Source organism: Streptomyces tritici (assembly GCF_048500665.1).
Lineage (GTDB): Bacteria > Actinomycetota > Actinomycetes > Streptomycetales > Streptomycetaceae > Streptomyces > Streptomyces tritici.
The window spans coordinates 2,246,849-2,475,058 of the sequence record NZ_CP183183.1 but is presented as its reverse complement, the minus strand read 5'-3'; the positions used below and the strand labels follow the sequence as shown (position 1 = coordinate 2,475,058).

The following is a 228,210-nucleotide window of genomic DNA, read 5'->3' as shown; positions in this document are numbered from 1 at the left end:
CGCGAGCAGCAAAGGCACAGGTCCATGTCGCTCATGCCCCTGCCCACGCCCCCTCCCGCGCCCCTGCGACCGGGCTCCCGCCGGCTGCGCCGCGCCCTCGTGCGCGGACTCGCCGCGGCGGCTGCCGGGACCGCCGTCCTGCTGTTCCCCGCCCCCGCGGCGGTGGGCGTCGGGCCGGATCCCGGGCCCGGCGGGGAGCGCAAGGACCAGCCGCCGGCCTGCGGGAAGGTCTCCGACCCCGACTTCCCGATCGACACGCGGATCCACGGCGGGCCCGTGGCGTACCGGCCGGGGGACGGGTACCGGACGTGGAGCGTGGACCTCACGAACACGACGGACGAGGCGTGCGACGGCATCCATCCGGTGCTCGCGCTCACCGACCGGGAGCGGGTGCTGCGGCCGGTGCAGATCCGGTTCGACTTCTACGACGCGCGGGCGCGGCGGTGGCGGCCGGTGGAGTTCGAGGAGACGGAGGAGGACGAGAACGTCGGGGTGTTCGACGGCGGCTTCCCCGGGTTCGCCGTGCCGGCGGGGCGGACGGTGACGGTCCCGGTACGGCTGGCCTTCCGCGCCGGCACCGCGCCGAACGAGGTCGTGGCCAACGCGGCGATCGTGCAGCGGCGGGGGGACGACGGGGACTGGGTGGGGGAGTCGGACGACTACCGGCTGGTGATCGGCGGGGCGGGTGGGGGCGGTGAGGTGGGTACGGAGACGGGCGCGCCGGTGCGGGAGGGCGACGACGGGGTCCGGGGCAACTCGGTGCCGCCCGTGACGCCGACCGCTCCGGCGCCCTCGGCGCGGCCGGAGTCGCCGGAGCTGGCCGGTACGGGGGCGGGGGAGGGTTCCGGGGTGAGACGCGTCGCCGGGGCGTTGGCGGCGGGGGCGGGCGGGGCGATTCTGGCGGGTGCGGCGCTGGTGGTGATCGCGCGCCGGCGCGGGGGCGGGGCGGCCTGAGAGGCCGCGGCCCCGGAGGGCGCGGCTGCGCCGCCCGCGCGCCCGCTGCGCGGCCGCACCGTAGTGCCGGCTTCGGGCTGCGCCCGCCGCCCCCGGCGCTTCGCGCCGGTTCGGTTTCCCCCGCCCCGCCCCTTCCCGAAACCCTGCCGGGGGCTGACAGCGGGGCGGGCCGGCCCGACCCCCGAACCCCTGCCAGGCACCCGCGCCCGGGGCGGGCCCCCGGGCGCAACCCCTCGTTCATCTCCCCGTTCATCGCCGTCTGGGACCATCGCGTCGTGGATTATCCGAACGACCAGGTACCAGGCGCTCCCATCCGGTTCGGGATTCCGGAGCACGGGCGCATTCCCAAGTACTACGCCGTGAAGGCGAAGATCGGTGTGCTCGTCGAGGAGTTGGGGGAGGGTGGGCTGCTGCCCACGGAGCGGGATCTGTCCGCGCGGTTCGAGGTCTCGCGGGAGACCGTCCGGCAGGCGCTGCGCGAGCTGTTGCTCGAGGGGCGGCTGCGCCGCCAGGGGCGGGGGACCGTCGTCGCCGGGCCCAAGCTGGAGCAGCCGCTCTCCCTCGCCAGCTACACCGAGGGGGTGCGCCGCCAGGGCCGCCGGCCGGGGCGGTCGCTGATCTCGCTGGAGCGGTTCCCGTGCACCGACGCCCTCGCCGCCGAGCTCGGCGCCGAACGCGGGGAGCCCGTCTGGCACATGGAGCGGGTGCTGCTCGCCGACGACGAGCGCGTCGGCCTGGAGTCCACGTACGTCACCGTCGCCCGGCTGCCCCGGCTCGACGTCGACTTCGACCCCGACTCGTCCTTCTACGCCTACCTCCACGGCGCACTCGGCATCGCGTTCGGCGACGCCGACGAGCGCATCGAGACCGTGCTCGCCACGCCCCGCGAGGCCCTGCTCATCGGCACCCCGCCCGCGCTGCCGATGCTGCTCCTGCACCGGTTCTCGCGGGACTCCGCCGGCCGCCCCCTCGAACGCGTCCGCACCCTCTACCGCGGGGACCGCTTCAGCTTCACCGCCCATCTCGGCGCGCAGGGTTGAGGGACAGTCAAGAAGGGGCACAGCCGGGCCGGGCGGCCCGTCCGACCGCGACATCCACATCACGGAAACATAACGGGTCTGGTCCAAGCTTGTCGGGTCGTTCACCGTCCCGTCGCCCACCCGACCCGTCCGGGTCACCCGCCCCCAGGACCGTCGTCGGCATGAAGGTGATCGTCGTAGGAGCCGGCGTGGTGGGCACCATGCACGCCTGGCACGCAGTGGAACGCGGCCACGAGGTCGTGCACATCGAGCGCGAGGCCGAGGCGCGCGGCGCCTCGCTGCGCAACTTCGGACAGATCTGGGTGAGCGGGCGCGCCGGCGGCGAGGAGGTCGAGGCCGCGCTGCGCGCCCGCGAGCTCTGGGAGGGCATCGGCGCCCGCGTCCCCGAGCTGGGCTTCCGCGCCAACGGCTCGCTCACCCCCGTCCGCAACGACCTCGAACTCGCCGTCGCCGAGGCGGCCCTGGCCCGCCCCGACGCCGCCGCCCGCGGCTACAAGCTGCTCACCGCCGGCGAGGCCCGCGCCCTCAACCCCGCCCTCCGCGGCGCGTTCCGCGCCGCGCTCTGGTGCGAGCGGGACGCCGCCGTCGAGCCCCGTACCGCTCAAGTCGCCCTCCGCCGGGCCCTCCTGGCCACCGGTAAGTACACCTTCCTCCCGCACCGCGAGGTCCGTGACGTCGTCGGCGAGAACGCCGTCCGCGACGACCACGGCGACGTCCACACCGGCGACGCCGTCGTCCTGTGCACCGGCGCCTGGCTCTCCGGGCTCGTCCGCGAGCTCGCCGGCGACCTCCCCGTACGCCGCGTCCGGCTGCAGATGATGCAGACCGACCCGCTCGGCGAGGCCCTCACCACCTCCGTCGCCGACGCCGACTCGTTCCGCTACTACCCCGCGTACCGCTCCGCCGCCCTGGACGCGCTCGACGCGGGCCAGCCCCAGGACCCCGTCGCCGCCGCCCACAAGATGCAGCTGCTCATGGTGCAGCGCCGCGACGGCGGACTGACCATCGGCGACACGCACGAGTACGAGCACCCCTTCGCCTTCGACACCCTCGAAGACCCCTACGAGCACCTGACCCGCGTCGTCGAGTCCTTCCTCGGCCGCCCGCTCCCCACGATCCGCCGCCGCTGGGCGGGCGTGTACGCGCAGTGCACCGACACCTCCCGCGTCGTCCACCGCCAGCAGCTGCGCGACGGCGTGTGGCTGGTGACCGGGCCCGGCGGGCGCGGGATGACCTGCTCGCCGGCCATCGGCGAGACCACCGCGAACCTCCTGGGCTGGTGACCATGAACACGCTCCGCCACGACCTCGTCGTCCTCGACATGGCCGGGACCACCGTCGCCGACGGCGGCCTCGTCGAGCTGGCCTTCACGGCCGCCGCCGAACGGCTCGGCGAGGACCCCGCCACGATGATCGACCACGTCCGCGCCACCATGGGCGAGTCGAAGATCTCCGTCTTCCGGCACCTCTTCGGCGGCGACGAGGCCCGCGCCCGGCAGGCCAACCTCGCCTTCGAGGAGGCGTACAGCAGCCTCGTGGACGGCGGCCGGATCGCCCCGGTCCCCGGCGCCGCCGAGGCCGTCGCCGAACTGCGCGAGCAGGGCCGCACGGTCGTCCTCACCACCGGTTTCGCCCGGGTCACCCAGGACGCGATCCTCGACGCCCTCGGCTGGCGCGACCTCGTCCCGCTCACCCTGTGCCCCGCCGACGCGGGCGGCCGCGGCCGGCCGTACCCGGACATGGTCCTCGCCGCCTTCCTCCGGACCGGCGCCGTCGACGACGTCCGGCAGACCGTGGTCGCCGGCGACACCTCGTACGACATGCTCAGCGGCGTCCGCGCGGGCGCCGGGCTCGTCGCCGGCGTCCTCACCGGGGCCCACGACGCGAGCGCGCTCACCGCGCACGGCGCCACGCACGTCCTCGCCTCCGTCGCCGAACTCCCTGCCGCCATACGCGCGTCCGAGGAGTCCGGGGAGCCCAGCGCGTCCAAGGAGTCCGGGGAGTCCGCGTCGTGAGCGGCGGCATCCGGTTCGACTCCGTCACCGTCGCGTACGGGAGGAACACCGTCCTCGACGCGTTCGACCTCACCGTCGAGCCCGGCGAGGTCATGGCCCTCCTCGGGCCCTCCGGCTCCGGCAAGACCACCGCGCTGCGGGCGGTCGCCGGCTTCGTCCGGCCCGTCTCCGGCCGGGTGTTCCTCGGCGACCGCGACGTCACCGCCCTCCCGCCGCACCGGCGCGGGATCGGCATGGTCGTCCAGCAGTACGCGCTCTTCCCGCATCTGCGCGTCGAGGACAACGTGGCCTTCGGGCTCAGGGCGCAGAAGGCGCCCAAGGGCGAGATCCCGGGGCGGGTCGCCGAGGCCCTGGAGCAGACCGGCATGGCGGCGTACGCGAAGCGCTATCCGCGCGAGCTGTCCGGCGGACAGCAGCAGCGCGTCGCCATCGCCCGCGCGCTCGCCATCCGCCCCAAGGTGCTGCTGCTCGACGAGCCGCTGTCCGCGCTCGACGCCCGGCTGCGCTCCGAGATGCTCGCCGAACTCGCCAGGCTGCACCGAGAGTTGCCGGACGTGTCGATCCTGTACGTCACCCACGACCAGGTCGAGGCGCTCACCCTCGCCGACCGGATCGCCGTCATGGACCAGGCCCGGCTGCAGGACTGCGGCACCCCGCAGGAGCTGTACCGCAGACCGCGTACGGAGTTCACCGCGTCCTTCGTCGGCAACGCCAACCTCCTTCCCGTCACGGTCGGTTCGGGCGGGGCGTCCTTCGAGGGCGCCGAACTGAGGCTGGACACCGGCGGCGTGCTCCCCGGCGCGGCCGCCACCCTCTGCGTACGGCCGCACCTCGTCGGGCTCGGCGACGGGCCCAACGCGCTGCGGGGACGGATCGCGGAGGTGCAGTGGCGGGGGGCCACGCACCGGCTGTACGTGGAGGTCGGCGCCGCCGGCCACCGCGTCAAGGCGGACGTGCGCGAGCTCCGCGAGACCCCCGCCCTGGGCGACGAGGTCACGCTGCACTTCGCGCCCGAGGACGCGGTGCTGCTCGGCGCGGGGGTGGCCGATGGGTAGCGCCCTCAAGGACGCGCCGGGGACGGCCGCCGGCCCCGCGAACGGACCGGCCGCGCCGCCGCACCCGGCGCCGGAGACGCGGCCTTCCGAGGCCGCCGCCGTACGACCGCGACCCGCCCGGGCGGCGCTCTGGGCGCTGCCCCCCGTCCTCGCCCTCGGCCTGCTCTTCCTCTACCCGCTCGCCCTCGTCGTCCAGGAGTCCCTGGCGCCCGGCGCGTACGCCGACGTGTTCGGTTCCGAGGCGTTCCGGGAGGCGCTGGTCACCACCGTGTGGCTGGCCGTCGCCGCCACCGCGGGCTGTCTGGTCCTCGGGTTCGTGCTCGCGCTCGTCATCGCGTTCGTGCCGTTCCCCGGGGCGAGGGCCGTCGCCCGGTTCATCGACGTCTTCCTCTCCTTCCCGTCGTTCCTGATCACCCTCGCGCTGCTCTTCCTCTACGGCACCGTCGGCATGGCCAACGGCGTGTGGACGGACCTGACCGGCGCCGGGTCCGGGCCGTTCCGGTTCCTCACCACCCCGTGGGGCGTGCTGCTCGCCGAGATCACGTACTTCACGCCGTTCGTGATGCGGCCGCTGCTCGCCGCGTTCTCCCAGATGGAGACCGCGCAGCTGGAGGTGGCCGCCTCGCTGGGCGCGGGGCCGGGGCGGATCGTCCGGCGGGTGATCCTGCCGGAGGCGCTGCCCGCGCTCGCCGCCGGCGGCAGCCTCGTGCTCGTCATGTGCCTCAACGAGTTCGGCATCGTGCTGTTCACCGGCGCCAAGGGCGTCACCACCCTGCCGATGCTGGTCTACAGCAAGGCGATCCTCGAGTCCGACTACGCCGCCGCCTGCGTCGTCGCCGTCGTCAACGTCGCGATCTCCGTGGGTCTCTACGGCCTGTACCGGGGGGTGAGCCGCCGTGTTGGTGCGTAGCCGCGCCGGCCGCTGGACGGCCTGGACCGTGTTCGGGGTGCTGTTCCTGCCGCTGTTCGCCCTGCCGCTGCTCGTCGTCCTCGCCGCCTCGTTCGCCACGAACTGGTCGGGGGCCTTCCCCTCCGGGCCCACCGCCGAGCACTACGCCGCCGCCGTCCGCGGCGAGTCGCTGCAGGCGCTGACCACGAGCCTCGTCACGGCCGTCGCCGCGAGCCTGCTCGCGCTGCTCGTGGGCACGTGGGCCGCGCTGGCCGGGTCCGCGCTCGGCGGGCGGGCCAGGAAGGTGCTGGACGCGCTGTTCATGCTGCCCGTCGCCGTGCCGTCGGTGGTCGTCGGCCTCGCCGTCCTCGTCGCGTACTCGCAGCCGCCGCTGCTGCTCAACGGGACGCGCTGGATCGTGATCCTCGCGCACACGATCCTGGTCACGGCGTTCGCCCACCAGTCGGTCTCGGCCGCCCTCCGCCGTCTCGACCCGATGTACGAGCAGGCCGCGGCCGGCCTGGGCGCGCGCCCCTCGTACGTCCTCCTCCGGGTGAGGCTGCCGCTCCTGCTGCCGTCCCTGAACGCGGCGGCCGGACTCTGCTTCGCGCTGTCCATGGGTGAGCTGAGCGCCACGATGATGCTCTACCCGCCGGACTGGCTGCCGCTGCCGGTGCGGATCTTCACCGCCACCGACCGCGGCTCCCTCTTCACGGGCTCGGCGCTCGCCGTCGTCCTGATGGCGACGACCCTGCTCGTGCTGCTCGCCGTCTCCCGCGTCCGCACCAAAGCCTCGTACCGCTAGCACCGCCCGCATCCCCCAGCACCGCCACCGTCCCCGTACCCCTCCCATCGCCAGGAGAGAGCAACGTCATGCGCACGTCCCTCAAGCCGCTCGCCGCCGTCACCGGCAGCCTCGCCCTCGCCGCCACCGTCACCGCCTGCGGCGGTTCCTCCCCGGCCTCCTCCGACGAGAAGGTCGTCACCGTCTACAGCGCCGACGGCCTCAAGGGCGAGGCGGGCGACGGCTGGTACGACAAGGTCTTCGCCGACTTCGAGAAGAAGACCGGCATCAAGGTGAAGTACGTGGAGGGCGGCTCCGGCGAGATGGTGCAGCGCGCCGTCCGCGAGAAGAGCAACACCCAGGCCGACGTGCTCGTCACGCTCCCGCCGTTCATCCAGCAGGCCGACGCCAAGGGGCTGCTCCAGGCGTACACCCCGCAGGGCGCCGACAAGGTCAGCGGCGCGGACAAGTCCGCAGACGGGAAGTGGACCTCCGTCGTCAACAACTACTTCGGCTTCGTCCACAACAAGAAGGAGCTGCCGGCCGCGCCGAAGACCTGGGAGGAGCTGCTCGACGGGAAGTTCAAGGACAAGCTGCAGTACTCCACCCCGGGCGTCGCGGGCGACGGCACCGCCGTCGTCATCAAGGCGATGCACGACTTCGGCGGCAAGGAGCCGGCGATGGCGTACCTGAAGAAGCTCCAGGCCAACAACGTCGGCCCGTCCTCCTCCACCTCCAAGCTGGCCCCGAAGGTCGACAAGGGCGAGCTGCTGGTCGCCAACGGCGACGTCCAGATGAACTTCGCGCAGGCCAGGTCCATGCCGAACCTGGGCATCTGGTTCCCGGCGAAGCAGGGCGGCAGGCCGACCACGTTCGCGCTGCCGTACGCGGCCGGCCTGGTGAACAAGGCCCCGCACGCCGAGAACGGCAGGAAGCTGCTCGACTTCCTGCTGACCGAGGAGGCGCAGCGCCAGGTCAGCGAGATCGGCGGCGGCTTCCCGGCGCGTACGGACGTGAAGCCGACCGACGCCAACGCGATCGCACTGGCGAAGATCATGGACGGCGTCGAGATCTTCGAGCCGGACTGGGCCGACATCGACAAGAACCTGCCCGCGTACATCGACGCCTGGAAGACCGCCACCGGCAGCTAGCGCACCAGCGCACCAGCGCACCAGCGCACCAGCGCACCGGCGTCGCCGCACCGGACCTGACACGCGACGCCCAGAGTTCACCGCACGTCTCTTCCGTCCCGTCGCCGTGTAGCGGAAGGATAACGGGTACGGACCGAAGCCCAACGCCCCTGAGGAATCAGGGGCGTTGGCGCGTCACTCAGCCTGGAGGACCCCCATGCCGACCCACGGCATCCCCCGTCGCACCGTGCTCGCCGCCGCCGGCGCCACGGCCGCGGTGACCGCCACCGGTGTGCTCGCCGCCCCGGCCGCCCAGGCGGCCGCCCCCACCCTCCCCGACGGCACCAGCGCCGACAAGGTGCTCGTCGTCGGCATGGACGGACTGCGTCACGACCGCATCGCCGCCGCCGACGCCCCGCATCTGAAGCGGATGATGGCCGAGGGCACCTTCGGCGTCTCCCTGCTCTACGCCAACCCGATGGCCGCGACCTCCTCCGGCCCCGGCTGGTCGACCGTCTCCACCGGTGTCTGGCCCGACAAGCACGGCGTCCGGGACAACAGCTTCACCGGGCGCAACTACACCCAGTACCCGGGCTTCCTGGCCCGCCTGCACCAGATCCGGCCGCAGCTGTCCCTCTACGCGGCCGTCGACTGGAAGCCGCTGGACACGTACGGCACCGTCACCGCCGGCGCGGACGCAAAGATCGTCCTCGACGGCGACCGGGACGGCTACGCCGGCCACGACGAGACGATCACCGCGGACAGCGTGACCGTGCTGCGCGACCAGAACCCGGACGTCGCGTTCGTCTACCTCGGCAACACCGACGTCGTCGCCCACTCCTCCGGCACCGGCCAGCGCTACCTCGACGCCATCGCCGTCCAGGACGCCCAGCTCGGCCGCATGATCGCCGCGATCAAGGCTCGGCCCACGTACGCCGCCGAGCGCTGGACGGTCATCGTCTGCACCGACCACGGCCACGTCGACGTCGGCGGCCACGGCGGCTCCAGCATCGAGGAGCGCCGTACCTTCGTGCTCGCCACCGGCCCCGGGATCGCGGCCGGCGCGCGCCCCATCGACACCCGCCTCGTCGACGTCGCCGCCACCGTGTTCCACCAGCTCGGCATCACCCCGGAGCCGTCCTGGGGCCTGGACGGCAAGCCGATCCAGCAGCGGTCCGCCGACCCGTTCGACGCGCTGCAGTCCTCGCTGGCCGGCCGCGTCGACGAGACCGGCATCCCGGCCGGCGTCCTCGGCTTCACCCACACCCCGCCCAGCGGCTGGTCGGTCATCAACAACGCCATGGGCACGGGCGGGATGACGGAGTGGCGCGGCTGGTCCTTCGCCACCGACGAGTTCTGGTCCCGGACCCAGCGCGACCAGTCCCGCGAGCTCAACGTCCGCGCCCGGGGCGTGTTCGCGGTCGCCGACTCCGACGAGTGGGCCGACAAGGCGTTCTCCGGCACGTACGACTCGACGCTGGTCTCGCCGGCGTACGCGGTCTCCGGCGCCTCCCGCGTCACCCTCGACTTCACCACGTTCTACCGGCAGGAGGGCAGCCAGACCGCCCAGATCCTGGCCTCCTTCAACGGCGGCACCCCGGCCGTCGTGAAGAGCTACACCGCGGACGTCGTCTCGCAGCCCCAGTCGGTCACGGTGAACGTGCCCGCCGGCGCGTCCAGCGTGAGCTTCCGCTTCCGCTACACCGGCTCCAACAACTGGTACTGGGTGATCGACGGGGTCGCGGTGCGCACTTCCTGACTACGCTGGGGGCGTCGCCACAGCGTTGTCGCGTCGCCCCCAGCACACCGCACGTTCGTACGGCAGGAGTCCCGCACCCATGGCAGAGCGCAAGCCGATCGAATCCTGGCTCACCGACATGGACGGCGTCCTCATCCACGAGGGCGTGCCGATCCCCGGCGCCGACGCGTTCATCAAGAAACTGCGGGAGACCGGCAGGCCGTTCCTGGTCCTGACCAACAACTCGATCTACACCGCGCGCGATCTGCACGCCCGGCTCGCCCGCATGGGCCTGCAGGTCCCCGTGGAGAACATCTGGACCTCGGCGCTCGCCACCGCCCAGTTCCTCGACGACCAGCGCCCCGGCGGCACCGCGTACGTCATCGGCGAGGCCGGTCTGACGACCGCGCTGCACGACATCGGCTACGTGCTCACCGACCACGACCCGGACTACGTCGTGCTCGGCGAGACCCGGACGTACTCCTTCGAGGCCATGACGAAGGCGGTCCGGCTGATCAACGCGGGCGCCCGCTTCATCTGCACCAACCCCGACGAGACCGGCCCGTCCCTGGAGGGCCCGCTGCCGGCCACCGGGTCCGTCGCCGCGCTGATCACCAAGGCGACGGGCAAGGAGCCGTACTTCGCCGGCAAGCCGAACCCGCTGATGATGCGGACCGGTCTGAACGCGATCGGCGCGCACTCCGAGACCAGCGCGATGATCGGCGACCGGATGGACACCGACATCCTGGCCGGCCTGGAGGCCGGCATGCAGACGTTCCTGGTGCTGACCGGGCTGACCGGCGAGACGGGCGTGGACCGGTACCCGTACCGGCCGTCGAAGATCGTCGACTCGATCGCGGACCTCGTGGACCTGGTGCAGTAACGGGGCGCGGCGGCGGCTTCGGCGGCCCGCGGCGGGGCCCACGGGTCCCCTGGTCGGGCCCCAGCGGATGCGGAACGGCCGGAACGGAGCGAACCTTCCTGTATCAGGAGGTCACGATGCGTTCAGGTCCGATTGCTCTCCGTGCCGCGGGAGCGGCCGCCGCCGTACTGGTCCTCACGCCCCTCACGGGCGTCGCGCAGGCCGGTGAGGGGGTGAAGGCCACCGTCACCCCCAGTCCGGCGAAACCGGGGGCCGACGTCGACCTGCGGGTCAAGGGCTGCAAGGGCGCGACCGGCACGGCCGCCTCCCCGGCGTTCGTCGCGGACGCGGAGCTGTCGGGCCGCGACGGCGGCGGCCGCCCGCTGTTCGGCGACACGACGCTGAAGTCGGACCTGAACGACGGCACGTACCGCGTCACCGTCACCTGCGACGGCCGCGAACACCGCGACGCGGGCTCGGTCCGCGTCGAGCACCGCGCCAAGCCGACGCACAAGCCCACGCACCGCCCGACGCACCGCCCCACCCAGCGGCCGACGGACGAGCCGACGCACCGGCCGCCGCACCGGCCCACGGAGCACACGACGCCCGTCGCCCCGGTGCGCGCGGGCGGCGGCGGGGCGGCGCTCGCCGCGCCCGGCGCGGCCCACGCCGCGCAGCAGACCGTCGAGGAGCAGGGCCCCGGCACCCCGCACACCCTGATCGGGCTCGGCCTGGCCGGCATCGCCGCGGTCGCCGTCGCCTTCCGGCACACCCGCCGCCGGGCCAACGCCCGCGCGGCCGCCGCCTCCGCGCCCAAGGACGCGGAGTGACATGTCCGGCGAGGAACGCCCGCGCGGCACCGGGCGGCTGCTGACCGGGATCACCTGGGCCGTGCTGCTCCTGGGCCTGTGGGTGTGGGGCCGCGAGGCCACCTCGGGCCCCGGCGGGCACTCCGCGCCGACCACCGGCGACGTCGCCGCCGTCGGCCGCCCGCTCGGCGTCGCGCTGCCGCCGGCGCACCCGCCGGTGGCGCCGGTGGAGCCGCGGAAGCTGGAGATCGCCTCGATAGGCGTCACCGCCCCGGTCGTCCCGCGCGGGCTCGACGCCACGGGGGCGGTGGACCCGCCGCCGTACGAGATGGCGCAGTCGGTCGGCTGGTTCGACCGGGGCGCGAAGCCCGGCGCGGACGGCGCGGCACTGCTGGTCGGACACGTGGACACCGAGACGCGTCCGGCGGTCTTCTACAACCTGAGCTCGACCCGCCCGGGGGCGAAGGTCCTGATCACCCGGACGGACGGCTCGGTCGCCGAATTCACGGTGGACGACGTCCAGGTCTTCCCCCGGGAGCACTTCGACCCGCGCAAGGTGTACGGGCAGCGCGACCCGGACCGGGCGGAGCTGCGCCTGATCACCTGCGGCGGGACCTTCGACCGGAAGACGAGGACGTACACGGCGAACGTGGTCGTCTCGGCGTACCTGACCAAGGTCTCGGCGGCGGCCAGGGCGTGACCGCACCAACCGTGGAAACGACGAGGCCCCCTCACCATCGGTGAGGGGGCCTCGACTCTGCGTGCGCCGCCAGGGACTCGAACCCCGGACCCGCTGATTAAGAGTCAGCTGCTCTAACCAACTGAGCTAGCGGCGCCTGCTGACAGAGAAAACTCTACCTGACGTTCGAGGGTGCTCCCGACCATTTCCGCGCGCCCCGGCCTGTCGGATGGTCGTTTCGTAGCTTCGATCCGTCAAAATGCGATATGTCCGGACAGTTGAGACACTGGCGCCCGTGCAGCAGCGCCAAAAGATCTTGACGAGTGTGGAGGGGATTCGCATGAGCGTGCCGGTCTTCGAGGAGTACGAACCCGCGGCCGACTGCGGCTGCCCCGGCTGCGCCCGCCGGCGGCGCGAACTCGCCCAGGGCCTCCCCGTCCGCGCCGGCGGGCATCCGTCCGCCCACGGCGCCCGCCGCGCCCTGGTCCTGGTGACCGCGGCGGGCGTGGTCCTGGGCGGCTCGGGCACGGCGGCCGTCGCGGAGGAGCTCGGCCTCGCGGTCCCGGGCGACTCCGGCTCCGGCCCCGCCGCCGACACCCGCCCCCTCCCGGACACCCCCCAGGGCTACACCGGCCCGCTCCACGGCGGGACGGGCGGCCACCCCGGACCGCCGTCGGCCGGCCCGACCCCGCCGAGCAGTCAGGTCACCGCCGAGACGCTGCGCCGCAGCACCCGGGCCGAGATCATCAACCGCGCGAAGCGCTGGGTGTCCGCGCAGGTCCCGTACTCGATGTCCACGTACTGGTCCGACGGCTACCGCCAGGACTGCTCCGGCTACATCTCGATGGCGTGGAACCTGAGCGCCAACGAGTGGACCGGCAGCCTCGCCCGCTTCGGCACCCGGATCGACCGCACCGAGCTCCAGCCCGGCGACATCCTGCTCTTCCACAACCCGGACAACCCGACGCGCGGCTCGCACGTGACGATCTTCGGCGGCTGGACCGACTACACGCGCACCGCGTACGTCGCCTACGAGCAGACCAAGCCGCGCACCCGCAAGCAGTCCACGCCCATGGCGTACTGGAACAACTCCGACCGGTACCTCGCGTACCGCTACAAGGGCCTGGTCGCCGGCGGCGACGGCAGCGGCGGCGTGGGCGGCGGGCCGAGCTCCACGGCGTACCCGGGAGCGGGGTACTTCGGGCCCGGCGCGAACAACGCGTACGTCACGCGGCTCGGCGAGATGCTGGTCGCGCGGGGCGGCGGACGTTTCTACCGCGAGGGCCCGGGGCCCCGGTGGGGCGAGGCGGACCGCAGGGCGACCCAGGCGTTCCAGCGGGCGCAGGGCTGGACGGGCCGGGACGCGGACGGGCTGCCGGGGCGCGAGACCTGGCGGCTGCTCGTCGCCGGGAAGGGCCGGACCATCGGCGGTTCGAGTGGTTCGGGCGGTTCGACGGCCACCGCACCGGCGTTCCCCGGGCGAGCCTCCTTCCGTCCGGGGCAATCCAACGCATATGTGGAGAAGCTGGGCAAGCAGTTGGTGAAGAAGGGGTTCGGCAAGCACTACACGTCGGGCCCCGGTCCGCGCTGGACGGAGGCGGACCGCCGCAACGTCGAGGCCTTCCAGCGAGCCCAGGGCTGGCGCGGCGCGGCGGCCGACGGCTATCCGGGGCCGGAGACCTGGCGCCGGTTGTTCCGATGAACCAGTAAGAGCGTGAGGTGGAACGGATGACGACAGCGACACCCGACCGCGACAGGGAGGGCGAGGGCCGGGACCCCCGCACTCCGGCCGCCCCGCCGGACCGGGGTCCGGCCCCGGTCGCGGGGCCGCTGCCCGTGCCGGCGCCGGAGCCGGGCGCGTCGTCCGACGGTCCGCCGGACGCGGCCCCGGGCCCGGCGGGCGGCGCCGCCGCCGACGGGCCGTTCCGCACGGGTGCTCCGCGCACCCAGCCGGGACGGCGGACGCCGGTCATCGGGGCGGAGACGACCGGGGCCATCCCCGTGCACCGGCTGTTCCGCGAGGACCCGGTGGCCCCGGCCGGCGCGGTCGATCCGGGGCCCGACACCCAGCCGATGCCCGGAGTCCGCCCCCGCGCGGGGGCGGACTCCGTCTTCGACTTCGAGGCCCTGTTCGCCCCGGAGCCCCCGCCGACGGGCGTCCCGCCCGCCCGCCCGCACACGGAGGAACCGACCGACGCCGCCGAAGCCCCGCCGGCCCGGTCCGCCGGATCGCCACTGGCCGACGCGGCCGAGGCCCCCGCCCCCGCCGCGCCGCCGCAGCCCGGCGACGTGTTCCTGCTCCCGGACCCCTCCGCGCAGAGACGCACCCCGGAGGCCCGGGATGTCGTGCCGGGCGGCTCTCCCCGCGAGACTCCCGAGCCGGAGGCCACCGGGCCGGTGAACCCTGCGCGGGGGTCCTTCCCGTCGGAGTCCGCCGGTCCCCGGAGCGTCCTTCCGGGCGGTTCTTCCTGTGAGACTCCCGCGCCGGAGAGCGCCGGGCCGGTGACCGCCGCGCGGGGGGTCTCCGCGTCGGAGCCCGCCGGTCCCAGGAGCGTCGTACCGGGCGGCTCTCCTCGCGAGACTTCCGCGCCGGAGGCCACCGGGCCGGTGGCGTCCGCCCCGGGGATCTCCCCTTGCGAGGCCGCCGCGCCCGAGGATCCCCACCGCGAGGCCCTCGCGCCGGATGCCCCTGCAGGGCGCAGCCCCGCCGCGCAGCCCTCCACCGCGCACCAACCCGCGCCGGAGGCCCCCGCGTCGCGCGAATCCGGCGCGCCGGCCGGCGAGGCGCTGTCGATTCCTGAGCCCACCGCGCCGCTCGTCGACGTGCCCGCCTCCCGCGACGACTCCGACGCGCCGCGTGAGGCCACGATCGTGTCGCCCGCCGCGCCCCGCGACGCCGGCCCCCGGGGCCGGATCCTCGACTTCGAGGCGCTGTTCGCGCCGGGGCAGGGGAGCCTGTCCGTCGGGGCGGCGACGGAGGCCACGGGCGGCGGCGGGTTCCAGCCCGCCGACGTGCGCCCGGGGGGCCTCGGCAGCGGCGTGGTGCCGCCCGCCGCGCGCCGGGCCGTCGATGTGCGGCGCGCCCCCCGGCCGCCGCGCACGCCGACGCCCACGCCCAAGGCGAAGCGCCCCGCGCCCACCGCCGACCCCGCGCTGCGCGAACGGCCCGGCCCGGTGCTCCCCGGGTGGATCGGGGTCGCCGTCGGGGCCGGCGCGCTCGCCGCCTGCGCCGCGGTGCTGTGGTGGGCCGGGGCCGTGCCGGACACCGTCGCGCAGCTGCTGCGGCTGCCGGTGCGCCCGTACCACGGCATCCACCTCGGCCAGTGGGCGCTGCTCGCCCTCGGGGTGCTGCTCACCCTCTTCTCGCTGGGCGGTCTCGGCCGCGGCCGGGTCGGGTACGCCTGGGTGCTCACGCTGTTCGGCGAGTACCGCGGCACCGTCCGCCGCACCGGCCTGCTGTGGGTGAGCCCGCTCCTGCTGCGCCGCCGCGTCGACGTGCGGCTGCGCCACTGGCGCAGCGAGCCGCTGCCCGCCGTCGACGCCAAGGGCACCGCGCTCGACGTCGTCGTCCTGGTCGTCTGGCGCGTCCGCGACACCGTCCGGGCGGCCCTCGGGGTCGAGCACCACGAGGAGTACCTGCGCGAGCAGGTGGAGGCGGCGATGGCGCGGGTGCTGTCCCAGCTGCCCGCCGACGCGTTCCACGAGGACGCGCCGACCCTCCGCGACGCGGAGACCGTGGGGGAGGCGCTGACGAAGCTGCTGTCGGCGGAGTGCGCGCCGGTCGGCATCGACGTCTTCTCCGCGCAGCCGACCCGGATCGAGTACGCCCCCGAGATCGCCGCCGCGATGCAGCGCCGCCGGATCGCCGCGATCGACGCCAAGCACCGCGACAGCGTGCTGACGTCCGTCGTGGACGCGGTGGACGACATGGTCCACCGGCTGACCACGCGTGGTCTGGTCGAGCTGGACGACTACGAGCGCAAGGCGCTGGTGAAGGACCTGACGGTGGCGTTCTACACGGGCCGGGGCGGCGGGGGAGAGGGCGCGTAACGGCGTCCGACCACCGCCGCGATTGGTATGGACATGTTCAAGTCCCGTCCCTACATTGAAACTTGGTCCAGACCAGAACCACCTCACCGCACGCGCGTGCGCACCGGCTCGGCCCACAGAACTCCCCCACGTTCTCCTGGAGCAGAAGCATGGACAAGCGCACAACGAACACCCGACCCGGGGCGAGGACGCGGATAGGCGTGGCCGCGGTCGCGCTCGGCGTCGCCGGCGTCACCTTCCTGTCCGCCGGCAGCGCCACCGGCCACGGCTACACCGACTCGCCCATCAGCCGTCAGAAGCTCTGCCAGAACGGCACCGTCACCGGCTGCGGCTCCATCCAGTGGGAGCCGCAGTCGGTCGAGGGCCCCAAGGGCTTCCCGGCCGCCGGGCCCGCCGACGGCACGATCTGCGCCGGCGGCAACGCCCGGTTCGCCCAGCTCGACGACCCGCGCGGCGGCTCCTGGCCGGCGACCCGGGTCACCTCGGGCCAGAGCTACACCTTCCGCTGGCAGTTCACGGCCCGGCACCGCACCACCGACTTCAGGTACTACATCACCCGCAACGGCTGGAACCCGGCCCAGAAGCTCACCCGGGCCGCGCTCGACCCGCAGCCGTTCCTGACCGTCCCGTACCACAGCCAGCAGCCGCCGGCCACGCTCTCGCACTCCGGGACCATCCCGGCGGGCAAGACCGGCAAGCACCTGATCCTGGCGGTGTGGACGATCGCGGACACCGCGAACGCGTTCTACGCCTGCTCGGACGTCCAGTTCTGACGAGCGGTCCGCTTCAGTTCTGACGGCTCGTCAGCTACGGTCCGCGGCATGACGAGGACCGTGGCCGCCACCACCGTGGCGGAGCTCGTGCAGCGCCAGTGGGGCGACCGGAGGACCGGACTCCAGAGCCGGGGGACGGTCCTCACGCACCACGACGCCGCCGCGGGCGCCGCCGCACGGGCGGCGCTGCTCGCCGAACTCCTGCCCCGGGGCGCCGAACCGCACCTCGGGGTGCTGCTCGACAACACGCCGGAGTACCCGCTCTGGCTCGGCGCGGCGGCCCTCGCGGGGGCCGCCGTCGCCGGCATCAACCCCACCCGGCGCGGCGCGGAGCTCGCCCGCGACCTCGTCCACACGGAATGCCGGGTGCTGGTCACCCAGCGGACGCACCTCCCGCTCCTGGAGGGCCTGGCGCTGCCGGACGTACGCGTCCTGGTCACCGACACCGACGCGTACCGCGCGCTGCTCGCCCCGTACGCGGGCGCGACCCCGGGCGAGGCGGTGGTCCGGCCGGTCTCCCCGGCGAGCCGGCTGCTCCTGTACTTCACCTCCGGCTCGACCGGCGCGCCGAAGGCGGCGCTCTGCAGCCAGGGCCGGCTGGCGGCGGCGGGCGCGTCGCTGGCCGGGCAGTTCGGGGTGCGGCCCGACGACGTCCACTACATCTGCATGCCGATGTTCCACGGCAACGCCGTCATCGCCGACTGGGCGCCGGCCCTGGCGGCGGGGGCGGGCGTGGCGCTGCGGGACCGGTTCTCGGCGTCCGGGTTCCTGCCGGACGTACGGGACTTCGGCGCGACGTACTTCACGTACGTGGGGCGGGCCGTCCAGTACCTCCTCGCCACCCCGGAACGCCCCGACGACCGGGCGCACGGACTGCGGCTCGGCTTCGGCACGGAGGCGGGCGCGGTCGACGCGGCCCGCTTCGAGGCGCGCTTCGGCGTGCCGCTGGTGGAGGGCTACGGCTCCTCCGAGGGCGGTGCGGCGCTCCGCCGGACCCCCGACACGCCGCCGGGCGCGATCGGGCGGGCGGCGCCGGGGGACCGGCTGGCGGTGGTCGACCCGGAGACCGGCGAGGAGTGCGCGCCGGCGCGCTTCTCCGCGTCCGGGCGGCTGCTGAACGGCGAGCGGGCGATCGGGGAGCTGGTCAACCAGGGCCGCGCGCCCTTCGAGGGCTACTGGCGCAACCCGGAGGCGGAGGCGGAGCGCCGGCGCGGCGGCTGGTACTGGACGGGCGACCTCTTCTACCGCGACGAGGCGGGCTTCCTCTACTTCGCGGGCCGCACGGACGACCGGCTGCGGGTGGACAGCGAGAACCTGGCCGCCGCGGTGATCGAGAACATCCTGGCCCGCTGGGAGGACGTGACGGCCGTCGCGGTGTACGCGGTGCCGGACCCGGTCGCGGGCGACCTCGTGATGGCGGCGCTCTCGCCCGTGGAAGGGCGGGCGTTCGACCCGGCGCGCTTCGAGGCGTTCCTGCGGGCGCAGGACGACCTGGGGACCAAGATGCCGCCGCGGTTCGTCCGGGTCATGCGGAGCCTGCCGACGACGGCGACCAACAAGATCCACCGCGCCCGGCTCCGCGCCGACGCCTTCCTGTGCCCGGACGAGGTCTGGTGGCGTGCCACCCCCGCCGCCGTCTACGAACCCCTGACCCCGGACTCCGTCGCCGCCCTGCGCGCCGCGTACACCGCCCACTCCCGCGCCCACCTGCTGGGGCGGTGATCCTGCGGCCGAGGGGGTGGGGCCAGGCCCACCTTCCGTACGCCCGCCAGGGCCATCGTGCGGTCGGACCGAGCCGCCGTACCGTGACCGCATGGATCTTCGCGCGGCGCTCGCCCGGCCCCTCCGCTACCCCCGGACCGTCTGGCCCTGGCGGGCCGCCGGGTACCTCCTGGGCGGCGTGGCGAGCGGACTCGCCGCGCTGCTCGGGCTGCTGCTCGCCGCCCCGCTCCTCGTGTTCGGCGCGCTCGCCCTCGGCCGCGCCGAGCGGTGGCGGCTGCGCACCGTCGACCCCGCGCCCGCCCCCGACCCGCACCGCACCCCCGAGCGCCCGGGGCTCGCCGCCTGGCTCCGGCTGCGGGCCCGCGAGCAGGCCACCTGGCGCGAGACGGCGTACGCGCTGCTGCTCGCCACCGTCCTGTGGCCGCTCGACCTCCTCGCCCTGGCCCTCTGCCTCGCCCCGCCCGCCGCGCTCCTCGCCGCGCCCGTGCAGCTCGCCCTGGACGGACAGGAGGTGAAGATCGCCAAGCTGGTGCTCGTCGACTCCTACCCGCCGGCGCTGCTCGCGGCCCTCCTCGGCGCGCTGCTCCTGCCCGTCCTGCTGTACCCGCTCGGCGCCTGCGCCGCCGCCCGCGCCGCGCTCGCCCGCGCGCTGCTCGCCCCGCGCGAGGCGGAACTGCGCGACCGGATCGGCGAGGTCACCCGCTCCCGCGCCCGGCTCGTCGCCGCGTTCGAGGCCGAGCGCCGCCGCATCGAGCGGGACCTGCACGACGGCGCCCAGCAGCGCCTCGTCGCCCTCACCATGACCCTCGGTCTCGCCCGCCTCGACGCCCCGCCGGGCAGCCCGCTCGCCGCCCAGCTGGCGAAGGCGCAGGACGAGGCCGCCCGCGCCCTCACCGAACTGCGCGAGCTGATCCACGGCATCCACCCCCAGGTCCTCGCCGACTACGGGCTCGCCGCCGCCCTCGCGGACGCCGCCGACCGCTCCGCCGTGCCCGTCGACACCGACCTCGACCTGCCGCGGCTGCCCGCGCCGGTGGAGTCCGCCGCGTACTTCGCCGTCTGCGAGGGCCTCGCCAACATCGGCCGGCACAGCGGCGCGGACCAGGCCCGGCTCACCGCCCGCCACGACGCGGCCGCCGGCCTGCTCGTGCTCGACCTCCACGACGACGGCCGCGGCGGCGCCGACCCCGGGCGGGGCTCCGGGCTCACGGGACTGGCCGACCGCGTCGCCGTCCTCGATGGCACACTGACGATCTCCAGCCCGTCCGGCGGTCCGACCCTGATCCGAGTGGAGATCCCGTGCCAGCCAGCCTCCGCCTAGTCCTGGCCGAGGACAGCGTCCTCCTGCGCGAGGGCCTGATCGGGCTGCTCGCCCGCTTCGGCCACGAGGTCGTCGCCGCCGTCGGCGACGCCGACGCGCTGCGGGACGCGGTCGCCGCACACGAACCGGACGTCGTCGTCACCGACGTCCGGATGCCGCCGGGCTTCCAGGACGAGGGCCTGCGGGCCGCGGTCGCCCTGCGCGCCGAGCGGCCGGCGCTGCCGGTGCTCGTCCTCAGCCAGTACGTGCAGCGCAGCTACGCCGCCGAGCTGCTGGACGCGGGCGACGGCACGGGCGTCGGCTATCTGCTCAAGGACCGGATCGGCCAGGTCGAGGAGTTCCTCGACGCCCTGACCCGGGTCGCCGCCGGCGGCACGGTCGTCGACCCCGAGGTCGTCCGGCAGCTGCTGCGCCGCCGCCGCGACCCGCTCGCCGCGCTGACGCCGCGCGAGCGGGAGGTGCTCGGGCTGGTCGCGGAGGGCCACTCGAACGGGGCGATCGCCCGCCGTCTGGTCGTCACGGAGGCCGCCGTCGGCAAGCACATCGGCAACATCCTCGGGAAGCTCGACCTGCCCCCGGCCGAGGACACCCACCGACGCGTCCTCGCGGTCCTCGCCTACCTGCGGGCATAAGGCGGAAGGGCCCCTCGCAGCTGCGAGGGGCCCTTCCGTGTCTGTGCGCCGCCAGGGACTCGAACCCCGGACCCGCTGATTAAGAGTCAGCTGCTCTAACCAACTGAGCTAGCGGCGCCTGCTGACGGAAGTAATACTACCTGGTCCCGAGGGGTGCTCCCGACCACCCCGTGGGCCGCCCGCCCGCGGGGCTCAGATCGCCAGGGACAGCACCATCGGCGCCGCCCTGCGGTTCAGCGTGTCGGCCGCCGACCGCAGCCGGTGCGCGTGCTCGATCGGCAGCGACAGGGCCAGGCAGCCCACCGCGGACCCCGCCGTCAGCGGGACCGCCGCGCAGACCGTGCCGATCGCGTACTCCTGGAGGTCCAGCACCGGCACCGAGGCCGGCTGGCTGTCCAGCTTGGAGAGCAGCACCTTCTCGTCGGTGATCGTCCGCGAGGTCAGCCGCGCTATTTTGTGCCGGGACAGGTGGTCGCGGCGGCCGTCCAGGTCGAGCTGGGTCAGCAGGCACTTGCCGACCGCGCTGGCGTGCGCCGCCGAGCGGAAGTCCACCCACTCGTTCACGGCCGGGGTGCCGGGCCCGTCCGCGTACTGGGTGATCCGCACCTCGCCGTCGATGTACCGGCTGATGTACACCGCCGCGCCCACGGTGTCGCGCAGCTCGCCCAGGGTCTCCTGGAGCTTGCGCTCCAGCGCCTCGCGCCGGGTCGCGCCCGAGCCGAGCAGGACCAGGGAGTCGCCGACCACGTACGCGCCGTCCGCGACCCGCTCCACGTACCCCTCGTGGCGCAGCATGGACAGCAGCGGGGACAGGTGGCCGACGGGCAGGCCGGTCTCGCGCCCGATCTGGACGTCGGTGACCCCGCCGGCGTGCCGGGCGACCGCTTCCAGGACCCGCAGGGCGTACTGCACCGAGTGGAACGGTGCGGTGGGCTCGGGCATGAGCACCACGGTCTCCCCCTCCCCGGTCGTGACCGACCCTCGCGATCCTTCCGTTCCACGATAACCGTCAAGCCTCGCGCGACGGGCTGCTGTTGGGGAGATTGCCCCGACCGGGCAGGCCCGTACGCTGCGGCGCTGCACGCCGGGGAATAACCGGAGACACCCTCCTGTTGTGCTCGGGAGGTACACGTCCGTCATGCGCAGGAGGGCTCTCAGAGGTGAGCGACAAGGTGAGCGACCCCGTCCGGGGAGAGGCGCGCGGCACCGCGCCCGTCCCGCTGTCCGTCCTGGACCTGGTGACCGTCGGCAGCGGCCGGACCGCCGCGCAGGCGCTGGCCACCAGCGTGGAGCTGAGCCGGCTCGCCGAGCGCCGCGGCTACCACCGGCACTGGGTGGCCGAGCACCACTCCATGCCCGGGGTCGCCTCCTCCTCGCCGGCCGTGATCCTGGCCCACCTCGCCGCCCACACCGAGCGCATCCGGCTCGGCTCCGGCGGTGTGATGCTGCCGAACCACGCCCCGCTGGTGATCGCCGAGCAGTTCGGCACCCTGGAGGCGCTCGCCCCGGGCCGGGTCGACCTCGGACTCGGCCGGGCGCCGGGCACCGACGGAGCGACCGCCGCCGCCCTGCGCCGCACGGACCGGCTGAACGAGGGCGCGTTGGGGTCTCCCCTGCTCGAGCGGAGCCGAGAGCTTGGGGAAGACTTCCCGGAGCAGCTCGCCGAGCTGATCCGGTTCCTGGACGACGACTTCCCCGACGGGCACCCGTACGCGCGGATCCACGCCGTGCCCGGCCCCGTGCAGGGCCCCACGGCGCGCCCGCCGATCTGGCTGCTCGGCTCGTCCGGCTTCAGCGCCCGCCTGGCGGGGCTGATGGGTCTGCCGTTCGCCTTCGCCCACCACTTCTCGGCCCGCAACACCGTCCCGGCGCTCGACCTGTACCGGGAGTCCTTCCGCCCCTCGGCCGTGCTCGACGCGCCGTACGCGCTGATCGGCGTCGCCGCGCTGGCGAACGACGACGCGAAGGAGGCGCGCCGGCAGGTGCTGACCGGGGCGCTGTCCATGCTCCGGCTGCGCACCGGGCGACCGGGGCTGATCCCGACGCCGGAGGAGGCCGAGGCGTACGAGTTCTCGCTCGCGGAGCGGGAGTTCGTGGACTCGTGGCTCGGGAACGTGATCCACGGGACGGCGGAGGAGGTCCGGGACGGGCTGGACGCCCTCCAGAAGCGCACCGGCGCCGACGAGTTGATGCTCACCGCCAACGCGCACGGCGGGGAGGCGCGGCTGCGCAGCTACGAGCTGATCGCCGACGCGTACGGCCTGCCGGACGACGACGTGGTTCGAAGCCGTACGGACTGAGAGCCCCGTCCTAAGTGAACCTTAAACCGCTCGTCACGCCCGGTGGCGAGCGGTTCCGTTTTGTGCTGCACCTCTCTGACGAGGGCTTTCGCGTCCAAATTGGTCTAGTCCTAAGTTTGGTTCAGACCATTGACGCACCGTTCGCGCGGCCGCTATCACTGCTCCGACTCCTGTACCGCGCACCCCTCCCGGAGGCCGCACGTGCACCCCCGCAAACCTCTGCTCGCCGCCCTGCTCACGTCGGCCCTCGCCGCCGGCGCGCTCGCCGCCACCGCCGGTCTCGGCTCCGCCCAGGCGGCCGACACCGCGACGACCGTCACGCCGGGCGGGGTGCGCATCGCGTACTACGACCAGTGGAGCGTGTACGGGAACGCCTTCTACCCGAAGCACCTCGACACCCGCGGCATCGCGGGCAACCTGGACGTCATCAACTACTCGTTCGGCAACATCCACCCCACCGACCTCACCTGCTTCATGGCCAACAAGGCGGCGGGCGACGACAACAACCCGAACGCGGGCGACGGCGCGGGCGACTCGTACGCCGACTACCAGAAGTCCTTCAGCGCCGCGGACTCGGTGGACGGCGTGGCCGACAAGTGGGACCAGCCGATCGTGGGCGTCTTCAACCAGTTCAAGGAGCTGAAGGCGAAGTACCCCCACCTGAAGATCAACATCTCGCTGGGCGGCTGGACCTACTCCAAGTACTTCCACGACGCGGCCAAGACCGACGCCTCCCGCAAGAAGCTCGTCGCCTCCTGCATCAAGCAGTACCTCAAGGGCGACCTCCCGGTGGAGGGCGGCTTCGGCGGCCCCGGCACCGCGGCCGGCATCTTCGACGGCATCGACATCGACTGGGAGTACCCGGGTTCCTCCGGCGGCCACCTGGGCAACCACTACGGCCCCGAGGACAAGCAGAACTTCACCCTGCTCCTCGCCGAGTTCCGCAAGCAGCTCGACGAGTACGGCGCGGCCAACGGCGGCAAGAAGTACCTGCTCACGGCGGCGCTCCCGGCCGGCCAGGACAAGATCAAGCACATCGAGACCGACAAGATCGGTCGGTACCTCGACTACGCCAACATCATGACGTACGACATGCACGGCGCCTGGGACGGCGACGGGCCGACGTACCACCAGTCCCCGCTGTACCCCTCGCCGGACGACCCGACCGACGTCATCGCGCCGGGCACCGAGAAGTACGGCATCGACGCGGCGATCGACTCCTGGATCGACGGCAACCCCGCGTACGGCATCGCCGGCGGCTTCCCGGCGAACAAGCTGACCCTCGGCTACGAGTTCTACTACCGCGGCTGGAAAGGCGTCCCGGCCGGCGCCACCAACGGCCTCGCCCAGACCGCGACCGGCGGCTCGGCCGCCCGCCCGCTGAGCCAGCAGGCCGGCATCGCCCACTACAAGGAGCTCGGCGGCATCGTCGACAACCCGGCGACCACCTTCTGGGACGACAAGGCGAAGGCCTCGTACTTCTACAAGGACGGCGAGTTCTTCACCGGCCTCAACCAGCGGTCCGTCCAGGCGCGGGTGGAGTACGGCAAGCAGCGCGGCCTCGCCGGCGCGATGATGTACTCCCTGCTCGGGCTGGACGAGAACGCCACGCTGCTGAAGCAGATCAACACCGCCCTCGGCGGCACGACCGTCCCGCCGACCACGCCGCCCACCACCCCGCCCACCACGACCCCGCCGACCACGGGCTGCGGCTCCGTCCCGGCGTACGTCGCGGGCCAGGTCTACACGGCCGGCCAGGAGGTCTCCCACAACGGCCGCAAGTGGAAGGCCAAGTGGTGGACCCAGAACGAGGCCCCCGGCACCACCGGCGAGTGGGGCGTCTGGCAGGACCTCGGCGCCTGCTGATCCCCCGATGAACCGCTGCCCCCGCCCGGAAGTCCCGCCCGGCCGGGGGCAGTTCCATGCGCGCTCCCGCAGGCGTTCCTACACGGTGAGCGGTGCGACGCCGATGAGCCGGTCGATGCGGTCGGCGGGCACGGCCCGCGAGTACAGCCAGCCCTGGCCGGTGTCGCAGCCGATGCGGCGCAGCCGGGTGGCCTGACCGGAGGTCTCGACGCACTCCGCCGTGACGGTGAGGCCCAGCCGGTGGGCGAGCTGCACCAGCGCCTCGACGATCAGCTCGTCGGCCGGGTTGGCGTGCGCCTCGTCCTGGAAGCCGCGCACGAAGGAGCCGTCCAGCTTGAGGACGGAGACCGGCAGCCGGGAGAGATAGGCGAGGTTCGAGTAGCCGGTGCCGAAGTCGTCGATGGCGATGCGCACGCCCATGTCGCTCAGCGCCTGCAGGGCCTGGAGCGGACGGCCCGCCGAGCCCATCACCGCGCTCTCCGTCAGCTCCAGTTGCAGCAGGTGCGGGGCCAGGCCGGTCTCGGCGAGGATGCCCGCCACGTCCGCGACCAGGTCGGAGTCCCAGACCTGCCGCACGGCCACGTTGACGCTGACGAACAGCGGCCGCTCCCGCGGATGGTCCTTCTGCCACTGCCGCGCCTGGAGGCAGGCGGTGCGCAGCACCCACCGCCCGAGCTCGACGATCGAGCCGTCCTCCTCGGCGATACCGACGAACCGATTCGGCGCAAGTGTCCCGAACTGGGGGTGATTCCACCGCACCAGCGCCTCCACGCCGTGCACCACTCCGTCCGCCAGGCCCACCAGTGGCTGGTACTCGAGCGCGAACTCCCCGCGCTCCACGGCCGGCCGGAGGGTGGAGCTGAGCGCCTGCCGGGTCATGCGGTGCGCGTTGCGCTCCGGGTCGAAGAGCGTCCAGCGGGCCTTGCCGTCCGCCTTGGCCCAGTACAGCGTGGTGTCGGCGGCCTGCATCAGGCCGGTCGCCGTCGTGCCGACGGCGACCCGCTCGACGACGCCGATCGAGGCCGAGACGGAGAGCCGCTGGCCGGCCAGGTCGAAGGGCTGCTGCAGCGCGCAGAGCACCGACTGCGCCAGATCGGCCAGTTGCTCGGTGCCGGTGGAGTCCTCCACCAGGATCGCGAACTCGTCGCCGCCGAGCCGGGCCACCAAGTGCCCGCCGCTGCGCGTGTATCCGTCGTTGTCGGCGCACTCGGTGAGCCGGGCCGCGACCGCGGCGAGCAGCCGGTCGCCGACACGGTGGCCCATGGTGTCGTTGACCGCCTTGAAGCCGTCGAGGTCCAGGTAGCAGAGCCCGATCCGCCCTGTTCCGCCATGGCCGTACGATTGGAGGGACGGGTGCGACGGGCCGCCGGCGTCCTCGCCGGGCTCGTCGTTCTGCGCCGCCGTCTCCAGGGCCACGGCGAGCCGTTCGAAGAACAGGGTGCGGTTCGGCAGCCGGGTCACCGGGTCGTGCATCTGCAAGTGCCGCAGCCGGGCCTGGAGTTCGCGGCGGTCGCTGATGTCCGCGATGGACAGCAGCACGCGTCCGCTGTCCGCGGCCGGGGCGACGGTGACCTCGGCCCACAGCGAGCGGCCGTCGGGGTGCTTGAGCCGCCGGGTGCAGCGGAACCGCGAGCGCCTGCCGCGCAGCACCTCGTGGTACGCGTGCCACGTCCGGCCGTCGGAGGCGAGGTCGACGAGGTCGGCGGCGGCCTGGTCGAGCAGCGAGCCGGTGTCCGTGCCGAGCAGCGAGGCCATCGCGTCGTTGGCGGTGACCACCAGGCCCTCCTGGTCCACCACCGCCATCGCCAGCTGTGCGGCGCGGAACGCGGCGCGGTAGTCGCGCAGTTCGGTCTCGCGCGGTACGCCGCGATGACGCTCCGTGATCATCGGGGGAGTCCCCGGCACGGCGGAGAGCGGTACGTGCGCCGGTCCTTCTGAGGTTCCGCTCACCGCTCGCTCCCGCAGTGCAGTCGTTCCGTACAGGTGTGTTCGGGGTGGGTCGGTCAGGAAAGTGTGCCGATCATAGAGGTTGCCCGCGCGGCCCATCCAGCTCCGAACGGGCGGTGGACGCCGCCCGCTGGGGTGAGTATGCCCACGGCTCAGGCCGCCCGATCGTTTCTGCGCGGGTCTGACACGGGGACGGTACCGACGTGACCGAAAGTGACGCCCGATGAATCGGGTGCGTCGTCCGGCGCGTCGCCGGCTCACCCGACCGGGTCATCCAAAAGGGGCGAAACCTCAGAAAACGTCACAAGGTGGTTGAGGTGTCCCGCATGCCGCAGCCGGAGGTCTACGTGGAGGGTCAGCAGACACCCGAGGGAGTGGAACGTCCACGGCTGCGCGCCGGCGGGGCGGCCTTCACCTCCCTCGTCGCGCTCGCCGCGACCGGGCTCGTGGCGGGCCCCGCCGTGGGCGCGACCTCGGACGGGCCGTGCGCCCTGCCCCGTACCGCCGCCCATCACTCCCTGGGCCTGGACAGCTGGAACCCCTCCTATCCCAAGCCGGTCCGCTCCCTCGACGCGGTGATGCTCTTCCTCTCCTTCCCGGACGCCGAACCGCTGCTCTCGCCCGAGGAGCTGTCCGCCGACCACTTCCCCGCGACCAGCGCGTTCTTCGAGCGGGCCTCGTACGGCCGGTTCGCGCTGCGCCCGCATCCGCGGCACGAGTGGATCGAGATGCCCCGGGACTCCACCGCGTACGACATACAGCGCGACTGGGCGAGCGACAAGCGCACCGACTACCTGCGCGACGCGCTGGCCGCCGCCGACGGCAGGGTGGACTTCTCGCGGTACGACATCGTCTACCTGGTCGCCGATCCGGACGCGCCCGGCGTGGACTCCGACGCCACCAAGGTCGTCAACCTGGACAGCCCGCTCACCGTCGACGGCACGGAGATCAAGCGCGTCGTCACCGTCTTCGAGCGGCACCCGCCGGACCGGAACGTCCTCGCCCACGAGACCGGGCACGTCTTCGACCTGCCGGACCTGTACCACCGGCCGGTCGACGGCAAGGGCGACTGGGACACCCATGTGGGGGACTGGGACGTCATGGGCAGCCAGTTCGGGCTGGCCCCGGACCTCTTCGGCTGGCACAAGTGGAAGCTGGGCTGGCTGGACAGCAAGCAGGTGCGCTGCGTGCAGACCACCGGGCCGACGCTGGTCAGCCTGGACGCGGTGGCCGCCGCGCCGGCGGCCGGCGGCTCGCTCGGCACCCGGCTCGCGGTGGTGCGCACGGGCGAGGACTCCGTCCTGGCCTTCGAGGCGCGCGGGGCGACCGGCAACGACGCCGACACCTGCACCGAGGGCGTGCTGGTGTACCGGGTGCGCGGCGGGGCGGCGTCCGGCGACGGGCCGGTGGAGGTCGTGGACGCCCATCCGCGGACCGAGGCCTGCTGGGACCGCTCGGTGTACCCGCCGCTGGCGGACGCGCCGGTCGCGGAGGGCGAGACGTTCACCGTGCCCGGGGACGGCGTACGGGTGGAGGTCGCGGAGCGGACGCCGGGCGGGGCGTGGACGGTGAAGCTCACGGTCCCGGAGGAGGGCGACTGACCGCGTCGCGCACGGAGACGACGTAAGCACGCGGAACGGCGTACGGACACGAAGAAGCCCCCCGCTCGCGCGAGGGGCTTCTTCCGTCTGTGCGCCGCCAGGGACTCGAACCCCGGACCCGCTGATTAAGAGTCAGCTGCTCTAACCAACTGAGCTAGCGGCGCCTGCTGACGTCGTAGACCTTAGCACCCTGATCGCCGGGAGGAAAAATCGATACCCGCACGTCGGCGGCCCGGGCGGTGCGGACCGCCCGGACGCAGGCCCACAGCAGGACCTCCGGGCCGGGGAGCCAGGGCCGCCGGGTGTCCGGGGCGACGACCCAGCGGGGGCCCTCGGCGGACCGCGGGGTCAGCGGCGGGATGGTCACGGCGTCCCCGGCGCCGTGGCAGAGCAGCGGCGGCACGGCGTCGCCGAACTCCTCCCAGCGGAGCAGCGAGGGCAGCCGGTGGGCGGTGCCGGGCGTGGTGAACAGCAGCATCCGGCCGCGGTGCACGGCGACCGGGCCGGAGCCCGGGCCCTCCTCCCAGAGCCGGTCGAGCATCCGGCGGCCGAAGACGGCGGGCGTGTTCACGATGTCGAACGCGGTGCCGCAGGGCAGGACGGCCGGGGCGGCCGGGCGGTCCTCCCAGAGGGACCGCGTGGAGCGCGGATGGCCGGTCGCGGAGGCCAGCCATTCCGCGCCGGGCGTGGTGACCTGCGCGGTGTGGTGCCGCCCCTCGTCACGGAGCAGCGCGAAGATGTCCGCCCGGCGTTCGCGGAGCTCGCTCCGGTCCGGGCTCGTCGGGGTCTCGTCTCGCAGCCATGCGCTCATGACCCCAGGTGTACCGGGAGTGACGATCCGGTCGCTTCGGGTTGCCGGAAATCCGGACAGGACGGGGTGCGGGGGAGTATCGTGCCCGCCCGGCATATGCCAGGGCTACGCGCCGGACGGATCAGTCCTCGTCGGGCCGGCCGCCCGTGCGGATGAGCTCGCGGCCGAACTCGACCATCTTGCGGGTGTAGTCCGGCGTCCAGTCGGCCCGCTCCGCGATCGCCTCGTCGGTGAGCCGGTCGAACCGCCCCGGGTCGGCGAGCTGGGCCGCCGCGATCGCCTGGAACTCGAGCGCCCGGTCCGCCGCCGCCCGGAAGGCGAGCGTCAGCTCGGTCGCCCGGGCCAGCAGCTCCCGCGGGTCCTCGATGGACTCCAGGTCGAAGAAGTGCTCGGGGTCGGCGGCGGCCTCGGCAGGCTCGAAGACCAGCGGCGCGGGCCGGAGCCGCCGCTGCACGCTCCGCTCGGGTTCCGCCATCTGTGGTTCCTCCTCGCAAACACGCGGCCCGGACACCCGGGCCACTCCCCATTCTCCCGCGCCCCGCAAGAGGGCCCCACCTCTGGCCGCTTACAGGCCCGCCGGGCGCACGGGAGCGGGCCGGCCTACCGGAAGACCGAGGCCGGGGGCTTGGGGGAGGGCTTGGCGGCGGCGTCCGTGACGGGGGTGGCGCCGCCGGTGAAGTCGGTGAGGGCGCGGCCGTGTTCGACGCGGCCGGCGTGGGGGTCGCCGGCGACGCGGCGGGTCAGTTCGGCGACCGGCAGGGGCCGGTCCGAGGCGAGCAGGACCGCGTTGCCGAAGCGGCGGCCGCGCAGCACCGTGGGGTCGGCGGTCAGCGCCAGCTCCGGGAATACGGCGGCGGCGGTGGCGATCTGGCCGCGCAGGTGCGTCAGCGGCGGGCCGTCCGCCAGGTTGGCCGCGTAGAAGCCGCCCGGCCGCAGCGCCCGGCGGACCTCGCCGAGGAACTCGGTGCTGGTCAGGTGCGCGGGGGTGCGGGCGCCGCTGAAGACGTCGGCGACGACGAGGTCGGCCCAGCCGTCCGGGACCTTGGCGAGCCCGGCGCGGGCGTCGGCGGATCGGACGCGGATCCGGGCGCCGGAGTCGAGCGGCAGCTCGCGGCGGACCAGCTGGACCAGGGGCCCGTCCAGCTCGACGATCTGCTGCGTGGACCGGGGGCGGGTGGCCGCCACGTACCGGGCCAGGGTGAACGCGCCTCCGCCGAGGTGCAGCACCTGCAGCGGCCGGTTCGGGGGCGCGGCGAGGTCGACGATGTGGCCGAGCCGCCGCTGGTACTCGAAGGAGAGGTGGGCCGGGTCGTCCAGGTCCACGTGCGACTGCGGGGCGCCGTCGATCAGCAGCGTCCAGCCGCGGGGCCGCTCCCGGTCGGGTATGAGCTCGGCGAGCCCGCCGTCGACGGTCTCGACGACGGGACCGGCCACGGCCGCCCGGTCGCGCTGCTTGTTCCTTGCCACCCGCCCATTATCGGCCGCCTCAGTGGCAGCCGTCGGCCGCCTCGATCAGCCGGGCCGCCTCGCCGAGCGCCTCGCGCAGCACCGCCGGGTCGGTCACCGGCCGGTCGCCGCCCGGCGGCAGCAGCCAGTCGGCGGGGCCGTCCTGCGCGGGGCCGTCCTGCGCCGGGAGCTCCGGCAGGCGCAGCCCGCGGCCGTCCGTCCGGGTGCAGGCGCTGCCGGGCATGTCCCAGCCGTCGGCGGTGCCGGGCGGGACGAGGAAGCCGAGGGTGTCGCAGGACTCGTCGTGCAGCACCGGGCCGACCGCCGGGGCGAGGCCCCGGCGCAGGATGTCGACGGCCTCCAGGCCCTGCCGCACCGGGACGGTCACCAGGTCGCAGGGCTCGGCGGACTGGCCGGTCCCGGCGGGCGACACGCTCGCGTCGGGTGTGGGGTCGTGCCCGGCCGTCGTCGTCCGCGGGCTGATCTCCATGCCGGTCTCCAACAAGGGATCCCCTCCTCGTGCCAGGAGCAGACACGTTCCGTCTCTCCGCATGGTTCAACGCCCGCGGCCGTCAACGGCTACGGCGGCACGCCGCCGCAAAGGATGGCAGTTCATGGCGGATCGCGGGTGAGATATCCGGTTTGTAGCCAAACAGCGGGTGAGCGAACGGTCACAGCAGGTACGTTCTTGCCCCGCCGGAACACCGGCAGCACCAGGAGAAGGATCGGCCATGGCGACGTCACGGGCAGTTCCCAATCTCGCCTTCCGCAGACTCCGCGGGCGGCTCTCGCCGTCGGAGTTCGCCGCCGCGGTCCGCCGGGCGGCGCGGGAGATCGGCGAGCAGGTCGCCTGCGACGCCCGCTACATCGGACGTGTGGAGGCCGGAGAGATCCGCTGCCCCAACTACGCGTACGAGCGGGTGTTCCGGCACATGTTCCCCGGTCTGACCCTGGCGGACCTGGGCTTCGCGGCGCGGGAGCAGGTACGCGGCCGGCGGGCGACCGCCGCGGCCGCCGGGCCCCCGCCCGCCCCCGCCACCCGGAACGATGAGGAGAGCGACGTGCTGCGTCGCGCATTCATGACGAGCGGCACCGCCACCGTGGCCGCCGCCTCGCTGGGACTCGGCGGCCCCGCCGCCGCGATCCCCGCCCCCCGGACCCCGCACCGCGTCGGCGACGCCGAGGTCAGGGCCGTCGAGGACGCCGTGCGGCGGATCCGGCTGCTCGACGACCGGCACGGCGCGGAGGGCCTGTACAAGGCCGCCGCCCAGCCGCTGCGCGCCGCGTACGCGCTGCTCGACGCCGGGGTGACCCACCGCCGCGCCACCGAGGCCCGGCTCCAGTCCGGCGCGGGAGAGCTGGCCATCTCGGTCGGCTGGCTGGCCCACGACTCGGGCCGGCACGACGACGCCCGCTCCCACTACGCGGAGGCGCTGGCCACCGCGCGGGTCGCCGGCGACCCGGCCCTGGAGGCGCATGCCTTCTGCAACACCGCGTTCCTGGCCCGGGACGCGGGACGGTTCCGCGAGTCGGTCCGGGCGGCCCAGGCCGGGCTGAACGCGGCCCGCTCGGTCCCCTCGGCCCGGCTGCACGCCCTGCTCTCGCTGCGCGAGGCCGGGGCCTGGGCGGGGCTCGGCGACCGGGCCTCCTGCGAGCAGGCGCTCGGCCGGGCGCACGCGCACTTCGCCAAGGGGCCCTGCGACGCGGACCCGGAGTGGATGTCCTTCTTCGGCGAGCCGGAACTGGAGGCCCTGGAGGCCCAGTGCTGGTCCGCGCTCGGCGAGCACGGCCGGGCCGTCCGGCACGCGCACCGCGCGACCGTGCTGCAGAACCCGCACTTCGCGCGGAACCTCGCCCTCTACCGGGCGCAGCTCGCCGGCGACCTGGCCCGCGCGGGCCGCCCGGACGAGGCGGCGGAGGAGGCTCGCCGGGTGCTGGCCCTCCTGGACGGCGGCGTCCAGTCGCAGCGGATCCGCCGGATGCTGGAGACGACCCGCCAGGTCATCGCCTCCTCCTGACGGCCCCTACGCCTCCAGGTGCCCGGTGTCGTTCCAGCGCTCCACCGCGGGCTCGCCGTACTGCCAGCCGAGCACCGACAGGCTCGTCGGGTCCAGCTTGATCCGGGAGCCGAAGAACACGTCCTCGCCCAGCCAGCGCGCGGCGATCGAGCGCAGGATGTGGCCGTGCGCGAAGACCAGGACGTCCCGGTCCGCCTCGCGCGCCCAGGCCACCACCTCGTCCGCGCGGGCCGCCACGTCCGCGCGGCTCTCGCCCTCCGGCACTCCGTCGCGCCACAGCAGCCAGCCCGGGTCGCGCTCCTGGATCTGGACCGGGGTCAGCCCCTCGTACGCGCCGTAGTCCCACTCCATCAGCGTGTCCCAGCGCTCCGCCCGCTCGCCGAAGCCGGCCAGCTCGCAGGTCTCGGCCGCGCGGGACAGCGGGCTCGTGCGCACCTCGACCCCGGGCAGGCCCTGCCAGGGACCGCGGTGCAGCCGCTCGCCGAGCAGCTTCGCGCCGCGCCGGCCCTCGTCGAGGAGCGGGATGTCCGTCCTGCCGGTGTGCCGGCCGAGGAGCGACCACTCGGTCTGGCCGTGACGGGCGAGCAGGATGCGCGGTGCCATGAAGGCTTCTCCCTGGAGGTCCTCGAACGGGTGCACAGGAGTGCACGCCCATCATCCCCCACGTGAACTCCCGGTTCCCTCCGGGCAACCCCGGCCCCTCGTCCCGCGTCCCCCAGAGGTCAGGACCGATCGAAGATTCGAACCGGTACACCTCGGGGGGATGGACGGATGCCGCTGCAGCAAGGAGCCGTGCCGCACGCGGTACGAGGGGCCCGGCCCCGCTGGTGGACGGAACTGCTGCTGCTCGCCGTGGTGTACGGCGCGTACACGGGCGGCCGGCTGCTCGTCCGCGGCGATGTCCAGACCGCGGTCGACCACGGCCTGGCGATCCTGCGGTTCGAGCAGCTGCTGAGCCTGAACGCCGAGCATCCGCTCAATCGGCTGTTCACCAGCACGCCGGAGCTCGCGATCCCCGCCGACTACGCGTACGCCACGCTGCACTACCTCGTCACGCCCGCCGTCCTGGTGTGGCTGTTCCGCCGCCGCCCCGTGCTCCCCCAAGCTCTCGGCTCCGCTCGAGCAGGGGAGACCCCCTACCGGGCGGCCCGCACCTGGCTGATGCTCTCCACGCTGCTCGGGCTGGTCGGGTTCACGCTGCTGCCGACCTGCCCGCCCCGGCTGCTCGACGCGAGCCACGGCTTCGTCGACACGATGGCCCAGTTCAGCGCGTACGGCTGGTGGGGCGGGGCGGCGAGCGCGCCGCGCGGGCTCGGCGGGCTGACCAACCAGTACGCGGCGATGCCCTCGCTGCACGTGGGCTGGGCGCTGTGGTGCGGGGTGATGCTGTGGCGGTACGGGCGTACGCCGCTGTGGAAGGCGCTCGGCACGGCGTACCCGCTGCTGACCGTGATCATCGTCATGGGCACGGCGAACCACTACTTCCTGGACGCGGTCGCCGGCGCCGGCGTGATGGGCCTCGGGCTGCTGCTCACGGCCCCGTTCCTGCGGGCCGCGGACCGGCTGCGGGCGCGCGTGACCGGCGGCGCGGTGGCGGCTCCGGCCCCGATTGTCACTGGCGGATGCGACACTTCCGCGGGTGAGCGAATCCCAGGCCGGCGGAGCGCCCCCAGCTCCGCAGACGAGACTCCGACGCCGGCTCGCTGAGCTGCGCGGCCCGGCCGTCCCGCCGCGTCCGATGGACGCGCGGGCGCTGGCGGCCCTCGCCGCCAACCCCGGCTGCCGGCGGCGCGCCCTGCTGGACGGCGCGGGGGTCGACAAGACCGCGCTGGCGTCACGGCTCGGGTCTCCGGCGGCGTACGGACAGTCCCAGTTCGCCATCATGCGCGGCAACGCGTTCGAGGCGAAGGTCAAGGCGGACGGCGGCCGGGAGCTGCTGCGGCTGCTCGGGGTCGACGAGACCGCCGAGGTGCTGCTGCCCGACCTCGCCGCGGCCGGCCCGGAGGGGCGGGCGGCGCGGACCTCGCTCGCCCTGCGCGAGGCCACCGGGGCCGGGGCCTGGACGCTGCTCGACCATCCGCTGCTCGCCCTGGACGTGGCCGGCTCGCCGGTGTTCCTGGAGCCGGACGCCGTCGTGGTCCGGCCGGACGGGCGGTGGACGGTCGTGGAGATCAAGTCCTTCCCGATGATCGACGGTTCGGCGGACGCCTCGAAGGTCGGCGCGGCCGCGCGGCAGGCGGCCGTGTACGTGCTGGCCCTGGAGAAGGTCGCGGCGGTCACCGAGGGCGCGACCGTGGCGCAGTCGGTGCTGCTGGTGTGCCCGAAGGACTTCTCCAACCTGCCCACGGGCTCGATGGTCGACGTGCGCAAGCAGCGCGCGGTGACCAGCCGTCAGCTCGCCCGGCTGACCCGGATCGAGGACATCGCGGCGGCCCTGCCGGAGGGGCTCACCTTCGACGTCGAGACCTGCACGCCCGAGCAGTTGGCCGAGGCCGTCGAGGCGGTGCCGCACGCGTACGCGCCGGAGTGCCTGGCCGCCTGCGAACTGGCCTTCCACTGCCGGGAGAGGGCCCGGCTCGCCGGTGTGGTGGAGGTGCTCGGCCGGTCCGTGCGGGGCGAGCTGGGGGGCCTCACCACGATCGGCGCGGTGCTCGCCGCGGCCCGCGGCGAGGCGGGGGACACCCACGGCGCCGAGGGCGGCGAGGACGCCCACGGCGCGGAGGGCGGCGAGGAGGACGCCTTGGACGCCTTGGATCCGACGGTCGCCGCGGTGCGCCGGGCGCGGGCCCTGCGCGCCGAGGCGCTGGCGACGCGCCCGCCCGGGAGTACGGGGGCGCCCGGCCGGGAGGCGTTCGCATGCTGACCGCCCCCCGGACCACGCGCGCGGCCCTCCGCGCCGGACGAGGAGCCCTCGGATGTCGCTGATCTCCACGCTGGCCCGCATGGAGGCCGTCGAGACCGGCCGGGCCCAGCCGCTGGCGACCGTACGCCACCGGCACCTCGCCGAACGGCCCCTGATCCTCGTCCCGTTGACCACCGCGGGCGAGGCGGGCGCACCGCTCGGCGCGCTGGTCGGCACGGACCCGGAGCAGCCGCGGCTGCTGGTCGTTCCGCAGCCGCGCGACCGGGACCTGCGATTCGCGTTCCTCGCCGACCTGGCCGACGAGATCCTGCCGTACGTCGACTCGTTCACGGAGGGCGTCGAGGCGGTCGAGAAGAACGAGACCGACCCGGAGACCGGCAAGAAGGTCAAGGTCGAGGTCGAACTGTGCTCCGACGCGCCGCAGTTGATCGTGCCGAGCCGGGCCGGCGTCGAGTACGTACGGCTGCTCGGGCGCTCCATGCGGTTCCGGCGGACGGCCGAGCAGGACCCCGAGACGCCGTTCCCCGCGCCGCCGCGGGTGCCGCTGCTCGGCCGCTGGCTGACCCACTTCGGCGAGCGGGCCCGGGTACCCGGCTCCTCGCTGCTGCTCGCGGCGACGGACCTGCTGAACCGGCACTGGGCGACCGGCCAGTCCTCGCTGGAGGACCAGCACCTCGGCGCGCTGCTGGCCTGGATCGACGTCCCCGAGGGCGAGTCCGGCGCCGAGGCGGCGCTGCGGGCCGAGCTCGGGCGCGACCGGGACGGGCAGCTGCTGTGCCCGCCGGCCGGACCGGCCACCGACCCGGCGTTCGACAACCGGCTGCTCGCGCCCGCCGTCGAGCGGTACGACCGGGCCCGGCAGGCGCTGGGCGCCGCCGAGGACGGCGAGGCCGCGGACGCGCGCCTCGGCGAACTGCACCGCGCCGAGGCGGACATCCGCCGGCTGGTCGGCGGGCAGCTGCGGCCCACCTGGGACGCGGTGTGGCGCGCCGTCGAGCTGCTGCGGGAGCTGCCCGAGGGGGCGAGGGTGCCGGACCGCTGGACGCGGGACCGCTGGTCGTTCACCGCCCACCGGGACCGGGTGGCGGCCGGCGAACCGCCGCAGCCGCGCCGGGACGACGCGGTGACCGCCGCGCGCAAGCTGGCCGCGCGCGAGCAGGCGCAGGGGCAGCTGGAGGCGCAGGAGGCGCTGGACGACCCGCTGGTGCTCGCCGGACGGCGGCTGTCCGGGGAGGCGTTCGTGGCGGAGGTCGTGGAGGTGACGATGGCGTGGACGGAGTCCAAGCGCCCCGCGCCGAGGCCGCTGCTCACCGTGCGCACCGACGACCGGCCGCATCTGGGCGAGGGCGTGAAGGTGTACCGCTCGCTGGACGGCAAGCCGCAGACGGCCCAGTTCGTGGGTTACGAGGAGGACGGCTCGCCGGTGCTGCGGATCCTGGACCGGATGGGCCGCGGCAAGGAGCCCGCCGAGGGCTCGGTGCCGGAGAAGGGCGAGCGGCTCGCCTGGACGCTGTTCGAGCACGAGCAGCGGGTCGGCGCGAAGCTGCCGGATCCGGAGGAGACCCCCTGGACGCACGGCGGCCCGCCGCGTACGGACGTCGCCGAACTGCCCGATGCCGTGACCCCGGAGGACCTGCTGTGACGTTCGACCCCTCGGCGGAGGCGGCCCGCGCGACGGCCGACATCCTGGCGAGCACGATGCACGGCGACGCGCGCGGCGTGGTCGTCGACTCGCCGCCGGGCGCCGGCAAGTCGACGCTCGTGGTCCGCGCCGCGCTCGAACTGGCCGCGGCAGGGCGCCCGTTGATGGTCGTCGCGCAGACGAACGCGCAGGTGGACGACCTCGTGCTGCGGCTCGCGGAGAAGGAGCCGGAGCTGGAGGTGGGCCGGCTGCACTCCAACGACAGCGAGCCGTACGACAAGGCACTGGACGACCTGGAGCTGGTGCGCAAGTCGTCGAAGGCGGCGGAACTGGCCGGGCTGCCGGTGGTCCTGTCCACCGCCGCGAAGTGGGCGCACGTGAAGAACGTGGAGCCGTGGGCGCACGCGATCGTCGACGAGGCGTACCAGATGCGCTCGGACGCGCTGCTCGCCGTGGCGGGCCTGTTCGAGCGGGCGCTGTTCGTCGGCGACCCCGGGCAGCTGGACCCGTTCTCGGTGGTCGGCGCCGAGCAGTGGGCGGGCCTGTCGTACGACCCGTCGGCTTCGGCCGTCAGCACCCTGCTGGCCCACAACCCCGACCTGCCCCAGCACCGCCTGCCGGTGTCGTGGCGGCTCCCGGCCTCGGCGGCGCCCCTGGTCTCCGACGCGTTCTACCCGTACACCCCGTTCCGCAGCGGCACGGACCACGGGGACCGGCGGCTGTCGTTCGGCGTCCCCTCGGACGGCTCCGGCCCCGACCGGGTGCTCGACGAGGCGGCCGAGTCCGGCTGGGGCCTCCTGGAGCTCCCGGCCCGGCACACGCCCCGCACGGACCCGGAGGCGGTCCGCGCGGTCGCCCTGGTCGTGCGGCGGCTCCTGGACCGCGGCGGCGCGGCGGTCAGCGAGCGGTCCGAGGCCCCAGTCCCGCTGACCGCCGGCCGGATCGCGGTCGGCACCGCGCACCGCGACCAGGCGGCGGCCGTCCGCGCGGCGCTCGCGGAGCTGGGCGTGACGGGCGTGACCGTCGACACGGCCAACCGCCTCCAGGGCCGCGAGTACGACGTGACCGTCGTCCTGCACCCCCTGTCGGGCCGCCCCGACGCCACGGCCTTCCACCTGGAGACCGGCCGCCTGTGCGTCCTCGCCTCCCGCCACCGCCACGCCTGCATCGTCGTCTGCCGCGCCGGCGTCACCGACCTCCTGGACGACCACCCGTCGACGGAACCGGTCCAGCTGGGCGTCACGGTCAAGTTCCCCGACGGCTGGGAGGCCAACCACGCGGTCCTGTCCCACCTGCAGGAGCACCGGGTGAGCTGGACGCCCTGAAGGCCCGGCCGGGGGCGGACGTCAGCGTTCGTCGAGCTCCACGCGCGGGGCGCTGTCGTGCCAGACGGCGAAGACGGACTGTTCGCGGCCGTCGCGGGTGAAGGTGACGCGGATCCAGGTCGGCTGCTTCCAGACCTGCATCTGCCAGCCCGCCGACGGGGTCGCCGAGACCAGCTCCGCGGAGGTCTCGCCGAGGGCGAAGACGACCCGGCCGCCGTCGACGGTGTAGCTCTTCACCCGGCCGTCAGGGGCGGACGGGCGGGGCATCGGGGTCGGGGTGGGGCTCGGCGGGGGCGCCGGCGCGGATCGGTGCGGCTTCTTCGACGGCGCCGGAGTCTCCGGATGCCGGGTCGAGGAGGCCAGGAGATCCGGTTCGTCCGCCGTCGGGGAGCCGGACCCCGCGGCGGGGATGGGCAGCGCGAGGGGCGGGTCGTACGCCGTGCCCGCCAGCACCGTGTGCACGCCCCACCACGAGAGCGTGACCGCCGCGCCCGTGGCGAGCGACCACGCCAGCACGTGCACGAGTCCTCTTCGCATCGCCGCCATCATGCCCCACGCCCCCGGCCGTGGTCGCGGTCGCCTTCCTCGGCCTGCTGCGGCTTCGCACTCCTCACTCCCGGCAAGCTGAGGTCCGAGGCGCGGATTGCGGGCAACTCACCCCGTGGCAGGCGCTCCCGCAATCTGGCGCAATCCACCGCTGCCGCGACGCCACGCGCAGCATGCTGGTGCTCCACCCATCGAGGATGGAGCACACCATGACGCTCAGGTTCATCGGCACGACCAGCGAGCACGGGAACTGCCCGACCCTGTACGAGGTGGTCGAGACCGGGGACATCGTCGTCCAGGGCGACGAGCTCGCCGTGGACGACGAGCACCGCGCCCAGCTCCGCGACCTCGGCGTCACGGAGACCGCCGTCGTCGTCCCCCGCGAGCTGCTGACCCGCTTCGCCCCCAAGGAGTGACCGTGCCCCCGCTGATCCCCTTCGAGGAGATCACTCACCTGTTCGCCGAGTTCCAGCACACCGCGTTCCGGCTGGAGACCCGCCGTGGCTACGCCACCGACCGGGCCGGCGCCCGATACCGGGCGTTCATGCGCGGCATCGACCCCGCCCCGGAGCCCGAGCACCCGTGGAACGTGAACGTGCGGGAGAAGGCCGCCCAGGGTGCCCGGTTCTCCCGGGTCCGGATCGTCGACGAGCCCCCGACGGACGGACAGCGCTTCCTCATGGCGACCGCCGCCGGGAACATCGAGGCGGGGGAGGACATCCGCGTCCTGCCCCGAGCGGAGGCGGAGCGGCTCGGGCTGCCGGACTGGGACTTCTGGCTGTTCGACTCCCGCACCCTCGTCCGGATGCACATCGACGCGACCGACACCACGATCGGCGTGGAGGTCGTGAACGACCCCGACGAGGTGCTGGCCGCATGCCGGGCACGTGACGCCGCCCGCGCTGCCGCAACGCCTTCTGCGGACGTCTGGGCGCGGGTACGTTCCTCCGTGTGAGCACGGACTTCCAGAGCGGCCGCGAGGCCCTGGGCGCGCGCCTGAGCGAGCTGCGTGCCGAGGCCGGGCTCACGGGCAAGGAGTTCGCCGAGCGCCTCGGCTGGCAGCGCTCGAAGGTGTCCCGCCTCCAGAACGGCAAGCAGACCGCCAGCGCCGAGGACCTGGAAGCGTGGGCCGCCGCCGCGGGCCGCCCCGACGTGTGCGCCGAGCTGCTTGCCCGCCTGCGCGGTCTCGAGTCGCAGCAGCGGCACTGGCGGCGCCAGCTCGCTGCCGGCCACGCGCCCGTACAGGACCGGTACGTCGTCGAGTACCGGCGCACCGCCACGATGCGCGGCTACGAGACCACCGTCATCCCCGGCCTGTTCCAGACCCCGGACTACGCCCGGCACCTTCTGGTCCAGAACGCCGAACTGATGCGGTCGCCACGGGACACCGAGGCCGCCGTCGCCGCCCGCATGCGCCGCCAAGAGGTGCTGTACGAGGCGGGGAAGCTGTTCCGCGTCCTCGTGTGGGAGGGAGCCCTGCACGCCTTCGTCGGCAGCGGGGAGACGATGACCGGGCAGCTCGACCGACTCATCGGACTCATCGGCATGTCCACCGTCGAGTTGGGCGTCGTCCCGCTCGGTGCGCCCATGGCGCTGACCCCGAAGCACGGGTTCTGGATCTTCGACGAGGAGCGGGTCGTCGTCGAGACCATCAACACCGAGCTGCAGTACGACTCCGCAGACGACCTCGCGCTGTACGGGCGCGTGTGGGACGGCCTGAGCGCATCGGCCGCGTACGGGCCGGCGGCACACCGGCTCATCGCCCGGGCCCGCGGCCTGGTCGCACCGACCTGAGCAACCGCCGCCAACCCCCGGAGCGATGCGCGCAATCCCGGGCAACCAGGCGGCCACGCCACCCTGCCACTGCCTAACGTCCTGGTCATGGCCCTACGGAGAGGCGCATGACGACCCCGCCCCGAGCGGACAGGACGCCGGAATGCCGCTTGGACGCCCACGGCTACTGCCGGCCGGGCCCGGTCACCACGCCACACGGAGACGTCGTCCTCACCCTCACGTGCGGCTGTCCCTGCCATAAGCGCACACACCTGAGGAGCAGCATGAGCGCTGCCGGAACCATCAGCAACGGCCGTACGACGAAGCCGTACGAGAACGCCAACGCGCCTGGCCTGCACTGGCGCAAGGCCGGCCGGACCGACCTCGATCCGATCCTGAAGGATTGCGTGATCGTGGCCGAAGCACCGGCTGCCGAGGGCCACCCGCACGCGAGCATTCCGGACGGCACCCGCATGGTCGCCCTGTCGGACGACAAGGACCCGGCCGCCCCGGTCCTGTACTTCAGCCGGGCCGAGTTCACGAAGTTCCTCGACGGGGCCGCGGCTGGGGAGTTCGACCATCTCCGCGCCACCGACGCGGAGATGGAGCAGGCCGGCAGCACCGCGACCGTATGAACGCGGCAGATGTCGGACGGACGTTCATGCACGTGCAGCAGCGGCTCAGCGGAACGCCGTGTCACGAGTGCCGCAGCAGGAACACCGACGCCTACGTCTACGAGCTCGCGGTGATCGTGTCGTGCCGGGACTGCGGTGGAGCCACCCGCAAGGGCCGGATGGTCGCCCCGCGCGGAACCGCCTGACCGCCCACCGGCCGCCCCGGCCGGCATCCGTCCATCCCCCGTCGTCGGCCGGGGCCGCCGCAGCCATTGCTCACCCTGACGAGTGAAGGCCCGGTCCGGAAACGGACCGGGCCTTCGTCGTGTCCCCGGTCGGCGGCGGCCCCCGCCCCTACCGTGTCGCCATGCGCAGAAGCCTCGCCGTCCTCGTCGCCGCCGTCCTCGGGGCGGCCCTCCTCGGCGGCTGCACCGGGGAGCGCGACGGGGCGGGCGGCACGGGGAGCGGTGTGACGACGCTCACGGTGGGGGTGTTCGGGGCGTTCGGCTATCAGGAGGCCGGGCTGTACGAGGCGTACACCCGGCTGCACCCGAACGTCGTGATCAAACAGACCTCGATCGCCCGGAACGAGAACTACTACCCGCAGCTGCTCACCCACCTCGGCGCCGGCTCGGGCCTCGCCGACGTGCAGGCCGTCGAGGTGGGCAACATCGCCGAGGTCACCGCCACCCAGGGCGGCAAGCTGGAGGACCTCGGCCGGGTGCCCGGCGTCGACCGCTCGGCGTTCCTGCCGTGGAAATGGGCACAGGGCACCACGCGCGACGGCCGGACCGTCGCGCTCGGCACCGACATCGGGCCGCAGGCCATCTGCTACCGCAAGGACCTGTTCGCCCGGGCCGGGCTGCCCACCGACCGGGAGGCCGTCGGCGCGCTGTGGGCCGGGGACTGGAGGGCCTATCTGCGGGCCGGCAGCCGCTACCAGCAGGGCGCGCCGGAGGGCACCGCCTTCGTGGACTCCGCCTCCGGGGTGCTCGCGGCGATCAACGGCAGCAGCGCCGAACGGTTCTACGACGCGAAGGGCGAGGTCGTCTACAAGACCAACCCGGCCGTGAAGGACGCCTGGAACCTCGCCGCCGCCTTCGCCGCCGGCGGGCTGACCGCCCGGCTCCAGCCGTTCACCCCCGCCTGGGACCAGGGCTTCGCCACGGGCGCGTTCGCGACGGTCTCCTGCCCGGCGTGGATGCTCGGCTACATCCAGGACAAGGCGGGCCCGGCCGGCCGGGGCACGTGGGACGTGGCCGCCGCGCCCCGCCCCGGCAACTGGGGCGGCTCGTTCCTGGTCGTGCCGTCCGCCGGGAAGCACCGGGCCGAGGCCGCCCGGCTGGCCGCCTGGCTGACCGCGCCCGCGCAGCAGGCCCTGCTGTTCGAGCGGCGCGGCAGCTTCCCCAGCTCCCCGGCCGCCCACGCGCTGCCGCAGGTGGCGGCCGCCACCCATCCGTACTTCGGCGGCGCGCCCATCGGGGCGATCTTCACGCGGGCCGCGCGGGGCGTCCCGGTCGCCGCCGTCGGCCCCAAGGACCTGGTCATCTCGCAGAACCTGGCGGACGTCGGGATGCTGCAGGTCGACCAGAAGGGCCGCAGCGCCCAGGAGGGCTGGGACGCGGCGGTGAAGGCCATCGACAACGCCCTGGACCTGTGAGCCGATGGTCACCGACGCCTCCGTCGCCGCTCCCCCGCCGCGCGACCCCACCGCGCCGCCGCCGCTCGCCGGCCGGGACGTGTCCGGGGAGCGCCACGGCGGGCGGCTGCACCGCTGGGACGTGCGCTGGAGCCCGTACGCGCTGATCGCCCCGTTCTTCCTGCTGTTCGCGGCCTTCGGGCTCTTCCCGCTGCTCTATACGGGCTGGGCGGCGCTGCACCGGGTGGAGCTGACCGCGCCGGAGCGGCGGGAGTGGGTGGGGCTGCGGAACTTCTCCCGGCTGCTCGGGGACGAGTTCTTCTGGAACGCCTTCGGCAACACGGTGATCCTGGGCGTCCTGTCGACGGTGCCGCAGCTGCTGATCGCGCTCGGCCTGGCCCAGTTGCTGCACCGGCGGATGCGCGGCCGGACGTTCTTCCGGGTCGCCGTGCTCACCCCGTACGCGACCTCCGTCGCCGCCGCGACGCTGGTGTTCGGGCTGCTCTTCGCGCGCGACCACGGGCTGGTCAACTGGCTGCTGGGCGTGGCCGGTCTGAGCCCGGTGGACTGGCAGAACGGGACGTGGGCCTCGCGGCTCGCGGTGTCGGCGATCGTGGTGTGGCGGTGGACCGGCTACAACGCGCTGATCTATCTGGCGGCGCTGCAGGCGGTCCCGGACGAGCTGTACGAGTCGGCGGAGCTCGACGGCGCCTCGGCCTGGCGGCAGTTCGCGCACGTGACGGTGCCGGCGCTGCGGCCGACGATCCTGTTCACGGTGATCGTCTCGACCATCGGGGCGACGCAACTGTTCGGCGAGCCGCTGCTGTTCAACGGCGGCGCGGGCGCGAACGGCGGGGCGGAGCACCAGTACCAGACCCTTGGCCTGTACCTGTACGAGCAGGGCTGGGTGAACCTGCACCTCGGGCGGGCCTCGGCGATCGCCTGGGCCATGTTCCTGATCCTGCTGGTCATCGGCGCCGTTCACTGGCTGCTGGCCCGGCGGCTGCGGGCGGGGGGCTGATCCGATGAGACGGCGCGCCGGGTGGCCCACGTACACGGTCCTGGTCCTGTTCGCGGCCGGTTCGCTGTTCCCGCTGCTGTGGACGGCGGTCGCGGCCTCCGGGACCTCGACGCGGCTCGCGCAGGCGCCGCCGCCGTTCTGGTTCGGCGGGAACCTGGGGGCGAACCTGCGGACCGCCTGGACCGACGCGGCGCTCGGCACGGCGCTGCTCAACACCGCGCTGGTGGCGGGGACGGTCGCGGCGGGCACGGTGCTGTTCGCCACGCTCGCCGGGTTCGCCTTCGCCCGGCTGCGCTTCCGCGGCCGGGACGGACTGCTGCTGATGGTGGTCGCCACGATGACGGTGCCGCCGCAGCTGAGCGTCGTCCCGCTGTACCTGCTGATCGCCGAACTGGGCTGGACCGACCGGCTGCAGGCCGTGGTGCTGCCGGCGCTGGCGAGCGCCTTCGGGGTGTTCTTCATGCGGCAGTACCTGGTCCGGGCGCTGCCCGCGGAACTGGTCGAAGCGGCCCGGGTGGACGGGGCGAGCACCTGGCGGGTGCTGTGGCACGTGGTGTTCCCGGCGGCCCGCCCGGCGATGGCGGTGCTGGCGATGCTGACGTTCGTGATGGCCTGGAACGACTTCCTCTGGCCGGTCGTCGCCCTGACGCAGAGCGGCAGTCCGACCGTGCAGGTCGCGCTGACGGGCCTGGGCCGGGGCTATGTCCCCGACCAGGCGGTGGTGATGGCGGGGGCGCTGCTGGGGACGCTGCCGCTGCTGGCGGTGTTCGTGGTGCTCGGCCGGCGGATCGTGGGCGGCATCATGCAGGGCGCGGTGAAGGGCTGAGCCCTTCACCGCGCCCTGACTGTGGGGGGCCTCGGGTCGGCTTGCCGGTGCCGCCTGTCCTATTTGTAGGCGCTGAACGCCCGGGTGAAGGCCAGCGGCTGCTGGAGGATGGACGAGCAGGTGGCGTCGGCGTGGTTCACCGCGCCGGCCGCGCACTGCTTGTCGCGGGTCGAGGACCACATGGACAGCCAGCCGAGGCCCTTGGTCCTGGCGAAGTCGACCAGCTGGGTGGCGTCGTCGACCTTGAAGATCTCGGTGGTGACGTCGTTGACGCCGATCATCGGGGTGACCGCCACCGTCTTCCAGGCGGCCGCGTCGGACAGCCCGAGCACGCCCTTGATCTGCGCCTGGGTCGCGGTGGCGGCCTGGATCGCGTACGTGCCCATGTCACCGCTGTAGGCCGGGCCGTAGTCCATGGCCATGATGTTCACGGCGTCGACGCGGACGCCGTTCCGCTTCGCGTCGGCGAGCAGGTCCACGCCGGGCTGGGTCAGGCCCTCGGGCATGACCGGCAGGGTGAAGGAGACGTCCAGGCCGGGGTGGGACTTCTGGAGCCGGGCGACGGCCTGCGCGCGACGGGTGTTGGCGGCGGTGTCGGGCAGTGCCGCACCCTCGACGTCGAAGTCGACCTTGGTGAGCCGGTACCGGTCGATCACCTTGCCGTACGCGGCGGCGAGGTCGGTGGCGGAGGAGCAGTTGAGGGCCAGTTCGCGGCCGGCCGCGCCGCCGAAGGACACCCGGACGTCGCCGCCCTTGGCGCGCAGCGCGCCGATCTGGGCGGCCACCTTGTCGTTCTCCAGGCCGGTGACGCCGCCCCACAGCGGCTCGCAGCCGCCGCCGGAGGTGATGAAGGCCAGGTTGAACTCCTTCACCCCGGTCGCCTCGGCGGTGGCGAGCAGGTCGTACGCGGGGTACAGCGAGGTGTCGACGTACGGGGCGAACCTCGCGCCGCCGGAGGGGGCCGGGGGCGGGGTGGAGGGGGCGGTGGGCGTCGGCGCGGCGGTCGCCGTGGGGGTGGGCCTGACGGTGGGGGTCGCCGAGGCCGTGGGGGCGCCGGTGGGCTGCCCGGTGGGGCGGCCGCTGGGCTGCGGGGTCGCGCCGGTGTCGGCGGAGCAGGCGACCTTGTTGATGAGGCAGCCGGTCGGGTCGCCCGCGGCGCCGGTCGCGGAGGTGACGAAGCCGACGGTGACCGACCGGCCGGGCGCGAGCTCCTTGTTCCAGCTCGCGGGCTTCACGGTGACGTGCCGCCCGGAGACGGTGTGCTCGCCGTTCCACAGGGAGCTGATCACCGTCCCCGCGGGCAGGTCGAACTCCAGCGTCCAGCCCCCCGACTGGACGCTGGAAGTCTCGTTGGTGACCACGTACTGGCCGGTGTAGCCGCCGGTCCAGGAGCTCGTCCTGGTGTACGCGGCGCCGACGCCGGACGCCTGCGCGGTGCCGGTGAAGGCGAACGCGGCGCCGCCGGCGACGACGGCGGCGACGACCGTGCCGACGGCCTTGGTCCGGCCGCTCGCCCTGCGCCGATGCGAACTGGTGCCCATCGCGTGCCTGCCTCTGGGTGACGGGGGTGGGGTGCGGGCAGCACGCTAGCGAGCCGGATTCGGGCAAATGCCCCCACAGTTGGCCCGGTTGAGGATCCTTATGCTCCGCTTAAGGAAGCCATGGGACCGGGGAAAGGTTGGGCGCCGGCGGGCCGTTGGGCGCCGGCGGGCCGTTCAGGCGCGCTTGCGGCGGCCCCGGCGCGTACGGCCCCCGGCGGGGCGCCGGCCGCGGCCGCCCTCGTCCAGGGCGATCCAGACGCGGACCTCCGTGCCGCCGAGGACCGAGCGCCCGAGGCGGACGTCGCCGCCCGTGGACTCGGCCATGCGGCGCACGATGTCCAGGCCGAGGCCCGTGGAGCCGGCCCGGTCGCCGCTGTTGCCGCGGGCCAGCGCGGCGGCCGGGTCGGCGATGCCCGGGCCCGCGTCGGAGACCAGGACGATGACGGCGTCCTCGCCGTTGTGGACGTCCACGGAGAAGGCGGTGCCCTCCGGGGTGTGCCGGAAGACATTGCCGAGCAGCGCGTCGAGGGCGGCGACGAGTTCGGGGCGCGCGACGGGGATGCGGACCGGGCGCTCGATGCCGGCGACGCGTACCTTGCGGCCCTCGTCCTCCGCGAGGGCCGACCAGAACTCCATCCGCTCCCGGACCACTTCGGACGCGTCGCAGCCCGCGCCCGGACCGGTCGCCCGCGTCTGCGGCTTGGCCTCGCGGGCGGTGCGGATGATGGTGTCGACCTCGCGCTCCAGCTGCTCCACCGCGGCCCGGGTCTGCTCGGCCGCCGGGCCGGAGCCGAGGGAGGCGGCGTTCAGGCGGAGCACGGTCAGCGGGGTGCGCAGCCGGTGCGACAGGTCGGCGGCCAGCTCCCGTTCGTTGGCGAGCAGCTGGACGACCTGGTCGGCCATCGCGTTGAAGGCGATCGCGGCGGACCTCAGCTCGGACGGCCCCTCCTCGGGCACCCGCGCGCCGAGGCGCCCCTCGCCCAGCTCGTGCGCGGCGCCGGCGAGCCGCTCGGCGGGCCGGACCATCCGTACGCCGAGCCGGTCGGCCACCGCGACCGAGCCCACGATCAGCGCGACGCCCACCCCGGCGAGCACCAGCCAGGCCGTCGCGACGCCGTTGGACCGCTCGCCCTCCGGCACGAACAGCTCGACGATCGCGACCCGCCCGGAGCCGACCGCGGTGGGCTGCAGCAGCGCCGAGCCGCCGGCGACCTCGACGACGGTGGCCCGGCCGAGCCGCCGGGTGGTCTCCAGGTCCTCCGCGGCGGCCCGCCGGGTACCGATCTCGACCGGCCGGGCGCCCGGCTCGTCGCCCGCCGGCACGTGCACGGCCAGACGCCCCGCGGCGCCGTCCTCGGTGCTGGCGACGGCCCGGTCCAGCTCGGCGCGGTCGGTGGTGATGGCGAGCACGGGCGCGAGGCCGGAGGCCCGCCGCTCGGCGTTGGAGAACGCCCGGTCGCTGGCCATCTCCCGGACGACGAGGGCCAGGGGCACGGCGAAGGCGATGACGACCATGGCGGTGACGGCGAGCGACACCTTGACCAGCGCCCATCTCACTGCGGCGGCTCCAGCTTCACGCCGACGCCCCGCAGGGTGTGCAGGTACCGCGGCCGCGCGGCCGTCTCGCCCAGTTTCCGGCGCAGCCACGACAGGTGGACGTCGATGGTCTGGTCGTCGCCGTACGACTGCTGCCACACCTCGGCGAGCAGCTCGCGCCGGGGGACGACGACGCCGGGCCGCCCGGCGAGGAAGGCGAGCAGGTCGAACTCCCGACGGGTCAGGTCGAGGGGCACCCCGTCCAGCTCGGCCTGCCGGCGCAGCGGGTCGACGGTGAGCCCGCCGACGGTGAGGACCCGGCTCGGCGCGGCCTCGCCGGACCGCGCGCGGCGCAGGACGGCGGCCATCCGCGCGGAGAGGTGCTCCACGGAGAACGGCTTGACGAGGTAGTCGTCCGCGCCGTCGTTGAGCAGCCGGACGATCTCCGCCTCGTCGTCCCGGGCGGTGGCGATGATCACCGGTACGTCGGTGATGCCCCGGAGCATCTTCAGCGCCTCCGAGCCGTCCAGATCGGGCAGCCCTAGGTCGAGCACGACCACGTCGAACCGGAAATGCGCGACCTCGCGCAGCGCCTCCAGGGCGGTGCCGACGCTGCGTACCGTGTGGGCGGCGTCGGTCAGATGCCGGATGAGGGCCGAGCGTACGAACTGGTCGTCCTCGACCACGAGCACACGTGCCATGGGCGGCACCGTACGCCATACGGGGGACACGGCGGCCGGGGCGGTGACGCGCTCGATCGTGTCGAGGTCGAGATGTGACCACCCGTGTTCCCGCAGTGTTCCCACGGATCCGGACATGACGAAGGGCTGACCTGTTCTCACAGGTCAGCCCTTCGTCATTCAGGGTGAGTAACGGGACTCGAACCCGCGACATCCTGGACCACAACCAGGTGCTCTACCAGCTGAGCTATACCCACCACGACCGGTCGTTGTTCCCGAAGGTTTCCCCGACCGGCCGAGAAGAAGTCTACAGGGTCCGAGAGGGTGCTCGCGCCCGCGTTGTCGTCGGGGCGCCTCGAGCGCGAGCCCCCAGGTCATTCGGCGGGCTGGACGTGCCGGGCGGCGATCTGCCGGGCGGTGTCGCCGTCCGGGCCCGGCGGCGGGACGAAGATCGCCTCGCGGTAGTAGCGCAGCTCGGCGATGGACTCGCGGATGTCGGCCAGGGCCCGGTGGTTGCCGTTCTTCTCCGGACTGTTGAAGTACGCCCTCGGGTACCAGCGGCGGGCCAGCTCCTTGACCGAGGAGACATCGACGATCCGGTAGTGCAGGTAGCCCTCCAGGGCGGCCATGTCACGTGCCAGGAAGCCGCGGTCGGTGCCGACCGAGTTCCCGCACAGGGGAGCCTTGCGGGGCTCCTTCACGTGCTCCCGGACATAGGCGAGGACCTGGGCCTCGGCGTCGGCGAGGGTGGTGCCGCCCGCCAGCTCGTCGAGCAGCCCGGAGGCGGTGTGCATGGCGCGCACCACGTCGGGCATGGTCTCCAGGGCCGCCTCGGGCGGGCGGATCACGATGTCCACGCCGTCGCCGAGCACGTTCAGTTCCGAGTCGGTGACCAGCGCGGCCACCTCGATGAGTGCGTCGTCCGTCAGCGAGAGCCCGGTCATCTCGCAGTCGATCCACACCATGCGATCGTTCATGCGTCCTACCTTATGGCTGATGGGCGCCCGGGAAAGGTCCCCGGACGCCCATCGAGGCGCTCAGCTCGCGCTGCGCGGCCCCGGCAGGGCCGGCCGCCCGGAGGCGTACGCGTCCGACTGCGGCTTGCCCGGTTCGGGGGCGAGCTGCGGGGCCGGACGCCGGCCTCCCGGTGACGCCTGGGCCGGGACCACCGGGTCCAGGACCGCGGTGGAGGTCTCCGCCTGCGGGCGGCGGGCCCGGTAGGCGGCCCGGTACGCGGCCGGCGAGGAGCCGAGCTGGCGGCGGAAGTGGCCGCGCAGCGCCACCGGCGACCGGAAGCCGCAGCGGCCGGCCACCTCGTCGACCGAGTAGTCCGAGGTCTCCAGGAGCCGCTGCGCCTGGAGCACCCGCTGGGTGATCAGCCACTGGAGCGGGGCCGATCCCGTCAGCGAGCGGAAACGACGGTCGAAGGTGCGTCGGCTCATGTACGCGCGGGCGGCGAGCGTCTCCACGTCGAACTGCTCGTGGAGGTGCTCCAGCGCCCAGGCGACGACCTCGGCCAGCGGGTCGGCGCCGATCTCCTCCGGTAAAGACCGATCGAGATAGCGCTCCTGACCGCCGGTGCGCCGCGGCGGGACGACGAGCCGGCGCGCCAGCGCGCCCGCGGCCTCCGTGCCGTGGTCGGTCCGCACGATGTGCAGACAGAGGTCGATGCCGGCGGCGGTGCCGGCGGACGTCAGCACGTCCCCGTCGTCGACGAAGAGCTCCCGCGGGTCCACGTGGACCGACGGGTAGCGCTTGGCGAGCGTCGGCGCGTACATCCAGTGCGTGGTCGCCGGCCGGCCGTCGAGCAGCCCGGCCGCCGCGAGGACGAACGCGCCGGTGCACAGCCCGACGATCCTGGCCCCCTCCTCGTGCGCCCGGCGGAGCGCGTCGAGCGCCTCCGGCGGCGGCGGCGACGTGATCGACCGCCAGGCCGGCACGACGACGGTGCCCGCCCGGCTGATCGCGTCCAGTCCGTACGGCGCGGTGAGTTCGAGTCCCCCTGTGGTCCGCAGCGGGCCGTCCTCCCCGGCACACACCAGCAGTCTGTAGCGGGGCACACCGGCGTCCTGCCGGTCGATGCCGAACACGGAGAGCGGGATGGAGCTCTCGAAGATGGGGCCGCCGCTGAACAGCAGCACCGCGACGACTTCGCGGCGGCGGCGCCCGGAGAGTTTCCGCGCGGCCTCCGGTGCAACGGAGTCCTGGCTCATGACGCTAAGCCCCCCTCGGTGTTCGCGTCTCCCTGGTCCTGTCGCTCCTGCACGTTTCCCCTCGGTTTTGCACGAGTCCCCAGCCTTCGATACCCATGATCGAATCTACTGCGTCCCGTGGCGCCGGCGTGACAAGTTCTCCATCCGGCACATTGTCGACAAGGCAACTTGGCGCGAAGCATTCGATCACGAAGCGTTCCACTCGCGGGGCCCGCAGGGAAGTGGGTCACGCGCTCATGGCCCGTCCCCGTAGGGTGCGCAGGACGCTCCCGGGGCTTTCCTCGCTGGTGACACCGGGGGTACGGGGTGGTTCCGGCAAGGACTCGCCACTCATGTGAAGTTGGCTGAAAACCTATGGGTGCGTGCGTGCGAATACGTCAGCCCTGGCGGGGGCGGGTGCCGGTTGCCGCCGAGGTTCCGCTCCGGGCGGGGCCGCGGCGCCCCGGCGGGGCCGGGGTCACCGGCTCCCGCCGGCCGCTCGCGACGGGGTGCGGCGCGGACTGCCGGTGGCCGTCGGACAGCCGTCGGACGGCCGTCGGGCGGTGGTCGTACCGCCGTCGATCGGAGCGAAGGGTTCCGGTCGCGGCGGGCACGTTCGTTCGGCCTCCGTTCGGACGCCTGTAGGGCACAAGCGGCATTGCCATATCGGGACGGGCTCGTGCATGCTCCCTGGAACGCCGTGTGGAGGCCGCGCACGGGACGGCAGGCCCTGGGCAGGAGAGGAGTGTCGCCGTACCCTTGGGGGTATGGGCTTGGGAAGATGATTCCCGGACACAGCTCCGCCGCCCACCGTCGTTCCGTTCGACTGCTTCCTCGTTTCCTTCCTCCAGGACCTGATTCGCCGAGACACCGATGGCCGGTCACGAATTCCCCGAACCCGCGGACCGCAAGCGCGTCGCCGACTCCACGGTCGACCCGCTCGCGGTGGAACAGGCACGTCCGTCCTGCGATCCGGCCTTCCGGCACGGCGTCGTGGTGGGCTTCGACGGCTCCACGTCCAGCGAGCGGGCCCTCGCGTACGCGATCGGCATGGCCCGCCGCTCCGGTTCCGGCCTGATCATCGTGCACGTCGCCAACCGGCTGCCCACCACCGTCTGGGCGGGCTGCGAGCCGCCGGTCTTCGTCGACGTCCCCGATCACCGCACCGAGGTCCTCGGTCTGGAACTGGCCTGTGCGGACTACCTCAGCGAGGTCCCCTGGATCCTCGTCGAGCGCGGCGGCGACATCTGCCACGAGCTGGAGGAGGTCGGCCGGGAGTACTCCGCCGACGCCATCGTGGTCGGCTCCACGCACGGGATCGTCGGGCGGATCTTCGGCTCGGTGGCCGGCCGCCTCGCGCGCCGCGCCCAGCGGCCGGTCGTCGTCATCCCGTAGTGCCGCTATCCCGTAGTGCCGCTCGCGCGGCACTCCTGTCACACCGTCAACTCCCTTCGCAGGGCGCCGGGTAGGGCGATAAATCCCGCCATCTTCAGGTGAATTGTGTGCTTGTGAAGGGTACATAAAGTCCACCGGAACCAGCACCCACGCAGCACAACTGCGCACCTGAAGGGAGCCCGCCGTGGACAATGACGTCGCCGCGGGAAGCAGCACCTCCACTCTCGGCCAGCTCGCACTCGGACTGACCCTCCTGGCCTTCGGCATAGGCGGCACCGGTGTGATCGACAACGTCGCGGCGTCCGACGCCGCCTCCCTCGCCACCTGGGTCGGCGGGGTCGCCCTGTTCCTCGTCGGCATGCTCGCCCTGCGCGCGGGCAACGGCGGCGAGGGGACGGCGTACGCGTCGCTCGGCGCGTTCTGGTTCACCTGGGGCACCGCGGCGGGCGGCGAGGCGTCCGCCGAGGCGACCGGGCTGTTCCTGCTGCTGTGGGCGCTGCTCGCGCTCACGCTGACCATGTCCGCCAAGGGCGGCGGGCTCTTCGGACAGGGCGTCTACGGGCTGCTGTTCGTCTCCCTGCTCCTCTCCGGCGTCGCCGCGATGGCGGGCCATGACGGGCTCGGCAAGGCGGGCGGCTGGGTCGCGGCGGTCGCCGGGCTCGCGGCCTGGTACGGCACCACGGCGGCGGTCGCCGGCTGGCCGACGTCCCTGGCCCGCCCGGGCCGCAAGGCGGCCGCGGCGAGCTGAACCACGGCACCGCCGGAGGAACAACCGAAAACAGCGGTCCCCGTGCACCTGGGATGCACGGGGACCGCTGGTGTCCGGCCGAGCGCCGGGGGACAGGCCCGGCGGGCGGGGCTCCGGGGGACAGGCCCGGAGCCGCTGCTACTCGACCGTGACGGACTTGGCCAGGTTGCGCGGCTTGTCGATGTCGCGGCCCATGGCGAGCGCCGTGTGGTACGCGAAGAGCTGCAGCGGGATGCCCATGAGGATGGCGTCCAGCTCGTCCTCGTTCTTCGGCACGACGATGGTGTGGTCGGCCTTCTCCTGCGGCTGGTGCGCGACCGCGAGGATGCGGCCGCTGCGGGCCTTGATCTCCTCCAGGGCGGCGCGGTTCTTCTCCAGCAGGTCGTCGTCCGGGACGATCGCGACCGTCGGCAGGGCCGGCTCGATCAGGGCGAGCGGGCCGTGCTTCAGCTCGGAGGCCGGGTACGCCTCGGCGTGGATGTAGGAGATCTCCTTGAGCTTCAGGGAGGCCTCCAGGGCGACCGGGTAGCCGCGCACGCGCCCGATGAACATCATCGACTGGGCGCCCGCGTACTCCTCGGCGAGCTTCTTGATCTCGTCCTCCTGCGTGAGGATCTCGGAGATCTGCTCGGGCAGCTTGCGCAGGCCCTCGATGATCCGCTTGCCGTCGGTGACGGACAGGTCGCGGATGCGGCCGAGGTGCAGGGCGAGCAGCGCGAAGGCGACGACGGTGTTGGTGAAGCACTTGGTGGAGACCACGCAGACCTCCGGGCCGGCGTGCACGTACACGCCGCCGTCGGCCTCGCGGGCGATGGCCGAGCCGACCACGTTGACCACGCCGAGGACGCGGGCGCCCTTGCGCTTCAGCTCCTGGACGGCGGCCAGCACGTCGTACGTCTCGCCGGACTGGGAGACGGCGATGTACAGGGTGTCGGGGTCGACGACCGGGTTGCGGTAGCGGAACTCGGAGGCCGGCTCGGCGTCCGCGGGGATGCGGGCCATGGACTCGATCAGACCGGCGCCGATGAGACCGGCGTGGTACGAGGTGCCGCAGCCGAGGATCTTGATCCGGCGGATGGTGCGGGCCTCGCGCGGGTCGAGGTTCAGGCCGCCGAGGTGCACGGTGGAGAAGCGGTCGTCGATCCGGCCGCGCAGCACGCGGTCGACCGCGTCGGGCTGCTCGGAGATCTCCTTGTGCATGTAGGTGTCGTGGCCGCCCATGTCGAACGAGGCGGCCTCCCACTCCACGGTCTCCGGGGTGGCGGTGGTGGACGCGCCGGAGGTCGTGTACGTGCGGAAGTCGTCGGCCTTGAGGGTGGCCATCTCGCCGTCGTCGAGGGTGACGACCTGGCGGGTGTGGGCGATCAGGGCGGCGACGTCGGAGGCGACGAGCATCTCCTTCTCGCCGATGCCGAGGATCACCGGGGAGCCGTTGCGGGCGACCACGATGCGGTCGTTGAAGTCGGCGTGCATCACGGCGATGCCGTAGGTGCCCTCGATGACCTTGAGCGCCTCGCGGACCTTCTCCTCCAGGGTGGTGGCCTGGGAGCGGGCGATCAGGTGGGTGATGACCTCGGTGTCGGTCTCGGAGGCGAAGACGACGCCGTCGGCCTCGAGCTTGGCACGCAGCTCGGCGGCGTTGTCGACGATGCCGTTGTGGACGACGGCGACCTTGTTCTCCGGGTCCAGGTGCGGGTGCGAGTTGACGTCGCTCGGCGCGCCGTGGGTGGCCCAGCGGGTGTGCGCGATGCCGGTGGTGCCGGTGAAGCGCTTCGGGAGCTTGGCCTCCAGGTCGCGGACCCGGCCCTTGGCCTTGACCATCTTCAGGCCGGACGCCTTCGGGCTGGTGACGACCATGCCCGCGGAGTCGTAGCCCCGGTACTCCAGCCGCGCCAGACCTTCCAGCAGCAGCGGAGCGACGTCGCGCTTACCGATGTAACCGACAATTCCGCACATATAGGTGAAACCCCTCCTGGTGAGTGACGTGCTCGGCTCAGCCGTAGACGATGCGGCGCAGCTGGCGGAGCGAGAGCTCCGGCGGCGCCACGGCGCGGTGCGGCAGTTCGGCCGCGATGCGCTCGAAGATCTCGGCGTTCACGGCCCCGCCGGACTGCAGTTCGCGGTGGCGGCGGCGGACGAACTCCTCGGTCGTCTCGTCGAAGTACGCCAGCACGTCGAGCACCACCCGGGCGGCCTCACCGCGCGGGAGCGCGGTGCTGCGGACCAGGTGGTCGATCAGGTCGTCGTGCGACGGGCGGCGTTCGAGCACCCGGAAATACTGGGGGAGCGACGGCGGCTTTGCAAGAATTCTGCCCGATTTCGGGCAAGGGTGTTCATGATCACGCCTCTGAGGCCGGAAATTGGTCTACACCTTGACGCCTGCTGGGGCCCACGGTACGCATGGTGACGGTTCGGTCACGCATGCCCACAGCAGCACAGCCCGTCGACACGCCGTCGACATGCCCGTCGACACGTCCGCTGACCCGTCGACACGCCCGTTGAAAGGGACTGCCTGTGAGACAGCACACCACGTTCCCCCGCGTACTCGGCGCCCTGCTCCTCGTGGCGGCGGCCGGCATCTCCTGCGTCGGGGCCTCGCCGGGAGCCGGGAAGGCCGCCGCGCCGGTCACCCGGCCACTCGGCGACGTCGTCCCCGCGCCGGCCTCCGTCAGCCCCGCCGGCGCCCCGTACACCCTCACCGCCGCCACCCACATCCGCGTCGCCCCCGGCGCCACCGGCGCGACCGCCGTCGGCGAGTACCTCGCCGGCCTCCTGCGCCCCTCCACCGGCTACCCGCTGCCCGTCACCGACGACACCGGCCGCGGCGGCATCCTGCTCCGGCTCAGCGCCCGCGACACCGCCCTCGGCGACGAGGGCTACCGCCTCCAGTCCGGCCGCGGCGGCGTCACCCTCACCGCCCGCACCCCGGCCGGCCTCTTCCACGCCGTCCAGACGCTCCGGCAGCAACTGCCCGCCCGCGTCGAGAAGCGCACCCTCCAGCCCGGCCCCTGGACCGTCGCCGGCGGGACCATCACCGACACCCCCCGGTACGCCTGGCGCGGCGCGATGCTCGATGTCTCCCGGCACTTCTTCACCGTCGACCAGGTCAAGCGGTACGTCGACCACCTCGCGCTCTACAAGATCAACAAACTGCATCTGCACCTCAGCGACGACCAGGGCTGGCGCATCGCCATCGACTCCTGGCCCCGGCTCACCACGTACGGCGGCTCCACCGAGGTCGGCGGCGGACCCGGCGGGTACTACACCAAGGACGACTACAAGGAGATCGTCCGCCACGCGGCCGCCCGCCACATGGAGGTCGTCCCCGAGATCGACATGCCCGGCCACACCAACGCCGCCCTCGCCTCGTACGCCGAGCTGAACTGCGACGGCGTCGCCCCGCCGCTCTACACCGGCACCGACGTCGGCTTCAGCTCCCTGTGCGTGCCCAAGGAGGTGACGTACGACTTCGTCGACGACGTCGTCCGCGAACTCGCCGCCCTCACCCCCGGCCGGTACCTCCACATCGGCGGCGACGAGGCGCACTCCACCAGCCACGCCGACTACGCCGCCTTCATGAACCGCGTCCAGCCCGTCGTGGCGAAGTACGGCAAGACCGTCGTCGGCTGGCACCAGCTCACCGGCGCCACCCCCGCCCCCGGCGCCCTCGCCCAGTACTGGGGCCTGGACGGCACCGCCGCGGCGGAGAAGGAACAGGTCGCCGCGGCGGCCCGGGCCGGCACCGGCCTGATCCTGTCCCCCGCGGACCGGATCTACCTCGACATGAAGTACGACCGGAACACCCCGCTCGGCCTGTCCTGGGCCGGCTACGTCGAGGTCCGGCGCTCCTACGACTGGGACCCCGGCGCCTACCTGCCTGGCGCGCCCGCCTCGGCCGTCCGCGGGGTCGAGGCCCCGCTGTGGACCGAGACCCTCTCCGAGAGCGCCCACCTCGACCGGATGGCCTTCCCCCGCCTGCCCGGCGTCGCCGAACTCGGCTGGTCGCCCGCGGCGACCCACGACTGGGACACGTACCGCCTCCGCCTCGCCGCCCAGGGCCCCCGCCTCACCGCCCTCGGCATCGACTACCACCGCTCCCCCCAGGTCCCCTGGGAACCCGAGGACTGACACCCGAGCGCCCACGACGACAGCAAAACAGCCGCCCCTCTTCCGCACGGGGAGGGGCGGCTCGTCGTGTCCGGGTCAGTTCCGCGACTCCCCGAGGGCCGCGTGCAGCCAGTCCAGAGAGCCTTGCCCGAGCAGCTCATCGGCAAGCCGTCGGCCGGTCTCGGTGACGAGTCGGGCGCGATTGTTGTCGATCCACCGCTGGGCGTCCGCGTATCCCTGAGCCTTGTACTCGATGCCCTGGAGCATGCACTCCAGCTTGTCGGCGTCCCGCGCGCAGATCGCCTCCGGGGACTCCTTGGCCTCGTACTCGGCGACAAGCTCCTGAATCGCCGAGGCGAGGTGCTCAGGCATGCCGGCGGTCTGATCGGCGGTCACGGCCTGCGGATCCGCCTCGGTCGAGTACTTCTTGCCGAGATGGTTCACATCACCCGTCCGCGTCTCCTGGGAGTCGTGCCACACGGCCAGAAAGGCGGAGCGGGCAGGGTCCGCCCCTTCCAGCTTGGCGATGACCGACGCGATGAGGGAGGTCCGCCACGAGTGCTCCGCCACGCTTTCCGGGTCGCGCACGCCCGCCATCCACCATCCGGTGCGTCTGGTCCGCTTGAGGGTTCCCGCCTCGTACAGGAACTGTGCCACCGCGGACAGGTCGTCAGCCACCCCTGGCCTCCTCTCACGCCTCGGCGAGGCGGATCGCGTACCGGATGCTCTCCAGCTCCCGGCGCGTCGCTGCCGGGATCCCGGAGTCATCCAACATCACCGGAAGTTGATGACGCAGTGAACGGATCTCGGGGCTCTGTCGCAGCAGGCTCGGGCGGACCGCGACGAGAGTCCACAGCGTGTGCACGTTGAGGGCGAAGAACCCGTGGTCCGGTGTGAGGGCGCGGACCAGGTGACGCATGAGCCGGTCGCCGTGCCAGGCGCCGCTGCGGTTCGTGGCGATGAAGTCGTCGGAGAGCTCCACGTGGGCCGATTCACCGATCCAGTACGCCCAGTAGTTCAGGTTCGCGAGTTCACTGGCCTCGCCCTCGGCGAGGGCGGTGTCGATGAACCATCGCATCCTGTCGTGGTCTCCCTGCCGCGCCGCGACGGCCGCCACGGACCGGGCGTTGAGCCACCGGCTGAGCCAGTCGTCAGGCCGCTCCGTGCGCTGCTGCTGTGCCAGCCACTCGGAAGTGTCATCGGCGTCGTCGTAACCGGCGAGGTACAGGGCCTGGCGTCGGAGCAGGAAAAGACCGGGGTCGCGAGCCTGTTCTGCGGTGCGTCTCATCGTGGAGAAGAAACGGCGCCTGTCCGAGCCGGACATCTCGGGGCCGACGGGAACGGGCCCCCGCCGGGGCCTGGGCGGCTCAGGGAGATCACGTACCGGTGCCGGAAGCACGCCACAGAGCGGCCAGGACAGAATCTCGACCACATCGCGTTGCAGGACCCAAGCCCCGACCGGGCTGTCGGTCGGGGGCGCATCGTCGTCGAGCACACTCGCCAGGAGGACGTCGGCTTCCATGGCCCGTTCGAGAACGAGCAGCAGAACAGGGGGCGCTCCGCGGCGCAGGAGATGGTGCCGGTGGACGAGCAGCTGCCCGACCGGTACGGCGGTGAGAGCGCGGCGGCCGGCTTCCCAGCCCGCGATCGTGTCGACGGACACGCGCAGGTCCGCAGCCAAGTCTTCCTGGGTCATGCCGAGCTGTTCGCGGATCAGCCGGAAGACGTACCCGGAGACCGTGCCGCGCCGAGCCCGGCCGGACCTTGCCTGACCGCCGGTCAGGGTTGTTCGGGGACTGCCGCCCAAAGCACCCTCCGTCCGCGTTCCCCCTGGATGGCCCACCCGTACCCGCGGTCGGTTCAAGCGGCTTCCGCCGCTGCCTACCGTCGTATGCGCAGTGACGACCGGGCAACTCAGCGTAGTAGGAAGGCCGACGTCGTGGATGCCGCACAGACGATTCACTCGGACGGGCAGAAGCCGGACCGGCACGATCGGGCTGATGCTCGCCCCGCCGCTCCCGAGGCGGCGATCAGAAGCGCGCTCCTCATGCACCACCATCCCGGCGCCGCGGAACTCGCCGCGCTCACCGACCGGCTTATCAGTCACTGCGAAGAACTCGCCACCGCCTTGACCGGGATCCCTGAGGGTCGACGACCGGCGCGGGGCACGACCGCCCTGGCGTACTGGGCGGTACTCCGCCAAACGGGACCGACGGACGGGCCGCTGGCGAACTGGTCGTACTGCCGACAGCTCGCGGTCGTCGCCCGCGACCTGCTGAACGCGACGCGGCGGGCGGACGGCGCGTACGCCGGGCGGGACGACCAGGCGCCGGGTGGGCCGTGAGCGTGCCGCGGCGGCAGACCGTATATGTCCTCGAGTACCCATCGGAGGAGCAGCATGAGCAGTGTCGGAACCATCTCCAACGGGCGTGACACCAAGGTGTACCGGAACGTGAACGCGCCCGGTCTGCACTGGCGCAAGGCGAGCCGGACGGACCTCGACCCGATCCTGAAGGACTGCGTGATCGTGGCCGAGGCGCCCGACGCCCAGGATCATCCGCACGCGGGCATTCCGGACGGGACGCGCATGATCGCGCTGTCCGACGACAAGGATCCCGCCGCACCGGTCCTGTACTTCAGCCGGGCCGAGTTCACGAAGTTCCTCGACGGGGCCGTGGCCGGCGAGTTCGATCACCTGCGCGCCACGGAGGAGGAGATGGAGCAGGCCGGCGCCCTCGCGGGCGCGTGAACGCCGCGCAGGTCGGCCAGGCGTTCGCCTACGTGCGGCGGCGGCTCGACCGGACGCCCTGCCGTGAGTGCCGAGGAACCCACACCGTCGCGATCGTCTACGAGGGCGCAGTGCTCACCTCGTGCGAGGACTGCGGCGGAGCCGCCCGGAAAGGCCGGCTCGCCGCCGGCCCTCCCTAGCGAACGACGCAGCCCCGGCGGAGGACCGTATTCCGCCGGGGCCGCGCCTGTCTTTCAGGCGAAGCGGGAGAGGGGGTTCTCCAGGTCGCCGACGAGTTGCAGGGCGCCCGACGGGTCGGCCAGGTCGACCATCTGGCGGTTGTTGCGCAGTTGGAGGCGGTTCAGGGCGGAGAGGGCGAAGGTGTCGGCGAACATGTCGTAGCGCGCGAACTTCTCCGCCAGTTCCGGCACCGACGCCTGGTAGCCGTGGACGCAGGACGCCACCGTCGACCAGAAGCCGTCCTCGTCGAGGACGCCCTCCGCGGCCAGCGTCGCCGCCAGGAAGCGGAAGAAGCAGTCGAAGACGTCGGTGAAGATCGACAGGAGCTTCATGTGCTCCGGGACGTCCGCCCGGATCCGCTCCACGGCCGGCGGCAGCACCGCGTCCGGATCCATGACGCAGATCTCCTCCGCGATGTCCTTGAACACCGCGCGCACCACCGCGCCGGCCTCGTCCAGGACCAGGATCACGTTCTCGCCGTGCGGCATGTAGACCAGGTCGTACGCGTAGAAGCTGTGCAGGACCGGCAGCAGGTACGCGTCCAGGTAGCGGGCCAGCCACTCCTTCGGGGCGAGTCCGGAGCGGCGGATCAGCGCCGCCGCCAGCGACCTGCCCTCGTGGTCGACGTGCAGCAGCGAGGCCATCGTGGCCAGGCGCTCGCCCTTCTCCAGCGAGGCCACCGGGCTCTCCCGCCACAGCGCGGCCAGCATCTTGCGGTACGGCGAGTAACGGTCGGTCGCGGCCTCGTACTCCAGGTGCCGGTAGCCGACCGCCGCCCGCTCGCGGATGATCGAGAAGCGGGCCGCCTTCAGGACCGCGTCGGCCTCGATCAGACCGGCCAGCCAGTCGTTGATCGCGGGGGTGGCCTCCATGTACGCGGCCGAAAGCCCGCGCATGAAGCCCATGTTGAGCACCGAGAGCGCCGTCTTGACGTAGTGCTTCGACGGGTCGGACGTGTTGAAGAACGTCCGGATCGACTGCTGTGCCAGGTACGCGTCGTCGCCCTCGCCCAGGTAGACCAGGCGTTCCTGCGCGACCTCCGCCGCGAAGGTGACGGACAGCTTGTTCCACCACTGCCACGGGTGCGCCGGCATCAGCAGGTAGTCGGCCGGGTCCAGGCCCCGCCCGGCCAGCGTGGCGGCGAAGCCGTTCACGGCCTTGTCGCCGAGCTCGGCGCGGACGAAGGAGTCGTACTCCAGGTCCGCGCCCGCCGTGAACGTGGCGCGGTCGCGCCGGGCGGCCAGCCAGATCAGGCGGATCGGCCGGGCGGCCTCCGGGGCGTACGCCCGGTACTCGTCCACGCCGAAGCCGAGCCGGCCGTTGTTGGCGACGAAGCAGGGGTGGCCCTCGGTCATCCCCGTCTCGATCTCCTGGAAGCCGGCCCCGGCCAGCTCCTCGGCGCTCACCGCGGGCTTGGTCGCCTTGTACGCCGTACCGGCCAGCGTGGAGGAGATCTCCTCCAGGTAGACCGGGAGGATCTCGTCGCTCAGTCCCAGCGAGCGGCGCAGCTCGGTCACGAACTGCAGGGCGTCCAGGCCCAGCTCCTCCCCGCCGCGGTGGCGGGTGATCGAGGCGGCGTGCACCTGCCAGTGGTCCAGGGCGTACCGGTCCGCGGTGAAGCGGTACTCGGTCACGCCGTCGTCGGCGACCACCCGGTACCGGCCGTCCCCGAGGTGCTCCGGCGCGAGCAGCCGCTCGTGCGCGAACTCGGCGAGCCCCTTGCGGATCAGCGCCCGGTTCGCCTCGGCCCAGCGCCCGGGGGTGAGGTGCGCGACGGGGTTCATATGGCGGCTCCCACGGCCGCCTCGAACTGCGCCCGGGTGCAGAAGCTCAGCAGCGCCCGCTTCTCCGGCTTCTGGATCTCCCGCTCCGGCACGAAGCCGACGGCCTCGTTGAGCGCGTGCACGGCCTTGTTCCGCACGTCCGGCTCGACGACCACGCGCGCGGTCGCCGGGTCGGCGAACAGCTCGCGCATCACGGCGGTGATCACCCTGCGGGTGAAGCCGTGGACCGGGGTGTCGGACGGCGCCACCAGGAAGTGCATGCCGACGTCGCCGGGCTGCGGCTCGTACAGGCCGACCAGCTCGGCCTTCGCCGGGTCGTACCGCTCCATCAGGAACGCCGGCTCCCCGTCCACCAGGCCGATGAACGCGTCGTGGTGCGGGTTCGCGGCGATCGCCATGTACTCCCGCTCGACGTCCTGCAACTGCGCGTCCTGCATCATCCAGAACGCCGCCTTCGGGTGCGTCACCCAGGGGTGGATCAGCTCGGCGTCGCGGAGCGGATCGAGGGGACGGATGGTCACGGTCATACGGCGAACTCCTGGAACGCGATGGTCTTCTCGACGGGGTAGTGCTCGCGGCCCAGCAGCTCGCGGACCAGGCAGGCGTTGCGGTAGGCGCCCATGCCCAGGTCGGGGGAGGTGATGGAGTGCGTGTGGGTGCCGGCGTTCTGGAGGTAGACGGCGCGGCCCGTCGTGTCGATCGAGTAGTTGCGGGCCACGTCGAAGCGGCCCTGGCCGTCCCAGCGGAAGCGGTCGCGGACCGGCTCCAGGAAGGCGGGGACGGAGTACTTGTAGCCGGTGGCGAGGATCAGGCCCTCGGTCTGAAGGGTGAAGTCCTTCTCCTGCTCCTGCTGGCGGAAGCCGAGGGTGTAGGTGCCGGTGGACTCCTCGTACGCGGCCGAGCGCAGAGCCGAGTTGGTCAGCAGGCGGGTGGGGACCGGGCCGGCCAGGTTCTTCTGGTAGAGCAGGTCGAAGATCGCGTCGATCAGTTCGCCGTCGATGCCCTTGAACAGGCCCTTCTGCTCCGTCTCCAGGCGGTAGCGGGTGCGCTCGGGCAGGGCGTGGAAGTAGTCCACGTACTCCGGCGAGGTCATCTCGAGGGTGAGCTTGGTGTACTCGAGGGGGAAGAAGCGCGGGGAGCGGGTCACCCAGTTGAGGCGGTAGCCGTGGACGTCGATCTCGCTCAGGAGGTCGTAGTAGATCTCGGCGGCGCTCTGGCCGCTGCCGACCAGGGTGATCGACTTCTTCTTCTGCAGCGCCTCCTTGTTCGGGAGGTAGCGCGAGTTGTGGATCGCGTCGCCGCCGAGGTCCGCGCAGGACTCGGGGACGTACGGCGGGGTGCCGGTGCCGAGGACCAGGCGGGCGGCGCGGAACGTCTCCCCGGTGTCGGTGGCGACGACGTACTGCCCGGCCGTCTCGTCGTACGTCACCTGCGTGACGGTGGTCGAGAAGCGGATGCTGCTCAGCTTGCCGGCGGCCCAGCGGCAGTAGTCGTTGTACTCGGTGCGCAGCGGGTAGAAGTTCTCGCGGATGTAGAACGAGTACAGCCGGCCGCGCTCCTTCAGGTAGTTGAGGAAGGAGTACGGGGAGGTCGGGTCGGCCAGGGTGACCAGGTCCGACATGAACGGCGTCTGGAGGTGGGCGCCCTCCAGGAACATCCCGGAGTGCCATTCGAAGTCCGGCTTGGACTCCAGGAAGAGGCCGTTCAGTTCGTCGAGGGGCTCGGTGAGGCAGGCCAGGCCGAGGTTGAAGGGGCCGAGCCCGATGCCGATGAAATCAAGAGGCTGCGTGGACAAGGGTCTCTCCCAGGTACTGCTCGGCGTGGCCGGCGATCAGGTCAAGGACGGCGGCGATGTCGGCGACCGTCGTCTCGGGGTTGAGCAGGGTGAACTTGAGGTACTGGCGGCCGTCGACCTTCGTGCCGGCGACCACGGCCTCGCCGGAGGCGAACAGGGCCTTGCGGGCGTAGAGGTTGGCGCGGTCGATCTCGGCGGGCGAGGTGACGTGCGCGGGGATGTAGCGGTAGACGAGGGTGGACAGCTGCGGCTGGACGACGACGTCGTAGCGCGGGTCGGCGGCGAGCAGTTCGAAGCCGGCGCGGGCGAGGTCGCAGACCTCGTCGAAGAGTTCGCCGACGCCGTCGGCGCCCATGACGCGCAGGGTCATCCACAGCTTGAGCGCGTCGAAGCGGCGGGTGGTCTGCAGCGACTTGTCCACCTGGTTGGGGATCTGCTCGGCCACCGTGCGCCGGGGGTTGAGGTAGTCGGCGTGGTAGGTGGCGTGCCGCAGGGTGGCGCCGTCGCGGACCAGTACGGCGGAGGAGCTGACCGGCTGGAAGAAGGACTTGTGGTAGTCGACGGTGACGGAGTCGGCGTGCTCGATGCCGTCGAGGAGGTGACGGCGGGTGGGGGAGGCGAGCAGCCCGCAGCCGTAGGCGGCGTCGACGTGCATCCAGGCGCCGTACTCGGCGGCCAGGGCGGCGATCTCGGGCAGCGGGTCGATGGAGCCGAAGTCGGTGGTGCCGGCGGTGGCGACGATCGCCATGGGGATCAGACCCTCGGCGCGGCAGGCGGCGAGTTCGGCGGCGAGGATGACGGACTGCATCCGCTTCTCGCGGTCGACGGGGATCGGGACGACCGCCTCGCGGCCGAGGCCGAGCAGCTGGGCGGACTTCTGGACGCTGAAGTGGCTGCACTCGGAGGAGAAGATCCGCAGCTTCGCCAGGTCGGCGGTGCCGGCCTCCTCGCGGGCGAGAAGCAGCGCCTGCAGGTTGGACTGGGTGCCGCCGGAGGTGAACACGCCGTCGGCCAGGGGGCCGAGGCCGATGCGGCCGGTGGTCCAGTCGATCAGTTTGCGCTCGATGAGGGTGGCGCCGGCGCTCTGGTCCCAGGTGTCGAGGCTGGAGTTGACCGCGGAGAGGACCGCCTCGCCGAGGACGGCGGGGATGACGACCGGGCAGTTGAGGTGGCCGAGGTAGCGGGGGTGGTGGAAGTAGACGGCGTCGCGGAGGTAGACGTCCTGGAGTTCGTCGAGGGCGGCGCTGGTGCTCCCGAGCGGCCGGTCGAGGTCGACGGCGTCGACGGTGGGGGCCAGCTCCTGCGGGGTGATGCCGGAGAAGGGGCGTCGCGTGGCGGCGAGCTGGTCCGCCACCCGCTCGACTCCTTCGGTGACGGAGCGACGGTAGCGGTCCGCCGTCGCGTCGTTGAGCAGGTGCGAGCGCATGGGGATGGGTCCTCCGACGGGAAGAGGGGACGAGGGGGGTTGGTGTGAAGTAAGGTTAGCCTAACCTAACTTCACCTCGCAACGACCCCTCGCCCCCTCGGGACGTGGTGAGTTGTCCGGACCTGCCCCGGCGTTACGCGTCTTCCTGCGTCTCGTCCGGGACCTCGCGCAGGGCGTCCTCCGACAGGCCCTTGCGCCAGTAGCCGACGAAGGTCACGCGGCGCCGGTCGATGCCGCGCTCGCGCACGAAGTGCCGGCGCAGCGCCTTCACCGCGCCGGACTCGCCGGCGATCCACACGTACGGGTCCGCGCCCGGCAGCGCGGCGGCCGCGACGGCCTCCACGGGGGACGGCGCGCCCTCCTCGCGGACCAGCCAGGTGACGGTGGCGTCGGCCTCGGTGGCCAGTTCGGTGCGGTCGCCGGAGTACGGCACGTCGAGGAAGACATGGGCGCGGGTCTCGGCCGGCAGCCACTGCAGGATCGCGGAGGCGGCCGGGAGCGCCGTCTCGTCGGCCCAGATCAGGACCGAGTCGGCGTCCTCGGGGAGCTGGAAGCGGACCCCGGTGTTCTGCGCCACCGCGGGACCGAGCACGACGACCCTGTCGCCGGGCTTCGCCTGCTGGGCCCAGCGGCAGGCGGGGCCGCCGTCCTCATGGACGGCGAAGTCGATGTCGACCTCGGCGGCGGGCTCGGTGCGCTGCTCCCGGACGGTGTACGAGCGCATCACGGCCCGTTCGTCGTGCGGCATCGCGCGCCAGGCGCCGAGGATCGCGTACATGTCCGGATCGTCCAGCGGCGGCAGGACGGGCGCCTCCTGGCCGGGGTGCGGCAGGAAGAGGGAGAGCGACTGGTCGCGGCCTCCGGAGGCGAAGTTCTTCAGGTCGTCCCCGATGAAGGTGACGCGGACCAGCGACGGACCGAGCCGCCTCGTCCGGTCGACCTGGAGGGAGAAGAACTGGAACGGGGCGGTCTCGGTCGGCGTCATGGGGTCAGGCCACCTTCTTCGCGTTCTCGAGCGCCTTGGCCAGGTCCTCCAGGAGCGGGGCGCACTTGGCGTACGAGTAGACGGGCTCGGTCACGCGCGGGATGACCTGGCCGGCCTTGACGGCGGGCAGCGCGGCCCAGGTCGGCTTGGCCTTCAGGGCCTCCGGCTGCAGGGCCGAGGTGCGGTTGTCGAGCATGATGATGTCGGCCGCGTACTTGTCGACGTTCTCCCAGCTCAGGCCCTCGAACCAGCCGCCCTGGTCCAGCTTGGTCGGGACGACCAGGTTCACGCCCAGCTCCTTGAAGTAGAGCGTGTCGGTCGGGCGGACCGGGGTGGAGACGTAGAAGAGGTCGGGGGAGCCGGAGCCGATCAGGACCTTGATGTCCTTCTTGCCCTTGGCGGCCTTGCGGACGCGCTCGGCGGCGGCCTCGAAGCGGGCCTTGTCGTCGAGGATCTGCTTGGTCTTCACGTCCGCGCCGAGGGAGGCGGCGAGGTCGGCGTGGCGCTGCAGGACCTCGGGCATGGACTTGTCGGCGGCCCAGAGGGCGACGGACGGGGCGATCTTGAGGATCTTGTCCTTCTGCTCGGCCGGGACGTACCAGAGGTCGTTCTTCTCCCACATGTCCGTGATGAGGACCTCGGGCTGGAGCTTGAGGTACTCCTCGATCTTGAACTCGCCCCAGACGTTGCCGATGACCTTGACCTTGGTGATGTCGAGGTCGCCGGCCTGGACGTCCGGCTTCTTCTCCTTGGTCTTCGGGTCCTCGACGTAGGTCGGGCCGAAGACGCCCTTGACCTCGATGCCGAAGTCCTTGAGGGCGGCGGCGGTGCCGGTGAAGGCGACGATGTTCTTCGGGACGGACTTGGTCTTCACGACCTGGCCGCGGTCGTCCTTGAACTCCCAGGAGCCGGACTTCTCCGAGGTCGTGGAGGCGTCCTTCTTCTCGGTGCCGCAGGCCGCGAGCGCGGCGCCGAGCCCGAGGGCGCTGCCTGCGGCGAGCAGGCCGCGACGGGTGAGATGGGTGGCTCGGGCGTTGCTGGGCATGGCGATTCCGCTCTCGTGCGTGCCGGTGGACGGCCTGGTCGAAGTCGAGGGTAGGTTAGCCTAACCTCAGTGCGACTTGTCCAGAGGGGCCGGTTCCGGGGGCCCGGACGCGGAGACGGTGGGGCGGAGTGCCGCGCAGCACGGGGGGTGAAGAAGCGCGGCGCTCCGCCCCGGGGTGAGGGCGTGCAGGCCGTAGCGCGCCCACGGTGACAGGGTGACGGCTGGGGCTCGAGTGTCGCTGACGGTTCGTCGGAGCCTCGCTCCAGCCGCCTTCGAGGGCGGTTCTCTAGCTTCGCTGCCGTCGGGCGGCGAAGGGAGACCCCGTGGGACGTTCCAGGAAGTGGCTGCGCCGGCTGTGGCGGGACGCGGAGGTGGGGCTGGCCGCGCTGGGGCAGGGCTTCGGGCTCTACACCGCGCCGGAGTGCTACGGGTACGTGCCGGTGTACGGTGCCACGCCCCCGGCCCCGGCGGCCCCCGCGCCCCCGGCGGCCCCCGCGCCCCCGGCGGCCCCCGCGCCCTCCGCGTCCTTTGAGTCCGCGCCGGAGATGACGCCTCAAGAGGCCGCGCTCTGGGCCCAGTTGGCCGACGTGTGGGACGGGGCCGAGGCGGAGCTCAGGACGATGCGATCACGACTGCCGAGGCCACGTCCGCGTCATGAGTGAGCGACAGGTGCCATGAGGCGATGCCCAGCCGGGCCGCCGCCGCGGCGACGCTGCCCCGTACGTGCAGGGCGGGGCGGCCGCCCGGGCCGGTGCGCACCTCCACGTCGTGCCAGCGCAGCCCGCCGGGCGCGCCCAGGCACTTGGCGACGGCCTCCTTGGCGGCGAACCGCGCCGCCAGGGAGGCCGTCCCGCGCCGGGCGCCGGAGGGTCCGACGAGCTCCGCGGGGGTGAACAGCCGCTCGGCGAGGCCGGGGTTGCGCTCCAGGGCGAGCCCGAACCGGGTGATCGCCGCCACGTCGATCCCCACCCCGGCGATGGGCGGCTGCCGTACCGGCGCCGCAGGGTCCGGGGGCGCGGCGGACGGCGGGTTCAGGACCCGCCCCAGCCGTCGCCCGAGCACCGCCAGTATCCCGCCGCCCCGTCTGCCGACCTCGTCACCGCGCATGCCCGCAGCGTCCCAACTCCCGCTCGACGACGGCTCGAACGCCCGGACCCTACGCCCCCGCCTCCGACTTCGCGTCCGCCCCGCCCGGGCCGCCCGGCCCGCCGGGTCCGTCCGGCCGGTCCGGTCCGCCCCGTCCGCCCGGCCCTCCGGGGCCGCCCGGGCCGCGGGCCTCCAGGCGGGCGTCCTTCATCGTCAGGGCCAGGATCAGGCCGACGGCCAGGACCGGCACCGCCGAGAGGAACACCGTCCCGAGGGCGTCGCCGTACGCCTGGGCGACGCGGTCGGCCGTCCCGGCGGGGAAGGAGCCGGCCTTCGACGGGTCCCAGTCTCCCGCGACGACCGTCCGCGCCGTGTCGGCCGGGAGCAGGCGGGCGGCCTCGGTGGCCAGGCGGGCGTTGAGGATCGAGCCGAAGACCGTCGCCCCGAACGCGGTGCCGAGGTTGCGGGCCAGGCCCACCGTGGAGGTGCTGACGCCCATGTGCGCGCGGGGCGCGGTGCTCTGCGCGACCAGCGTCGTCACCTGCGAGGACAGGCCCACGCCCACGCCCATGACCGCGAGGAGCAGCGCCACCGTCACCGGGCCCGTGTGGGCGGGGTCGCGCGCCAAGAGCGCGGCGGCCGCCGCGGCCAGCGCCGTACTGGCCACCGGGAACCACTTGTAGCGCCCGGTCTTCGCGATGACCTGCCCCGCGACCACCGTCGCGAGGGCCATGCCGATCATCGCCGGCAGGAACAGCAGGCCCGTCTGCGAGGCGCTCGCCCCGGTCACCGTCTGCAGGAACAGCGGCACGAAGTTGACGCAGCCGAAGAAGGCGAAGCTGACCGCGAAGGCCACCGTCACGCAGACCGTGAAGGTCCGGTCGCCGAACAGGCCCAGGGGGACGACCGGTTCGGCCGCGGTCCGCTCGCGCCGCACCCACAGCACCGCGAGCAGCACGGCCGCGGCGCCCAGGCCGAGGACCGCCGGTTCACTCCAGCCCTCGCGGCCCGCGAGGTCTGCCCCGAGCACCAGCGCGGCGATGAGCAGGGTGAGCAGCGCGGTGCCCGCCAGGTCGAGGCGCGGCCGGGCCGCCGGACGGGGGCCGGCGGGCAGCAGCAGCCGGATGCCGACGAGGGCGAGCAGGCCGAGCGGGAGGTTCACGTAGAAGATCCAGCGCCAGCCCAGCTGGTCGGTGAGCACCCCGCCGGCCAGCGGCCCGGCCAGGTTGGCCAGCACCATGACGCCGGCGAAGAAGCCCTGGTACTTCGCCCGCCGGCGCGGCGGCATCAGATCGCCGAGCACGGCGAACGCGCTCACCTGGAGCCCGCCGCCGCCCAGCCCCTGCAGCGCGCGGAAGGCGACCAGCTCGCCCATGGAGTCGGCGGCGCCGCAGGCCGCCGAGCCCAGCAGGAAGAGGGCGACCGCGGACAGGTAGACGGTCCGGCGGCCGAAGAGATCGCCGAGTTTGCCGTAGATCGGCATGGCCACGCTGAACGTGAGCATGTACGCGGTGAACGTCCAGCCGTACAGATCGAGGGCGCCGAGTTCCGCGGTCAGCCGGGGGCCCGCGGTGGCGACGATCGACTGGTCGAGCATCGACATCGCGCTGGTCAGCAGCAGCGCGGCGAGGAGCAGGGGGAACCGTGGCGGCAGGGGGCGGTCGGGTGGGTCGGCGGGGGCCCGCCCCTGGGGACGGCCCGGGCCGGTTCCGGTCATCGTCGTACCTCCAAAGGTCGGGCGCATGTAGGTTTCTTCATCAATTACATGCTTTCCTCATATGAATGCCCTGTGTAGCGTAACCTCGAAACCGGGCTCCATCGGGAGGTTTTCGGAGGCTTCCTGGTCAGCGGCGCGCGCTCGAAGGTTGTCGAGTGCAGCTCAAGCGGAAGTCAAGTGATCCACCTCACGCTCACGAAGTGCATCAAGGCCGTAGGAGATGCAAACCACGGGAGGGGCAGTGCTGCAGATCGGGTTACTGGGAACCCTGCAAGTCGTGCACGACGGCGTGAATGTCACGCCCTCCGCTCCAAAGGTCCGACAGGTCCTCGCCCTGCTGGCGCTGCGCGCCAACAGCACCGTTCCCCTGCACCAGCTGGTGGAGGAGCTCTGGGAGGAACGACCACCGTCCAGCGCCGCCACCACGCTCCAGACGTACATCTACCAACTGCGCAAGCTGCCCGGACTGCGCCTGGAGACGACCCCCGGCGGCTACCGCCTGTCGGTGCCCCAGGGCTCGCTGGACAGCATGCGCTTCACCGAACTCGCCGACCTCGGGCGCAAGGCCATGGAGGAGGGCGCGGTCACCGAGGCCGCCGACCTGCTCCACCGGGCCCTCGCCGTCTGGCGGGGGCCCGCTCTCAGTGACCTGACGCCCGGGCCCATCGTCGGCATCGACGCCCTGCGGCTCGCGGAGCAGCGGTACGAGGTCCTGGAGGAGCGCATCGACGCGGACCTCCTGCTCGGCCGGCACCACCGGCTGATCAGCGAGCTGACCGCGCTCGCGGCGGACAACCCCACCCGGGAGGGGCTGCACGCCAAGCTCATGCTCTCCCTCTACCGGGCCGGCCGGCGGCCGGACGCCCTGGAGGTCTTCCAGCGGATCCGCCGGGTGCTCATCCGCGAACTGGGCCTGGAGCCCTGCTCGGAGCTGCAGTGGCTGCACCAGCAGGTGCTCTCCGGGGACCGGGGGCTCGACCTGCCCGCAGGCCGGGCGGTCGTGCACACCCCGCCGGAGGGCCGACCCCCGGTCAAGCTCCCCGCCGACGTCCCGCTGATCGGCCGCGAGGCCGAACTCGCCCGCGTCGGACGGATGCTGCGCGAACCCGCCCTCCAGGGGCCCCGGTGCGTCTGCGTGGCCGGGGCGCCCGGCGTGGGCACGACCGCCTTCACCGTCGCCCTCGCCCACCGGCTCCAGGACGCCTTCCCCGACGGACGGCTGTACGTCTCCTTCGGCGACCCGGCCGCCCCGCGCCCGGTCGAGGACGTCCTCGGCGACCTGCTGGAGGCCGTCGGGCACGCCCGCTCCGCGCTGCCCGACGGCCGGGCCGAGCGGGCCGGGCTGCTGCGGGCCTGGACCGCGGGCCGCCGGGTGCTGCTCGTCGCCGACCACGTGGCGGCGGCCCACCAGGTCGCCGACCTGCTGCCCGAGGACACCGGCTCGGCGGTGCTCGTCGCCGGCTACCGGCGGCTGTACGGCGGACAGTTCGGCACGCCCGTCGACCTGCCGCCGCTCGGGCCGGAGCAGTCCCTGGAGCTGTTCCTCGGGGCGCTCGGCCGCGACCGGCTGCTCGGCGAGGGCTGCTCGCGAACCATGCTGGACCTGTTCGGCGGGCTGCCCGGCCCGATGGCCGAGGCCGTGGGCCTGCTGGAGCTGAGACCCCACTGGTCGGTGGGCCGGCTCGTCGACTGGATGAGCCGCGACCGGCCGACCGCCCTCACCCACCAGCGCCCGCACCCCTTCCACCACGTCCGCCGCCGCTGCGGCGGCCTCGACCCGCGGACCGGCGACGCCCTCGCCAAGCTCGCCGGCGAGGCCGACGACGTGCTCACCGTCGAGCAGGCGGCCCGGATCCTGGGCCGGAGCCCGGACGCCGCCGAGGAACTCCTCGAAGAACTCGTCGAGTTCTTCCTCCTGGAGGTGGACCTGGTCCGCGACGGCTCCTCGGAGCGGTTCTTCCAGTACCGGATGCCGCCGCTGCTGCGCATGGCCCTGCGCACCGTCCCGGTCGGCGCGCCGGCCTGAGCCGTACCCGTGGCACACGGTGGGGGCGTCCCGTCCGGGGCGCCCCCACCGCGCGTACCGGCCCGTCACAGGTCCACGTCGTCCCCGTGCTCCCGGAGCCAGGTGTTCACCTGCAGCGCCATCTCGATGTTCATCCGGTGCAGCCAGTCCTGGGCGTGCGCCTCGCCCTCCGGTCCGGTGACCGCCCGCGCCCTGTCCAGGTCCAGCAGCGGCAGCACCGGGGAGGACGGATCGGCGAGCACCTCGGCGAACTCGGCGTGCAGCGCCTTGGTGTACGTGGCGTCCTGGCTCACCGGGAACGGCGCCTTCGGCCGCTCCAGGACCTGCTCGGGCAGCAGGTCCGCCACGGCCGCCCGCAGCAGGCTCTTCTCCCGGCCGTCGAAGGTCTTCAGCTCCCACGGGATGTCGTACGCGTACTGCACCAGGCGGTGGTCGCAGAACGGCACCCGGACCTCCAGGCCCGAGATCATGCTCAGCCGGTCGTTGCGCTCCAGGAGCCGGGGCAGCCAGTGCGTCAGGTGCAGATGGCAGACCTCCCGGGCGCGCCGGGCCTCCGGGGACTCGCCCGGCAGCCGCGGGATGTCCGCCATGGCCTGGGAGTAGCGCTCCGCGTAGTACGCGGGCATGTCGAGCCGGGCGGCGAACGCGGGGGAGAGCAGGCCCTGGCCCAGGCCGTCGCGGGTGCCCGGGTGCCACTGCTCGAACGCCACCCAGGGGAACTGCGCCTCGTCCGCGAGGTCCGGGATGTGCACCCAGCTGTAGCCGCCGAAGATCTCGTCGGCGCTCTCGCCGGTCAGCGCCACCTTGGAGTGCCGGCTCACCCCGGCGAAGGCCCGGTACGTGGAGGTGTCCATGTCGCCGAAGGGCGCGGGCACGTCCTGCGCGCGCAGCACGCCGCGGCGCGCCGCCGGGTCGATCAGGTCCGCGGTGGTCAGCTCGATCTCCAGGTGGTCCGCGCCGATGTGCTCGGCGACCGCCCGCGCGTAGGGGGCGTCGGGGGCGCTGCGCACCAGGTCGGGCCGGAAGTCGTCGCTGTAGCCGCTGTAGGTGACGGTCGTCGTGCGGATCGGCTCGCCGCCGGAGGCCCGGCGGGCGCGGGCGGCCAGCGCGGCGACGGCGCTGGAGTCCAGGCCGCCGGAGAGCAGCACGCTCAGCGGCACGTCGGAGACCAGCTCGCGGGCGACGCTGCTCTCCAGCAGCTCGCGCACGGTGCTGATCGTGTCGTCGAGGGAGTCCTCGTGCGGCCGGGCCTCCAGCCGGAAGTACCGGCGCAGCGCCAGGCGGCCGTCCGGGCCGTACGTCAGGGTGTGGCCGGGCGGCAGGTCGCGGAGGTCCCGGTACACGCTCTCGCCCGGCGCGCGGGCCATCGAGAACAGCACCCGCAGCCCGTCGAGGTCCACCGCCGGCCGGACCCCGGGGTGGGCCAGCAGCGTCTTCGGCTCGGAGCCGAAGACCAGGCCGTGCGCGGTCGGCGCGTAGTACAGGGGCTTGATGCCGAAGCGGTCGCGGGCGAGGAACAGGCTGCGGCGGCGCGGGTCCCAGACAGCAAGCGCGAACATGCCCTCCAGGCGCTCCACGCACCGCTCGCCCCACTCCAGATAGGCGTGCAGCACGACCTCGGTGTCGCTGCGTGTGCGGAACCGGTGGCCGAGGCCCGCCAGTTCGGCCCGCAGCCGGGGGAAGTTGTAGACCTCGCCGTTGTACGTGAGCACCGCGGCGGGCTCCGCGTCCTCGGGCGCCCCGGCGGGGGCGGCGGCCATCGGCTGGACGCCGCCGGCCACGTCGATGACGGCGAGGCGGGTGTGGATCAGCGTGGCGTGCGGGTCCGCCCAGACGCCCCGGCCGTCCGGGCCGCGGCAGGCCATGGTCCCGGCCATGCCCGCCGCGAGCCCGGGGTCCTCCGTGTCCGGGCCGCCCTCGCGGCGGACCCAGCCTGCGATGCCGCACATGCGGTGCTCCTTCCGTGGCTGTCGCTTGCCCTGCCCCGCAAAGATCCCGGGGCGCACTCGAAGCCGTGTGGAGGGGCGCTGGACCGCCGTACGGCGCGGGCCGGGGGACTCGTGCTCCGGCGGACCTGACATTTCGCGGGGTGTTTCGTTGACCCCCCGAAGACCCCGGCAAAGAATGGAAATGACCACATTCTCAGGCACTGACATACCTATGCATCACAGGAAGCGCAGGGGGGACGCAGGTGCTGCTCGAACAGGTTTATGACGGGGCGCCGACGATTCAGTCGGGGCGGCACAGGACGACCGTGAACGAGTTCACCGACCAGTCGCCCGCGCTGCGCCCCACGGTGCTGCGCGAGGCCGCGGAACGGCTCGTGGCACTGGGGAAGTTCGACTCCGACAAGATCCTCGTGGAGGAGGACAAGGGCGCCATTCTCGGCGGCGTCGTCGCCCTTTCGGTGGACCTCCCGCTGGCGGTGGCCCGCTGGTACACGTACGACCTCGGCGACGGCTCCATCTCGGTGCCGATCGACAGCGAATACTTCGCGGGCAACCTCTACGTCAACGGGATCGAGCCGGGCGACCGGGTGACCATCGTCGACGACACGATCAGCACCGGGGGGACGCTGATCGCGCTCATCGAGGCGGTCCAGGCCGCGGGCGCCACCGTCTCGGAGGTGCTGGTGGCCGTCGAGAAGCCGGAGAACCGCGGGGTCGAGAAGGTCGCCGAGCGGTTCGGCATCGACGTCCGGACCGTGATCCGGATCGCCGTCGACGGCGAGACCCACAAGGCGTACGTGGTGGCCTGACCGCCCCGCTCCCCATCAGCCATCCCTAAGGAGACCTCGGACGTGTCGAGCGCGAGCGGCGGCCTGAAGCCCACCGAACTGTACGAACTCACCCGGATCGCGGAGCCCGGAGCGGCCCGGATCCTCGCCAAGTGCGAGTTCAAGAACCCGACCGGCAGCCACAAGGACCGTGTCTTCTCCTACATGATCGACGAGTTGGAGGCGCGGGGCGCCGTACGGCCGGGGATGACGCTCGTCGAGTGCTCCACCGGCAACGGCGGCGCCGCGCTGTCCCGGGTCGGCGCCGAGCGCGGCTACAAGGTCGTCATCATCATGCCCACCGGCATGACGGAGGAGCGCAAGAAGCAGATCGAGAGCCTCGGCGGCACCATCCTGGAGACCACCGGCGAGGGATTCCTCCTGGAGAGCGAGGACACCGCGCGCCGCTATGTCGAGGAGAATCCCGGGAGTTACTTCCTCGACCAGTCCACGAACGAGCTGAACTGGCGTTCCTGGCGGCTGTGCGGCGAGGAGATCGTGGCCTCGCTGCGGGAGCGCGGAATACGCCCCGACCATTTCATCTGTTCCATCGGCACCGGCGGCACCTTCACCGGAATCGCCGACGTCCTCAAGTCCGCATTCCCGGACGTGGTGACCACGGCGGTGGAGGTCGACCGGTCCGCCGCCCTCTACGCCAAGCGCAAGGGCCTGAAATTCGAGCACCAGGCGCACAATCTCATGGGCCTCGGCCCCGGCAAGATGCCCGCGAACCTGCGCGAGGAACTCGTCGACGAGGTCGAGCTCATCACCGGCGACGACGGCTGGGCCACCATGAAGCGGCTGATCTCCGAGGAGGACCTCTTCGTCGGCCCGACCGCCGGCGGCAACGTCTTCGCCGCCCAGCGGCTCGCGCGGCGCCTCGGGCCCGACAAGGTCGTGGTGACCGTGCTGTTCGACTCGGCCTGGAAGTACTTCAGCATCTGGGACGGCACGTACCGCGACTACGAGACCGGCTCCGCCGGCACGGGGAACGGCGCATGACGGACGCGGGCGCACGACTGGCCGGGGTCGCGGCACGGCTCCGCGCGGCCTGCGCGCGGGCCGGGCGTCCCGAGGACGCCGCCGCCGTCGTCGCCGTCAGCAAGTTCCACGGCGCCGACGCCGTGCTGCCCGCGCTCCTCGGCGGTCACCTCCGCTTCGCCGAGAGCCGCGTGCAGGAGGCGCAGGCCAAGTGGCCGGAGCTGCGCGAGCGGTTCCCGGAGGCGGAACTCCACCTGATCGGCACGCTGCAGACCAACAAGGCCGCCGACGCGGTGCGCCTCTTCGACGTCGTGCAGAGCGTCGACCGGCCCAAGGTGGCGGCCGCCCTCGCCCGCGCCATGGACCGCGAGGGCCGCAGGCCGCGGTGCTTCGTCCAGGTCAACACCGGCGCCGAGGGCCAGAAGGGCGGGATCGCCGTCGACGAGGTGGCGGCCTTCGTCAAGGAGTGCCGCGAGTCGCTGGAACTGCCGCTCGCCGGGCTCATGTGCATCCCGCCGGTCTCGGCCGACCCGGCGCCGCACTTCCGGCTCCTGCGCACGCTCGCCGCCGACACGGGACTGCCGGAGCTGAGCATGGGCATGAGCGCCGACTTCGAGACGGCCGTGGCCGAGGGCTCCACCCTCGTCCGGGTCGGCTCCGCGATCTTCGGGCCCCGGCCCCCGGCGGGCCCGCCGGACCGGGTCCCGCCGGAGCCGCCCGGCTCCGGAAGCTGAAATCCCGGAAGGGGACGCGTGGTACCGCTCTTCGCCTTCAGTCTGCTGTCGGCACTCGTGGACGTCTTCGCGGGCGCCCGGCTCCAGCACGTCGATCCGGGCGCGGTGGCCGCCGTCGCGTTCACCCTCACGGGCGTGGTGTTCTGCACCGCCGCCGTCGTACGGATGCGGTGGAAACCGCTCCTCGCGGTGGTGCGCACGCACGCCCGGGACCTGTTCGTGGTCAACGTGACCACGGCCCTGTCCTGGCTCAGCCTGCTGTACGCGCTGAAGCTGATGGAGCCCGCGGTCGCCAACGTGGTCTCCATCGCCATCGGACCCGCGTTCACCGTGGTCATGCAGATGCTGTGGTGGCGCAAGGACAAGGTGCTGCCCGGGGAGTTCCTCTCCGCCCTCGGCATCCTCGTCACCCTCGTGCTGCTGGTATGGGCCTCGCTGACGGGCGAGAGCGGGGTGGGCTCGCGCGAGCTGACGGCCATGTCGCTGGGCATCGTCGCGGCGGTGGTCTCGGGCGCCGCGACCTCGGGGAACGTGGTGTTCTCCGCCCGCCTCGGCGCGGCCGGCGTCGACGTGCCGACCGTCATGGGCCTGCGGTTCGGCCTGGTGGCGGTCGGCGGCTGGGTCATGGCGGGCTTCGCCGGCGCGGGCGCGCTGGGCGAGGCCGTCGTCCCCGGCGTCGTCGTCGCCGTGATCGGGGTGTCCGTCCCCGCCTATCTCGTCCAGATCGGGGTGCGGCGGGTGCCCCCCATGACGGCGTCCATGGTGATCTCCCTGGCGCCGGTGCTGACCCTGCTCCTGCAGTTCTTCGACAGCCGGCTGGAGTTCTCCGCGGTGTCGGCCGCCGGGATCGCGGTCATCACCCTGTTCATCGGCGTCGGCCTGCTCGCGCGGCGCTCCGCGCAGCGGTCGGCGCCGCCACCCACGGCAGAGAATGAGGACGTCGTCCATGCAGTGCGTGATCATTGACGCGTATTCGACGGGGAGGTACCTGCCGGACGCCCTGGCCCGCCGCGGCGTGAGCTGCACCCATGTGCAGAGCTCGCCCCGGGTGCCGGACTTCTTCCGCAAGAGCTTCCCGGAGGCGGCCTTCCCCGCCGCCGAACGGCTCGTGTACGACGAGACCGGCCGGGACGGCGCGGACCTCGACGCGCTCGTCGAGGAACTGCGCGCCAGGAAACCGGCGTTCGTCGTCGCGGGGGCGGAGACCGGCGTCGACCTCGCGGACGCGCTCACGGCCCGGCTCGGCCTGCCGGGCAACGCCTACGACGCCCGGCGGCCGCGCCGCGACAAGTACCAGATGGCGGCGGTCGTGCGCGCCCACGGGCTGCGGGCCCCCGACACGCTGCGCACCGAGCACTTCGACACGGCCCTGTCCTGGGCGAAGGCGTACGACCGCTGGCCGCTGGTCGTCAAGCCCGCCGACAGCGCGGGCACGGACAACGTCCACTTCTGCGCCGACACCGTGGAGCTGTGCACGGCCTTCGACCGCATCCTGCGCTCCAGCAACCTGATGGGCGTCGCCAACCGGACCGTGGTCCTGCAGGAGTTCCTCGCGGGCACCGAGTACTTCGCCAACTCCGTGAGCGTCGACGGCCGGCACCACATCGCCGAGATCTGGCGGTACCACAAGCGCCCCGGCCGGAACGGCTCGGCGATCTACGACTACGAGGAGCCGCTGGCGCCGGACGATCCGGCGGCCCGCGCGATCCGCCCGTACCTGCTCTCCGTGCTCGACGCGCTCGGGGTGCGCCACGGCCCCGCGCACTCCGAGATCATGCTGACCGACCACGGCCCGACGCTCATCGAGAGCGGGGCGCGGCTCGCCGGCTCGATCCTGCCGGAGGTCGTCGACCGGGTCTTCGGCACGAACCACGTCGAGCTGACGGCGCGGGCCCTGAGCGACCCCGAGGGCTTCGCCGCCGAGGCCGACCGCACGCCCGCGCTCCGCACCAACCTGCGGTACGTGTCGCTGATCTCGCCCGTCGCGGGCCGGCTGACCTCGCTGGCCCGGTTCGACCGGGTGCGCGCGCTGGAGTCGTTCGCGGCGCTCAGCCTCGGCGTGGACGTCGGCGACCAGCTCGCCCCGACCGTCGACTCGGCGACGTCCCCCGGCGTCTGCTACCTCGTCCACGACGACGCCGAGCAGATCGCGCGGGACTACGCGGCGCTGCGGGCCCTGGAGACGGACGGGCTGTACGAGGTCGCGTGACCGGCAGAGGGGTGGCCGCCGGCGTACCGGCGGCCACCCCTCGCGCGCGGGCGGAGGCTCAGGCCGCGGCCGGGCCGCCCTTGCGGAAGGCGGGCACGAGGATCGCGCCGACCGTCAGATGCAGCAGGACGAGCGTGGCCCGGTTCCCCGCCGTCAGGCCCGCGCCGAAGAGCGGGGCGAACAGGGAGAGCAGCAGGACCGCCAGGGCGATCGCGGTCCAGAGCGTCCGCGCGCGCCCGGCGGCGAACTTCTCCAGCAGGGCCAGCAGCCCCCAGCCGAGCAGGGCGATCACCGCCGCGCCGATGAGCACGGCGGGCAGATAGAGGGCGCTGGTGGTGGTGGCGCCCGGGCCGTCCGGGATGCGCAGGTCGATGTCGAGCACGGAGCTCGCCAGCAGCCAGATCAGGCCGTCGACCACCACGGCGGCGACGACCGCGAGGGCGCGGATGCGGGTGGGGGGCGTGCCGGTCGGTGTCGGTGTCGCGGTCATCTCGGCCTCCTCGGGCCTCTGCTTCACACGAGCTTCACATGAGTGCTCGATTTATATGTGTGACTTCCGCACATGATGTTCTCACGTCAAAGAATGTCTCGTCCAGTCACATGCAGGTAACCTGGAAGTCGTGAGCGCCCCGGACACGATCCAGAACGAGACCCGTCCCGACCAGCGGGCGGACGACGTCGACCCCGCCGTCCTCGACGCCGTCGAGTCCGCGATGATCCGGATCCGCCGCAGACAATCCCGCCGCAGCCTCGCCCGTCCCGTCGTCATGGGCCTCGACGAACCGGTCGACCTCAACACGCTGGCCGTCGTCGACGCCGTCGACGAGGGCGCGGGCGAGGGCGGCCGGGACGTCACCGTCGGCTTCGTCGCCGACCGGCTCGCCATAGACCCCTCGCGCGCCAGCCGGATCGTCGCCGAGGCGGTCCGCTCCGGCTTCGTCCGCCGCGTCGCCTCCCAGGAGGACGGACGGCGCAGCTGCCTGGAGCTCACCGACCTCGGCCGGGAGGCCGTCAGCGCGGCCCACCGCACCCGGCAGGGCTTCTACTCCCTGGTGCTCGGCGACTGGGATCCCGAGGAGCGCCGGGACTTCGCCCGGCTGCTCACCAAGTTCGTCCACTCCCTGGACGACGCCGGCCGCCGCTGACGCAGGCGGCCCCCACCGGCCGCCGACCGACGTCCACCGGCCTTCGAGGCGGCTTCGAGCCGCCCCGGAGACGCTGATCGCGCCAGAACCCCGCTACCGACGGCGCATCAGAGCCCGCAGCCGCGGGTGCACGCGCCTGTCCTGAAGGAGGCGCGAAACGGTGAGTACCACCGACGATCGGACGGCTCGGCGGCCGGCGGCCCGCCCCGCCCGCCCCCGCGACACGGCTCCCGGCCCCGTCCGCCCCCCGGCCGCCGTCGGCTGGGCCTACGCCATGGTGATCGTGGCCACCCTCGCCGCGATCGCCAGCAACGTCTTCGAGATCGCCCACCAGGTCGAGACCGGCGTCGCCGGCGCCGCCACCACCGGCGACCTGGTGCTGACCATCGCCTTCTGCGCGCTGTTCGGCTTCTTCGCCGAGATGCTGCGGGCCGGCCGCCAGTGGGGGCGGGTGCTGCTCACCGTCTTCACCGCGCTCGGGCTGCTGTTCACCGGCCTCGGCCTCGCCGGGATCGGCGGCCGGCTCTTCGTCGGCCCGCTGCAGGCCGGGCTCGCCGTGCTCAGCTTCGTCGCCTCCGTCGTCGGCCTGGTCCTGCTGTACGTGCCGTCCGTGAACGCCTGGATGGCCGAGGTCCGCGACCGCGGGCGGATGGTCTCGCAGCGGCTGCGCAAACTGGTGCTCACCTGCCATGTGGCCATCTCCGTCGGCTGGCTCGGACTGATCACCGGCATGTTCGCGATGTCGGTCGCCGGCGCCACCACCAGCAGCGCCGAGCACCAGGCCGCGATGTACCGCACGATGTCCATGCTCGACGAGATCTTCCTCGGGATGACCAGCATGTTCGCGCTGATCACCGGGATCGTCGTCGGCGCCGGCACCAAGTGGGGGCTGCTGCAGCGCCGTTGGGTCGCGGTCAAGTTCTTCACGACCATGGGCGTGATGCTGCTCGGCTTCTCGGTCATCCACCAGCTGATCCTGGAGGCCAACGAACTCGTCGACGCCGGCGCGCCGGTGCGCGGCGGCGCGCTCGACACCGTCGGCTGGTCCATGGCTGCGTCCGCCGGCTTCGCCGTGCTCACGCTCGTGTTCATGACGGCCGTCTCCACGTACAAGCCCTGGGGACTCACCCGCCGCGGCCGCCGCGCCGCCCCGGCCGCCCGCACCGCGCCCCGCTGACCGGACCGCACAGCGCCACGTACGCACCCACGTGCACGTACCGCACCGCCCCCACGCACCGCCCGGCTCCCACGCCACCCGAGCGCCCCGAAAGGACCACCGGCAACCATGACCACGACCACCCCCGCCATCCGGGACACCCAGGACCTGCGGCACAGCCGCCTCCTCGGCCTCGGCGTGTACCGCCCCGAGCGGTCCGTGCCCAACACGGAGATCGCCGAGCGCACCGGACTCGACCCGGCCTGGATCGAGAGCCGCTCCGGCATCCGCTCCCGGCGCTACGCCTCCCCGGAGGAGACCCTGCCGACGATGGCGACCACGGCCGCAGAGAAGGCCCTCGCCGCCGCCGGGATCGGCGCCGACCAGGTCGGCACCGTCATCGTCGCGACGATCACCTCCATGGAGCAGATGCCCGCCGTGTCCGTCGAGGTCGCCCACCGCCTCGGCGCCCGCCAAGCCGCCGCCTTCGACGTCTCGGCCGCCTGCGCGGGCTTCTGCCACGCCCTCGCCCTCGCCAACGACCTGGTGCGGCTGGGTCGTTCGGACTACGTGCTCGTCATCGGCGCCGAGCGGATGACCGACATCCTCGACCACGCCGACCGCGACACCGCCTTCCTCTTCGCCGACGGCGCGGGCGCCGTCGTCGTCGGCCCCGCGCGGGAGGCCGGCATCGGCCCCGTCGTCTGGCAGGCCGACGGCTCGCGCAACGCGGCCCTGAAGATGACCGCCCCCTGGCACGACGGAACGGGCGAGCGGCCCGAGGACCGGCCCGCGATCACCATGGCCGGCTGGAAGGTCTACCGCTGGGCCACCAACGAACTCGTCCCCGCCGCCCGGCGGATGCTGGACGCGGCCGGCGTCACCGCCGACCAGCTCGACGCCTTCGTCCCGCACCAGGCCAACATGCTCATCACCGACGTCCTCGTCGAGCAGCTCGGCCTCACCGCACGCACCGCCGTCGCCCGCGACATCGTCACCAGCGGCAACAGCTCCGCCGCCTCCATCCCCCTGGCCATCGACGAACTCCTCGCCTCCGGCAAGGCCGGCAGCGGCGACCTCGCCCTCCTCATCGGCTTCGGCGCCGGTCTCGTCTACGCCGGCCAGGTCGTCCGCCTCCCCTGACCCCCGCACCCGACGGGCGCCCGGAGCCACCGAGGCCCGGGCGCCCGCCGTCATTCCGCCCCCCTGCACGCACGACGAAGCGCCGCGGCGAGCCGGAAGGCTCACCACGGCGCTTCGTGCCGTCCGCGGTTCAGTACGACGCCTGGACCTCGAAGAGGGTGAAGGGGTGCCGGGGATCCTGGTGGGGGCGGAGGGGGGACGTCGTGCCGCGGTGGGCGGCGCCGGACTCCCAGGTGCGGAAGGCCGCCATGCTCTCCCACTCGCTCAGCACCGCGTACGCGCCCTCGTCGGTCAGGGCGCGCAGCAGCTCGTTGCCGAGGAGGCCCGGGGTGCCCGCCAGGTCCTTGCTGATGCGGTGGTACGCCTCCTCGACCGCGGCCTCGGCGCCCGGCTCCGGGCGCAGGTGCAGCATGATCCGGACCCGGCCCGCGGCGCCGCTCATCCGGCCGCCTCCACCAGACGCATCATCGCCAGCGAGCCGCCGGTGCGGTACGGGTGCAGCTTCTCGCGGTGGGCGACGTGCTCCGGGCTGCGCTCGAAGGCCAGGAACGCCTCCTGGTCCGTCCAGTCGCTGACCACGTAGTAGACCTGCTCCTCGCCGGGCCTGGCGCTGCGGGCCAGGGAGTGGCCGAGGTTCGCCGGCTGCGCCGTGACCTCCTTGCTGCCCTCCGTCCACACCCGCTCGAAGTCCGCCTCCTTGCCGGGGACGACCTGGACGGTGAGCAGGACGCGGAACGAGCCTGTGGTGGCCGTCATCTCAGACACCCCCGTCCACGTGCAGCGTCTCGCCGTTGACGTACGTGGACAGGTCGCTGGCCAGGAACAGCACCGCGCCGGCGATCTCCTCCGGGCGGCCGAAGCGGCCCAGCGCCATCATCCGCAGATAGCGCTCGTTGTACGCGGCCCGCTGCTCGTCGGTCAGCTCGTCCGGCTCCGAGGTGTCGATGACGCCCGGGGCGACCACGTTGAAGCGGATGCCCTTGCCACCGAGCTCCTTGCACAGCGAGCGGGTCAGGCCCACCAGGCCGGCCTTCGAGGCGGTGTAGTGGCCGCGCAGCGGGATGCCCGCCATCGCGCCGCGGGAGCCGATGTTGACGACCGAGGAGCCCTCGCGCAGCAGCGGCAGCGCCTTGCTGATCACCATGAACGGGCCGGTGAGGTTGGTGGTGACGACCCGCTCCCACTCCTCGAACGGCAGCTGCGCGAACGGGATCTGGCTGATCACGCCCGCGTTGTTGACCAGCACGTCCAGCGTCTCGAAGCGGTCGCGGCACGCCTGGAGCACCGTCTCCACGCCCTCCGCGGTGCCCACGTCGGCGCGGACCAGCGCGTGGTCGCCGCCGATCTCCTTCAGCTCGCGGGCCAGGCTCTCCACGGCCTCGCCCTCCTGCCGGTAGCAGGTCACCACCGTGGCGCCGGCCTTCGCCAGGGCCAGCACGGTCGCCCGGCCGATGCCCCGGCTGCCGCCGGTGACCAGCGCGTTCTTGCCCACCAGTCGAAGTTCCATGTCCTGCTTCCTCCGTACGGGTTCGGTTCGGTGATCAGCGGGTGTTCAGGCGGTCGCCGGCACGGGGCGGCACTCCAGGACCGCCCAGCGGCCGGCGGCCGGTTCGTTCACGAGCTCGAAGCCCGCGGCGGCGAGCAGCGCGCGCCACTGCCGCTCGGAGCGCTCACGGCCGCCGAAGCGGACCAGCATGTCCAGGTCGAGGAGCTTGCCCCGGTCCCACTCGTTGGCCGGGCCGACGAGGAACTCGCAGATCAGCAGGCGGCCTTCGGGGCTGCCGGCGAGGGCCTCGCGGACCCGGCCGAGGATCGCGGCGGCCTTCTCGTCGTCCCAGTCGTGCAGCACGGCCTTGAGCACGTACGCGTCGGCGCCCTTCGGCAGCTCGGCGAAGAAGTCGCCCGGGACCACGTCCACCCGGTCCGCGACGCCCGCCTCGCCGAAGGTCTTGTCCGCCTCCGCCACCACCGACGGGCGGTCCACGAGCGTGCCCCGCACCCCGGGGTGCCGGGCGAGGAGCTCGGCCAGGAACAGGCCCCGGCCGCCGCCGATGTCGGCGATCCGCCCGTACTGCCCGAAGTCGTAGCCGTCGAGCAGCATCCGCGCCGTGGCGTGGCTCATCCCGGTCATCGCCCGGTCGAACAGCGCGCCCGCCCGCGGGTCCCGCTCCAGGTGCTCGAAGAAGGTGTGCCCGTACGCCGCCTCGAAGGCCGGCTCGCCGGTCCTGACCGTGTGCATCAGCCGGCCGTACGAGCGCCACAGCATCTCGTCGCCGTTGTAGAGCACCATGTCCCGCTGGCCGCCCGGCACCCCGGACCGCAGGCAGGCGCCCACCTCGTTGAGCGCGTAGCGGCCGTCGGCCTCCTCGGTGAACACCCCGAACGCGGCGGCCACCCGCAGCACCCGGCCCAGCGAGTCCGCGTGCGCGTCGGTCCGCTCCGCGAGCTCGGCGACCGTCAGCGGGCCGTCGGCCAGCTCGTCGGCGACGCCCAGCTCGGCGACCACGTGCAGCACGCGGGAGATCCGTTTGCCGTCCGTCAGCAGCAGCAGCCGTACGTGGGGCGGCAGCGCGGCGGTCATCGCCGGGCCGACCACACCGGTCATGGTGTCCACACCTACTCCTAGGTCCGGGGTTCAGATGAGTACGGCGGTCGCGCCGACGTTGGCCAGCAGCGCCGCAACGGCCAGCGCGCCCCGCACCCGGTTCCAGCGGATCCAGCGCTCGCGCGGGTCGAGCCGGTCGAAGTCCGCGGGCAGCGCCTGCGGGTCGAGCGTCGCCAGCCAGCGGTTGATCGGCACGTTCTTGGTCAGCGACACCGTCATCGCCGCGGCGAGCAGCAGCGCGCCGAGCGCCGCCAGCACCCGCACCGCGGTCAGCGGGGCGGTCGCCGTCAGGGCGAGGTCGCACAGCAGACAGCTCAGCAGCGAGATCGGCATGAACGGGTCGAAGCGGGTGACCAGCCCCTTGTGCACCGGGACGTACATCCCGGTCGGCAGCGTGCTGAACAGGGGCGCCGCGAGCACCGAGATCGCGAGACCGCCGGCCGCGAGACCCCCGGCCAGCAGCGCCGCGGGCATCAGTATCCGCATCGGGTCCACCACGCATCACCCTTCCGAAGCGGCCGCCGCGCCGCGCGGCGGAACCACTGCGACGACTCTCGGATCCGCAGGTCGAAACGGACTCGAAGACGGCTCGATCGCGCCGGCGCGGGCCGGGAACGCCCGCCGTCGAGCACCCCTCCACAGCGAATCGAGCAGGTGGCAGCAGGGTGGCCGGGACATCAACCGTGGAACCGACCGTGGACCGGAGTCGTGATGCTTGAGGAAGTACTGAGCGGGGTCGTGCTGATCGGGACGGGGACCGTCACGGGCATCTTCGTGGCCGTCCTGGTCAGCGTGGGTCCCGCGATGTCGGCCATGGGGCGCGCCGAGTACCTGCGCGCCCACGCCCTGCTGGGCCGGGGCTACCACCCGCTGATGCCGATCCTGGTCAACGTCGTGACCGTCAGCTCGATCGCGCTCGGCTGGCTCGCGCCGGCCCCGGGCCACGTGCTGTTCCCCGTGGCCGCCGTCCTGCTGATCGGGGTGCAGGCCGTGTCGCACCTGGGCAACGTGCCGATCAACCGCTCCCTGAGCGCGCTCTCCGCGAACGGGCCCTGGACCGACCCGCGACCGCTGTGGCGCGCCTGGCACCGGCTGCGCACGGTCCTCGCCGCGCTGGCCCTCGTGGCCGTCACCGTCGCGGTGCTCGCCACCCCTTGACCACCCCGCACCCGCTCCTCAGAAGGAGGAACCGCCATGCCACTCGACGCCATCACCTACCGCGTCCGACCCGGATGCGAGGACGACCTGATGGAGGTGTTCTCACCGCACCACTTCACCCGGGTCGACTCGCCCGTCATCAAGGACGACGCGGGCGCCACCGTCGGCATGCTGCTCGGCACCGGCCTGTTCGTGCAGGACGACACGGTGATCCGGGTGATCCACCACGACGGCGTCAGCGCGGCCCGGGTCGCCCGGCACATGTCCGTGCAGCACGGGGTGCACGAGGCCGAGCGGGCGATCCTGCCGTTCCTCGTCGAACCCCGCGACACCGAGACCCCCGAGGGCTTCCGGCAGCACTTCCACCGCAGCCTGATGACCGCGCTCGAACAGCACAGCCCCGACGAGCGGCCCGCCGCCGGCACCGTCGCCCTGCGCCACCGGCTCCGACCCGGCGCGGGCGCCGCGCTCGCCCGCGAGCGGGGCACGGTCAACCGCAGGGCCTCGCTGCTGCTCTCCGAGGACCACCCGACGATCGTCCGCACGGCGCTGTTCGTGCACGAGGACACCCTCGTCCGGGTCGTCCAGTACGACGGGCACCCGTACGACGTCGTCGGCTACCTCACCGACCGCTGCTTCGGCCAGGACGCCGACGCCTGGCTGGAGCCGTACCTGGAGGACGCCAAGCGGCCGGACCACCCGGACGCGTACCTGGCCCTCGTGCACGAGCAGGCCATGCTGTCCATCGCCCACATGTCCGTCCTGGGCGTCGACTGACCGCGTACCGCACCCCCGCACGCACGGAACCGCCGCCGGCCCGAAGCCCGGCGGCGGTTCTCGTGTCCTGCTCTCAGACCTCGGGGTGGTCGAACCACTCGCCGAGCTTGGTGCCCATGAGCGGGCTGCCGCGCAGCTTCAGCTTGCCCGTCAGGAACGCCTTCGCGCCCGGCAGCTTGCCCACGCCCATCGCCAGCATGTCCGGGAACTTGATGCCGATGGTGATGTCCGGGCTGTCGTGCTGCCCCTTGTCGGTCCGGCACTCGCCGGCCTCGACGTGCACGTAGTGGAGCTTCTGCCCCTCCGAGGAGGCGATGTCGAACTGGAAGACGCCCTTCTGGCCCTCGGCCTTCTTCGGGTTGAACTCCGAGACGAGCAGCTCGAAGACCAGCGTCAGGGCCGCGTCGAGACCGCCCTCCCGCTCGGCGACGGCCGCCTCCAGCTGCTTGGCCGGCACCGACTCGACGAGCTCGATGAGCTCCGCCACCTGTTCCTGCCGCACACTCATCGGTTCTCCTCCTGGAGCTCTCGGGAACATTCGTGGAGCGGTTCGAGCAGCTGCATCTCGCCGCCCGCCCGCATCGGCCACAGCCGCCGCAGATACGCCTGCTGCTCCGGGCTCCGCTCGAACGCGCGGAACGCGGGCTCGTCGGTCCAGTCGGTCAGCACGGTGTAGTCGCCCGGCTCCCCGCTCAGCCGCAGCAGCTGCTGGCCGTGGTTGTCGGAGAAGGTGCGCACCGTACGGGAGTGGGAGAGCCACAGCTCCTCGAACTCCGCCTCGTGACCGGGCAGGATCCGGATCCGGAGCAGGACCCGCAGGCCCGGCGCGGCCGCGGTCACGACCGCACCGCCGCCTGCTCCACCAGGCCCTTGATGCGGGCCATCTCCCGCCGGGTGTTGGTGTTCAGCCGCTCGGCCATCTCCGGGTCGCCGAACGGCAGGCCCTCGCGGACCTTGAACTCCTGCCGCCAGCGCATCTCCACGCCGGCGTCGGTCTGCACGTACGTCCAGTACAGGTCCATGAACTCGAACGGGCCCGTCTCGATCCGCCGGGCGCGCACCGTGCGCGTCGCCGGGTCCGGGGTGCGCTCGGAGACCCAGCTCCACACCTGGCCGTTCTCGTCCGGGTGCAGGGTCAGCCGGAAGCGCAGGGTGGCGCCCTCGCGCTCCAGGATCTCGGCCGCCGCGTACTCGGAGAACAGCTCCGGCCAGGACTCGACGTCGTTCGTCATGTCCCACACCAGGTCCATCGGCGCGTCGATGACGATGCTGTTGTCGGTGGCGGCCATGTCAGGCCGCCGCGAGGCTGGTGTTGACGTAGTCGATGACGTCCTGCGGCGAGTTCATCTCCTCGATGGCCTCGTCGGGGATCTGCAGGCCGTACTCGCGCTGGATCTGGCTGGCTATCTCCAGGACCGCGAGGGAGTCGTAGCCGATGTCGGTGAAGTCGGCCGCGAGGTGCTCCTCGGTCAGCTCCTCGGTCTCACCGGTGCACCGGCTCATGATCTCCTTGAGGTCGCCGAAGGTCATGGTGGTGCTGCTCATCTGTTCCTCCTGGGGACGGGGTGGGGCAGGGGCGAGCGGTGGTCGGGCGGTCCCGCGGTCAACGGACGGACCGCAGGACGAGGGCGGCGTTGAAGCCGCCGTAGCCGCGGCTGAGGACCAGCGCGGTGCGCAGCCGCGCCGCGCGGGGCCGGTCGGTCACGAGATCGAGCCGGTGGGCCCGGTCGGGGCGGATGTTCACCGACGGGGGGATGACCTGGTCGCGCAGCGCCAGGGCGGCCGCCGCCGCGTCGAGGGCCGCACCGCCGGCGTACAGCCGGCCGGTCATCGTCTTCGGCAGGGTCACCGGCACCCCGTCCGGGCCGAAGACCGCGGCGAGCGCCTCGGCCTCCTGCCGGTCGAGCTCCGGCACGCCGTAGCCGTCGGCGAAGACCACGTCGACGTCGCCGGGCGCGCAGCCCGCGTCGGCGAGCGCCAGTTCGGCGGCGCGCCGCAGCCCCGGCTCCCGGCCCGAGCCGGGCCGCGGGTCGAAGGTGGCGGCGTAGCCGGCCAGCTCCGCGTACAGCCGCGGCGCCCCGCGGCGCTCCGCGTCCTCGCGGCCCTCCACGACCAGGATCGCGCCGCCCTCGCCCGGCACGTATCCGCTCGCGGCGGGGTCGAAGGGCACGAACGCGCGGTCCGGCCGCTGCTCCTCGCTCAGCCGGCCGTTGGCCAGCTGGCAGACCAGGCCGTACGGGGACAGCGAGGCGTCGGTGCCGCCGGACACCACCAGTTTCGTGCCCTTGGCGAGCACCCGCCGGGACTGCGCCAGCGCGTCCAGTCCGCCGGCCTGCTCGGAGCAGACCACGCTGCAGGGGCCGCGCATGCCGTGCCGGATGGACAGCTGGCCGGTGGTCGCCGCGTAGAACCAGGCGATGGCCATGTACGCGCCGACCGCCTGCGGGCCCTCGGCGTACAGCTTCTGCAGCTCGCGCTGGCCGAACTCGACGCCGCCGGAGGAGTTGGCGGTGATGACCGCCATGTCCAGGTCCGCGAAGGCGCCGGGGTCCACGGCCGCGTCGGCCAGGGCCTCGTTGGTGGCGGCGAAGGCGTACTGGGTCATCGCGTCGGTCTCGCTGACCAGCCGCTGCGGCGCGTGGTCCGACGGGTCGAAGCCGTCCGCCTCGCCCGCCACCCGCACCGGGTACGGGGCGGGGTCGAAGCGGGTGATCCGGCCGAGGCCCGACTTGCCGTCGAGGGTGGCCTGCCACCACGCCTCCCGGTCCAGGCCGTTGGGCGCGACGACGCCGAGCCCGGTGATGACGGGACGCGTCATGACGCCCTCCTCGGGGACGTGAGCACCACCGCGCTCTGGAAGCCGCCGAAGCCGCTGCCGACGCTCAGGACCACGTCGAGCTCCGCCTCGCGCGCGGTGCCCGGCACGTAGTCGAGGTCGCACTCGGGGTCCGGCTCCTCGTAGTTGGCCGTCGGCGGGATCGCGCCCCGGTCGATCGCGAGCGCGCTGGCCGCGATCTCGATCGAGCCGATCGAGCCGAGCGAGTGCCCCACCATCGACTTGATCGAGCTGACCGGGATGCCGTACGCGTGCTGCCCGAGGCTCCGCTTGTACGCGGCGGTCTCGTGCCGGTCGTTCTGCTTGGTGCCGCTGCCGTGGGCGTTGGCGTAGTCGATCTCGTCCGGGTTGATCCGGGCCTCGTCGAGCGCCGCGGTGATCGCCTCGCCCATCTCCCGGCCGTCCGGCCGCAGACCGGTCATGTGGTAGCCGTTGGCGCGGGCCGCGTAGCCGGCGACCTCGCAGTAGATGCGCGCCCCGCGGCGCAGCGCGTGCTCCCGCTCCTCGATCACGAACACCGCCGAACCCTCGCCGAGCACCAGCCCGTTGCGCCGCCGGTCGAACGGCCGGCAGGCGTGCTCCGGGTCGTCGTTGCTGGTCGAGGAGGCCCGCAGGGTGTCGAAGCAGGACACCGTGATCGGGTAGATCGGCGCGTCGGTCGCGCCGGCCACCATCACGTCCGCCGAGCCCTCGCGGATCAGGTCCACCGCGTAGCCGACGGCGTCGATGCCCGCGCAGCAGCCCGAGGAGACCACGGTCGTCGGCCCCTCCGCGCCCGCCGCCCAGGCCACCTCCGTGGCGAGCGAGCTGGACATCACGTACGAGTACAGGTGCGGCTTCATGTAGCCCTGGTCGACCAGCCACCGGCGGCCGTTGTCGCTGACCGTGCGGTACTCCTGCTCCATGGAGATCGCGTTGCCGACGCCGTTGCCGACGCTGACGCCCACCCGGTGCGGGTTCTCCGCGTCCATGTCGATGCCGCTGTCGGCCAGCGCCTCCCGGGCGGCGACGATCGCGAACTGGCCGGCCCGGTCGGTGCGCCGGATCTCCTGGTACGACAGCCCCGCGGCCTCCGGATCGAAGTCGCACTCCGCGCCGATGCGGCTGCGGAACGGCGACGGGTCGAACAGGGTGATCCGCCGGGTCGCCGTACGGCCCTTGACGATCATCTCCCAGAAGTTCTCCCGGCCCGGCTGCCCGGGGGCGACCACGCCGATGCCGGTGATGACTGCTCTGCCGGTCATCCCGCGCCCCCGACCTCGGGCAGCGTGCCCTCCCCGGGCAGCGGCTCGCAGTCGACGTGGCCCAGCTCGGGGCGCGGCGCGAGGGGGCTGAGGAAGAAGGCCACGAACGCCTGCTCGTCGCCCGGGTTCTCGATGCGGTGCCGCACGCCGATCGGGACCATGAAGGACTCGCCCGGCTCCAGGATCAGCTCCCGCCCGTCGATGCGCAGCAGGATCCGGCCACGGATCGTGTGGAAGAACTCCTCGGAGTGCGGGTGGTAGTGCTCGGAGACGAACTCCCCGGGCTCCAGCGTGCCGACGCCCATGAAGCCCGAGGTCGCGCCGCAGGTCTTGGGGCTGAGCAGGACACGCAGGTCGCCGCCGCGCTTGCGGTTCGGCGGCACGTCGTCGATGGCGACCTTGATGAGGTCGGTGGTCTGCATGGGGTGCTCCACAGATGGGGGACGGATCCCGGACCGGCGTCGCGGCCCGTGGGACGGGTGCGGCGGACGGGCTCAGGGGGTCCAGCTGTAGAAGGCCTCGGCCATCGAGTCCTTCGGCTCCCGCCAGTCGGGGGAGTAGGGCGTCATGAACTCCTGGAGCCGGGTGTTGATGTCCTCGTACAGCGGGTGGCTGCGGGCCTTGTAGAGGTTCGGCGTGATCGACTCGTCCGCCTCGACCAGGTGGAAGTACAGGCCGTGGAAGCGGAAGAGGGTGCGCCGCCGGACCCCGATCATGTGCGGCAGGTCGGTGGCGTCGGACTCGGCGAACAGCGCGGCCACCTTCTCCGCGTCGTCGTGGTCCATGCGCGCGACGATGAGTGTGCGATGAGCCATGGGTACTCCTCGTGGATGGCGCCCGGAGCGGTCGGGCTTCCGGCGGCCGGTGAGCGGTCCGGCCTGCCGGTTGTGATGATGCAGCGGCCGGCTTGAGGCGGTGTCCAGGCCAACTCGACGTCAGATTCGAGCCGTTCCACGCCCGGAAGCGAGGCCCGCGCCGGCCGGCTTCGGCCGGTCCTCCCGGTACTCCCGGGGCAGCAGTACGGCGGTCACGGCGGCGGCCGCGGCGAAACCGGCCAGGTACGTCCACAGCGGCAGCACGCCCACGAGCCGCGACAGCTGCCCGCCGAGGCCCGCGCCGAGCGCGGCGCCCAGGTAGAACAGGCCCATCATCCGGCCGCGGTGGCCCTCCGGCGCGGTCTCCGCCGTGGTGCTCAGGCCCACCGGCCCGAAGACCAGTTCGCCGCAGGCCACGCACAGGAACGCGCCCAGCAGCCACACCGGCGACACCGCGCCGCCCTCGCCCTCCGCGAACCACGCCCCGGTCGCCAGCACCGCGAACCCGGCCGAGCCGAACCCCAGGCCCACCGAGAACTTCCGCCCCGCGCCGGACCGGCCCGCGACCCGCAGCCACAGCCAGGCGAACCCCGGCGCGAGCAGCAGCAGGAACAGCGGGTGCGAGGACTGGAACCAGCTCGCCGGCACCAGGAAACCGGCCACCTCCCGGTCCGTGTGCTCCCGTGCGAACAGACTGAACACCGAGCCCAGCTGTCCGAACATCGCCCAGAACAGCACCGACGGCGCGAACACCCGCAGATAGCCGCGGACCCGCGCCCGCTCCGCCGTGCCCAGCTCCCCGCCGCGCAGCAGCCGCCGGAAGTACCAGACCGGCGCGATCAGCGAGCCGAGCCCGCACAGCGCGAGCACCGGGTGCAGCGCCGCCCCGCCGACGGCCAGCGCCCCGGCCGCGAGCAGTACCGCGACCGCCGCCCCCGCCCACGCGCCGCGCACCAGCCGGCGCAGCGCCTCCGGCGGCAGCGGGCGGCTCGGCCCGGTGCGGGCGCCGCGCAGGGTCGGCGCGCCGTGCAGGTACTGCAGCACGCCGAACACCATGCCGACGGCCGCCGCCCCGAAGCCCAGGTGCCAGTTCACGCGCTCGCCGAGCGCCCCGGTCACCAGCGGCCCGAGCAGGGCGCTGACCTGCACGCTCATGTAGAAGAGGGAGAACGCCGCCTGCCGCTGCGCGCTGGACGCGCCCGGGTTCATCTGGTCGAACATCACCGGCAGGTTCGGCTTGAGCAGCCCGGTGCCGAGGGCCACCAGCATCAGTCCGAGGTAGAACGCGGTCGTCGCCGGCACGGCCATGCAGGCGTGCCCGGCCGCGATCACCAGCGCGCCCGTCAGCATCGCCCGGTGCGTGCCGAGGACCCGGTCGCCGAGCCAGCCGCCGGGCATCGCCGCCAGGAACGACGCCGAGATGTACAGGCCGAACAGCGCGCCCGCCGTGCCGTCCGACAGGCCGAGCCCGCCCTCGGCGCGGGGCGCGGTGGCGTACAGGAACAGCAGCGCCTGCATGCCGTAGAAGCTGAACCGCTCCCACATGTCGGTCAGGAACAGGGTGCTGAACCAGCGCTCGCGGAACATGCCCCGCAGCGGACGGTCGGGGTGGCCGGGGCCGGTCACAGTGCGATTCCGCCGTCGATCTGCACGACCTGGCCGGTGATGTAGTCGGCGGAGTCGGACAGCAGGAACGCGACCAGGTCGGCGACGGACTCGGCGCTGCCGAAGCGCCCCATCGCGACCTTCCCGAGCGCCGCCTCGCGGGCTTTGGGCGTCATCCCGTCCAGCATGTCGGTCTCGATGAACCCGGGCGCGACCGCGTTGACCCGCACCCCGTACGGGGCGACCTCCTTGGCCAGCGCCCGGGTGAGCCCGTTCAGACCCGCCTTCGCGGTGGCGTAGTTCGTCTGGCCCGGGTTGCCGTACACGCCGATCACCGAGGAGACGTTCACGATCGCGCCCGCCCGGCGGGTGATCAGACCGCGCACCACCGCGCGGGTCACGTGGAACGCCCCGTCCAGGCTGGTGCCGACCACGGACCGCCAGTCCTGCGCGGACATCAGCGCCATCGGCCGGTCCTTCAGCACCCCGGCCGAGTGGACCACCGCGTACGGGGCGCCCAGCTTCTCCTCCGCCTCCGCGACGAAGGCGCGGACCGCCTCCGCGTCGGTGACGTCGCACACCGCGTGGTGCACGGCCGCGCCCTCCTCGGCGACCAGGCGGGCCGTCTCCAGGGCCGCCTCGTCCGCCGAGCGCGAGCAGAACCCGACGTCGTACCCGGCCCGCGCGAGCCGTACCGCGATCGCCCGGCCGATACCCCGCGAGCCGCCGGTCACCAGCGCACAGCGCCTGTCCGTCATCTTCACGTCCCCTTCGACGAGCCGCGGCCGGGGCGGCTGCCGCGGCCGCGGCGAGCATCGGCCAGCGGCCTCGAGGCAGACTCGAAGGGCCCGCGCCACGCTGCCCGCATGGTGGAGAACCTCTTCGAGCAGAACCTGCTGTGGGCGGTCCTGACCGCGGTCCTGTGGGGCTTCGCGGCGCGCGGGGCCCGCTGCCTGGCGGCCCGGCGCACCGCGCGCTCGCTGCGCCGCCGGGCCCGGCTCGGCCTCGTCCTGCTGTCGGTGGCGCTGCTGGTCCTGCTGCTGCGGGTGGGCCTGGCCCTCGCGCTGGCCGGGGCGGCGGGGTGGCCGGCCGCCGACGACTTCGTCCTGTTCGCGGCGGTACCGCTGACGGCGGCAGGCGCGGGCGCGGCGGCACTCGCGGTGCCGGCGTACCTCCGGCTGATCCGGCGGACGGCGCCCCCGGGGGCCGACACGCCCGCGCCCGCGCCCGCCGAAGCGGCGGTGTCCGCCGTACCGGTGGGGGCCGGCGGGGGCGGTGGGGCAGTGGGGTCCGGCGGGTCCGTGCGGGCCGGCGGGTCCCTGGCCCCGGGCGGCGTTCCCGCCGCCGGGCCGCCCGCGGCCGTCGTGCCCGTCCTCCCGCCCGTGTCCGCCGAGATGCGCCGGGTCGCCGCCGATCCGCGGCTCGTGGTGCCCGTGCGGGTCTGCTTCGCGACGAGTGTCGTGGCCGCCGCGCTGACCCTCCACCCGCCGGCCCCCTCGTACACCGGGCCGTTCCTGCTCGAACTCGCCCTGCTCGCCGTGGTGGCGGGAGCGCTGGTGCTGTTCCAGCAGCGCCGCCGCACCGACCTCGCCGCCCCGGGCTGGACGCCGCCGTCCCTGGCCCGGCGCCTGGTGCGGCCCACCGCGCTGCTCACCGCCGTCGCCCTGCTGTCGACCGGCGGCTGCACCCTGATGTGGCAGGAGAGCCGGCTGCCCGCCGAGGTCGGCCACGCCGCCCATCACCGGCACGCCCACGACACCGGCGGCGGCCCCGCCGCGGGCGCGGCCCCGGTGCGCGACCTGTCCGGCCTCACCGGGCCCCGCAGCGAGCGGCCCGACCGGCGCTTCACGCTCACCGCCACCCGCCGCACCCTGCGCCTCGCCTCCGGCGAGCAGGTCGCCGCGCTGGCGTTCAACGGCTCGCTGCCGGGGCCCGAACTCCGGGTCACGCGCGGCGAGCTGGTCGAGGTGGTGCTCGTCAACCGGGACGTCCGCGAGGGCGTCACCGTCCACTGGCACGGCGTCGACGTCCCCAATGCCGAGGACGGCGTCGCCGGCGTCACCCAGGACGCCGTGAAGCCCGGCGGGCGGCACGTCTACCGCTTCCGGCCGCCGCGCGCCGGCACCTACTGGTACCACTCGCACCAGCAGTCCAGCGCCGTCGTCACCCGCGGCCTGTTCGGCGCGCTGGTCGTCGAGGAGCCCGGCGCCCGCCCCGAGGGCCTGGACCGCACGGTCGTCGCCCACGCCTGGCCCGTCCTCGGCGGCAAGGGCGAGGCGGGCGGCCCGCACCGCGGCGGAGGCGGCGCGCTCAGCGGGCAGAACGGCGCGGGCGGCCTGCTGCGCACCGCGCTCGGCGACGACACCCGGACCCGCCGCGTCCCGGTGCCCGCCGGCACGCCCGTACGGCTGCGCCTGGTCAACGCCGACAACTGCCCCCGCACGTACTCGCTCGCCGGCACCCCCTTCCGGGTCGCCGCGATCGACGGCAACGAGGTGAACGCCCCCACCGACCTCACCGGCCGGCGGCTGCGCGTCGCCGGCGGCGGCCGCATGGACGTGACGTTCCGCCAGCCCGCCGGGCCCGTGCACCTGACGATCGTCGGCGACGCCAACGCCTCCGGCGGCGGCCGCGGCTTCGAGGGCTGCGGCGAGGACGGCGCGTACGGCACCGGCCGCACCGAGACCGCCTCGCTGCTGCTCGCCCCGGCCGGCACGACGGCCAAGACCCCGCGGCCGGTCACCGGCCCGCTGTTCGACCCGCTGGACTACGGCACGCCCACCACCGCCCCGTTCGGCCCCGGCAGCCGCTACGACCGGGACTTCCACCTCGTCCTCGGCAACAGCGTCGGCTTCTTCGACGGCCGGCCCATGATGATGTGGACGATCAACAACGCCGTCTACCCGGACGTCCCCGCGCTGCTGGTGAAGGAGGGCGACAGCGTGCGCACCTCCTTCGTCAACCGCAGCCTCGACGACCACCCCATGCACCTGCACGGCCACCGGATGCTGGTGCTCTCCCGCGACGGCGTGCCGGCCACCGGCAGCCCCTGGTGGACCGACACGCTCAACGTCGCGCCCGGCGAGCGGTACGAGGTCGCCTTCCGCGCCGACAACCCCGGGCTGTGGATGGACCACTGCCACAACCTCGACCACGCCCGCGACGGCATGGTGCTGCACCTCGCCTACGACGGCGTGACCAGCCCCTACGAGGCCGGCAGGTCCAGCGGCAACCTGCCGGAGTGAGCCAGCAGCGCCTCCCGCGCCGCGCGCACGCTCCGCCGGTCCTCCCCGGGCCCCAGCGCCCGGGGAGGCAGCGTGGCGACCACGGCGCTGCGCCCCGCACGCACCGCCTCGTGCCCGCGGGCGATCACCGTCAGGCTCTGCGAGGGACCGGCCTCCACCAGGAGCCGGTCCCCGTCCGCGAGGACCCGGTCGAGCGTCGGCCGGAACAGCACCGGAGTGACCGGCTGCGCCGCCCAGAACGCCGGGGAGACCGCCGTGGCCGGGTCCAGCGGGCCCCCGGTGTACGCCGAGTACAGCGGCACCCGCGGCGGCGCCAGCCGCAGCGTCCGCAGCAGCGCCTCCGCCGGCGCGACCAGCGGCGCGAGCGCCGGACTGTGGTACGGCGTGCGGGCCGCGAGCCGGCGGAACGTGCGCCCGTCCGCGACCAGCCGCCGCGCCACCGCCTCCAGCGGCCCGTCCGGCCCCGAGAGCACCGTGTGCCGGGGCGCGTTCACCGCGGCGACCACCACACCGCCGCCCACGTACCCGGCCAGGTCCTCCGGCGCGGCGGCCACCGCCAGCATCCCGCCCGGCGGCGTGGCGCGCTGCAGCGCCACCCGCTCCCACAGCAGCCGCACCGCGTCCTCCAGGGTGAACACCCCGGCCAGCACGGCGGCCGTGAACTCGCCCATGCTGTGCCCCAGATACGCGTCCGGGCGCACCCCCCAGCTCTCCACCAGGCGGCCCATCGCGAGGTCCACCGCGAACAGCAGGGGAGCGGAGCGGCGGTCGGCCTCCATCGGCACCGCCGGCTCGGCGGCCAGCCAGTCCGCCCGCGCCGCCCGGCCCTCCGCGCCCAGCAGGCCCAGGACCTCGTCGACGGCCTCGGTGAACACCGGCTCGTGCCCGTACAGCCCGGCCGCCATGCGCGGGTGCTGCGCCCCGGTCCCCGGCAGCATCAGGACGACGGAGCGGCGGTGAGGAAGAGTCATGCGCCCAGGGTGGGGCGCGGCGATCGAGCCGTTCTCCAGCGCCTCATGCAGAAGCGTTCGAGCCCGCCTTGAGCAGCCCGGCGCATCCTGCACCGCATGAGCGTTGTCGAGGAAACGCCCCCGAGGCCAGGGACCAGGACCGGCGCCGAGACCCCCGAGGACGGCTGTCTGCGCGACCGGGCGGCGGAACTCGCCGCCCTCGTCGAGCGGGTCCGCCGCGGCCCGGGCGACCGGGCCACCGAGGCCCAGCACGCCAAGGGGAAACTGACCGCGCGCGAGCGCATCGCGCTCCTCTTCGACGAGGGCACGTTCTCGGAGATCGAGGAGCTGCGCCGGCACCGCGCCACCGGCTTCGGCCTGGAGGACCGCCGCCCGCACACCGACGGCGTGGTCACCGGCTGGGGCAAGGTGCACGGCCGCACGGTGTTCGTGTACGCCCACGACTTCCGGATCTTCGGCGGGGCCCTCGGCGAGGCCCACGCCGAGAAGATCCACAAGGTGATGGACCTCGCCGAGGCCGCCGGGGCGCCGATCGTCGGCCTCTGCGACGGGGCGGGCGCAAGGATCCAGGAGGGCGTCACCGCGCTCGCCGGCTACGGCGGCATCTTCCGGCGCAACGTCCGCAACTCCGGGGTGATCCCGCAGATCAGCGTGATCCTGGGGCCCTGCGCCGGCGGCGCGGCGTACTCGCCCGCGCTGACCGACTTCGTCTTCATGGTGCGCGGCACGGCCCAGATGTTCATCACCGGCCCCGACGTGGTGCAGGCGGTCACCGGCGAGGTCATCACCCACGACGCCCTCGGCGGCGCCGACGCCCACGCCTCCGTCTCCGGCGTCGCGCACTTCGCCTGCGACGACGAGGAGTCCTGCCTGGAGGACGTCCGCCATCTGCTGTCGCTGCTGCCCGCGAACAACCGCGAACTGCCGCCGGCCGCGGTCACGCAGGACCCGCCGGACCGGCGCACCGAGGCGCTGCTCGACCTGGTCCCGGCGGACCCGGGGCGCGGGTACGACATGCGGGCGGTGATCGAGGAGCTCGTCGACGACGGCGACTGCCTGGAGATCCAGGAGAGCTGGGCGACCAACATCGTCTGCGCCCTCGCCCGGCTCGACGGCCGGGTGGTGGGCGTGGTCGCCAACCAGCCCGCCGCGTTCGCCGGGGTGCTGGACATCCACGCCTCGGAGAAGGCGGCCCGGTTCGTCCAGACCTGCGACGCGTTCAACATCCCGCTGGTCACCCTGGTCGACGTGCCCGGCTTCCTGCCGGGCGTGGACCAGGAGCACGGCGGGATCATCCGGCACGGCGCCAAGCTGCTGTACGCGTACTGCAACGCCACCGTGCCGCGCGTCCAGTTGATCCTGCGCAAGGCGTACGGCGGCGCGTACATCGTGATGGACTCGCGCTCCATCGGCGCCGACGTCTCGCTGGCCTGGCCGAGCAACGAGATCGCGGTGATGGGCGCGGAGGGGGCCGCGAACGTGGTCTTCCGCCGCGAGATCGCCGCGGCGCGAGACCCGGAGGCCACCCGGGCGCGGCTGGTGAAGGAGTACCGGGCGGAGCTCATGCACCCGTACTACGCGGCCGAACGCGGGCTGGTCGACAGCGTGATCGACCCGGCCGAGACCCGCGCCCGGCTCGTGGACGCCCTGGCCATGCTGCGGGCCAAGCACGCCCCGCTGCCCAGCCGCAAGCACGGGAACCAGCCCCAGTGACCGCGATCAGGGTGCTCCGCGGCACCCCGACCCCGGAGGAACTCGCCGCCTGCGTCCTGGTCCTCCAGGCCCTGACGACGAACCGCCCGCCCGACCCGTCCGGGCCGGGCGGCCCGCCCGAGGCCCCGTGGCCGAGGGCGGCGGGCCCGCTCACCGCCCCGGCGCCCTCGTGGTCGTCCACGGGGGCGCCGGCGTGGCGGGCCTGAAGGCTCAGGCCGGCAGGCCCAGTTCGCGGGCGATCAGCATGCGCTGGACCTCGCTCGTGCCCTCGCCGATCTCCAGGATCTTCGAGTCCCGCCACATGCGGGCGACCGGGTACTCGTTCATGAACCCGTAGCCGCCGTGGATCTGCGTGGCGTCACGGGCGTTGTCGACGGCCACGGTGGAGGAGTACAGCTTCGCCACCGCGGCCTCCTTCTTGAACGGCTCGCCGAGCACCAGCCGCGACGCCGCGTCGCGCCAGCCGATCCGGGCCATGTGGGCCCGCGTCTCCATGTCCGCGATCTTGAACTGGATGGCCTGGTACGTGCTGATCGCCGAGCCGAAGGCGTGACGTTCCTTCGCGTACTTCACCGACTCGTCCACACAGCCCTGCGCCAGCCCCGTGGCGAGCGCCGCGATCGCGATCCGGCCCTCGTCGAGGATCCGCAGGAACTGCGCGTAGCCGCGGCCCTCCTCGCCGAGCAGGTTCTCCACCGGCACGCGCACGTTGTCGAAGGACAGCTCGCGGGTGTCGGAGGCGTTCCAGCCGACCTTGGAGTACGGGGCGGCGACGGTGAAGCCGGGGGTGCCGGAGGGCACGATGATCGAGGAGATCAGCGGCCGGCCGTCGTCCTTGCGCCCGGTGACGGCGGTGACGGTGACCAGGCCGGTGATGTCCGTGCCCGAGTTGGTGATGAAGCACTTCGAGCCGTTGATCACCCACGCGTCGCCGTCGCGGACGGCCGTCGTCCGGGTGCCGCCCGCGTCCGAGCCGGCGCCCGGCTCGGTCAGGCCGAACGCGCCGAGCATCTCGCCCGAGCAGAGCTTCGGCAGCCAGGTCCGCTTCTGCTCCTCGGTGCCGAAGCGGTACACCGGCATGGCGCCGAGCGAGACGCCCGCCTCCAGGGTGATCGCCACGGAGGAGTCGACGCGGGCCAGTTCCTCCAGGGCGATGCCGAGGGCGAGGTAGTCGCCGCCCATGCCGCCGTACTCCTCCGGGAACGGCAGGCCGAACAGGCCCATCTGCCCCATCTGGCGGACGATCTCGTACGGGAACTCGTGCCGCTCGTAGTAGTCGCCGATCTTCGGGGCGACCACGTCGTGGGCGAACTCCTCGACGGTACGGCGGAGTTCCTCGTGCTCGGGGGTGAGCCGGTGGTCGAGGGACATGTTCGTCACTCCTTGTGGGAGAGGGCGCGGACGGTACGGGAGGGGCTCGGGCGGCCCAGCTGGTCGGCCATCCACCCGCTCGTGGCGGTGAGGGCGGCCAGGTCGACCCCGGTCTCGATGCCGAGGCCGTCGAGCATCCACACCAGGTCCTCGGTGGCGAGGTTGCCGGTGGCGGACTTCGCGTACGGGCAGCCGCCGAGGCCGCCGGCGGAGGCGTCGACGGTGGTGACGCCGTGCCGGAGCGCGGCGAGGGTGTTGGACAGGGCCTGGCCGTAGGTGTCGTGGAAGTGCACGGCGAGCCGGGAGGCCGGCACCCCGGCCTCGTTCAGGCCCCGCAGCAGCGCGGCGACGTGGCCCGGGGTGGCGACGCCGATGGTGTCGCCGAGGCTGAGCTCGTCGCAGCCCATGTCGGCGAGGGCCTTGGTGACCCGGACGACCTGCTCGACCGGGACGGCTCCCTCCCAGGGGTCGCCGAAGCACATGGACAGGTAGCCGCGCACGGACACGCCCTGCTCCATGGCCCGGGTGACGACCGGCTCGAACATGGCGAGCGCCTCGTCGACCGTCCGGTTGAGGTTGGCCTTGGCGAAGGACTCGGTGGCGGAGGCGAACACGGCGATGTGCCGGGCGCCGAGGGCGAGGGCGCGGTCGAGCCCGCGCTCGTTCGGCACCAGCACGGGCAGCCGCACGGGCAGGTCCCGCACCCGGGGGAACAGGTCCTCCGCGTCGGCGAGCTGCGGCACCCACTTCGGGTGCACGAAGCTGGTCGCCTCGACGGTGCCGAGCCCGGCGGCGGCGAGCCGGCGCACGAACTCCGCCTTCACCTCGGTCGGGACGACGGCCTTCTCGTTCTGCAGCCCGTCGCGCGGCCCGACCTCGTGGATCCGGACGCGGGTGGGCAGCCCGGGGTCGGGCACGGTCATGGGCAGGCCGGCGGCGGTCATGCGTCCTCCCCGGGCGTGACGACGGCGAGGATCTGGTCCATGGCGACGGTGGTCCCGGGCGTCACGTCCAGCTCGGTGACGGTGCCGGCGTGCGGGGCGGAGATGACGTGCTCCATCTTCATCGCCTCGACGACGAGCAGGCTCTGCCCCGCCTCGACCTCGTCGCCCACGGCCACCTTCACGACCGTCACGGTGCCGGGCATCGGCGCGGCCAGCGTGTCCGCCCCGCCGTGCCGCGCCCCGCTGAGCGCCGCGGCCACGGGATCGTGGTCCTGCACCCACCACGCGTCCCCGTCCCGCCCGAGCCAGAGCCCGTCGGGCGCGGGGGCGTACGCGAACAGGTGCGTGACGCCGTCGAGTTCGACGGTGAGCCGCCCGTTCTCGGCGGCCACGATCCGCGCGGTGCGGGACTCGCCGTCCTCCGGCAGGAGGACCTCCACGCCCCGCGCGGCCGCGCGGGTGCGGATCTCGACGGGATCGTGGCCGGGGACGCGGACGTGGTGCACGGTCCACGCGGGCGTGCCGCCCAGGCGCCAGCCGCTGGCGACCCCGAACGGGTCGACCCACCCCCCGGCGGCCGGTTCCTCGTGCCGGGCGACGAGCGCCGCGGCCGCGTACACCTCCGCGGGCACGCCCTCCGGCAGCAGGGCGGACAGGTCGCGCTCCACGAGCCCCGTGTCCAGCTCGCCCGCCACGACGGCCTCGTGCGCGAGCAGCCGGCGCAGGAAGCCCGCGTTCGTGGGGACGCCCAGCGTCACCGTGTCCGCCAGGGCGGCGCGCAGCCGGCGCAGGGCCGCCTCGCGGGTGGGCGCGTGGACGATGACCTTCGCGAGCATCGGGTCGTACAGGCTGCCGACCTCCGTGCCCCGCGTCAGGCCCGAGTCCGTGCGCACGCCGGCGCCCGCGGGCTCGCCGAGGGCGAGCACCGTGCCGCCCGACGGCAGGAAGCCGCGCGCGGGGTCCTCCGCGCAGATCCGGGCCTCGACCGCCCAGCCGTCGAGGCGGACGTCCTCCTGCCCGAAGCCCAGCTTCTCGCCCGCGGCGACCCGCAGCTGCCACTCCACCAGGTCGATCCCGGTGATCAGCTCCGTGACCGGGTGCTCCACCTGCAGACGGGTGTTCATCTCCATGAAGCAGTACGAGGCCGGGTCGCCGCCCGGCACGATGAACTCCACCGTGCCCGCGCCCACGTACCCGCAGGACCGCGCGGCCTCGACCGCCGCCGCGCCCATCGACTCCCGGAGCTCGGGGGTCAGCAGGACGCTCGGCGCCTCCTCGATGATCTTCTGGTGCCGGCGCTGCAGCGAGCACTCGCGCTCGCCGAGGTGCACCACGTTGCCGTGCGCGTCCGCGAGGACCTGGATCTCGATGTGCCGCGGCCGGTCGATCCACCGCTCCACGAGCAGGGTGTCGTCGCCGAACGAGGACCGCGCCTCGCGCCGCGCCGCCGCGATCTCCTCCTCCAGGACCGACAGGTCCCGCACCAGGCGCATGCCCTTGCCGCCGCCGCCCGCCGAGGGCTTCAGCAGCACCGGCGCGCCCATCTCCCGCGCCACGGCCTCCAGTTCGGGATCGGCGGCGCCGGGCACCACCGGGACGCCGGCCGCCTTCACGGTCTCCTTGGCGCGGATCTTGTCGCCCATCAGGGAGATCGCCGAGGCCGGCGGGCCGATGAAGACCAGGCCGGCGTCCGCGCAGGACTGCGCGAAGCCCGCGTTCTCGGCGAGGAAGCCGTAGCCGGGGTGCACGGCCTGCGCCCCGGTCCGGCGCGCCGCCTCCAGGAGCGCGGGCACCGACAGGTACGACTCCGAGGCCGCGGGCGGCCCGATGCGCACCGCCGTGTCCGCCTCCCGTACGTGCCGGGCGTCGGCGTCGGCGTCGCTGTAGACGGCCACCGAGCGCACGCCCATGGCCCGCAGGGTCCGGATGACGCGGACCGCGATCTCGCCCCGGTTGGCCACAAGGACTGTGTCGAACATGATCCGAGTTCCCCTCACATCCGGAAGACGCCGAACTGGGGGTCACCCAGGGGCGCGTTGGCGCAGGCCGTCAGGGCGAGGCCCACCACCTGACGGGTCTCCATCGGGTCGATGACCCCGTCGTCCCAGAGCCGGGCCGTCGCGTAGTAGGCGTTTCCCTGGGTCTCGTACTGCTCGCGGATCGGCGCCTTGAAGGCCGCCTCCTCCTCCGCGCTCCACGCGTCGCCGAGCTGGTCGCGCTTGACCGTGGCGAGCACGGACGCGGCCTGTTCGCCGCCCATCACGGAGATCTTGGCGTTGGGCCACATCCACAGGAAGCGGGGCGAGTACGCCCGGCCGCACATCGAGTAGTTGCCCGCGCCGTAGGAGCCGCCGACCACCACCGTCAGCTTCGGCACGCGCGTGCAGGCGACGGCCGTGACCATCTTGGCGCCGTGCTTGGCGATGCCGCCGGCCTCGTAGTCCCGGCCGACCATGAAGCCGGAGATGTTCTGCAGGAACAGCAGCGGGATGCCGCGCTGGTCGCACAGCTCGATGAAGTGCGCGCCCTTCTGGGCGGACTCGGCGAACAGGATGCCGTTGTTGGCGACGATGCCGACCGGGTGGCCGTGGATGCGGGCGAAGCCGGTGACGAGCGTCTGGCCGAACTCCGCCTTGAACTCCTGGAAGCGGGAGCCGTCCACGATGCGCGCGATGATCTCGCGGGCGTCGTACGGGGTGCGCGAGTCCACCGGCACCGCGCCGTACAGCCCCGCCGGGTCGACCTTCGGCTCCTCGACGGGCTCCACCGACCACGGCAGCGGGCCGCGTTCGGGCAGGGTCGCGACGATGTTCCGGACGATCCGCAGCGCGTGCGCGTCGTCCTCCGCGAGGTGGTCGGTGACGCCGGAGATCCGCGCGTGGACCTCGCCGCCGCCGAGCTCCTCCGCCGTGACGACCTCGCCGGTCGCGGCCTTCACCAGCGGCGGACCGCCGAGGAAGATCGTGCCCTGGTTGCGGACGATCACGGCCTCGTCGCTCATCGCGGGGACGTACGCGCCGCCGGCCGTGCAGGACCCCAGCACGGCCGCGATCTGCGGGATGCCGGCGCCGGACATCCGGGCCTGGTTGTAGAAGATCCGGCCGAAGTGCTCGCGATCGGGGAACACCTCGTCCTGCATCGGCAGGAAGGCGCCCCCGGAGTCCACCAGGTACACGCACGGCAGCCGGTTCTCCAGCGCCACCTCCTGCGCCCGCAGGTGCTTCTTGACCGTCATCGGGTAGTACGTGCCGCCCTTGACGGTGGCGTCGTTGGCGACGATCACGCACTCGCGGCCGGAGACCCGGCCGATGCCCGCGATCACACCGGCGGCGGGGGCCTGGTCCCCGTACATCCCGTTCGCGGCGAGCGGGGCCAGCTCCAGGAACGGCGAGCCGGGGTCGAGGAGGCCGTCGACCCGGTCGCGCGGCAGGAGCTTGCCGCGCGCGGTGTGCCGCGCCCGGGCCTTCTCGCCGCCGCCGAGCGCGGCCGCCGCCAGCTTGGCGCGGAGGGTCTCGGCCAGCTCGATGTGGGCCGCCTCGTTGGCCTTCCAGGCCTCCGACGCGGGATCCGCCGCGCTCGTCAGCACAGGTGCCTGCTGCATCGATCGAGCTCCCTTGCTCGGTTAATGAGCGTTAACGTATGACGCTCAGGTTAACGACCGCTAACCCGGTTGTCTAGAATTGCCTCCATGAGCACCAGGACCGACGCCCCCACGCGCCGCGAGCAGATCCTCAAGGAGGCCGCGCGCCTCTTCGCCGAGCGCGGCTTCCACGGCGTGGGCGTCGACGAGATAGGAGCCGCGGTCGGCATCAGCGGCCCCGGGCTCTACCGGCACTTCCCCGGCAAGGACGCGATGCTCGCCGAGCTGCTCGTCGGCATCAGCGAGCGGCTGCTCGACGGCGGCCGGCTCCGCGTCGAGGGCGCGGCCGGGAGCGCCCGCGAGGTGCTGGCCTCCCTGATCGACGGCCACATCGACTTCGCCCTGGACGACCGGCCGCTGATCACCCTGCACGACCGGGAGCTCGACCGGCTGCGCGACGAGGACCGCAAGCGGGTCCGGCAGCTCCAGCGCCGGTACGTGGAGCTGTGGGTCGAGGTCGTGCGCGCGCTGTACCCGGCGGCCGGCGAGGCCGAGGTGCGGGCGGCCGTGCATGCGGTCTTCGGCCTGCTCAACTCCACGCCGCACCTGGGCGCCCCGCTGGGCCGCACCGCCATGGAGGAGCTGCTGCGCCGCCTGGCCAACGGCGCCTTCGAGGCCCTGGCCGCCGAACCGGCGGTCCGCTAGCGCGTCCGTCGGCCGAAACAGGTGCCCGGAAGCGATCCGACTCGTTCACAATGAGTCGCATGCCGATACTCAGCCGTGACGCCCTCGTCGAGCAACTGGTCCGCACCCGTATCGCCGGAGACGTCGCCACGCCCCGCGACAACAACCTCTCCCACTACCGCAAGCTCGCCAACGGGGACCGGCACTACTGGCTGGGTCTGGAGTTCGGCGACCGGTGGGCCGACGAGCAGGACGTGCTCGCCGTCATGGCGGAGCGATGCGGCGTCAACGACGACCCGGCGCACCGCTTCGGGCAGGACACCATCGACCCCGAACTGACCGTCGCCGCCCTGGACCGGGCCGCCGCCCGGCTGCGCAAGGCCGCCGCGGGCCGGGAGCGGGTGCTCTTCGCGACCGGCCACCCCGGCTCGCTCATCGACCTGCACAGCCGCACCGCCGCCGCGCTGCGCGCCGCGGGCTGCGACATCGTCCGCATCCCCGGCGGTCTGATCGCCGACGAGGGGTACGTCGTCCAGTTCGCCGACGTCTCCCTCTTCGAACGCGGCGCGAGCCTGTGGCACACCCACTCGCCGGAGCCGATGAACGCGATCCTCGACGCGCTGGAGGCGGAGGGCAGCCCGCTGCCCGACCTCGTGGTCGCCGACCACGGCTGGGCGGGCCGCGCGGCGCAGCGCGGCATCGACGCCATCGGCTACGCGGACTGCAACGACCCCGCCCTGTTCCTCGCCGAGGCCGAGGGCACCCTCCAGGTCGCGATCCCCCTCGACGACCACGTCGTCGACCCCCGTTACTACGAACCCCTCACCGCCTACCTGCTGAACGAGGCGGGCCTGAGCTAGGGGGTGTCCGGAAAGTAGCGTCGTCTGCCCGAAGGGCAGGGCTCGCGGCGTCTGGTGCGTGTCATCGCAAGGCGGAGGAGGGAGTCATGGCTCGCCATGGCGACCGACGACAACGCCGCGAGGACGCGTGCCAGACGCCGCGAGCCAGGCGGGACTTTCCGGACACCCCCTAGGGGCGGGGGACGCGGACGACGCCCTCCTGGATGACGGAGATCGCCAGCCGCCCGTCCTGCGTGTAGATCCGGGCCTGGCCCAGGCCCCGCCCGCCCGAGGCGGTCGGGGACTCCTGGTCGTACAGCAGCCACTCGTCGGCCCGGAACGGCCGGTGGAACCACATCGCGTGGTCCAGCGAGGCCCCCACCACGTCGCCGACGGCCCAGCCGCCCCGCCCGTGGGCGAGCAGCACCGAGTCCAGCAGCGTCATGTCGGAGACGTACGTGGCCAGCACCACGTGCAGCAGCGGGTCGTCCGCCAGCTTCCCGTTGGTGCGGAACCACACCTGCGAGCGCGGCTCCCGCCGCTCCCCGACCGTGCCCCACGGAGGGGTCTCGGCGTACCGCAGGTCCACCGCGGCCCGGGCCTCGACCAGCCGGTCCGCGACCTCGCGCGGCAGGTGCCGCGGCAGCATCTCCGCGGCGGTCGGCAGCGACTCCGGGTCCGGCGCGGCCGGCATGTCGTCCTGGTGCTCGAGACCTTCCTCGTACGCCTGGAAGGAGGCGGACAGGTGGAAGATCGGCTGCCCGTGCTGGACGGCGACGACCCGGCGCGTCGTGAAGGAGCGCCCGTCGCGGATCCGGTCGACGGTGTACACGATCGGCGCGCCCGGATCGCCCGGCCGCAGGAAGTACGCGTGCAGCGAATGGGCATGCCGGTCCTCGGGCACGGTCCGCCCGGCCGCCACCAGTGCCTGGGCGGCCACCTGGCCGCCGAAGACCCGGGGGACGAGCGCGGAACGGGACTGCCCCCGGAAAATGTCCTGCTCGATCCGCTCCAGATTGAGCAGATCGAGCAGGTCGTCGAGCGCTCCGGGCACTTACAGACCCATCGACTTGGCGATGATCGACTTCATGATCTCGCTGGTGCCGCCGTAGATGCGGTTGACGCGGTTGTCCGCGTACAGGCGCGCGATCGGGTACTCGTTCATGTAGCCGTAGCCACCGTGCAGCTGGAGGCAGCGGTCGATCACGCGGTGCGCGACCTCGGTGCAGAACAGCTTCGCGGAGGCAGCCTCGGCGGGGGTGAGCTCACCCGCGTCCAGGGCCTCCAGGGCGCGGTCGGCGACGGCCTCGGCCGCGTCCACCTCGGCCTGGCAGGCGGCCAGCTCGAACTTGGTGTTCTGGAAGTGCGCGACCGGCTTGCCGAAGACGGTGCGCTCCTGCACGTACTGCTGGGCGAACCGGACGGCGGCCTTGGCCTGCGCGTACGCGCCGAAGGCGATGCCCCAGCGCTCGGAGGCCAGGTTGTGGCCGAGGTAGTAGAAGCCCTTGCCCTCCTCGCCGAGCAGGTCTTCGACCGGCACCTTCACGTCGACGAACGCCAGCTCGGCGGTGTCGGAGGTGCGCAGGCCGAGCTTGTCCAGCTTGCGGCCGATGGAGTAGCCCTCGGACTTGGTGTCCACGGCGAACAGGGAGATGCCGAACCGGCGGTCCTGCTCGCTCGGGGCGGAGGTCCGCGCGCACACGATCACACGGTCGGCGTGCACGCCGCCGGTGATGAAGGTCTTGGCGCCGTTGAGGACGTAGTGGGTGCCGTCCTCGGAGAGCTTGGCGGTGGTCTTCATGCCCGCGACGTCGGAGCCGGTGCCCGGCTCGGTCATCGCCAGCGCCCACATCTCCTCGCCGGAGACGAACTTCGGCAGGTAGCGCTTCTTCTGCTCGTCGGTCGCCAGCATCTTGATGTACGGAAGGGCGAGCAGCACGTGCACGCCGGACCCGCCGAACTGCACGCCCGCGCGCGAGGTCTCCTCGTAGAGGACGGCCTCGAACTTGTGCGTGTCCAGACCGGCGCCGCCGAACTCCTCGGGCACGTTGATGCCGAAGATGCCCAGCTCACCGAGCTTGTAGTAGAAGTCGCGCGGGGCCTGGCCGGCCGCGAACCACTCGTCGTAGACGGGGACGACCTCGGCCTCGATGAACGCCCGAATGGTCTCCCGGAACGCCTCGTGGTCCTCGTTGAATACCGTACGGCGCACGGGCCGCCCTCCTTGTCTAAGCGCTTGCTCAGCCTACGTCCCGTCGAAGTTACCCGCCGGTCATCGACCCTGTCCAGAGAAGTGGACGTCGCACGGATCACAACGGGCGCGAGCGCGGCCCACGGCGGGAGCGGGGGACGTGGAGGGGGTCGCGTTCGGGACGTGGAGCGTGATGTGTGGCGCGGGAGAAACGCCCAGAAGACCAGCGACCGAAGCGCGCCGTAAATCATGCAGTCCCGAACGCGACCCCCGGAACGTCCCACGCGGCACCCACCACGAACGGCCCCCGGCGGGCACCCACCACGAACGGCCCCCGGCAGCAACCCCCGGCAGGCGCCCCACGCGCCCCCAGCCCGTCACAACGCTGCACGCCGCGCCCGAGTCGCCAGCCACAGGTCGAACCGGTCGTCCCCGTCGTCCAGCCGCCGCCCCGTCAGCCGCATCGCCTTGTCGAGCCGGTTGCGCACGGTGTGCCGGTGCAGCCCGAGCCGCCGCCCGGTCTCGTCCCAGGAGCACCCGGAGTCCAGCCACGTGGCCAGCGTCTCGACCAGTTCCCCCGACGGATCGGCCACGTCCAGCGGCCCGAGGACGGTGTCCGCGTACCCGGTCAGCGCCTCGCGCTCGCCGAGCCCGAGGAGCAGCCGGCTGGAGTGGCTGCGCTGCGCCTCCGCGGGCCGCCCGGACCGGCGGCTCACCTCCAGCAGCCCGCCCGCCTGCCGCAGCGAGACCCGCGTCGCCTCCGGCGCCACCGCCGCCCCGATCCCCGCCGGGCAGCCCGGCGCGAACCGGGCGAGCAGCTCCCGCACGTCGGTGTCCTCCGCGGCGACCGCCTCGACGAGCGCCCCGGCCGTACGCGTCAGGCCACCCGGCAGCGCGAGCGCCAGGTCCGCGGCGACCTCCGCCGCCTCCTCGGGCGTGCGCGCCGCCACGGCCACCGCCCGCACCGCCGCCGCGGAGAGCCCCGCCGCCGCGAGCGCGTCCCCGGCGGTCTCCGCGGACCCCTCCTCGTCGAGCAGCCGCCCGAGGAGCGCCGCCCGCCGCCGCCGCTCCGGCTCGTCGGCGAGGTGCCGCCGCTCCAGTTCCAGGGACAGCAGCGCGACGAGCCCCGACACGAGCAGCCGCGTCTCGGAGCCCAGCTCGCCGACCAGCACCAGCACGCCCCGGAGCCGCCGCGCCCCCAGCGGCTGCACCTCCACGTGCGCCCCGCCCTCCACGCTCACCGCGCTCGCGTGCATCCCGCGCACGGCCACCCGCCGGATCAACTCGTCCGCGGCCCCCGAGGGCAGTCCCGCCTCGGTCCCCGCCAGCACCCGCCCCACCGGATCGGTCACCACCGCCGGCACGCCCGTCGCCCGGGTCCACGCCTCCAGCGTGGGCGTCAGCCCCCGCCCCGAGGCCGCGGCGGCGGTCAGCCGGCGCTGCGTCTCGAAGGCGTTCTCCAGGGCCGCCCGCTGCTCCGCCGCCCGCGCGTCGAAGACCGCCTTGGTGACCGCGATGAAGGGGACCTCGTCCGCGACGGTCAGCAGCGGCAGCCCCGCCGCCTCGGCCGCCGCGACCAGCGGCGGCGGCGCGGACTGGTGGGGGAGCGCCGCCCCGAGGCCCAGCGCCAGGGCGCTCGCCCCGCTGGCCCGTACGTCCTCCACGTACGCGCGGCACGCCTCGTCCTCCATCGGCAGCAGCAGCCCGATGGTCATCAGCAGCTCGCCGCCCTGCAGCCAGCGCCCCGGCCGGACCAGCTCCGAGGCGTGCGCGGCGAGCACCGGCCGGTCCAGGGCGCCGGCCCCGGCAGCCACGGAGAGGCGCAGTTCGGGGCGGGCGACGAGATCCGCGAGGGTGAGGGTCATGGACACAGTGTCCACCCGGTCGGCCCAGTTTCGCCCTGCGGGCGATCGTCCCGGCCTCCGCCCCGGCGTACGGTGCGGACGATCAGCCGACTCGCGCGAAACGGAGGGCAACGAGGCCCATGGACGCTTCCCCGACCGCCCCGCCCGCGGACACCGTCCTCGTCGCCTGCGCCCAGCTCTCCCTCGCCGTCGGCGACGTCGAGGGCAACCGGGCGGCCGCGGACCGCGCGATCGAGGCCGCCGCCGCGGCCGGCGCGAAGGTCCTCGTGCTGCCGGAGCTGGCGAACACCGGCTACGTGTTCCGGGACGCCGCGCACGCCGCGGAGCTGGCCGAGCCGGTGGACGGCCCGACGGTCACCGCCTGGGCGCGGGCCGCGGCCCGCCACGACCTGGTCCTGGTCGCCGGCTTCTGCGAGCGCGACGGGACGGGCGCGGTACGGAACTCCGCGGTCCTGATCGACCCGACGGGCGTCCGCGCGGTGTACCGCAAGGCCCACCTGTTCGGCGCCGTGGAGAAGGCGGTCTTCGTCCCCGGCGACGAGCGGCCCCCGGTGGTCGACACGGCCGTCGGCCGGATCGGCGTGATGGTCTGCTACGACGTGGAGTTCCCCGAGTGGGTCCGCGACGTCGCCCTGCGCGGCGCCGAGCTGCTGTGCGCCCCGGTGAACTGGCCGCTGTTCCCGCGCCCGGAGGGCGAGCGCGCCGCGGAGGTGGTCCGCGTCCAGGCCGACGCCGCCGTCAACCGGATGTTCGTCGCGGCCTGCGACCGCGCCGGAGCGGAGAACGGCGTCGAGTGGACCGGCGGCTCGGTGATCACCGACCCCGACGGCTTCCCGCTCGCCGGACCGGCCTGCGAGACGGGCGAGTCGCTGCTCCTGGCGGCCTGCGCCCTCGGCCAGGCGCGGGACAAGCGGATCGGCGAGCACAACGACGTGTTCGAGGACCGCCGCACGGACTTGTACGAGGCGTGACGGAGGCCGGAACCCCCCGCACACCACCCGTCCCACACCACAGCGCACCCCGCACCACACCGCACCCCGCACCACACCGCACGCCGCACTACACCGCACCCCCGCACCACAGCGCACCCCCGCACCACAGCGCACCCCCGCCCCTCCCCACATCACCCCCCGCATCACCCAGAGACACCCCCCGGAAGGCCCACCATGACCGACCAGCAGCAGCCGCAGCCCCAGCCTCAGCAGTTCCGCGGCCCCGTCGACTCCTCCCGCATCCCGCGCTACGCCGGTCCCGCGACCTTCGCCCGCCTGCCGCGCCTCGACGAGGTCGGCACCGCGGACGTCGCGGTCGTGGGCGTGCCGTTCGACTCGGGCGTCTCGTACCGCCCCGGCGCCCGCTTCGGCGGCAACGCCATCCGCGAGGCGTCCCGTCTGCTCCGCCCGTACAACCCGGCCCAGGACGCCTCCCCGTTCGCGCTCGCGCAGGTCGCCGACGCCGGCGACATCGCGGTGAACCCGTTCAACATCAACGAGGCCGTGGAGACCGTCGAGGCCGCCGCGGACGAGCTGCTCGGCACCGGCGCGCGCATGATGACCCTCGGCGGCGACCACACCATCGCCCTCCCGCTCCTCCGCTCCGTCGCGAAGAAGCACGGCCCGGTCGCGCTGCTGCACTTCGACGCACACCTGGACACCTGGGACACGTACTTCGGCGCCGAGTACACGCACGGCACCCCGTTCCGCCGCGCCGTGGAGGAGGGCATCCTCGACACCGAGGCGCTGTCGCACGTCGGCATCCGCGGCCCGCTGTACGGCAAGCAGGACCTGACCGACGACGAGAAGATGGGCTTCGGCATCGTGACGTCCTCGGACGTCTACCGCCGCGGCGCCGACGAGGTCGCCGACCAGCTGCGCCAGCGGATCGGCGACCGTCCGCTGTACATCTCCATCGACATCGACTGCCTCGACCCGGCGCACGCCCCCGGCACCGGCACCCCGGAGGCGGGCGGCATGACCTCGCGCGAGCTCCTGGAGATCCTGCGCGGCCTGTCGTCCTGCAACCTGGTCTCCGCGGACGTCGTCGAGGTGGCCCCGGCGTACGATCACGCCGAGATCACCTCGGTCGCGGCCTCGCACACCGCGTACGAGCTGACCACGATCATGAGCCGCCAGATCGCGGCGGCCCGGCAGCAGGGCTGACGCGAGGGGCGGTCCGGCCGCACCGAAGGGCACAGAAGCGCGTGACGCACGACCACGACCTGGTACTCCGTCCGACCGAGGCGCAGACGGCGGCCGCACTCGCGCCGCCGCCGGGCCGCACCGGCGGGGACCTGGTCGTGGAGACCCTGCGCGGCCTGGGCGCGACGACCGTGTTCGGGCTGCCGGGGCAGCACGCGCTGGCGGTGTTCGACGCGGTCCGCCGCTCCGACCTGCGGCTGGTGGGGCTGCGGGTGGAGAACAACGCGGGCTTCGCCGCCGACGCGTACGGCCGGATCACCGGCGAGGCGGCGCCGCTGCTGCTGTCCACCGGGCCGGGCGCGCTGACGGCGCTGCCCGCGTTGCAGGAGGCGGCGGCCGCGTCCTCGCCGGTCCTCGCGATCTGCAGCCAGGTGCCGGTGGCGGGGCTCGGCGGCGGGCGGAAGGGCTATCTGCACGAGCTGAAGGACCAGCAGGCGTCGTTCCGGGACGTCGTGAAGTCCGTGCACGTCGTGCGGGCGGCCTCGCAGATCCCGTCGGCGATCGCCGCCGCCTGGCAGTCGGCGCTGACCGCGCCGCACGGGCCGGTGTGGGTGGAGATCCCCGAGGACGTGCTGCGCGCCGAGACGGTGCTGCCGCAGGTGACGGCCGTGGACGCGACCCCGCCGGAGCTGCCGCCGCGGCCGGAGCTGACCGCGCTGGCCGCGCACTGGCTGACGGAGGCGGAGCGACCGGTGATCGTGGCGGGCGGCGGGGTGATCCGCTCGGACGCGGCGGGCAAGCTGAGGCAGCTCGCGGAGCGGCTCGACGCGCCGGTGGTGACCACGTACGGCGGGAAGGGCGCGTTCCCGTGGACCCATCCGCTGTCGCTGCAGTCGTGGATGGAGGACCGGCACGTCACGGACTTCCTGGAGGACGCGGACGTGCTGCTGGTCGTCGGCAGCGGGCTCGGCGAACTCTCCTCGAACTACCACACGTTCGCCCCGCGCGGCCGGATCGTGCAGATCGAGGCGGACCTCGGCAAGCTGGAGGCCAACCACCCGGCGCTCGGCATCCACGCGGACGCCCGCCTGGCGCTCCAGGCCCTGCTGGAGACGACCGGCGTACGGACGGACCCGGGGGCGGCGCGGCGGGTCGAGGAGACCCTGAGAGAGGTCGGCGCGCGCCTGGAGGCCCAGGACACGTCCCTGGAACGGAACCTCCTGGCGGCGGTCCGCGCCGCGCTCCCCGACCGGTCGCCCAGCTTCTGGGACATGACGATCCTCGGCTACTGGGCGTGGGCCGGCTTCGACGCCCGCCGCCCCAACACGATGCACTCCGCCCAGGGCGCGGGCGGCCTCGGCCACGCCTTCCCGGCCGCCCTCGGCGCGGCGGTCGCCGAACCGGGCACCCCGGTCCTCGCGGTGTCCGGCGACGGCGGCGCGATGTACGGCCTCGCGGAACTGGCCACGGCGAAGCAGTACGGCCTCGACGTCACCTGGCTCGTCGTGGACGACGGCGGCTACGGCATCCTCCGCGAGTACATGACCGACGCCTACGGCGAACCGACGGGCACCGACCTCACCGGCCCCGACTTCACCGCCCTCGCGCAGTCCTTCGGCGTCCCGGCGACCCGCACCACCCCGGAAACCCTGACCGCCGACCTGAAGCACGCCCTCAAGACCCCCGGCCCCACCCTCCTCCACCTCCCGACCCACCTCCGCATCTTCGCCCCGACGCACCAGTGAGCCGCCGGCGGTCCTAGGACCTCCGGCCGGTGTTTGTTGCAGGGGGATGAAATCCCCGGTCGGGTGCGTTGGTGCCTTCCGGTAGAACAGCGGAGACGGTCGGAGGCGGCACGTGGCGGCGGGGCGGAAACAGGCGGGGCGGAAAGAGGACGGCTGGGCGCGGAGGCTGGCCGGGTACGCGTGGCGGTACCGGCTGAACGTCGTGCTCGCGCTGGGGTCGTCCCTGGCGGGCATGGCCGTGATGGCGCTCGTCCCGCTGATCACGAAGGTGATCATCGACGACGTCATCGGGGCGCACACCCGTTCGCTGGGCCTCTGGACCGGGCTGCTCATCGGCGCGGCCGTGCTCGTCTACGCGTTCACCTACGTCCGGCGCTACTACGGCGGACGGCTCGCCCTCGACGTGCAGCACGACCTGCGCACCGAGATGTTCGGCACGATCACCCGGCTCGACGGGCGCCGGCAGGACGAGCTGTCCACCGGGCAGGTCGTCGGCCGGGCCACCAGCGACCTCCAGCTGATCCAGGGCCTGCTGTTCATGCTGCCGATGACGATCGGCAACATCCTGCTCTTCGTGATCTCGCTGGCCGTCATGGCCTGGCTGTCCATCCCGCTGACCCTCGTCGCCCTCGCCGTCGCCCCCGCGCTCTGGTACATCGCCAAGCGCAGCCGCACCAAGCTGCACCCGGCCACCTGGTACGCCCAGGCGCAGGCCGCCGCCGTGGCCGGCGTGGTCGACGGGGCGGTGACCGGCGTCCGCGTGGTCAAGGGCTTCGGGCAGGAGGAGCAGGAGACCGGCAAGATCCGCGAGGCCGGGCGGAAGCTGTTCGCCGGCCGTCTGCGGACCATCCGGCTGAACGCGAAGTACACCCCCGCCCTCCAGGCCGTCCCCGCCCTCGGCCAGGTCGCCGTGCTGGCGCTCGGCGGCTGGCTGGCCACCCGGGGGCAGATCACCCTCGGCACCTTCGTCGCCTTCTCCGCCTACCTCGCCTCCCTCGTCGGCCCGGTCCGCATGCTCGCCATGGTCCTCACCGTCGGCCAGCAGGCCCGGGCCGGCGTGGAACGCGTCCTGGAGCTGATCGACACCGAGCCGGCCATCCAGGACGGCACCGAGGAGCTGCCCGCCGACGCCCCCGCCACCGTCGAGTTCGACGACGTGTCGTTCGCGTACGAGGACGGGCGCCACGTCCTCGACGGCTTCTCCCTGCGGATCCGCCCCGGCGAGACCGTCGCCGTCGTCGGCGCGTCCGGCTCCGGCAAGTCCACCGTCTCCCTGCTGCTGCCGCGCTTCTACGACGTCAGCCGCGGCGCCGTCCGCGTCGGCGGCCACGACGTCCGCGAGCTCACCCAGTCCTCGCTGCGCGCCGCGATCGGGATGGTCCCCGAGGACAGCTTCCTGTTCTCCGACACCGTGCGCGCCAACATCGCGTACGGCCTGCCCGACGCCACCCAGGAGCAGATCGAGGCGGCGGCCCGCGTTGCCCAGGCCGACCGGTTCATCGCCGAACTGCCCGACGGCTACGACACCAAGGTCGGCGAGCACGGCCTGACCCTCTCCGGCGGCCAGCGCCAGCGCATCGCGCTCGCCCGCGCCGTCCTCACCGACCCGCGGCTGCTGCTCCTCGACGACGCCACCTCCGCCGTCGACGCCCGCGTGGAGCACGAGATCCACGAGGCGCTCGCCTCGGTGATGGCCGGCCGCACCACCCTGCTCATCGCCCACCGCCGCTCCACTCTCAACCTCGCCGACCGGATCGCCGTCCTCGACGACGGCCGGCTCTCCGACATCGGCACCCACGAGGAGCTGGAGCTCCGCTCCCCGCTGTACCGCCGGCTGCTCACCGACCCCGACGAGCTCGGCGGCGTCTCGCCCGGCCACGTCCTGCCGGCCGGGAACGAGGACGACGAGCTGCCCGAGGACCGCCGGCTGCGCGCCGAGCTGGACGCCGAGTACGACGCCGAGCGCGGCCTGACCCCCGCGCTCTGGGTCCGCGAGGAGAAGGCCGCCGAGGAGGCCCACACCGCCGGCGCCACCCCCGAACTGCTCGCCGCCGTCGAGGCGCTGCCGCCGGCCGTCGACACCCCGGACGTCGACGAGACGCGGGCCGTCGCCCCGGAGGACTCGTACGGGCTGCGCCGGCTGCTCCGCGGCTTCGGCTGGGTGCTGCTCGCCAGCCTCGGCCTGGTCGCCGTGGACGCCGGCATGGGCCTGCTGCTGCCGGTCCTGATCCGGCACGGCATCGACGACGGCGTCAACCGGCTCGCCGTCGGCGCCGTCTGGACCGCCTCCGCGCTCGCCCTGCTCACCGTGCTCGTCCAGTGGGCCGCGCAGACCGCCGAGACCCGGATGACCGGCCGCACCGGCGAAAGGATCCTCTACTCGCTGCGGCTGAAGATCTTCGCCCAGCTCCAGCGGCTCGGCCTGGACTACTACGAGCGCGAGCTCACCGGCCGGATCATGACCCGGATGACCACGGACGTGGACGCCCTGTCCACGTTCCTGCAGACCGGCCTGGTCACCGCCTTCGTCTCGGTGGTCACCTTCTTCGGGATCATGGTCGCGCTGCTGGTGCTCGACCTCCAGCTCGCCCTGGTCGTCTTCGCCACCCTGCCCGTTCTGGCCGTCGCCACGTACTTCTTCCGCCGCGCCAGCGTGAAGGCGTACGAGCTGGCCCGCGAGCGGATCAGCGTGGTCAACGCCGACCTCCAGGAGTCCGTCTCCGGGCTGCGGATCGTGCAGGCCTTCGGCCGCGAGCGGGACGGCGCGGCCCGGTTCGCCGAGCGCAGCACCGCCTACCGCGAGGCGCGGGTGCACGGCCAGTGGCTCATCTCCGTCTACTTCCCCTTCGTCACCCTGCTGTCCTCCGTCGCCGCGGCCGCCGTCATGATCGTCGGCGCGCACCGGATCGAGGCCGGCACGCTGACCACCGGCGCGCTCGTCGCGTACCTGCTCTACATCGACCTGTTCTTCGCGCCGGTGCAGCAGCTCTCCCAGGTCTTCGACGGCTACCAGCAGGCCGCGGTCTCGCTGAAGCGGATGCAGGAGCTGCTGCAGGAGAAGACGTCGACGCCGCAGCCCGCGAAGCCGCTGGAGGTGCCCGCGCTCCGCGGCGAGCTGGCCTTCGAGGACGTCTCCTTCCGGTACGGGAGCGACGCCGGCGACGGGGAGGGCGCCGCGCTCACCGCCGTCGACCTGCGCATCCCCGCCGGACAGACCGTCGCGTTCGTCGGCGAGACCGGCGCGGGCAAGTCGACGCTGGTCAAGCTGGTCGCCCGGTTCTACGACCCGACCGAGGGCCGGGTCACCGTCGACGGCACGGACCTGCGGGACCTCGACCTGACCGCGTACCGGCACCGTCTCGGGGTCGTCCCGCAGGAGGCGTACCTGTTCGCCGGCACCGTCCGCGACGCCATCGCGTACGGCCGGCCCGGCGCGAGCGACGCCGAGGTGGAGGCCGCGGCCCGCGCGGTCGGCGCGCACGACATGATCGCCACCCTGGACGGCGGCTACCTCCACGAGGTGGCCGAGCGCGGCCGGAACCTGTCGGCCGGCCAGCGCCAGCTGATCGCCCTGGCCCGCGCCGAGCTGGTCGACCCGGACGTGCTGCTCCTCGACGAGGCCACCGCCGCGCTGGACCTGGCCACCGAGGCACAGGTCAACGCGGCGACGGACCGCCTGGCCGGCCGCCGTACGACGCTGGTCGTCGCGCACCGGCTGACCACGGCCGCCCGCGCGGACCGGGTGGTCGTGATGGCCGGCGGCCGGGTCGCCGAGGACGGCACGCACGACGAGCTGCTGGCCCTCGGCGGCCGGTACGCGGCGCTGTGGCGCACGTTCGTCGGCGAGGAGGAGCCGCAGCGGGTCTGAGCCGTCCGCGAGCGCCCCACGCAACCGAAGGGTCCCTTCCCGCGTCGTACGCACGTACGGCTCTGATGCGGGAGGGAACCCACGTGTTCGACGGCACCGGCACGACCATACGGAGCGGACGGGACGGACGAGGCGCCGGGAACGGAGGGGACGGCCGGGGTCCGGTCCGTTTCGGCAGCCGTCTGGTCGCCCGGGTGCTCGCCGTGTCCCTGGCGGCCGGCGCGCTGACGATCGCCGCCCCCGGAGCGCCCCGCGCCGACGCCGCCTCCGTGTGCACCGGCCGGCCCGCCAAGACCGTCTCCTTCGCCACCGGCGAGCTGCGCGTCTACCGCACCCGCCACTACGCCTGCGCGATGGCCGTGTCCAAGTCCCCGGGCCAACTCCGCTACATGAGCGTCTCGCTGCAGCCGCGCGGCGGCCGGGCGGCCATGGACGCGGGCCGCTTCACCCGCCAGGCCGGACCGGTCACCGTCCACGCCCTCAACCGCTGCGTCCGCGCCACCGGAAACGTCGGCGGCCGCATCGCTTCGACCGGCTGGATCCTGTGCTGAACCGGAGGAAACGGTACAGGTAAGGGTCAACTGGGTCTGGCGGTACGCACGTTACCCCCGCTAGGTTCGCGACACCGTTGTGAACCAAGGGGAGGGTGAATGCGCAAGGCGCTGACAGGGATCCTGTCGCTCGCGGTGCTCATGGGTACCGTCGGGGCGACCGGGGCGGCCACCGCCGCCGAGCCGGCGGCCGAGCCCGCGTCCACGTCCGTGGACGCGAACAGCACGGACATCAAGGACCGCATCCTGGCGATCCCCGGGATGAGCCTCATCGAGGAGAAGCCGTACGCCGGTTACCGCTTCTTCGTCCTGAACTACACGCAGCCGGTGGATCACCGGCGCCCGTCCGCGGGCACGTTCCAGCAGCGGATCACCGTCCTGCACAAGGACACCGCCCGGCCGACCGTCTTCCACACCAGCGGCTACGGGCTGAGCACCAACCCCAGCCGGCGCGAGCCCACCCGGATCGTGGACGGCAACCAGGTCTCCATGGAGTACCGGTTCTTCACCCCGTCCCGGCCGCAGCCCGCCGACTGGAGCAAGCTGAACATCTGGCAGGCGGCCAGCGACCAGCACCGCATCTTCACGGCGCTGAAGGCGATCTACTCGAAGAACTGGCTGTCCACCGGCGGCTCCAAGGGCGGCATGACCGCCACGTACTACGAGCGCTTCTACCCGCGCGACATGGACGGCGTCGTCGCGTACGTGGCGCCCAACGACGTGGTGCACGACGAGGACTCGGCGTACGACCGCTTCCTGGCGAACGTCGGCAGCAAGGAGTGCCGCGACCGGCTGAACGCGCTGCAGCGCGAGGCCCTGGTCCGCCGCGAGCCGCTGCAGAAGAAGTACAAGGAGTGGGCCGACCGCGAGGGCGCGACCTTCAACACGGTCGGCTCCCTGGACAAGGCGTACGAGGCCGTCGTCCTCGACTTCGTCTGGGGCTTCTGGCAGTACTACGGCGAGTCCGACTGCGCGAGCATCCCGGAGGCCGCCACGGCCACCGACGACACCGTGTACGACACCATCGACGCGTACTCCGGCTGGTCGTTCTACACCGACCAGGGCCTGGAGCCGTACACGCCGTACTACTACCAGGCGGCCACCGAGCTCGGCTCGCCGAGCATCCGGCAGCCGCACCTCGACGGCCTGTCCCGGTACGGCTACCAGCCCGCCCGGAACTTCGTGCCGCGCGACATCCCCATGACCTTCAAGCCGTGGGTGATGCGCGACGTGGACGACTGGGTCCGCAAGAACGCGAACCGGATGCTGTTCGTCTACGGCGGCGACGACCCGTGGGGCGCCGAGCCGTTCCGCGTCGGCAAGTCGGCCCGGGACAGCTACGTGATGACGGCCCCCGGCGCCAACCACGGCGCGAGCGTTGCGGCCCTGACCGACGCGGACCGGGAGAAGGCCACCGCCCGCATCCTGGCGTGGGCCGGCGTCGAGGCCCCGGCGGCCGCGGCGGCGCAGCCGCTGGCCCGCTTCGACGCGGCGCTGGACACGGCCGACCCGGAGGTCATCCGGCAGCACGCGCGCCGTCCGTAGGGCGGTGCACCGGGGGGCCGCGTCCGTGGTGCGGGCGCGGCCCCTCGCGCGTCGTCGGCCGGGTGCTCAGCGGTAGGACAGCCCGTACCCCACCGGGTACAGCTCCTTCGCCGGCTCGCCCGCGCGGAGCACGGGCACCGGCAACCGGCCCTGCGGCCGGGCGGCGCCCGCGATCACCCGTGCGGCGGCGCGCAGTTCGACGTCCGTCCAGGAGTACGCGGCGACGGTCGCCCGCTGGCCGGCGAGCTGGGCCACGTCGTACGGGTTGCGGATCGCGACCGTGACGACGGGGACCCCGGTGGCGACGAGCCGGGACACCAGGGTCCGCTGGGGGCTGGCGGCGGTGACGTTGTACGTGCCGACGACGACGACGTCCTGCCCGGCCGCGGCGGCCACGGCCTCCTCGATCCGCGCCGCGGTCGGGGTGATGCCGGTGGACAGCGCGCGGGTGGTGAAGCCCAGTTCGGCGAGCGCGCCGGCCAGGGTGGCGGTCGGCGGGCCGGTGGTGCCGGACGGGGAGGCCGGGTCGGCGCCGACGACCAGCACCCGGGAGTGGGTGCGGCGGTCGAGCGGCAGCAGCCCGCCCTCGTTGACGAGGAGCGTCGTGGTCTCCTCGGCGATCCGGTCGGCGGCGGCGCGGTGGGCGGCGGTGCCGACGCGCAGGTCGATGTCGGAGTGCTTGACGAACGGGTCGCGGAACAGGCCCAGCTTCGCCTTGAGCCGCAGGATGCGCAGGATCGATTCGTCGAGCCGTTCCTCGGTCAGCTCGCCGCTCTTCACGGCGTTCAGCACCGCGTGCCAGGCGACGTCCAGCTTCGGCGGGTTGAGCAGCTGGTCCACGCCCGCCTTGAGGGCGAGGACGGGGACGCGGTCGTCGCCGTACTTCGTCCGCACCCCCTCCATGCCGAGCGAGTCGGTGACCACGACGCCGTCGTAGCCGAGTTCCTCGCGGAGGATGCCGGTGAGGATCGGGCGGGACAGGGTGGCCGGGTCCTCGCTCGGGTCGAGCGCGGGGACGACGATGTGCGCCGTCATGATCGAGTCGATGCCGGCCGCGACGGCCGCGCGGAACGGCGGGGCGTCCAGCTCGTTCCACTGGGCGCGGGTGTGGGTGATGGTCGGCAGGCCGTAGTGGCTGTCGGTGGCGGTGTCGCCGTGGCCGGGGAAGTGCTTCGAGGTCGCGGCCACCCCGCCGCTCTGGTACCCGCGCACCTGGGCGGCCACCAGGCCGGCGACGGCCTGCGGGTCGGAGCCGAAGGAGCGGACGCCGATGACGGGGTTGGCGGGGTTGACGTTGACGTCGGCGACGGGCGCGTAGTTCTGCCGGATGCCGAGGGCGGCCAGCTCGGTGCCGGCGATCTGCGCGGCCTTGCGCGCGTCCGCGTGCGAGCCGCCCGCGCCGAGCGCCATCGCGCCGGGCAGGAGGGTGGCGGGCTTGCCGACCCGGCAGACGATGCCGTGCTCCTGGTCGGTGGAGATGAGCAGCGGGAGCGGGGTGGGCTGGGCGAGACCGGCGCGCTGGATGCCGTTGGACAGCTCGGCGATCTGGTGCGGGTCGCGGGTGTTGTGCGCCCAGGAGAAGTAGATGATGCCGCCGACGTGGTACCGGGCGATCAGCTCGGCGGCGGTGCGGACGCCGATCTCCTTGAGGTTCGCGTCGACGTCCGCCTGGTCGGGCGCGGTGGCCGAGTGGCCGTACACCCGCATGACGAAGAGCTGGCCGACCTTCTCCTCCAGCGACATGCGGGCGATGCGGGCTCTCAGCTCGTGGTCGTGGCCCGTGGCGGACGCGCCGGCGGCGGGCAGGCCGACGCCGGTGACGGCGGCGACGGCTGCCGCGGCGGAGGCGGTGAGGAGGGTGCGTCGGGAGGTGGCGCGGTGGTGCACTGGTGCTCCTTCCGGCCGTGCTGGTGGTGGGGCGGGGAGGGTTCTGAAGGAAACTTCCAAGGTGCAGGGTTAGCCCGAAAGTAACTGCCAGGTCAAGGACCCGCGCAGAAGCGACCGCCCCCGACGGCCCATTCACCCCGTTCACCCGCCCGTTCTCCCGCCCGCCGAGGGGCTCCGTTCACGGCGGTGCGGGCCGCTTCGGCGGCTCAGGCGGCGGAGGCGACCTCCTGAGGCTCAGGCGGCGGAGGCGACCGAGGGCCAGCGCTCGCGCAGCAGGTCCACCGTCTCGCGGATCGCGGGCCGGCGGGCCGCGCCCGCGCGCCACAGCGCCCTCAGCCGCCGCTTCGGCACCGGGTCGAGCCGTACCGCCGCGACCTCCGGGGGCAGCGTCCCGCGCCCGAGCCTCGGGACGAGCGCCACGCCGAGACCCGCGGCCACCAAGGCCACCTGGGTGTGGTTCTCCTCCGCCTGGTGCGCGATCCGCGGCTCGCAGCCGGCCCCCCGCATCGTCCGCACCAGCCAGTCGTGGCAGACGGTCCCCGGCGGCTGGGTGATCCACCGCTCGTCCGCCAGGTCCTCCCGCCGTACCCGCTCGCGCGCGGCGAGCCGGTGGCCGCGCGGGACGAGGACGTCGCACAGGTCGTCGCCGATGACGGCCTGTTCGACGCCGGGCGGCGTCGGCAGCGGCGCGATGTCCCAGTCGTGCGCGACCGCCAGGTCGAGCGCCCCGCGCGCCACGAGGTCCACCGACAGGTGCGGGTCCACCTCCGTCAGCCGGGCGTCCAGCGCGGGGTGACGGCGCGCCAGCTCGGCCAGCGCCCCCGGCATCAGGCCCCGCGCGGCGCTGGCGAAGCAGCCGATCGCGAGCCGCCCCGAGGGCAGCCCCCGGCGCTCCTCCAGCCGTACCTCCGCCTCCTCCACGAGCGCCAGCAACTGCTGGGCCGTCCGCGCCAGCTGGTGCGCGTCGTCGGTGAGCCGCACGCCCCGGCCCTGGCGTTCGAGGAGCGTCGTGCGGGTCTCCCGCTCCAGCTTGGCGATCTGCTGCGAGACGGCGGACGGCGTGTAGCCGAGCGCCGCGGCGGCCGCGCCGACGCTGCCGTGCACGGAGACGGCGTGCAGTGCGCGGAGCCGGCCGAGATCGAGCACGGCAACCCCTCCCAATCATTAGGACCGCTTCATCCAACCATGAAGAAACCGGAGCTGGTGCTACACGGTCGGCGCGGGCGATGCTCGACGTCATGCGCCCCGTACACATCGCCCTCGCCGCGCTGGTCGCCGCGGTCTGGGGGGTCAACTTCGTCGTCATCGAGATCGGCCTCGACCACTTCCCGCCGCTGCTCTTCTCCGCCCTGCGCTTCCTCGCCGCCGCCCTGCCCGCCGTCTTCCTCGTCGGCCGGCCGAAGGTCGCCTGGAAGTGGATCGTCGCCGTCGGACTGACGCTCGGCGTGGCCAAGTTCGGCCTGCTGTTCACCGGCATGGACCTGGGTGCCCCGGCCGGGCTGTCCTCCCTGATCCTGCAGGTGCAGGCGGTGTTCACGGCGCTGATCGCCTTCGTCGCGCTGGGCGAGCGGCCCCGGCCGCTCCAGGTCGCGGGGATGGCGGTGGCGCTCGCCGGGATCGGCGTCGCCGCGTACGACGAGGGCGCCTCCGGGCCGCTCGCCGGCTTCTGCCTCTGCGTCGCCGCCGCGGCCTGCTGGGGCGTGTCGAACGTCCTGACCCGCAAGGCCGCCCCGCCGGACGCGCTCAACTTCATGGTCTGGACGTGCACCGTCCCCGTCCTGCCGCTGATCGCCCTCTCCCTCCTCCTGGAGGGCCCGGACCGCGACCTCGCGGCCCTGCGGGCGCTCGACTGGACCGGCGCCGGCGTGATCGTCTACGTCGCCTGGATCACCACCGTCTTCGGCTTCGGCGCCTGGTCGTGGCTGCTCCGCCGCTACCCGGCCTCCTCCGTGGCCCCGTTCTCCCTGCTGGTCCCGGTCTTCGGCATGTCCTCGGCGGCCCTGTTCCTGGACGAGTCCGTCACCCCGCTCCGCTGGTGCGCCGCGGCCCTCCTGGTCGGCGGAGTCGCCCTGACCTCCCTGAGGTTCGGCGGCGCCCGCCGACCGGCCCCGGTGGGCCCCTCCGACGAGCCCGTCCTCGCGGCCACGGCGACGGACACGGTCACGGCGCCGGACACGGCCCCGGCCGCCGCTGCGGCGCCCGGCCCGTCGACGCGCTGACCGGCCCACCGCCGGGGCGGGGGGCCGTACGGTGTGCGTCATGGAACGCGTAGCCATCGACCGTGCCCCCGCCCCCGGGGTCGTCCTGCTCAGCGGGATCCCCGGCAGCGGCAAGACCACCGTGGCGGCGGCGCTCGCTGCCCGCTTCGCCCGCTCCGCGCACGTCGAGGTGGACGAACTCCAGTCGCTCATCGTCTCCGGCGGCCACTGGCCCACGCCCGAGGGCGACCCGGAGGCCGACCGGCAGATCTTCCTGCGCGCCCGCCACGCCTGCCTGCTCGCGGAGAGCTTCACCGCCGCGGGTTTCCTGCCGGTCGTCGACGACGTCGTCGTCCGCCGCAGCCACTTCGCGTTCTACCGCGAACGCCTCGACGCGCACGCCTTCCACCCGGTGTTCCTGGCCCCGGGACCCGAGACGGCATGGGAGCGCAACAACGCCCGGCACAAGCGCCTCACCACCGACTGGACCTTCCTGGACGAGGCGATGCGCGACGAACTGTCCGCCGAGGGCGTCTGGGTCGACAACGCGGCCCTCACCGTCGACGAGACCGTGGACGCGGTCCTGGAGGCCACCGGCCTCGTGCCCGGCCCCCGGGTCTGATCAGCAGTCGTCGCGGGGGAATCCGTCCGTCCTGACCACGATCTCGCGCCCTTCGAGGGGAAGCACGAGGTCCTCGCCGAAGGAGATCTGCTCCAGTTCGTCGTAGGTGCCCCGACGGGTGGGGTGCCTGTGGATCGTGCAGGTGCCGTCCGACGGGTCGATGATCACGTAGAGCGGGATGGCGCACTCGGCGTACATGCGGAGCTTCTTGGTGAAGTCGTTGTCGCGGGTGCTCTTGGAGAGGACCTCGATGACGGCTTCGAGGCTGTGCCACTCGAAGCGACCGCGGCTGTTGCGCTCGGATCCCGGGGCGACGACTGCGAGGTCGGGTGCGTAGCCGTACAGACGGGACGGGAAGTCGATCATGACGTCCGAGAGCACCTTGCCCTGCCCGGCAAGCTGCTTCTTGATCTGCGGCGCCGCCTCGATGAGGATGTCCGACTGGCACTCGCCCTGCGGCGTCATGATGATCTTTCCCTCGGTGATCTCGACGCGGTAGCCGCTGGGCAGTATGGCGTTCTCCAGCGCGTCCCAGGCGCTCTGGACGTCCATCTCTATCGTCGTCATGCGGGCCTCCGAATGCCGTCACTTCCCACGATAGCGGGCGGCTACCCCCGCGGCGGCGCCGTCGAGCCGCGGACGACCACCTCCGCCCCGACCGTCTCCACGCCGCCCGGCGGCACGTCCTGGGCGCCCACGGCCAGGAGGCCGGCGCGGCGGCCCGCGTCCTGGAGGGGGAGGCGGACGGTCGTGAGGGCGGGGGCGGTGTCGATGGCGAAGGGCAGGTCGTCGAAGCCGGTCACCGACACGTCGCCGGGGATGCTCAGGCCCAGGTCCCGCAGCGCCGCGCAGGCGCCCAGCGCGACGGTGTCGCTGGCCGCGACGATCGCGGTCAGGTCCGGGTCGCGGCGCAGCAGTTCGCGCGCCGCGTCGTAGCCGGCGGACCGCTCGTACGGGCCGTGCACCGTGGGCGCGTCGCCGAGGCCGGCCGCCGCGAGGGCCGCGCGGTGGCCCTCCAGGCGGTGCCGGGTCGTCGTGTACCGGTCGGGGCCCGTGATGTACCCGATCCGCCGGTGGCCCAGCTCCAGCAGGTGTTCGGTGAGCCGCCGCGCCCCGCCCCGGTTGTCGAAGGCGAGCGTCGCCGCCGTCGTGTCCCCCGGCACCGGCGGCCGCCCGCACAGCACCACCCGCGTCCCCGCCTCCGCGAGCCGCGCCAGCTTCGCCGCGGTCGCCGCCAGGTGCTCCGGGTCCTCGAACGAGCCGCCGGTCAGCACCACCGCCGCGGCCCGCTGGCGCTGCAGCAGCGTCAGGTACATCAGCTCCCGCTCGGGGGAGCCGCCCGTGTTGCAGACCACGGCCAGCTTCTCGCCGCCGGCCCGCCCCGACGCGCTCGCGCCGATCGCGCTCTGCGCGGCGCTCGCCATGATCCCGAAGAAGGGGTCCGCGATGTCGTTGACCAGCACCCCCACCAGGTCGGAGGTGGCGGCGGCGAGCGCGCTCGCGGGCCCGTTCAGCACGTAGTCCAGCTCGTCCACGGCCCGCAGCACCCGCTCCCGGGTGGCCTCGGCGACCGGGTAGTTGCCGTTCAGGACGCGGGAGACGGTGGCCGGGGACACCCGGGCCCGCGCGGCCACGTCCGCCAGCGTGACGGTCATCGCGTACCTCCGGGGAGAGTCGGGCGCACCCCTTGTCCGGGGTGCCGTCGGCAGGCTAGCGTCACCCGACGTAGAAAGCGCTTTCTATCGCCGGGTTTCCTCGCCTCGCGTGCGCCCGGCCGCCTCGCCGTCCCCCGTCCCCCGCCCCCGGTCGCCTCGCCGTCCCCCGTCCCCCGTCCCCGGTCGCCTCGCCGTCCCCGCCCGTTTTCTTCGCCCTCCCCACCCCCGGCTTCTTCGCTCGTCCGTCCCCGCGTGCGCCCCGCGCGCCGCGACCTGGAGGTACTCCGTGACACGCAGGACCGTCCGCATCGCCATGAACGGCGTCACCGGACGCATGGGCCACCGCCAGCACCTCGTCCGCTCCGTGCTCGCGATCCGCGAGCAGGGCGGCCTCCCGCTCGGCGACGGCACGGTGCTCTGGCCCGAGCCGGTGCTCGTCGGCCGCCGCGAGCCCGCGCTGCGCGCGCTCGCCGAGCGGCACGGCCTCGCCGAATGGTCGACCGACCTCGACGCGGTGCTCGCCGACCCTTCCGTCGAGATCTACTTCGACGCCCAGATCACCTCCGCCCGCGTCGACGCCCTCAAGAAGGCCATCGCCGCCGGCAAGCACGTCTACACCGAGAAGCCCACGGCCGCCGACCTCGCCGGCGCGCTGGAACTGGCCCGCCTCGCCGAGGCGGCCGGCGTCCGCCACGGCTGCGTCCAGGACAAGCTGTTCCTGCCGGGGCTGCGCAAGCTCAAGCGGCTGATCGACGGCGGCTTCTTCGGCGAGATCCTGTCCGTGCGGGGCGAGTTCGGCTACTGGGTCTTCGAGGGGGACTGGCAGCCGGCCCAGCGCCCCTCGTGGAACTACCGCGCGCAGGACGGCGGCGGGATCGTCGTCGACATGTTCCCGCACTGGGAGTACGTGCTCCACGAGCTGTTCGGCCGGGTCACGAGCGTCACCGCGCACACCGCCACCCACGTCCCGCGCCGCTGGGACGAGCACGGCAAGCCGTACGCGGCGACCGCCGACGACGCCGCGTACGGGATCTTCCGCCTGGAGGGCGGCGCCGTCGCCCAGATCAACTCCTCCTGGGCCGTCCGCGTCCACCGCGACGAACTCGTGGAGTTCCAGGTCGACGGCACCCACGGCTCCGCCGTCGCGGGCCTGCGCGGCTGCCGCGTCCAGCACCGCTCCGCCACCCCGAAGCCGGTCTGGAACCCGGACCTGCCCTCGGCCCACGCCTTCCGCGACCAGTGGCAGAAGGTCCCGGACAACGAGGACTTCGACAACGCCTTCAAGGTCCAGTGGGAGCTGTTCCTGCGCCACGTGGCCGCCGGCGAGCCGTACCACTGGGACCTGCTGGCCGGCGCCCGCGGCGTGCAGCTGGCCGAACTCGGCCTGCGCTCGGCGGCCGAGGGCCGCACCCTCGACGTCCCGGAGCTGGCGCTGTGATCCGGCTGCCGCGGCCCGGCGGGGGAGTGCGCGCGTACGAGCCGGGGCCCGCCCCCGCGCCGACGCCGGTGGACGGGAGGGAACCGCGCTCCCGCACCGTCTACTCCGCCGCCCACGTCGTCGCCGACCCGTACGCCGACACCGGCCCCGACGGCCCCGCCGCCGTCGACTGGGACGCCACCCTCGCCTTCCGCCGCCACCTGTGGGCCCACGGCCTCGGCGTCGCCGAGGCGATGGACACCGCCCAGCGCGGCATGGGCCTGGACTGGGCGGGGGCCGCCGAACTGATCCGGCGCTCCGCCGCCGAGGCGAAGGCCGTCGGCGGCCGGATCGCCTGCGGCGTCGGCACCGACCAGCTCACCGGCCCCGCCGGCCTGGTGACCGTCCGCGAGGCGTACGAGGAGCAGCTCGCCCTCGTCGAGGAGACCGGCTCCCGGGCGATCCTCATGGCCTCCCGGGCTCTCGCCGCCGCCGCGGAGGACCCGGACGACTACCTCGACACCTACACGCACCTGCTGCGCCAGGCCGCCGAGCCGGTGATCCTGCACTGGCTCGGCCCGATGTTCGACCCGGCCCTGGAGGGCTACTGGGGCTCGTCCGACCTGGACGCCGCCACCGAGACGTTCCTCCAGGTCGTCGCCGAGCACCCGGACAAGGTCGACGGGGTGAAGATCTCCCTGCTGGACGCCGAGCGCGAGATCGACCTGCGCCGCCGCCTCCCGCAGGGCGTGCGCTGCTACACCGGCGACGACTTCCACTACCCGGAGCTGATCGCCGGCGACGCGAAGGGTTTCAGCCACGCGCTGCTCGGCATTTTCGACCCGCTGGGCCCGCTCGCGGCGCGGGCGGTACGGGTCCTGGACACCGGCGACGTCGAGGGCTTCCGCGCGCTGCTCGACCCGACGGTCGCGCTCTCCCGGCACCTGTTCCAGCCGCCCACCCGCTACTACAAGACCGGCGTGGTGTTCCTCGCCTGGCTGGCCGGCCACCAGGACCACTTCGCGATGGCCGGCGGCCTGCAGTCCGCCCGCTCCCTGCCGCACCTCGCCCGCGCCTACGAACTCGCCGACGGACTGGGCCTGTTCCCGGACCCCGGCCTGGCCGAGCACCGCATGAAGTCCCTGCTCACGGTGTACGGAGTCGGCCAGTGAACCGCGACCGTTTCTCGATCAACCAGATGACGGTGAAGCAGCTCGGCCTGCCCGAACTCGTCGCCCACTGCGTCCGGCTCGGCATCACCGCCGTCGGCCTGTGGCGCGAGCCGGTGCGCGCGTACGGCGTCGAGGCCGCCGCCGCGCTCGTCCACGACGCCGGACTGACCGTCACCAGCCTGTGCCGCGGCGGCTTCTTCACCGCCGACGGCCGGGAGGCCGACAACCGCGCGGCCGTCGACGAGGCGGCCGCGCTGGGCACGGACACGCTCGTCCTGGTCTCCGGCGGCCTGCCCGCCGGCAGCCGCGACCTGCCCGCCGCCCGGGCCCGGATCGCCGACGGGATCGCCGCCCTGGCCCCGTACGCGGCGGAGCGCGGCGTCCGCCTCGCGATCGAGCCGCTCCACCCCATGTACGCGGCCGACCGCTGCGCCGTCTCGACCCTCGACCAGGCCCTGGACCTCGCCGCCCCGTTCCCGGCGGAGCAGGTCGGCGTGGTCGTGGACACCTATCACGTCTGGTGGGACGACCGGGCCCCGGCGGCGGTGGCCCGCGCGGGCGCGGAGGGCCGCCTGCACTCCTTCCAGCTCGCCGACTGGACCACCCCCCTCCCCGCCGGAGTCCTCACCGGCCGGGGCCAGTTGGGCGAGGGCGCGATCGACCTGGCCCACTGGTGCGAACTGGCCCTGGCGGCCGGCCACACCGGCCCGGTGGAGGTCGAACTCTTCAACGACGACCTGTGGGCGAGGGACGGCCTGGAGGTCCTGGAGGAGACCCTGAGCGCCTTCGGGAAAATTACTCCCCGCATCGGTGCAACCCTTTCCGGGTGACGAGTGTCGTACTGGGCGTCGGGACTTCCGGGGAGGGGATCTGGGGGGATCAGGGAAGCCCGGCACGGAGGGGGAGCACGCGGGGCCCGGTCCACGGACCGGGCCCCCAGCGGTCGTTCGGACCGGCCGCCGGAGCCGCCGGCCGGGATGTCCGAGGTCTTCGCTACCGTCGGATCATGTCCAGTACCGGACCGCGGATGGCCGTGGTGGAAGGCGTGCTCGAGCGGATCACGTACGCCAACGAGGAGAACGGGTACACGGTCGCGCGCGTCGACACCGGGCGCGGCGGCGGGGACCTCCTGACCGTGGTCGGCTCGCTGCTCGGCGCGCAGCCGGGGGAGTCGCTGCGGATGGAGGGGCGCTGGGGCTCCCACCCCCAGTACGGCCGGCAGTTCACCGTCGAGAACTACACGACCCTCCTGCCCGCGACCATCCAGGGCATCCGCCGCTACCTCGGGTCCGGGCTGGTCAAGGGGATCGGGCCGGTGTTCGCGGATCGCATCACGAGCCACTTCGGGATCGAGACGCTCGACATCATCGAGAAGGAGCCCCAGCGGCTCATCGAGGTGCCGGGGCTGGGCCCCAAGCGGACCAAGAAGATCGCCGCCGCCTGGGAGGAGCAGAAGGCCATCAAGGAGGTCATGGTCTTCCTCCAGACCGTCGGCGTCTCCACCTCCATCGCGGTGCGGATCTACAAGAAGTACGGGGACGAGTCGATCGCCGTGGTGCGCGAGCGGCCCTACCGGCTGGCCGCCGACGTGTGGGGCATCGGCTTCCTCACCGCCGACCGGATCGCGCAGTCGGTCGGCATCCCGCACGACAGCCCCGAGCGGGTCCGGGCCGGCATCCAGTACGCCCTGTCGCAGTCCACCGACCAGGGGCACTGCTACCTGCCCGAGGAGCAGCTGATCTCCGACGCGGTGAAGCTGCTCCAGGTGGACACCGGGCTGGTCATCGACTGCCTCGGCGAGCTGGCCGAGGACCCCGAGGGGGTCGTGCGGGAGAAGGTGCCCGGGCCGGACGGGCAGCCGGTCACGGCCGTGTACCTGGTGCCCTTCCACCGCGCCGAGCTTTCCCTGGCCGGACAGATCCGCCGGCTGCTGGGTGCGGACGAGGACCGGCTCGCGGCCTTCGCCGACGTGGACTGGGGCCGGGCGCTGGCCTGGCTGGCGCGGCGGACCGGGGCCTCGCTCGCGCCCGAGCAGGAGGAGGCCGTGAAGCTGGCCCTGACCCGCAAGGTCGCGGTGCTGACCGGCGGGCCGGGCTGCGGCAAGTCGTTCACCGTGCGGTCCGTGGTGGAGCTGGCCCGCGCGAAGAAGGCGAAGGTGGTGCTGGCCGCGCCCACGGGCCGGGCCGCCAAGCGGCTGGCCGAGCTGACCGGGGCGGAGGCGTCCACCGTGCACCGGCTGCTCGAACTGAAGCCGGGCGGGGACGCCGCGTACGACCGGGACCGGCCGCTGGACGCGGACCTGGTGGTGGTCGACGAGGCGTCGATGCTGGACCTGCTGCTCGCGAACAAGCTGGTCAAGGCGGTGGCCCCGGGTGCCCATCTGCTTCTTGTGGGGGACGTGGACCAGCTGCCGTCGGTGGGCGCGGGGGAGGTGCTGGGTGATCTGCTGGCGTCGGAGAGCCCGGTGCCGGCGGTCCGGCTGACCCGGATCTTCCGGCAGGCCCAGGAGTCCGGGGTGGTCACCAACGCGCACCGGATCAACGCCGGGCAGCATCCGGTCACGACCGGCCTGCCGGACTTCTTCCTGTTCGCCGAGGAGGAGACGGAGGACGCGGGCCGGCTGGCGGTCGAGGTGGCGGCCCGCCGGATTCCGGCCAGGTTCGGCCTCGACCCGCGCCGGGACGTGCAGGTCCTGGCCCCGATGCACCGCGGTCCGGCCGGCGCCGGCGCCCTCAACGGCCTGCTCCAGCAGGCGCTCACCCCGGCCCGCCCCGACGTGCCCGAGAAGCGCTTCGGCGGCCGGGTCTTCCGGGTCGGCGACAAGGTCACCCAGATCCGTAACAACTATGACAAAGGAGCCAACGGCGTCTTCAACGGCACCGTCGGGGTGGTGACCGCGCTCGATCCGGTCGAACAGCGGCTGACGGTGCGCACGGACGAGGACGAGGAGGTGCCGTACGACTTCGACGAGCTGGACGAGCTGGCCCATGCCTACGCTGTGACCATCCACCGTTCGCAGGGCAGCGAGTACCCCGCGGTCGTGATCCCGATCACCACGGGGGCCTGGATGATGCTCCAGCGGAACCTGCTCTACACCGCCGTCACCCGGGCGAAGAAACTGGTCGTCCTGGTCGGTTCGCGGAAGGCGATCGGTCAGGCGGTGCGTACCGTTTCGGCGGGACGGCGGTGCACCGCGCTCGCCCATCGGCTCGCCGGACTTTCCCCAACCGGGGCGAAGGGGGCAGGATGAGCAGGTTGACGGCACTGAGTGCCGCCACATGGCCCAATGGTCGACCCCGAGTGCACTCTGCTGAGCCAAATGGGGGATGGTAGAGACAGTCAGGGCACCTCGAAGAAGAGGCACTACGTCGGTGAGGGATGACGTGAGCGACAACTCTGTAGTACTGCGGTACGCGGACGGTGAATACACCTACCCGGTGGTCGAGAGCACCGTCGGCGACAAGGGCTTCGACATCGGGAAGCTCCGGGCCCAGACCGGTCTGGTCACGCTGGACAGCGGTTACGGGAACACCGCCGCCTATAAATCCGCCATCACCTACCTGGACGGCGAGAAGGGCATCCTGCGGTACCGCGGCTACCCCATCGAGCAGCTGGCCGAGCAGTCCACCTTCCTGGAGGTGGCGTACCTGCTGATCAACGGCGAGCTCCCGAAGGCGGACGAGCTCGGCGTCTTCCAGAACGAGGTCACCCAGCACACGCTGGTCCACGAGGACGTCAAGAACTTCTTCCGCGGCTTCCCGCGGGACGCCCACCCGATGGCGATGCTGTCCTCGGTGGTCTCCGCGCTGTCCACCTTCTACCAGGACAGCCACAACCCGTTCGACGAGCGGCAGCGCCACCTGTCCACGATCCGTCTGCTGGCCAAGCTGCCGACGATCGCGGCGTACGCGTACAAGAAGTCCGTCGGCCACCCGTTCGTCTACCCGCGCAACGACCTCGGCTACGTCGAGAACTTCCTGCGGATGACCTTCTCGGTGCCGGCCCAGGACTACGAGCTCGACCCGGTGGTCGTCTCCGCCCTGGACAAGCTGCTGATCCTGCACGCGGACCACGAGCAGAACTGTTCGACCTCGACCGTGCGCCTGGTCGGCTCCTCGCAGGCGAACATGTTCGCCTCGATCTCCGCGGGCATCTCCGCCCTGTGGGGCCCCCTGCACGGCGGCGCCAACCAGTCCGTCCTGGAGATGCTGGAGGGCATCCAGGCCAACGGCGGCGACGTCGACTCGTTCATCACCAAGGTGAAGAACAAGGAGGACGGCGTCCGCCTGATGGGCTTCGGCCACCGGGTGTACAAGTCCTTCGACCCGCGCGCCAAGATCATCAAGGCGGCGGCGCACGATGTCCTCTCCGCGCTCGGCAAGTCCGACGAGCTGCTGGACATCGCCCTGAAGCTGGAGGAGCACGCGCTCTCCGACGACTACTTCGTCTCGCGCAACCTCTACCCGAACGTGGACTTCTACACGGGTCTGATCTACCGCGCCATGGGCTTCCCGACGGAGATGTTCACCGTGCTCTTCGCCCTCGGCCGCCTGCCGGGCTGGATCGCCCAGTGGCACGAGATGATCAAGGAGCCGGGCTCCCGCATCGGCCGCCCGCGCCAGATCTACACGGGCGTCGTCGAGCGCGACTTCGTCCCGGTCGAGGCCCGCTGAGCCTCGGCGCTCTCGCAGCGAAAAGCGCCCCGCCGCCGATCCCCCCACGGGTCGGCGAGCGGGGCGCTTCCCATATCCCCGGTGCGGATTCCCCCCACGGGATCCTGGCCGGGCGTCTGTGCGCGGTCTGCCGGGGAACGTACGTACGGGAGGGCCGCTCAAAGCTCCCCGGTGCACGTGCCCCGGCCAACGCTTGCCTGGGACGTCCCCCAAGACATCCCATGAACGTCCCCCAAGACGTTCTTGGCATCGCCCACTTAGACTCGCGAACAGCCCAGATGGTTACCCCCAAATATCTGTGATCTAGGTCTCTTTGTGAAGGTCTTGTGCGTCACGTGAATGTGAATTCACGTGAACGCCCGGAGTCGCAGGCTGTTGGACACTACGAAAACGGACGAAAAGGCCATGGCGAGGCCCGCGATCATGGGGTTCAGCAGTCCCGCCGCGGCGAGCGGCAGCGCGGCGACGTTGTAGCCGAAGGCCCAGAACAGGTTGCCCCGGATCGTCGCGAGCGTCCGCCGGGAGAGCCGGATCGCGTCGGCCACGACCCGCAGGTCCCCGCGGACGAGGGTCAGGTCGCCGGCCTCGATCGCGGCGTCGGTGCCCGTGCCCATCGCCAGGCCCAGATCCGCCACGGCCAGCGCGGCCGCGTCGTTCACCCCGTCGCCGACCATGGCGACCGTACGGCCCTCGGCCTTCAGCCGCTCGATCACCGCGACCTTCTCCTGCGGCAGCACCTCGGCGATCACCTCGTCGATCCCGACCTCCGCCGCCACGGCCTCGGCGACGGCCCGGTGGTCGCCGGTCAGCAGGACCGGGGTGAGGCCCAGGGCCCGCAGCCGGGCGACCGCCTCCGGGCTGGTCTCCTTGACCGCGTCCGCGACCGTCACCACGCCGCGGGCGACGCCGTCCCAGGCCACCGCGACCGCGGTGCTCGCGTGGTCGTCCGGCAGCGGCGGCGGCGCGATCCCCTCGGCCTCCAACAGGGCCGGGCGGCCGGCCAGGACGCGCCGGCCCTCGACCGTGCCGCGCACGCCGAGGCCGGGCACGCTGACGAAGTCCCGTACCTCCGGCAGGGCGCCCAGGCGGTGCGCCGCGCCGGCCGCGACCGCGCGGGCGACCGGGTGCTCCGAGGCGTGCTCCAGGGCGCCCGCGAGGCGCAGCAGCTCGTTCTCGTCGGTGTCGCCCTCGGGGTACGCCTTGCGCAGTTCCATGCGGCCGGTGGTGACCGTGCCGGTCTTGTCGAGGACGACCGTGTCCACGCGGCGGGTGGACTCCAGCACCTCGGGGCCCTTGATCAGGATGCCGAGCCGGGCGCCGCGGCCGGTGCCGACCATCAGGGCGGTGGGCGTGGCCAGGCCCAGGGCGCAGGGGCAGGCGATGATCAGGACGGCGACGGCGGCGGTGAACGCGGCGGTGGTGCCCGCCCCGGTGCCGAGCCAGTACGCGAGGGTGGCCGCCGCGAGCAGGATCACGACGGGCACGAAGACGGCGGAGATCCGGTCGGCGAGGCGCTGGACCTCGGCCTTGCCGTTCTGCGCGTCCTCGACCAGCCTGGCCATGCGGGCCAGCTGGGTGTCGGCGCCGACGCGGGTGGCCTCCACGACGAGCCGGCCGCCGGCGTTCAGGGTCGCGCCGGTGACGCCGTCGCCCACGGTCACGTCCACGGGGACGGACTCGCCGGTGAGCATCGAGGCGTCGACGGCGGAGGCGCCGTCCACGACCGTGCCGTCCGTGGCGATCTTCTCCCCGGGGCGGACGACGAACCGGTCGCCCACGCGCAGCCGCGTCACCGGGACGCGGACCTCCGCGCCCCCGCGCAGGACGGCCACGTCCTTGGCGCCGAGCTCCATCAGGGCCCGCAGTGCCGCGCCGGCCTTCCGCTTCGCGCGGGCCTCCAGCAGCCGGCCGAGCAGGATGAAGGTCGTGACCCCGGCCGCGACCTCCAGATAGATCGTGGACGCGGCGTCGGCGCGGGAGACGGCGAGGTCGAAGCCGTGCCGCATGCCGGGCATCCCGGCGTCGCCGAGGAACAGCGCCCACAGCGACCAGCCGAAGGCGGCGAGGGTGCCGAGCGAGACGAGCGTGTCCATGGTGGCCGCGCCGTGCCGCGCGTTGGTCCAGGCGGCGCGGTGGAAGGGCAGCCCGCCCCAGACGACGACCGGGGCGGCGAGGGTCAGGCTCAGCCACTGCCAGTGGTCGAACTGCAGGGCGGGGACCATCGCGAGCAGGATCACGGGGGCGGAGAGGACCGCGGAGACGAGGAAGCGGCGCCGGAGGGCGGCGGTCTCGTCGGCGGGTGCGCTGCGCTCCTCGGCGTCGGGTTCCGGTTCCGGTTCCGGCGGCGGGGGAGGTTCGGCGGTGTAGCCGGTCTTCACGACCGTCGCGACCAGGTCGTCGACGGAGACGTCCGCCGGGTGTTCGATCCGTGCCTTCTCCGTCGCGTAGTTGACGGTGGCGGTCACGCCGTCCATCCGGTTGAGCTTCTTCTCCACCCGGGCCGCGCAGGAGGCGCAGGTCATGCCGCCGATGAGCAGCTCGGTGGTGGTGCTGGAGGTCATGTGCCTTCCCGACGCGAACAGGGTCGTACCGTTGCCACGGTACGACCCTGGGGTGCGGAGCGGGCGGACGCCCCGGATGTCAGCCCTGGACGCCGACCAGCTCGTAGCCGGCCTCGTCGACGGCGGCGGCGACGGCGTCACGGTCGAGCGGGGCCTCGGAGACGACGGTGACCCGGCCGGTGGACGCCACGGCGGTGACGGAGGTCACGCCGGGGAGCTCGGAGATCTCGCTGCTCACCGCGCCCTCGCAGTGCCCGCAGGTCATGCCCTTGACCTCGTAGACCGTGGTCACGCCGCCCTCCCGGACCTCGGCCGCGCCGTCGTGGCAGGAGCCGGTGGACGAGCAGCAGGAGCCGGTGGCCTGGGGGAGCTCGGTCTTCGTCTCGGCGGTCATGGCGTTCTCCTCTTTCACGACGGTCTTCCGGGGCGGTGCGGTGGGGTGCCCGGTACGGGCGGGGTGGCGCCCCGTACGGAACACACTCTATACCCCTGGGGGGTATCAATCCAGTCGCGCCCCGGACGAGTTGCGTTCCGGCCATGGTAGATACCCGACATGTCGCATTCGGGGACCCTCATTCTCATCATGTCCATCGGTGTGCTCGCGCCCCTGCTGGCCTTCCTGGCGGGCCGGTGGCTGGCCGTGCCGCTGGTCATCTTCGAGATCGTGCTCGGCATCCTGATCGGCCCCGACGTGCTCGGCTGGGCGCACCCGGACGCGCTCGTCGACGGGCTCTCCGAGCTGGGCCTCGCCATGCTGATCTTCCTCGCCGGGTACGAGATCGAGTTCGGCAAGGTGCGCGGCGACACCCTCACCCGCTCCGTCCGGGCCTGGCTCCTGACCCTCGCCGCCGGCCTCGGGCTCGGCGTCCTGCTCGCCGGCGGGGACTTCCACCAGGGCGTCTACGTCGGCACCGCCCTGACCAGCACCGCGCTCGGCACCGTCCTGCCGGTGCTGCGGGACGCCGGCGAACTGCAGGGGCGGTTCGGATCGGTCGTGATGGCCTTCGGGGCGGTCGGCGAGTTCGGGCCGATCATCGCGATGGCCCTGCTGCTCAGCGGGCGCAGGCCCGCCGAGGCGACCGCGCTGCTCGCGGTGTTCGCCGCGCTCACGGCCTTCGGCGTGTACTGGGCGCTGCGGCCGCGCGCGCCGTGGTTCTCCCGGGTGGTGCGCCGGACCCTGCACACCAGCGGGCAGTTCGCGGTGCGGTTCGTCTTCCTGCTGCTCGCGCTGATGCTGGGGGCGGCGCACGCGCTCGGCCTCGACATGCTGCTCGGCGCGTTCGCGGCGGGTCTGATCACCCGTCTGCTGCTGGACGGCGCCGCGCCGGAGGAGGGGCCGGAGATCCTGGCGAAGGTGGAGGCCGTCGGCTTCGGGTTCCTTGTGCCGCTGTTCTTCGTGGTGACCGGCATCGAGTTCGATCTGGCCTCGCTGCTGGACGGCGGCCGGACGCTGCTGCTCCTGCCCGTGTTCCTGCTGCTGTTCCTGCTCGTGCGCGGCGGGCCGGTCTGGCTGCTCGCGCCGCGCGACCTCGCCCCGCGCAGCCGCGCGGCGCTGGCCCTGTACGGGTCGACCGCGCTCCCGCTGGTCGTCGCGATCGCCGCCATGGGCGTGGACGACGGGGCGCTCGGCGCCGGTGAGGCGGCGGCGCTGGTCGGCGCCGCGATGGTGTCCGTGCTGCTCTTCCCGCTGCTGGCGCTGCGGTGCCGGGCGGGGGCGGGGGCGGGCGCTCAGAGTCCGCCCGGCGAGCGGGTCACGGGCTCGGAGTCGTGGTGAGGGGCGGCGCGAACAGCGGGTCGAGGTAGCGCACGACCGCGCGCTTCAGCTCGGCGACCGTGCCGTCCCGCTCCGGGCCCTCGGGGGCGGCGAGGACCAGGTCGAGTCCGGCCTTGACGATGCCGAGGGTCATCGCGGCGATCCGCCGCCGCTCGCCGTCGTCCAGGGCGGGGGCGATGCTCCGGATCAGCTCGCCGATGCGCGTCAGCATCTGCTCGTGCACCGCCTCGTGCTCCTCGGCGATCCGGCCGGGGACGTCGCCGCTGCCGTGCATGAGGGCGAGGAAGGCGGGGTTGCGGCAGTTGAACTCGATCACCGGCTCCAGCACCGCGTCCACCAGCTCCGGCAGCGGAAGGCGCAGGTCGACGCGGTCGAAGGCCAGCCCCTGTGTCGCGCGCATCTCCTGCAGCAGGCGGTCGCCGAGCTCGACGGCGATCGCCTCCTTGTTGGGGAAGTACTGGTAGAGCGTGCCGGGGGAGACCTTCGCCTCGCGGGCGATGGCGTTGGTGCTGGCCGCCGCGTACCCGGTCCGGCAGAAGACGCTCGCGGCGGCCTGCAGGAGCTGCGCGATGCGGCGCTCGCCGCGCGCCTGCCGGCGGCGCGGCGCGGGTTCCTCGGACATGGCTGTCCCCAGCTTTCGTGACGCGTTTGACAAACACGAGTGGTCGCTCGCATTCTTGAGAAACGCGAGCGAGCTCTCGTGTTTGCCAGTCTATGGCAAGGGGCGACCCCTGCTGCCTGCCCGGAAGCGGGCGCACGGGTCTCGGTGAAGGGGACACCGCGTCATGGCCGAAGTCAAGAATTCCGCTCCGCAGGGGGGCGGGGTGTGGATGCGGTTCGTCGCCGCCCGGCCCCGGCTGACGCTGCTGGTCGCGCTGGTGCTCACGGCCCTGGCGGTGCTCGCCGGGAGCGGGGTGGCCGACCGCATGGGCAGCGGCGGCTGGCAGGACCCGGACGCGGAGTCCACGTACGCGACGGAGGTGCTGGAGCGCGCGTTCCCGGCCTCCCAGCCCAATCTGCTCCTGCTCGTCGACGCCGGGAAGGCCGGGGTGGACGCCCCGGCGGTGGCCGCCGAGGCGGCCCGGCTCGCCGAGCGGCTCGACGCGGAGCCGGGCGTCACGGGCGTCGGCTCGTACTGGTCGGTGAAGTCCCCGGCGCTGCGCGCGAAGGACGGGCGCGAGGCCGTGATAGCCGCCCGGATCGAGGGCGACGAGAAGACCGCCGGCGAGACCCTGGAGCGGATCGCGCCCGCGTTCCGGGGCGCGCACGGGCCGGTGGAGGTGTCGGTCGGCGGACCGGTGGCCGTGCAGCACGAGATGCAGACGATCATCCAGGAGGACCTGCTGCGGGCCGAGCTGATCGCCCTGCCGATCACGCTGGTGCTGCTGGTCATGGTCTTCGGCAGCGCGGTCGCGGCCCTGCTGCCGCTGGCCGTCGGCATCGTCGCGATACTCGGGACGAACGCGGTCCTGCGCGGGCTCACGGAGTTCACCGACGTCTCCGTCTTCGCGATGAACCTGACCACCGCCCTCGGCCTCGGTCTGGCCATCGACTACGCGCTGTTCATCGTCCGCCGGTTCCGGGAGGAGCTGGAGGCCGGGGCCGACACGCGGACGGCGGTGGCGACGACGCTGCGCACGGCGGGGCGGACGGTGCTGTTCTCCGCGCTGACCGTCGCCGTCTCGCTGGCCGGGATGATGGTGTTCCCGCAGTACTTCCTGCGCTCCTTCGCGTACGCGGGCCTCGCCGTGGTGCTGCTGGCCGCGGCCGCCGCGCTGACCCTGCTGCCCGCCGCGCTCCTCCTGCTCGGCGAGCGGGTCAACGCGTGGGACCTGCGCAAGGCGTTCCGCCGCCGGGGCCGCGGGGAGGCCGGGACGGCCGCGGCGGCCGGAACCGGGGCCGGGGCCGGAACCGGAGCCGGGAAGGCCGTGGGGGCGGGCTGGGCGCGGGCGGCGACGCTGGTGATGCGCCGGGCGCCGCTGTTCGCGGTGGGCACGGTCGTCGGCCTGGTCCTGCTCGGACTGCCCTTCCTGAACGTGGCGTTCGGCACCGCGGACGACCGGCAGCTGCCGGCCACCTCCGAGTCGAGGGTCGTCCAGGACACCCTGCGGCACGACTTCCCCGGCAGCCCCGGGGGCGCGCTCACGGTCCTCGCCGAGGGCCGGGCCACGCCCGCCCAGTACGCCGCCTACCGGGACCGGATCGACGGGCTGCCGGGCGTGGTCCGGGTGGACGGGCCGCTGGTCCGGGGCACGGACGCGTACTTCACCGTGCTGGCGGAGGGCGAGGCCGTCGGGCCCCGCGCCAAGGCCCTCGTCGGCGAACTGCGCGCCGCGCCGGCCCCCTTCGACACCTCCGTGACCGGCACGGCCGCGGTCCTCACCGACTCCCAGGACGCGATAGCCGAGCGGCTGCCCTGGGCGCTGGCGATCGTCGTGGTGGTCACGCTGCTGCTGGTCTTCCTGCTCACCGGGAGCGTGCTCATACCGGTCCAGGCCGTGCTGCTCAACGCGCTCAGCCTGACGGCGATGTTCGGCGCGATGGTGTGGGTGTTCCAGGACGGCCATCTGTCCGGACTGCTGGGCTTCACCCCGACCGGCGACATCGAGACCACCCTGCCGGTGCTGATGTTCTGCGTGGCCTTCGGACTGTCCATGGACTACGGGGTGTTCCTGCTCTCCCGGATCAAGGAGGAGTACGACGCGAGCGGCGACCACGAGCGGTCCGTCCGGTTCGGGCTGAGCCGCACGGGCGGGCTGATCACGGCCGCCGCGGTGATCCTGGCGGTGGTGATGGTGGCGATCGGGACCTCGCGGGTGACCAACACCAAGATGCTCGGCCTCGGACTCGCCCTGGCCGTGCTCATGGACGCGATGGTGGTGCGCAGTCTGCTGGTGCCCTCGGTGATGAAGCTGACCGGCCGGCTCACCTGGTGGGCCCCCGGCCCGCTGCGCCGGCTGCACGACCGCTTCGGCATCAGCGAGAGCGGGGAGCCGGCGGCCGCGCCCGCGGCGGCGCGGGCCGCCGGGAGCGCGGAGGACCGGGAGAAGGAGCCGGTGGGGACCTGAGGCCCCCACGGGCTCCCGCGAAGATCAGGCGCGGCGGCTCCGGTTGCCGGGACGGTTGGCCACCCAGGTGCGGATCGTGTCCACGTACCAGTAGGGCTTGCCGTTCTCCACCTGGTCGGGCGGCGGGAGCAGTCCGTGCTTCCGGTAGGAGCGGACCGTGTCCGGCTGCACGCGGATGTGCGCGGCGATGTCCTTGTACGACCAGAGCCTTCTGTCCGTCATGTGCGGCACCTCCCTGCGCGCGGCGCAGCTGCGGCCGGGGGGTGCCGTCGGGGGAGCTGCGTCGCGTGCGTTGGCGATCACTGAGCCTGTGCCCCGTGAACGACGGCTCCCTTCGGGGGGAGAGCGCCTGTCGAGCGGCTGTGACGGAAGGCCCGCGTAACGGAGACATGTGTGACGAGGGAGGAACGGACGTGACAAAAGTGACGCGCGGTCAGAGGGAGCCCTACGGGACCCGGATACGGGGTCGCCGTCAGGCCCCGCAGGAGCGCAGGAAGCGGCGGGTCCGCTCGGCGATCGGGTAGGGCTTGTCCGGCGGGCAGGGGTACATGTCCTGCTCGACGATCGCGAACAGCTCCACGCCCAGCGCCTGGGCCGCCGCGAGCACCGGCTCCAGGGCCGGCACCCCGGCGGGCGGCTCGCACATCACGCCCTGCGCCACCGCCGGGCCGAACGGCACCTCGTCGGCGACCACACGGGCCAGCACCTCCGGGTCGACCTGCTTGAGATGGAGGTAGCCGATCCGCTCGCCGTAGGTCTCGATCAGCTTGACGCTGTCCCCGCCGCAGTACGCGTAGTGGCCGGTGTCCAGGCAGAGCGCGACCACGTCGGGGTCGGTGGCGTCCAGGAAACGGGCCACGTTCTCCTCGGAGTCGAGATGCGTGTCCGCGTGCGGGTGGACGACGATCCGCAGTCCGTACCGGTCCCGGACCTCCCGGCCCAGACGCTCCGTCAGCGCGGTCAGATCGCGCCACTGCCCCGGGGTGAGGACGCGGTCCTCCAGGACCGCGCCGGTCCGGTCGTCCCGCCAGAACGACGGGATCACCACGAGGTGTTCCGCGCCCATCGCCTGCGCCAGCGCCGCGTTGTCGGCGACATGCGCCCAGGTGCGGTCCCAGACCGCGGGGCCGTGGTGCAGCGAGGTGAAGACCGTGCCGGCCGAGACCCTGAGCCCGCGCCGCGCGGTCTCCTCGGTGAGCCGCGCCGGATCGGTGGGCAGATAGCCGTACGGGCCGAGTTCGATCCACGCGTACCCGGCCCGCGCGACCTCGTCGAGAAAGCGTTCCCACGGGACTTGGCGGGGATCGTCGGGGAACCACACCCCCCAGGAGTCGGGGGCGGAGCCGATCCGGATGCGGGACAGGGAGGGCCGGGGGGTCCGGGGGGACGACTGCGGGGACGACAGCGGAGGCGTCGGCGTCATGCGGCTCAGCTTGGCCGGGGCCCGGAGAGGGGTCAAGACATTCGTCCGAATGTCCGGACAAAATGTTGACACGGGTACGGGCCGGGACTAGATCTGGTGCCGGGCCACACGAGAGGCGGCGTGCATGCAGCGGCAGGACGACCCGTACGACGTGATCACCATGGGGCGCATCGGTGTGGACCTCTACCCCCTGCGGACCGGGGTCCCGCTCGCCGACGTGGACACCTTCGGCAAGTTCCTCGGCGGCTCGGCCACCAACGTCGCGGTCGCCGCCGCCCGGCTCGGCCGGCGCACCGCCGTCGTGACCCGCACCGGCGCGGACCCGTTCGGCGACTACCTCCACCGCGAACTGCGCGCCTTCGGCGTCGACGACCGCTGGGTCACGCCCGTCGACGGACTGCCCACGCCGATCACCTTCTGCGAACTCTTCCCGCCCGACGACTTCCCGCTCCACTTCTACCGCCGCCCCCAGGCCCCCGACCTGGAGATCCGCGCCGAGGAGCTCGACCTCGACGCCATCGCGCGGGCCCGGATCTTCTGGATGACCGGCACCGGCCTGAGCGCCGAGCCCAGCCGCGGCGCCACCCTGGAGGCCCTGCGCGCCCGGGCCCGCGGCGCGGGGGAGGGGCGGCACACCGTCTTCGACCTCGACTGGCGGCCCATGCTCTGGCCGGACCCCGACCCGGACGAGGTGCGCCGGCACTACCGCGAGGCCCTGCGGTACGCCACCGTCGCCGTCGGCAACCTGGAGGAGTGCGCCCTCGCCACCGGCGCGCACGAACCCCACGAGGCCGCCCGCGCCCTGCTCGCCGCCGGCGTCCGGCTCGCCGTCGTCAAACAGGGCCCCAAGGGCGTCCTCGCGCTCGCCGCCGACGGCGAGAGCGCCGACGTGCCGCCGGTCCCCGTGGACGTCGTCAACGGCCTGGGCGCCGGGGACGCCTTCGGCGGCGCCCTCTGCCACGGCCTGCTCGCGCACCGCCCCCTCGACCGCGTCCTGCGCTACGCCAACGCCGCCGGCGCCCTCGTCGCCGCCCGCCTCGCCTGTTCCTCGGCCATGCCGTACCACGAGGAGATCGAGCAGGTCCTGGCCGACGGCGCCGTCGCCCCGGGGCCCGCCGACGACCTCGCCGGCCCGCCCGCCGCCCCCTGAGAGGCACCATGGACACGACCGGCTCCGACCTCCATCTGCCCGCCGGGACCACCGCCGAGGCCCCGTACACGCTGCGCGTCGACCCCGAGCGGGCCGGCTGGACGTACTGCGCCCTGCGGACCCTCCGCCTCGGCCCCGGCGGCGGTCTCGCCCTCGACAGCGGGGAGTTCGAGTGGATCGTGCTTCCGCTGGCCGGCGGCGGTACCGTGCAGGTGGACGGTGAGCGCTTCCAACTGCGGGGCCGCAGCGGCGTGTTCGACGGAGTCAGCGACTTCGCCTATGTGCCCAGGGACACCCGCGCGCTGATCGCCTCCGGTGCGGGAGGCCGCTTCGCCCTGGCAGGAGCGAGGTGCGAGCGACGACTCCCCGCCCGCTACGGCCCCGCGCCGGAGGTACCCGTCGAGACCCGCGGCAGCGGCGCCACCACCCGGGAGGTCCGGGGCTTCGCCGCCGCCGACGCGTTCGCCTGCGACCGGCTGATCGCCGTCGAGGTGGTCACCCCCGGCGGTCACTGGTCCTCCTACCCGCCCCACAAGCACGACGAGCACCTCCCCGGCGCGGAGTCCGAACTGGAGGAGATCTACTACTACGAGATCGACCGGGACGGCCTCGGCTACCAGCGCGTCTCCCCGTCCCGCCCCGGCGGCGCCGACCTGCTCGCCGAGGTCCGCACGGGTGACGTCGTCCTCGTCCCGGACGGCTGGCACGGCCCGTCGATCGCCCAGCCCGGCCACAGCATGTACTACCTGAACGTGATGGCGGGCCCCGGCGCCGAGCGGGAGTGGCGGATCCGCTTCCACCCCGACCACACGGAGGGCTACCGATGACCGTCGAGCGGCTGACCGTCGCCCAGGCCCTGGTGCGCTTCCTGGCCCGCCAGTACACCGAGCGGGACGGCGTCCGGCACCGGCTGATCGCCGCGACCTGGGGCATCTTCGGCCACGGCAACGTCGCCGGGGTGGGGCAGGCGCTCGTCGAGTACGCCGACGACATGCCGTACCTCCAGGGCCGCAACGAACAGGCCATGGTCCACGCGGCCGTCGGCTACGCCCGCCAGTGCGGCCGGCTCTCCGCCCACGCCGTCACCACCTCCATCGGCCCCGGCGCGACCAACCTCGTCACCGGCGCCGCGCTCGCCACCGTCAACCGGCTGCCCGTCCTGCTGCTCCCCGGCGACGTCTTCGCCGGCCGGCCCGCCGACCCGGTGCTCCAGCAGCTCGAAGTCCCGTACGCCGGCGACGTGTCCGTCAACGACTGCCTGCGCCCCGTCTCGAAGTACTTCGACCGGATCACCCGCCCCGACGCGCTGATCCCCGCCGCGCTCGCCGCGGTGCGCACCCTCACCGACCCGGCCGAGACCGGCGCGGTGACCCTCGCCCTGCCGCAGGACGTGCAGGCCGAGGCGTACGACTGGCCCGCCGAGTTCTTCGCCGAGCGCGTCTGGCGGGTACGCCGCCCCCAGCCCGACGAGGCCGAACTCGCCGCCGCCGCCCAGGCGGTCCGGGACGCGACGCGGCCGCTGATCGTCGCCGGCGGAGGGGTGAAGCACAGCGCCGCCGGGACCGCGCTGGGCGTGTTCGCCGCCGCCACCGGCATCCCCGTCGCCGCCACCCAGGCCGGCAAGGGCGCCCTGCCCCACGGCCACCCCTCCGACGTCGGCGGCATCGGCCACACCGGCACCGCCGTCGCCGACCATCTCGCCCGCACCGCCGACCTGGTCATCGGCGTCGGCACCCGCCACACCGACTTCACCACCGCCTCCGGCACCCTCTTCGCCCGCCCCGGCGTCCGCTTCGTCAACCTCAACATCACCGGCTTCGACGCCCACAAGCTCGCCGCCCTGCCGCTGGTCGCCGACGCCCGCGCCGGCCTGGAACGCCTGCACGCCGCACTGGAAGGCCACGGCGTCCCGGCCGCGTACGAGCACGAGTACCGCGCCGAGCGCGCCCGCTGGGAGGCGCGGGTCTCCGCCGCGTACGCCGCCGGCCGCGACGACGCCCGGCCCACCCAGCCGCAGGTGCTCGGCGTGCTCGACGGCCTGGTCACCGCGGACGACATCCTGATCAACGCCGCCGGCTCGCTCCCCGGCGACCTGCACAAGCTCTGGCGCGCCCGCTCCGCCGACCAGTACCACGTCGAGTACGGCTACTCCTGCATGGGCTACGAGATCCCGGCGGCGATCGGCGTGGCCCTCGCCGCGCCCGGCCGGCCCGTCTGGGCGCTGGTCGGCGACGGGACGTACCTGATGAATCCGACCGAGATCGTCACGGCGGTCCAGGAGGACCTGCCGATCAAGCTGGTGATCCTGCAGAACCACGGCTACGCCTCCATCGGCTCCCTCTCCGAGTCGGTCGGCGCCGAGCGGTACGGCACCGCCTACCGCTTCCGGGCCGCCGACCGCACCTACACCGGGCCCCCGCTCCCCGTCGACCTCGCCGCCAACGCGGCCTCCCTCGGGATGCGGGTCGTGACCGCCCGCACCATCGGTGACCTGCGGGAAGCCCTCGCCGACGCGCGTGCCGCGACCGTCCCCACATGTGTCTACGTCGAGACCGAAACGGCAGACACAGTGTCGGGCGCGCCCCCGGCCGAGGCGTGGTGGGATGTGCCCGTGGCCGAGACCGCCACCCGCCCGTCGGCGGTCAAGGCACGGGAGCAGTACGACCGGCACGTCACAGCCCGACGCCGCCATCTGTGAAGGAGTTACCGTCATGACGAAGTCCGTCCACCACTGGATCGGTGGCAAGAGCGTCGAGGGCACGTCGGGCAACTGGGGCCCGGTCACCGACCCGGCCACCGGTGCCGTGACCACGCGGGTGGCGCTCGCCTCCGTCGACGAGGTCGACGCGGCGGTGGCCTCGGCGAAGGCCGCGTTCGCGACGTGGGGCCAGTCCTCCCTGGCGCAGCGCACCACCGTGCTGTTCAAGTTCCGCGCGCTGCTCGACGCCAACCGCGACGCGATCGCCGAGCTGATCGTCGCCGAGCACGGCAAGGTGCACTCCGACGCGCTCGGCGAGGTCGCCCGCGGCCTGGAGATCGTCGACCTGGCCTGCGGCATCACCACCCAGCTCAAGGGCGAGCTGTCCACCCAGGTCTCGAACCGGGTCGACGTCGCCGCGATCCGCCAGCCGGTCGGCGTCGTCGCCGGCATCACGCCGTTCAACTTCCCGGCGATGGTGCCGATGTGGATGTTCCCGCTGGCCATCGCCTGCGGCAACACCTTCGTCCTCAAGCCCAGCGAGAAGGACCCCTCGCCGTCCCTGAAGATCGCCGAGCTGCTCGCCGAGGCGGGCCTGCCGGACGGCGTGTTCAACGTCGTGCACGGCGACAAGGTGGCCGTCGACCGGCTCCTGGAGCACCCGGACGTGTCCGCGATCTCCTTCGTCGGCTCCACCCCGATCGCCCGCTACATCCACACCACCGCCTCCGCCAATGGCAAGCGGGTCCAGGCCCTCGGCGGCGCCAAGAACCACATGCTGGTGCTGCCCGACGCGGACCTCGACGCGGCCGCCGACGCGGCGGTCTCCGCGGCGTACGGCTCGGCCGGCGAGCGCTGCATGGCGATCTCGGCGGTCGTCGCGGTCGGCGCCGTCGGCGACGAACTGGTCGACAAGATCCGCGAGCGGGCCGAGAAGATCAAGATCGGCCCCGGCACCGACCCGACCTCCGAGATGGGCCCGCTGATCACCAAGGTCCACCGCGACAAGGTCGCCTCGTACGTGCACGGCGCCGCGGCCCAGGGCGCCGAAGTGGTCCTGGACGGCACGGGCTACACCGTCGAGGGCTACGAGGACGGCCACTGGATCGGCCTGTCTCTGCTGGACAAGGTCTCCACCGACGCGGACGCCTACCGCGACGAGATCTTCGGCCCGGTGCTGTGCGTGCTGCGCGCCGACACCTACGAGGAGGGCCTCGCCCTCATCAACGCCTCGCCGTTCGGCAACGGCACCGCGATCTTCACCCGCGACGGCGGCGCGGCCCGCCGCTTCCAGCTGGAGGTCGAGGCCGGCATGGTCGGCGTGAACGTGCCGATCCCGGTGCCGGTGGGCTACCACTCCTTCGGCGGCTGGAAGGACTCGCTCTTCGGCGACCACCACATCTACGGCAACGACGGCGTCCACTTCTACACTCGCGGCAAGGTCGTCACCACCCGCTGGCCGGACCCGTCCGAGGCCCCGGCGGGCGTCGACCTGGGCTTCCCGCGCAACCACTGAGCCCCGTCCCCGCCCGGGGAGACGTCCACGGCCCGCACGGCATGTCCGCCGTGCGGGCCGTTCCGTTCGCCCGTACGACTGCTGTGGGCGGCCGTGTCGATGCGGACCGCTCCCTCCGGTTATGGATCAGCGCGCAAGAACGCATGTCCATGATCGAAAGGAATGCCGATGGCGAGGCTTCGTCCCCGGGCCGGTTCGAGGCGAGGGAGGGTGGCCGCGAGCGGCTCGGTCGCCGTGCTGCTCCTGGGAAGCGTCGTCGGGCTCAATGCCGCGCCCGCGCACGCCGGGCAGCCCCTCTGCCTGGGCCGCACGGCCACGATCGTGATCACCACGCCGGGCGTGACCACCGAGGGCACGTCCGGTGCGGACGTGATCGTCGGCACCTCGGGCTCGGACACCATCCACGGCCTGGGCGGCAACGACCGGGTCTGCAGCCTGGGCGGCAACGACTTCGTCAGCGGCGGGCCCGGCAACGACCGGCTCGACGGCGGCACCGAGAACGACATCCTCACCGGCGACGTCCGCAACGTGAGCGGCAACGCCTCGGGCGGCGGGAACGACGAGCTGTCCGGCGGCGAGGGGGCCGACATCCTGGTCGGCGACAGCTTCGGGACCCCGGGCCACGGCTCGGGCGGCGGGAACGACCGTCTGGACGGCGGCGCGGGCGCGGACTCCCTGATCGGCGACAGCGCGGGCTCGACCGCCTCCGGGGGCGGCCGGGACACGCTGATCGGCGGCGACGCCGACGACGACATGGTCGGCGACTCGCGCGCGCTGGAGGGCGACGCGGAGGGCGCGGGCGACGACACGCTCCTCGGCGGCGCCGGCGCGAACGACTTCCTGATCGGCGACAGCGACGCCACCGCGAACGCGAACGGGAACGGCGGCGACGACCTGGTGAACGGCGGCGCCGACGGCGGGCTCCTGATCGGCGACCACAACATCCGCGCCGCCACCGGCGGTTACGCGACCGGATCGGGCCGCGACCACCTCATCGGGGGCTCCGGGACGGACATCATGGTCGGCGAGAGCTCGGTCGTCGACGCCAACCTCGGCTCCGCGAGCGGCGACCGGATCGAGGGCAACGGCGGCGACGACCGGATCTTCGGCGACAACACGAACTACGAGATCTCCGCCACGGTCGGCACCGCCGGCGGCCCCGACGACCTGCGGGCCGGGGACGGCGCCGACACCCTGCGGGCCGGCCCCGGCGAGGACGACCTGGACGGCGGCGCCGGCGGCCCCGACACCTGCGACGGCGAAGGGGGCGACGACACCGCCACCCAGGCCTGCGAGACGACGCCGAACGTCCCGTGACCCGGGGCCGGCGGCTCAGTACCGGGTGTAGAGGAGCCGGTTCGGGGAGCCCGTGAGGGCGTTCTGGACCTTGTCCGGGGTGGCGTTGTCCACCAGCGCGGCGCCGACCTGGGCCGGGGTGGCCGTCGGGTGGCCGGCCAGGTGGAGGGCTGCGGCGCCGGCGGTGTGCGGCGAGGCCATGCTCGTACCGGAGATGGTGTTCGTGGCCCCGTCGCCGTCCTTCCACGCGGAGGTGACGTTCACGCCCGGGGCGAACAGGTCGACGCAGCGGCCGTAGTTGGAGAAGGAGGCGCGGCGGTCGGAGCTGTCCGTCGCGCCGACGGTGAGGGCCTCGGGCACGCGGGCCGGGGAGTAGTTGCAGGCGTTCGCGGGCAGGCCGAGCAGCGGCAGCCCGTTGCCGGCGGCCACCGCGTACGTCACGCCCGAGGCGATCGAGCGCTTCACCGCGTCGTCCAGCGAGGCGTTGGCGCTGCCGCCGAGGCTCATGTTGGCCACGGCCGGCTTCTGCGCGTTCGCGGTCACCCAGTCCACGCCCGCGATCACGCCGGCCGTGGTGCCGGAGCCGTCGCAGCCCAGCACCCGGACGGCCACCAGCTTCACGCCCTTGGCGACGCCGTACTTCGCGCCGCCGACGGTGCCCGCCACGTGGGTGCCGTGGCCCTGGCAGTCCTGCCCGTTCTGCCCGTCGCCGACGGTGTCGGTGCCGACCGAGGCGCGGCCGCCGAACTCGCCGTGCGAGGTGCGGATGCCGGTGTCGATGATGTACGCCGTCACGTTCGAGGCCGTGGCGCCGTACGTGTACGTCGTCGATAGCGGCAGGTCCCGCTGGTCGACGCGGTCCAGGCCCCAGGTCGCGCCGGGCTGGGTGTCGGTCATGCGGACGGTGGAGTTCTGCTCCACGTACTTCACCCGCGGGTCGGCGGACAGCCGGGCGGCACGGGCCCGCGACAGGGTGGCCGAGAAGCCCTGGAGGACGGAGCGGTACTCGTGCTCGGGCGTGACGCCCAGGTCGGCGGCGCGCGTCGCGCCGTCCTTGAGGACGACGATCCAGCTGTTCTCGACGGCCACCGCCTCCGGCGCGAGCCGCAGCTCGCCGACCGTCGCGCTCTGCGCGGCGGGGGAGGCGGCGAACTGGAGGCCGCCCACCAGCGCGACGACCGGTATCAGCGCGCCGAGGCGGCGGAACCGGCGGGTTCGTGAAGTCATGAAAGGGGCCCTGACCTTTCGTCGTCCGAACGGGGGTGCCACAGAGTCTCTTGTTGTCATGTGCTGCACAAGGGGGTCACACGTGACGTCCACATACCGCGGCCGGTGTACGCGGAACCTCCGCGTACGCCTCAAGGAGGCCGCCCGGTTCCGCCTGACGGGCCGCGCCTCGGGCCGCTACGGCGCTTAGGGTTTGCGGCATGAAGCTCCGACTTCCCCGCTGGACCGCGGTGCCCGCCGTCCTCGCCCTGCTGGCGGGCGGCGGGACCTGGGCCGCCGTCGCCTCGGACCAGCCGCCGCCCGTGCACCGCGCCGACCGGGTCCTCGACGTGCCCGGGGCACGGATCGACACCTCGTACTTCACCGGCGGCGGCGACGGCCGCCGCCCCGCCGTGCTCCTCGGCCACGGCTTCGGCGGCAGCAAGGACGACGTGCGCGCCCAGGCCGAGCAGCTCGCCCGCGACGGGTACGCCGTCCTCACCTGGTCCGCCCGCGGCTTCGGCCGGTCCACCGGGCGGATCGGCCTCAACGACCCCGCCCACGAGGTCCAGGACGTCCGCCGGCTGATCGACTGGCTGGCCGCGCGCCCCGAGGTGCGGCTCGACAAGAAGGGCGACCCGCGGGTCGGCATCGCCGGCGCCTCGTACGGCGGCGCGATCGCACTGCTCGCCGCCGGTCACGACACCCGCGTGGACGCCGTCGCCCCTGCGATCACGTACTGGAACCTCGCCGACGCCCTCTTCCCGAACGGCGTGTTCAAGAAGCTCTGGGCCGGGATCTTCTTCTCCACCGGGTCCACGGCGACGGCCCCCGGCGGGCCGCCCGGCGCGGCCGGCCGGCCCGGCGCCGCCCCCTCCGCCTGCGGCCGCTTCACCGACGAGCTCTGCGCCCTCTACCAGCGCGTCGCCGTCGGCGGAAGGCCGGACGCCGCCGCCCGCGCGCTCCTGGAGGCCCGCAGCCCCTCCGCCGTCGGCGCCCGGATCAAGGTCCCGGCGCTGATCGTCCAGGGCCGGGCCGACTCGCTGTTCCCGCTGTCCCACGCCGACGCCATGGCCCGCACCATCGCCGCCAACGGCGCGCCGGTCGCCGTCGACTGGATCGCCGGCGGCCACGACGGCGGCGACCGCGAGACCGCGCGCGTCGAGTCCCGGGTGCGCGCCTGGTTCGACCGCCACCTCAAGGGCGACACCGGCGCCGACACCGGCCCCGCCTTCCGGGTCAGCCGCTCCGGCGGCGTCGACTCCACCGACGGGCAGGCCACCCTGCGCGGCGCCACCGCCGACCGCTACCCCGGCCTCGCCGCCGGCGCCCGCGCGATCGACCTCGCCGGCCCGCCGCAGACCTTCGCCAACCCGGCCGGCGCCAGCCCGCCCGCCCTCTCCGCCGTCCCCGGCGTCGGCGGCGCGCTCGGCTCCTTCTCCTCCCTCGGCGTCGGACTCTCCCTCGACTTCCCCGGCCAGTTCGCCGCCTTCGACTCCCGCCCGCTGACCGCCCCGCTGCGGATCACCGGCGCGCCGACCGTGCGCCTGCGGGTGGCCTCCGACTCCGGCGAGGCCGTGCTGTTCGGCAAGGTGTACGACGTCGGGCCGGACGGCCGGCAGCAGGTGCTGCCCGCCCAGCTCGTCGTCCCCGTCCGCGTCGAGGGCGCCAAGGAGGGCCGGACCGTCGACCTGACGCTGCCGGCCGTGGACCACGAGGTCGCCGCCGGGCACCGGCTGCGCCTGGTGCTCGCCGCCACCGACCTCGGCTACGCCTCGCCCGTCGCCCCGGCCGCGTACACCGTCGCCCCGCAGGGCGCGCTCACCGTGCCCACCGCCCCGGCCGTGCGCACCGAGGCGGCCGCCCTGCCCTGGTGGGTCTGGGGCCTGCCCGCGGCCGGTGCGCTGATCGCCGCCGTCCTGCTGCTCACCGCCCGCCGGCGCACCGCCGCCCCCGCCCCGGACCCCGAACTGGCCTCCGTGCCCCTGCAGATCACCGGCCTGACGAAGAAGTACGCGGGCGCCGCCGACCGGTACGCCGTGCGGGACCTCTCCTTCCGCGTCGAGCAGGGCCAGGTGCTCGGACTGCTCGGCCCCAACGGGGCCGGCAAGACCACCACCCTGCGGATGCTGATGGGCCTGATCACCCCCGACGCCGGGGAGATCAGGGTGTTCGGGCAGGCGATCCGTCCCGGCGCTCCCGTCCTGTCCCGGGTCGGCGCCTTCGTCGAGGGGGCGGGCTTCCTGCCGCACCTGAGCGGCCGGGACAACCTGGAGCTGTACTGGAAGGCCACCGGCCGGCCCGCCGAGGACGCGCACATCGAGGAGGCGCTGCGCATCGCCGGCCTCGGCGACGCCCTCGCCCGCGCGGTGCGCACCTACTCCCAGGGCATGCGGCAGCGGCTCGCCATCGCCCAGGCCATGCTCGGCCTGCCGGACCTGCTCATCCTCGACGAGCCGACCAACGGGCTCGACCCGCCGCAGATCCGCGAGATGCGGGACGTGATGATCCGGTACGCGGCCGGGGGCCGGACCGTCATCGTCTCCAGCCACCTCCTGTCGGAGGTGGAGCAGTCCTGCACCCATCTCGTGGTCATGGACCGCGGCCGGCTCGTGCAGGCCGGGCCGGTCGGGGAGATCACCGGCGCCGGTGACACCCTGCTCGTCACCGTCGCCGGGGACCTGCCCGAGCCGCTCGTCGAGAAGATCGGCGCGCTGCCCGGCGTCGGCTCCGCGGCCCGGACCGAGGGCGGCGTCCTCGTCCGGCTCGACGGCGCCGCGCCCACCGCCCTGATCGGCGAACTCGTCCGCCTGGACGTGCCGCTGACCGGGGTCGGCCCGCACCGCCGGCTCGAGGACGCGTTCCTCACCCTGATCGGAGGAGACTCCGCATGACCGCCCCCACCACCGCTCCGCCCGGGGCCGCCGCCCCGGCGGGGACCGCGCCCGGCTATCGGCCCGGGCGCACGCTGCCGCTGCGCGTGGAGGCCCTGCGCCAGCTCAAGCGCCGCCGCACCTATGTGATGGCCGGGCTGCTGGCCGCCCTGCCGTTCGTGCTCGCCCTCGCCTTCTGGATCGGCGGCGGGCCGGACGGCCGGGGCAACAACCGGATCACCCTGATGGACACCGCGACCGCGTCCGGCGCCAACTTCGCCGCGACCTGCCTGTTCGTCTCGGCCGGCTTCCTGCTCGTGGTGCCCGTGGCGCTGTTCTGCGGCGACACCGTGGCCTCCGAGGCCAGCTGGTCCTCGCTGCGCTACCTCCTCGCCGCGCCGGTCCCGCGGGCCCGGCTGCTCTGGTCGAAGCTGGCCGTGGGCCTGGCGTTCAGTGCGGCGGCGATGGTGCTGTTGCCGCTGGTCGCCCTGGCCGTCGGCACCGCCGCGTACGGCTGGGGTCCGCTGCAGCTGCCGACCGGGGGAGCGCTGCCCGCCGGGGACGCCGTGCCCCGGCTGGCGCTGGCCGTCGGCTTCGTGTTCGTCTCCCAACTCGTCACCGCCGGGCTCGCCTTCTGGCTGTCCACCCGCACCGACGCGCCCCTGGGCGCGGTCGGCGGCGCGGTCGGGCTGACCATCATCGGCAACGTCCTGGACGCGGTGACCGCCCTGGGCGACTGGCGCGAGTTCCTGCCGGCGCACTGGCAGTTCGCCTGGGCCGACGCGCTCCAGCCGCAGCTGGAGTGGGGCGGCATGGCCAAGGGGGCGGCGGTCTCGGTGACGTACGCGCTGATCCTGGTCGCGCTCGCCTTCCGCGGCTTCGCCCGCAAGGACATCGTGTCCTGACCGCCCGGCAGGACGCCCCGGCGTTCACAGCCACCCCCGACGAGCCGCTTCCGCACCCGCCCGGAAGCGGCTCGTCGTGCCGAGGGCGCTCAGCAGCTCGCCCACCCGTCTGCTGTACGTCCGCGGCGACATGCCCAGCCGGGCGGCGGCCGCCTCGTCGGTCTGGCCGGCGAGCAGCGCCTCCAGCACCGGCCGGAGCTGCGGGGACAGCTCCTGGGGCGCGACGGCGGCCCCCGGTAGCTCCTCGCCCGCCTCCCAGGTGGCGCAGTGCGTCCGGACCAGGGCCTGGACGACCACCGGGTCGCGGATCAGCAGCAGCCCGTTGTAGAGCAGTTCGAGATCGAGCGGGACGGCCGCCACCCGCCGGTCCACCACGATCATCTTGAACGGGATCGACCGGGCGACCCGGGCGCGGCCCGCCCGGACCGCCCCGACGACGTGCGGCAGCGCGTGCCGGGGCACGATCCGCCGCACGGATCCGGCCCGCTGCGTCGCGGTCCGCATGCACGCTCCTGCCAGATCCAGGAACGGCCCGGGGATCGCACGGCCCGCGGAGGCGGCCGGATCGTCGAAGGTCAGCAGTTCGTGCCGCGCGGAACCGGCGAGTCCGGCCAGTGCGGCGCTGACCTGCCGCATCCCGCGCACGGGCCGCCCGGCCGGCCGCAGCGCCGCCGGCGGACCGCTCCGCGCACCCGCGCCCTCGCGCGCGGAGACGCCCGTCGTCGCCGTCCTTCCGAGCACGGAACCCGCCCAGTCCGCCACCGTGACCACCCCGCGCAGAAATCGGTGTGCGCCACTCCATGTACTCATGCGACTGCGGACCGTGACAAGACCTGGCCGGGAGGATGGCGAGTCCCTGCCACGGCACGCGGCCGTTGCCGCATTGAGATCCTTCCGCAACTCCTTCGTCCGATCCCGCGGGCCGTCTCGCACGTCACATTCACAAGTGCCGTACACCGAGGGGGAGATGTCATGAACCGACGCACGAGGCGGGCCTGCGCCGCCGGACTCCTGGCCGCCGGCCTGCTGGTGAGCGGCTGCAGCGGCGGTGCCGTCAACCACGACACCGCTGCGGGCAGCAAGGCCCGACGGCCCGGCGGCGCGCCCGGCGCGCCCGCGGCCCCCGGCGCCCCCGACGCCGTACGCGGCGACTCCGCGGCCGAGGGGGAGCAGCGCGCGCCGGCCCCCGACTACCTGTCCACCTTCGCGCTGGACGTCGACACCGCCTCGTACGGCTACGCCCGCCGCACCCTCGCGGAGGGCCGGCTGCCCGCGCCGGACACCGTGCGGCCCGAGGAGTTCGTCAACAGCTTCCGCCCCGACTACCCGCGCCCGGAGGGCGACGGCTTCAGCGTGACCGTCGACGGCGCGCGCACCACCGCCGAGGGCTGGTCGCTGGTCCGCGTCGGGCTGGCCACCCGCGCCGCCGACCGGCGCGGTCCGCGCCCGCCGGCCGCGCTGACCTTCGTCGTCGACATCTCCGGCTCGATGGCCGAGACCGGCCGCCTCGACCTGGTCAAGGAGTCCCTCGGGGTGCTCGCCGGCCAGCTCCGCGACGACGACTCGATCGCCCTGGTCACCTTCAGCGACGAGGCCGAGACCCGGCTGCCGATGACCCGGGTCGGCGGGGCGCGCGACCGCATCCGCGAGGTGGTCGCCGGCCTGGAGACCACCTCGTCCACCAACGTGGAGGCGGGCGTCCGCACGGGCTACGACGTGGCCGTCGAGGGCCGCCGCAAGGGCGCCACCAACCGGGTCGTGCTGCTCTCCGACGCGCTCGCCAACACCGGCGACACCGACGCCGACTCGATCCTGCGCCGCATCGACGAGTCCCGCCGCTCGTACGGCATCACCCTCTTCGGGGTCGGCGTCGGCAGCGACTACGGCGACGCGTTCATGGAGCGGCTCGCCGACAAGGGCGACGGCCACACCACCTACGTCTCCGACTCCGCGCAGGCCCGCAAGGTCTTCGTCGACCAGCTCCCCGCCCATGTCGAGCTGCGCGCCCGGGACGCCAAGGCGCAGGTCGCCTTCGACCCGCGGACCGTGGAGAAGTTCCGGCTGATCGGCTACGAGAACCGGGAGGTCGCCGACGAGGACTTCCGCGACGACCGGGTGGACGGCGGCGAGGTCGGCGCGGGCCACACGGTCACCGCGCTGTACGCGGTCAAGGTCCGCCCCGGCCGCTCCGGGCGCCTGGCGACCGCGACCGTCCGCTGGCTGGACCCGCGGACCCGGGAGCCGCATGAGCGGACCGGCGCGGCGGACACCGGGGCGCTGGCCGCCTCCGTGTGGGGCGGCGGGCACGACAGCCTGCAGCTGACGGCGATCGCCGCGTACTTCGCGGACCGGCTGCGCGGCGGCGAGCTGCCGGGCGCGCCCGGGTACGCGGAGCTGGCCGCGAAGGCCGGGGCGCTGGCGGAGCGGGCGGAGTCCCGGTCGGTGCGGGAGCTCGCCGAGGCGATCCGGCAGGCCGACCGGCTCGGGCACTGAGGGGGTGCCGCGTCAATTCGCGGGCGGGGTGGGTGACGGTCCGTCATGATGGGCCCATGCCCACCCTGTTGCTCGCCCTCGCCGTCGGTTGCACCGGGCTCTACGCCGGCTTCATGCTCATCTTCCTGACCGGGATCATGCCCGCCCTGGCCCGGCTCACGGACGCGGAGTTCGTGGCCGCGATGCGGCGAATCAACGAGTACGTGCCGAAGGCGGTGTTCCTGGCCGTCTTCCTCGGGATCGTGGTGTTCCCGGCGGCCGCGCTGTTCGTCCCGGTCGACGGGCGCTCCGACGCGCAGAAGTGGCTGATCCTCGCCGGTCTGGTCTGCGTGGTCCTCAACCACCTGGTCACCCTCGGCGGCAACATCCCGCTGAACAACGCGCTGGCGGCCTCGGAGGGCGGTGCGGGCGACGAGCCCGCCGCCGTCCGGGCCGCCTTCGAACGCCGCTGGAACGCCTTCCACCGCGTCCGCACCCTGCTGGTCACGGCAGGGTTCGGCCTCCTGATCGCGGCCTCGCTGACCTAAAGTCCCGGCCCCGTCCCCGGCAGGGCGGCGACCGTGGTGATCGCGGTGAACAGCAGCTCGCCGTCCTGCCGTCCGCTCACCGACACCAGGCTCTCCGAGGTCCCCGGCAGGTCCACCGCCTGGTCGATCTCGATCCAGACCGGGCTGCCGAACTCGGCGTACCGGTGGTAGGCGCTGTCCATCGCGACCGGGACGATCTCCCGGCCCCGGGGCACGCGGCTGTGCACCGCCTGCCGGGCCGCCTCCAGGAGCACCATGCCGGGGATGTGGTCGCCGGGGTGGTCGAAGAGCACCGGGTGGGCGGTGTTCACCCGCAGCTTCCAGCGGCCGCCCGCCTCCCCGGCGCCCTCGGGGGACAGGACCACGTCGAACGCGTCGCGGCGGCCGACCGTTCCGGGCTCGACGGGCACCGGCAGCGGGCCGGGCGCGGACGCCGCGGCGTCCAGCCGCTCGGCGCGCAGCCGCCGGTAGACCTCCGGGCTGGTGCAGGTGTAGCGGGCGTCGCCGGTGGCGAGGACGCGGCCGTTCTCGCTGACCGTCACCTCGTACGAGAGCCCCGTCAGCCGGCCCGCCCGCCGGCGTATGTCCGTGCAGGTCACGTCGAGCCGCAGGTCCGCCGGCGCGGCGCCGACGGCCATGAGGGCGGGCGTCACGCGGTAGTTGAGCTCCCACATGAGGAACTGGTGGCCCAGCGGCACGCCGAAGCCGGCGTGCGCGAGCAGCGCGCCGACCTGGCGGATCGTCTCGGCCGCCATCATCGGGTCGTAGTGGCCGCCGAGCGGGCCGAAGAAGGTGTGCGTCCGGGGCCACTGGGCGCCGAGCGTGAAGCGGGCCTCGTCGTGGCGGGTCCAGTCGGCGGTCAGGAAGACCTCCGCGAGCGCGGCCCGGTGCACGTACTGGCGCGGGGCCGTCGAGGTCAGGGGCGGCACCACGGTGTCCGCCGGGGTCTCGGACGGTGCGGACGTCTGGAGCATGGGCGATCCCCTCGGCCTTCGTCGTTGAGGTCGGGCTACCGGCTGGGCCGGAAGTTACGAACCCACGGGTCGGTTTACAAGCGGGTGCTCTGCGGTGTGTCAGGTCCGTTCGCGATTCGTTCACAAGTGCGTCGCGCCGTTCCGACGTCCCTCTTTCCTGACGGCGAACGGAACATGTCCGTCCTCCCGGGGCCCGGGGTTCAAAGCCGCAGCGCCTTCGGGTATCTTCCAGACGCCGGAAATCTGTACCGTCGGGTTTGTTTCTCGGAGATGAGAGAGGCCGGTCCGGGCCGGAACCTCCCGTGGCGGGCGGTTCGTCGCGCGATCGCCCGGTTCGTTGTGTCGGCTGTCCTGGGAGCTTCCGTGGAACACCTGCGCCACCTGCGTCTTGCGGCCGTCAACATCGATGGCGTCCTGCTGAGCGACACGTTCAGCCCGGTGATCCACCGCTTCGTCACCAGCCGCGGCGGCGTCTACACCGCCGAGGTCGAGCGGGAGATCTTCTCGCAGGGCCAGCTCGTCGCCGCCCGCGCCCTCGGCGCCGCCGCCGGACTGCCCGACCGCCCCGAGGACGTCCTCGTCCGGTACTTCGAGGAGCGCGCCGCGTATCTCGCCGAGCACCCGCTGCGCGTGCTCGACGGCGCCGGCGCGCTGCTGCGCCGGCTGCGCTCCCTCGGGCTGCGGACGGTCTGCTACGGCGGCCTGGACCGGCGGCACTTCGACACGTACCTCGGCGGGTTCGCGGAGCTCTTCGACGAGCCGGGCTACGTCTGCACCAACGACTTCCGCCCCGGCGTGCGCGAGATCGCCTCCGACGTGTGCGGACTCGCCCCGGACCGGGCGCTGTTCATCGACGACGTGGCCCGGGTCGCCGAGACCGCGCGGGAGCTGGGCGCGGCCTTCGTCGGCCACCCCAGCGACTTCGCCCACGGCTTCCAGGGCGAGTCGATGCGCCGGGCCGGCGTCCGCCATGTCGTCGGCTCGCTCGACGCGATCGACGAGACCCTGCTGCGTACGGTCGACGCCGAGGCCGCCGCCGGGCGCCTCTGGGTCGCCTGAGCGCCGCCGTGCCCGCGCCCCCATCCACCCAGCCCGAGGGAGACGACTCCGCCATGACCGCAGACCACCGCCTGCTGACCGACAAGGTCACCCTGATCACCGGCGCCAGCAGCGGCATCGGGGCCGCCGCCGCCCGGGTGTTCGCCCGCGAGGGCGCGACGGTGGTGCTGGCCGCGCGCCGCGAGGACCGGCTGAAGGAGCTGGTGGCCGAGCTGCGCGAGAGCGGCGCCGAGGCCGAGTACGTGGTGGCCGACGTGACCCGTCGCGCCGACACGAGGGCGGCCGTGGCCCGCGCAGTCGAGACGTACGGGCGGCTGGACGCGGCCTTCAACAACGCGGGCTGGGGGACCGGCCGGGAGCCGCTGCACGAGATGGACGACGCGCTCTACGACCGGATCATGGACGTCAACGTGCGCGGGGTGTGGAACTGCCTGCGGGACGAGATCGCGGCGATGCTCCCGGCCGGCGGCGGGGCGATCGTCAACAACTCCAGCGTCGGCGGCCTGCTCGCCACGCCGGTCGCGGCGCCGTACGTGGCCGCCAAGCACGCCGTCCTCGGCCTGACGAAGGCCGCCGCCGCCGAGTACGCGGCGCGGGGGATACGGGTCAACGCGGTGGCGCCGGGCACCACCCGCACCGAGGTCGTCGCCGAGTGGTTCGCGGCGGTCCCCGGCGTCGAGGAGGCGCTGCACGCGGCGACGCCGCAGGCCCGTACGGCGGACCCCGAGGAGATCGCGGAGGCCGCCGCCTGGCTGCTGAGCGGCCGGGCCTCGTTCGTCACCGGCGCGACGCTGCCGGTGGACGGCGGCCTCACCATGGTGTGAACCCCGATGGACGGCGAGACGAACGGCGCCGGAGCGGTCGGTCCCAGGGACGCCGCACGCTCCGGCGGGTACAGGCAAGAGCGAAGGACGTGACCTCCCATGGCTAAACAGGATCGGGCGATCCGCACCCGCCAGGCGATCTTGGAAGCGGCCGCCACCGTTTTCGACGAGCGTGGCTACGACGCTGCCAAGCTCTCGGACATCCTGGAGCTGGCCCAGGTCACGAAGGGCGCGCTGTACTTCCACTTCGAGTCCAAGGAGGACCTGGCGCACGCGGTGATCGACGCCCAGGTCTCGGCCGTGCCCGAGCCGCTGCCGCAGGTGTCGAAGCTGCAGGAGTTCGTCGACATCGGCATGGTGTTCGCGCACCGGCTCACCCACGACGGCCTGCTGCGCGGCAGCGTGCGGCTCACCCTCGACCAGAGCGGTCACGAGCTCAACCGCGCCGGTCCGTACCGCGAGTGGACGGAACTCAACCAGCGGGTGCTCGAAGAGGCCAAGGAGCGCGGCGAGTTGCTGCCGCACGCCGACCCGGCCGAGGTGGCGCCGCTGGTCGTCGGCTCGTACGCCGGGCTCAACCTGATGTCGCAGGCACTCGGTTCGCAGCGCGCGGACATGGAGTCCTGGGCCTCGGTGCTCTACCGCCACGTGCTGCCGAGCATCGCGGTGCCGGCCGTGCTCGCGATGCTGGACATGGAGCCGGGGCGCGGACTGCGCGCGCTCAACGGCGCGTGAAAACCATACCGACCTGGCGGTTTTCCCTGAGGGGCACCTGCACGTCGCCCGTTCGTTCCTTGTTGAAGCTCCAATAAACCGTACCCCTGAGTCCATAATCCGGACGTGGGGGTACGGTTCTTCCTGCGGTAAGCGCTTGCATCATCCTGGTAAGTCCGGATACTTCGGGCATCAGTTCCGACTTTGCCCGATCCATATTCCATACCGTGAGGTTTCTTATTGACATGCCTCGCGGTCTCTTTTCTAATCGTCCAGGGCCGACCGTACGCATGAGGGGGAAGCAGTGGACGTCCGGATCCTGGGTGGACTGTCGGTACGCGAGAACGGGGTCTCCGTCGTCGCCACCGCCGCGGCGCCCCGCCAGGTCCTCGCCCTCCTCGCCGCCAAGGCCGACCAGGTCGTCCCCGTCACCGTGCTCCTCGAAGAGCTGTGGCCCTCCGGCCCGCCGCGCGGCGCACGCGCCGAACTCCAGGCGCACATCCAGGGGTTGCGCTCCCTGATCGCCACCGCCCTGCGCAGCGCCGAGGCCCCGCCGGCCGACGGCGCCTGGCTGGAGCGCCGCACCGCCGAGGCGGTCCTCGTCAGCCTCCCCGGCGGCTACCGGCTCGACACCGGCGGAGGCTCCCACGACGCCTGGCAGTTCGAGCGGGCCACCGGCGCGGGCTACCGGGCCATGGAGACCGGCGACCTCCACCGCGCCTCCCGCCGCCTCGGCGAGGCCCTCGCGCTGTGGCGCGGAGAGCCCTTCGCCGACGTGGCCGCGGGCCCGCACCTGCGCGCGGAGATCGAGCGCCTGGAGGCCTCCCGGCTCAGCGCCCTCGACCAGTGGGTGGAGGCCCGGCTGCAGCTCGGCCGGCACGTGGAGATGGTGCCCGAGCTGTCCGAACTCGTCGCGCTGCACCGCACCAACGAGTCCCTGCACTGCCAGTTCATCGTGGCGCTGCTGCGCTGCGGACGGCAGGACGAGGCCATGGAGGTCTACCAGCGCCTCCGGGACGGGCTGCGCCGGGAGACCGGCCGCGAGCCCTCGCCGCGCCTGCGCCGGCTGCAGCGCTCCATGATGACGGTCCGCCCGCCGCTGCGCCCCCTGGTGCGCACCCCGGCGGGCTCGTTCGTCTGAGACCCCCCTGAGACCCCCCGCGGGAACGCCGACGGCGGAGGGGGCAAGCGCCCCCTCCGCCGTCCGTCCGCTCCCGCGCCGCCGATCAGACCGCGGCGAAGCCCTTCTTCAGGGCGGCCGCGATCTCGACGCAGCGGCGGGCCTGGAACTCCACCGCGGCCAGGTTCTCCTCGTGCACGTTCCCGGCCTGGTTCGCCGAGACGCTGCTCGCGCCGTACGGGTTGCCGTTGGCGCCGGCGAACTGGACCGGGTCCGCGTAGCCGGGGGCCACGATGATCGCGCCCCAGTGGTAGAAGGTGTTGTTCAGGGCGAGCAGCGTCGACTCCTGGCCGCCGTGCGCGGTGGAGGTCGAGGTGAAGCCCGAGGCCACCTTGTTGACGAGCTTGCCCTCGGCCCAGATGCCGCCGGTGGTGTCGATGAACTGCTTGATCTGGCTGGCGGCCGCGCCGAACCGGGTCGGCGTGCCGATGAGCACCACGTCGGCCCAGACCAGGTCGTCCGTGGAGGCGACCTCGACGTCCCGGGTCGCCTCCGCGTGCGCGGCCCAGGCCGGGTTGGTCTCGATCACGGCCTGCGGGGCCAGCTCGGCGACCTTGCGCAGCCGCACCTCCGCGCCGGCCTTCTCGGCCGCCTTCGCGGCGGCGACGGCCATGGTGTGGACGTTGCCCGTGGACGAGTAGTAGATGACGGCGACATTCGTCATGACGGCCCTGCTCCTTGAATCTTCCGGTGACGCTGACATGGGAGGCCCGCCGCAGACCATCCCGTAGATCCGCGGCGGGCCGCCCCCGGAGGCCGTGAAGTCCGTCAAGTCCCGGGGCCGGACGTCACTTCGCGGCGAAGTGCTGCAGCAGGGCCCGGGCGTCCTCGTCGGTCAGGGCGATGCGGAAGTCCTCGCGCAGCGCCCGCACGGTGTCCGCCGCCGACAGCTCCGTCACCTCCGAGGAGCCGTCCGGCAGGCGCCGCTCCAGCTGCTTGTCGCGCAGCAGCAGCCGCTGCTTCTCCTCCTGCCGCTGCACCACGACCTGGCCGACGAACGGCGAGCCCGGCCGGGTGGAGCTCACGTAGTGCGCCGCCTCGAAGTCGATCCGGTACTGCGGCTCCTGGCGGAAGGAGTACATGTCGAACCAGTCCCCGGCCGCCCGCCGCGCCGGGTCCTCGTGCGGGATCTGCAGGATCCAGTCCGGACCGTCGGCGACCAGCCGCCACGACCAGTCGTACGTGTCCACGCGCGCCCCGTGCTCCAGCGGCACCGCCTGCATCTGGCAGCTGTAGCCGTAGCCGGTGTCGGCCAGCCACACCCGGTCGTCGGCGCGGACCAGGAGCACCGTGTGGGTGCGGAACCGGCGGCGCTCCTCGCCCTGCCGGATCCGGGCGAGCAGCCGGGTCACCGGGAAGCCGAGCCGGTCCAGGGCGGCCGCGAACAGCAGGTTGTTCTCGTAGCAGTAGCCGCCGCGGCCGCGGGTCACCAGCTTGTCCTGGATCGGGCCGAGGTCGATCGAGACCGGGCGGCCGAGCGCGATGTCGAGGTTCTCGAAGGCGATCGCGCCCATGTGGGCCCGCAGCACCCCGTGCAGCGTCCCGGCGCTCGGGGTGCGGGGGCCGGTGTAGCCGATGCGGGCGAGATAGGCGTCCAGGTCGAGCAGGTCGCTCTGCCACTCGGGCGCGGTCTCCACGTCCGTGGGTATTCCGTACGTTCCCAACATGCCTTGTCTCCTCACTCGTTCAGCGGGTGCGCTCGGCGGGCGCGGGCGGGGGGACCGGCTCGGCGCCGGCTTGCGGGGCCGGTGCGGCCGGGGCGGCCGGCGGCCTCAGGCCGGCGGCCAGGGCGGCCGCGAGCGCCGCGCCGAGCACCGGCCCGACGAGGTACGCGGCCAGGAAGGCGGTGTTCCCGGAGAACACCGCGGGCCCGAGCTGGCGGGCCGGGTTGACCGCTCCGCCCGCGACCGGGCCCAGGATGAAGATGAAACCGGCGATGCAGACGCCGACCACGGAGGGGATCAGGAACTCCCAGCGGGGCCGGAGCAGCAGCCCGGCGACCAGCGTCATGCAGATCAGCTGGCCCACCGTCTCGGCGGCCAGCACGTCCCAGAAGTCCCAGCCGTCCGCGGCCCCGACCGCCGAGTACCGCACCGACTCCACGGCCGGACCCCACACCAGCCGGCCGAGCGCGGTGCCGGCGAAGGCGCCGGCGAACTGCGCGACGCAGAAGGGGAGCACGTCACGGCCGGGGAAGGCGCGCAGCAGCCACAGCCCGATGCTCACCGACGGGTTCATGTGTCCGGCGGTCCTGCGGGTCATCGAGTAGTGGATGATCACGGTGTTGACGACCCCGAAGACCACCGCCATCAGCGCGAACGCCGCCCGGCCCCGGACCGTGGAGCCGAGCGGCGCGTCCGGGGCGAAGAGCCAGCGGGCGGCGGTGACGATCAGGAACAGGATTCCCGTGGTGATCAGGAACTCCAGGAGGTACATGCGGGCGCGCCGCGGCGGAACGGTTGTGGTCATGCGACCACCTCCCAGGCTGTCGTTCGGTCGTGCGGGCGGTGCGTGGGACGCGCGTGGTGCGGAAGGGGCGGGGGGTTCACACGCGGGCGCGGCGCCGCGCCCGGCCGGGGAAGCCGTGCGCGACGCCGTCCGCGTGCGGGATCAGGGGGTCAGAGCTCGATGCGCACCCCGTACTGCTCGACCCAGGCGTCGAACTCGACCAGGCGCTCCATGACGCCCCGGGTGCCCCAGGGGCCGCCGAGCGCCGCGTACTCCTCCAGCGGCCGGTCCAGCAGCGCCCGGATCGCCTCGGGGGAGACCAGCCGCAGCACTGGCGAGTCGCCCTCCAGCAGGGCGGCGACCTTGTCGCGCAGCGCCGTGACGTACGCGGTGTCCTGGGTCGACGGGTACGGGCTCTTCTTCCGCTCCAGGACCGACTCCGGCAGCACGTGCGCGGCCGCCGCGCGCAGCAGGCTCTTCTCCCGGCCGTCGAAGTTCTTCATCGCCCACGGCACGTTGTAGACGTACTCGACGAGGCGGTGGTCGGTGAACGGGACCCGGACCTCCAGGCTGGCCGCCATCGAGATCCGGTCCTTGCGGTCCAGCAGGAACTTCTCCCAGTGCCAGATGTTGAGCCAGGTCAGCTCGCGCATCCGGGCCTCCTCGGGGGAGTCCTCCGGCAGCTTCGGCACCCGCTCCAGGGCCTCGGTGTAGCGGCGCTTGACGTACCCGTCCAGGTCCAGGCGGTCCCACAGGCCGATCTCGCGCAGCGTCGCCAGACCGCCGAGCCGGCGCCAGGCGTCGTACCAGGGGAAGGTGTCGCCCTCGACGGCCTCCTTGTCGAAGAACCAGTTGTAGCCGCCGAAGATCTCGTCCGCCGCCTCGCCGGACAGGGCCACCGTGACGCGCTCCTTGAGCGCCTTGCACAGGTGGTACAGCGAGTGCTCCATGTCGCCCGTCGAGACCGGCAGGTCCTGGGCGCGCAGCACCGCGGTGCGGACGTCCTCGTCCAGGATGTGGTGGTTCTCCAGCTCCACGATCACGTGCTCGGCGCCGGCGTGCTCGGCGACGTCCACCGCGTACGGGGTGTCGGGGTCCATCCAGATGCCGTTGTCGCGGAAGGTCTCGCCGTGGTCCTTGTAGTCCACCGAGAACGCCTTGATCCGCTCCTCGCTGCCCTGGTCGCGCAGCGCCTTCGCGGCGAGCGCGGTCACCGCGGAGGAGTCGAGTCCGCCGGAGAGCAGCGTGCCGACCTTCACGTCGGCGATCAGCTGCCGGCGGACGATGTCCTCCAGGAGCTCCCGGGTGTGCGCGATCGTCGCGTCCAGGTCGTGGGTGTGCGGCAGGGCCCGCAGCGTCCAGTACGTGCGGGTCGTCGTCCCGTTCCGGGTGAACCGGACGACCGTGCCGGGGACGACCTCGTGCATGCCCTTGAAGACGGCGTGCCCGGGGGTGTTGACCAGGGCGAAGATCTCCGCGAGGCCCTCCGCGTCGACGACCGCCTCCGCCTCCGGGTGGGCCAGGATCGCCTTCGGCTCGGAGGCGAACAGCACCCCGTCCCGCGTCGGGTAGTAGTACAGCGGCTTGACGCCCATCCGGTCGCGGACCAGCAGCAGTTCCTCGGTGCGCGGGTCCCAGACGGCCAGCGCGTAGATGCCGTTGAGCCGCTCGGGGAACTCCGCGCCCCACTCCAGGTAGGCGTGCAGCACGACCTCGGTGTCGCTGGAGGTGCGGAAGGAGTGCCCGAGGCCCTGCAGCTCCTCCTTCAGCTCCCGGTAGTTGTAGACCTCTCCGGTGTAGACGAGCACCGGCTGCGTGTCGTCCCCGGGCGTCACCTGCATCGGCTGCCGGCCGCCCTCCAGGTCGATCACGGAGAGCCGGCGGTGGCCGAGGGCGGCGTGCCGGGACAGCCAGATCCCCTTGTCGTCGGGGCCCCGGCACTCCAGCGTCCGGGTCATGGCCTCGGTGGTGTCGCCGCCGAGGGTCAGATCGCGGTCGTAGGCGACCCAGCCGGTGAGTCCGCACATGGCGCCTCAGTTCCTTTCGTGGAGGAAGAGCGGGGAAGGGGTGTCAGGGGCGCGGCACGGGGACCCAGCCGGCGGTGTCCCAGTGGGCGAGCTGCGGGAGCGCGCTGCGCTCGGAGACCTCGGCGACGCACTTGCCGCCGAGGATCATCGTGCTGGGCCGGCCGGGTGCGAACACCGGCCAGGCCGGGGCGTGCGGGCTGTTCGGGGCCTCGCCGCGGGCGAAGGAGGCGACCAGCTCGATCAGCGTGTCGGAGACCAGCCTCTCCTGCGGACCGGCGCCGTAGTGCGGCGCGTTGACCTCGTTCGCGTACGAGCCGAACAGGAACTTCGACGTCGCCTCGTGCGGCGTGCCGGTCAGCGGCGGCGCCACCGGGTGCGCGAACTCCATCAAGTAGCCCCGCACGTCCGGCCGTTCCGTGGCGTGCCGCTCCGCGAGCCGGGTGATCTGGTACCGGAACAGCGCGTCGCCCCAGATCGCGCTCCACAGCCCCACCGGGTCCGACGGCAGCCCGTCCGCCCGGGCGGCCTCCCGGTACGCGGTGACCGCGGCGGTCACCTGGTCGTCGGTGACCGTCACGGCGCCCTTGAGCAGCACCTCCCGCACGGCGGCGCGCAGCTGCGCCTCGTCGGCGGGCAGCGGGCCCTGGTACGGGTAGCCGGGGCCGGTGGTGAAGAAGGTGCCCTCGGTCCGGGTGTAGACGGCCATCGTCGGCACGTCCGGGGTCGGCAGCTCGAAGTCGTATCCGCGCATCCAGCGGCCGTCCACCACGGGGCCCTGGTACTCGCGCCAGGCGCTGACGTCGCGGCCCGCCGGGGGACCGGAGAAGATCTTCTCCCAGGCGTCCTTCAGCAGCGGCGCGGGCACCTCGCGCAGGCCCCGCACCGTGACCCCCAGACCGCGGGCCAGCAGCTCGAACGTCTCCCGGGACTCCGCCGGGCTCGCCGAACTCGCCGGACGCCACACGTGCTTGACGCTGACCGGGACGATCCGCCGGATCGTGTCGCGCAGCTCCGGCATCAGGGCGAGCTGCCAGGCCGACGAGCCGCCCGCCGAGGTGCCGGCGACGGTGATGTTGTCCGGGTCGCCGCCGAAGGCCGCCGCGTTCTCCCGCACCCAGCGGACCAGCGCCGCCTGGTCCTGCAGGCCCCAGTTCGAGCAGCCGTCCGTCTCCTCGTCGAGGAGGTGCTCGTGCAGGCCGAAGCCCAGGGCGCCCAGACGGTAGTTGAAGGTCACGACGACCATGTCGCCGTGCGCGGCGGGCCGGGCCCCGTCGTAGTCGGGCTCGCTGCCCGCGCCGAGGAACCAGCCGCCGCCGTGGATGTACACGAGCACCGGCCGGGAGCCCTTGACGTCGGGCGTCCACACGTTCGCGTACAGGCTGTCCTCGGACGAGCCGGGCAGCCAGGACTGCAGCGAGACCGGGCCGAAGGCGGTGGCGTCCCGGACGCCGCGCCACTCGGGCGCCGGCCGGGGCGAGCGGTAGCGCAGCGGACCGACCGGGGCGGCCGCGTACGGCACTCCGCGGAAGACGCAGAGTCCGTCCGACCGCTCTCCGGAGATCAGACCCGAGCTGATGCGGGTGACGACGGTCCGGGCGCTTCCCGGGTGGACGGTTCCCGAATGGGACATGAACGAACTCCCCCGGTGGGCTAAGGGCGAAAGGCGAAACGGCGAAGAACGGAATGTCAGGAACAGAGGTGCCGCACGGTCATGGCGAACCAGGACGGCGCGATCGTGCCCGAGCCGCCGACCGGGGCCAATGCCGCCCGGCGTACTCAGTCAGGTCCGCGCGGACCCGGCCGGGGACCTGACGGATTCCCCGGAGCGCCTTTGTCCCGGCCGTCCGGACATCGGCAGGATCCGGGGACATGACAAAGTCGATTCTGGACTCCCGCCCGCTTTTCGAACTGGGCGCAGAGATTCACGTCGCGGCCACCGCCGAAGAGATCTACTCGACCGTCAGTGACATGAAGCGCCACGCCGAGTGGAGCACCGAACTCCGGGACGGTGAGTGGATCTCCGGCGAACCCGGGAAGGTCGGCTCCGTCTTCCGCGGCGAGAACTTCCGCGCCGACGACGTGGTCTCCTGGGCCCCGCTCATCCGCGGCGTCTGGCACACCAAGTCCGAGGTCGTCGCCACCGAACCCGGCCGCGCCTTCCGCTGGAAGATCCACTCCAAGACCGGTGAACCGCAGGAGCTGGTCTGGTCCTTCGAGATCGAGCCCCAGGAGGACGGCTGCCGGCTCAGCCAGACTTTCCGCATGGGCTGGGCCTCACCCGGAATCCACGAGATCACCAAGAACATGGACGAGGACGACAAGCGCAAATTCATCGCCGACTGGACCGAGAAGATGAAGCGCGACGTCGCCTCCACGCTCGAGCGGATCAAGTCCATCGTCGAAAAAGCCTGAGCCACCGCCGCGGAACGGCGCCGTCCGCGCCGTTCCGCGGCCCCGTCCGTCCCGTACGAAACGCAGAGCGCATCCGTACAACGCCCGGAGAACACCCGGAGAACGCCCGGTACAAGGCCCGGAGAAGGCCCGTACCGGGCTCGTGGCCGTCCTGTCGGAAGCCCCCGCGAGAACCCCGTTCGGCCGCCGCGGTTACCTGACTTAGTCCCTTCCGATCCTTTGTCCGGACCGCCCGCCGCATCGGATGATCCCGGAGGAATTCCGGGGAGGCGCCGCCCGCTCGACGCGCCGCCACGGCCGGCGGGCCCTCTTGCCCGCGCCGCAGCCCCGAGCACCGCCATCGACGCCCGCTCCACCGCCTCCCCTTTTCCCTAGGAGACCACCGTGGACAACACGCTGCTCGACATACGCCGGCGGCCGGCCCTGCAACAGCCCGACTGGGAGGACGCCTCGCAGGTGCAACGGGTCCGCGAGGAGCTCGCCGCCCGGCCCGCCCTCGTCACCCCGCGCGACATCCGCACCCTGCGCGCGCACCTGGCCCGCGTCGCGGCCGGCGAGGCCGTCGTCGTCCAGGCCGGCGACTGCGCCGAGGACCCCGACGAGTCCACCGCCGCCCACGTCGCCCGCAAGGTCGCCGTCCTGGACCTGCTGGCCGGCGCCATGAAGATGGGCGCCCACACCCCCGTCGTCCGCATCGGCCGCATCGCCGGCCAGTTCGCCAAGCCCCGGTCCAAACCGACCGAGCTGGTCGAGGGCGTCGAACTGCCCGTCTACCGCGGCCACATGGTCAACGGCCCGGAGCCCGACGAGGAGAGCCGCCGCCCCGACCCGCTGCGGCTGCTCACCGGCTACATGGCCGCCGACGACGTCATCCGCCACCTCGGCTGGCGCCGCCCCGCCAACATCCCGGCCATCGACCCGCCCGTGTGGACCAGCCACGAGGCCCTGCTCCTCGACTACGAGGTCCCCATGTGCCGCCGCGACGACGACGGCCGGCTGTTCCTCGCCTCCACCCACTTCCCGTGGATCGGCGAGCGCACCCGCCAGGTCGACGGCGCCCACGTCGCGCTGCTCGCCGACGTCGCCAACCCGGTCGCCTGCAAGGTCGGCCCCAGCATGACCACCGACGAGATCCTCACCCTGTCCGAGCGGCTCGACCCCGACCGGGAGCCCGGCCGGCTCACCCTCATCGCCCGCATGGGCGCCGACAAGGTCGCCGACCGGCTGCCGCCCCTGGTCGCCGCCGTCCGCGCCGCCGGCCACCCGGTCTCCTGGCTCAGCGACCCCATGCACGGCAACACCGTCACCGACCCCGGCAGCGGCCTGAAGACCCGGCTGACCGGCGTCGTCGAGCAGGAGATCACCGCCTTCCGGCGCGCCGTGCTCGCCGGCGGCGGCGTCGCCGGCGGACTGCACCTGGAGACCACCCCGGACGACGTCACCGAGTGCGTCCACGAGGAGCAGCACCTCGCCCGCTGCGGCGAGCGCTACACCAGCTTCTGCGACCCCCGGCTCAACCCCGGCCAGGCCGTCTCCGTCGTCTCCGCCTGGCACGCGTGAACCGCCCGTCCGCCCTTCCGAAGGAGGCCCCGACCATGGAGCAGTCCCTGCGCGGCACGACCGCCCTCGTCACCGGCGCCGCCGGCGGCATCGGCGCCGCGGTGGTGCGCACGCTCGCCGAGCGCGGCGCGGCCGTCGCCGCCGTCGACCGCGACGAGGCGGCCCTCAAGCCGCGGGTCGCCGCGCTCGTCCTCGACGGCCTGAACGTCGAGGCGTTCCCCTGCGACGTCACCGACGCCACGCAGGTCGCCGCCACCGTCGACGAGGCCGAGCGGCGCCTCGGCCCCCTCGACCACCTGGTCAACGCGGCCGGCGTGCTGCGGCTCGGCCCCGTCCGCACCTTCAGCGACGAGGACTGGGCCGCCACCTTCGCCGTCAACGCCACCGGCGTCTTCCAGGTCTCCCGCGCCGTCGTCGACCGGATGATCCCGCGCGGCCGCGGCGCCATCGTCACCGTCGCCTCCAACGCCGCCGCCACCCCGCGCAGCGAGATGGCCGCGTACGCCGCCTCCAAGGCCGCCGCGACCATGTTCACCAAGTCGCTCGGCCTGGAGGTCGCCCAGTACGGCATCCGCTGCAATCTGGTCGCCCCCGGCTCCACCGACACCCCGATGCTCAGCTCCATGTGGCACGACGAGTCCGGGCCCCGGGGCACCATCGAGGGCCGCCCCGACGCGTTCCGCGTCGGCATCCCGCTCGGCAAGCTCGCGCTGCCCACCGACGTCGCCGCCGCCGTGCTGTTCCTGCTGTCCGACCAGGCCGCGCACATCACGCTGCACGACCTCACCGTCGACGGCGGCGCGTCGCTCGGCGCCTGAGCCGGCACCGGCGCATCTCCAGAATTCAGTCACGTGTCACGAGAGGACGGTCATGGCCACCGGCATACCGCCCATTGAGGCCTACCCGCTGCCGACGGCCGGCGCCCTGCCGCCCGCCACCCCGAACTGGTCCGTCGACCCGGACCGCGCGGTGCTGCTCGTCCACGACATGCAGCGATACTTCCTCGCCCCCTTCCCGGCCCCGCTGCGCGACGAACTCGTCGCCAACGCGGCCGGACTGCGCGAGCGCTGCGCCGAGGCCGGCATCCCCGTCGCGTACACCGCGCAGCCCGGCAGCATGACGCCCGAGGAGCGCGGGCTGCTCGCCGACTTCTGGGGCCCGGGCATGAAGGCCACCCCCGCCGACCGCGAGATCGTCGAGCCGCTGGCCCCCGCCCCCGGCGACTGGCTGCTCACCAAGTGGCGCTACAGCGCCTTCTTCCGCACCGACCTGCTGGACCGGATGCGCTTCCAGGGCCGCGACCAGCTGATCGTCTGCGGGGTGTACGCGCACGTCGGCGTGCTCGCCACCGCCATCGAGGCGTACACCAACGACATCCGGACCTTCCTGGTCGCCGACGCCCTCGGCGACTTCACGGAGGCCGACCACTGGCAGACCATCGACTACGCGGCCCGCCGCTGCGCCGTCGTCACCACCGCGAAGCAGGTGCTCGGATGACCCCCGCCCCGGGCCTCCTCGGCCGCGTCCTCGGCCCCGACGCCCCGCCGTTCGCCCTGCTGCACCGCCCCGAGAGCCCCACCGGGCCCGGCGCGCTCGACCTGCTCACCGGCCCGGTCACCACCCCGGCGACGCTCGCGGAGCTGCCCCTGCCGGAGGCCGGCGACGGCGCCCGGCACGACCTGCTCGTCGTCGTCCCCTACCGGCAGATCGCCGAACGCGGCTACGCCTGCGCCGACGACGGCGCGCCGCTGCTCGCCATGACCGTCGCCGAGCAGGAGACCGTCCCCCTGGACGCCGTCCTGCGCGCCGTGCCCGACGTGCCGATCCGGCTCGCCGGCGGCGGCTTCGGCACCGACACCGACGACGAGGCGTACGCGGACACCGTCCGCCGGATCGTCTCCGACGAGATCGGCACCGGCGTCGGCGCCAACTTCGTCGTCAAGCGGTCCTTCACCGCCGAGATCACCGACTACGGGCTGCCGTGCGCGCTCGCGTTCTTCCGCCGGCTCCTGGAGCGGGAGGCCGGCGCGTACTGGACCTTCCTCGTCCACACCGGCGACCGCACCTTCGTCGGCGCGTCCCCCGAGCGGCACGTCAGCCTCGACGCGGGCACCGCCGTGATGAACCCCATCAGCGGCACCTACCGCTACCCGCCGACCGGCCCCACCCTCACGGGCGTCCTCGACTTCCTCGCCGACCGCAAGGAGACCGACGAGCTGTACATGGTCGTCGACGAGGAACTGAAGATGATGGGCCGGATCTGCGAGTCCGGCGGACGGGTCGTCGGCCCGTACCTGAAGGAGATGGCCCGGCTCGCGCACACCGAGTACTTCATCGAGGGCCGCACCTCCCGCGACCCGCGCGAGATCCTGCGCGAGACGCTGTTCGCGCCGACCGTGACCGGCTCCCCGCTGGAGAGCGCCTGCCGCGTCATCGCCGCGTACGAGCCGGAGGGCCGCGGCTACTACAGCGGCGTCGTCGCCCTGCTCGGCCGGGACGCCGAGGGCGCGCACGCGATGGACTCGGCGATCCTCATCCGCACCGCGGAGATCGACGCCGCCGGGAAGGTCCGGATCGGCGTCGGCGCGACGCTGGTCCGCCACTCCGACCCGGTCTCCGAATGCGCCGAGACCCGGGCCAAGGCCGCGTCGCTGATCGCCGCGCTCACCCCGGACGAGAGCGCCGGCCGCTTCCGCGGCCACCCGGACGTGCGGGCCGCGCTCGCCGAGCGGAACACCGGCCTCGCCGGCTTCTGGCTCGCCGACGACGCGGAGCGGGGCCGCCCCGACCCGCTGCTGGCCGGCAAGCGGATCCTCATCGTGGACGCCGAGGACACCTTCACCGCCATGATCGCCCGTCAGGTCCGGGCGATGGGCCCGGAGGTGGAGGTGCGGCGGTTCGACGAGCCGTACTCCTTCGACGGCCACGACCTCGTCGTCATGGGCCCCGGCCCCGGCGACCCCCGGGAGACCGGCCATCCGAAGATCGCGCACCTGCGCGAGGCGATCGCCACGCTGCTCGACGAGCGGCGGCCGTTCCTCGCCGTCTGCCTCAGCCACCAGACGCTGGCGCTGCAGCTCGGCCTCGAACTGGCCCGCCGCGACGTGCCCAACCAGGGCGTGCAGAAGGAGATCGACCTGTTCGGCAGGAGGGAACGGGTGGGCTTCTACAACACCTTCGCCGCCCGCTGCTCCGCCGACCACCTGCACAGCCCCCGCGCCGGCCGGATCGAGCTCAGCCGCGATCCGCACACCGGCGAGGTGCACGCCATGCGGGCCGAGCGCTTCGCCTCCATGCAGTTCCACGCCGAGTCGGTGCTCACCCAGGACGGGCCGCGGATCGTCGGCACGCTCCTCGGCGGGCTGGTGACGGCGGCGGGACGGGAGGGCCTGGGAGCCGCCCCGCTCGCCGGGCAGGGCGCCGGGGCGCTCTGACCGCACGCGCGGCCCGGGGTCGCGGCCTTCCTCCGGGCCGCGGACCCGGGCCGTTCGCCTTTCCCGGGCCGTTCGCCTTTCCCGGGCCGGTCGCCTTACCCGGGCCGGTCGCCTTACCGGGGCGTTCGCCTTGCCGGGCATGGCGAATGTTCCCGGGCATGACGAAACCCCCTTCTCCAAGCCGTGGTTCGGCCGGCGGAGGGGGTTTCGCGGTGTGTGTGTCAGGAGCCGGCCGGGCCGACCTCCACGCGGCCCAGGACCGTGCGGCCGTCGGCGGCGAGCACGAGCTTGCGGTAGCGGCCGTGCCGGCGGTCCGACTCGGCGAACTGCATCGCGCCGGCCGTGCGGGCGTGCACGTCGCCGAAGCTGTCCGCCGCGACGCCCGGGAGCTTCAGCCGCGTGGGGACGGGGGTGTCGGCGAACGGCTCCGGGGTCAGGCCGAGCAGCTGGCGGGCGACCGACTCGGCCATGCGGTACCCCGGGGCGACCAGGCCGTGGCAGCGGCCCGCGACCGCGGCGCACTCGCCGATCGCCCAGATCCGCTCGTCCGGGGTGCGCAGCCGCTCGTCGACGAGGAAACCGCCGCGCTCGCCGCGCGGCAGCCCCGCCGGTTCCGCCAGCTCGTCGCGCGGACGGACCCCGGCGGCGACGACCACGAGCGCGGCGTCGATCTCCGTGCCGTCGGCCAGCGTCGTCCGCCCCCCGTCCGCCACCCCGGCGATGCCCGTGCCGCAGTGCGTGGTCACCCCGCGCGCGTCCAGCAGCGCGGCCAGCTGCGCGCCCGCGGCCGCGTCCAGCTGGAGCGGCATCGGGCCCGGCCCCGGCTCGACCACGTGCGGCCGCATGCCGAGCCGGTGCAGCGCGTCGGCCGCCTCCAGGCCCAGCAGCCCGCCGCCGACCACCACCGCCTCCCGGCCCGGCCGGACGGCTGCGCGGATCGCGGCGACGTCGGCGACGGTGCGGTACGGGAACACGCACGGCAGACCGTGCCCGGGGAACGGCGGCACGAACGGCCGCGAGCCGGTGGCCAGGACCAGCGCGTCGTACCGCAGCGCCGTCCCGTCCCCGCAGCGCACCGCCCGGGCCGCCCGGTCGATCCCGGTCACGGCCGTGCCCGCGCGCACCTCCACGCCGGCCCCGTGCCGTTCCAGCACCAGGGGGCGCGGGTCGCCGCCGGCCAGCGCGGTCGACAGCCGCACCCGGTCGTACGCGGCGGTCGGCTCCTCGCCGACCACGACCACGCGCCAGGCCCCGAGGCCGCCGAGCTCGGCGAACTCGGTCAGCAGCCGGTGGCCGGTCATGCCGTGTCCGGCGACGACGAGCGTGCGGTTCATCGGACGGTCTCCAGGCGGAGGGAAGCGGGTTCGGTGTCCGCGCCCCGGCGCTCCAGGACGCCGCAGAGGGCGCGGAGCCTGTCGCCGCAGCCGCCGCAGCCGGTGGTGGCGCGGGTGGCCGTGGCGAGGGCGTCGGGGGTGCGGGCGCCGGTCTGCCAGGCGTGGGCGAGATCGGCCTTGGTGACGTTGTTGCAGTGGCAGACGACGTGCGCCTCCGGCCATGCCTCGGGGTCGTCCTCGGCCGCGGGGGAGCTGCCCAGGAGCAGCGCCAGGCGGTCGGCCGGGACCGGGAGGCCGCGGTCGTACAGCTGGCCCGCCGCGGCGATCGCCTCCGGCAGGCCGACGAGCACGGCGTACCGCAGCCGGCCGCCGGCCAGTTCGAGCCGGGCGTGCCGGCCGCCCGCCGGGTCGGCGAAGGTCACGACCTCGTCGGGTCCGTCGCCGGCCGGGGCGCCGAGCACCGCCACGTCCAGCCCCGGCAGCCGGGGCCGCAGCAGGGTGGGCGGGGCCGTGTACGGGCCCTCGGCGCGGCCGGTCAGCCGGGCGGCGAGGTACTCCGCCTGCGCGGCGGCGCTCGCCAGCAGCCCGTCCGTGCCGTCCACGCAGGAGCCCACGGCGTACACGTCCGGGTCGTCCGTGCGCAGGAAGCCGTCGACGACCACGCCCCGGCGGACCGGCAGCCCGGCCGCGCGGGCCAGGGCGGTCTCCGGCGCGCCGCCGGTGCAGCGGACCACGGTGTCCGCGCCGAGCGTCCCGCCCGCCGCCACCCGTGTGCCGCAGCGCAGTTCGACGCCGAGCCCGGTCAGGTGCGCGGCGAGCAGCCCGCCGGCGTCCTCGTCGAGCGCGTGGTGCATCGGGTACGGCCCGGCGTGCGCGAGCAGCACCTCGTGGCCGCGGCGGCGCAGCAGCGCGGCGGTCTCCACGCCGAGGACGCCGCCGCCGACCACGGCCACCCGGCCGTGCGCCGGGCGGACGGTGCCGCCGAGGGCGTGCCGCGCGCCGGTCGCCAGGACCAGCGTGCCGTACGGCACGGTCGAACCGTCCGCGCAGGTCACGGTCTTCGCGACGCGGTCGACGCCGGTGACCGCGACGCCGGTGCGGACGGTGGTGCCCGGCGGCGCGGCGGGCAGGTCCAGCGCCTCGCCCGGCAGCGCGCCGGCCAGCACCCAGGGCAGCAGCGGCCGCCGGTACGCGGGCCGGGGCTCCGCCCCGAGCACGGTCACCGGACCGGCGTGCCCGAACGCGGCGAGCCGCTCGACGAGCCGGTGCGCGGCCATGCCGTTGCCGACGACGACGATCGGGGCGGTCACGGTGCGGCCTCCGGTTCGGGGGCGATCCGGACGGCGCTGACCTTGAACTCCGGCATGCGGCTGACGGGGTCGAGCGCCGGGTTGGTGAGCAGGTTGGCCCGCTGGTCGCCGGCGAAGTGGAACGGCAGGAACACGGTGTCGGTGCGCAGCCCCTCCGCGAACCGCACCCGGGCGACGGTGGAGCCGCGCGCCGAGCCGATCCGGGCGAGCCCGCCCTCGACGAGCCCGAACCGCCGGGCGGTGTCGGGGTGCACCTCGACGAACGCCTCGGGCTCCGCGGCCCCGAGCGCGGCGACGCGTCGGGTCTGCGCCCCCGACTGGTAGTGGGCCAGCACGCGGCCGGTGGTCGCCACCAGGGGGTACGCCTCGGACACGGGCTCCGCCGGCTCGCGGAACGCGACCGCGGCGAACCGCGCCCGCCCGTCGGGGTGCGCGAAGCGGTCGAGGAACATCCGGGGCGTGCCGGGGTGCGGCCGCCCGTCGCCGTCGCTCGCGGCCGGGCCGGCCGGGCACGGCCAGTACAGGGCCTCGCCGGCGTCCAGGCGGGCGTAGCTGACGCCCGAGTAGTCGGCGCGGGCGCCCGCGGTGGCGCGGCGGATCTCGTCGAACACCGCGCGCGGGTCGGTGGGGTAGTGGTCGCGGGGCTCGCCCAGGCGGACCGCCAGGCCCTGGAGGACCTCCAGGTCGGTGCGGACGCCCGGCGGCGGGGCGAGCAGCGCGCGGCGGCGCAGCACCCGGCCCTCCAGGTTCGTGAGGGTGCCCTCCTCCTCCGCCCACTGGGCGACCGGGAGGACCACGTCCGCCATCCGCGCCGTCTCCGAGGGGACGAAGTCCGCCACGACCAGCAGGTCCAGGGACGCCAGGCGCTCCGTCACGTGCCCGGCGCGCGGCGCCGAGACCACCGGGTTGGAACCGGCGAGGAACAGGGCGCGCGGCCCGCCGGGGCGTCCCAGCGAGTCCAGGAGCTCGTACGCGCTCGGCCCCGGGCCCGGCAGCCGGGACTCCGGCACGCCCCACACCTCGGCGATCCGCGCCCGCGCGGCCGGATCGGAGATCGACCGGTAGCCGGGCAACTGGTCCGACTTCTGGCCCAGTTCACGGCCGCCCTGCCCGTTGCCCTGGCCGGTCAGGCAGCCGTAGCCGCCGCCCTCCCGGCCGGGCAGCCCCAGCGCCAGGGCCAGGTTCACGAACGCGGCGACCGTGTCCGTGCCCTTGCTGTGCTGTTCCGCGCCCCGCCCGGTCAGGATGTACGCCCGGTCCGCGCCGGCCAGCAGCCCGACCGCCTCGCGCAGCGCGGCGGCGGGCACGCCCGTGACGCGTTCGGTGCGCTCCGGCGACCAGGCCAGGGCGTGCCTCCGGGCCTCGTCGAAGCCGCGGGTCCGCTCCGCCACGTACGCCTCGTCGACCAGGCCCTCCAGCACGGCGGTGTGCAGCAGCCCGAGGGCCAGCGCGAGGTCCGTGCCGGGCGCGGTGCGCAGGTGCAGCTTGGCCCGCGCCGCGGTCGGCGTGCGGCGCGGGTCGGCCACGATCAGCGCCGGCCGGTCCAGGTGCCGCATCAGCGGCGGCATGGTCTCGGCCGGGTTCGCCCCGGCGAGCAGCACCACGTCCGCCTCGCCCAGGTCCGTGACCGGGAACGGCAGCCCCCGGTCGACCCCGAACGCCGCGTTGGACGCGGCCGCCGCCGACGACATGCAGAAGCGGCCGTTGTAGTCGATCCGGCTGGTGCCCAGCGCCAGGCGGGCGAACTTGCCCAGCAGGTACGCCTTCTCGTTCGTCAGCCCGCCGCCGCCGAACACGGCGACCGCGTCGGGGCCCGACTCCCGCCGGATCTCCCTCAGCCGCCGCGCGACCAGGTCCAGCGCCTCGTCCCAGCCGGCCGGGGCGAGCGCCCCGTCCGCCCCGCGCACCAGGGGCGTGCGCAGCCGGTCCCGTACCGACAGGACCTCGGGAGCCGTCCAGCCCTTCTGGCACAGGCCGCCCCGGTTGACCGGGAAGTCCGCCGGCTCGACGGTCACCGAGCCGCCGGGCGCGGCGCGCAGCTCCGTCCCGCACTGCAGCGCGCAGTACGGGCAGTGCGTGCGCACCGCGCCCGCGATGCGTCCCTCAGACACGCGTGACCCCCGAGGTCCGCACCGGCCGCCGCACCCCGTCCGACCCGTCGCGGGCGGGCCGCAGGTACACCGCCCAGGTCAGCGCCACGCACACCGCGTAGAAGGCGATGAAGGCCAGGAACGCCGGGGTGCCGCTGCCGCCCTCGGATCCGTACGCCCCGCGGAAGGCCAGGTTCACGCCGACCCCGCCGAGCGCGCCCACCGCGCCGGCGATGCCGATGACCGCCCCGGACAGCCGCCGCGCGCGGGCGAACGCGTCCGCCGCGTCGGCGCCTTCGGTGACCTTTTCGCCCGCCTGGTCCGCGAAGACCGCCGGGATCATCTTGTACGTGGAGCCGTTGCCGAGCCCGGTGAGCACGAACAGCACCGTGAATCCGGCCACGAACAGCGCGAACGAGTCGAGCCGGGTGGCGAGCAGCAGCACGCCCGTGCCGGCGCCCATCGCCACGAACGTCAGCGCCGTCACCGGCGCGCCGCCCCAGCGGTCCGCCAGCCGGCCGCCGAACGGCCGCGCCAGCGAGCCGAGCAGCGGCCCGAGGAAGGTGTACGAGGCGGCCTCCAGCGGCGTCGAGCCGAACTGCGTCTGCAGGACGAGCCCGAAGGCGAAGCCGTAGCCGATGAACGAGCCGAACGTGCCGATGTACAGCACCGAGATGCACCAGGTGTGCGGGTGGCGGGCGGCCTCCGCGAGTCCGCCGCCGGCCCGCCGCACCGCGGCGACGTTGTCCATCCTCAGCGCGGCGAACAGCGCGACCAGCACGATCAGCGGCAGGTACACGGCGGCCACGTACGCGGGATGGGTGTCCCCGGCCGTCGCGATCACCAGCAGGCCCAGCAGCTGGACCACGGCGACGCCCAGGTTGCCGCCGCCGGCGTTCAGGCCGAGCGCCCAGCCCTGGTAGCGCTGCGGGTAGAAGGCGGTGATGTTGGTCATCGAGGAGGCGAAGTTGCCGCCGCCGACGCCGCCGAGCGCGCCGATCAGCAGGAACACCCAGAGCGGGGTGCCGGGCCGCTGCACGAAGTACGCGGCCAGCGAGGTCGGCACGAGCAGCAGGAGGGTGGCGAACACGGTCCAGTTCCGGCCGCCGAACCGGGCCACGGCGTGGCTGTACGGCAGCCGCAGCACCGCCCCGACCAGGGTCGGCGTCACGACGAGGAGGAACTTCTCGCCAGGGGTGAAGGCGAAGCCGATGTCGGGGGAGAGGAACAGCACGAGGACCGACCACAGGCTCCACACGGAGAAGCCGATGTGCTCGGAGGCGATCGACAGCACGAGGTTCCGGCGGGCGGTCCGGCGGCCCTCGGCCGCCCAGAACGCCTCGTCCTCCGGATCCCAGTCCTCGATCCACCGCGTACGGCGCCCGGCACTCATCGTTCGCCCTTCAGTGAGGTGTCCACCAGGAAACCGGCCGCGCCGACGTAGGACGCCGGATCGCACAGCCGGGTCAGCTCCTCCCGCGCCGGTGCCCCGGACAGTTCCGGGGCCGACGCCAGGACCTCGGCCAGGGGGAGGCCCTCCGCCTCCGCCCGTGCCGAGGCGCGCGTCAGGAGGGCCTTCGCCTCCGCCTTGCCCAGGCGCGGGGCGAGGACCGCGGCGACGCGCTCCGAGACGACCTGGCCGCCGGTGAGCGCCAGGTTGGACCGCATCCGGTCGGCGCGGACCTCCAGGCCCTCGGCCAGTTCGACCGCGGTGTGCGCCGCGCCGCCGGTCAGGCGCAGGGCCTCGCGCAGCGGCTGCCACTCGGCGTGCCACACGCCCGCCGAGCGCTCGTCCTCCGTGACCAGGCACTGCGTCAGCACGGCCGCCAGCGCGGGCACCTGGAGGGCCGCGCTGCGGATCAGCGTGGCCAGCACCGGGTTGCGCTTGTGCGGCATCGCGGAGGACGCGCCGCGTCCCGCCGCCCCGGCCGGCTCGGCGACCTCGCCGACCTCGGTGCGGGCCAGCGACTGCACGTCGACCGCGAGTTTGCCGAGCGCCCCGGCGGTGAAGGCCAGCGCGCCCGCGAGGTCGGCGACCGGGCCGCGCAGCGCGTGCCACGGCAGCACCGACTCGGCGAGCCCGGTCTCCTCCGCGAACGCGGCGCCCAGGTCCTGCAGATACGTCTCCGCGTCGAAGTCCCCGGGCGCGGCGAGGCGGGCGTACTCCAGATACCCGCCCAGCGTCCCCGCCGCCCCGCCGAGCGAGGTCGGCAGGGACTCCTGGACGCGGGCCAGCCGAGCCTCCGCGTCCACCACCAGGGCGTGCCAGCCGGCCGCCTTCAGCCCGAAGGTGGTCGGCACGGCGTGCAGCGTCAGGGTGCGGCCGGCGAGCGGGGTGTCGCGGTGCCGCTCGGCCAGCGCGGCCAGCGCCGCCGCCGTGCGGGCCAGGTCCGCGCGGATCAGCCGCAGCGCCCGGAAGGCGACCAGCATCGCGCCCGTGTCGAGGATGTCCTGGCTGGTCGAGCCCCGGTGGACGTACTCCGCCGCCTCCGGGTCCTCGGCGGCCACCAGCCGGGTCAGCTCCCGGACCAGGCCGACGACCGGGTTCGCGGTCTCCCGTGCGGCCAGCGCCAGTTCCCGCACGTCGAACCGGCCGGCCCGGGCCGCCGCGCCGATCGCGCGCGCGGCGGAGCCGGGCACCGTGCCGAGCCGGGCCTGCGCCCGGACGAGCGCGGCCTCGGCGTCCAGCATGGCCTGCAGCCACGCCGGGTCGCCGACCGCCGCCTCGGCCGGGACGCCGGCCCGTACCGGGGACAGCAGCCCCGCGTCGTCGTGCGGCCGGACGGGGTGGGCGGTCACACGATCACGCCCGCGAGGTCGTCCTCGTCCGCGGCGTCCACCGGCCGCACCCCGGCCGGTACCCGCGCCGCCGGCGGCAACGCGGCCAGCGCGCGGGCGATGGCGTCGGAGTCGCCGAGGGTCACCGAGTCCACGCCCGGCCGGATCCCGGCCGCGGTGACCCAGTGCACGGACTCGGTCGGCACGCCGTACGCGAACCGGCGCGGGTGCGCCCGGCCGCGGCCGTCGACGATCCGGTACGGCCGCTCCGTCACCGCCAGGCCGCCGGTCTCGTAGCTCGTGCCGCAGGCGCCGGCGATCCGGTAGGGGGCGGCCTGGTCGGTGTTGAGCAGGTGCCGCAGCAGCGGGTCGTCGGTGCGCCGCAGGTCCGGCTCCGGCAGCCGCGCCTCGATCAGCACCGCCGCCCGGACCGGCGGGCCCGGCACCGTGCCGGAGTGCGCCACGAACGACGGGGCGGCGGCGTCGAGCCGGATCTGCGTGCCGGGGCCCATGACCTCCAGGACGCCCGCCTCGATCAGCGCGATCATCTCCTCGATGCGGGAGGCCGGCGGGCCGATCGACAGGAAGCCGTTGAGCGGCGTGTACCAGCCCTCCAGGTCGTCCCGGTGCGAGTTGCCCTCCAGGCCGCCGTGGTCCACCGCGAGCCGGACCTCGTTGCGCAGGTCGCGCAGCACGTCCAGGGCCGCCTTCAGCGGGCCGTGCACGTTGCCGGCGCGGGCCTCGGCGACGTCCTGCTCCAGGTGGCGCAGCAGCCAGTCGCGGAACTCGTCGCGCGAGGCGAACTTCCGCTCCCCGTACGGCCGGGACAGCTTCTCCCAGTCCCAGCGGTCCGGCTCGGCTATGCCGAACTCCGCGGTCAGTGCGGCGCGTTCGGTGTCGTCGGCGGTGGCGAGGTACCGGTCGGTGAACGTCTCGCGCTCCGCGCCGCGCCCCAGGGACTCCAGCAGCGTGCCGTAGTAGACGCTCTCCACCTCGCGGGAGATCAGCGGCCACAGGTCCTGGGCGAAGTTGACCCGCCGGCCGTCCACCGACCGGGAGCGCAGCTCCGTGATGAACTCCGGGGTGAGCAGCCGCGGCAGGTACCGGCCGAAGGCGCCCTTCTGGTTCTCGCCGCGCGCGTGGTACGGCACCCCGCGCCGCGAGGTCGCGAACAGCTTCGGCTCGCGGCCGGACGGCAGGTACACGAGACGGCCGTCGCGGCGCTCGAAGACGCCGCCGCGGCCCGCGGTGAACAGCGCCATGTGGTCGAAGAAGTTGAGGCCCAGACCGCGCAGCAGCACGTGCTGGCCCGGCTCGACGCAGCTCAGGTCGAGGTCGGCGGGGTTCGCCGGGGTGACGTAGCGCAGGTTGTGGATCCGGGCCAGGCTCGCCGTGCGCGCCTCGCGGGCGGTCAGCCGGGCGGGCACGTGGCCCAGGGCGAGGACGACGCCGTCCAGGTGGTTGAGCCGGGTGCCGTCCTCCAGGCGGACGCCCTGCGGGCCGCCGGGCACGCCGTGCGTGTCGGCCATGGCGACCGCCCGGGAGCGGTGCACCCGCACGGTGACGTGGCCGGGCGCGCGGGCCACCACGCGCTGGAACGCGTCGTGCAGGTAGCGGCCGTAGAAGGCGCGCGACGGGTAGGCGTCCGGGCCGAGCCGGCGGGCCTCCTCCAGGGTGGCCTCGTCGTAGCCCTCCGGCGCGGCGCCCGCGTCCGCGGCGGCGGCCAGCTGGCGGGCCCATTCGTACAGGCTCGGTCCGGGCTCGATCGGACCCTCGATGCGGGCGCTGTCGTCGGTGTACACGGTGACCTGCGAGGCGACCGTGTTCATCAGGAGGTGGCGCGACTGCTCGGCCCGCCAGACGGCGCCCGCGCCCGGTGCGGCCGGGTCGACGACGTGGACGACCAGGCTCGTACGGCTGGGGGCGAGGCGCTCGTTGGCGCACAGCCGCTCCAGGACGGACAGACCGCGAGGGCCGGCACCGACGATGCAGACTTCCGCGTGACCGCTCTTCATGGGGACTCCCCGCGCTTTCGCGCTGTGGTCGAGTGAATTTCGTGGCTGGGAGAACGTCGAAAAATGTGCGGACCTGCGGGTGTGGGTTCTCCTCGGTGACGAAATCCTCGTGAGCGGCCCGGCGAACGGTCAACGAAGCGAATCAGGGTCGGTCAAGTCGTCCGTCAGGTCGAGCGCGTAGTGAAGGGCCGTGAACCGCAGGCCGCGGGCGGTGTAGAAGCGCTGCGCGCGGTGGTTCGCGGTGCCGGTGTCCAGTTCGACGGCGGTGCAGCCGGCCTGCCGGGCACGCTCGGCCAGGGCGGCGAGCAACTGCGTGCCCACCCCCGCCGACCTGCGGTTCGGTGCGGTGACGAGGTCGTCCACGCAGAGCATCCGGCCACGGCTGGTCGCGAGCAGCCGGTGCGTGGCGACGCCGAGACAGCGCCCGTCGGCGTCGTACGCGGCGGTGAACACGAGGCCCTGGCGGTGGGCCTCTTCGGCGAACTCGCGGAAAGCGTTTTCGCTCAGAGAGGGACGCAGGGTCCGTATCAAAGGGGAGATGTCCTCGGCCATGGCCGGATCATGCGGATTCACGTCGATCAACTCGGCCGACGCGTTCGGCGCCGTTTTCACGCCAGTCACCTTAGGGGCTGATTCCGTCCCGTCCAGGGGAAAGTGACAAATTCACGGGAGAAAGGAGAAGCGGAGCGGCGCCTTCGGGTGGCGCCCCGCGGACCGGGGAACACCGGACCGTGGCCGGCCGTTGGAACCGGCGGGGAGCCGGGGGCCGACGGCCTTTCGATGCGGGACGACAGTGGGGGCAGTGCGTGTACAGGGACGGGGCGGCGGAGCACGACACGGAGGAGCCGGGCCTCTTGGCCGTGCTCGAACTGCTCGCCCGGCAGGCCCCGCCGGGGGAGTTCGACGAGTTACTGCACCGCGTGCGCGGCTCGGGCACGACGCCGGCGCGGCTCGCCCGCCTGGAGCGGGGCGTGCGGCTGGCCCGCGCCATCGCCGCCTCGGCCGGGCGGCGCGAGCAGCGCGAGGCGGGTCTCGCCGCGCTCGTCGACACGGCCCGCGACCTCACGTTCCCGTACGACGTGGACGGGCTGCTGCGGATCATCACCCGGCGGGCCCGCGGCCTGATCGACTTCGACCTGGCGTACGTGTGCCTGCGCGCCCCCGGCGGCGTCTCGTACATCCGCACCGCCGAGGGCAGCACCACCGCCCTGCTCGCCGGGCTGCGGCTGCCCGACGACCGGGGCATCGGCGGTGTGGCGCACGCGGCGGGCGCTCCCGCCTGGTCCGCCGACTACCTCGCCGACGACCGGTTCCGGCACGACGACGCCATCGACGACGTGGTCCGCGCCGAGGGGCTGCGCGCCGTGATGGCGGTGCCCCTGCGCAACGGGGACACCACGATCGGCGCGCTGTACGGGTCCGACCGCCATGTGCGGCACTACACGCCGGACGAGATCGGCCTGATGAGCTCGCTGGCCGACCTCGCCGCGGTCGCCATCGTCAAGGCGGGCCTGCTCGACCAGACCCGCGCCGAGGTCACCGAGCTCGAACTGGACAGCTCCCGCACCCGTTCCAGCCTGACCCGGATGCGCTACGTCAGCGAGGCGCACAGCCGCATCATGAACCTGGTGCTGTCCGGCGGCGACCTGTGCAACGTGGCGAAGGCGGCGGGCGACGCGCTCGACGGCACGGTCCTGATCCGCGACCCGGGCGGCCGGGCCCTGGTCTCGGGCGGCGAGCTCGACGACCTGGACGAGGAGGCCGTGGCGAAGGCGTCGCTGGACGCCCACGCCGGGCGCAGACCCGTGGTCACCGGGGAGAACACGTGGGTGGCGCCGGTCATCGCCGGCTCCGAGGACCTCGGCGTGCTCGTCATACGCACCGCGACGGGGCTGACCGAGGAGGACGAGCGGCTGCTCGAACTGTCCGCCCAGTCCGTCGCGTTCCTGCTCCTGATGCGCCGCTCCACCGCCGTCGCCGAGGGCCCCGTCCGCGACGAGCTGCTCGACGACCTGCTGAGCGAGACCCCGCACGCGCCCCAGCAGATCATGCAGCGCGCCCGGCGCCTCGGCATCGACCTGAGCGCCCCGCACGTGCTGGTGGTGGCCAGACCCGAGGGCGGCGAGCAGGGCCGGGCGGTCGTGTGGGCGTCCTCGTACGCGTACCGCATGTCCGGGCTGAAGACGGTGCACGGCGGCTGCGTCGTGCTGCTGCTGCCCGGGGCCGATGCCTCCGCCGCCGCCCGCGCCGTCTCCGACGAGCTGACGCCGCTGCTCGGCCACCCGGTCTCGGTGGGCGCGGCCGGCCCCGGCCGGGACGCGGACGGGGTGGCCCGGATGTACCAGGAGGCGATGCGCTGCCTGGACGCGCTGACCGCGCTCAACGGGGCGGGTTCGGCGGCCTCCGTGCAGGACCTGGGCTTCCTGGGCCTGCTGCTCTCCGACGACCACGACGTGGACGGCTTCATCGAGTCCGCGATCGGGCCCGTCCTCGCCTACGACGCCGAGCGGTTCACCGATCTGACCCGCACGCTGGAGGCGTACTTCGCCTCGGGCGGCAGCCCCACCAACGCGGCCGAGGAACTGCACGTCCACCCCAACACGGTCTCCCGCCGTCTCGACCGGATCGGCGAACTCCTCGGCGCGGACTGGCACAAACCCGGCCGCGTCCTGGAGGTCCAGCTGGCCCTGCGCCTCCAGCGCACCCGCGACGTGCTGGTCCAGCAGCGCACCGCCCCGGCCGAACGCGGCGGCCGGGACGGGACGACGGTCTAGCGGACGACGGTCTAGCGGACGACGGGCCGGCGGACGGCGGGTGCCGGACGGGCCGCCGGCCGGCGGCGCACGGGCCCGGCGGGCCCGCGGGTGTCAGCCGGTCGGGCGTCAGCCGGTCGGGCGGCCCGCGGGTGTCAGCCGGTCGGGCGTCAGCCGGTCGGGCGGCTCGCGGGTGTCAGCCGGTGGGACGGGCCGCCGGCCGGTACGCCTCGCCGCCGTTGCCGGCGAGGACGGTCACCGCGTGGGCCGCGGACGCCAGGGTGATGTGCCGGTTCCAGCCGCGGAACGAGCGGCCGACGAAGTCCCGCAGCCCCGCTCCCTCGCCGACGTGCGTGAAGTCCCGCTCCACGCGCCGGGTCAGCTTGGTCAGCCGCAGCACCTGCCCGACCGGCACCCCGGTCAGATCGGTCAGCCAGATCCGGGTCAGCGGCCGCCGCGGATCGTCCCACTCGCCCACGAGCAGCATGGCCCGAGGCCGTTCGCCGACCGCGCCCGGCAGCGCGACCCGGACCGCCGTGGCCAGCGAGGTGCGCGAGGTGCGGCCGCCGCAGGCGATGTCCAGCCAGCTCACCGGCCGGCGCAGCGCCTTGAGCGACTCCAGGATCTGCTGGGCGGGCAGCGGACCCGCGCCGAAGCCGGGCAGCGCCCGGTCCGCGACCATCAGCCGGCAGGTCGCCCCGATCCGGGCGACCACCGGCAGCCCGGCCGACGCCAGCCGGTTCAGCGCCCCGCGCCCCGCGCCGCCGCGGATGTCCAGCAGCACCGGCTTGCGGGTGACGTCCTTCCAGCGGGCGACCTCGAGCGCCGAGGCGACCGCGCACTCCTCCAGGGTCTCCTCCCCGGCCCCGGCCGGCACCTCCGCCCGGTCCCGGCGGGTGCGGTCCTTCACCCACGGATCGGGCAGGAACAGCCGCCAGTTGACCGGGACGCTCAGGTCCTCCGCCGCGAACCACACGCCGAAGGCCTGCTGGCCCCGGAAGACCTGACCGCGCTCCGGGTCGAAGCTGCGGTCCACGCCCACCGAGTGCTCCCCGGCCTTCGGGATGGGCATCGAGCGGACCACCCACGCCTGCGGGCAGCTGCTGCGCTCCAGGAACCCGGCCAGCGCGGCCCGCATCGGCCGCCAGTCCCAGGTCGAGCTGGAGATGAAGTGGTGCAGGCTCTGCTCCGCGGCGGGGCCGCCGTACTGCGCGGCGATGTTGCGGATCGACTTGCGGCCCTGCGCGGTCAGCAGGCCCCGTAAGTACTGTTCGGCCTTCAGCTTCTGGTCCCGGCGCGGGAACCCGGTGAAGAGCGCGGCGGACAGTTCGCCGAAGACCTCGTCGGCCACCGCGTCGCCGAGTCCGGGCGACCCGGCCGCGGCCGGCGCCGTCGCGGTGCGGGCGGGTACGGCGCGCTCGGTGTGCCGGGGGGCGGAGATCCCCCCGGACCGGGCTCCCGGCGGAAGCAGTCCCGGGGGGTGCGGAACGGTCGTCTTCGAGATTGCGACGGGGGTGCTCACGACACTCACGACTCTCCTGCCAAGGTTGGGCAGCTCCCTCAAGCTGCCCCTCCACCGTCCCGTCCCGGGCCCCTGCGGCACGAGGTGGACCCGGCACCCGTCTTCGCGGCCCGATGGTGGCCGGACCACCAGGGGCCGCCGGCGGGAGCGGTCGGAAGGGTTCCGTTCGTCGCCGATGGTGCCCGCGCATGTGCCCGGAGCACTCGCCTGTGTGGTGGGGCCACCACCACCGGGCTCCGGTATGACAGTTGCCGAAGGCATCTGACAGACTCCGCCGGCCGGCTTTGACCGGCCCCCCGGCCGGTCGCACGATCGCTTCACGAGGCAGCAAGGGGACGGCCCCGGTTCATGCCCCAGGCCGGGCGCCGCCCCTGCTGCCTCGTCACCGCCGCCGCGCGGCTCAGTCCGTCGCGGAGGCCTTCCGCGCCACTCGCGCCGCGTGCGTCGGCCCGTCCGGGACGCCCGCCGGCCGCAGCGCCGCGAACTCCTTGCGCAGCACCGGGAGCACCTCCTCGCCGAGCAGGTCCAGCTGCTCCAGGACCGTCTTCTGCGGCAGCCCGCCCGAGTCCACCAGGAACAGCTGGCGCTGGTAGTCGCCCACGTACTCGCGGAAGGACAGCGTCCGGTCGATGATCTGCTGCGGCGAGCCGACCGTCATCGGCGTCTCGCGCATGTACTCCTCCAGCGAGGGCCCGCCGCCGTAGACCGGCGCGTGGTCGAAGTACGGGCGGAACTCCCGTACCGCGTCCTGGGAGTTGCGCCGGACGAACACGTGCCCGCCGAGCCCGACGATCGCCTGCTCGGGCGTGCCGTGGCCGTAGTGCGCGTACCGGCGGCGGTACAGGTCCACCATCCGGGCCGTGTGCTGCTTGGGCCAGAAGATGTGGTTGGCGAAGAAGCCGTCGCCGTAGTACGCGGCCTGCTCGGCGATCTCCGGCGAGCGGATCGAGCCGTGCCAGACGAACGGCGGCACCCCGTCCAGCGGGCGCGGCGTCGACGTGAACCCCTGCAGGGGCGTGCGGAAGCGGCCCTCCCAGTCGACCACGTCCTCCCGCCACAGCCGGTGCAGCAGCGCGTAGTTCTCCACGGCGAGCGGGATGCCCTGCCGGATGTCCTGGCCGAACCAGGGGTACACCGGACCGGTGTTGCCGCGGCCCATCATCAGGTCGACCCGGCCGTCCGCGAGGTGCTGCAGGAAGGCGTAGTCCTCGGCGATCTTCACCGGGTCGTTGGTGGTGATCAGCGTCGTCGAGGTGGAGAGGATCAGCCTCTCGGTGCGGGCCGCGATGTGCCCGAGCAGGGTGGTCGGCGACGAGGGCACGAACGGCGGATTGTGGTGCTCGCCCGTCGCGAAGACGTCGAAGCCCACCTCCTCCGCCTTGACGGCCAGCTCGACCATCGCCTTGATCCGCCGGTGCTCGCCCGGCGTGCTGCCGTTCGTCGGGTCGGTGGTCCTGTCCCCGACGGTGAAGATCCCGAACTGCACTTGCTGACTCCGTCCCGCCCCAGGAAGGTGCCCGCACGACTGTGCGCGCCCATCCATGGTGCACGAGTCCCGGGCTAAACGGAAACTTATCCGGAAAGCTCGCGCCATGGTGACGAACTGTGCCGCGGCCCCTGGACGGACCGGCGGACCGCGCTCACCCTCGCCCCCATGACACCCGTACGCGACGCGAACCCCGCCCCGAGCCCCCGGCCCCGCACGAGCGGGGGAGACCCCGCCGTCGTCACCGCCTGGTCCGACCTCGGCTGCCCCTGGGCCTCCCTCGCCCTGCACACCCTGCGCCGCACGGCGGCCGAGCGCGGCCAGGACCTGCTGATCGACCACCGCGCCTTCCCGCTGGAGCTGTTCAACCGGCAGCCCACGCCCAAGCACATCGTGGACGCCGAGGTCGTCATGCTCGGCGCGCACTTCCCCGAGCTGGGCTGGCGGCTGTGGGACGCGCCCGCCTGGGAGTACCCGTCGACCGTGCTGCCCGCGATCGAGGCCGTCCAGGCCGCCAAGGCCCCCGAGGTCGGCGGACTGCGCGGCTCCGACCAGCTGGACGCCGCGCTGCGCCGCGCCTTCTACACCGAGCACCGCTGCATCGCCGTGCACTCCGTGATCCTCGACCTCGCCGAGGGCTGCCCCGACGTCGACGCCGCCGCCCTGGAGGCGGCGCTCGCCCGCGGCGCCGGCCGGCGCGAGGTGTACGAGCAGTGGCACGAGGCGCAGGGCCCGGACATCCAGGGCAGCCCGCACTTCTTCGCGGCCGGCGGCTACACCGCCCACAACCCGGGCCCCACGTACGTCTTCACCGGCGACCTCTACGACGGGGGCCTGCCCCGCCTCGACGCCTACGACCCCGCCTGGGCCACGGCCCTCCTCGACTCGCTCGCCGACTAGCCTGAGCCCGTGCACGTACGCGCCCAGCTCCCGGTGGCCGGCGCGGTCGCCGCCGGCGGAGCGCTCGGCGCGGCCGCGCGGCACGCCGCCACGCTCCTGTGGCCCACGCCGGCCGGGGCGTTCCCCTGGACGGTCCTCGGGGTCAACACGCTGGGCTGCGCGCTCATCGGCGTGCTGATGGTCCTGGTCACGGAGACCGCGACCGCCCCGCACCCGCTGGTCCGGCCGTTCCTCGGCACCGGCGTCCTCGGCGGCTTCACCACCTTCTCCGCCTTCGCCCTCGACACGCAGCGGCTCCTGGCGGCCGGGGAGACCGTGCGCGCGCTGGCGTACCTCGCGGCGACGCCGCTCGGCGCGCTCGCCGCCGTCGCGGCGGCCACGGCCGCGACCCGCGCCGCCCTGGCCGGAAAGGGGCGGACCGCGTGAACTGGCTGCTGGTGCTGGCCGGCGGCGCGGTCGGCGCGCCCCTGCGCTACCTCGTCGACCGGGCGGTGCAGACCCGGCACGGCCGCGCGTTCCCCTGGGGCACCCTCACCGTCAACGTCGCCGGCTCGTTCGTGCTCGGCCTGCTGACCGGGGTCTCCTCCGCGCAGGCGCAGCTGCTGCTCGGCACCGGCCTGTGCGGCGCCCTCACCACGTACTCCACGTTCTCGTACGAGACGCTCAAGCTGTACGAGAGCGGGGCCCGGCGGCACGCCGCGGCGAACGTGCTCGGCAGCGTGGCCGCCGGACTCCTCGCCGTGTGGCTCGGGGTCGCGGCGGCCGGAGGCTGAGCGCGTCAGGCGTCAGGCCACGATCCAGTCGCTGGTCGAGATGACCGGCCGCACCCCGTCGCGGTGGATGGTGCCCTCGATCAGGCCGTACGGCCGGTCGGCGGCGAAGTACACCTCGTTGTCGTTCTTCAGCCCGAAGGGCTCCAGGTCGACCAGGAAGTGGTGCTTGTTCGGCAGGTTCAGCCGCACCTCGTTGACGCTCGCCACGTTGTCCAGGACCCGGTCCGCCATCGCGTGCAGGGTCTGCTGCAGCGAGTAGCTGTAGGTCTCCGCGAACGCCTCCAGCAGGTGCGTGCGGACCTTCTTGTACGAGCGGTCCCAGTCGTGCTCCGCGTCGTCCGCGGCGGAGGAGGAGTGCGCCCAGCGGGCGGTGACCTTCGTCGCCAGGATGCGGTCGTACGCCTCCTTCAGCGTCGTGTACTTGTCCTTGATGTAGCCGTGGAACTCGGAGTTGGTCGAGTTCATCACCGTCAGGTCCTTCAGACCCGAGATGACCTGCAGGCCCGTGCTGCCGCCGTAGGTGATCTGCGCGGTGCGGACCTCCTGGCCGCTGCGCACGAAGGAGTGCTGCTCCTTGCGGGTCGGCACCGGGATCCGCTCCCAGGCGAACTCCTCGACGCGGATCTGGGCCTCGTGGATCACCGCCTGCGAGTTCACGAAGTGCTTCGCGAGCAGGATGCCGAACGCCTCGGGAGAGGTGACGTCGTGCTCCTTGGCGAAGGCGTAGACCGTGTTCTTGGTGGTGTCGGTCGGCAGACAGTTGCCGTTGTCGCCGGTCAGGTGGACGTCGCGGAACTCGCCACGCAGCGCCACCGACACGTTCAGGTCGCGGATCTCGTGCCAGGAACCGTCCGAGCCCTTGCGGGTGATCTTGACGATGCGGTTCTCGGCCTTGCCGTACTGGTTCTGCGCGAGGACGTGCTTGCTCATGTGCCTGCTCCTGCGGGTACGCGGATACGGAGATCCCGTACGCCCGGCGTCCGGCGCCCTGCGAAGAAGGTCGCCCCCCGCCGTCCGACCCCGCCCGAAGCGGGGCCGCCCCGGGACTGACGAGCATCCCGGTCCGTAGGTGTCCGCACGAAGATAAGTGCCTTCCCGGCCGCTGGCAATGGGCGGCCGGGCGCCCGGCGCACGTCAGTCCTCGGCCCAGGGACGGAGCTTCTCCGGGTTGAGGACGGCCCAGATGCGCCGGATCCGGCCGTCCGCGACGTCGAAGGCGTACACCGACAGCACCGCGCCGTCCAGATGGGCCGCGAGGCCCGGCTGGCCGTTGACCGTGCACTCCCGGAGCTCCAGACCGGCCGGGCGGGGCCGCTCCGTGAAGAACCGGGCCACCGTCTCGGCGCCCTCCAGCGGGTGGAGCGTGGCCGTGACCAGCCCGCCGCCGTCGCCGACCGCGACCGCGTCGGGGTCCAGCACGCCGAGCAGGGCGTTGATGTCCCGGGCCTCCCAGGCCGCCTTGAAGTCCCGCACCGCGCGCGCCTGCCGGGCCGCCGTCGGCAGCGCCGGGGCCCGCGAGGCGTCGATCCGGCGGCGGGCCGAGGACGCCAGCTGACGGCAGGCCGCCGGGCTGCGCCCGACGACGTCGGCCACCTCGGCGAACGAGTACCGGAAGACGTCGTGCAGGACGAAGGCGACCCGCTCGGCGGGGGTCATCGACTCCAGCACCACGAGGAACGCCATGCCCACCGACTCGTCGAGCGTGATGCGGTCGGCCGGATCGGCCGTGCCGTCGTCGCCCGAGGGCTCGGGCCAGGCCGTGCGGCCGGGCAGCGGCTCGGGGAGCCAGGCGCCCACGTAGCGCTCGCGCCGGGCGCGCGCGGAGCGGAGCTGGTCCAGGCAGATGCGGCCGGCGACCCTCGTCAGCCAGCCGCCGGGGGAGGCGATGCCCTCCCGCTGCTCCGGGGACATCGCGTACCAGCGGGCGTAGGTCTCCTGGACGACGTCCTCGGCCTCGGCCAGGGAGCCCAGCATCCGGTAGGCGAGGTTGATCAGCCGGCGCCGCTCGCCGGTGAGCGCGGCCAGGGCCGGGTCGGCGTCGGCGGGCTCGGTCCGGTCGCCTTCCGCTGCGGACGGGACGGTCATGGTGTCGCGGCTCCCTCGGTCGGAACTTCCCTCACCCGTACGACGAGGCGGCGCCCCGGAATGTGAGGCCCGCGCCGTGGCGCGCCCACCCCTCACATTCTGCGGGCCCGCCTCGTCGTACCCGTCGACGGACCGAACGCCACGGTCCGGCCCCTGCGCAGGCACGACGCAGCACGACGGAAGCACCACGCAAGCACGACGGAAGCACCCATGGAGAGGACCGCACCATGACGAACCACGAGACCGAGATCCGCGCGTTCCTGGCCGACCGCGCCATCGCCCAGCAGACCAAGGACCTCGACAAGCTGATGTCCTTCTACGCCCCCGACGCCGTCTACTACGACGCCGTGGCCCCGCTCCGGTTCACCGGCGAGGAGGAGATCCGCCGCAACTTCCAGCGGTGGTTCGACGGCTACGAGGGCGACATCACCCTGGAGACGCACGACCTGACCCTCGCGGTGGGCGGCGACACCGCGTTCGCGTACATGCTCCACCGCGACTCCGGGAAGCGGAAGGGCGACTTCCAGGGTGCGGTCTGGGTGCGGGAGACCACCTGCCTGCAGCGCTCGGAGGGGGCGTGGGCGATCACCCACGAGCACGTCTCGATCCCGATCGACCCGGCGACCTTCATGGTCTGGCTCCCGCAGGAGAAGGACCAGCCCGCCGCCTGACCTGCGGCGGGAGGATTTCCGTGCCGGAGCACGCCCCCAAGATCCCCCGCGGACCGCCGGGGCGTGCTACGGTTTGAGTGTTGCAGTTGTGGTACCCATGAACCTATGTGCGCCTGACCGGAATGTTTTTCCGCAGGCGCATATTTCGTTTTACCGGCTTCTCCGGATGGGGCCTCTGCCTACAGAAGGAGATTGTCATGGCACAGGGAACCGTGAAGTGGTTCAACTCGGAAAAGGGCTTCGGCTTCATCGAGCAGGACGGCGGCGGCCCCGACGTCTTCGCCCACTACTCGAACATCGCGACGCAGGGCTTCCGTGAGCTCCAGGAGGGCCAGCGGGTCTCCTTCGACGTCACGCAGGGCCAGAAGGGCCCGCAGGCGGAGAACATCGTTCCCGCCTGATCGCCGGACGCGTATCCGTCGCTCACCGGGGTCCGCACCGTAGCGGTGCGGACCCCGGTTTGTGTTGTTCGTAGAAAGGCAGACGACCGCATGTCCCAAAGCCCCCAGAGACCCACCCGACGAGCCACGTCGCCGCAGCCGCAGTCGAACGCACAGCAGAAGTCGCAGCCGCAGTCGAACCCGCGACGGAAGTCCCGCCCGCAGTCGGCCGCCCAGCCCGATGCGCAGGCGAACGACCGGCCGAAGAAGCAGCCGAAGGCTCAGCAGGCGACGCAGAAGTCGCGCCCGGCGACCCAGCAGAAGTCGCAGCCGGCCACCCAGCAGAAATCGCGGCCGAAGACGCAGCAGAAGGCACAGTCGAAGGCACCGGCGCAGACGCGGCAGAAGTCGCCGTCGAAGGCGCAGCCCAACGATCGGCAGAAGGCGCACCCGCAGTCGCAGTCGCAGCCGTCCTCGCCCCCGGCGAGTGCGTTCGAGCTCGCCGCGAACCCGGCGCCCGCCGCTCCGCCCGTCGCCGAATTCGCCGAGCTCGGCCTGCCCCCGGCGCTGCTGGAGACCCTCGCCGCCCAGGGCGTGCGGACGCCCTTCCCGATCCAGGCCGCCACCCTGCCCGACGCCCTCTCCGGCCGCGACGTGCTGGGGCGGGGCCGTACCGGCTCCGGCAAGACCCTCGCCTTCGGGCTCGCCCTGCTGGCCCGTACGGCCGGCCGGCGCGCGGCGCCCAGGGCCCCGCTCGCCCTGGTGCTGGTCCCCACCCGTGAGCTTGCCCAGCAGGTCACCGACGCCCTGACCCCGTACGCGACGGCCCTGGACCTGCGGCTCGCCACCGTCGTCGGCGGGCTGTCCCTCACCAAGCAGGCGAACGCGCTGCGGCGCGGCGCCGAGGTGGTCGTGGCGTGCCCGGGCCGGCTGAACGACCTCGTCGAGCGCGGGGACTGCGTCCTCGGCGACGTGCGCGTCACGGTGCTGGACGAGGCCGACCAGATGGCCGACATGGGCTTCCTGCCGCAGGTCACCCGGCTGATCGGGCAGGTGCGGCCCGACGGGCAGCGGCTGCTCTTCTCCGCCACCCTGGACCGCAGCGTCGACCGGCTGGTCGCGCGGTTCCTCACCGACCCCGTGGTGCACTCCGTGGACCCGTCGGCGGGGGCGGTGACCACGATGGAGCACCACGTGCTCCACCTCCAGGACGAGACCGACAAGAAGGCCGTCACGACGCGCATCGCCGCCCGCGACGGCCGGGTGATCCTCTTCCTGGACACCAAGCGGTCCGCGGACCGGCTCGCCAAGCGGCTGCTGGCCGTGGGCGTGCGCGCGGCGGCCCTGCACGGCGGCCGCACGCAGCCGCAGCGCAACCGCACCCTGGAGCAGTTCAAGACCGGCCGCGTCACCGCCCTCGTCGCGACCAACGTCGCCGCCCGCGGCCTGCACATCGACGACCTCGACCTCGTGGTCAACGTCGATCCGCCGGGCGACCACAAGGACTACCTCCACCGCGGCGGCCGTACGGCCCGCGCGGGCGGCTCCGGCAGCGTGGTCACCCTGGTCCTGCCCGCGCAGAAGCAGGAGGTGACCCGGCTGATGGCGGCCGCGGGCATCCAGCCCCGTACGGCCCGGATGAAGTCCAGCGACCCGCAGCTGGCCGCCCTCACCGGTGCCCGCGAGCCCTCCGGCGTGGCCGTCGTCCTCGAGACCCCGGCCCCGGCGCCCGCGGCGCCCGCCGCGGCCCGCCGCCCCCGTACCCCCGGGTCCGGTTCCGGCCGCCGCCGCGGCCCGCGCCGTCCCCGCACCACCGGCCGCTGACCGCGGCCGCCCCGCACACGCAGAAGGACCCTCCCGAAGGAGGGTCCTGATCGTGCGCCCCCGGCAGGACTCGAACCTGCGGCCAAGTGCTTAGAAGGCACCTGCTCTATCCGCTGAGCTACGGGGGCCGGTGAGGGCCGGGTGGCTCGGGTGTCCCGGGGGACGCCCGTGGCCGTGCCGGGTCAAGGATAGGGCTCGAATCGCCTTGGCCCGCGTGCTTCACCTGCGTGGCACGATGTGGAGGTTCGGTGAAGCGAACCGATAATCGCAGGCAGGCGCGATTCACGCAGCGCTTTTTCCGCCTCCCGGGCCGGGTGTTGTGCACTCGTTATGCCTGAGCGCCGCTCGTCCCTTCTGTTCCTTCCGTCCGCGCGTCCGTTCCCGCGCGCGTCCCCGCGTCCGCAATATCGGCGCGCAGGGGCGTTATACGCTTCAAAAAGGCTCCAAAATTGGGCATTCTTCGCATGTGGTGACCATGGAAGAACGGCCTCAGCTCCTCGACGCACTCTCCGCCCTGCGCGACCGAGTCGCCGCGCTGCGTCTGCCCCTCCCCCTTCCCGGTGCGCCACGGGCCCGCCAGACCCGCGCCGAACTCCTCGCGCAACTCGACGACTATCTGGTGCCCCGGCTCAAAGATCCCGACGCCCCCCTGCTCGCCGTCGTCGGCGGATCCACCGGCGCCGGCAAGTCCACCCTGGTCAACTCCCTTGTCGGACGCCTCGTCAGCGAGGCCGGAGTCCTGCGGCCCACCACCCGCACCCCGGTCCTCGTCTGCCACCCCGACGACCACCACTGGTTCGCCGGCATGCGCGTCCTGCCGCAGCTCACCCGCGTCTGGCTGCCGCAGCACGACGAGGACCGCGCCGACGCCGAGCAGACCGCCGACGCCGGCGTCCTGCGCGTCGAGACCGCCTCCTCGCTGCCCCGCGGCCTCGCCCTCCTCGACGCCCCCGACATCGACTCCCTCGTCGTCGAGAACCGCGTCCTGGCCGCCGAGTTGATCTGCGCCGCCGACATCTGGGTCATGGTCACCACCGCCTCCCGGTACGCCGACGCCGTCCCCTGGCACCTGCTGCGCACCGCCAAGGAGTACGACGTCACCCTCGTCACCGTCCTCGACCGCGTCCCGCACCAGGTCGTCGGCGAGGTCTCCCGCCAGTACGAGGCGCTGCTGATCAAGGCCGGGCTCGGCGAGGTGCCCCGGTTCACCATCCCCGAGCTGCCCGAGTCCGCCGGCGGCGGCAGCGGACTGCTCCCCGACACCGCCGTCGCCGCGCTGCGCTCCTGGCTCGCCCACTGCGCCCAGGACCCCGCCGCCCGCCAGCAGGCCGCCGGGCGCACGGCCGCCGGCGTGCTCGACTCCCTCGACACCCGCATGCCCGAACTCGCCGGCGCCGTCGCCGCCCAGTACGCCGCCGCCGTCCGCCTCGGCGGGGCCGTGGAGGCCGCGTACGAGGACCAGGGCGCCCGGGTCCGCGACCGGCTCGCCCGCGGCGCCGTCCTCGCCGGCGACGCCCGCACCCGCTGGCGCGCCTACCCCCGGGACTGCTCCGCCGCGGAGCTCCTGGACTCCCTCGCCGAGTCCCTCGGCGCCCTCCTGCAGTGCGCCGTCGCCGCCGCCGACGAGCGGGTGCGGGACGCGTGGCGGCGCGAGCCCGCGGCCGGGGCGATCGGCGTCCGCGGCGTACCGGACCGGGAGTCCGGCGAGCGCATCGGCATCGCCGTACGGCGCTGGCGGCGCGAACTGGAGGAGCTCGCCGAGGAGGAGCTGAACGGCGTCGAACGCCCTTCCGCCCCCGACCCGGAGACCGTCGCCGCCCTGCTCGCCGCGGCACTCCTCGGCGGCCGCCGCACCCGCGCCGCGGGCGACCGGCTCGCCGAACTCCTCGGCGCCCAGGGGGCGCTGCGGCTGCGGGACCGGGGCGGCGAGCTGGTCGCCGACTGCCTCGACCGGGTCCTGCACACCGAGCGCGACCGCCGGCTCGCCCCGCTCGACGCCCTCGACGTGACGCCGGAGCCGCAGGCCGCGCTGATCGCCGCCCTGTCCGTACTGAAGAAGGAGAAGGTGAGCCGGTGAGCACGGTGGACGACCGCTGGGACGACGGACTGATCGCGCGCCGGGTGGCCGAGCGGCCGAAGCCGGACCCGGACGGTCCCGCCCCCGCCGGCGGCACGGAGAGCGCCGCCGACGTGGACGCCCCCGAGGACGGCGAGCGCCGCGATCCGCACCTGCCCGTCGGCGGCGCCTACGGCGGCGGCCTGCGCGTCCGCCTGGACGCCCTGCACGAGCTCGTGGGCCTCTCCCGGGCCCGCCTGGAGGCGGAGACCCTCGCCGAGGCCGGGCGGGTGATCGACGAGGCCACGGCCCGGCAGCGGCTGTCGTCCCGGCACACCGTCGTCGCCGTCGCGGGGGCCACCGGCAGCGGCAAGTCGACGCTGTTCAACGCGCTGGCCGGGGTGCCCGTCGCCGAGACCGGGCTGCGCCGGCCCACCACCGCCGCCCCGATCGCGCTCAGCTGGTCCGAGGGCGCCGCCGGGCTGCTCGACCGGCTCGGCGTGCCCGGCCGGCTGCGCCGCCGGCCGCTCGCCGGCGGGGCCGCCGACGCCGATCTGCAGGGCCTCGTCCTGATCGACCTGCCCGACCACGACTCGGCCGTCACCGCCCACCGCGACCAGGTCGACCGGGTGCTCGCGCTGGTCGACGCGGTGATCTGGGTGGTCGACCCGGAGAAGTACGCCGACGCCGCCCTGCACGAGCGCTACCTGCGGCCGCTCGCGGGCCACGCCGAGGTCACCTTCGTGGTCCTCAACCAGATCGACCGGCTCCCGGCCGAGGCCGCCGACCTCGTCCTGGACGACCTGCGGCGGCTGCTCGACGAGGACGGCATGGCCCTCGGCGAGCACGGCGAACCCGGCGCGACCGTCCTCGCCCTGTCCGCGCTCACCGGCGAGGGCCTCGGCGAACTGCGCGACCTGCTGGGCCGGTTCGTGCAGGAGCGGACCGCGCCCGCCCGACGGCTCTCCGCCGACGTGGACGCGGCGGCGCGCCGGCTGCGCCCGGTGTACGTCGCGGACGGCCGGCCCGGCCTCGGCGAGCGGTCCCGGGAGGACTTCGCCGCCCGGCTCGCCGTGGCGGTCGGCGCCACCGCGGCCGGCGAGGCCGCCGAACGCGCCTGGCGGCGCAACGCCAACCGGGCCTGCGGCACGCCCTGGTTGCGGCTGTGGCGCTGGTACGAGCGGACCCGCGACCACGGCAGCACGGACCCGCGCCTCCAGTCGCCGGTGGAGGAGGAGCCGACGGCGCGGCAGCGCGTCGAGCAGGCGGTGCGGATCGTCGCCGACGAGGCGTCCCGGGGCCTGCCGGCGCCCTGGGCGCTGGCGGTGCGCGAGGCGGCCGAACGCGGGGCGGAGGGGCTGCCGGAGGCCCTCGACGAACTCGCCGTGGCGGCGGTCGAACCGGCGGGCCGGCCGCCGAGGCCCGCGTGGTGGCCGGCGGCCGTGTTCCTCCAGGCGTCGATGACGCTGCTGCAGATCTTCGGGGCGCTCTGGCTGGTGGGCCAGATCATCGGGGTCCTCGAACCGGGGCTGCTGCCGCCGGCGCTGGTGATGCTCGGCGGCATCGTCGGCGGACCGCTGGTGGAGTGGGCCTGCGCGGCGGCGGCGAAGGGGCCGGCACGGCGGTACGGGGAGGAGGCCGAGCGCGGGCTGCGGGAGGCCGCGGCCGCCTGCGGGCGGGCCCGGGTCCTGGACCCGGTGGCGGCGGAGCTGATGCGGTACCGCGAGGTGCGGGAGCAGTACGTACGGGTGTCGGGGCACGCGACCGCCTCGGGTCATCACCCGGTGCACCCGGCCCCCTCCCTCCGCCCGTCTCACTCGTCCCACTCGGCCCACTCGTCCAGGTGACGGGGTTTTCCCCAGCGCCGTGGCTGTCCACAGGCGCGAGCGGGCGGAGCGGATCCGCGCCACGATGAGTCCGGTGCCGCGGGCAGGGGGCCCGTGGACGTCTGGGGTCGTGGACGGGGGCAGGACGTGAACGAGACGACGGTGACGCTGGTCGGGAACGTGGCGACGGGGGTGGAGTACCGGGAGACGCCCATGGGCGGCGTGGCCCGCTTCCGCTTCGCCGTGACCGCGCGGCGCTGGCTGCGGGAGCAGGCTGCCTGGGCGGACGGGGGCACGAGCTTCTACACGGTGTCGGCCTGGCGTGCGCTGGGGGCGAACCTGGCGGCGTCGGTGACGGTGGGCGATCCGCTTGTGGTGCACGGGCGGTTGAGGGTCCGTGAGGAGGAGCGGGACGGCCGGCGGAAGACGTTCGTGGACGTGGACGCGGTGGCGGCGGGCCACGATCTGTCGCGCGGCACGGCGGCGTTCAGACGGGCGGTCCGGCCGGTCGCGGCTGCTGAGAGGCCCTCAGATGATGCGCAGTCGCAAAGTGGAATGGAGGCATCCGTGACGCCCGCGCCACCCTCCGTAGAGGCCCCGACGCCCGTATTCTGACCTGCAGTTGTGCTGATTTGTCGACACTCCGGGCATCGCTGATAACGATTACGATTCGGAATGGTTATCTGATGGCATGACGGGGGATCAGGGGCTGTCACGTCCCTAGGATTCCGGCGTACTCACGCGGAACTTGAGTCTGCCGGCGAAGTGCTCCCCCCACGCGTTGCGACCGACGACGCGGAGCAGCCTCGCCTGAAGGGGAATCCAATGTTTTCTGTTCGGAGGCGCGGCGCAGCCCGCCTTGCCGCCGCGACCGTGGTCTCGGGCCTCGTCGCGGCGGGTGCGATAGCCGTCGCGGGACCGGCGGCGGCCGACGAGGGCGCGCAGAACTCCGGGGGCGCCAGCGCCACGCTCGGCAGGCTCGCGATCCACGACACCGTCACCATCGAGGAGAAGGACGGCAAGAAGTGGAACGCCGAGGCGGGCCTCTTCGAGATGGCCGTCACGCCCGGCGGCGCGATCCAGACGTACTGCATCGACCTGCGCACCCCGGCCCGCAAGGGCACGGAGTACAAGGAGGTCGGCTGGGACCAGTCGTCGCTGCACAACAACCCGGACGCCGGCAAGATCCGCTGGATCCTGCAGAACTCCTTCCCGCAGGTGAATGACCTCACCGCGCTGGCGAAGAAGGTCGGCGCGGCCAAGCTGACCGAGGACACCGCCGCCGCCGGCACCCAGGCCGCGATCTGGCACTTCTCGGACAAGGTCGAGGCCACGCCCGAGGACGCCGACGCGCGCAAGCTCACGGAGTACCTGGAGCAGGAGGCGAAGAACCTCGCGGAGCCGGGTGCCTCGCTGACCCTCGACCCGCCGTCCGTCGCCGGTCACCCGGGCGAGAAGCTCGGCCCGATCACCGTGAAGACCAACGCCGCCAAGGCCGCGCTCAGCCTCGCGCCCGGCGCGCCGGCCGGCGTGAAGATCGTCGACAAGAGCGGCAAGGTCCTCGACTCCGCCGCCGACGGCACGAAGGTCTACTTCGACGTCCCGGCCGGCACCGCCGACGGTTCCACCACGCTGAGCGTCCAGGCGGACACCACCGTCCCGATCGGCCGCGCGTTCGTCAGCGAGACCAAGAGCCAGACCCTGATCCTGGCCGGCACCAGCACCTCCACGGTCACCGCGAAGGCCACCGCGACCTGGGCCAAGAAGGGCCCGATCCCGGCGCTCTCGGCGGAGAAGAACTGCGCCAAGGGCGGCGTGGACATCACCGCGGCCAACAAGGGCGACGAGGACTTCACCTTCGAGCTGAAGGGCCAGACGGTCACCATCAAGGCCGGCGAGTCCCGCACCGTCACCATCCCGGTCGCCGAGGACCAGGCGTACGAGTTCACCATCACCGGCCCGAACGGCTTCAAGAAGACCTTCAAGGGCGTCCTCGACTGCAAGACGGCCGCCCCCGGCGCCCCGAGCGAGCAGCCCACGCCCCAGCCCTCCGCGGCCACCGCGGGCGGCGGCACCGGCGGCTCCGACGGCGACCTGGCCGAGACCGGCAGCTCCAACGCCACCCCGATGATCGCCGGCATCGCCGTGGCGCTCGTCCTGATCGGCGGCGGCGCGGTCTTCTTCCTCCGCAGGAAGAAGCCCGCCGGCGAGTGACCCGCCACCACCTGTAGTCACCGCTGACGACGGCCCCCCTGCGCCCCCGCGCAGGGGGGCCGTCGTCGTGTGCGCTCAGCTGTTGACGAAGTCGCGCACCTGGCCGTAGACGGTCGGGTCGGAGCCGATGGCGAGGTGGCCGAGGCAGGCCGTTCTGGTGTTCCGCGCGCCGCTCAGGGAGACGCTGCTGTCCGGGTTGATGACCGTGTCGCAGGGGGACCACCACGTGCCGTAGCGCGGGGTGCCCGGGGTCTCGTCGCCGGAGTTGAGCTGGGTGAGGAACGCGGACCCGATGCGCATCTCGACGCAGGAGACGTCGCCGCATCCCTCCGCCCAGTCGGTGCCGTGGTTGGGCCCGGCCAGCGAGACCCAGGCGTCGACCTTCCCGCTGCCCTCCAGGTTCTTGGCGTAGTAGCGGCTGGACAGCCCGCCCATGGAGTGGGTGACGACGTCGACCTTGGACGCGCCGGTGGCCGCGAGCAGCCGGTCCACCTCGGCGGCCAGCTGCTGGGCGGTCGTGGCGTTGGACTGGCGCCAGTCGTAGTTCCACTGGTCCAGGTGGGACGACGGCCAGCCGTCGGCCCGGAAGTCGCCGGCCATGGTGTTCCAGTAGGAACCGGACGAGTTGTACCCGTGCACGAACAGGATCGGATGGCTCGACGGGCCGAAGGCCGCGGGATCGGCGGCGTGGACCGGAGCGGCGGACGTGAACGCGAACAGAGCGCTCACGGCGGCGGAAAGCAGGTATCTCTTCAACGCACACCTCGGGTGATCGGCTCTGTGGGGGGAGGCCGCGAGGAGGCTACTCCCCGGTAGCCCAACGGGGTCAAGACCCGCGCAAGAATCAGCACACCCAGGCTGACCTGCACTTTCGCTCCGACCCGTAGCGTCTCGCCCCACCCGGCCACCCCGCGCACCGGCGCACCCCCGACGTACTGGTTTCCGTCGTCGGGTGGACGTCAGGCAAGATGGGGTGTATCTGCCCACTCACTCTTTGCCGGACGGTTTCTCTTGGCTGAGTACATCTACACGATGCGCAAGACGCGCAAGGCGCACGGCGACAAGGTCATCCTCGATGACGTGACGCTGAGCTTCCTGCCGGGTGCGAAGATCGGTGTGGTCGGCCCGAACGGCGCCGGTAAGTCCACCGTGCTGAAGATCATGGCCGGCCTGGAGCAGCCGTCCAACGGTGACGCGTTCCTGGCCCCCGGCTACTCCGTCGGCATCCTCATGCAGGAGCCGAAGCTGGACGAGGCCAAGACCGTCCTGGAGAACGTCGAGGACGGCGTCGCCGAGATCAAGGGCAAGCTCAACCGGTTCAACGCCATCGCCGAGGAGATGGCCACGAACTACACGGACGAGCTGATGGAGGAGATGGGCAAGCTCCAGGACGACCTGGACCACGCCAACGCGTGGGACCTCGACGCCCAGCTGGAGCAGGCCATGGACGCCCTGGGCTGCCCGCCCGGCGACTGGCAGGTCACCAACCTCTCCGGCGGCGAGAAGCGCCGCGTCGCGCTCTGCAAGCTGCTGCTCGAGGCCCCCGACCTGCTGCTCCTCGACGAGCCCACCAACCACCTCGACGCCGAGTCGGTGAACTGGCTGGAGCAGCACCTCGCCCAGTACAAGGGCACCGTCGTGGCGATCACCCACGACCGGTACTTCCTCGACAACGTCGCCGAGTGGATCCTCGAGCTCGACCGCGGCCGCGCCCACCCGTACGAGGGCAACTACTCGACCTACCTGCAGAAGAAGGCCGAGCGCCTCAAGGTCGAGGGCCGGAAGGACGAGAAGCGCCAGAAGCGCCTCAAGGAAGAGCTGGAGTGGGTCCGCTCCAACGCCAAGGGCCGTCAGGCCAAGTCCAAGGCCCGTCTCGCTCGCTACGAGGAGATGGCGGCCGAGGCCGACAAGATGCGGAAGCTGGACTTCGAGGAGATCCAGATCCCGCCGGGCCCGCGCCTGGGCTCGATCGTCGTCGAGGTCAGCAACCTCTCCAAGGCCTTCGGCGACAAGGTCCTCATCGACGACCTGTCCTTCACCCTGCCCCGCAACGGCATCGTCGGCGTGATCGGCCCGAACGGCGCCGGCAAGACCACGCTCTTCAAGATGCTCCAGGGCCTGGAGACCCCCGACGCCGGCGAGATCAAGGTCGGCGAGACCGTCAAGATCTCCTACGTCGACCAGACCCGCGCCAACATCGACCCGAAGAAGACGCTGTGGGCCGTCGTCTCCGACGAGCTGGACTACATCAACGTCGGCCAGGTCGAGATGCCGTCGCGCGCGTACGTCTCCGCGTTCGGCTTCAAGGGCCCGGACCAGCAGAAGCCGGCCGGTGTGCTCTCCGGCGGCGAGCGCAACCGCCTCAACCTCGCGCTCACCCTCAAGCAGGGCGGCAACCTGCTGCTCCTCGACGAGCCGACCAACGACCTCGACGTCGAGACCCTGTCCTCGCTCGAGAACGCGCTGCTCGACTTCCCCGGCTGCGCCGTGGTCGTCTCCCACGACCGCTGGTTCCTCGACCGAGTCGCCACGCACATCCTGGCGTACGAGGGCGACTCCAAGTGGTTCTGGTTCGAGGGCAACTTCGAGTCCTACGAGAAGAACAAGATCGAGCGGCTCGGCCCGGACGCCACGCGTCCGCACCGCGCCACGTACAAGAAGCTGACCCGGGGCTGATCTCTCTGATGGCTCGGCACATCTACCAGTGCCCCCTGCGCTGGTCGGACATGGACGCCTTCGGGCACGTCAACAACGTCGTCTTCCTGCGGTACCTGGAAGAGGCGCGGATCGACTTCATGTTCCGGCTGGCGCCGGGGGACGGTTCGCCGTCGTTCTCCGGCGGGTCCGTCGTGGCCCGCCACGAGATCGACTACGTGCGGCCGCTGGTGCACCGGCACGAGCCGGTCACCATCGAGTCGTGGGTCACGAAGATAGGCGCGGCGTCGCTGACGATCGCGTACGAGATCAAGGACCCGCACGTCACATACGTACGCGCCTCCACGGTCGTCGTCCCCTTCGACCTGGAGGCCCAGCGTCCGCGCCGGATCTCCGCGGAGGAGCGGTCGTTCCTGGAGGAGTACGTCGACGACGGGATGACCTCCGCCGCATGAGCGTGCTCGCGCCCCTGCACTTCGCCGACGCCCGGGAGGCGGCGGACCTCGCCGGCTTCCTGCGCCGGCTGCTCCGGTACGACCGGGCCGCCGCCGTCCGCCTCCAGGCGGGCGGCGGGGCCCTGGCCGTGTTCGGGCGGCCGCCGTCGTTCGAGGTGCTGGCGATCCGTACGGCCCGGCTCGTCGACGAGGCGCTCGTCCTGGACGTGACCGTCTCGGCGGGCGAACTCCTGGAGGGCGTCGAGGAGTCGGCCGGCAAGGCCGTCGTCCCGGCGGCGGTCACCGGGCCGCCGTGGGCCGGCGTGCTGCCGCCGCGGGGCGGCTGGCGCGCCGTCGAGGACGTGCCCTCGGGCGCCGCGCTGCGGGCGGCGGTCGCGGCGGCGGTGGCGGAGTTCCGCGCCCGCGACGAGGCGCTGCCGGAGGAACGGCGGACGCGGGAGGAGCGGGACCGGATCGGCCGCGAGATCTGGTCGCGGACGGTCGGGACCACCGGCCTGCCGCTGCGGGCCGTGCACGCGGCCCAGTCCCTCGGCTTCCTGCCCTCGCCCGACGTCTCGGTGACCGTCCTCGCGGCCGGCCCCTGGCTGCGCCTGCGCACGCCGTACGGCTCGATCGCCCTCCGCACCGCCCCGCCCCTCGGCCTGACGGTCACCCCGGCGCCGGCAGCGAGCTGACCCCGAGCCCGGCGGCGAGCCAGCCCGGGCCCTCGCCGTCGAGCCGACCCCGGGATCGTTGCCATCGGGCCGCCCCGAACCCCGGCCCGGTACGGGCCAGTACGGCCCCGTACGCCCGCCCCCTCAGTTCCCCGCAGGCCCCTGACCGTCCGGCCACACCCCGATGTGGTCCTGTTCGAGTTCCAGCAGGACGCGGTGCTCCATGCCCAGGGCCTCCGTGTACTCGGCGGGGAGCTGCAGGCGGCCGGCGCGGTCGAGCATGGCGTACTCCTTCGACACCAGGGACTCCTGGCCCTCCGCGTCGATCTCCGTGCGCCGCAGGACCTCCGAGGACGTGCGGCCGTCGCGGATGGCGACCGTGCGGCGGACCTCCGCGGCCACCGCCTGGTCGTGGGTCACGATCACGATCGTCGTGCCGAGCTCCTCGTTGGCCCGGCGGAACGAGGCGAAGACCTGCTCGCCCGTCGCCGAGTCCAGCTCGCCCGTCGGCTCGTCCGCGAGCAGCACCGCCGGGTCGTTCGCCAGCGCCACCGCGATCGCGACGCGCTGCTGCTGGCCGCCGGACATCTGGTGCGGGCGGCGGTCGCGGCACTCGGCGACGCCGAGCATTCCGAGCAGCTCCTCGGCGCGCTGCGCCTTCGCCCTGCGGCTCGTCCGGCCGCCCCGCAACTGCATGGGCAGTGCCACGTTCTGGGCGGCCGTCAGGTAGGGGAGCAGGTTGCGGGCCGTCTGCTGCCAGACGAAGCCCACGACGTCCCGCCGGTACCGCAGCCGCGCCTTCGCGTCCATCGACAGCAGGTCGCAGCCCGCCACCTTCGCCGCGCCGGCCGTCGGCACGTCCAGGCCCGCCAGGATGTTCATCAGCGTGGACTTGCCCGAGCCGGACGCCCCCACCAGGGCCATCAGCTCGCCCTGCTGCACCAGCAGGTCCAGGCCCTGCAGCGCCTGGACCTCCACCCCATCGGTCGTGAAGATGCGGACCAGCCGGTCGCAGGCGATCAGCGCGTCGTGCCCGTACGAGGGCCGGTCGCGCCGCGCCGCCGCCCGCTGTTCCAGATCCGCCAGGGTCGTGTCGCTCATCGCGTGTCTCCCACCCTCAGTTCCTTCGTCGATCCGGTACGCGCGGACCACCACGCCTGCAGCCCCGCCGCCGCGCCGGTCAGCAGCACCACGCCCAGCGCCGGCAGTGCCAGCGACCAGCCGTCGGCGCGCAGCGCCGCCCGGTCCAGCGTCACCCGCTCCATCGTCGTCACGTCCGGCGCGGCCGCGAGCGCCAGCCGGACCAGGTCCACGCCCGGCGCGAGCAGCAGGATCGTCGCCCAGCCGACGAGCGTCCCGCCGACCGCGGCCAGCAGTGCCTGCGGCAGCGCCTCCAGGCCGAGCAGCCGCCGCCCCTGCCGCCGGGTCAGGCCCATCGTCCGCAGCCGGGCCAGCAGCATGGCCCGCTCCGGCGCCGACCGCACCAGCGACAGCAGGACCGCCAGGCCCGCGTACCCCGCGCCCGCGCCGATCGCCGTCGCGTAGACCCGCTCCGCGCCGGTCTGCATCGGCGAGTCCACGTACGCGCCCCGCTGCTCCTGCCGCAGCCGCACAGAGAAGTCCCCGGCGCGCTTCTCGACGAGCGACCGCAGCGCCGGCCCGTCCAGGCCGCCGGGCCCGGCCGTGACCAGCAGCATGGTCGGCGCGACGCGGGGCAGGGCCGCCCGGTCGATCAGCAGGAAGTCCGTCTCGGTGACGGCGGGGGTCCGGGTCAGCACCCCCACCACCTTCACCTTGAAGTCCCCGGCGTACGACGGGATCTCGTACGGCTCCGAGCCGAACCGCTTCGCGACGCCCGGCGAGGCGAGCACCGGCACCACCCGGTCCTTGCCGGCTCCCAGCAGCCCGGGCCGGAACGTGCCGATGCCCGTCTCCCGCGCCAGCCGCGCGTACGCGCCCGGGTGCACGCCCAGCACCGTCGCGTACTTCGGCCCCGCCTCCGGGTCCAGCCGCGTGTCCGACGCGTTCTCCGCCGTACGGACCTCCGGCGTCAGCGGCACCCCGTACGCGAGGTGCACCGGCAGGGTCTCCCGCACCCCGGCGGAGCCGCGCACCGCCCGGTCGAGGCCGGCGGGCAGCGGCGCCGCGCCGGTGGCGGAGGAGATCCGGGCGTCCGCGCCGGTCGTCAGGACCGCCGCCCGGTCCCGGGCGTCGGCGACGCCCGCGAGCACCGAACCGCCGAAGGCCGCCGTCGTCAGCGCCACCAGCAGCGCCAGCAGCGGCAGCGTGCCGTTGGCCGCGGAGCGCCCGGCCCGCGCCAGCGACAGGTGGCCGACCAGGCCGCGCAGCCGCGCCGCCGGGCGGGCCGCCCAGCGCAGCGGCAGCGGGTAGAGCCGTACGAGGAGCAGCGCGGCGATCAGGGCGACGAGCACCGGCGCCGCGCTGACCAGGTGGTCGCCCGCGTCGTCGGTGCCGCGCCGGCGCAGGGCCGCGACGGCCCCGGCGGCGAGCACCAGCAGCGTCACCTCGGCGACGAGGCGGCGGCGCGAGGGCCGGGCGTCCACGACGTCCTCGCGCCCGCCGTGCAGCCGCGGCGTGCGGTGCACGAACACGGCGCGCAGCGGCAGCGTGAGCGCGGCGACGAGCGCGACGCCCGAGGCGGCGAGGGCGGCGGGCAGGAACCGGGCCGAGCCGGGGCCGCCCGCCGCGTCGTCGACGAGCAGGACCGCGGCGAGCAGCCCCAGCCCGGCGGCCGGGACGGCGACCACCGCGGTCTCGCCCAGCAGCCGGACGCCGATGCCGGCGAGGGAGCCGCCGCGGGCGCGGAGCAGGGACAGTTCGGCGTGCCGGCGGGCGGTGAACAGCCCGCCGGTCATGGCGAGCACGACCAGGGCCACCGTGCTCATCCCGATCGCGGCGACCGCGACGACCGGCGTGATCGCCTCGCGCATGAAGACATGGCCGCCGACGACCTCGTCGTCGAGGGCGGTGTGCACGGCGGTGGCCTCGCCGAGCAGCTCCCGCACCCGGCCGAGCCCGGGGCCGCTGCCGAGCGAGGCGAGGACGGAGGTGAGCCGGTCCGCGTCGCGCCCGGTCAGATGGTCGCTCGCGGGGGACAGCCGCCAGTACACCTCGGTGCCCGCGGTGGTCCGCTGCACGGTCGGGGCGGCCTCGGGGGCGAGCAGGAGCGCGGCGTCCCAGTAGAACTCGGGCGCGTCGGCGCGCGGCACGGACGCGTACACGGGGGTGCGCAGGGTGGGCTCGAACGACCAGTAGTCGCTGTCGGGTTCGCGCGGCTCGACGATCCCGGTGATCCGGATGCCGAGGGGTCGGGCGTCCTCGCCGGGGACGTGGATCACGACGCCGGGCTTGATGCGCAGCGCCTTGGCGGTCGCGGCGGTCACCACGGCCTCGGGCTCGGGGCCGCCGCGCGCGTACCGGCCGGCGCGCAGGGTGCTGTGCTGCGGCACGCCCGACTGCGTGGACAGGGTCAGCTGCGGGCGCAGCTTGTACGGCTTGGGCAGCCAGGCGTCGAGGGAGTCGACGCGCTTGTCGGTCCGCACGCCGTACGCCGACTCGGCGGGCAGCGTCCGCAGCGGCGCGGGCAGTTCGCGCAGCAGCGCGGCGTAGTCCTCGGCGAGCCGCTCGGGCGCCAGTTCGTCGGGGGCGGCCCGGTGCTCGTCGATCACCTCGACGACGCGCTTCGCCGCCGGAGCGGTGGCGACGGCGTGCCGCAGGCCCTCGGTCTCGTAGACGTCGACGGCGCGGGGCAGCGCGGCGGCGAGCAGCGCGGTGACGAACACCAGCACCGCCACCGCGGCGGCGGCCCAGGGCGCCACCCGCAGCCGCGTCCGCACCCAGGGCGCCACGGCAACAGCCTTACGAGCCACGTCGGTCACCTCCCGGGAGACGGCGTACGGGGAACGGAAGCACGGCACCCGGAGGCGCGCTGAACGGGGGCGCGGTGACAGGAGGCGAGGGGACAGGGGATGCGCCGGCGGAGCCGGTCCGGCGGACCGGGGGCGGGGCCGTCACTCCGCCCCCTGGGTCCGCAGGGTCGTCGCCGGGTCCTCGCGGCGCAGCGCGATCGCGGCGACGATCAGCACGGGCACCGCCGCCACCGCCGCCAGGAGCACCGCCACCTGGCCCGGGGGGAGTTCGACCAGGACCGGGGGGACGGGGCGGGCGGCCTGCGGGGTGAGCAGCACGAGCGGGACGACCGCCCGGGTCAGGACCGTGCCGAGGGCGAGCCCGACCAGCAGGCCGAGGGCGACCAGCAGGCCCTGCTCGGCGGCGATCAGCCGGGCCAGCTGGCGGCGCGGCGCGCCCAGCGCGCGCAGCAGGCCGAATTCGCCCGCCCGTTCGCGGACCGAGCCCGCCGCGCTCACCGCGAAGCCGACCGCCGCCAGGGCCGCAGCGGCGGCCGCGACCGCCATCAGCGCGGAGCGGGGGCCCGCGCCGAGCGGGTCGCCGAGCAGTTCGGCGGCCGTCTCGTCGCGGACGAGGACCTGCGCCGGGTCCGTGTTCGGCAGCGCCCGCAGCGTCGCCGCCACCTCGTCCGCCCGGCCCGGGGCGGTCGCGAGCCACCACTCGTTGGGCTGCAGCGCCGGGCCGTCGCCGGGCGCGAGGAGCCGGTTCGCGGCGCGCAGGTCGAACAGGATGCCGCCGCCGTCGCCCGCTCCCGCGGCCTTCGCCGCGTTCGCGCCGGTCGTCGGCAGCTGCCGCACGGTCTCCGCGATCCGCACCGTCAGGGTGCGGCCGCCGAGCGTCACGTCCATCGTGTCGCCGCGCCCGGCGCCGGCCGCCGACAGGAACGCGTCCGAGGCCACCGCCGGCAGCGGCTCCGCCTTGCTCTCCACAGCGGAGGTCAGCCGCAGGCCGTAGCTCTGGAAGACGGTCCAGGGGCTCGGCGGGGCCGCCGTGCCGAGCCGGTACGCGAGGTCCACCGGCGCGGTGGCGCCGGCCGTCCGCCGCACCGCACGCGGCCGGCCCTCGCCGCCGTCGGGCGAGCCCTCCCGCAGCTCGGCGGTCCATCGGGCCGGCGTCCCGGGCACGGGCCGCGCCGCCCCGCTCGCCCCGGCCGCCGCCAGCCTCTCGACGACCAGCCGCTCGGTGCCGGGCTTTCCGTACTCGACGTCGCCGTCCAGCTGCAGGCCGGTCAGCGTCAGCGGAGCTGCGGGCGCGGCGGGCCGGCCGCTGCCGGGATCGGCCTCCCCGGCGAGGTCGGCGGTGAGCCGGTGGGTCCTGCCGTCGGCGGGCAGGGAGCCGAGGACCCGGCCGTACGGGATGCCGTACCGGTCCTCCAGGGTCACCGACACCCGCGGCGCGGTCGCGTGCCGCGCGGTGCTCGTCAGGCGCAGGTCGAGGGTGAGGCTCCGGGTGTCGTCCGGGAGCCGCACGCCGGCCGGTCCGGTGTCGCGTCCGGGCGGGGCGAGCGCGCCGAGCACCTCGCGGACGGGCCGGTCGCCGGCCAGGTCCCCGCGCATCAGCAGCCCGTCGCCGGCGGCCGCGCCCGCCACGTCCAGGGCGATCACGTCCGCGGTGCGGCCCCCGCCCAGGCCGGGCATGGTGTCGCGCAGCGCGGGGGCGGCGGCCCGTACGCCGGGCATGCCGGAGTACCGCCCGGCCTCCGCGGGGTCCGAGCCTCGGGTCGTCAGGACGCGTACGGACGCGCCGGTGCGGAAGTCGGCCTGGTCGCTCTGCGAGCGGCTCCACGACGCGCTCTGCCCGATCGCCAGCATTCCCATCGCCACCGCGAGCACCAGCAGCAGCACGGGCCCCGCGCCGCGCAGCGGCCGGCGGCTGAACTGCCAGCCCGCCAGCGCCGCCGGCAGACCCCGGCCGCCCGCCGCGCGCCGCTCCGCGAGCCGGGCCGCGGGCGGCAGCAGACGCAGCGTCAGGACGGTGCCGGCGAGCAGCGCCAGCGCGGGCGCGGCGACCAGCAGCGGGTCGATGCCGAGCCTGCCCTCCCGGTCGCCGCTGAGCGCGCCGCCGCCGGAGCCGTCGGTCTGCCGCTGCAGCTGCCAGTACGCGACGGCCGCGACGACCAGCAGGCCCAGGTCCGCGCCGGCCCGCACCCAGGCGGGCAGCGCGGCCGCCCGCCCCTTGCGCAGCCGGATCGTTCCGCCGCCTCCGGCGGCCAGCGCCGGCGCGACCACGGCGGCCGCGCAGCACACCGCGACCCCGGCGGCCACCAGCCACACCTGCGCGGCGGGCGTCGCGTCGAGCCGCAGCCCGGCGTCGGCGAGCGCCGCCTGCGAGCCGAGCAGCCGGGTCAGGGGACCGGCGAGCAGCGGCGCGACCACGGCCGCGGGCAGCGCGAGCAGCCCGGCCTCCACGGCGGCCAGCCAGGTGATCCGGCCGCGCGAACCGCCGCGGGCGCGCAGGAGTTCCGTCTCGCCGGACCGCTCCGAGCTGAGCAGCCGGGCGACGAGCAGCAGCGCGTACGCGGCGAGCAGCACCAGTTGCACGGCCACGATGAGCACGGTGGAGCGGGCCACGAGCAGGGGGCGCTCGATCTGCTGGAGCACGGTCGGCAGCGCGGTCTCCGCGGTCACCTGACCGCCGCCGAACGGTTCCGTCCCGTCGGTGAGGGCCGCGGCCCCGGCGGCGGCCGTGCCGCGCAGCGCGTCGATCCGGCCGGTGGTCATCCCGGCGAAGTCCGCGGTCGCCTGCCAGGCCGTGTCGCCGCGGCTGAACCGGCCGGCGGCGAAGTGCGCCTCGTCGGCGAGCAGCGGGCCGTACGTCGTGAACACCATGGTCCGCACGCCGCGCCCGGCGGCCTCGTCGAGCAGCCAGTAGGTGTCGGTGAGGTCGGCGGGCCGGTAGACGCCGGTGACCTTCGCCGTCACCACGCTCTTCTGGTCGAGCCGGTCGGTGAGGTCGAGGACGGCGCCGGGCCCGAGCCGCAGCCGCCGGGCGGCGGCCTCGGGCAGGGCGACCTCGACGGGGCCGGCGCCGGAGGCGCGGGGGAGGGTGCCGCGGACCAGCGTGATCCGCGAGCGGTCGAGGGTGGCGAGCCGGGTCAGATCGGGCTGGTCGCCGCGGGCGGCCGGGGCCTGGAGGGCGCGTGGCAGCGCGTACGGCCCCGAGCGCTCCAGCCGGCGCACGGTGACCGGCAGGCCGTCGAAGGCCGTGCGCGCCCCGGCCCGTACGGCCGCGTCCGCCGAGGCCCGCCGCTCGGCGGGGACCTGCGCGGTGACGACGAGCGCCGAGGCGCCCGCCTCGCGGCCCTGGAGCACGGAGCGCAGGGCGGCGTCGCCGACGGAGCCGGAGAACCCGGCCAGGGCGGCGAGCACGGAGGTGGTGAGCAGGACGGCGAGCAGCGCGGCCGCCAGCAGCAGGCGGTGCGCCCTGACGCGCAGCAGTACGAACCCCGTCACCCATCCCCCCGAAGGCGTCCCCCGATGACCCGAACGTCACCGGATGCTTTCAGAGGGCACGGGTGGAAGAAACCGCTTGCACCGCCTCGATCGCCGACCTTGACGCGATCGTGACCGGAATCCGGCGCGGAGTCACCGGATTCCGCCCGTCCGTGCGCGGAACCTCACATTCAGTCAGGCGGGGTCAGTCGGCGGTATTGATCATGGAGGCGGCGGCGTAGGTGAGGTAGTTCCACAGCTGCCGCTCGTGCTCCTCGGCGAGCCCCAACTCGTCGACGGCCGCGCGCATATGGCGCAGCCACGCGTCGTGCGCCGCCTTGTCGACCGTGAACGGGGCGTGCCGCATCCGCAGCCGGGGGTGGCCGCGGTGGTCGCTGTACGTGCGGGGCCCGCCCCAGTACTGCATCAGGAAGAGCGCGAGCCGCTCCTCCGCCGGGCCGAGGTCCTCCTCCGGGTACATCGGCCGCAGCAGGGGGTCCTCGGCCACGCCCTCGTAGAAGCGGCGGACGAGGCGCCGGAAGGTCTCCTCGCCACCGACCTGCTCGTAGAAGGTCTGCTCCTGAAGTGTGCCGCGCGGAATCTCCATCACCGTTCCATGGTCTCAGACGCCCCGGCCGAGGACCCGGGTCGTAGGTCCTCGGCCGGCGCCCGCTCAGCCGCGGCGGATCGTGATCGTCGTCCAGGCGCCCACGTGCACCCGGTCGCCGTCCTGCAGCGGGATCGGCACGTAAGGCTGGATCGGCTCCTCGGCTCCGTTGATCGTGGTGCCGTTGGTGGAGTTCTGGTCCACCACCGCCCACGAACCGTCGGGCTGGGACACCAGCACCGCGTGCTGGTGCGAGACGCCCGGGTCCTCCGGCGGCACCGACAGGTCGATGTCCGGGGACTCGCCCGTCGAGTGGCGGCGGCGGCCGATGGAGACCTGGTTGCCCTCCAGCGGCAGGTGCTGCTCGGGCGAGTACGCCGGCAGGTTCAGACCGGACGCCTCCGGGCCGCTGCGCTGCATCATCGCCAGGAAGTACTCACGGTCCGGGCCGATCACCGCGGTCCAGTTCGCGGCCGGGGCGGGGGGACCGGGGAACGGCGCCTGCGGACCGCCGTGCGGCTGTCCCGCGTGCTGCGGACCGCCGTGCTGCGGGCCGCCGTGCTGCTGTCCGGGGTGGGGCTGGCCCGTGTGCTGCTGCTGCGGCCCGCCCTGGAACTGCGGGGCGTGCGGCTGCGGCGGGGCCGGCGGGGCGTGCTGCGCCTGCGGGGCCTGCGGCGAGGCGGACTGGGCGTGCGAGGGCGGCGGCAGCATCCAGTCGTCCGCGCCGGGCGCCTGCGGCGCCTGCGGCGCGGGCGGGGGCGGCGGCGGACCCTGCTGGAGGAACGCGGGCGGGGCCGGCGGACCCGGCTGCGGCGGCATCGGGGCGCCGGACTGCGGGCCGGGGCCCGGAGGCATCGGCGGCCCCGGCTGCTGCATGCCCTGGCCCTGCGGACCCTGGCCGTGCGGACCCTGGCCGTGCGGACCCTGGCCGTGCGGACCCTGGCCGTGCGGACCCTGGCCGTGACCCTGCGGCCCCTGGCCCTGCGGGCCGGGCGGCGGGGGGCCGGGCTGCTGGAAGGCGGGCGGGGGCGGCGGCGGGCCCTGGTGCTGCGCGGGGTCGCCGGACAGCGGCTCGGCGGGCCGGTTCACCTGCGAGGGCCGCGAGCCCTGGTACTCGAACGGGTCCGGCTGGCGCGGGCCCGGCGGCGGGGCCTGCGGACCGGGACCGGGGCCCTGCGGACCCGGAGCCGGACGGCTCGGGCCGGGGCCGGCCTGGAAACCGGGCGGCAGGTTCAGACCGGGCGGCGGGCTCGGCATCCCGGGAGGGGCGGCCGGGGTGTACGAGGTCGCCGTGTTCGTCAGGAAGTTCCAGCGGCACTCCTCGCAGAACGGGGCCATGGCCTCGCGCGGGGTGCGGCACTGCGGGCAGAGCTCCGCCTGGGCGGTGGCGTTCGGGTCGCCGCCGGGGCCGGGGTACCCGTACCCGGGCGCGGGCGGCGGTGGAGGCGGCACGGCACCCGCAGGCGCGCCCGCCCCGGCCATGCGATGGCCGCAGACCTCGCACCAGTCGTCGGAGACCGACTGGTGTCCGTTCGGGCAGGTCGGCATGTCGGTGCTTCCCCCTCTCGTCGTCCGGCCCCGGTGGCCGGTCACTTCTTCACGCGAACCGTCTTGGTGGACCGGGTCTCGAGCGTCATCTCGTCCGCTTCCGCGACCTTCGCCTTCAAACGCACAGTACCGGTCGCTGCATCGACCACGTCCACCACCTTCGAAAGCAGTTTCGCGGTGTCCGTGTTCCCCGAGGCGACCGCGAGCTGCACCGCGCGGCCCAGTTTCGCGGTCGCGCCGTCGAAATCGCCCGCTTTGCGGGCGTCGAGACCCTGCTGGATCGCCTGGGCCAGCTCGGCCTGGCCCGTGTAGTGGGCGACCTGCGGATTGATCGCGGTCGAGGCGGCCATGTCGTCCGTCCACACCGCCCGCACCAGACCGTGCGCGAGGGTCTCCGGGGCGCCGCCCGCCGGGTCGGGGCGGATCAGCGAGACCCGGGCGGCCAGCATCTCCTGGCCGACGGCGGCCTCGGGCACCCGGACGCAGACGTGGTAGTCGCGGGACTCGTCGCCCCAGGAGCCGGTCGGGTAGTCGCCCGCCCGGGGACCGGCCTCGGTGCGGCGGCCGGTCAGGTCCTCCACGGTCGGGGCGACCTGCTTCACGTACCGGATCTCCGTGCCGACCGGCGTCCACAGCCGCAGCCCGACGTCCGCGACCTCCTTGCCCATCGCCGTCTCCATCATGCGCGTGAAGTCGGCGGACAGCCCGGACGGGTCGGCGACGATGTCGGCGGTGCCGAGCAGCGCCGAGGCGATCGCGGTGACCTCCTTGACCTCCCAGTCCGTCCCGACGCCCCGGGCGTCGCAGGTGAAGCGGGCCGCGCAGGACTCCAGGGCGGCCTGCAGCTCGGCCGGGGACTCGTGCTCGTTGCGGCCGTCGGTGAGCAGGATGCCGTGCCGGATCGGCGCGCCGCCGCTCGCGAGCAGCCCGTCCGCGAGGCGCAGCCAGGTGCCGATGGCCGTGCCTCCGCCCGCGGAGAGCCGGCGCAGCGCCTCCTTGGCCTCGGCGCGGGTCCGGTCGTCGGCGACGGCCAGCCGGCCGCCGCCCGGATAGACCTCCTTCGCCACGTGCGTGCCCGCGACCACGGCGAACGCCACGCCGTCGCGCAGGGTGTCCACGGCGGCGGCCGTCGCCTCGCGGGCGTGGCGCATCTTGGTCGGCGGGTAGTCCATGGAGCCCGAGCAGTCGACCATGACCACGACCGCCGCGTCGGACCCGGACCCGGGCCCGTCCGTACGGGGCCGGGGCACGCCCGCGCCGAGGGTGCCGCCGGTCGTGCCGCCGCCGGTGGCGGTGACCGTCACGACGGCGTGGACCTCGCGCCCGCCCTCCGGCAGGTACTCGTTCTGGTACACGTCCACCGAGAAGTGCGGCACGTTCGACTTGGAGAAGTTGGCCATCGGGTCGGCTCCTGGGTACGAGGTCTCACGCGGCCGGGCCGCCGGTGGGAGATCCTGCCCCCTCCTGCGGCACGGCGAACGGCAGCAGCGCCACTGTTACGTTGTCGTGGCCGCCGCCGTCCAGGGCGTGGCCGACGAGCACCCGCGCCCCGTGCAGCGGGCGGCCGGAGGCGTCCGGCGGCACCACGCGGGCCATCTCCTCCGCGCCCTCCGCGTAGTTCCACAGGCCGTCCGTGCAGACCACGACCACTCCGGGGCGGTCCGGCTTGAACGCGGCCGTGTGCGGCTCCAGTTCGTACGCGTCGGCGCCGAGCCAGCCGGTGATCGCGTGGGCGCGCTCGTCGGCGTACGCCTCGGCCTCGTTCATCAGGCCCGCGGCGACCATCTGGGCGGCCCAGGAGTCGTCCTCGGTCAGCCGGGCGGGCGGGGCGGAGCGGTCGTCCGGCACCCAGTACGCGCGGCTGTCGCCGACCCAGCCGACCACGAGCAGTCCGCCCGCCACGACCGAGCCGACGATGGTGCAGGCGGGCGCGTTGCGGTGAGGGTCGTGGTCGCGGGCCGAACCGGGCTCCTGCGCCAGGGCGTTGACCGCGTCCGCCGCGGCCACGATCGCCTCCGTCATGGCCTGCTGGGGGTGGGTGCCCCGGGGCAGCGCGGCGAGCAGCGACGCGTTCGCGGCCTGCGCGGCGGCGGCCGAGGCGTCGTCGGGGCGGGTCGCGGAGGACACCCCGTCGCAGACGATCGCGACGGTGGCGGGGGAGCCGTCGGGCAGCGCGGTCGACGACACGGCGAACGCGTCCTCGTTGCGGTGGTGGCGCAGCCCGCGGTCGCTGACCGCGGCCACCCGGTCGAGCTCCCGCTCCATGTGGTCCCGCTCCCGGGGCTGCGCGTGCCCGCAGTTCTCGCAGTAGCCGTCGTCGTCGACGCGGCCCGCCCGGCAGGCCACGCACACCTTGGCCTGCGCGGCCGCCGCGACTCGCGGATCGGGCGCGGCCAGCTCGTAGTCGCCCGCGCCCTCGCCGCCTGCCGCTGCCGGCGCGTCGTGGCGCAGCGCCTCGCCGGCCCCGGCCGACGGCCAGGGCTCGGCCCCGGCGGGCGCGGCGGGGGCCTCGGGCGCGGGGGCGGCGGGTTCGGCGGGGCCGTGCGGCGCGGGAATGCCGGCGGCCGGGCCGGCCGCCGCTGCGGAGACGTCCTCGGCGACGGCCTGCCCGCCCCGGACGCCTCCTTGAGCGGCGGCGGCCGGCACCTGCGACGCGGCGGACGCCTGCCCGGCCGGGGCCTGCGCGGCCGGGCCCGACGACGCCGGGACCTGGGCGGCCGGGGCCTGGGCCGCCGGTGCCGACGACGCCGGGGCCTGGGCGGCCGGGCCTGACGACGCCGGTGCCTGCGCGGCCGGAGCCTGGGCCGCCGGGCCCGACGACGCCGGGACGGACGGCAGGTCGCCCGGGTGCTGGGTCTGGGTGGACAGATCGCGCGGGGCCGGCGCCGGCCAGGGCACCGGGGGCTCCGCGGCGGCCGCCGGGGGCTCCGCGGCCAGGGCGATCGTGGGGCGGTCCTCGGCCGGCTCCGCCGCCGTCAGCGCATGCCCGCAGGCACCGCAGAAACGATCAGTCGGATCCAGCGGCTCCGCACAGGCGGGGCACGCGGCGAGCCGGTGCCCGGGTTTCCGGTCGTTCATCATCACACCCACGTCCGGGGGCGGAGGCGGTTCGCCCGCTCCACCAGTTCGATCCTCTCCTCGCCCCGCTGAGCGAGCCGGGCGAGCACCCGGTACGAGCGTTCCAGTCCGAAGCGCAGTCCCCGCTCGTCCAGTTCGCTGCCGAGCAGCAGCGTCCGGCCGGGAGGCGCCCCGGGACTACCGGAGAGTACCCAGTCCAGCGCCGTCCCGAGGACCTCCGTCGACAACCGCTCCCGGCGCACCGCGTCGAGACCGAGGCCCTGCAGCGCCGAGACCTGCGCCGCGGCCGCCGTCAGGTCGTCCGCGAGCGGGTCCTGCGGGGCGCGCCGGCGCAGCCGGGCCCGTACCGCCGCGACCCGCGCCGCCGTGTAGTGGATGGACGCCTCCGGCACGGACTCCAGCGTCCGCACCGCGCCCGCCCGGTCCCCGGCCGCGAGCTGCACCCGCGCGAGACCGAACGCCGCACTCACGTACGACGGGTCGGTCGTCCACACCAGGCGGTAGTACTCCGCCGCGTTGTCGAGCTGGCCCAGCACCTCCGCGCAGACCGCGAGCGCCAGCTTCGGCGCCGGCTCGCCGGGGAAGGCGTCGTACACCGCGTCGAAGGAGAGCGCCGCGTTCTCGTCGTCGCGGGTCGCCAGGGCCACCACGCCCCGGTACCAGACCACCCGCCAGTCGTCCGGGTGCTGCTCCTCCAGGGCCGCGAGCGCCCGGCCCGCCTGCCCGAGGTCGCCCATCTCCAGGTACGCCCGCAGCTCGCGCAGCCGCAGTTCCGGGGAGGGCGCGGGCGCGGCGGCCAGCGCGGTGATCAGCTCGGCCGGCGCGGCGGCCATCAGACCCGCCAGGAAACCGGCGTTCGGGTCGCCCGGGTCCACCCGCGGCACCGGCAGGGCCAGCGCGGTGGCCCGTACGTCGAGCGGCGCCAGGTACGGAGCGGGGGCCGCCGGTGCCTGCGCGCCGGACCCCCGCGCGCCGCCGCCGAACAGGCCCAGCCACCCGCCCGGCACCGCGCGGGTGCCGAGCGCAGACACGTCGCCCGCCGCCTGGGCGAACAGCTCCGTGTCCGTCACCCGCAGCTCCGCGCCGAACAGCGTCGACAGCGCCGGCCGCGGGCGGCCCGACTGAAGCGCCACGACCTCCCGCAGCACGCCCGTCAGCTGCTCCGCCATCTCCTGCGCCGAGGCGAACCGGCGCGCCGGGTCCGGGTCGGTCGCCCGTACCAGGAAGCGGTAGAACGACTCGTACGTCCGGAAGACCTCGATGTGCTCGGGGTCCGGCAGCGAGTCCACGAAGACGTTCGTGTAGCCCTGGAAGTCGAAGGTCAGCACCGCGAGCGTCCGGGCCACCGTGTACAGGTCGCTGGCGACCGACGGGCCGAGCTCGGCGACCTCCGGGGCCTGGTAGCCGACCGTGCCGTAGATCGCCGACTCGTCGTCGTCCATGCGGCGCACCGCGCCCATGTCGATGAGCTTGAGCTGGTCCTCGGTCTGGATGGCGTTGTCGACCTTGAAGTCGCAGTACAGCAGGTTGCGGCTGTGCAGGTGGCCGAGCGCCTCCAGCGCCTCGATCCCGTACGCGCAGGCCTGCTCGACCGGCAGCGGATCGCGCCGGCCGTCCGGGCCGCGGCGGGCGTTGGCGATCTCCTTGAGCGACTTGCCGCCGACGTACTCCATGACGATGTAGCCGTCGAGGGAGCCGGTGCGCTGATCGAGGTGCTCGACGAAGTTGTAGATCCGGACGATGTTGGAGTGCTCGATCTCGGCGAGGAAGCGCCGCTCCGATATCGCGGCCGCCATCGCGTCCTGGTCGCCCGTGTCGAGCAGGCCCTTGAGCACCACCCAGCGGTCCGAGACCGCGCGGTCCACGGCGAGGTAGATCCAGCCGAGGCCGCCGTGCGCGAGGCAGCCCGCCACCTCGTACTGGCCGTGCACCACGTCGCCGGTGCGCAGCTTCGGCACGAACGAGTACGGGTGGCCGCACTTGGTGCAGAAGCCCTCCGTGCGGCCGGGCCGGTCGCCGCGCGCCCGGCCCACCGGGGCGCCGCAGTCGGAGCGCGAGCAGAACCGCTTCCGCTCCGGGACCTCCGGGTTCGCCATCACCGCCGAACGCGGGTCGGGGCGCGGCACCTCCGGGATCGCGACCAGGCCCGCGCCCAGCCGGTTCCGGCCGGACTGCGCGGAGGACGAGCCGGAGCTGCGCACCGAGACCGAGCGGGCGGTGCTCGCCCCGGACAGGGAGCGGGAGAGCCGGCCGGAGACGGAGCGGCGCGAGGTGGAGGAGCGGGAGGAGCGCGCGGACGGCGCGGAGGAGCGCGAGGAGGAGCGGGAACTGCTCGACGAGCCCTTGCCGGCGACGGCCACCCCGGTCGGCGTGGACTGCAGCAGACCGGCGGGCGCGACGACGGGCGCGAGACCGCAGGTGTCGCAGTACAGTTCGCCGCCGCCCATGTCCTCGTACGCGCCGCCGCAGCCGGGCCGCTGGCAGCCCGCCCCGGCGAAGCCCGAGGCTCCGGTCCCGGCGGCGGTCCCGGCCCCGGTCCCTGCGGCGGCCGCCGTCGGCGCGGGCTCCGGAGCGGCGGCCGGCTGCGCCGTCGCCCCGGTGGCGGGCGCGACGGCCGGGGCCAGGCCGCAGGTGTCGCAGTACAGTTCGCCGCCGCCCATGTCCTCGTACGCGCCGCCGCAGCCCCCCCGCAGACAGCCCGTCCCGGCCGCCTGCCCGGCGGAACCGCCGCGCCGCCCCGACTGGTTGGTCGCCCGGCTGTGCGGACCGTTCACCGCGCCGCCGTTCACCGCACCGCCGTTCACCGCGCCCGTCCCGTAGGTCCCGCCCGTCGGCACCCCGCCCCCGTTCGTCCCGGCCTCGCTCACCGTGTCCCCCTCGCGTCCCCGGGCCCGGTCAGGGCCTCCGCCGCCGCCTGCTGGTAGCGGAGCACCGCCTGCTCGGCGACCCGCAGGTCGCAGGGCGCGCTCCACAGCATCCGGCGGGCCGCGTCGTACCGCTCCACCAGCAGCGGGTCCTCCGCCCAGCCGAGCCGGGCCACCTTCGCCTTGTACGCGTCGAGGCGGCCGCGCAGTTCCGCGCGGACCGCGAGCGGCGCGGTCACCGCCGTCAACGACGCCCGGGCGCGCTCCAGTTCGTCCTCGGCCTCCCGCTCCAGGGCCTCCAGGAGCGGCGACAGCCGGTGCCACTGCGCGTGCCTGCGGTACTCCGCCGCCATGGCCAGGCGCTCCTGCAGCACCGTCGGCGGCCCGCTGACCGCCGGCACCTCCGAGGCGGCGATCTTCGCGAGCACCTCGCCGCGTGCCGCCCGCGCCTCCGCCAGCGTCCGGTCCGCCCGGGACAGCACGTCCCGCAGCCGCAGCAGCCGCTCCTCGGAGTCCTGCCGGACCGCGAGCACCGCCTCGATCTCCCGGCGCACGTCCTCCAGGGCCCGCGCCGCCCGGTCGTACCGCTCGGTGTCCGGCCGGCCGCCGCCGGGCGCCGAACTGCCGCGGGCCGGCTGCCAGAAGGCCAGCGGATCGGACACCACCTGCTCGCGCAGCGCGGCCAGCTCGGCCGTGATCGCCTCCAGCTCGTCGCCCGCCGGATGCTCCCCGGGACGCACCCCCACCGAGTGCGCCAGCGACCGGGTGCGCCCCAGCTCGGCGGCGAGCAGGTCTATCCGCGCGGGCAGCGCCGACCAGACCGCGTCCGCGGCGACGACCATGTCCAGGGAGCCCGCGTACAGCTCGTTCATCCGGTCCACCAGGCCCTGCAGCGTGAACCGTTCGCTCAGTGCCGCCCCGCCGCCGACCGCCACGCTCTCGCCGCGCAGCCGCTCGGTCAGCGCGACCAGGTCCTCGTGCCCGGGCCAGCGCCGGCGGGCCCGCAGCTCACGGGTCTCGTGCAGGGCGGCGGTGTACGCGTCGAAGTACGTCCACAGCAGCGTGATCGTCCGCTCGGCGGCGCTCCACCGCTCCTGCGTGGTCCCCGTCAGCCGGGCGCCTTCGAGCAGCCGCCGGCCGGCGTGGTCCTGCAGCGCGAGGAGCGAGTCCTCGATCGCCTTGTGCTCCGCGCCGAGCCGCGCCAGCGCACGGTCCACCTCGTCCCGGTCCATCACCGGACCAGGAGGTCCCGCGACGCCCATCGATCACCTCTCCGCTCTCGCCGTCACCTGTCGACTCCGTGGGCGTTCTCGCCCCGGCCGTGCCCCCGGCCGGCTCAGCCGTCCCGGTACTTCGGCGCCGGCGGACCGACGATGCCGGGCAGGTCCGCCTTCAGCCACTTCTCGTACGCCCGCGTCCACGCGCCGCTCTGCCGGTACTGCACCAGCACCTGGTTGACCCGGCGCACCAGGTCGTCGTTGCCGAGCCGGGCGGCCACCCCGTAGTACTCGGTGGTGAACGGGCGGCCCTTGAGCTCGACCGCCGGGTCCTGCGCGGCCTGGCCGGCCGCCAGCGCGTTGTCGGTGACCACCGCGTCGACCTCGCCCATCTGCAGCCGGGCCAGGCAGTCCAGCTGGTTGGGCACGGTCAGCCGGTCCTCGTCGGCCGGCCCGCCGTCGCCCCGGTCCTTGTAGACCGCGCCGAACGACTTCCGCTCCAGCGCCTCGTACGCGGTCGAACCCTCGGCCGTGCAGACCCGCTTGCCGTCGAGCGAGGCGTCGTAGCCGGTGACGGCCGAGGTCTTCGGCGCGAGCACCTGCTGTCCGGCCTGGAAGTACGCGGTGGAGAAGGCGACCTGCCGGATCCGCTTGCAGTTGATGGTCATCGTGCGGACCACCAGGTCGACCTTGCCGCTCTCCAGGGCGGCGATCCGCTGGTTGGTCGGGATCGTGCGGAAGACGATGAGGTCCTCGCTGCCCAGCAGGTCCTTCGCGATGGCGCGGGCCAGATCGATGTCGAAGCCCTCCAGGGTGCGGCTCGTCGGGTTGCGGTAGCCCCACCGGTAGCTGCTCTGGTCGACGCCCACGACCAGCCGGCCGCGCGCCTTGATCGCGGCGACGGCCGGGCCGTCGGCGGACGACGGGCCGAGCGAGGCCTCCGGGTCGCGGCAGGAGTCCTCGGCCCTCACCTGCACGCCCGAGCCGATGCCCGGCCCCGTGACCGCGGGAGCCGCGCGGTCCGCGGCGCCCGAGTGGGCCAGCGGGCCGAGGGTGAGCGCCGCGGTCGCGCCGCAGGCGACGGCCATCGCGCCGACCCCGCCCCAGCCCCTGAGCCGGCCGGCGATCCGGGCCGCCGCCCGTCGCCCGCGCTCCGTGACGTCCGTCAACCTTCCCCCTCTCACCGGTACTCCGACAGTCTGCGGTTGATGCCCATGATGGCCCCCACCGCGCCGAGCACGGCCAGCACGCCCGCGCCGAGGGGGAGCGCGGTCAGCGCGTCCCGGCCGTCCGACGCGGACCGGGTGAACTCCGCCTGCTCGTGGTCCAGCGCCCGCTTCAGGGCCGCGTCGACCTGGTCGAAGGACCGGCCGGTCGACTCGTCCGGGCCGATCACGCGCTTCAGCGCGCCCTCGTAGTCGCCGGCGTCGTCGGTCGCCCGGGCGCCGGAGTGGCGCTCCTTCCAGTCGGCGACGCGCTGCGCCGCCTCGTCCACGGGCGCGCGGCCGGCGTCGTCGTCGGCGAGCTCACGGGCCCGCGCGAGCGCGGCGGTCAGCTCCTTCATGCCGGCGGCGTGCTCGGTCTCGTACTTGTCGTTCTTGCCGTCGTCGGTGAGCACCGCGCCGCGCGCGACCAGCGTCAGGTTCTCGTTCGCGCGCGCCTTCAGGGAGTTGATCCGGGCCGCGGTGAGCACCTCCAGCGAACTCTGGCCGTGCTCCCGGGCGTTGTCCAGCTCGGCGCGGGCGACGGTGTGCCCGGCGACCAGCCACAGCAGGCCGACGACGGAGGCGGCCGTGGCCGCGAGCAGTCCGTGGTTCAGCACCCGGTTGGTGCGCAGGTAGGTGCGGCGCTGCACGGCGGCGAGCGCGGCGAGCGCGACGAGGCCCAGGGCGAACGAGAGGTACGGCAGCGCCCGCGCCTCCTCGTCGTCGGCGCGCAGCCGCGCGGTCTCGGCCGCGTACAGCCGCTCGGCGGCGGGCAGCAGCTGGGTGGTCATCGTCTGGTTCGCGTAGCGCAGGTACGCGCCGCCCAGCGGCAGGCCCTGGCGGTTCGCGGCGCGGGCGCGTTCGATCAGGCCCGTGTAGCGCGGCAGATGCTCGCCGAGCGTGGTGATCTCGCGGGTCGACTCCGCGGAGCCCTCGGTGTGCGCCGCGGCCTTCACCAGCAGGCGCGACGCGGTGGCGATGTCCTCCGCGTACCGCCGGCGGACGTCGGCGGGCTCCGTCGCGCCGGCCAGGAAGCCGCTGGCGGCGGCGGTGTCGGCGTCGGCGAGGGAGCGGTAGATGCTCGCGGCGTCGGCGCTCAGCGGCTGGCTGCGGCTGACGACGTCGTCGGCGGAGGCGGCGCGGGCGGATATCTCGTACGCGGTGACCGCGCCGAACGCCACGACCAGCACGGCGAGGACGGCGCCGATGATCTGCAGCCGGCCCGGCTCGGTGGTCGCCGCGCGGCGCAGCACGGCGCGGGCCTCCGCCCAGGCCCCCGCGGGCCGTTCCGGCCCCTCGGGCGGCGGCCCTGCGGGCGCCGCCTGTGCGGGCACGGCGGGCGGCCGGGGCTGCTCCAGCCCCGGCGCCGGCGCGGTGTGCGCGTTCGGCGGGTACGTCACGTGACCTCCCCCTCGGTCGCCGACTTCGGCCCCCCGGCCAGCAGTATGGCCGCAGTGGCCGACCCGCACACCGGTAATGACTCGATCTTGTTCCTATCGTGCCCCCTAGGAAAACACGACAGCTGACCGCAACCGGTTCCCCGTCCCCGTGCGGAGTCGTTCCGCTATCGCGCCGCGTACCACCCCCGCAGGCGGGTCGCCGCGGCCGGGGAGGCGGCGGCGCGGTCCAGGCCCAGGAGGGCCGCGCCGACGACCGGGGGGTCGGTGACGACGCGGACCTCGGCCTTCGGGGCCCGCTGCGCGAGGAGTTCGGCGATCCGGGCGTCCAGGTCCGGATGCCGGGCCGCCAGGACGCTGCCGCCCAGGACGACCGGGACCTCCTCGCCCAGCAGGTCCAGCCGGCGCAGCGCGACCGTCGCCAGGGCCACCACCTCGTCCGCCAGCCGGTCGACCAGGCCGCGCGCGATCGGGTCGCCCCCGCGCGCCACCTCGAAGAGCACCGGGGTCAGTTCGTGGCGGCGGGCCGCCGGGACCCGCCCCAGGTGGAGCGCCTCGATCAGCGCGTACATCGTCGGCAGCCCGAAGTGCGCGGGCAGCGCCCGCGCCAGCTCCGTGCGCTCCCCGCGCCCGTCCTCCGCACGGGCGGCGAACCACAGCGCCTCCTCCGCCAGGCCGCCCCCGCCGCCCCAGTCCCCGGAGATCCGGCCGATCGCCGGGAAGCGGGCGGTCCGGCCGTCCGGCAGCATGCCGACGCAGTTGATGCCCGCCCCGCACACCACGGCCACGCCCCGCGGCTCGTCCACCCCGGCCCGCAGCAGCGCGAAGGTGTCGTTGCGGACCTCCGTCGCCGCGGCCCAGCCGCGCCGCTCGAGCGCGGCCGTCAACTCCGCCTCCTCGACGGGCAGATCCGCGTTCGCCAGGCACGCCGAGACGTGCGCGGCGTACGGCGGTCCGCCGAGCCCCGCCTCCCCGGCCGCCCGGGCGACCGCGTCCGCCAGGACGTCCACGGCCGCCTCGACGCCGACGACCGGCGGCTGGAAGCCGCCGCCGCGCGCCGTGCCGAGCACCGCGCCGTCCGCGCCGACCAGCGCCACGTCCGTCTTGCTGTTGCCCGCGTCGATCGCCAGCACGGCGGGGTTCAGGCCCACGTGAGGTGCTCCCGGTTGTGCGCGATCAGCCGGTCGGTGAGCCCCTCGGCCTGCTCGTACTGCCCGACCAGCGGGTGCGCGAGCAGCGCCCGGAAGACCCGCTCCCGGCCGCCCTTCAGAGCCGCCTCCAGGGCGAGGTGCTCGTACGCCGTGGTGTGCGCGACCAGTCCGGCGTACAGCGGGTCCAGCGGCGCGACCGGCAGCGGCGTCGCCCCGTTCGCGCCGACGGCCGCCTGGACCTCGATCACCGCGTCGTCCGGCAGGAACGGCAGCGTGCCGCGGTTGTACGTGTTCACCACCTGGTACGGCGAACCCCCGCCGCCCAGCAGGCCGGCCGCCAGGTCGACCGCGGCCTCGGAGTAGTACGCCCCGCCGCGCCGGGCGAGCAGCGCCGGCTTCTCGTCCAGCGCCGGGTCCCCGTACATCGCCAGCAGCTCCCGCTCCATCGCCGCGACCTCCGCGGCCCGCGAGGGCTTGCGCCGCAGCTCCCCGACGACCTCGTCGTGCAGGTAGAAGTAGCGCAGGTAGTACGAGGGGACGACGCCGAGCCGGTCCACCAGCTCCCGCGGCATCCGCAGGTCCTCGGCGACGGCCTCGCCGTGCTCGGCGAGCAGCCGGGGCAGCACGTCCTCGCCCTCGGGCCCGCCCAGGCGCACCCCGGTCTCCCAGGTCAGGTGGTTGAGCCCGACGTGGTCGAGGTGCACCTCGCCCGGCGCGACGCCCAGCAGGCGGGCGAACTTCCGCTGGAAGCCGATCGCCACGTTGCACAGCCCGACCGCCCGGTGCCCGGCCCGCAGCAGCGCGCGGGTGACGATCCCGACCGGGTTGGTGAAGTCGATGATCCACGCCTGCGGGCTGGCCCGCCGGACCCGTTCGGCGATGTCCAGGACGACCGGCACGGTCCGCAGCGCCTTGGCGAGACCGCCCGCGCCGGTGGTCTCCTGCCCCACGCAGCCGCACTCCAGCGGCCAGGTCTCGTCCTGCTCGCGGGCCGCCTGCCCGCCCACGCGCAGCTGGAGCAGCACCGCGTCCGCCCCCTCGACGCCGGCGTCGAGGTCGGAGGTGGTGACGACGCGGCCCGCGTGGCCCTGCCTGGCGAAGATCCGGCGGGCGAGCCCGCCGACGAGGTCCAGCCGCTCGGCGGCCGGGTCGATCAGCACGAGTTCGGTGAGGGGCAGGGTGTCGCGCAACCGCGCGAAACCGTCGATCAGTTCGGGGGTGTACGTCGAGCCGCCCCCCACGACAGCCAGCTTCATGGTCTTCGATTCAGCCCTTCACTCCGGTGAGTGTGACTCCCTCGACGAACGCCTTCTGCGCGAAGAAGAACACGAGGATCACGGGGGCCATGACCAGCACGGTCGCGGCCATGGTCAGGTTCCAGTCGGTGTGGTGCGCGCCCTTGAAGGACTCCAGGCCGTAACTGAGCGTCCAGGCGGCCGGGTTCTCCGAGGCGTAGATCTGCGGCCCGAAGTAGTCGTTCCAGCAGAAGAAGAACTGGAAGAGGGCCACCGCGGCCAGGCCCGGCTTCGCCATCGGCACCACGACCCGCAGCAGGGTGCGCAGTTCGCCGCAGCCGTCCAGCCGGGCCGCCTCGATGTACTCGTCCGGGATCGTCAGCAGGAACTGCCGCAGCAGGAAGATCGAGAACGCGTCGCCGAACGCCAGCGGGACGATCAGCGGCCACAGCGTCCCGGACAGGTCCATCTGCTTCGCCCAGAACAGGTACATGGGGATCACGACGACCTGCGGCGGCAGCATCATCGTGGCGACGACCAGCATCAGCGCGAGGCGCTGCCCCCGGAAGCGGAACTTGGCGAGCGCGTACGCGACGGGCAGTGAGGACAGCAGCGTCAGGACGGTGCCCAGCCCCGCGTACAGCAGGGTGTTGCGCCACCACGTGAGGAAACCCGGAGTCTCCAGGACCCGGGTGTAGTTGCTCCACACCCACGTGTCCGGGACCAGGTCGCGGGTGAGCGCCTGCTGGTCGCTCATCAGCGAGGTCAGCAGCACGAAGACGAACGGCAGCACGAAGAACAGCGCGGCCGCGACGCCGAGCGCGTGCACGCCGATCCAGTGCAGCAGCGCACGCCGGCGGGCGGCG

The 228,210-nt window shown here is 73.8% G+C and carries 196 protein-coding genes and 5 tRNA genes (1 of these 201 running past the window's edge); 103 read left to right on the top strand and 98 right to left on the bottom strand.

The genetic code is table 11. The annotated features are described in order from the left end of the window. The first annotated feature begins 24 nt into the window (after positions 1-24). The 12 genes from ACNJ93_RS11410 (at position 25) to ACNJ93_RS11355 (ending at position 11,975) form a co-directional block, all read left to right on the top strand. Complete coding sequence (locus tag ACNJ93_RS11410) at positions 25-954, top strand: hypothetical protein (protein WP_418957273.1); 930 nt, start codon at positions 25-27, stop codon at positions 952-954. A 275-nt stretch (positions 955-1,229) separates the two neighbouring features. Next, positions 1,230-1,994, top strand: a complete 765-nt coding sequence (locus ACNJ93_RS11405; protein ID WP_418957272.1) for a GntR family transcriptional regulator — start codon at positions 1,230-1,232, stop codon at positions 1,992-1,994. 161 nt (positions 1,995-2,155) lie between these two features. Then, positions 2,156-3,277 (top strand): TIGR03364 family FAD-dependent oxidoreductase, encoded by a 1,122-nt coding sequence (locus ACNJ93_RS11400; RefSeq protein WP_418957271.1) that lies wholly within the window; start codon positions 2,156-2,158, stop codon positions 3,275-3,277. A gap of 2 nt (positions 3,278-3,279) precedes the next feature. After that, the gene (locus ACNJ93_RS11395; protein WP_418957270.1) at positions 3,280-4,008 is read left to right on the top strand and encodes a phosphonatase-like hydrolase; all 729 of its coding nucleotides are present in this window, start codon (positions 3,280-3,282) and stop codon (positions 4,006-4,008) included. Then, a complete protein-coding gene (locus ACNJ93_RS11390) occupies positions 4,005-5,063 on the top strand; it encodes an ABC transporter ATP-binding protein (protein ID WP_418957269.1) in 1,059 nt (352 codons plus the stop codon). The genes ACNJ93_RS11395 and ACNJ93_RS11390 overlap by 4 nt, the downstream gene beginning before the upstream one ends. After that, complete coding sequence (locus tag ACNJ93_RS11385) at positions 5,056-5,973, top strand: 2-aminoethylphosphonate ABC transporter permease subunit (protein ID WP_418957268.1); 918 nt, start codon at positions 5,056-5,058, stop codon at positions 5,971-5,973. Before ACNJ93_RS11390 ends, ACNJ93_RS11385 begins: the two co-directional genes overlap by 8 nt. Beyond that, positions 5,960-6,757: an ABC transporter permease gene (locus ACNJ93_RS11380; protein WP_418957267.1), complete on the top strand. Its 798-nt coding sequence runs from the start codon at positions 5,960-5,962 to the stop codon at positions 6,755-6,757. The genes ACNJ93_RS11385 and ACNJ93_RS11380 overlap by 14 nt, the downstream gene beginning before the upstream one ends. Before the next feature lie 68 nt (positions 6,758-6,825). Beyond that, positions 6,826-7,887 (top strand): 2-aminoethylphosphonate ABC transporter substrate-binding protein, encoded by a 1,062-nt coding sequence (locus tag ACNJ93_RS11375; RefSeq protein ID WP_418957266.1) that lies wholly within the window; start codon positions 6,826-6,828, stop codon positions 7,885-7,887. Between the two features lie 196 nt (positions 7,888-8,083). Further along, positions 8,084-9,625 (top strand): alkaline phosphatase family protein, encoded by a 1,542-nt coding sequence (locus ACNJ93_RS11370; protein ID WP_418957265.1) that lies wholly within the window; start codon positions 8,084-8,086, stop codon positions 9,623-9,625. Positions 9,626-9,704: 79 nt separating this feature from the next. Further along, entirely contained in the window at positions 9,705-10,487 is a 783-nt protein-coding gene (locus tag ACNJ93_RS11365; protein WP_418957264.1) for an HAD-IIA family hydrolase, read from the top strand. Between the two features lie 116 nt (positions 10,488-10,603). Continuing rightward, positions 10,604-11,296 carry a hypothetical protein gene (locus ACNJ93_RS11360; protein ID WP_418957263.1) on the top strand — a complete coding sequence of 231 codons (693 nt, stop codon included), beginning with the start codon at positions 10,604-10,606 and terminating at the stop codon, positions 11,294-11,296. Position 11,297: 1 nt separating this feature from the next. Further along, entirely contained in the window at positions 11,298-11,975 is a 678-nt protein-coding gene (locus ACNJ93_RS11355; protein WP_418957262.1) for a class F sortase, read from the top strand. Between the two features lie 62 nt (positions 11,976-12,037). On the opposite strand, the gene ACNJ93_RS11350 is transcribed toward ACNJ93_RS11355, so the two are convergent. Further along, positions 12,038-12,111 (bottom strand) — tRNA-Lys (locus ACNJ93_RS11350). A gap of 183 nt (positions 12,112-12,294) precedes the next feature. Here ACNJ93_RS11350 and ACNJ93_RS11345 point away from each other — a divergent pair. The 6 genes from ACNJ93_RS11345 (at position 12,295) to ACNJ93_RS11320 (ending at position 20,452) form a co-directional block, all read left to right on the top strand. Further along, a complete protein-coding gene (locus ACNJ93_RS11345; protein ID WP_418957261.1) occupies positions 12,295-13,656 on the top strand; it encodes a peptidoglycan-binding protein in 1,362 nt (453 codons plus the stop codon). A 26-nt stretch (positions 13,657-13,682) separates the two neighbouring features. Continuing rightward, positions 13,683-16,004 (top strand): SPFH domain-containing protein, encoded by a 2,322-nt coding sequence (locus tag ACNJ93_RS11340; protein WP_418957260.1) that lies wholly within the window; start codon positions 13,683-13,685, stop codon positions 16,002-16,004. Positions 16,005-16,153: 149 nt separating this feature from the next. Further along, a complete protein-coding gene (locus ACNJ93_RS11335) occupies positions 16,154-16,777 on the top strand; it encodes a lytic polysaccharide monooxygenase auxiliary activity family 9 protein (RefSeq protein ID WP_418957259.1) in 624 nt (207 codons plus the stop codon). Positions 16,778-16,825: 48 nt separating this feature from the next. Further along, positions 16,826-18,499 (top strand): AMP-binding protein, encoded by a 1,674-nt coding sequence (locus ACNJ93_RS11330; RefSeq protein ID WP_418957258.1) that lies wholly within the window; start codon positions 16,826-16,828, stop codon positions 18,497-18,499. Positions 18,500-18,590: 91 nt separating this feature from the next. Beyond that, positions 18,591-19,820, top strand: coding sequence for a sensor domain-containing protein (locus ACNJ93_RS11325; RefSeq protein WP_418957257.1), 1,230 nt, complete (start codon positions 18,591-18,593; stop codon positions 19,818-19,820). Next, positions 19,799-20,452 (top strand): response regulator, encoded by a 654-nt coding sequence (locus ACNJ93_RS11320; protein WP_418957256.1) that lies wholly within the window; start codon positions 19,799-19,801, stop codon positions 20,450-20,452. The genes ACNJ93_RS11325 and ACNJ93_RS11320 overlap by 22 nt, the downstream gene beginning before the upstream one ends. 44 nt (positions 20,453-20,496) lie before the next feature. On the opposite strand, the gene ACNJ93_RS11315 is transcribed toward ACNJ93_RS11320, so the two are convergent. Both ACNJ93_RS11315 and ACNJ93_RS11310 read right to left on the bottom strand, forming a co-directional pair. Further along, positions 20,497-20,570 (bottom strand) — tRNA-Lys (locus tag ACNJ93_RS11315). A 74-nt stretch (positions 20,571-20,644) separates the two neighbouring features. Then, entirely contained in the window at positions 20,645-21,403 is a 759-nt protein-coding gene (locus tag ACNJ93_RS11310; protein ID WP_418957255.1) for an IclR family transcriptional regulator, read from the bottom strand. 209 nt (positions 21,404-21,612) lie between these two features. On the opposite strand from ACNJ93_RS11310, the gene ACNJ93_RS11305 reads away from it, so the two are divergent. Together ACNJ93_RS11305 and ACNJ93_RS11300 are read left to right on the top strand one after the other, a co-directional pair. Continuing rightward, entirely contained in the window at positions 21,613-22,752 is a 1,140-nt protein-coding gene (locus ACNJ93_RS11305; protein WP_418957254.1) for an LLM class flavin-dependent oxidoreductase, read from the top strand. A 201-nt stretch (positions 22,753-22,953) separates the two neighbouring features. Continuing rightward, positions 22,954-24,618, top strand: a complete 1,665-nt coding sequence (locus ACNJ93_RS11300; protein WP_418957253.1) for a glycosyl hydrolase family 18 protein — start codon at positions 22,954-22,956, stop codon at positions 24,616-24,618. 78 nt (positions 24,619-24,696) lie between these two features. Here the strand turns inward: ACNJ93_RS11300 and ACNJ93_RS11295 are convergent, their stop codons facing one another. Further along, positions 24,697-26,568, bottom strand: a complete 1,872-nt coding sequence (locus ACNJ93_RS11295) for a putative bifunctional diguanylate cyclase/phosphodiesterase (protein ID WP_418957252.1) — start codon at positions 26,566-26,568, stop codon at positions 24,697-24,699. 323 nt (positions 26,569-26,891) lie between these two features. Here ACNJ93_RS11295 and ACNJ93_RS11290 point away from each other — a divergent pair, with 323 nt between their 5' ends. Then, the gene (locus ACNJ93_RS11290) at positions 26,892-28,166 is read left to right on the top strand and encodes a M6 family metalloprotease domain-containing protein (RefSeq protein WP_418957251.1); all 1,275 of its coding nucleotides are present in this window, start codon (positions 26,892-26,894) and stop codon (positions 28,164-28,166) included. Positions 28,167-28,256: 90 nt separating this feature from the next. Here ACNJ93_RS11290 and ACNJ93_RS11285 read toward each other — a convergent pair. From ACNJ93_RS11285 to ACNJ93_RS11265, 5 genes are all read right to left on the bottom strand, one after another. Next, positions 28,257-28,330 (bottom strand) — tRNA-Lys (locus tag ACNJ93_RS11285). Further along, on the bottom strand, positions 28,321-28,977 hold the full coding sequence (locus ACNJ93_RS11280) for a bifunctional DNA primase/polymerase (RefSeq protein ID WP_418957250.1): 657 nt from the start codon (positions 28,975-28,977) through the stop codon (positions 28,321-28,323). The genes ACNJ93_RS11285 and ACNJ93_RS11280 overlap by 10 nt, the downstream gene beginning before the upstream one ends. A 121-nt stretch (positions 28,978-29,098) precedes the next feature. Next, positions 29,099-29,452, bottom strand: a complete 354-nt coding sequence (locus ACNJ93_RS11275) for a hypothetical protein (protein ID WP_418957249.1) — start codon at positions 29,450-29,452, stop codon at positions 29,099-29,101. A gap of 125 nt (positions 29,453-29,577) precedes the next feature. Further along, positions 29,578-30,444, bottom strand: coding sequence for a spermidine synthase (locus ACNJ93_RS11270; RefSeq protein ID WP_418957248.1), 867 nt, complete (start codon positions 30,442-30,444; stop codon positions 29,578-29,580). A 19-nt stretch (positions 30,445-30,463) separates the two neighbouring features. Next, complete coding sequence (locus ACNJ93_RS11265; protein WP_418957247.1) at positions 30,464-30,913, bottom strand: hypothetical protein; 450 nt, start codon at positions 30,911-30,913, stop codon at positions 30,464-30,466. A gap of 241 nt (positions 30,914-31,154) precedes the next feature. On the opposite strand from ACNJ93_RS11265, the gene ACNJ93_RS11260 reads away from it, so the two are divergent. Next, positions 31,155-32,441, top strand: a complete 1,287-nt coding sequence (locus ACNJ93_RS11260; protein WP_418957246.1) for a tetratricopeptide repeat protein — start codon at positions 31,155-31,157, stop codon at positions 32,439-32,441. Positions 32,442-32,447: 6 nt separating this feature from the next. Here ACNJ93_RS11260 and ACNJ93_RS11255 read toward each other — a convergent pair whose 3' ends face one another. After that, positions 32,448-33,044, bottom strand: a complete 597-nt coding sequence (locus ACNJ93_RS11255) for a histidine phosphatase family protein (protein ID WP_418957245.1) — start codon at positions 33,042-33,044, stop codon at positions 32,448-32,450. 189 nt (positions 33,045-33,233) lie between these two features. Here ACNJ93_RS11255 and ACNJ93_RS11250 point away from each other — a divergent pair, with 189 nt between their 5' ends. Genes ACNJ93_RS11250 through ACNJ93_RS11235 form a run of 4 tightly spaced genes read left to right on the top strand, consistent with a single transcriptional unit; the run spans position 33,234 to position 38,271 of the window. Beyond that, positions 33,234-34,148, top strand: a complete 915-nt coding sequence (locus tag ACNJ93_RS11250) for a phosphatase PAP2 family protein (protein WP_418961372.1) — start codon at positions 33,234-33,236, stop codon at positions 34,146-34,148. After that, positions 34,081-35,304 carry a hypothetical protein gene (locus ACNJ93_RS11245; protein WP_418957244.1) on the top strand — a complete coding sequence of 408 codons (1,224 nt, stop codon included), beginning with the start codon at positions 34,081-34,083 and terminating at the stop codon, positions 35,302-35,304. Before ACNJ93_RS11250 ends, ACNJ93_RS11245 begins: the two co-directional genes overlap by 68 nt. A 52-nt stretch (positions 35,305-35,356) precedes the next feature. Next, the gene (locus ACNJ93_RS11240; RefSeq protein ID WP_418957243.1) at positions 35,357-36,946 is read left to right on the top strand and encodes a hypothetical protein; all 1,590 of its coding nucleotides are present in this window, start codon (positions 35,357-35,359) and stop codon (positions 36,944-36,946) included. Positions 36,947-37,002: 56 nt separating this feature from the next. Next, positions 37,003-38,271 (top strand): AAA domain-containing protein, encoded by a 1,269-nt coding sequence (locus tag ACNJ93_RS11235; protein ID WP_418961371.1) that lies wholly within the window; start codon positions 37,003-37,005, stop codon positions 38,269-38,271. A 21-nt stretch (positions 38,272-38,292) separates the two neighbouring features. Here ACNJ93_RS11235 and ACNJ93_RS11230 read toward each other — a convergent pair whose 3' ends face one another. After that, a complete protein-coding gene (locus tag ACNJ93_RS11230; protein ID WP_418961370.1) occupies positions 38,293-38,817 on the bottom strand; it encodes a hypothetical protein in 525 nt (174 codons plus the stop codon). A gap of 209 nt (positions 38,818-39,026) precedes the next feature. Between ACNJ93_RS11230 and ACNJ93_RS11225 the strand changes: the two genes are divergently transcribed. From ACNJ93_RS11225 to ACNJ93_RS11190, 8 genes are all read left to right on the top strand, one after another. Continuing rightward, positions 39,027-39,233 carry a hypothetical protein gene (locus ACNJ93_RS11225; protein WP_418957242.1) on the top strand — a complete coding sequence of 69 codons (207 nt, stop codon included), beginning with the start codon at positions 39,027-39,029 and terminating at the stop codon, positions 39,231-39,233. 2 nt (positions 39,234-39,235) lie between these two features. Next, positions 39,236-39,772, top strand: a complete 537-nt coding sequence (locus tag ACNJ93_RS11220) for a DUF6879 family protein (protein ID WP_418957241.1) — start codon at positions 39,236-39,238, stop codon at positions 39,770-39,772. After that, entirely contained in the window at positions 39,769-40,611 is an 843-nt protein-coding gene (locus tag ACNJ93_RS11215; RefSeq protein ID WP_418957240.1) for a helix-turn-helix domain-containing protein, read from the top strand. The genes ACNJ93_RS11220 and ACNJ93_RS11215 overlap by 4 nt, the downstream gene beginning before the upstream one ends. Before the next feature lie 263 nt (positions 40,612-40,874). Beyond that, on the top strand, positions 40,875-41,225 hold the full coding sequence (locus tag ACNJ93_RS11210) for a DUF397 domain-containing protein (protein WP_418957239.1): 351 nt from the start codon (positions 40,875-40,877) through the stop codon (positions 41,223-41,225). Next, the gene (locus tag ACNJ93_RS11205; RefSeq protein ID WP_418957238.1) at positions 41,222-41,410 is read left to right on the top strand and encodes a hypothetical protein; all 189 of its coding nucleotides are present in this window, start codon (positions 41,222-41,224) and stop codon (positions 41,408-41,410) included. Before ACNJ93_RS11210 ends, ACNJ93_RS11205 begins: the two co-directional genes overlap by 4 nt. Positions 41,411-41,571: 161 nt before the next feature. After that, a complete protein-coding gene (locus tag ACNJ93_RS11200; RefSeq protein ID WP_418957237.1) occupies positions 41,572-42,864 on the top strand; it encodes an ABC transporter substrate-binding protein in 1,293 nt (430 codons plus the stop codon). Positions 42,865-42,868: 4 nt separating this feature from the next. Then, positions 42,869-43,864, top strand: a complete 996-nt coding sequence (locus ACNJ93_RS11195; RefSeq protein ID WP_418957236.1) for a carbohydrate ABC transporter permease — start codon at positions 42,869-42,871, stop codon at positions 43,862-43,864. A gap of 4 nt (positions 43,865-43,868) precedes the next feature. Beyond that, positions 43,869-44,690 (top strand): carbohydrate ABC transporter permease, encoded by an 822-nt coding sequence (locus tag ACNJ93_RS11190; RefSeq protein ID WP_418957235.1) that lies wholly within the window; start codon positions 43,869-43,871, stop codon positions 44,688-44,690. Positions 44,691-44,749: 59 nt separating this feature from the next. On the opposite strand, the gene ACNJ93_RS11185 is transcribed toward ACNJ93_RS11190, so the two are convergent. From ACNJ93_RS11185 to ACNJ93_RS11160, 6 genes are all read right to left on the bottom strand, one after another. Beyond that, positions 44,750-46,231 (bottom strand): cellulose binding domain-containing protein, encoded by a 1,482-nt coding sequence (locus tag ACNJ93_RS11185; protein ID WP_418957234.1) that lies wholly within the window; start codon positions 46,229-46,231, stop codon positions 44,750-44,752. Positions 46,232-46,405: 174 nt separating this feature from the next. Next, positions 46,406-47,788 (bottom strand): ATP-binding protein, encoded by a 1,383-nt coding sequence (locus ACNJ93_RS11180; protein ID WP_418957233.1) that lies wholly within the window; start codon positions 47,786-47,788, stop codon positions 46,406-46,408. Beyond that, complete coding sequence (locus ACNJ93_RS11175; protein ID WP_418957232.1) at positions 47,785-48,468, bottom strand: response regulator transcription factor; 684 nt, start codon at positions 48,466-48,468, stop codon at positions 47,785-47,787. Before ACNJ93_RS11175 ends, ACNJ93_RS11180 begins: the two co-directional genes overlap by 4 nt. A gap of 163 nt (positions 48,469-48,631) precedes the next feature. Further along, positions 48,632-48,704: transfer RNA gene (locus ACNJ93_RS11170), tRNA-His, on the bottom strand. A 117-nt stretch (positions 48,705-48,821) separates the two neighbouring features. Further along, positions 48,822-49,424, bottom strand: a complete 603-nt coding sequence (orn, locus tag ACNJ93_RS11165) for an oligoribonuclease (protein WP_418957231.1) — start codon at positions 49,422-49,424, stop codon at positions 48,822-48,824. 60 nt (positions 49,425-49,484) lie between these two features. Then, a complete protein-coding gene (locus tag ACNJ93_RS11160; RefSeq protein WP_418957230.1) occupies positions 49,485-50,660 on the bottom strand; it encodes a helix-turn-helix domain-containing protein in 1,176 nt (391 codons plus the stop codon). Positions 50,661-51,512: 852 nt separating this feature from the next. On the opposite strand from ACNJ93_RS11160, the gene ACNJ93_RS11155 reads away from it, so the two are divergent. Both ACNJ93_RS11155 and ACNJ93_RS11150 read left to right on the top strand, forming a co-directional pair. Further along, a complete protein-coding gene (locus ACNJ93_RS11155; RefSeq protein WP_418957229.1) occupies positions 51,513-52,034 on the top strand; it encodes a universal stress protein in 522 nt (173 codons plus the stop codon). A 184-nt stretch (positions 52,035-52,218) separates the two neighbouring features. After that, positions 52,219-52,782 (top strand): GPR1/FUN34/YaaH family transporter, encoded by a 564-nt coding sequence (locus tag ACNJ93_RS11150; RefSeq protein WP_418957228.1) that lies wholly within the window; start codon positions 52,219-52,221, stop codon positions 52,780-52,782. A gap of 138 nt (positions 52,783-52,920) precedes the next feature. Here the strand turns inward: ACNJ93_RS11150 and glmS are convergent, their stop codons facing one another. Then, positions 52,921-54,738: a glutamine--fructose-6-phosphate transaminase (isomerizing) gene (gene glmS, locus ACNJ93_RS11145; protein WP_418957227.1), complete on the bottom strand. Its 1,818-nt coding sequence runs from the start codon at positions 54,736-54,738 to the stop codon at positions 52,921-52,923. Between the two features lie 37 nt (positions 54,739-54,775). Next, a complete protein-coding gene (locus ACNJ93_RS11140; RefSeq protein ID WP_406861103.1) occupies positions 54,776-55,051 on the bottom strand; it encodes a hypothetical protein in 276 nt (91 codons plus the stop codon). 245 nt (positions 55,052-55,296) lie between these two features. On the opposite strand from ACNJ93_RS11140, the gene ACNJ93_RS11135 reads away from it, so the two are divergent. Continuing rightward, positions 55,297-56,910, top strand: coding sequence for a beta-N-acetylhexosaminidase (locus ACNJ93_RS11135; RefSeq protein WP_418957226.1), 1,614 nt, complete (start codon positions 55,297-55,299; stop codon positions 56,908-56,910). 75 nt (positions 56,911-56,985) lie between these two features. On the opposite strand, the gene ACNJ93_RS11130 is transcribed toward ACNJ93_RS11135, so the two are convergent. Next, on the bottom strand, positions 56,986-57,567 hold the full coding sequence (locus ACNJ93_RS11130; protein ID WP_418957225.1) for an HD domain-containing protein: 582 nt from the start codon (positions 57,565-57,567) through the stop codon (positions 56,986-56,988). 13 nt (positions 57,568-57,580) lie between these two features. Then, positions 57,581-58,672 carry a helix-turn-helix domain-containing protein gene (locus ACNJ93_RS11125; RefSeq protein WP_418961369.1) on the bottom strand — a complete coding sequence of 364 codons (1,092 nt, stop codon included), beginning with the start codon at positions 58,670-58,672 and terminating at the stop codon, positions 57,581-57,583. A 108-nt stretch (positions 58,673-58,780) separates the two neighbouring features. Between ACNJ93_RS11125 and ACNJ93_RS11120 the strand changes: the two genes are divergently transcribed. Beyond that, the gene (locus tag ACNJ93_RS11120) at positions 58,781-59,233 is read left to right on the top strand and encodes a DUF6415 family natural product biosynthesis protein (RefSeq protein ID WP_418957224.1); all 453 of its coding nucleotides are present in this window, start codon (positions 58,781-58,783) and stop codon (positions 59,231-59,233) included. 54 nt (positions 59,234-59,287) lie between these two features. After that, entirely contained in the window at positions 59,288-59,638 is a 351-nt protein-coding gene (locus ACNJ93_RS11115; RefSeq protein WP_418957223.1) for a DUF397 domain-containing protein, read from the top strand. A gap of 233 nt (positions 59,639-59,871) precedes the next feature. On the opposite strand, the gene ACNJ93_RS11110 is transcribed toward ACNJ93_RS11115, so the two are convergent. The 6 genes from ACNJ93_RS11110 to ACNJ93_RS11085 all read right to left on the bottom strand — a co-directional run bounded on the left by ACNJ93_RS11110 (position 59,872) and on the right by ACNJ93_RS11085 (position 66,892). Next, the gene (locus ACNJ93_RS11110; protein WP_418957222.1) at positions 59,872-61,641 is read right to left on the bottom strand and encodes an IucA/IucC family protein; all 1,770 of its coding nucleotides are present in this window, start codon (positions 61,639-61,641) and stop codon (positions 59,872-59,874) included. Next, positions 61,638-62,168, bottom strand: a complete 531-nt coding sequence (locus ACNJ93_RS11105; protein ID WP_418957221.1) for a GNAT family N-acetyltransferase — start codon at positions 62,166-62,168, stop codon at positions 61,638-61,640. The genes ACNJ93_RS11110 and ACNJ93_RS11105 overlap by 4 nt, the downstream gene beginning before the upstream one ends. Continuing rightward, positions 62,165-63,436 carry a lysine N(6)-hydroxylase/L-ornithine N(5)-oxygenase family protein gene (locus ACNJ93_RS11100; protein ID WP_418957220.1) on the bottom strand — a complete coding sequence of 424 codons (1,272 nt, stop codon included), beginning with the start codon at positions 63,434-63,436 and terminating at the stop codon, positions 62,165-62,167. The genes ACNJ93_RS11105 and ACNJ93_RS11100 overlap by 4 nt, the downstream gene beginning before the upstream one ends. Beyond that, complete coding sequence (locus ACNJ93_RS11095) at positions 63,417-64,862, bottom strand: pyridoxal phosphate-dependent decarboxylase family protein (protein ID WP_418957219.1); 1,446 nt, start codon at positions 64,860-64,862, stop codon at positions 63,417-63,419. Before ACNJ93_RS11095 ends, ACNJ93_RS11100 begins: the two co-directional genes overlap by 20 nt. A gap of 133 nt (positions 64,863-64,995) precedes the next feature. Beyond that, on the bottom strand, positions 64,996-65,847 hold the full coding sequence (locus ACNJ93_RS11090) for a siderophore-interacting protein (RefSeq protein ID WP_418957218.1): 852 nt from the start codon (positions 65,845-65,847) through the stop codon (positions 64,996-64,998). A gap of 4 nt (positions 65,848-65,851) precedes the next feature. Then, entirely contained in the window at positions 65,852-66,892 is a 1,041-nt protein-coding gene (locus tag ACNJ93_RS11085) for an ABC transporter substrate-binding protein (RefSeq protein WP_418957217.1), read from the bottom strand. Positions 66,893-67,215: 323 nt separating this feature from the next. On the opposite strand from ACNJ93_RS11085, the gene ACNJ93_RS11080 reads away from it, so the two are divergent. Then, entirely contained in the window at positions 67,216-67,554 is a 339-nt protein-coding gene (locus ACNJ93_RS11080) for a hypothetical protein (RefSeq protein ID WP_418957216.1), read from the top strand. Here ACNJ93_RS11080 and ACNJ93_RS11075 read toward each other — a convergent pair. Further along, positions 67,505-67,870: a holo-ACP synthase gene (locus ACNJ93_RS11075; RefSeq protein WP_418961368.1), complete on the bottom strand. Its 366-nt coding sequence runs from the start codon at positions 67,868-67,870 to the stop codon at positions 67,505-67,507. The genes ACNJ93_RS11080 and ACNJ93_RS11075 overlap by 50 nt on opposite strands. A 178-nt stretch (positions 67,871-68,048) precedes the next feature. Continuing rightward, the gene (locus ACNJ93_RS11070) at positions 68,049-69,695 is read right to left on the bottom strand and encodes an MDR family MFS transporter (protein ID WP_418957215.1); all 1,647 of its coding nucleotides are present in this window, start codon (positions 69,693-69,695) and stop codon (positions 68,049-68,051) included. Between the two features lie 277 nt (positions 69,696-69,972). Here ACNJ93_RS11070 and ACNJ93_RS11065 point away from each other — a divergent pair, with 277 nt between their 5' ends. Next, entirely contained in the window at positions 69,973-71,721 is a 1,749-nt protein-coding gene (locus ACNJ93_RS11065) for a BTAD domain-containing putative transcriptional regulator (RefSeq protein WP_418957214.1), read from the top strand. Positions 71,722-71,786: 65 nt separating this feature from the next. Here ACNJ93_RS11065 and asnB (ACNJ93_RS11060) read toward each other — a convergent pair whose 3' ends face one another. After that, on the bottom strand, positions 71,787-73,670 hold the full coding sequence (gene asnB / locus ACNJ93_RS11060) for an asparagine synthase (glutamine-hydrolyzing) (RefSeq protein WP_418957213.1): 1,884 nt from the start codon (positions 73,668-73,670) through the stop codon (positions 71,787-71,789). Between the two features lie 305 nt (positions 73,671-73,975). Between asnB (ACNJ93_RS11060) and ACNJ93_RS11055 the strand changes: the two genes are divergently transcribed. Genes ACNJ93_RS11055 through ACNJ93_RS11035 form a run of 5 tightly spaced genes read left to right on the top strand, consistent with a single transcriptional unit; the run spans position 73,976 to position 78,421 of the window. Then, a complete protein-coding gene (locus ACNJ93_RS11055) occupies positions 73,976-74,479 on the top strand; it encodes a phosphoribosyltransferase family protein (protein ID WP_418957212.1) in 504 nt (167 codons plus the stop codon). A gap of 42 nt (positions 74,480-74,521) precedes the next feature. Beyond that, positions 74,522-75,499, top strand: coding sequence for a PLP-dependent cysteine synthase family protein (locus ACNJ93_RS11050; RefSeq protein ID WP_418957211.1), 978 nt, complete (start codon positions 74,522-74,524; stop codon positions 75,497-75,499). Next, positions 75,496-76,212, top strand: a complete 717-nt coding sequence (locus ACNJ93_RS11045; RefSeq protein WP_418957210.1) for a YggS family pyridoxal phosphate-dependent enzyme — start codon at positions 75,496-75,498, stop codon at positions 76,210-76,212. Before ACNJ93_RS11050 ends, ACNJ93_RS11045 begins: the two co-directional genes overlap by 4 nt. A gap of 18 nt (positions 76,213-76,230) precedes the next feature. Next, positions 76,231-77,178, top strand: a complete 948-nt coding sequence (locus tag ACNJ93_RS11040) for an EamA family transporter (protein WP_418957209.1) — start codon at positions 76,231-76,233, stop codon at positions 77,176-77,178. Next, positions 77,168-78,421, top strand: a complete 1,254-nt coding sequence (locus tag ACNJ93_RS11035) for an ATP-grasp domain-containing protein (protein WP_418957208.1) — start codon at positions 77,168-77,170, stop codon at positions 78,419-78,421. The genes ACNJ93_RS11040 and ACNJ93_RS11035 overlap by 11 nt, the downstream gene beginning before the upstream one ends. Before the next feature lie 58 nt (positions 78,422-78,479). Here the strand turns inward: ACNJ93_RS11035 and ACNJ93_RS11030 are convergent, their stop codons facing one another. Further along, a complete protein-coding gene (locus ACNJ93_RS11030; RefSeq protein WP_418957207.1) occupies positions 78,480-78,911 on the bottom strand; it encodes a DUF6069 family protein in 432 nt (143 codons plus the stop codon). A gap of 148 nt (positions 78,912-79,059) precedes the next feature. Between ACNJ93_RS11030 and ACNJ93_RS11025 the strand changes: the two genes are divergently transcribed. The 3 genes from ACNJ93_RS11025 (at position 79,060) to ACNJ93_RS11015 (ending at position 81,865) form a co-directional block, all read left to right on the top strand. Continuing rightward, entirely contained in the window at positions 79,060-79,566 is a 507-nt protein-coding gene (locus ACNJ93_RS11025; protein WP_418961367.1) for a MarR family winged helix-turn-helix transcriptional regulator, read from the top strand. A 160-nt stretch (positions 79,567-79,726) separates the two neighbouring features. Continuing rightward, positions 79,727-80,743 carry a hypothetical protein gene (locus ACNJ93_RS11020; protein ID WP_418957206.1) on the top strand — a complete coding sequence of 339 codons (1,017 nt, stop codon included), beginning with the start codon at positions 79,727-79,729 and terminating at the stop codon, positions 80,741-80,743. Between the two features lie 108 nt (positions 80,744-80,851). Next, positions 80,852-81,865, top strand: a complete 1,014-nt coding sequence (locus ACNJ93_RS11015; protein ID WP_418957205.1) for a beta-ketoacyl-ACP synthase 3 — start codon at positions 80,852-80,854, stop codon at positions 81,863-81,865. Between the two features lie 130 nt (positions 81,866-81,995). Here the strand turns inward: ACNJ93_RS11015 and ACNJ93_RS11010 are convergent, their stop codons facing one another. Genes ACNJ93_RS11010 through ACNJ93_RS10990 form a run of 5 tightly spaced genes read right to left on the bottom strand, consistent with a single transcriptional unit; the run spans position 81,996 to position 84,956 of the window. Next, positions 81,996-82,307, bottom strand: a complete 312-nt coding sequence (locus tag ACNJ93_RS11010; RefSeq protein WP_418957204.1) for an antibiotic biosynthesis monooxygenase family protein — start codon at positions 82,305-82,307, stop codon at positions 81,996-81,998. Continuing rightward, entirely contained in the window at positions 82,304-82,621 is a 318-nt protein-coding gene (locus ACNJ93_RS11005; RefSeq protein ID WP_418957203.1) for an antibiotic biosynthesis monooxygenase family protein, read from the bottom strand. Before ACNJ93_RS11005 ends, ACNJ93_RS11010 begins: the two co-directional genes overlap by 4 nt. Before the next feature lies 1 nt (position 82,622). After that, the gene (locus tag ACNJ93_RS11000) at positions 82,623-83,372 is read right to left on the bottom strand and encodes an SDR family NAD(P)-dependent oxidoreductase (protein ID WP_418957202.1); all 750 of its coding nucleotides are present in this window, start codon (positions 83,370-83,372) and stop codon (positions 82,623-82,625) included. Positions 83,373-83,417: 45 nt separating this feature from the next. After that, on the bottom strand, positions 83,418-84,470 hold the full coding sequence (locus ACNJ93_RS10995) for a methyltransferase (RefSeq protein WP_418961366.1): 1,053 nt from the start codon (positions 84,468-84,470) through the stop codon (positions 83,418-83,420). 30 nt (positions 84,471-84,500) lie between these two features. Next, positions 84,501-84,956, bottom strand: coding sequence for an anthrone oxygenase family protein (locus tag ACNJ93_RS10990; protein WP_418957201.1), 456 nt, complete (start codon positions 84,954-84,956; stop codon positions 84,501-84,503). A 225-nt stretch (positions 84,957-85,181) separates the two neighbouring features. Between ACNJ93_RS10990 and ACNJ93_RS10985 the strand changes: the two genes are divergently transcribed. Further along, entirely contained in the window at positions 85,182-85,628 is a 447-nt protein-coding gene (locus ACNJ93_RS10985) for an anthrone oxygenase family protein (protein WP_418957200.1), read from the top strand. Between the two features lie 36 nt (positions 85,629-85,664). Next, positions 85,665-86,405, top strand: coding sequence for a SchA/CurD-like domain-containing protein (locus tag ACNJ93_RS10980; RefSeq protein ID WP_418957199.1), 741 nt, complete (start codon positions 85,665-85,667; stop codon positions 86,403-86,405). A gap of 73 nt (positions 86,406-86,478) precedes the next feature. Here ACNJ93_RS10980 and ACNJ93_RS10975 read toward each other — a convergent pair whose 3' ends face one another. The 10 genes from ACNJ93_RS10975 to fabG form a co-directional block, all read right to left on the bottom strand. Continuing rightward, positions 86,479-86,913, bottom strand: coding sequence for an SCP2 sterol-binding domain-containing protein (locus tag ACNJ93_RS10975; RefSeq protein ID WP_418957198.1), 435 nt, complete (start codon positions 86,911-86,913; stop codon positions 86,479-86,481). After that, positions 86,910-87,245 carry an antibiotic biosynthesis monooxygenase family protein gene (locus ACNJ93_RS10970; RefSeq protein ID WP_418957197.1) on the bottom strand — a complete coding sequence of 112 codons (336 nt, stop codon included), beginning with the start codon at positions 87,243-87,245 and terminating at the stop codon, positions 86,910-86,912. The genes ACNJ93_RS10975 and ACNJ93_RS10970 overlap by 4 nt, the downstream gene beginning before the upstream one ends. Then, complete coding sequence (locus tag ACNJ93_RS10965; protein WP_418957196.1) at positions 87,242-87,694, bottom strand: SRPBCC family protein; 453 nt, start codon at positions 87,692-87,694, stop codon at positions 87,242-87,244. The genes ACNJ93_RS10970 and ACNJ93_RS10965 overlap by 4 nt, the downstream gene beginning before the upstream one ends. A 1-nt stretch (position 87,695) precedes the next feature. Further along, complete coding sequence (locus ACNJ93_RS10960) at positions 87,696-87,950, bottom strand: acyl carrier protein (protein WP_418957195.1); 255 nt, start codon at positions 87,948-87,950, stop codon at positions 87,696-87,698. A 58-nt stretch (positions 87,951-88,008) separates the two neighbouring features. Continuing rightward, positions 88,009-89,223 carry a ketosynthase chain-length factor gene (locus ACNJ93_RS10955; RefSeq protein WP_418957194.1) on the bottom strand — a complete coding sequence of 405 codons (1,215 nt, stop codon included), beginning with the start codon at positions 89,221-89,223 and terminating at the stop codon, positions 88,009-88,011. Further along, a complete protein-coding gene (locus tag ACNJ93_RS10950) occupies positions 89,220-90,485 on the bottom strand; it encodes a beta-ketoacyl-[acyl-carrier-protein] synthase family protein (protein ID WP_418957193.1) in 1,266 nt (421 codons plus the stop codon). Before ACNJ93_RS10950 ends, ACNJ93_RS10955 begins: the two co-directional genes overlap by 4 nt. Continuing rightward, on the bottom strand, positions 90,482-90,907 hold the full coding sequence (locus ACNJ93_RS10945; RefSeq protein ID WP_418957192.1) for a cupin domain-containing protein: 426 nt from the start codon (positions 90,905-90,907) through the stop codon (positions 90,482-90,484). The genes ACNJ93_RS10950 and ACNJ93_RS10945 overlap by 4 nt, the downstream gene beginning before the upstream one ends. Before the next feature lie 72 nt (positions 90,908-90,979). Further along, complete coding sequence (locus tag ACNJ93_RS10940) at positions 90,980-91,300, bottom strand: TcmI family type II polyketide cyclase (protein ID WP_418957191.1); 321 nt, start codon at positions 91,298-91,300, stop codon at positions 90,980-90,982. A 120-nt stretch (positions 91,301-91,420) separates the two neighbouring features. Then, the gene (locus ACNJ93_RS10935) at positions 91,421-92,926 is read right to left on the bottom strand and encodes a peptide MFS transporter (RefSeq protein WP_418957190.1); all 1,506 of its coding nucleotides are present in this window, start codon (positions 92,924-92,926) and stop codon (positions 91,421-91,423) included. Next, the gene (fabG, locus tag ACNJ93_RS10930; RefSeq protein WP_418957189.1) at positions 92,923-93,663 is read right to left on the bottom strand and encodes a 3-oxoacyl-ACP reductase FabG; all 741 of its coding nucleotides are present in this window, start codon (positions 93,661-93,663) and stop codon (positions 92,923-92,925) included. The genes ACNJ93_RS10935 and fabG overlap by 4 nt, the downstream gene beginning before the upstream one ends. A gap of 108 nt (positions 93,664-93,771) precedes the next feature. On the opposite strand from fabG, the gene ACNJ93_RS10925 reads away from it, so the two are divergent. Beyond that, positions 93,772-96,150 carry a multicopper oxidase family protein gene (locus ACNJ93_RS10925; RefSeq protein ID WP_418957188.1) on the top strand — a complete coding sequence of 793 codons (2,379 nt, stop codon included), beginning with the start codon at positions 93,772-93,774 and terminating at the stop codon, positions 96,148-96,150. On the opposite strand, the gene ACNJ93_RS10920 is transcribed toward ACNJ93_RS10925, so the two are convergent. Next, positions 96,111-97,121 (bottom strand): acyltransferase domain-containing protein, encoded by a 1,011-nt coding sequence (locus ACNJ93_RS10920; RefSeq protein ID WP_418957187.1) that lies wholly within the window; start codon positions 97,119-97,121, stop codon positions 96,111-96,113. The two genes, ACNJ93_RS10925 and ACNJ93_RS10920, sit on opposite strands and share 40 nt — an antisense overlap. Before the next feature lie 96 nt (positions 97,122-97,217). Here ACNJ93_RS10920 and ACNJ93_RS10915 point away from each other — a divergent pair, with 96 nt between their 5' ends. Next, complete coding sequence (locus ACNJ93_RS10915) at positions 97,218-98,834, top strand: acyl-CoA carboxylase subunit beta (protein ID WP_418957186.1); 1,617 nt, start codon at positions 97,218-97,220, stop codon at positions 98,832-98,834. After that, a complete protein-coding gene (locus ACNJ93_RS10910) occupies positions 98,831-99,040 on the top strand; it encodes an acyl-CoA carboxylase epsilon subunit (RefSeq protein ID WP_418957185.1) in 210 nt (69 codons plus the stop codon). Before ACNJ93_RS10915 ends, ACNJ93_RS10910 begins: the two co-directional genes overlap by 4 nt. Positions 99,041-99,044: 4 nt before the next feature. Here ACNJ93_RS10910 and ACNJ93_RS10905 read toward each other — a convergent pair whose 3' ends face one another. Genes ACNJ93_RS10905 through ACNJ93_RS10890 form a run of 4 tightly spaced genes read right to left on the bottom strand, consistent with a single transcriptional unit; the run spans position 99,045 to position 104,750 of the window. Then, entirely contained in the window at positions 99,045-100,205 is a 1,161-nt protein-coding gene (locus ACNJ93_RS10905) for an acyl-CoA dehydrogenase family protein (protein WP_418957184.1), read from the bottom strand. Between the two features lie 5 nt (positions 100,206-100,210). After that, positions 100,211-101,149, bottom strand: a complete 939-nt coding sequence (locus ACNJ93_RS10900; RefSeq protein ID WP_418957183.1) for a hydroxymethylglutaryl-CoA lyase — start codon at positions 101,147-101,149, stop codon at positions 100,211-100,213. Next, on the bottom strand, positions 101,146-103,128 hold the full coding sequence (locus tag ACNJ93_RS10895; RefSeq protein ID WP_418957182.1) for a biotin carboxylase N-terminal domain-containing protein: 1,983 nt from the start codon (positions 103,126-103,128) through the stop codon (positions 101,146-101,148). The genes ACNJ93_RS10900 and ACNJ93_RS10895 overlap by 4 nt, the downstream gene beginning before the upstream one ends. Before the next feature lie 14 nt (positions 103,129-103,142). Beyond that, positions 103,143-104,750: a carboxyl transferase domain-containing protein gene (locus tag ACNJ93_RS10890; RefSeq protein WP_418957181.1), complete on the bottom strand. Its 1,608-nt coding sequence runs from the start codon at positions 104,748-104,750 to the stop codon at positions 103,143-103,145. 87 nt (positions 104,751-104,837) lie between these two features. Here ACNJ93_RS10890 and ACNJ93_RS10885 point away from each other — a divergent pair, with 87 nt between their 5' ends. Both ACNJ93_RS10885 and ACNJ93_RS10880 read left to right on the top strand, forming a co-directional pair. Then, complete coding sequence (locus ACNJ93_RS10885) at positions 104,838-105,434, top strand: TetR/AcrR family transcriptional regulator (RefSeq protein ID WP_418957180.1); 597 nt, start codon at positions 104,838-104,840, stop codon at positions 105,432-105,434. Positions 105,435-105,493: 59 nt separating this feature from the next. After that, complete coding sequence (locus ACNJ93_RS10880) at positions 105,494-106,273, top strand: phosphatase (protein WP_418957179.1); 780 nt, start codon at positions 105,494-105,496, stop codon at positions 106,271-106,273. A gap of 169 nt (positions 106,274-106,442) precedes the next feature. Here the strand turns inward: ACNJ93_RS10880 and tesB are convergent, their stop codons facing one another. The 3 genes from tesB to ACNJ93_RS10865 form a co-directional block, all read right to left on the bottom strand. Then, positions 106,443-107,306, bottom strand: a complete 864-nt coding sequence (gene tesB, locus ACNJ93_RS10875) for an acyl-CoA thioesterase II (RefSeq protein ID WP_418957178.1) — start codon at positions 107,304-107,306, stop codon at positions 106,443-106,445. Continuing rightward, positions 107,307-108,464 carry an acyl-CoA dehydrogenase family protein gene (locus ACNJ93_RS10870; protein WP_418957177.1) on the bottom strand — a complete coding sequence of 386 codons (1,158 nt, stop codon included), beginning with the start codon at positions 108,462-108,464 and terminating at the stop codon, positions 107,307-107,309. A 356-nt stretch (positions 108,465-108,820) separates the two neighbouring features. After that, positions 108,821-110,308: a PucR family transcriptional regulator gene (locus tag ACNJ93_RS10865; RefSeq protein WP_418957176.1), complete on the bottom strand. Its 1,488-nt coding sequence runs from the start codon at positions 110,306-110,308 to the stop codon at positions 108,821-108,823. 119 nt (positions 110,309-110,427) lie between these two features. On the opposite strand from ACNJ93_RS10865, the gene ACNJ93_RS10860 reads away from it, so the two are divergent. The 6 genes from ACNJ93_RS10860 (at position 110,428) to ACNJ93_RS10835 (ending at position 120,155) form a co-directional block, all read left to right on the top strand. Next, positions 110,428-111,279, top strand: a complete 852-nt coding sequence (locus tag ACNJ93_RS10860) for a nitrilase-related carbon-nitrogen hydrolase (protein WP_418957175.1) — start codon at positions 110,428-110,430, stop codon at positions 111,277-111,279. Positions 111,280-111,474: 195 nt separating this feature from the next. Further along, positions 111,475-112,467 (top strand): agmatinase, encoded by a 993-nt coding sequence (gene speB, locus ACNJ93_RS10855; RefSeq protein ID WP_418957174.1) that lies wholly within the window; start codon positions 111,475-111,477, stop codon positions 112,465-112,467. Between the two features lie 41 nt (positions 112,468-112,508). Then, on the top strand, positions 112,509-114,191 hold the full coding sequence (locus tag ACNJ93_RS10850; RefSeq protein WP_418957173.1) for a thiamine pyrophosphate-binding protein: 1,683 nt from the start codon (positions 112,509-112,511) through the stop codon (positions 114,189-114,191). 112 nt (positions 114,192-114,303) lie between these two features. Next, a complete protein-coding gene (locus tag ACNJ93_RS10845) occupies positions 114,304-118,059 on the top strand; it encodes an ABC transporter ATP-binding protein (RefSeq protein WP_418957172.1) in 3,756 nt (1,251 codons plus the stop codon). 194 nt (positions 118,060-118,253) lie between these two features. After that, on the top strand, positions 118,254-118,610 hold the full coding sequence (locus ACNJ93_RS10840; RefSeq protein WP_418957171.1) for a hypothetical protein: 357 nt from the start codon (positions 118,254-118,256) through the stop codon (positions 118,608-118,610). Between the two features lie 99 nt (positions 118,611-118,709). Beyond that, on the top strand, positions 118,710-120,155 hold the full coding sequence (locus ACNJ93_RS10835) for a S28 family serine protease (RefSeq protein ID WP_418957170.1): 1,446 nt from the start codon (positions 118,710-118,712) through the stop codon (positions 120,153-120,155). Between the two features lie 66 nt (positions 120,156-120,221). Here the strand turns inward: ACNJ93_RS10835 and ACNJ93_RS10830 are convergent, their stop codons facing one another. Both ACNJ93_RS10830 and ACNJ93_RS10825 read right to left on the bottom strand, forming a co-directional pair. Continuing rightward, positions 120,222-122,042 carry a glycoside hydrolase family 3 protein gene (locus ACNJ93_RS10830; RefSeq protein ID WP_418957169.1) on the bottom strand — a complete coding sequence of 607 codons (1,821 nt, stop codon included), beginning with the start codon at positions 122,040-122,042 and terminating at the stop codon, positions 120,222-120,224. A 234-nt stretch (positions 122,043-122,276) separates the two neighbouring features. Further along, positions 122,277-123,188 (bottom strand): LysR family transcriptional regulator, encoded by a 912-nt coding sequence (locus tag ACNJ93_RS10825; RefSeq protein ID WP_418957168.1) that lies wholly within the window; start codon positions 123,186-123,188, stop codon positions 122,277-122,279. Between the two features lie 92 nt (positions 123,189-123,280). On the opposite strand from ACNJ93_RS10825, the gene ACNJ93_RS10820 reads away from it, so the two are divergent. Together ACNJ93_RS10820 and ACNJ93_RS10815 are read left to right on the top strand one after the other, a co-directional pair. Further along, positions 123,281-124,261, top strand: coding sequence for an EamA family transporter (locus tag ACNJ93_RS10820; RefSeq protein ID WP_418957167.1), 981 nt, complete (start codon positions 123,281-123,283; stop codon positions 124,259-124,261). Positions 124,262-124,301: 40 nt separating this feature from the next. Beyond that, a complete protein-coding gene (locus ACNJ93_RS10815) occupies positions 124,302-124,862 on the top strand; it encodes an AAA family ATPase (RefSeq protein WP_418957166.1) in 561 nt (186 codons plus the stop codon). Here ACNJ93_RS10815 and ACNJ93_RS10810 read toward each other — a convergent pair whose 3' ends face one another. Further along, positions 124,863-125,429 (bottom strand): Uma2 family endonuclease, encoded by a 567-nt coding sequence (locus ACNJ93_RS10810; RefSeq protein WP_418957165.1) that lies wholly within the window; start codon positions 125,427-125,429, stop codon positions 124,863-124,865. A gap of 41 nt (positions 125,430-125,470) precedes the next feature. Then, complete coding sequence (locus tag ACNJ93_RS10805) at positions 125,471-126,517, bottom strand: LacI family DNA-binding transcriptional regulator (protein ID WP_418957164.1); 1,047 nt, start codon at positions 126,515-126,517, stop codon at positions 125,471-125,473. Between the two features lie 286 nt (positions 126,518-126,803). On the opposite strand from ACNJ93_RS10805, the gene ACNJ93_RS10800 reads away from it, so the two are divergent. The 5 genes from ACNJ93_RS10800 (at position 126,804) to ACNJ93_RS10780 (ending at position 133,779) form a co-directional block, all read left to right on the top strand. Next, a complete protein-coding gene (locus ACNJ93_RS10800; RefSeq protein WP_418957163.1) occupies positions 126,804-127,955 on the top strand; it encodes a Gfo/Idh/MocA family protein in 1,152 nt (383 codons plus the stop codon). Further along, positions 127,952-129,106: a dihydrodipicolinate synthase family protein gene (locus ACNJ93_RS10795; RefSeq protein WP_418957162.1), complete on the top strand. Its 1,155-nt coding sequence runs from the start codon at positions 127,952-127,954 to the stop codon at positions 129,104-129,106. The genes ACNJ93_RS10800 and ACNJ93_RS10795 overlap by 4 nt, the downstream gene beginning before the upstream one ends. Positions 129,107-129,132: 26 nt before the next feature. Further along, positions 129,133-129,936 carry a sugar phosphate isomerase/epimerase family protein gene (locus ACNJ93_RS10790; protein WP_418961365.1) on the top strand — a complete coding sequence of 268 codons (804 nt, stop codon included), beginning with the start codon at positions 129,133-129,135 and terminating at the stop codon, positions 129,934-129,936. A 176-nt stretch (positions 129,937-130,112) separates the two neighbouring features. Continuing rightward, positions 130,113-132,356 (top strand): ATP-dependent RecD-like DNA helicase, encoded by a 2,244-nt coding sequence (locus ACNJ93_RS10785; protein ID WP_418957161.1) that lies wholly within the window; start codon positions 130,113-130,115, stop codon positions 132,354-132,356. Positions 132,357-132,489: 133 nt separating this feature from the next. Then, positions 132,490-133,779, top strand: coding sequence for a citrate synthase (locus ACNJ93_RS10780; RefSeq protein ID WP_418957160.1), 1,290 nt, complete (start codon positions 132,490-132,492; stop codon positions 133,777-133,779). 347 nt (positions 133,780-134,126) lie between these two features. Here the strand turns inward: ACNJ93_RS10780 and ACNJ93_RS10775 are convergent, their stop codons facing one another. Together ACNJ93_RS10775 and ACNJ93_RS10770 are read right to left on the bottom strand one after the other, a co-directional pair. Further along, the gene (locus ACNJ93_RS10775; RefSeq protein ID WP_418957159.1) at positions 134,127-136,340 is read right to left on the bottom strand and encodes a heavy metal translocating P-type ATPase; all 2,214 of its coding nucleotides are present in this window, start codon (positions 136,338-136,340) and stop codon (positions 134,127-134,129) included. A gap of 79 nt (positions 136,341-136,419) precedes the next feature. Next, the gene (locus ACNJ93_RS10770; protein WP_418957158.1) at positions 136,420-136,734 is read right to left on the bottom strand and encodes a heavy-metal-associated domain-containing protein; all 315 of its coding nucleotides are present in this window, start codon (positions 136,732-136,734) and stop codon (positions 136,420-136,422) included. Between the two features lie 159 nt (positions 136,735-136,893). Here ACNJ93_RS10770 and ACNJ93_RS10765 point away from each other — a divergent pair, with 159 nt between their 5' ends. Continuing rightward, a complete protein-coding gene (locus ACNJ93_RS10765) occupies positions 136,894-138,114 on the top strand; it encodes a cation:proton antiporter (protein ID WP_418957157.1) in 1,221 nt (406 codons plus the stop codon). On the opposite strand, the gene ACNJ93_RS10760 is transcribed toward ACNJ93_RS10765, so the two are convergent. Continuing rightward, entirely contained in the window at positions 138,092-138,736 is a 645-nt protein-coding gene (locus ACNJ93_RS10760) for a TetR/AcrR family transcriptional regulator (RefSeq protein ID WP_418957156.1), read from the bottom strand. The genes ACNJ93_RS10765 and ACNJ93_RS10760 overlap by 23 nt on opposite strands. A gap of 163 nt (positions 138,737-138,899) precedes the next feature. Here ACNJ93_RS10760 and ACNJ93_RS10755 point away from each other — a divergent pair, with 163 nt between their 5' ends. Continuing rightward, positions 138,900-141,182: an MMPL family transporter gene (locus ACNJ93_RS10755; protein ID WP_418957155.1), complete on the top strand. Its 2,283-nt coding sequence runs from the start codon at positions 138,900-138,902 to the stop codon at positions 141,180-141,182. A gap of 24 nt (positions 141,183-141,206) precedes the next feature. On the opposite strand, the gene ACNJ93_RS10750 is transcribed toward ACNJ93_RS10755, so the two are convergent. Both ACNJ93_RS10750 and ACNJ93_RS10745 read right to left on the bottom strand, forming a co-directional pair. Next, the gene (locus ACNJ93_RS10750) at positions 141,207-141,413 is read right to left on the bottom strand and encodes a helix-turn-helix transcriptional regulator (protein WP_418957154.1); all 207 of its coding nucleotides are present in this window, start codon (positions 141,411-141,413) and stop codon (positions 141,207-141,209) included. A 241-nt stretch (positions 141,414-141,654) separates the two neighbouring features. Beyond that, entirely contained in the window at positions 141,655-142,605 is a 951-nt protein-coding gene (locus ACNJ93_RS10745) for a sugar phosphate isomerase/epimerase family protein (RefSeq protein ID WP_418957153.1), read from the bottom strand. A gap of 124 nt (positions 142,606-142,729) precedes the next feature. On the opposite strand from ACNJ93_RS10745, the gene iolC reads away from it, so the two are divergent. The 5 genes from iolC (at position 142,730) to ACNJ93_RS10720 (ending at position 149,286) form a co-directional block, all read left to right on the top strand. Beyond that, on the top strand, positions 142,730-143,755 hold the full coding sequence (iolC, locus tag ACNJ93_RS10740) for a 5-dehydro-2-deoxygluconokinase (RefSeq protein ID WP_418957152.1): 1,026 nt from the start codon (positions 142,730-142,732) through the stop codon (positions 143,753-143,755). 8 nt (positions 143,756-143,763) lie between these two features. After that, positions 143,764-144,582 carry a 5-deoxy-glucuronate isomerase gene (gene iolB, locus ACNJ93_RS10735; RefSeq protein ID WP_418957151.1) on the top strand — a complete coding sequence of 273 codons (819 nt, stop codon included), beginning with the start codon at positions 143,764-143,766 and terminating at the stop codon, positions 144,580-144,582. Continuing rightward, a complete protein-coding gene (gene iolD / locus ACNJ93_RS10730) occupies positions 144,579-146,453 on the top strand; it encodes a 3D-(3,5/4)-trihydroxycyclohexane-1,2-dione acylhydrolase (decyclizing) (RefSeq protein WP_418957150.1) in 1,875 nt (624 codons plus the stop codon). Before iolB ends, iolD begins: the two co-directional genes overlap by 4 nt. 13 nt (positions 146,454-146,466) lie before the next feature. Then, positions 146,467-147,969 (top strand): CoA-acylating methylmalonate-semialdehyde dehydrogenase, encoded by a 1,503-nt coding sequence (gene mmsA, locus ACNJ93_RS10725; RefSeq protein WP_418957149.1) that lies wholly within the window; start codon positions 146,467-146,469, stop codon positions 147,967-147,969. 210 nt (positions 147,970-148,179) lie between these two features. Beyond that, positions 148,180-149,286 carry a calcium-binding protein gene (locus tag ACNJ93_RS10720; protein ID WP_418957148.1) on the top strand — a complete coding sequence of 369 codons (1,107 nt, stop codon included), beginning with the start codon at positions 148,180-148,182 and terminating at the stop codon, positions 149,284-149,286. 15 nt (positions 149,287-149,301) lie between these two features. Here ACNJ93_RS10720 and ACNJ93_RS10715 read toward each other — a convergent pair whose 3' ends face one another. Beyond that, complete coding sequence (locus tag ACNJ93_RS10715) at positions 149,302-150,492, bottom strand: S8 family peptidase (protein WP_418957147.1); 1,191 nt, start codon at positions 150,490-150,492, stop codon at positions 149,302-149,304. A gap of 200 nt (positions 150,493-150,692) precedes the next feature. Here ACNJ93_RS10715 and ACNJ93_RS10710 point away from each other — a divergent pair, with 200 nt between their 5' ends. Together ACNJ93_RS10710 and ACNJ93_RS10705 are read left to right on the top strand one after the other, a co-directional pair. Next, positions 150,693-153,365, top strand: coding sequence for an alpha/beta fold hydrolase (locus tag ACNJ93_RS10710; RefSeq protein WP_418957146.1), 2,673 nt, complete (start codon positions 150,693-150,695; stop codon positions 153,363-153,365). Then, positions 153,362-154,249 carry an ABC transporter permease gene (locus ACNJ93_RS10705; RefSeq protein WP_418957145.1) on the top strand — a complete coding sequence of 296 codons (888 nt, stop codon included), beginning with the start codon at positions 153,362-153,364 and terminating at the stop codon, positions 154,247-154,249. The genes ACNJ93_RS10710 and ACNJ93_RS10705 overlap by 4 nt, the downstream gene beginning before the upstream one ends. 24 nt (positions 154,250-154,273) lie before the next feature. On the opposite strand, the gene ACNJ93_RS10700 is transcribed toward ACNJ93_RS10705, so the two are convergent. After that, positions 154,274-155,059 (bottom strand): DNA-binding response regulator, encoded by a 786-nt coding sequence (locus tag ACNJ93_RS10700; protein WP_418957144.1) that lies wholly within the window; start codon positions 155,057-155,059, stop codon positions 154,274-154,276. A 162-nt stretch (positions 155,060-155,221) separates the two neighbouring features. Between ACNJ93_RS10700 and ACNJ93_RS10695 the strand changes: the two genes are divergently transcribed. After that, positions 155,222-156,742, top strand: a complete 1,521-nt coding sequence (locus tag ACNJ93_RS10695) for a YfbK domain-containing protein (protein WP_418957143.1) — start codon at positions 155,222-155,224, stop codon at positions 156,740-156,742. A gap of 56 nt (positions 156,743-156,798) precedes the next feature. Next, complete coding sequence (locus tag ACNJ93_RS10690; protein ID WP_418957142.1) at positions 156,799-157,269, top strand: DUF1772 domain-containing protein; 471 nt, start codon at positions 156,799-156,801, stop codon at positions 157,267-157,269. Here the strand turns inward: ACNJ93_RS10690 and ACNJ93_RS10685 are convergent. Further along, a complete protein-coding gene (locus ACNJ93_RS10685; protein ID WP_418957141.1) occupies positions 157,266-158,243 on the bottom strand; it encodes a ScbA/BarX family gamma-butyrolactone biosynthesis protein in 978 nt (325 codons plus the stop codon). The two genes, ACNJ93_RS10690 and ACNJ93_RS10685, sit on opposite strands and share 4 nt — an antisense overlap. A 363-nt stretch (positions 158,244-158,606) precedes the next feature. On the opposite strand from ACNJ93_RS10685, the gene ACNJ93_RS10680 reads away from it, so the two are divergent. From ACNJ93_RS10680 to ACNJ93_RS10665, 4 genes are all read left to right on the top strand, one after another. Continuing rightward, complete coding sequence (locus ACNJ93_RS10680; RefSeq protein ID WP_418957140.1) at positions 158,607-159,302, top strand: HAD family phosphatase; 696 nt, start codon at positions 158,607-158,609, stop codon at positions 159,300-159,302. A gap of 53 nt (positions 159,303-159,355) precedes the next feature. Beyond that, a complete protein-coding gene (locus tag ACNJ93_RS10675) occupies positions 159,356-160,126 on the top strand; it encodes an SDR family NAD(P)-dependent oxidoreductase (protein WP_418957139.1) in 771 nt (256 codons plus the stop codon). A gap of 99 nt (positions 160,127-160,225) precedes the next feature. Continuing rightward, positions 160,226-160,861, top strand: a complete 636-nt coding sequence (locus tag ACNJ93_RS10670; RefSeq protein ID WP_418957138.1) for a ScbR family autoregulator-binding transcription factor — start codon at positions 160,226-160,228, stop codon at positions 160,859-160,861. Between the two features lie 283 nt (positions 160,862-161,144). Further along, positions 161,145-161,981: an AfsR/SARP family transcriptional regulator gene (locus tag ACNJ93_RS10665; RefSeq protein ID WP_418957137.1), complete on the top strand. Its 837-nt coding sequence runs from the start codon at positions 161,145-161,147 to the stop codon at positions 161,979-161,981. A gap of 85 nt (positions 161,982-162,066) precedes the next feature. Here ACNJ93_RS10665 and wrbA read toward each other — a convergent pair whose 3' ends face one another. The 5 genes from wrbA to ACNJ93_RS10640 form a co-directional block, all read right to left on the bottom strand. Next, positions 162,067-162,684 (bottom strand): NAD(P)H:quinone oxidoreductase, encoded by a 618-nt coding sequence (wrbA, locus tag ACNJ93_RS10660; protein ID WP_418957136.1) that lies wholly within the window; start codon positions 162,682-162,684, stop codon positions 162,067-162,069. A 124-nt stretch (positions 162,685-162,808) separates the two neighbouring features. Next, positions 162,809-163,687 (bottom strand): arylamine N-acetyltransferase family protein, encoded by an 879-nt coding sequence (locus ACNJ93_RS10655; protein ID WP_418957135.1) that lies wholly within the window; start codon positions 163,685-163,687, stop codon positions 162,809-162,811. A gap of 19 nt (positions 163,688-163,706) precedes the next feature. Continuing rightward, positions 163,707-164,489 carry an aquaporin gene (locus tag ACNJ93_RS10650; RefSeq protein ID WP_418957134.1) on the bottom strand — a complete coding sequence of 261 codons (783 nt, stop codon included), beginning with the start codon at positions 164,487-164,489 and terminating at the stop codon, positions 163,707-163,709. 149 nt (positions 164,490-164,638) lie between these two features. Then, positions 164,639-166,495: an asparagine synthase (glutamine-hydrolyzing) gene (gene asnB / locus ACNJ93_RS10645; protein WP_418957133.1), complete on the bottom strand. Its 1,857-nt coding sequence runs from the start codon at positions 166,493-166,495 to the stop codon at positions 164,639-164,641. A 43-nt stretch (positions 166,496-166,538) separates the two neighbouring features. Continuing rightward, a complete protein-coding gene (locus tag ACNJ93_RS10640) occupies positions 166,539-168,125 on the bottom strand; it encodes a carboxylesterase/lipase family protein (protein WP_418957132.1) in 1,587 nt (528 codons plus the stop codon). A 239-nt stretch (positions 168,126-168,364) separates the two neighbouring features. On the opposite strand from ACNJ93_RS10640, the gene ACNJ93_RS10635 reads away from it, so the two are divergent. From ACNJ93_RS10635 to ACNJ93_RS10615, 5 genes are all read left to right on the top strand, one after another. Continuing rightward, positions 168,365-168,907, top strand: coding sequence for an SRPBCC family protein (locus ACNJ93_RS10635; protein ID WP_418957131.1), 543 nt, complete (start codon positions 168,365-168,367; stop codon positions 168,905-168,907). A 384-nt stretch (positions 168,908-169,291) separates the two neighbouring features. Then, the gene (locus ACNJ93_RS10630) at positions 169,292-170,467 is read left to right on the top strand and encodes a 3-deoxy-7-phosphoheptulonate synthase (RefSeq protein ID WP_418957130.1); all 1,176 of its coding nucleotides are present in this window, start codon (positions 169,292-169,294) and stop codon (positions 170,465-170,467) included. Between the two features lie 35 nt (positions 170,468-170,502). Next, positions 170,503-171,285 carry a 2,3-dihydro-2,3-dihydroxybenzoate dehydrogenase gene (locus tag ACNJ93_RS10625; RefSeq protein WP_418957129.1) on the top strand — a complete coding sequence of 261 codons (783 nt, stop codon included), beginning with the start codon at positions 170,503-170,505 and terminating at the stop codon, positions 171,283-171,285. A gap of 52 nt (positions 171,286-171,337) precedes the next feature. Next, positions 171,338-171,964 carry an isochorismatase family protein gene (locus ACNJ93_RS10620; RefSeq protein WP_418957128.1) on the top strand — a complete coding sequence of 209 codons (627 nt, stop codon included), beginning with the start codon at positions 171,338-171,340 and terminating at the stop codon, positions 171,962-171,964. Further along, a complete protein-coding gene (locus tag ACNJ93_RS10615) occupies positions 171,961-173,901 on the top strand; it encodes an anthranilate synthase family protein (protein ID WP_418957127.1) in 1,941 nt (646 codons plus the stop codon). The genes ACNJ93_RS10620 and ACNJ93_RS10615 overlap by 4 nt, the downstream gene beginning before the upstream one ends. 221 nt (positions 173,902-174,122) lie before the next feature. Here ACNJ93_RS10615 and ACNJ93_RS10610 read toward each other — a convergent pair whose 3' ends face one another. The 7 genes from ACNJ93_RS10610 to ACNJ93_RS10580 form a co-directional block, all read right to left on the bottom strand. Beyond that, complete coding sequence (locus ACNJ93_RS10610; protein ID WP_418957126.1) at positions 174,123-175,235, bottom strand: NAD(P)/FAD-dependent oxidoreductase; 1,113 nt, start codon at positions 175,233-175,235, stop codon at positions 174,123-174,125. Continuing rightward, positions 175,232-176,545 carry an FAD-dependent oxidoreductase gene (locus ACNJ93_RS10605; RefSeq protein ID WP_418957125.1) on the bottom strand — a complete coding sequence of 438 codons (1,314 nt, stop codon included), beginning with the start codon at positions 176,543-176,545 and terminating at the stop codon, positions 175,232-175,234. Before ACNJ93_RS10605 ends, ACNJ93_RS10610 begins: the two co-directional genes overlap by 4 nt. Then, the gene (locus tag ACNJ93_RS10600; protein WP_418957124.1) at positions 176,542-178,656 is read right to left on the bottom strand and encodes a molybdopterin oxidoreductase family protein; all 2,115 of its coding nucleotides are present in this window, start codon (positions 178,654-178,656) and stop codon (positions 176,542-176,544) included. The genes ACNJ93_RS10605 and ACNJ93_RS10600 overlap by 4 nt, the downstream gene beginning before the upstream one ends. Then, a complete protein-coding gene (locus tag ACNJ93_RS10595; RefSeq protein WP_418957123.1) occupies positions 178,649-180,028 on the bottom strand; it encodes an MFS transporter in 1,380 nt (459 codons plus the stop codon). Before ACNJ93_RS10595 ends, ACNJ93_RS10600 begins: the two co-directional genes overlap by 8 nt. Next, on the bottom strand, positions 180,025-181,434 hold the full coding sequence (gene pcaB / locus ACNJ93_RS10590) for a 3-carboxy-cis,cis-muconate cycloisomerase (RefSeq protein WP_418957122.1): 1,410 nt from the start codon (positions 181,432-181,434) through the stop codon (positions 180,025-180,027). The genes ACNJ93_RS10595 and pcaB overlap by 4 nt, the downstream gene beginning before the upstream one ends. Beyond that, a complete protein-coding gene (locus ACNJ93_RS10585) occupies positions 181,431-183,428 on the bottom strand; it encodes an FAD/NAD(P)-binding protein (RefSeq protein WP_418957121.1) in 1,998 nt (665 codons plus the stop codon). The genes pcaB and ACNJ93_RS10585 overlap by 4 nt, the downstream gene beginning before the upstream one ends. 129 nt (positions 183,429-183,557) lie before the next feature. Continuing rightward, positions 183,558-184,040 carry a GNAT family N-acetyltransferase gene (locus ACNJ93_RS10580; protein ID WP_418957120.1) on the bottom strand — a complete coding sequence of 161 codons (483 nt, stop codon included), beginning with the start codon at positions 184,038-184,040 and terminating at the stop codon, positions 183,558-183,560. A gap of 194 nt (positions 184,041-184,234) precedes the next feature. Between ACNJ93_RS10580 and ACNJ93_RS10575 the strand changes: the two genes are divergently transcribed. After that, positions 184,235-186,202, top strand: a complete 1,968-nt coding sequence (locus ACNJ93_RS10575; protein ID WP_418957119.1) for a helix-turn-helix domain-containing protein — start codon at positions 184,235-184,237, stop codon at positions 186,200-186,202. A gap of 175 nt (positions 186,203-186,377) precedes the next feature. Here ACNJ93_RS10575 and ACNJ93_RS10570 read toward each other — a convergent pair whose 3' ends face one another. Continuing rightward, entirely contained in the window at positions 186,378-187,703 is a 1,326-nt protein-coding gene (locus ACNJ93_RS10570) for an IS701 family transposase (protein ID WP_418957118.1), read from the bottom strand. 400 nt (positions 187,704-188,103) lie between these two features. Then, positions 188,104-189,189 carry an LLM class flavin-dependent oxidoreductase gene (locus ACNJ93_RS10565; RefSeq protein WP_418957117.1) on the bottom strand — a complete coding sequence of 362 codons (1,086 nt, stop codon included), beginning with the start codon at positions 189,187-189,189 and terminating at the stop codon, positions 188,104-188,106. Positions 189,190-189,357: 168 nt separating this feature from the next. On the opposite strand from ACNJ93_RS10565, the gene ACNJ93_RS10560 reads away from it, so the two are divergent. The 3 genes from ACNJ93_RS10560 to crcB are packed head-to-tail and all read left to right on the top strand — an operon-like array spanning position 189,358 to position 190,862. Continuing rightward, positions 189,358-190,089 carry a DsbA family oxidoreductase gene (locus ACNJ93_RS10560; protein WP_418957116.1) on the top strand — a complete coding sequence of 244 codons (732 nt, stop codon included), beginning with the start codon at positions 189,358-189,360 and terminating at the stop codon, positions 190,087-190,089. Positions 190,090-190,098: 9 nt separating this feature from the next. Further along, complete coding sequence (locus tag ACNJ93_RS10555; RefSeq protein WP_418957115.1) at positions 190,099-190,515, top strand: FluC/FEX family fluoride channel; 417 nt, start codon at positions 190,099-190,101, stop codon at positions 190,513-190,515. Further along, complete coding sequence (gene crcB / locus ACNJ93_RS10550) at positions 190,512-190,862, top strand: fluoride efflux transporter CrcB (RefSeq protein ID WP_418957114.1); 351 nt, start codon at positions 190,512-190,514, stop codon at positions 190,860-190,862. Before ACNJ93_RS10555 ends, crcB begins: the two co-directional genes overlap by 4 nt. Positions 190,863-190,874: 12 nt before the next feature. Here crcB and pucL read toward each other — a convergent pair whose 3' ends face one another. Further along, complete coding sequence (gene pucL, locus ACNJ93_RS10545; protein ID WP_418957113.1) at positions 190,875-191,792, bottom strand: factor-independent urate hydroxylase; 918 nt, start codon at positions 191,790-191,792, stop codon at positions 190,875-190,877. Between the two features lie 204 nt (positions 191,793-191,996). Then, complete coding sequence (sigJ, locus tag ACNJ93_RS10540; RefSeq protein ID WP_418957112.1) at positions 191,997-192,947, bottom strand: RNA polymerase sigma factor SigJ; 951 nt, start codon at positions 192,945-192,947, stop codon at positions 191,997-191,999. A 227-nt stretch (positions 192,948-193,174) separates the two neighbouring features. Between sigJ and ACNJ93_RS10535 the strand changes: the two genes are divergently transcribed. The 3 genes from ACNJ93_RS10535 to ACNJ93_RS10525 all read left to right on the top strand — a co-directional run bounded on the left by ACNJ93_RS10535 (position 193,175) and on the right by ACNJ93_RS10525 (position 195,822). After that, positions 193,175-193,618, top strand: a complete 444-nt coding sequence (locus ACNJ93_RS10535) for a YybH family protein (RefSeq protein ID WP_418957111.1) — start codon at positions 193,175-193,177, stop codon at positions 193,616-193,618. Positions 193,619-193,815: 197 nt separating this feature from the next. Continuing rightward, positions 193,816-194,019, top strand: a complete 204-nt coding sequence (locus ACNJ93_RS10530) for a cold-shock protein (protein WP_007502648.1) — start codon at positions 193,816-193,818, stop codon at positions 194,017-194,019. A 534-nt stretch (positions 194,020-194,553) separates the two neighbouring features. Further along, complete coding sequence (locus ACNJ93_RS10525) at positions 194,554-195,822, top strand: DEAD/DEAH box helicase (protein WP_418961364.1); 1,269 nt, start codon at positions 194,554-194,556, stop codon at positions 195,820-195,822. A 55-nt stretch (positions 195,823-195,877) separates the two neighbouring features. On the opposite strand, the gene ACNJ93_RS10520 is transcribed toward ACNJ93_RS10525, so the two are convergent. After that, positions 195,878-195,950: transfer RNA gene (locus ACNJ93_RS10520), tRNA-Arg, on the bottom strand. A 347-nt stretch (positions 195,951-196,297) separates the two neighbouring features. Here ACNJ93_RS10520 and ACNJ93_RS10515 point away from each other — a divergent pair. The 4 genes from ACNJ93_RS10515 (at position 196,298) to ACNJ93_RS10500 (ending at position 201,918) form a co-directional block, all read left to right on the top strand. Next, entirely contained in the window at positions 196,298-197,899 is a 1,602-nt protein-coding gene (locus ACNJ93_RS10515) for a dynamin family protein (protein ID WP_418957110.1), read from the top strand. Continuing rightward, positions 197,896-199,725: a GTPase gene (locus tag ACNJ93_RS10510; RefSeq protein WP_418957109.1), complete on the top strand. Its 1,830-nt coding sequence runs from the start codon at positions 197,896-197,898 to the stop codon at positions 199,723-199,725. The genes ACNJ93_RS10515 and ACNJ93_RS10510 overlap by 4 nt, the downstream gene beginning before the upstream one ends. Before the next feature lie 126 nt (positions 199,726-199,851). After that, positions 199,852-200,319 carry a single-stranded DNA-binding protein gene (locus tag ACNJ93_RS10505; RefSeq protein WP_418957108.1) on the top strand — a complete coding sequence of 156 codons (468 nt, stop codon included), beginning with the start codon at positions 199,852-199,854 and terminating at the stop codon, positions 200,317-200,319. Between the two features lie 210 nt (positions 200,320-200,529). After that, positions 200,530-201,918 (top strand): Cys-Gln thioester bond-forming surface protein, encoded by a 1,389-nt coding sequence (locus ACNJ93_RS10500; RefSeq protein WP_418957107.1) that lies wholly within the window; start codon positions 200,530-200,532, stop codon positions 201,916-201,918. Between the two features lie 75 nt (positions 201,919-201,993). Here the strand turns inward: ACNJ93_RS10500 and ACNJ93_RS10495 are convergent, their stop codons facing one another. Further along, on the bottom strand, positions 201,994-202,674 hold the full coding sequence (locus tag ACNJ93_RS10495; RefSeq protein WP_418957106.1) for an esterase/lipase family protein: 681 nt from the start codon (positions 202,672-202,674) through the stop codon (positions 201,994-201,996). A 255-nt stretch (positions 202,675-202,929) separates the two neighbouring features. On the opposite strand from ACNJ93_RS10495, the gene ettA reads away from it, so the two are divergent. From ettA to ACNJ93_RS10480, 3 genes are read left to right on the top strand one after another with little or no spacing between them, the layout of a single operon-like run. Next, entirely contained in the window at positions 202,930-204,594 is a 1,665-nt protein-coding gene (gene ettA / locus ACNJ93_RS10490; RefSeq protein WP_418957105.1) for an energy-dependent translational throttle protein EttA, read from the top strand. A gap of 8 nt (positions 204,595-204,602) precedes the next feature. Next, positions 204,603-205,028 (top strand): acyl-CoA thioesterase, encoded by a 426-nt coding sequence (locus ACNJ93_RS10485; RefSeq protein ID WP_418957104.1) that lies wholly within the window; start codon positions 204,603-204,605, stop codon positions 205,026-205,028. Then, on the top strand, positions 205,025-205,702 hold the full coding sequence (locus ACNJ93_RS10480) for a hypothetical protein (RefSeq protein WP_418957103.1): 678 nt from the start codon (positions 205,025-205,027) through the stop codon (positions 205,700-205,702). Before ACNJ93_RS10485 ends, ACNJ93_RS10480 begins: the two co-directional genes overlap by 4 nt. Before the next feature lie 123 nt (positions 205,703-205,825). On the opposite strand, the gene ACNJ93_RS10475 is transcribed toward ACNJ93_RS10480, so the two are convergent. The 14 genes from ACNJ93_RS10475 to ACNJ93_RS10410 all read right to left on the bottom strand — a co-directional run. Continuing rightward, complete coding sequence (locus ACNJ93_RS10475; RefSeq protein WP_418957102.1) at positions 205,826-206,782, bottom strand: ABC transporter ATP-binding protein; 957 nt, start codon at positions 206,780-206,782, stop codon at positions 205,826-205,828. Continuing rightward, on the bottom strand, positions 206,779-209,571 hold the full coding sequence (locus ACNJ93_RS10470) for an ABC transporter permease (RefSeq protein ID WP_418957101.1): 2,793 nt from the start codon (positions 209,569-209,571) through the stop codon (positions 206,779-206,781). Before ACNJ93_RS10470 ends, ACNJ93_RS10475 begins: the two co-directional genes overlap by 4 nt. A 141-nt stretch (positions 209,572-209,712) precedes the next feature. Further along, positions 209,713-213,063 carry an FtsX-like permease family protein gene (locus ACNJ93_RS10465; protein WP_418957100.1) on the bottom strand — a complete coding sequence of 1,117 codons (3,351 nt, stop codon included), beginning with the start codon at positions 213,061-213,063 and terminating at the stop codon, positions 209,713-209,715. Positions 213,064-213,247: 184 nt separating this feature from the next. Continuing rightward, positions 213,248-213,652: a globin gene (locus ACNJ93_RS10460; RefSeq protein WP_418957099.1), complete on the bottom strand. Its 405-nt coding sequence runs from the start codon at positions 213,650-213,652 to the stop codon at positions 213,248-213,250. A gap of 63 nt (positions 213,653-213,715) precedes the next feature. Continuing rightward, positions 213,716-215,197, bottom strand: a complete 1,482-nt coding sequence (locus ACNJ93_RS10455) for an FHA domain-containing protein (RefSeq protein ID WP_418957098.1) — start codon at positions 215,195-215,197, stop codon at positions 213,716-213,718. Positions 215,198-215,238: 41 nt separating this feature from the next. Then, positions 215,239-216,597 (bottom strand): vWA domain-containing protein, encoded by a 1,359-nt coding sequence (locus ACNJ93_RS10450; RefSeq protein ID WP_418957097.1) that lies wholly within the window; start codon positions 216,595-216,597, stop codon positions 215,239-215,241. A 25-nt stretch (positions 216,598-216,622) separates the two neighbouring features. Continuing rightward, on the bottom strand, positions 216,623-218,278 hold the full coding sequence (locus ACNJ93_RS10445) for a protein phosphatase 2C domain-containing protein (protein WP_418957096.1): 1,656 nt from the start codon (positions 218,276-218,278) through the stop codon (positions 216,623-216,625). Then, positions 218,278-220,722 carry a tetratricopeptide repeat protein gene (locus tag ACNJ93_RS10440; RefSeq protein ID WP_418961363.1) on the bottom strand — a complete coding sequence of 815 codons (2,445 nt, stop codon included), beginning with the start codon at positions 220,720-220,722 and terminating at the stop codon, positions 218,278-218,280. The genes ACNJ93_RS10445 and ACNJ93_RS10440 overlap by 1 nt, the downstream gene beginning before the upstream one ends. Positions 220,723-221,138: 416 nt before the next feature. Beyond that, complete coding sequence (locus ACNJ93_RS10435; RefSeq protein ID WP_418957095.1) at positions 221,139-222,401, bottom strand: hypothetical protein; 1,263 nt, start codon at positions 222,399-222,401, stop codon at positions 221,139-221,141. A gap of 74 nt (positions 222,402-222,475) precedes the next feature. Further along, on the bottom strand, positions 222,476-223,444 hold the full coding sequence (locus ACNJ93_RS10430) for a glutamate ABC transporter substrate-binding protein (RefSeq protein ID WP_418961362.1): 969 nt from the start codon (positions 223,442-223,444) through the stop codon (positions 222,476-222,478). A gap of 92 nt (positions 223,445-223,536) precedes the next feature. Then, entirely contained in the window at positions 223,537-224,961 is a 1,425-nt protein-coding gene (locus ACNJ93_RS10425) for a hypothetical protein (protein ID WP_418957094.1), read from the bottom strand. A 164-nt stretch (positions 224,962-225,125) separates the two neighbouring features. Beyond that, the gene (locus ACNJ93_RS10420; protein WP_418957093.1) at positions 225,126-226,109 is read right to left on the bottom strand and encodes an N-acetylglucosamine kinase; all 984 of its coding nucleotides are present in this window, start codon (positions 226,107-226,109) and stop codon (positions 225,126-225,128) included. Further along, positions 226,100-227,365, bottom strand: a complete 1,266-nt coding sequence (locus ACNJ93_RS10415) for a 6-phospho-beta-glucosidase (protein ID WP_418957092.1) — start codon at positions 227,363-227,365, stop codon at positions 226,100-226,102. Before ACNJ93_RS10415 ends, ACNJ93_RS10420 begins: the two co-directional genes overlap by 10 nt. A 10-nt stretch (positions 227,366-227,375) precedes the next feature. Continuing rightward, positions 227,376-228,210, bottom strand: partial view of a carbohydrate ABC transporter permease gene (locus ACNJ93_RS10410; protein ID WP_418957091.1) — the 3' portion only. Its footprint extends 74 nt past the window's final position; only the last 835 of its 909 coding nucleotides appear in the window; its start codon lies beyond the right edge, outside the window; the stop codon is at positions 227,376-227,378.

What these genes read in the sequence shown, in the direction of transcription:
- ACNJ93_RS11105 (WP_418957221.1), bottom strand. Translation starts at nt 62,168, where the DNA reads ATGACCGTGACCATCCGTCCCCTCGATCCGCTCCGCGACGCCGAGCTG.
- ACNJ93_RS10625 (WP_418957129.1), top strand. Translation starts at nt 170,503, where the DNA reads ATGGAGCAGTCCCTGCGCGGCACGACCGCCCTCGTCACCGGCGCCGCC.
- ACNJ93_RS11325 (WP_418957257.1), top strand. Translation starts at nt 18,591, where the DNA reads ATGGATCTTCGCGCGGCGCTCGCCCGGCCCCTCCGCTACCCCCGGACC.
- ACNJ93_RS10415 (WP_418957092.1), bottom strand. Translation starts at nt 227,365, where the DNA reads ATGAAGCTGGCTGTCGTGGGGGGCGGCTCGACGTACACCCCCGAACTG.
- ACNJ93_RS11345 (WP_418957261.1), top strand. Translation starts at nt 12,295, where the DNA reads ATGAGCGTGCCGGTCTTCGAGGAGTACGAACCCGCGGCCGACTGCGGC.
- ACNJ93_RS10985 (WP_418957200.1), top strand. Translation starts at nt 85,182, where the DNA reads ATGCTTGAGGAAGTACTGAGCGGGGTCGTGCTGATCGGGACGGGGACC.
- ACNJ93_RS10610 (WP_418957126.1), bottom strand. Translation starts at nt 175,235, where the DNA reads ATGAACCGCACGCTCGTCGTCGCCGGACACGGCATGACCGGCCACCGG.
- ACNJ93_RS10755 (WP_418957155.1), top strand. Translation starts at nt 138,900, where the DNA reads ATGGCCGAAGTCAAGAATTCCGCTCCGCAGGGGGGCGGGGTGTGGATG.
- ACNJ93_RS11205 (WP_418957238.1), top strand. Translation starts at nt 41,222, where the DNA reads ATGAACGCGGCAGATGTCGGACGGACGTTCATGCACGTGCAGCAGCGG.
- ACNJ93_RS10965 (WP_418957196.1), bottom strand. Translation starts at nt 87,694, where the DNA reads ATGGCCGCCACCGACAACAGCATCGTCATCGACGCGCCGATGGACCTG.
- ACNJ93_RS11255 (WP_418957245.1), bottom strand. Translation starts at nt 33,044, where the DNA reads ATGGCACCGCGCATCCTGCTCGCCCGTCACGGCCAGACCGAGTGGTCG.
- ACNJ93_RS10765 (WP_418957157.1), top strand. Translation starts at nt 136,894, where the DNA reads ATGTCGCATTCGGGGACCCTCATTCTCATCATGTCCATCGGTGTGCTC.
- ACNJ93_RS10820 (WP_418957167.1), top strand. Translation starts at nt 123,281, where the DNA reads ATGCGCCCCGTACACATCGCCCTCGCCGCGCTGGTCGCCGCGGTCTGG.
- ACNJ93_RS10710 (WP_418957146.1), top strand. Translation starts at nt 150,693, where the DNA reads ATGAAGCTCCGACTTCCCCGCTGGACCGCGGTGCCCGCCGTCCTCGCC.
- ACNJ93_RS11000 (WP_418957202.1), bottom strand. Translation starts at nt 83,372, where the DNA reads ATGGAACTTCGACTGGTGGGCAAGAACGCGCTGGTCACCGGCGGCAGC.
- ACNJ93_RS10925 (WP_418957188.1), top strand. Translation starts at nt 93,772, where the DNA reads ATGGTGGAGAACCTCTTCGAGCAGAACCTGCTGTGGGCGGTCCTGACC.
- iolD (WP_418957150.1), top strand. Translation starts at nt 144,579, where the DNA reads ATGACCGTCGAGCGGCTGACCGTCGCCCAGGCCCTGGTGCGCTTCCTG.
- ACNJ93_RS10485 (WP_418957104.1), top strand. Translation starts at nt 204,603, where the DNA reads ATGGCTCGGCACATCTACCAGTGCCCCCTGCGCTGGTCGGACATGGAC.
- ACNJ93_RS11290 (WP_418957251.1), top strand. Translation starts at nt 26,892, where the DNA reads ATGCCGCAGCCGGAGGTCTACGTGGAGGGTCAGCAGACACCCGAGGGA.
- ACNJ93_RS11400 (WP_418957271.1), top strand. Translation starts at nt 2,156, where the DNA reads ATGAAGGTGATCGTCGTAGGAGCCGGCGTGGTGGGCACCATGCACGCC.
- ACNJ93_RS11070 (WP_418957215.1), bottom strand. Translation starts at nt 69,695, where the DNA reads ATGACCGGAACCGGCCCGGGCCGTCCCCAGGGGCGGGCCCCCGCCGAC.
- glmS (WP_418957227.1), bottom strand. Translation starts at nt 54,738, where the DNA reads ATGTGCGGAATTGTCGGTTACATCGGTAAGCGCGACGTCGCTCCGCTG.
- fabG (WP_418957189.1), bottom strand. Translation starts at nt 93,663, where the DNA reads ATGACGGACAGGCGCTGTGCGCTGGTGACCGGCGGCTCGCGGGGTATC.
- ACNJ93_RS10815 (WP_418957166.1), top strand. Translation starts at nt 124,302, where the DNA reads ATGGAACGCGTAGCCATCGACCGTGCCCCCGCCCCCGGGGTCGTCCTG.
- ACNJ93_RS10885 (WP_418957180.1), top strand. Translation starts at nt 104,838, where the DNA reads ATGAGCACCAGGACCGACGCCCCCACGCGCCGCGAGCAGATCCTCAAG.
- ACNJ93_RS10455 (WP_418957098.1), bottom strand. Translation starts at nt 215,197, where the DNA reads ATGCCGACCTGCCCGAACGGACACCAGTCGGTCTCCGACGACTGGTGC.
- ACNJ93_RS11280 (WP_418957250.1), bottom strand. Translation starts at nt 28,977, where the DNA reads ATGAGCGCATGGCTGCGAGACGAGACCCCGACGAGCCCGGACCGGAGC.
- ACNJ93_RS11395 (WP_418957270.1), top strand. Translation starts at nt 3,280, where the DNA reads ATGAACACGCTCCGCCACGACCTCGTCGTCCTCGACATGGCCGGGACC.
- ACNJ93_RS11410 (WP_418957273.1), top strand. Translation starts at nt 25, where the DNA reads ATGTCGCTCATGCCCCTGCCCACGCCCCCTCCCGCGCCCCTGCGACCG.
- ACNJ93_RS11005 (WP_418957203.1), bottom strand. Translation starts at nt 82,621, where the DNA reads ATGACGGCCACCACAGGCTCGTTCCGCGTCCTGCTCACCGTCCAGGTC.
- ACNJ93_RS11375 (WP_418957266.1), top strand. Translation starts at nt 6,826, where the DNA reads ATGCGCACGTCCCTCAAGCCGCTCGCCGCCGTCACCGGCAGCCTCGCC.
- ACNJ93_RS11090 (WP_418957218.1), bottom strand. Translation starts at nt 65,847, where the DNA reads ATGACGCCGACCGAGACCGCCCCGTTCCAGTTCTTCTCCCTCCAGGTC.
- asnB (WP_418957133.1), bottom strand. Translation starts at nt 166,495, where the DNA reads ATGTGCGGACTCACCGGCTGGGTCGCCTACGACCGCGATCTGACCCTC.
- ACNJ93_RS10705 (WP_418957145.1), top strand. Translation starts at nt 153,362, where the DNA reads ATGACCGCCCCCACCACCGCTCCGCCCGGGGCCGCCGCCCCGGCGGGG.
- ACNJ93_RS10895 (WP_418957182.1), bottom strand. Translation starts at nt 103,128, where the DNA reads ATGTTCGACACAGTCCTTGTGGCCAACCGGGGCGAGATCGCGGTCCGC.
- ACNJ93_RS10480 (WP_418957103.1), top strand. Translation starts at nt 205,025, where the DNA reads ATGAGCGTGCTCGCGCCCCTGCACTTCGCCGACGCCCGGGAGGCGGCG.
- wrbA (WP_418957136.1), bottom strand. Translation starts at nt 162,684, where the DNA reads ATGACGAATGTCGCCGTCATCTACTACTCGTCCACGGGCAACGTCCAC.
- ACNJ93_RS10700 (WP_418957144.1), bottom strand. Translation starts at nt 155,059, where the DNA reads ATGAGTACATGGAGTGGCGCACACCGATTTCTGCGCGGGGTGGTCACG.
- ACNJ93_RS10515 (WP_418957110.1), top strand. Translation starts at nt 196,298, where the DNA reads ATGGAAGAACGGCCTCAGCTCCTCGACGCACTCTCCGCCCTGCGCGAC.
- iolC (WP_418957152.1), top strand. Translation starts at nt 142,730, where the DNA reads ATGCAGCGGCAGGACGACCCGTACGACGTGATCACCATGGGGCGCATC.
- ACNJ93_RS10835 (WP_418957170.1), top strand. Translation starts at nt 118,710, where the DNA reads ATGCGCAAGGCGCTGACAGGGATCCTGTCGCTCGCGGTGCTCATGGGT.
- ACNJ93_RS11240 (WP_418957243.1), top strand. Translation starts at nt 35,357, where the DNA reads ATGTCGCTGATCTCCACGCTGGCCCGCATGGAGGCCGTCGAGACCGGC.
- ACNJ93_RS10475 (WP_418957102.1), bottom strand. Translation starts at nt 206,782, where the DNA reads ATGAGCGACACGACCCTGGCGGATCTGGAACAGCGGGCGGCGGCGCGG.
- ACNJ93_RS10770 (WP_418957158.1), bottom strand. Translation starts at nt 136,734, where the DNA reads ATGACCGCCGAGACGAAGACCGAGCTCCCCCAGGCCACCGGCTCCTGC.
- ACNJ93_RS10745 (WP_418957153.1), bottom strand. Translation starts at nt 142,605, where the DNA reads ATGACGCCGACGCCTCCGCTGTCGTCCCCGCAGTCGTCCCCCCGGACC.
- ACNJ93_RS11210 (WP_418957239.1), top strand. Translation starts at nt 40,875, where the DNA reads ATGAGCGCTGCCGGAACCATCAGCAACGGCCGTACGACGAAGCCGTAC.
- ACNJ93_RS10595 (WP_418957123.1), bottom strand. Translation starts at nt 180,028, where the DNA reads ATGAGTGCCGGGCGCCGTACGCGGTGGATCGAGGACTGGGATCCGGAG.
- ACNJ93_RS10715 (WP_418957147.1), bottom strand. Translation starts at nt 150,492, where the DNA reads ATGACTTCACGAACCCGCCGGTTCCGCCGCCTCGGCGCGCTGATACCG.
- ACNJ93_RS11355 (WP_418957262.1), top strand. Translation starts at nt 11,298, where the DNA reads ATGTCCGGCGAGGAACGCCCGCGCGGCACCGGGCGGCTGCTGACCGGG.
- ACNJ93_RS10880 (WP_418957179.1), top strand. Translation starts at nt 105,494, where the DNA reads ATGCCGATACTCAGCCGTGACGCCCTCGTCGAGCAACTGGTCCGCACC.
- ACNJ93_RS10585 (WP_418957121.1), bottom strand. Translation starts at nt 183,428, where the DNA reads ATGAAGAGCGGTCACGCGGAAGTCTGCATCGTCGGTGCCGGCCCTCGC.
- ACNJ93_RS11340 (WP_418957260.1), top strand. Translation starts at nt 13,683, where the DNA reads ATGACGACAGCGACACCCGACCGCGACAGGGAGGGCGAGGGCCGGGAC.
- ACNJ93_RS11110 (WP_418957222.1), bottom strand. Translation starts at nt 61,641, where the DNA reads ATGAACCCCGTCGCGCACCTCACCCCCGGGCGCTGGGCCGAGGCGAAC.
- ACNJ93_RS10980 (WP_418957199.1), top strand. Translation starts at nt 85,665, where the DNA reads ATGCCACTCGACGCCATCACCTACCGCGTCCGACCCGGATGCGAGGAC.
- ACNJ93_RS10945 (WP_418957192.1), bottom strand. Translation starts at nt 90,907, where the DNA reads ATGCAGACCACCGACCTCATCAAGGTCGCCATCGACGACGTGCCGCCG.
- ACNJ93_RS10445 (WP_418957096.1), bottom strand. Translation starts at nt 218,278, where the DNA reads ATGATGAACGACCGGAAACCCGGGCACCGGCTCGCCGCGTGCCCCGCC.
- ACNJ93_RS10905 (WP_418957184.1), bottom strand. Translation starts at nt 100,205, where the DNA reads ATGTCCCTCGACCACCGGCTCACCCCCGAGCACGAGGAACTCCGCCGT.
- ACNJ93_RS10955 (WP_418957194.1), bottom strand. Translation starts at nt 89,223, where the DNA reads ATGACGCGTCCCGTCATCACCGGGCTCGGCGTCGTCGCGCCCAACGGC.
- ACNJ93_RS11385 (WP_418957268.1), top strand. Translation starts at nt 5,056, where the DNA reads ATGGGTAGCGCCCTCAAGGACGCGCCGGGGACGGCCGCCGGCCCCGCG.
- ACNJ93_RS10530 (WP_007502648.1), top strand. Translation starts at nt 193,816, where the DNA reads ATGGCACAGGGAACCGTGAAGTGGTTCAACTCGGAAAAGGGCTTCGGC.
- ACNJ93_RS10760 (WP_418957156.1), bottom strand. Translation starts at nt 138,736, where the DNA reads ATGTCCGAGGAACCCGCGCCGCGCCGCCGGCAGGCGCGCGGCGAGCGC.
- ACNJ93_RS11260 (WP_418957246.1), top strand. Translation starts at nt 31,155, where the DNA reads ATGGCGACGTCACGGGCAGTTCCCAATCTCGCCTTCCGCAGACTCCGC.
- ACNJ93_RS11185 (WP_418957234.1), bottom strand. Translation starts at nt 46,231, where the DNA reads ATGGGCACCAGTTCGCATCGGCGCAGGGCGAGCGGCCGGACCAAGGCC.
- ACNJ93_RS11030 (WP_418957207.1), bottom strand. Translation starts at nt 78,911, where the DNA reads ATGACCGCGACACCGACACCGACCGGCACGCCCCCCACCCGCATCCGC.
- ACNJ93_RS10950 (WP_418957193.1), bottom strand. Translation starts at nt 90,485, where the DNA reads ATGACCGGCAGAGCAGTCATCACCGGCATCGGCGTGGTCGCCCCCGGG.
- ACNJ93_RS11335 (WP_418957259.1), top strand. Translation starts at nt 16,154, where the DNA reads ATGGACAAGCGCACAACGAACACCCGACCCGGGGCGAGGACGCGGATA.
- ACNJ93_RS11175 (WP_418957232.1), bottom strand. Translation starts at nt 48,468, where the DNA reads ATGGCACGTGTGCTCGTGGTCGAGGACGACCAGTTCGTACGCTCGGCC.
- ACNJ93_RS11015 (WP_418957205.1), top strand. Translation starts at nt 80,852, where the DNA reads ATGACCACGACCACCCCCGCCATCCGGGACACCCAGGACCTGCGGCAC.
- ACNJ93_RS11120 (WP_418957224.1), top strand. Translation starts at nt 58,781, where the DNA reads ATGCGCAGTGACGACCGGGCAACTCAGCGTAGTAGGAAGGCCGACGTC.
- ACNJ93_RS10500 (WP_418957107.1), top strand. Translation starts at nt 200,530, where the DNA reads ATGTTTTCTGTTCGGAGGCGCGGCGCAGCCCGCCTTGCCGCCGCGACC.
- ACNJ93_RS11160 (WP_418957230.1), bottom strand. Translation starts at nt 50,660, where the DNA reads ATGAGCCAGGACTCCGTTGCACCGGAGGCCGCGCGGAAACTCTCCGGG.
- ACNJ93_RS10640 (WP_418957132.1), bottom strand. Translation starts at nt 168,125, where the DNA reads ATGTCCCATTCGGGAACCGTCCACCCGGGAAGCGCCCGGACCGTCGTC.
- ACNJ93_RS10440 (WP_418961363.1), bottom strand. Translation starts at nt 220,722, where the DNA reads ATGGGCGGCGGCGAACTGTACTGCGACACCTGCGGTCTCGCGCCCGTC.
- ACNJ93_RS10995 (WP_418961366.1), bottom strand. Translation starts at nt 84,470, where the DNA reads ATGACCGGTGTGGTCGGCCCGGCGATGACCGCCGCGCTGCCGCCCCAC.
- ACNJ93_RS11275 (WP_418957249.1), bottom strand. Translation starts at nt 29,452, where the DNA reads ATGGCGGAACCCGAGCGGAGCGTGCAGCGGCGGCTCCGGCCCGCGCCG.
- ACNJ93_RS11365 (WP_418957264.1), top strand. Translation starts at nt 9,705, where the DNA reads ATGGCAGAGCGCAAGCCGATCGAATCCTGGCTCACCGACATGGACGGC.
- ACNJ93_RS10975 (WP_418957198.1), bottom strand. Translation starts at nt 86,913, where the DNA reads ATGAGTGTGCGGCAGGAACAGGTGGCGGAGCTCATCGAGCTCGTCGAG.
- orn (WP_418957231.1), bottom strand. Translation starts at nt 49,424, where the DNA reads ATGAACGATCGCATGGTGTGGATCGACTGCGAGATGACCGGGCTCTCG.
- ACNJ93_RS10805 (WP_418957164.1), bottom strand. Translation starts at nt 126,517, where the DNA reads ATGACCGTCACGCTGGCGGACGTGGCCGCGCGGGCCCGGGTGTCCCCG.
- ACNJ93_RS10865 (WP_418957176.1), bottom strand. Translation starts at nt 110,308, where the DNA reads ATGACCCTCACCCTCGCGGATCTCGTCGCCCGCCCCGAACTGCGCCTC.
- ACNJ93_RS11045 (WP_418957210.1), top strand. Translation starts at nt 75,496, where the DNA reads ATGACGGACGCGGGCGCACGACTGGCCGGGGTCGCGGCACGGCTCCGC.
- ACNJ93_RS11330 (WP_418957258.1), top strand. Translation starts at nt 16,826, where the DNA reads ATGACGAGGACCGTGGCCGCCACCACCGTGGCGGAGCTCGTGCAGCGC.
- ACNJ93_RS10435 (WP_418957095.1), bottom strand. Translation starts at nt 222,401, where the DNA reads ATGGGCGTCGCGGGACCTCCTGGTCCGGTGATGGACCGGGACGAGGTG.
- ACNJ93_RS11155 (WP_418957229.1), top strand. Translation starts at nt 51,513, where the DNA reads ATGGCCGGTCACGAATTCCCCGAACCCGCGGACCGCAAGCGCGTCGCC.
- ACNJ93_RS10685 (WP_418957141.1), bottom strand. Translation starts at nt 158,243, where the DNA reads ATGCTCCAGACGTCCGCACCGTCCGAGACCCCGGCGGACACCGTGGTG.
- ACNJ93_RS10560 (WP_418957116.1), top strand. Translation starts at nt 189,358, where the DNA reads ATGACACCCGTACGCGACGCGAACCCCGCCCCGAGCCCCCGGCCCCGC.
- pucL (WP_418957113.1), bottom strand. Translation starts at nt 191,792, where the DNA reads ATGAGCAAGCACGTCCTCGCGCAGAACCAGTACGGCAAGGCCGAGAAC.
- ACNJ93_RS10785 (WP_418957161.1), top strand. Translation starts at nt 130,113, where the DNA reads ATGTCCAGTACCGGACCGCGGATGGCCGTGGTGGAAGGCGTGCTCGAG.
- ACNJ93_RS10790 (WP_418961365.1), top strand. Translation starts at nt 129,133, where the DNA reads ATGACGGTGAAGCAGCTCGGCCTGCCCGAACTCGTCGCCCACTGCGTC.
- ACNJ93_RS10775 (WP_418957159.1), bottom strand. Translation starts at nt 136,340, where the DNA reads ATGACCTCCAGCACCACCACCGAGCTGCTCATCGGCGGCATGACCTGC.
- ACNJ93_RS10675 (WP_418957139.1), top strand. Translation starts at nt 159,356, where the DNA reads ATGACCGCAGACCACCGCCTGCTGACCGACAAGGTCACCCTGATCACC.
- ACNJ93_RS11085 (WP_418957217.1), bottom strand. Translation starts at nt 66,892, where the DNA reads ATGCCCAGCAACGCCCGAGCCACCCATCTCACCCGTCGCGGCCTGCTC.
- ACNJ93_RS10615 (WP_418957127.1), top strand. Translation starts at nt 171,961, where the DNA reads ATGACCCCCGCCCCGGGCCTCCTCGGCCGCGTCCTCGGCCCCGACGCC.
- ACNJ93_RS11265 (WP_418957247.1), bottom strand. Translation starts at nt 30,913, where the DNA reads ATGGAGATCAGCCCGCGGACGACGACGGCCGGGCACGACCCCACACCC.
- ACNJ93_RS10620 (WP_418957128.1), top strand. Translation starts at nt 171,338, where the DNA reads ATGGCCACCGGCATACCGCCCATTGAGGCCTACCCGCTGCCGACGGCC.
- ACNJ93_RS10650 (WP_418957134.1), bottom strand. Translation starts at nt 164,489, where the DNA reads ATGACCACAACCGTTCCGCCGCGGCGCGCCCGCATGTACCTCCTGGAG.
- ACNJ93_RS10920 (WP_418957187.1), bottom strand. Translation starts at nt 97,121, where the DNA reads ATGACTCTTCCTCACCGCCGCTCCGTCGTCCTGATGCTGCCGGGGACC.
- ACNJ93_RS10860 (WP_418957175.1), top strand. Translation starts at nt 110,428, where the DNA reads ATGGACGCTTCCCCGACCGCCCCGCCCGCGGACACCGTCCTCGTCGCC.
- ACNJ93_RS11195 (WP_418957236.1), top strand. Translation starts at nt 42,869, where the DNA reads ATGGTCACCGACGCCTCCGTCGCCGCTCCCCCGCCGCGCGACCCCACC.
- ACNJ93_RS11225 (WP_418957242.1), top strand. Translation starts at nt 39,027, where the DNA reads ATGACGCTCAGGTTCATCGGCACGACCAGCGAGCACGGGAACTGCCCG.
- ACNJ93_RS10655 (WP_418957135.1), bottom strand. Translation starts at nt 163,687, where the DNA reads ATGTTGGGAACGTACGGAATACCCACGGACGTGGAGACCGCGCCCGAG.
- ACNJ93_RS10990 (WP_418957201.1), bottom strand. Translation starts at nt 84,956, where the DNA reads ATGCGGATACTGATGCCCGCGGCGCTGCTGGCCGGGGGTCTCGCGGCC.
- ACNJ93_RS10450 (WP_418957097.1), bottom strand. Translation starts at nt 216,597, where the DNA reads ATGGCCAACTTCTCCAAGTCGAACGTGCCGCACTTCTCGGTGGACGTG.
- ACNJ93_RS10900 (WP_418957183.1), bottom strand. Translation starts at nt 101,149, where the DNA reads ATGACCGCCGCCGGCCTGCCCATGACCGTGCCCGACCCCGGGCTGCCC.
- mmsA (WP_418957149.1), top strand. Translation starts at nt 146,467, where the DNA reads ATGACGAAGTCCGTCCACCACTGGATCGGTGGCAAGAGCGTCGAGGGC.
- ACNJ93_RS10695 (WP_418957143.1), top strand. Translation starts at nt 155,222, where the DNA reads ATGAACCGACGCACGAGGCGGGCCTGCGCCGCCGGACTCCTGGCCGCC.
- ACNJ93_RS10670 (WP_418957138.1), top strand. Translation starts at nt 160,226, where the DNA reads ATGGCTAAACAGGATCGGGCGATCCGCACCCGCCAGGCGATCTTGGAA.
- sigJ (WP_418957112.1), bottom strand. Translation starts at nt 192,947, where the DNA reads ATGACCGTCCCGTCCGCAGCGGAAGGCGACCGGACCGAGCCCGCCGAC.
- asnB (WP_418957213.1), bottom strand. Translation starts at nt 73,670, where the DNA reads ATGTGCGGCATCGCAGGCTGGGTCCGCCGCGAGGGCGGCCCGGACACG.
- ACNJ93_RS10940 (WP_418957191.1), bottom strand. Translation starts at nt 91,300, where the DNA reads ATGGCTCATCGCACACTCATCGTCGCGCGCATGGACCACGACGACGCG.
- ACNJ93_RS11235 (WP_418961371.1), top strand. Translation starts at nt 37,003, where the DNA reads ATGCACGGCGACGCGCGCGGCGTGGTCGTCGACTCGCCGCCGGGCGCC.
- speB (WP_418957174.1), top strand. Translation starts at nt 111,475, where the DNA reads ATGACCGACCAGCAGCAGCCGCAGCCCCAGCCTCAGCAGTTCCGCGGC.
- ACNJ93_RS11095 (WP_418957219.1), bottom strand. Translation starts at nt 64,862, where the DNA reads ATGCGCTCGCACCTGCTCAACGACGCGACGGCGGACCGCTACCGTCGC.
- ACNJ93_RS10690 (WP_418957142.1), top strand. Translation starts at nt 156,799, where the DNA reads ATGCCCACCCTGTTGCTCGCCCTCGCCGTCGGTTGCACCGGGCTCTAC.
- ACNJ93_RS10430 (WP_418961362.1), bottom strand. Translation starts at nt 223,444, where the DNA reads ATGGCCGTCGCCTGCGGCGCGACCGCGGCGCTCACCCTCGGCCCGCTG.
- ACNJ93_RS11010 (WP_418957204.1), bottom strand. Translation starts at nt 82,307, where the DNA reads ATGAGCGGCGCCGCGGGCCGGGTCCGGATCATGCTGCACCTGCGCCCG.
- ACNJ93_RS10535 (WP_418957111.1), top strand. Translation starts at nt 193,175, where the DNA reads ATGACGAACCACGAGACCGAGATCCGCGCGTTCCTGGCCGACCGCGCC.
- iolB (WP_418957151.1), top strand. Translation starts at nt 143,764, where the DNA reads ATGGACACGACCGGCTCCGACCTCCATCTGCCCGCCGGGACCACCGCC.
- ACNJ93_RS10890 (WP_418957181.1), bottom strand. Translation starts at nt 104,750, where the DNA reads ATGCAGCAGGCACCTGTGCTGACGAGCGCGGCGGATCCCGCGTCGGAG.
- ACNJ93_RS10960 (WP_418957195.1), bottom strand. Translation starts at nt 87,950, where the DNA reads ATGAGCAGCACCACCATGACCTTCGGCGACCTCAAGGAGATCATGAGC.
- ACNJ93_RS11360 (WP_418957263.1), top strand. Translation starts at nt 10,604, where the DNA reads ATGCGTTCAGGTCCGATTGCTCTCCGTGCCGCGGGAGCGGCCGCCGCC.
- ACNJ93_RS11370 (WP_418957265.1), top strand. Translation starts at nt 8,084, where the DNA reads ATGCCGACCCACGGCATCCCCCGTCGCACCGTGCTCGCCGCCGCCGGC.
- ACNJ93_RS10810 (WP_418957165.1), bottom strand. Translation starts at nt 125,429, where the DNA reads ATGACGACGATAGAGATGGACGTCCAGAGCGCCTGGGACGCGCTGGAG.
- ACNJ93_RS11115 (WP_418957223.1), top strand. Translation starts at nt 59,288, where the DNA reads ATGAGCAGTGTCGGAACCATCTCCAACGGGCGTGACACCAAGGTGTAC.
- ACNJ93_RS11230 (WP_418961370.1), bottom strand. Translation starts at nt 38,817, where the DNA reads ATGGCGGCGATGCGAAGAGGACTCGTGCACGTGCTGGCGTGGTCGCTC.
- ACNJ93_RS11200 (WP_418957237.1), top strand. Translation starts at nt 41,572, where the DNA reads ATGCGCAGAAGCCTCGCCGTCCTCGTCGCCGCCGTCCTCGGGGCGGCC.
- ACNJ93_RS10635 (WP_418957131.1), top strand. Translation starts at nt 168,365, where the DNA reads ATGACAAAGTCGATTCTGGACTCCCGCCCGCTTTTCGAACTGGGCGCA.
- ACNJ93_RS11190 (WP_418957235.1), top strand. Translation starts at nt 43,869, where the DNA reads ATGAGACGGCGCGCCGGGTGGCCCACGTACACGGTCCTGGTCCTGTTC.
- ACNJ93_RS10915 (WP_418957186.1), top strand. Translation starts at nt 97,218, where the DNA reads ATGAGCGTTGTCGAGGAAACGCCCCCGAGGCCAGGGACCAGGACCGGC.